Below are 228,897 nucleotides of genomic sequence, written 5' to 3' on the forward strand. Positions count from 1 at the left end.
TGTCCACGGTCCACCTGACGGCCACGTAGCCCAGGGAGTTGACTGCAGCGATGGTGCGTGCGTCCCGCTCGCCGTAGGGGAAGCGGAACAGCGGCCTTGGATCGGCGCCGGCTGCCAGGATGGCCTGCTCGGCACCACGCACCTGTTGGAAGATCTGGTCGTTGCCCAGCCCGGTGAAGCCCGGGTGGGTCATGGAGTGGTTGGCCACCCGGTGCCCGGCGGCCACGATCTGCGCTACGGCCTGCGGGTTGTTCGCCGCCCAGTTGCCGGTCAGGAAAAACGTCCCGGCGACCCCCTTGGCGGCGAGGGTGGGCAGGATTTTGGGCAGTCCTGCCGCGTTGGCTCCGGCATCGAAGGTGAGGGCAACCACCCGGCCTGCCCCCGGGATGACGGTCAGGTCCTGGCCGCGGAGGGATTCCGGCAACGGCGCCGGCTGCGGGGGAGTACCCGGCTCCCGGGGTGGCGTTGGGCCGGCCGGTGGCTCCGTGGGCTGCGGTTCGGGAACCGGCGGCACGACGACCGGGGGCTCGACGGGAGCCTGGCCCGCTTCGGGTGTCTCCGTCTCCTGCGGCCCCGGCGCGGGGGTGGAGACGGTTGGGCTGGCTGTGCCGGGCTGGCTGGAGCCGCTGGGCAGCGGGGAGGGAGCCGTCGGTGATGCCGACGGCGGACCGGCCGAGGGCGCCGGGAGCAACAGGGCCAGTGAAATGGCGAGGACCACCAGGGCGGCGGCGAGCGCTATGGCGGGTGTCCGCCGTCGTGCCTCACTGAGCGGCAATGCCATCACCCGTCCCGGAGGTCAGTACCTTTCCCGCCCGGACGTACCGTTCAGGACTCCTTGGAGCTGTGGGCTCCGCTCTCGGGCGTGTGGACCACCAGTACCGGGCAGTGGGCATGGGCCACGATGGCGGAGCTGACGGAGCCCAGGAGCAGGCCGCCGAACCCGCCGTGCCCGCGGCGCCCCACCACGATCATGTCGGCGTCCCGGCTGGCGTCGATCAGCGCCTCACGCGGATGGCCGCGGACAAGGGTCGAGGTGACGTTGGCCGGCATCTCGGCGCCGAAAGCCTGCACCATCGCGTCGTCCAGGACCTTCTTGGCGCCTTCCTCGAAGCCCTCAATGCCCATCATGACGTAGCCCGAGTACACCTGCGGGTACTCCCAGCAGGCGATCGCCTGGACCTTGGCGCCGAGGGGAGTGGCGAGCCGTTGGGCCTGGCGAAGTGCCTCCAGGGACGGTTCCGATCCGTCGACGCCCACCACGATCCTGGCAATTGGTGCCCCGGCTATGCTCATGTCTGCTCCCTCGTCGGACCCTCGCTGTCAGGCCCATCATGCCCGGATGCCTGCTGCGGGGCTAGGGCCGAAGGTCACGGCGCCGCGGGGGCTCCCGCCGGTGGTGCCCCGGCCGGCGGAATCACCGGTCCGGGCCATTCAGGTTCGGTGGCTCCCTGGTCCAGCCGGAATGGCGGATATTCGTCCCGCATCAGCGCTGTGTAGGCAAGGACCCGGTAGATCCAGCGGTCGATGCCGAGGATGAAGTCAAACAGCGGGCGCTGGTAGCGGCCGGTGAACAGCAGGATCACTGCCGCGACCAGAACCAGCAGTCCCAGCAGGGACGGTCCCGCACTTTGCTCATAGGTGGCGCCAACGAAGGTGTTGTCCGCCCGCCACCGCCACGTGGTATTGGTAAACGCGGCCACCAGGAGCAGGTGCGGGATCGAGAGGAGCCACCATTTCACCAGCACCAGCCCGCGGGACAGCCGTTCCGGGTAGTCAACGTCAAAGTCCGCAGGATAATTGGTGCGCTTGAGCGTAAACGGCGGGTAGAGGTCGGTGCCTACGGCGGCGTAGGCGTAGAAGGCCACCCGCCAGTTCCAGCGCATGACACCCACATTGAAGTCGAACAGTGCCCTGGGGTACCGGCCGGTGAACAGGATGGCGAAGCCCGCCACGATGGTGGTGATGACGAACGCAAACCAGAGGAAGAAGAGAAGGATGAAATGCGGTATGGCCAGGAACCACTTGACCAGCCACATCCATCGTGACAGTCCCGGATCGATGTCACCGAAAAGCCTTGCGGGGTAGGCGCGGCGGTCTTCGGCTGCCACGGTGAACGGCTGCGGCGGGGGTGCCACTCCGGGTGCGGCCGGCACTGCCTGCATCCCCGGTCCGGCCATCCCAGGCGCCTGCATCCCCGGTCCCGCCATCCCCGGTCCCGCCATCCCCGGGCCTGCCACCGCCGGGCCGCCCGGTGATGGTCCAACAGGTGGCGGCCCGGCATGCCGGCCCAGTCCCATGGCGCCGAAGACGATGAGGGGAATACCGATCACGAGGGCGATGAGGCCGCCCACCAGCAGGCCTGTGGCTGCCGGCCTGATGAGGTCTGAGCGGAAGCCGGCCTGTGCCTGGACATCAACACCGGAGGAGGCATCGGCATTCATCACCACCACTTCCCAGGTGCCCGGGGTGATGTTCCACGTCAGCTCCTGCTCGCCGGAGCCTGAAACGGACGCCGTCCAAAAGCGCTGGCCGGCCGGCGGCGATGCGGGGTTGCCGCCCGGAACGTCACGGTATTCGGCGCGGAAAGGCCGCTGCCGGATGTTCAGCAGCTCCGAGTGGTGCACACCTGACAGGTACTGTTCGACGTCGGCCTGCGGGCCGATGCCAATGAACACCGCTTTGTCGGGGGTCATTGATGCAATCCGCAGCCGCAGGGTACCGATGTCGAAAGGAAGCCTGCCCGGCACATCCTCGCCGATGGCCTCGGCCCGCGGAGAGGTGAGGGCAAAGGAACTGACGGAAAAACGGGATGTGCCGGAGGTCAGGTATCCGTCCCCCTGGATCGATCCCACCGCCGATGCCACGGCTCCTCCCGCCAGCGCGGCCAGTCCCGGAAGAGAGATCAGGATGCCGAGGACCAGCATGATGATGGCGGCGGGTTTTTTCATGGCGTGGAACCTTCCGCTGTAGGGGAGGATGTGGAGCGGGAAGAAGGACCAGCAGGCGCTGCGGCCTAAAGGGGGCTGTGAACGGTGTCAGTGCGGGTAATGATCGTGGGGCACGGGAGGTGCCTGAGCACGCCGTGTGCGGTCGAACCGAGCAAAAGGCGCTTGAAGGCGCCCCGGCCGCGGCTGCCCACCACAAGCAGCCGTGCCCCGGCGGCGGCCTCGACAAGGGCGTCCACCGCGTTTTTTTCCCTGTCGAGCCGCTGGTGCACGGTCAGGTCCGGGTAGTCTTCCTTGAGCCCGGCCACGGTTTCGGAGAGCACGACGCGTTCTTCGTCCACGATGAGGTCCGCGAGCGCCCCCGGCGTCAGGCCGGCGTCGATGATGGGGTCGGGCGCATTGACGGCATAAACGACGGTGAGTTCGTCTCCCTCGCGGTCGGCCTCGGCCGCGGCGAAGGCGACGGCCCGCGTTGCCTCGGCAGACCCGTCAACGCCGACCACCACACCGGACCTGCCTTCGAGGTCCTGGGTCCCGACGACGGCGACAGGGACTTTGGCGGCGGTCGCCACCTGGAGTGCGCGGTCGGCGAGGGCCCCGCCAAGGTGCCCGCTGCCGGAGCCGATGACCATCATCGAGGTCTTCTTCGAATACTTGGCCAGCTGGCCGCCCACGCTTCCGGTGAGCAGTTCCGTAGTCGGCGTGACCGTCACGGTTCCTTCGAGCCTGCCGGCGGCGGTCCTGAGCAGTTCCTCGCCGGCCTGCTGGAGGGTTCCAAACCAGGGGTAGGGTTCAGCTACCCACCGGTCGTCGACGACGTGGAGGATCACCAGAGGCAGGTGCGTCCGGTGGGCGCGGCGGGCCGCCCACAGGACCGCGGCCTGGCTTTGCGCTGAGTCGTTGGTGCCCACAGCGATGGGTTTCTGGGATGTCATGGCCGCACTTCCTGGTCGTCTTGAACTGGTCTTCCTGCCTTTCAAGACTGGCCCCGCCGCCACCGGCACTCTAGGGCCAAAAGTCACGGAAGCGCTGTTCAGGCCGCCCTGTGGCCTTGGCGCGCGGCCGGGAACCGCCGTTTGTCCGCTTGGGACAGAAATGCGGTGGCTGTTCACAGGCATACCGTTCCTCAGTATGCTTACTATTATCCGCCCGGAGCCCATGAGAAAGGCATCATCATGACTGAACAGAACGTCCCCGACGATGAGTTGGAAGTTGTGCAGGAAGACGACGTTCTTCTCGACGAGACTCCCGGCGCGGCATCGTCACTGGAGCTCGATCCCGTCAACGGGGAACCTGACAGCTACCCCGGGGCTGCAGAGAACAATCCGGACCGCTGGCAGGAGGACCCGCTGCTGCAGGACGAAGCAGTCTCGGGGGAGGAGCAGGACTTCCTGAGCGACCAGACGCTGCGGGACGAAAGCGCGGAGGCCCGGTACCGCTCCGGCGATGAGCAGGTGCCGCCGGACACACCCACGCTGGGTGAAGCAGCAGCCGACGTCGATTTCGGCGGGAATCCCACAGGCCTGGAAGCAGACGCAAGCGACGACGAGGAAAACTTTGGCGGCTCGCCCCTCAGTGAGTTTGAGCCGGACGACCTGGAACGCTAGCAATCCCGGGGCCGGCTGCGCCCGGGCCCGGTCCGCAGGGAAGGAGACCCATGCACTCCAAGGAGTTGTTGCTCGAGGCGTTTGACCGCCTCCCCGGCCTGGTGGGGCAGGTACTGGACGGGCTGGATGAGGAGCAGCTGCAGCTGCGTCCTGCAGGCCAAGGCAATTCCATCGCGTGGCTGGTCTGGCACATGGGACGGGTGGAAGATGCGCAGGTTGCGTCCGCCTCGGGATTGGAGCAGGTCTGGAAGGCCGAAGGATTCGTAACCCGCTTCGGGCTCCCGCTGGCGGACAGTGATACGGGCTACGGCCACTCAAGCCAGCAGGTGGACGCAGTCCGCGCGCCCCGGGAACTCCTGCGGGAGTATTACCAGGCCGTTCACCGGCAGACTGCCAGGGTCCTGGAAGGTATCGGGGATTCCGACCTGGACCGTGTGGTCGACAGGCGCTGGGATCCGCCCGTCACCCTGGGCGTGCGGCTGGTCAGCATCCTGGGGGACTGCCTTCAGCACGGCGGCCAGGCCGCCTACGCCAAAGGGTTGCTTGCAGCGTCAGATTCCAACGGTGCGTGAACTCGTAGTGCTGGGCACTGCGTCCCAGGTTCCCACCCGGACCCGCAACCACAACGGCTACTTCCTGCGCTGGGACGGCGAAGGGCTGCTTTTCGATCCCGGCGAGGGTACCCAGCGCCAGATGATCCATGCGGGAGTGGCGGCGGGCGCCATCACCAGGATCTGCCTTACGCACGTGCACGGGGACCATTGCTTCGGCCTTCCCGGGGTGCTCTCCCGGATGGTTTTGGACGGCGTGGCGCACCCGGTCCACCTGCATTATCCGGCGTCCGGTGACCAGGTGGTCAGGGCCCTGGTGGGTCTCAGCCCGCCCGGGCTTGACGTGAGGCTCCATCCACATGGCGGCGCCGGTGCCGTGGCGGACAGGCTTGAGGTCCGGCCCCTCAAGCACCGCATCGAGACATACGGCTACCTGCTCACCGAGCCAGATGGCCGCACGTTCCTACCGGAGAGGCTGCGGGCGGCGGGCATCGAAGGGCCCGACGTGGGCCTGCTGCAGCGCGATGGGGTCCTCGGAGCGGCCAGGCTGGAAGAGGTCAGTATTCCCAGGCCGGGCCAGCGCTTCGCTTTCATCATGGATACCGCACCGTGCCACGGTGCCGAAGAACTGGCAGCAGGCACGGACCTGCTGGTGGCCGAGTCCACGTTCAGTGACGACGACGTCGGCCTGGCCCGGCAATACCTGCACCTGACCGCCGGGCAGGCAGGGGAACTTGCGGCGTCCGGGAAGTCCCGGATGCTGGTGCTCACCCACTTCTCCGCACGCTATGGCGACGGCGTCCCGCACCTCGCGGAGCAGGCACGGGCGCAGGCTCCCGGAACCACGGTCATTGCCGCTGAGGACCTGCAGCACATTGCCGTTCCCCGCCGCCGGCAACCAGCACGGGAAGCAGCGGGCGGAACTACGGCGATAGGGTTAAGCCATGACGGCAGCAGCTGAATCCACGGTCACTTTTGACGGCCGTTTCGCCCGGGAACTGTCGGAACTCGCCGTTCCCTGGCAGGCCGAGGAAGCCCCCAGCCCCGAGCTCCTGGTCCTGAACGACAGGCTCGCACGCGACCTGGGCCTGGACCCAGGGTACCTTCGCAGTCCCGAAGGGGTGCGGCTCCTGGTGGGCAACCACGTTCCGGCGGGCGCCACCCCGGTGGCGCAGGCCTACGCGGGCCACCAGTTCGGCGGCTACTCTCCGCTGCTTGGCGACGGACGCGCCCTGCTGCTTGGTGAGGTCACGGACAAAGGCGGCCGCCTCCTGGACCTCCATCTCAAAGGCTCGGGGCGCACGCCGTTTGCCCGCGCCGGGGACGGACGTGCCGTCGTCGGGCCCATGCTCCGTGAGTACGTGGTAAGTGAAGCCATGCATGCCCTGCACATTCCCACCACCCGCTCGCTCGCCGTCGTGGCAACTGGCCGGCAGGTCAGGCGTGACGGCATGCTGCCCGGTGCGGTCCTGGCGCGGGTTGCCGGCAGCCACCTGCGCGTCGGCAGCTTCCAGTACGCGCGGGCCACGGAAAACTTCGAGCTGCTGAAGCGGCTGGCGGATTTCGCCATCGGCAGGCACTACCCGCACGCTGCCGGCGCCCCAAACCCCTACCTGGAGTTGTTCGCCTCGGTGGTCTCCGCCCAGGCGGACCTGGTGGCCCGGTGGATGCTGGTGGGGTTCGTGCACGGGGTCATGAATACGGACAATATGACCATCTCAGGGGAAACCATCGACTACGGCCCGTGCGCGTTCATGGATGTGTTCAATCCCGCCGCTGTCTACAGTTCCATCGACGTCAGCGGACGCTACGCCTACGCCAACCAGCCGGTGCTGGCCGAATGGAACCTTGCACGGCTGGCGGAGGCAATGCTGCCGCTGATCGACGGGGACCAGGAAAAGGCGGTTGCCCCCGCGGTGGAGGTACTTGGCGGATTCCGCGGACAGTACAGCCAGGCGTGGTCCGGCGGCATGAAGGCCAAGCTGGGCCTGTCGGGGGATGCGGACAGCGACGCCGCCTCCGCCCTGGTGGACGGTGCCATTGCCATCCTGAAGGACGGGCCGGTGGACTACACCTTGTTCTTCCGGAACCTGGGCAAGGCCGCGCGGGGGGACCTCCGTCCCGTGCGCGGCATGGTCCTGGACCTTGAAGCGTTCGACGCCTGGGCGGAGCGGTGGCAGGCCCTGGGGCCCGACGCGGAACTGATGGACAGCGTGAACCCTGCCTATATTCCGCGGAACCACCTCGTGGAAGAGGCGCTGTCCGCCGCCACTGACGGAAACCTGGCTCCCCTGCAGCAGTTGCTCGAGGCCGTCGGCAGCCCCTTCGCCGAGCGGCCGGGCCTGGAACGCTACGCCGAAGGTGCCCCTGAGGATTTCGGCACCTACATGACCTTCTGCGGGACGTGACTGTTCAGCGGTACGGTGCGGAAATGACAGGAGGGCGGCAGCCGGGAATACCCGGCTGCCGCCCTCCTGTCTAAGAACAGCTTTGCTGTTTAGTACCAGCCTGCTGCTGCCAAAGCGTTGCGAAGGCTAGGCTACGCGGACTGCGGAGTAGCCGCCGAGCCAGCTGATGGAGTGGACCTCGGTGCTGTAGCCGTTGACGCCGCCGCTCACAACCTGGCCGTTGCCGGCGTACACGCCCACGTGGCCGGAGGTGATGATCAGGTCGCCGGGGGCGGGAGCGCCGACAACGGTTCCGTACTGGAAGAACTGCGTGGGGGCCAGGTCGCCGACGGACTTGCCGACGGAGCGCAGGGCCTTCTCAACCATTGCGGTGCAGTCCTGGTTCACGCCGACCTGGCTGTAAGCGGATGCCAGGATGGCAGCGCCGGTCCCGGTGCCGGTGGACGCCGCCGGGGCGGCTGAGGCGTAGGACATGTTCATGCCGGTGTTTGCCGGTGCGGTTGCGGCTGCCGTCTGGACGGGAGCTGCTGCCGGCGCCGGGGCTGCGGTGTGGCCAGCGCCGGGGATCTGGATCTGGTCACCGGGGTAGATGATGGAGGACAGTCCCAGTCCGTTGGCGGCAAGGACGTCGTTGAGGCTGACGCCATGGGCGGCCGCGATGGCCCCGATGGTGTCGCCGGACACCACCGTGTGGACGGTTCCTGCTGCTGCGGCGGGTGCTGCTGCCGGGGCAGGTGCGGAGTATGCCTGGACGCTGGTGTTCTCAGTGGTGTCCGGGCCGGTGACACCTGCATGGGCCGGGGCTCCGACGCCAAAGGCAATACCGGACGCTGCAGCAACGGCAAGCGCCGGACGGCCCAGCGAACGGGCCTGGGACTTGGCGGTTACGGCGAGGCCCTCGAGCACAATGGAGCGGGCCGGAGTCGCGCGGTGACGGGCAGTGGTGGAAATTTTTGACACAGTTGATCGCCTCTCCCATGCCTGCGGGGTGAGCTGTCGGGTTCGGGCTGGAGATACCCGGCCGGTAGCTGGCTCCGCGGGCGGAGGCGCTAACGACTTAACCCCAAGGCCACATGTGGCCGTAGAAACTTGGTTCCCCCGTCCCTGCCAAACGGAAAGCGGTTGAATCCCATGATCAGCGGCAGGGCTCGGCATGCTGACGGGAATGTCCCGTCTGAGAGGGACACCAAACGACCATAACCCGCGCTGCCCCCGATTGTCACATTTGGATAACATACGAGGCTCCCCTCTCAATTGCGCAAACGTCTTGATGTACTTCGCATTTCGGGCGGTGACCTCGACCGATGCAGGCAGGGTCTTTATCGCTGCAAACGGTAACAATGTGGCCACGGACGCGCCCTCGGGGGCCGCGCCGGACGGTAAGCTTCGGGACTATGCCCCTGTTCGTGACCAGCCGAGGGATCCCGCTCCTCGGTGGCGTGCTGGCCATCGCCCTGGCCGCCGCCACCGTGCTGCCGGCCGCAGCGGAGGAGCCGCCGCCCGGCGGATATCCCTCCTGGTCGGATGTGCAGCAGGCGCAGTCGTCCGAAGCGGCAAAAGCTGCAGAAATTGCCACCATCGACGGGCTCTTGACCGGCCTGCAGGCGCAGTCGGAGGCAGCCGGGGACGCAGCCGTACGGTCGGCCGCCGAATACGCTGCCGCGGATGCAGAGCTCCAGTCCGCCACATCACGCCTGGAAACCCTGTCCGCACGGGCCGCCCGCGCAAACGACGAAGTGGCCCGGTACCGGAAGGACCTCGGCGCCCTGGCCGTGCAGTCGTACAAGACAGGCGGGACCAACGCCGGGTTCTTCGTGGCGCTGGACGCCCTGGGGACCAACAGCGTCCAGGGCCTCAACCTCGTCAAGCTCGTGGGGGACAAGACGGCCGCGTTGGTGGTCAAGGCGGCGGCGGCCGGAAAGGTATCCGCTGCCCTGGTGGAACAGGAAAAGGTTGCCAGGAGCGAACGGGAGCGCCTGTCCGGGGAGGCAAAGGCAAAAGCCGGGGCAGCCAGTTCCGCCAGGGACGCACTGGCACGGCAGGTGGCCGAGGAGCAGCGGCACGGCGGCGAGCTAACGGCCCAGCTTGCCGCCCTGAAAGGGACGACGGCGGCGCTTGAGGGGGAGTACCGCCAAGGCCAGGCTGCGCTGGCTGCCTACGAGGCGGCCCAGGCGGCCAAGCGCGCCGCAGCGGAGGAGCAGGCCCGCCGCCAGGCCGAAGCGGCCGCCAGGGCCGCCGCGGCGGCCGCCCAGCAGCCCAGGCCGCCCGCACCAGCCGCCCCAGCCGCCGTGGGCGGCAATCCTGTCCCGGTGAATCCAGCCCCTGCCAATCCTGTCCCGGCCAACCCTCCGCCGGCCAACCCTGTCCCTTCCGTTCCGGAGGCGCCGCCAGCCGAGCCGGCCCTGCCCAGCCCGCCCGCCGTCGTCGTGCCTTCCATTCCCGGTGGAGCGGTCAACGATCCGGCAGGGGCGAAAAGCTACGCGTCCGGACGCCTTGCCGCTTTCGGCTGGGGCCAGGACCAGTTCCTGTGCCTGGCCCAGTTGTGGACCAAGGAATCCAACTGGCTGACCACCGCCACCAACGCGTGGTCCGGGGCCTACGGAATTGCCCAGGCACTGCCGCCCGGCAAGTATGCCAGCGCCGGGAGCGACTGGCTGACCAGCTACCGGACGCAGATCGAATGGGGCCTGGGCTACATCCGTGACCGCTACGGGTCGCCCTGCGGGGCATGGAACCATTCCGTATCCCTGAACTGGTACTGACTGACGCGCTAGGCTTTCCCCATGCCAGATTTCGAACGGTTCCGTGCACTGCTCGAAGAGGAGCGGACGCGGCGGATGGCCTTGCTGCCGGCGCTGCGGGCGGACATCGACGCTGCGAATTCGGCCCGTCAGGACTCCAACGTCGACGACGAACACGATCCGGAGGGGGCCACGATCGCCTTCGAGCTGTCACAGGCATCGGCGCTGCTGAAACAAAGCTCGACGGGGCTGGACCAGATTGAAGCTGCCCTGGCCCGGCTGGCCGCGGGGACCTATGGCATCTGTGCGGTGTGCGGGGAACCCATCGCCGAGGGCAGGCTGGAAGCCCGGCCCTGGACCCCGTTCTGCATCCACCACGCCTCCGCGGGGCGCGCGCGGTGACCGGCACAGCGGACGTGGTGTCCGCTGCGGCGGAATTTGTTGACCGTACCCTCCAGAATGAGGGCGCCTGGTACCGCGCGGACGACGTCGCACACCGCCTGGGCGGTGTGCTGGCCTCGTATGGTTCCTCCGTGGGCGCCGTCCGTGGAACCGTGCGCGACGCCCTGCGCAAATTCAAGGACCTGGACCACGACGCAACCGTGATGCTGGCCTCTGCCCTCTGGGGACAGCCGGGGCCCGGCTCCCGCCCGGTTTTCGAGCGCCGCCTTGCCGCCGTGGTGCTGCTGCAGTCACGGGTGCGGCTCCTGCAGCATTCGGACCTGACCCGGCTGGAAGGCTTCCTCCGCTCCGCCCAGGCAGCGGATCTGACCGCGCCCCTGCTCTCCGATGTCCTGATGCCGCTGCTGGCAGGGCTGGGGGAGCGTGAACGGCAGCGGGCCCGCGGTGTGGTGGAACGGTGGCGCGGGGACCCGGACGCCCATCTTCAGGCGGCGGCCCCTGCCCTCATGAAGGAACTGACTTTCTAAAAGCGGACGAATGAAGGAGATCCACATGAATGAGCCGTTTGATCTTGGGCGATTTGTTGCCGCCCAAAACACCGGCGGAACCTATGACCAGGCGTTGGGGGAGCTGCAGGTCGGCCGGAAGTCCGGGCACTGGATGTGGTTCATCTTCCCGCAGATTGCCGGGCTGGGGCAGAGCGCCATGTCACGTAAATACGCCATCTCTTCACTGGCTGAAGCCCGGGCCTACCTGGACCACGAAGTCCTGGGCCCGCGGCTTCTCGAGTGTGCCACGGTCCTGGCCAACCATGCCGACCAGCCGGCCGAGGACATCTTCGGTGGCATCGACGCCAGGAAACTCCGCTCCTCCATGACACTGTTCCTCCGGGCAGCACCCGGAGAAACAGTGTTCAAGACTGTCCTGGCCCAGTTCTTCAACGGCGAGCCGGACCCTGCCACCGACGAGCTCCTGGCGGCGCAGGACGCAGCCGGCTGACCACACGGACCGGGGCAGCCGGAGCGCGGCTGGCTGCTAGGGCGTGGGGCTGCCGCCGTTGACGTTCAGCGTTTCGCCCACGACGTAGCTGGACTCCGGCGACGCCAGGAAGACGTAGGCGGGGGCCAGTTCGGCGGGCTGGCCGGCACGGCCCAGGGGCGTGGACTGGCCGAACTCCGGCAGCTGCTCCTTGGGCTGGCCGCTGCTGACCTGCAGGGGCGTCCAGATGGGGCCGGGGGCCACAGCGTTCACCCGGATGCCCTTGGGCGCAAGCTGCTGGGCCAGGCCCTTGGTGAAGTTGTTGATGCTTGCCTTGGTGGTGGCATAGTCCACCAGGGTGGGGGACGGGTTGTAGGCCTGGATGGACGTGGTGTTGATGATGGTCGAACCCGCAGGCATATGCGGCACGGCGGCCTTGGTCACCCAGAACATCGCATAGACATTGGTCTTCAGGGTGTGGTCGAACTGCTCGTCGGAAATGTCCTGCAGGTCCTCTTGGGCCACCTGTTTCCCGGCATTGTTGACCAGGATATCCACCCCGCCCAGGACCGCCACCGCCGTTTCCACCAGGTCGCGGCATGCCGCCGAATCCTTGAGGTCAGCGGGCACCTTGACGGCCTTGCGGCCGGCCGCTTCAATGATCCCGGCGATGCGCGAGGCGTCCGCTTCTTCCTGCGGCAGGTAGGACAGCACGACGTCGGCGCCTTCCCTTGCAAAGGCGATCGCCGTCGCGGCCCCGATGCCGGAGTCCGCGCCGGTGACGATGGCCCGGCGGCCTTCCAGCCGGCCGGTGCCGCGGTAGGTCTCCTCGCCCAGGTCGGCCTTGGGTTCGAGTTCTGCATCCAGCCCCGGCTCGGGCTGGTGCTGCCTGGGCGGGGAGATTTTTTCGTAGGCCGTCACGGGATTGCGGAAGGTGTACTGGTCAGTCATGGTGGTCCTCCTGGTCGTGCGGACACGGGCTGGTTCGTCGCCCCGGGTACTGAAGCAGCCCGCGATTTGCGCCGTTACAGGAAAGCAAAAAGCTAAGCATGCTTACGGTTCCTAGCCTAGGCAGAGAGGCGGCCTCATGCCAAGCGGCATGGCGGGTCAGTCACGCTGGACCGTGACCAGCCGGACCTCGGCCAACTGACCGCCGTCGACCGTGGCCTCCATGAACGTGCACGCCGGCTGGCGGCGGCGGTCCGTGGGCGACCCGGGGTTCAGCAGCCGCAGGCCGTTCGGCGACACCGTGTCCCACGGGATGTGGCTGTGGCCGAACACCAGGACATCGGCGTCGGGAAAGAGCGCATCGCACCGCACTTCGCGGCCCTTGGCCGGCCCCGTCTCATGGACCACCGCAAAGCGGACTCCGTCCAGGTTGGCAGTTGCCGTTTCGGGCAGGCGCCGGCGCAATTGGGGCCCATCGTTATTGCCAAAAACACCCAGCAGCCGGTTGCTCCGGCGTTCGAATTCGTCCAGCAGGGCTGCCTCCACCCAGTCGCCCGCGTGGAATACGGCATCGGCATTTTCGACGGCGGACCACACCTGTTCCGGCAGGTCCCTGGCGCGTTTGGGTATGTGGGTATCGGCGAGCAGGATGAGGTTCAACGGCATACCGGAATCCTGCCATGGTGCCCTGTTCCCACGCGGCCACGAGTCGTAATCTGGGGGCTGGGAGGTGATTGCCATGGAGGCAGCCCAAGGCGACCGTATCGTCGTGCACGGCAGGACCGTGGGGTCCTCGGACCGGCATGGGGTGATTCTTGAAGTCCGTGGCGAGGGCGGCAGCCCACCATATGTGGTCCGCTTTGACGACGGGCATGAAACCGTCATGTATCCCGGCGGTGATTTCGCCGTCGACCACGGAAACAAGACCTGACGGGGCCGGCGGGATTCCGCCCGCCCCCTGACCCGCCCCACCGCCTGACCCGCCGGTGCTTCACCTGCGGGTGCTTCACCTGTCAGACTGGAGCGATGGATCTCTTTCCGTCCGCCAGCACGTCCTCCACTCCGCCGCCGCGCACCGGCCCGCGCGACCCGGGCGACGCATGGGTGGAGGGGGAACGCGGCCGGTACTGGGGCAGGTTCGGCGCGGCCGGCGTCCTGGCCTACGACCCCGGCAAAGGTGTGCTGCTGCAGCACCGCGCCGTCTGGAGCCACAACGGTGGAACTTGGGGCCTGCCCGGCGGGGCACTGCACCAGGGCGAGGAACCGGTCGACGGTGCCCTCCGCGAAGCCTACGAGGAAGCTGCCGTCCCGCCGGAGAGCGTGGAAGTGCTGTTCACCTCCGTGCTGGACCACGGCTACTGGTCCTACACCACCGTGGTGGTGCTGGTGCGGGAATCCTTCGAGCCCGTCATCAGCGATCCCGAAAGCATCGCACTGCTCTGGATTCCCACAGCCGAGGTGGACGCACTGGAGCTGCACCCCGGATTCGCGGCGTCGTGGCCGGACCTGCTGGCGCGGCTGGACACCCAGGATCCCTGCTAAGCCTTTCCTGGACTGCCCACCCTGGAAGTTGGACTGACGGACCGGGCTGCCCTGCGGGCGGGTGTAGGTATCCCTGGCGCGAAATTAGGTACCCGTTACTGGTGCTGCCCGCATGTGCAGGCCGTTATGCTCCAAGCTACGGCGAAGTCGGGGCTGCTTGATCTCTGGGCAGGTAAACCGGACAACCACCGTATTAGCCCTGACGTGTCCCATTTTTGGGGCCATCTCCGGTTGGCTGAATCTACATCCCAGCCACGAAGCAAGGTTGGTGAGCCAGTTGTCCATTCCTCTCCTGTCACCGGGTGCCACGTCACAGCCAGGCTTACTGCCGGGCCGGACTCCTGCGGGGGTCCAGATCCCTGCCACTACACAGCGACATCAATATCCTGCATTCTTCGGCATGGTGGCGCATGCGGCGCGGGAGCGCGTCCTCCCGGTACCCGGGCAGCGTGAGGACCAAGATGCCGCGCTCCGCCGCCGGTAGTGCCTTCGCCCGGCTTCGGGGCAGCCGGCCCCAGGATCCCCGCCATGCCCTGGCGCCCCAGGCAGGAGACACCATGACCGCCGTGCTCGATGCCCCCGGACGCAACGGTGGGCGCCTGCGGCCCCGCGATGTGGTCTTCGCACTGGCAGGTGTCGTATCGCTGGTGCTCGCCGCAGGGGCGGCCTCCACCGTGGACCTGCCCGTCAACAGCGACCTCGGGCTCGTTGCCGTCCTGCCCTATCCGTACTGGATAGGGCTCGTGCTGATCAATCTCACCTTCATCGCGGCGCTGCGGGGAGACGCCCGGGGCCCGGCGGGCCGCGCAGTGATGGTGTGGCTCCTCGCAGTGCTGGTTGTGGAGCTGTTTGGGACCGCAGCGTTTGTGACCGACATACCGCGGGGCGAAGTAGCGTTCAGGCATTTGGGCATTGCCGACGCACTATCAAGCACGCAGGTCATAGATCCTGACATTGACGCGTACTTCAACTGGCCGGGTTTCTTTGCCCTCCTGGCCACGGTCATCAAGGCATCCGGCCTCCAACCGGTGAGCATAGCCCTGTGGGCTCCTGTGTTCGACGTTGGGCTGTGGCTCATGGCCCTGGCAGTGCTTGCCCGGACCTTGACCGCTGATCCGCGACGGCGTTGGCTGGTGCTCTGGCTTTTTTGCCTGGGAAACTGGCAGGACCAGGACTATCTGTCCCCGCAGGCCTTCGCTTTCTTCCTGTACCTCATCCTGATCGCCCTGCTCGTCGGACCATTGGCCGCGAACCCCGGCACTTTCCGTGGCTTTCGGCCCGCCGACCTGGCGGTTTGGTGGCGGGGCCGGTCCCCCTGGGAGCAAAGGCCGCAGCACCGGGTGAGCGCTTTCGTGGTGGCCCTCCTGCTTGTCGCTGTGATCTGTGCAAGCCATCAGCTGACGCCCTTCATGATGCTCATTGCCATGACCGCCCTCAGCCTCAGTGGGCGTCTCTGGTCCAGCCGGCTGCCGCTGATCACTGCTGTGGTGCTTGTACTCTGGCTGGTTTACCCGGCAAGTGCCTATCTCATTGGACACCCGCCCCTTGAGGACGCAGGATTCCAGGGTGCGGTTGCGGCTAATGTCGTTGACCGTGTCACCGGGACCCCGGGCCATTCCCTCGTAGTGAAAGTCCGAATGGTCCTGACCCTCGTGCTGTGGGTCCTCGCGGCGGCAGGGGCGGTACGGGACTGGCGTAGGAAGCGGCTTGACATCCGGGTGGTCCTGCTTGCAGTCACCCCGCTCCTGCTGTTCCCGATGCAGTCATACGGCGGGGAAATGCTCATCCGCGTCTCCCTGTTCGCGCTGCCCTTCGTCGCCCTGCAGGCGTCCTCGGCCCTGCTGCCAAGGGAGGGCGGCACGCGCCTTCCTTTCCTGGCCGTGTTGGCCCTCGTGCCCACCTTCCTGCTGCTGACCTTGTTGATCGAGACCAGCAGGTTCGGGAATACGAAGTTCGACATCTTCACCGACAGTGAGATGGCCGCCGTGGCCGAAGTGGAGCGGATCGCGCCTCACGGCGCGGCCATTATTTCCGCTGCCCACCCCACACCGTGGCGCAGCGATGCCTACCTGGAACACCGGTACCGGACCATGGACGAGTTGTGCCGGCGGGACTTGTCAGCAGCGAGCTGCGGCCCAATCTTCTATAACTACGGCCGGCACAACCCTGCCGGCGCCTTCGTGCTGCTCATGCGGTCAACAGAGGCAAGCCTCGAGCTCCAGGGCCAGAGCACCGAACGCAACTCCAAGGAATTGGAAGACTGGCTAAAGGCCCAAGGAGGCGTGGAGCTCATATTCAGTAACGCCGACGCCCGAATCTACCGGTTGCCGTCGCCCTGATCCTTTAGTAGCCCTCGCCGTACTCGGCGGTCACCAGGATGGGCAGGTGATCGGAGTTTCCGCGCGGCAGGGTTTCCACGCTGGTGATGTCCAGGCCCAGGGACGTGGCAAAGTCGAAATGACCCTTGAACACCTTGTACCTGGTGTAGGTCCGCCTGTTGCTCAGCGAGAGGGCGTACCCCGAGTTCTTCATATGCATGTCCAGGTTCTTGGTGAAGAACGGATAGTTGAAGTCGCCCACCATCAGGGTCATCAACCCCTTGCCCATGCTCAGCAGTTCGGCGTGGGCTGCGTGGATCTGCTTCCTGCGCAGCGAGTTCGATGCGGTCAACGGGGCTGCGTGGAACGAGCCGATCACCAGTTCATGCTGGGTTTCGTTGTCCATCACCCGTGTTCCGATGAGCCGCTCATGGGCCGGGGCCAGCACCCGGTCATGCATGGATTTCTTTAAGGCGAAGGATTGCGTGTCCAATGCCGTGAACCGGGTGGTGCGGTAATAGATGGCCAGCCCCAGCCGGTTGCCCTTGGTGACGTCGGCCAGGTGCAGGGGACCAAGGGTCTCCGGCAGATCGCTGGAATCCACTTCCTGCAGGCACAGCGCATCGATGTCATGGTTCCGTGCCAGGGCAAGAAGCTCGCCGCTGGCCTTGTGCTTGCGGAGGTTATAGCTGATGACGCGCATGGAACCTCTTTTGGGTTGCTGACAGGACCAGTTCCTGAGTCTAGTCCGATTGGCACCCGCACCCTCCAACATTTCGTGGCCTTGCCGCAGCGTGCCTTCCACGGCCGGAGGATAGAGTTAGTGCCAATTCACTGAAATTCCGTAAGGGGCCAGCCTTGACTGCAGACCTGTCCGAACTCGCCGGGGGCAACTTCTATTACCAGGACCTTGGCGGCGGCCTGTTCCGGTCCACCATCCACGCCCAGGGCGCCTGGAACGCCCACGAACAGCACATGGCTCCCGCTTCCGGGTTGATGGCAGATGTCCTGGAACGGCACCAGCCGCGCGGGGACATGCGGATGGCCCGGATCAGCTACGAAATCCTTGGGCTGATTCCCGGCGGCGAGTTCCGCATTGACACCACCACCCTGCGGCCCGGCAGGACCATCGAACTGGTCCAGGCCGAGCTGGTGGCCGGGGGCCGGACCGCGATCCGTGCCACCGGCTGGCGCCTGCAGACCAGTGACACCGCAGGGGTGGCCGCCGTCGAGGACGCGGCGATACCGGGGCCCGATGAATGCAAACCCTATGACGGCTCCGCCGTGTGGCCCGGAGGCTACATCCGGTCCCTCGAAATGCGGGTGGCCGAAGGGCACCGGCCGGGCGCCGGGAAAGTATGGCTCCGCACCGACCATCCGCTGACCGACCGGGCGGACAGCGGTGACTTCCCGCGGCTCATGGGTCTGGTGGATACCGCCAACGGCATTGCCGCCCGGGTACCTCCGGGCAAGGACAGCTATGCGTTCCCCAACCTGGACCTGCAGATCCACATGTACCGCAGGCCCGAGGGGGAGTGGCTGGGGCTGGACAACGCGGTGTCGTTCGGCCGCGACGGGATCGGGCTGACCTCCACCGTGCTGCACGACCGGCAGGGCCCGTTCGGCCGCGCTGAACAAATCCTGACCCTGCGCAAATCCTGACCCGGCGCACGTCCTGACAAGTACGCGGGCGGTGGCCGGCTGCTGGTTGTCCGCGGGCAGCATCCTTGCTCCTGGTATGGTGCGCGGCGTATATCGCTGAGTATCGTTGTATATCGTTCGCGATCGGCAAAGGAGTCCATCATGCGTGCTTCACACCCCACAGGGGGATTCGGCGGAAACAATCTGGACGGCATGTGGCAGGCCGTGGAGGAATTGCGCGCCCGTTTCGACAAACGGGTGGGAACCCGCGCCGGGAAGGGAGAGGTGCGGGCAGCGGTGCTGGCACTGCTCGCGGAACGGCCCATGCATGGGTACCAGATCATCCGGGAGATCGAGGAGCGCAGCGGCGGCAGCTGGAAACCGAGCGCGGGTTCTGTCTACCCCACGCTGCAGCTGCTGGCCGATGAAGGGTCCATCAGCGCCGAGGAATCCAACGGGCGGAAGATCTACTCGCTGACCGAAGCCGGCCGTGAGGAGGTGGCGGCCCAGCGGGGATCTGCGCCATGGGATCCGGCGGCCTCCATGGGCGGAGGCGGCATCGCTTCCCTTCCCAAGGCCGGGATTGAACTGGCCCAGGCTGCGGCGCAGGTAGGCCGAACCGGTTCAGCGGAACAGGTGCAGCAGGCAGTGGCAGTGCTGGACGAGGCCCGCCGCCGGCTCTACGCCATCCTCGCCCGGGACTGATCGGGTGTCGTCGATCCTCCAAGCCAGGGACGACCCGCAGCGCCCGTTGAGGCAGCACCGCGGGCGCTACCGGCGGATCCTGCGCTTCGCCGCCTGGAACCTTGCAACCACGTGGTGGTTTGAGCTGTTCCTGCCGCGGATAGGGCTTGGTGGCGTCGCCGCCCGGACGCGCTCCCGGAGGATGCGGCAGTTTGCCCGGCGGTTCCATGACCTGGCCGTGGAACTCGGGGGCCTGATGATCAAGGTGGGCCAGTTCCTGTCCTCCCGGCTCGACGTCCTGCCTCCGGAGATCACCAAAGAGCTCGAAGGGCTGCAGGACGAGGTGCCGCCGGTGGCCTTCCCGGGAATCGCCGCCCTGGCGGGACAGGAACTGGGTGCACCGCCGGACCAGGTTTTCGCCTCCGTGGACGAGTCTCCGATTGCAGCCGCCTCGCTGGGACAGGCCCACCGGGCCCGCCTGGACCCCCTGGATGCCGGGGACACTGGACTGGATGCCGTGGTCCTGAAAGTTCAGCGTCCGGGCATCGGCGCCATCGTCGACGTCGACCTTGCCGCGCTGCGGAAAGTAGCCGGCTGGCTCAGCCACGTCCGGCTCGTCTCCCGCCGCGCCGACATGCGTGCCCTGGTAGAGGAATTCGCCATGATCAGCCTGCAGGAGATTGATTACCTGCACGAGGCAGTCAACGCCGAGCGCTTTGCGGCTGACTTTGCCGGTGATGACCGGGTGGCGGTACCGGAAGTTGTCTGGGAACGGACAACCCGCCGTGTACTCACCCTTGAGGATGTCACGGCCATCAAGATCACCGATGCCCGTGCGCTCCGTGCCGCGGGCATCGATCCCGCCACGGTGGCCCCGGTTTTTGCCGCCATCATGTTCGACCAGCTGTTCACCAACGGCTTCTTCCATGCGGACCCGCACCCTGGGAACATTTTCGTCACTCCAGTCCGTGCAGGCGCAGGCGAACGCCCCTGGAAACTGACGTTCATTGACTTCGGCATGATGGGCGAGGTTACCCCATCCACGCGCAGCGGCCTGCGGAAGCTCCTGATCGCAGCAGCCGCACGCGACGGCAAGGGACTCGTGGCGGCGATCAACGACGTCGGCGTCCTGATGCCGTCGGCGGACAGCGTGGGCCTGGAACGCGCCATGACCCAGCTCTTTGCCCGCTTCGGCGGCATGGGCTTTGCCGAGCTCCGCGAAGTCGACCCCCGGGAGTTCCGGGATTTCGCGGTGGAGTTCGGCGACGTGGTCCGCTCGCTGCCGTTCCAGCTGCCGGAGAATTTCCTGCTGATCATTCGAGCCATGTCCCTGACCTCCGGTGTGTGCAGCGCGCTGGATGAACGTTTCAACCTCTGGGACTCGGTGGAACCCTACGCGGCGCAGCTGCTGCGCGACGAGCGCGGCAACGTGGTGCAGGACGTGGCCCGGCAGGCGCTCGATGCCGCCGGTATTGCCTTGCGCCTGCCCGGCAGGCTGGACGCGCTGGCCGGCCGGCTTGAGGAGGGGTCGCTGGAGGTGGCTGTTCCGCGGCTGGAGCGGCAGGCGGCGCGGCTGGAACGGGCGGGACGGCGCGCGGCCTCCGCCGTGGTTTTCGGTGCCCTGCTGGTGGCCGGCGCCATCGTCCGCGCCGACGACCTGGCGGCCGGGAACGCGCTGATGGCTGCGTCGTCCCTTCCGCTGCTGCACGCACTGTGGGCCGGGCGCCGGGTTCGTTAAGGCGGTTGCCGCCGTCGGGCGTAACCTAGGGATGGCCTGCCCGCACCCGACCCAGGAGTTTCGCAACAATGCACCACACCGGTACTGGACTCCGCACGCTTACCGTGGTGCGGCAGGACGTGTCCCTCGGCGCGGGCCGTGACCTTGAATTCGGCCTGGAGCTGCTGGCCAGGGCAAGGAGCGGCGGCATCGGCCCCACCCTGCGGCTGTACCGGCCGGCTCCCACTGTGGCGTTCGGGCAGCGGGACACCCGCCTGCCCGGCTTTGACGCCGCCGCCCGTGCCTGCCGGGACAACGGCTTCGAACCCCTGGTCCGGCGGGCGGGGGGACGCGCGGCCGCCTACCACCGTGGCACCCTTGTGGTGGACCATATCGAACCGGACGCGGACGCCGTCGCCGGTTCCAAAACCAGGTTCGGTTACTTCGGTGAGCTCTTTGCGCAGGCGCTGCGGGGCGTTGGGGTGCAGGCGGCGGTGGGGGAAATCCCAGGCGAGTACTGTCCCGGTGAATTCAGCGTGCATGGAACGGATCCAGCGGACAACTCCCGGCGGGTGAAACTGGTGGGTACCGCGCAGCGTGTGGTCTCGGGTGGCTGGCTCTTCAGCTCCGTCATCGTGGTGGAGGATTCCGCCCCGATCCGCAAGGTCCTCACCGACAGCTATGCCGCGCTCGGCCTGAACTGGGACCCGGCAACCGCCGGTGCCGCCAACGACCTGGTGCCCGGCCTTAACGTGGCAGCCGTTGAGCGGTCCCTGCTGGAAACATATGCGGGCCATGCCACCCTGGAAACTGCTTCCTTCAGCAGCCTGGGGGCATGACCCGCACTAAAGTTGCGGCGATGCCGCGTCTTGGGCCGGTCAGGCAGCCAGCCGGCTCTTGACCTCGGCAGCAGACGGGTTGGTGGCTGCGGAGCCGTCCGGGAAAAGCACTGTGGGAACCGTACGGTTGCCCCCGTTCAGCTGCTCCACGAGTTCGGCAGTGCCGTCCACCTCTTCGATGTTGACTTCCGTGTAGCCGATGCCCTGCGCGTCCAGCTGCTTCTTGAGCCGGTTGCAGTAGCCGCACCAGGTGGTGGAGAACATGGTGATGGTGCCGGATTCGGGAGTGAAGTCCACAGGGATCTCCTATACGTCGCTTGAAAGGTTTCCTTACCGTCAACCGTAGCGTGGCTGCCGGTATTCCCCGGTGCCTGACGCCTGGAACGGCGCCGGATGACAGTTTGTGGCGGCCGGTGGCAAGCTGGTGCCATGTGTGGACGCTACGTAATGGCACGCGCCGTGGGGGACCTGCTGGCTGAGTTCGATGCCGAGCTGGAGAGCGAGGTGAGCATCCCGCCGTCGTGGAACGTGGCACCCACCGATGCCGTCCCCATCGTGCTGGAGCGCCTGGTGGATGACAGTGCCGCGCCCCGGCAGGTGCGCCAGCTGCACGTGGCACGCTGGGGCCTGGTCCCGTCCTGGGCCAAGGACCCCGGAATCGGTTCCCGCATGATCAACGCCCGGAGCGAATCGGTGCTGGAGAAGCCGGCGTTCCGGAAGGCAGTCCAGTCCCGCCGCTGCGCGGTCCCGGCCGATGGCTACTACGAATGGAAGCAGGGACCTGGGAAGTCGAAGCAGCCCTACTACGTGCACCCGGGCACGGACCACGGGCTGGTCTTCGCCGGCCTCTACGAGTGGTGGAAGGACCCCTCCGTTCCCGAAGGGGATCCGGGCCGCTGGCTGCTCTCAACGTCCATCCTCACGGCAGACACGCCTCCGCCGGGGTCTGAATCCACCATCTTCGGGAAGCTGACGGAGCTGCACGACCGCGTCCCCCTGCCCATGGACAGGGACACCATGGAGGCATGGCTGGATCCGCAGGCGGATGACGCCGCCGGACTCGTGGACCTGGTGCGGTCCGGCGTCAAGAATGCCGCGGCCGACTGGCGGGTGGAGTCGGTGGGCAAGGAAGTGGGCAATGTCCGCAACAACGGCCCCGAACTGATCCGCCCGGTCGAAGCCCTGTTCTAGCTGCCCTGTTCCAGCGCCCTGTTCTAGCGGCCTGTTTTCCCAGCCCTGTTTTTCAGCCCAGCTCCAGCAGCCGCACCCCATGGTGAGGCCGGGGATCAGACGGTGACCCTGCCGGCGTCGTCCACTGCCCAGGTGGGGTTGTACGCCACTTCCCAGCGGAACCCGTCGGGGTCGGCAAAATAGCCCGTGTAGCCGCCCCACGGCTGGGTGACCGGCTCGGCAATGATGTCAGCGCCGGCCTCCGCGGCCTCTTCCATGACCCTGTCCACGTCCCCGGGACCGGCGACGTTGTGGCTGAGGGTGATGCAGGGGATGCCGGCGGGAGGGCTGGTGCCCGCTTCGGCCTGCATTTGGCGGACGTCCCACAGGGACAGCACCAGGCCGTGGTTCACCTGGATGAACAGCACTTCCCCGGCAACCTCACGGTGGACCGGCCAGCCAAGGCCATCAACGTAGAAGTCGCGGGATGCCTGAACATTGCGGACTCCGAGGGAGATAAAGTCGACTCTTGGCTCCATGCTTCGATACTGTCAGATGATGGCGACAATTCAAGGAAACGATAGGGATGCCCGGGCCGACAAGGAACAGCTCGCTGCCGTTCGGGTTGCCGTTGATGAGGTGGATGAACAGATTGTCACCCTCATTGCCCGCCGCGAACGGCTGATCAGGATCGCCGGGACCCTCAAGGGTGATGACGCAGAGGTGCGTGCCCCGGGCCGGGTGGAGCGGATCATCGAGCACGTCCGGTCCGCCGCAGAGAAAAAGGACATCGATCCGGACATCGTCGAAGCAACCTACCGGGCGATGATCTCCGCGTTTATTGAACTTGAACTGCGGATCCACAAAGAAAACAGCTGACCTGTTCCGGGGGCTGGCGGAGGAGCCCTAAAGGGCTTCCTCCACCGGCACCCCGTGCTGGAACTCCCGGCCGTCCGCCTCACTGAAGGCTGACAGGACATGGCCCTGCCCCAGCCCGGTCAAGGCCGTCGCGGGAAAGCTCCCGGTAATGCTGTTGTCCGAGTGGGACACTCCCGACAGGTCGTAGTCTTCCTCGATTCCCTGGTCCCGGTTGAACGAGTAGCAGGCGATTGCCTCCCCGTTCATGAACTCAATGCACAGCCGTCGTTGCATGGAATAATCCGGCGAGGCTCCCATCAGGCCCACCACATAGGCCCCGGAGTCCGGAATGGTGCCGTCGATGTCGAACCGTGCAACCAGGGTGGAGTCCTGGGTCTTGATGCTTGCCTGCTTCAGGAGTGCGTCATCGGTACTCATGCCATCATCCTGCTCCCTGCCGCACGCTCCGTCCACCCCCGCCTATGTTTTGCTGCCTCCCCGGCGTAGACTGGATTCGTTCGAATACATATTCGAATAAGGGTCAAAATCTGCAGCTGCAGGGAGGCGCACGTGGGCATGTTCAGCGAGTCCGTTGACGTGGTGTGCTCCGCTTCCGGGCAGCCGGAATCCCTGACGTGGGCAGGAACGTCATACATCGTCTGTGCCGAACCTGTCCGCTGGTATGAACGCCGGCAATGGTGGGCAGAGGATACCCGGGCTCCGCTGGGAAGCGGACCGGGCGTGGTGGACCACGAAATCTGGCGGGTCCAGGTACTGCCTGCCAAAGTGGCGTCCCGCCCGATGGGGCCAGGAGAACCTGCCGTTGCCGAACCCCTCACCCTTGACCTGACCCGCCATATCCGCAGTGGCCGTTGGCGGCTGCTGCGGATCCATGACGGCCTTCGCCCCAAAACCGCATGAATCCCCACCTCCCATCACCATGAGCTTTACCCACCTCCACGTTTCCACGGCATTTAGTGCCCACTACGGTGTCTCCTGGCCTGAAGAGCTGGCAATGGCGGCCGCAGCCGACGGCGCAACGGCCCTTGCCTGCACCGACCGGGACGGGCTGTACGGCACCATCAAGCACCTCAAGGCCTGCATGGCGGCGGGCATCGACCCCATAGTGGGGGTGGACCTTGCAGTATTTGACGACGACGGCGATCATCGCACACAGGTATCCGGCAGGGTGGTGGTGCTGGCCCGCGGCCACAACAACGGTGCCGGGTACCGTGCGCTGTGCCGGCTGGTTTCCGATGCCCACGCCAGGACCTCGGGGAAAGCCGGGGGAGCGGTGCCCGCCGCGGTCACCCGTGCCGAACTCGCCTCCCGCACCCTTGACCCCCAGACCCTCAAGCCGGTGCTGACCGTCCTGATTGGACCGGATTCCGACGTCGGACGGGCCATGGGTGGCCGGCGCTACCTGCGTCCACGGACCCTGTTCAAGCAATGGCTGGATGCCATGCCCGCTGGAACGGTCGTGGCGGAAATTGTCTCCCAGCTCAGCGCTCCGGGGACTCCCTTCAGCACCGCACATGCAGTCCGCATGCTCAGGCTCGCAGAGGAACACCACGTACCCGCCATCCTCACCAACGCCGTCAGGTACTGTGCCGCAGACGGCGCACCAACCGCCGACGTCCTGGATTCTGCCCGGACCCTGAAGTCCCTTCCGGAACTTGCAGGTGAACCGCTCCTGCAGCCCACCGGGCAGGGCTGGCTGAAAACCTCCGAACAAATGCTGGGACTGGGAAAGGAAATCATTTCCGCTGCCGGTTACGGTGCAGCAGACCTCAAACAGATGATGGCGCAAACAGAGGCGCTCGCCGACCTCTGCCGGATCGACCCCAGCACCGATATGGGGTGGAAGCAGCCAGTGGTTCCGGAAGCATCGGTTATTGGGATCAGCCAGGATCCGCACGCCGAACTTGTCCAGCGCTGCCATGCGGGAATCGGCAGGCGTTTCCCGGGGATCTCAGGAAAACCCGAACAGGAGATGCTGTCCCGGCTGGAGCATGAGCTTGGCATCATCCGGAACCTGGGTTTCTCCGCCTATTTCCTGACGGTGGCGGAGGTATCCCGCATGATCCAGGACATGGGGGTCCGGGCGGCCGCCAGGGGCTCAGGTGCCTCAAGCCTGGTCAACTACCTGATCGAGGTCAGCCATGTGAATCCCCTCCAGCATGACCTGATCTTTGAACGTTTCCTTTCCAACGACCGTGCCACCCTCCCTGACATTGACATCGATGTGGAAAGCGCGGAACGCCACAACGTGTACCACAGGATTTTTGACCGGTTCGGCCCGGAGCGCGTCACCCTGATGAGCATGCAGAACGGGTACCGGGCCCGGGGGGCGGTTCGCGACGCCGGGCTCGCGCTGGGCATGGACGACGGCGAGGTGGGGGAGATCGCCAAGCAGTTGTGGCGCTTTTCCGCCCGGAAGTTCCGTGAAGCCCTGCAGGAAAAGCCCGAGCTCCGGGAGTTCGCCGGCAGGGTGGAGCAGCGCGACATGGACGGGAACCAGCAGCTTGACCTCCTGGTGGACCTGACCGAACGCCTGGACCGGCTGCCCCGCCACATCTCCATGCACCCGTGCGGAGTGATCCTGGGCGATGCCACACTCCTGGACCGCACCCCGGTCCAGCCAAGCGGCCTGGGGCTGCCCATGAGCCAGTTCGACAAGCACGACATGGACCCCATGGGCATGCTCAAACTCGATGTCCTGGGGGTGCGCATGCAAAGCGCCATGGCCTTCGCAGTCCGGGAGATCATCCGCATCCACCCCAGCAAGAAGGACGTGGTGGAGGCAGGAAGGCACCCGGCAGGACCTGACGGAACAGGCCCTGACTACATCGCCGGGGACGGCCGGATCGACCTCAACGCCGTTCCCCTCGACGACGAACCGACATACCAGCTGATCAGGAGCACGCACACCCTGGGCTGCTTCCAGATTGAATCCCCGGGGCAGCGGGAGCTGATTGGAAAGATGGCACCCCGGGAGTTCAACGACCTCATCATCGATATTTCACTGTTCCGTCCCGGCCCCATGAAATCCGACATGGTGCGGCCCTTCCTGGAACACCGGCACGGGTTCGCCCCTGAGGTCTACCCCCACCCGGACCTTAAACCGGTGCTGCAGGAAACCCATGGGGTCACGGTGTTCCACGAACAGATCCTGAAAACCCTCGACATCATGACCGGCTGCGGGCTTGCCAAAGCCGACGAGTTCCGCAGGGCGCTGAGCAGCGACGACGGTGAAGCCAGGGTGGAGGAATACTTCCGGCGCAATGCAAAAACCAGGGGATACACCCCCGAAGTAGTGGACAAGGTATGGGGGACATTGAAGTCGTTCGCCAGTTTCGGCTTCTGCAAAGCCCACGGTGCTGCCTTCGCCGTCCCCACCTACCAGTCCGCCTGGCTTAAGACACACCACCCGGAAGCCTTCCTTGCCGGCTTATGGGAGCACGACCCCGGGATGTATCCCAAACGGCTGCTGGTGGCCGAAGCCCGCAGGCTCGGGATACCCATCCTTCCCCTGGACATCAACCGGAGCAAAGCTGAATACCGGGTGGAGCGGATCGAGTCCGGCCAGGACGCCGGCAGGCTGGGGATCCGGCTCAGCCTGAACGGGATCTACGGGCTGTCCGCAGCCGAATTGAAGCGGATAGTGGCAGGCCAGCCATATGACTCACTGGCAGACCTCCGCGCGCGCTCGCGGCTCAGCAAGCCAAGCATCAGGCGGCTCGCCCAGCTGGGAGCCTTTGATGCCCTGCACCGGGAAGCCGGGGGAACAGCCAACCGGGCCGACCTGGTGCAGCACCTGCAGCAGCTCCAGTCAGCCACTGGCGCGCGCAAAGGCGCCGACATCCTGGAGGGACAGCTGTCCCTACCCTTGGGCGATATTGAACTGCGCAACATCAAGCCCGGGCTTCCAGCCCCCACGCTGGTGGAAAACGTCCGGGCGGAACTGGACCTCATGGCCGTCGATGTCAGCACCCATCTGATGGAAAGCCACCGTCCCCTGCTGGAAAAGCTGGGCGTCACCACAGCCGATAAACTCCTCAGCCTGCGCAACGGGACCGAAGTGCTGGTGGCCGGGGTGCGGGTGGCAACCCAGACCCCTCCCATGCGCGGCGGACGGAGGGTGGTGTTCATCAGCATCGACGACGGCACCGGCTGCGTTGATTCGGTCTTCTTCCATGAGGCCCAGGAAAGTGCAGGGCCACTTTTGTTTGGCACCCGCCTGCTGCTGATCCGCGGCACCACCCGAAGGACCGGCCCCCGGGGGATCAGCCTGAGCGCAAGCATGGCCTGGGACCTCAGCCGCACCGAGACGCTGCCCTTCCCCGAGTCCTCGCCGGCGGCTGCCCAGGACGGCCCGCATCCCCTGGACGGCATCAGCAGGACGCTGGCGATTACCGGCTTTAACGGGTGAGCGTGCTGTGCGCCGCGTTGGTGGGCTCAACCGGAACCGATAGCATTGACGGTGGCTGGCTGTGGTCCCCGTATGCCACAAGCTATGAAGCCTCAACTTTGAATAGGAGACACCCGTGTCAGATGCCCAGCAGATCACCCTTCTCGTCGATGGCGAAGAGACCAAGGTGACTACCGGGACAACCGGTGCGGAACTCTTCTTTGAGCGCCGTGATGTTGTTGTGGCCCGCGTCAACGGCGAGCTGAAGGACCTGGACCAGGAACTGCCCGAAGGCGCCGAGGTGGAAGGCGTAACCATTGATTCGCCCGACGGCCTGAACGTCCTGCGCCACTCCACCGCCCACGTGATGGCACAGGCAGTGCAGCAGCTGCGCCCCGACGCCAAACTCGGCATTGGCCCCTACATCACCGACGGTTTCTACTTCGATTTCGACGTCGCCGAGCCTTTCACCCCCGAGGATCTCAAGACCCTCGAAAAGATGATGCTCAAGATCGTCAACCAGAACCAGAAATTCGTCCGCCGCGTGGTCAGCGAGGACGAGGCCCGCGAAGCCATGAAGAACGAGCCCTACAAGATCGAACTGCTCGGCAAGAAGAACGACGCTGCCGAGGCAGGCGAGGGCGTGAACGTCGAGGTCGGCGCCGGTGACATCACCATCTACGACAACGTGGAGCGCAAGGAAGGCACCACCGTCTGGTGTGACCTCTGCCGCGGCCCGCACCTGCCCAACACCAAGATGATCTCCAACGCCTTCGCGCTGACCCGTTCGTCGTCGGCGTACTGGCTGGGCAACCAGAAAAACCAGCAGCTGCAGCGCATCTACGGAACCGCGTGGCCCACCAAGGAAGCGCTGAAGGCATACCAGGAGCGCATTGCCGAGGCCGAACGCCGCGACCACCGCAAGCTCGGCTCGGAACTCGACCTCTTCTCCTTCCCGGACGAACTGGGCTCCGGGCTGCCCGTCTTCCACCCCAAGGGCGGCATCATCCGCAAGGAGATGGAGGACTACTCCCGCCAGCGCCACGTCGAGGCCGGCTACGAGTTCGTCTACACCCCCCACATCACCAAGGGCCACCTCTACGAGGTCTCCGGCCACCTGGACTGGTACAAGGACGGCATGTTCCCCGCCATGCACGTGGACGCCGAACTCAACGAGGACGGCACCGTGCGCAAGCCCGGCCAGGACTACTACCTGAAGCCGATGAACTGCCCCATGCACAACCTCATCTTCCGCTCCCGCGGCCGGTCCTACCGTGAACTGCCCCTCCGGCTGTTTGAATTCGGATCGGTCTACCGCTACGAGAAATCCGGCGTGGTCCACGGCCTCACCCGCGTCCGTGGAATGACACAGGACGACGCCCACATCTACTGCACCCGCGAGCAGATGAAGGACGAACTCACCAAGACCCTGACCTTTGTCCTGGACCTGCTCAAGGACTACGGCCTGAACGACTTCTACCTGGAGCTGTCCACCAAGGACCCGGAAAAGTACGTGGGCGACGACGCCACCTGGGAGGAAGCCACCAGAACCCTTGCCGAGGTGGCCCAGGAGTCCGGGCTGGAGCTGGTGCCCGATCCGGGCGGAGCGGCGTTCTACGGCCCCAAGATTTCCGTGCAGGCCAAGGATGCACTGGGCCGCACCTGGCAGATGTCCACCATCCAGCTGGACTTCAACCTGCCCGAACGCTTCGAACTGGAATTCCAGGCCGCCGATGGCAGCCGGCAGCGGCCGGTGATGATCCACCGTGCGCTCTTCGGCTCGGTGGAGCGGTTCATGGGCGTCCTCACCGAGCACTACGCCGGCGCGTTCCCCGCCTGGCTGGCTCCGGTCCAGGTGGTGGGCATCCCCGTGGCGGAGGCGTTCAACGAGTACATGTTCGACGTCGTCGACCAGCTTAAGGCCGAGGGCATCCGCGCCGAGGTGGATACGTCCTCGGACCGGTTCCCCAAGAAGATCCGCACCGCCAGCAAGGACAAGATCCCGTTCGTGCTGATCGCCGGCGGCGACGACGCGGAGGCCGGCGCCGTTTCCTTCCGTTTCCGCGACGGCAGCCAGGACAACGGCGTGCCCGTGTCGGAAGCGGTCAAGCGGATCACCGACGCCGTCCGCAACCGGACCAGCTAGCGAACGGAAGCAGCACAGTGCAGGAGAACACAGGCGCAGGATATCCAGGCGATGCCGGCGTTACCGACGACTTCGCCCTCGCCGGTGTCCCCGACGCCTTCCAGCGCCTGTGGACTCCGCACCGGATGGCCTACATCAAGGGCGGGCAGCACCAGTTCAAGAATGAGAACGACTGCCCGTTCTGCGTGGGCCCCGCCCGCACCGACGAAGAGGCGCTCATCGTCTACCGCGGCCGGACCTGCTACGTGGTGCTGAACCTGTTCCCCTACAATCCCGGGCACCTTCTGGTGTGTCCGTACCGGCATATTCCGGACTACACGGACCTCACGGTCGAAGAAACCGCCGAATTTGCCGACCTAACCCAGACGGCAATGCGGGTCCTGCGCAAGGTGTCCAATCCCGGCGGCTTCAACCTGGGCATGAACCAAGGGGTTGTGGGCGGAGCCGGCATCTCGGCGCACCTGCACCAGCACATCGTTCCGCGGTGGGGCGGGGACGGCAATTTCTTCCCCATCATCGCCCAAACCAAGGCCATCACCCAGACCCTTGACGAGGTCCGGAGACAAGTGGCCGAAGCCTGGCCCGGGGAGTCGGATGCTGAATAGGCATGCCCGCGGTTTTTTCACCGCACTGTTCACCCCGCTGGCCCGCTGGCTCCTGAAGATCGGTGTCTCCCCGGATGCGGTAACCATCCTCGGAACTGCAGGTGTTGCGGCCGGAAGCCTGGGCTTCTACCCGCTGGGGCAGCTCTTCTGGGGCACGCTCTTCATCACTGCTTTCATCTTCTCGGACGTCCTGGACGGCATCATGGCCCGGATGCAGGGTGTGAAGAGCCGCTGGGGGAACTTCCTCGACTCCACCCTGGACCGGGTTGCCGACGGTGCCCTCTTCGCCGGGGTGTCCGTCTGGTTCTTCACCGGCGGCAACAACATGGCCATCGCCGTGGCCGCCCTGCTCTGCCTTGTCCTGGGCATGGTTGTCTCCTACGCCCGGGCGAAGGCGGAGTCGCTGGGCTTCACGGCCAACGTGGGGATCGCCGAGCGGGCGGAACGCCTGGTATCCATCCTGGTGGTGACCGGCCTGACCGGCCTGGGCCTCCCGCCGGTGGTGCTCCTGGTCACACTGGTCCTCCTGGCGGCGGCCAGCCTCATCACCGTCGTTCAGCGCGTTGTCTCGGTACGCCGGCAGGCATTGGCAGAGCCCACGCCCGCAGATTAGACATGATTAAGCCTGCCGTGCGGCGGGGGACTAGTATATAAGTGCCCGGTCAAGCGACCCGGCAATCCGTGCGTGCACCTCCGGCAGCTGCCGCCGCATGCCCGGCGAAGATCATCTGTCTACCCATAGGGGTTTTTGTGTCTACACCTGATGTAAGCAACGAGGCCGGTTCGTCCGCGAACAGCGTCACGGGCAGCAGCCGCGTGAAGCGTGGCATGGCCGAGATGCTCAAGGGCGGCGTCATCATGGACGTCGTCAACGTCGAGCAGGCCCGCATCGCCGAAGACGCCGGTGCCGTGGCAGTCATGGCGCTGGAGCGTGTTCCGGCCGATATCCGTGCCCAGGGCGGCGTGTCCCGCATGTCCGATCCCGACATGATCGACCAGATCATTGATGCCGTGTCCATCCCGGTCATGGCCAAGGCCCGCATCGGCCACTTTGTCGAGGCCCAGGTCCTGCAGTCCCTTGGTGTCGACTACATCGACGAGTCCGAGGTCCTGACCCCCGCCGACTACATCAACCACATCGACAAGTGGAACTTCAAGGTTCCCTTCGTCTGTGGCGCCACCAACCTCGGTGAGGCCCTGCGCCGCATCAACGAGGGCGCGGCCATGATCCGCTCCAAAGGCGAAGCCGGCACCGGCGACGTCTCCAACGCCACCGGACACATGCGCAAGATCCGCTCCGAGATCGCCCGGCTGTCCTCCCTGCCCGAGGACGAGCTCTACGTCGCGGCCAAGGAACTGCAGGCCCCGTATGAACTGGTCAAGGAAGTTGCCGCCGCCGGCAAGCTGCCCGTCGTCCTGTTCACCGCCGGCGGCATCGCCACCCCCGCTGACGCGGCCATGATGATGCAGCTCGGTGCCGACGGCGTCTTCGTCGGCTCCGGCATCTTCAAGTCCGGCAACCCCGCCCAGCGCGCGGCCGCCGTCGTCAAGGCCACCACCTTCTTCGACGACCCCGACGTCATCGCCAAGGCCTCCCGCGGCCTCGGCGAAGCCATGGTGGGCATCAACGTCGACGAGATCCCCCAGCCGCACCGCCTCGCCGAACGCGGCTGGTAACACCCTCCTCGCGTCCTCTTTGGGCGCCTGGCGGCGCTGATCCTCTGCACGCTATTCCCCGCGCCTCGTTTGGCGGCTTTGTCGCTGGTCGGGGCGCGGGGCCCCTTTTACGCGCGCTGCCGGATAACCCCCGCCTGTCGCTGGTGGTCGCCTCACCTAAGTAATGACGACGCCGGTTCCTCACCTTCTTTCGGTGGGGGACCGGCGTCGTACTTCTTTAAGGTCAGGGGGTTACTCCAGGCCGCGGCGCCTTAGCAGGGGGTCCAGCTGTGCGTCGCGGCCCCTCACGATGCGGAACGATTCCAGCGGGTCGCGGCTGTTGCCCCGGGAGAGCAACTCCTGCCGGAAGCGTTCGCCGTTCGCCCTGGTTAGGCCGCCGTTCTCCTTGAACCAGTCAACGGTCTCTGCGTCCAATACTTCGCTCCAGATATAGGAGTAGTAGCCCGCCGCGTATCCGTCCCCGGCGAAGATGTGCTGGAAGTACCCGGTGCGGTACCGGGGCGGAATCAGGCGATGGGCGATCCCGGCGGAAGCCAGGGCCTTGGCCTCAAACTCCAGCACATCGTCAGGGGCACCGCCCGGTTCCAGCACATGCCACGCCAGGTCAAGAAGGGCAGCTCCCAGGTATTCGGTGGTGGCGAATCCCTCGCCCCAGAGCCGGGATTCCTCCAGCCGGTCCACGATGTCCTGCGGCAGCGGCTCGCCGGTGATGTGGTGGCGTGCGTAGTTGGACACTACATCCGGCCACATGATCCACATTTCGTTCACCTGCGACGGGTACTCCACGAAATCCCGCGGCACCGCGGTGCCTGAAAAGCGCGGATAGGTAACGCTCGACAACAGGCCGTGCAGCGCGTGGCCGAACTCGTGGAAAAGGGTCCGCAGTTCGTCCAGGGTGAGAAGCGTCGGTTCACCCGCGGGCGGCTTGGAAATATTCAGGGTATTGATCACCACGGGCCGGGTGCCCAGCAGCGCCGATTGGTCCACGAGCGAGTTCATCCAGGCCCCGCCGCGCTTCGATTCGCGCGCGTAGTAGTCGCCCAGGAACAGCCCCAGGACGGAGCCGTCCTCGTTGCGGACCTCCCAGATACGCACGTCAGGGTGGTAGCCGTGGAGGTCGGTCCGCTCGTGGAAGGTGATGCCGTACAGGGATGTGGCCGCAAAAAACACGCCGTCGTTAATGGTGCGGTTGAGTTCAAAGTACGGCCGGAGTGCCTGTTCGTCGACGTCGTACTTTTCCCGCCGCACCTTGGCCGAGTAGTAGGCCCAGTCCCACGCTTCCAGCGGCTGGCCGGCAACCCCGGCCAGCGCCGCCGCCTCGGCGTCGGCGTTGCGGATGGCGGCCGGTGCCATCCGGCCCAGCATGGTCCGGACCGCTTCGAAGTCCGGCGCCGTCTGCCGGTCAACCACAAGTTCGGCATAGTTGGCGAACCCCAGCAGACGTGCCTTCTCCGCCCTCAGCCCGGCCATGTCCCGGGCCAGGTCCAGGACATCCAGGCTGCCGCCGTCACTGCCCCTCGCCACGGAGGCTTCGAACAGGCGACGGCGGACGTCACGGTTCTCGAGTGCGGCGAGGGCAGGCTGGTTGCCGGGCTGGATCAGGGTGAGCAGGTATTTGCCGTCGTGTCCGGCGGCGCGGGCTGCAACCGCTGCGCTGGCGACGTCATCGGCCGGCAGCCCCGCCAGGTCGCCCGCGTCATCCAGCAGCAGTGCGGCGGACTTCATTCCTTCCTTGACCCGCTGGCCGAACTCGGTGCCCAGGCGCGCCAGTTCGGCGTTGATGGCGCGCAGCCGCTCCTGGCCCGGCGCATCCAGCTGGATGCCTGACTGGCGGAACTCTTTGAGGTATTCCTCCACCAGGCGGGCCGACTCGGGATCGCAAGTGTCCGTATCGATGGCGGCGAAGCGTTCGAACAAGGCCCTGTTGAGGTACACCTCGTCCTGGTGGGCCTGGAAGCGCGGGGACAGTTCTGTCTCCAGCTCCCGGATTTCCTGCGACGCATCTGCCGACACCAGGGTGAAGAACGCCGCGGCTGACCGGTTCAGCAACTGCCCGGAACGTTCCATGGCCAGGGCCGTGTTCTCGAATGTCGCGGGCTGGGCGTTGCCGGCGATGGCCCCGATCTCGTCCAGGTGCGCGGACAACCCTGCGTTGATGGCTTCACGGTACTGCTCCACGGCGATGGTTTGGAACGGTGGAAGGCCGTAGGGCAGGGGACTGGCGGAAAGGAGCGGGTTCGTCATGGGGTAAACCTTTCACAGCGGGGCACGCTTCTCAATCGGGGGATGGAGGATGCGCTCCCAGCCTGTGTCCCTACAATTGCCGCTATGGGGCCCGGCACGGGCCGCATTCGACGCGACCTGCATGGCACGCGCAAAAGGCAGGGCAATGACGAAGGGACCGTGGCCCATGACCAAGGTTGGCAGCAGGCCCGGGACCGACTTCCTGGGCATTCCGTTCCGATGGCTGGGGCCCGGCGCCATCATGGTGCTGGTGGCGGTGTACGGCGTCTTCTGGTTACTGGCACGCCCTGCCGGCGAACCTGTCCTGGGGCATGTTGGGCAGCTCTTCGGTGGCGAGTCCGTCTTGTTGTATTCGATCGCGCTGGTCCTGGTCAGCACCCTCCCCCACGTCGAGCCGATTTTTGGTGGCATTGACCACGCCGCCATTTGGCACCGCAGGGCGGCGATTACGGCAACCATCCTGTTGCTGCCGCATATTGAACTTGCCGCCAATCCGGGAGCAACCAGCCTGGGCAAGACGTTGGCAGTGGTTGCCATCAGCGGCCTGGCCGCGTTGGTGGTGTGGGCAGTCCTGCCGCGCTGGCGGACGATGCTTCCCGCACCTCTCCGCCGCCTGGTCCTGGCATCTCTTGGAACCCAGCCGGTCCAAATGGCGGCCCGCGTGCTGGGTGGCTACGAGCGGTGGCGGGGCTTCCACCGGCTGACCGGCTTGTTCCTGGCCGCCGGCTTCCTGCACGGCCTGCTCGACGCCAGCGCGTTTGAGGCCGTGCCCGCGCTCCGGTGGAGTTACGTGGTTATCGGCGGGACGGGACTGGGGTTCTACGCCTACCGCGAGCTGCTGTCGCGGCATTTCCTGCCGCACCACGACTACCAGGTTGCGTCCGTCCGGCCCGTTGCGCCGGACCTGGTGGAAGTGGCGCTCCGTCCCCTGGGCCGGCCGCTGGATTTCAGGCCGGGCCAGTTCGCCATGGTCTACCTGGAAACAGCAGAGGGCTGGCAGCGGCACCCATTCTCCATCTCGGGACCGGCAGAGGAAGGTGGAATCAGCATCACGGTCAAGGCGCTGGGCGACCATACAGCCAGGCTTCCGGACGTGGTCCAGCCGGGGATGCCGGCCGTGGTCGGTGGGCCCTACGGACGCTTTGACCGGCACCGCGGCACGTCCCATCAGGCCTGGATCGCCGGCGGTGTGGGAATCACGCCCTTCCTCAGCTGGCTGCGGTCACTGGACGGGGAGCTCCACGAAGACGTCCACTTCTTCGTGACCTCGGCAGGTCCGTCGCCCTTTGCCGACGAGATCACTGCCGCCGCCTGGAATCAGCCACGGCTCACGGTCCATCTGGTGGACACCGAGGCGGATGGCCGGCTCACCCCGGAGGCAGTCCTGGCCGCAGTGGGAACCGAACCACGCCAGCTGTCGGTTTTCATGGGCGGACCGGATCCCATGCTGCGGCAGTTCCGCAAAGCCTTCCGGGCCGCCGGAGTCCGCCGGGCCAACATCCACCGGGAGTACTTCCAGTGGCGTTGACCGGGATGCCGCACCTCTGCCGGTAACCCGGGTCAGTAGTCTTTTTGGTCAGCGCGGCCGGCGGGCAGCGTGCTCCCGGGCCAGGACGGCATAGGTGTCGTCCGGGTTGCCGGGGGAGAAGCTGCCGAACTTGCGCTCCGCTGCGGTGCGGATGAGGAAGTCGGCGATGGCGGGGTTCTTCGGCAGCAGCGAGCCGTGCAGGTAGCTGGCCACGATGTTGCGGTAGCGGGCCCCTTCATGGCCGTCGTTGCTGTTGTTGCCCGTTCCCTTGGCTACGGTACCGAGTGGCCGCACACCGCTGCCCAGCGTGGTTTGGCCGCTGTGGTTTTCGTAGCCGAGGACGTCGCCGAACTCATTGGTTGAGACTTTGACGTTGCCGATCAGGCGCTCATCGGTGCCGTGGGTTTCCACGTCCAGGATGCTGATGCCCGGGATGACAGCGCCGGTGCGGGTTTTGAAGAACCGGCCAAAAAGCTGGTACAGGCCGCAAATGACCAGCATCGGCGCACCATCCTCGGCCAGCTCCTTGAGCTGGCCGGCCCGGGCCTGCAGGTCGTCCTGGATCACCAGTTGCCCGCTGTCCTGCCCGCCGCCGCCGACAATGATGTCCACGCCCTCGGGAAAAGGATCGCCCACGTTGTATTCGAGCAGTTCAGGGGTGTACCCGTGCCAGGAAATGCGGCGCTGCAGGACCAGGGCATTGCCCCAGTCGCCGTAGATGTTCATGTCGCGCGGGTACAGCTGCACCACCCGGAGGGTGCCCTTGGACTGGCCGCCGGCCGTCGCTGCTTCTGCAGGATTCACGAGACAACCTCCACGGTGGTGATTTTGGACAGCTCGCGGCGGATGGCCAGCATAGCGGTGTAGGTGCAGAAAATCCGTTTGGGCTTGCCCTGGCCCTCCCGGATAAAGGCTGCCAGGGCGGCCGGGATGTCGGTCTGCACCGCTCCGACCTGGACGTCGTCGTACTGGAGCCGCAGCGCCATGTCGTAGGCGCGCGACCCGCTTATCATTTCCACCCCCGCCCCGCGCAGGGAATCGAATTCCACGTCCCACAGCCAGGACATGTCCCGCCCGTCGGCGTAGTTGTCGTTGATGGCGATCATGGTGGCGTACCCGGCGGCGGGGAAGGATTTCAGTCCCAGCCGGAAACCGCTGGGGTTCTTCACCAGCACCAGGTCCAGCGGCTGGCCGTCCACGGTGAGGCTTTCGCCGCGGCCGAAGGCCGGCGCCACCCGGGACAGCGCGTCCAGCAAAGTGGCGTGGTCGGCGGTGGCGGCGCCACCGCCGCAGATGCTGCGGGCCAGCGTCAGCGCAGCAGCCGCGTTAAAGATGTTGTAGACGCCTCGCAGCTTCATCGCCGTGGTGACCGTCCCGCCGTCGTACTCAAACTCGGCGCTGTCCGCGCCCACTTTGCGGAGCACGACGTCGGCTGCCGGCTTTTCCGGCAGGCCCGCCGGCGCGGGGCTCCCCGGAGCGGCACGCATGTCGTCGTCATTGGGAAAGGTGCCCAGCAGGGAGTCGTCAAGGCCGAAGTACTTGACCTCCTGGCCGGTCAGTGTATCCGCGATCCTGGAAACGCGGGGGTCCTCGCGGTTCAGGACCACGGTTCCTGTGGTCTTGGAAGCGATGTGCTGCAGGAGCTGTGCCGTTTTGTCGATCTCGCCGAAACGGTCCAGTTGGTCACGCAGAACGTTCAGCAAGAGGCAGTAGCGGGGCGGGACGCTGTTCACGAAATGGACCGCATGGGCTTCGTCCAGTTCCAGCACCGCGACGTCCGCGTCCAGCCTGCCGCGCCAGTCCACCTCGCCGAGGAGGGCCGCCGCCACGCCCCGGGTGAAGTTGCTGCCGGTCCGGTTCGTGAAGACCTTCAGGCCCTGGCTCTCCAGCAGTTCGACCACCATCTTGGTGGTGGTCGTCTTGCCGTTGGTACCGCTGACCACCGCCACACCATGGGGCAGCGTGGTGAGCGTCCGCCGCATGAAGCCGGGATCGATTTTCTCGACCACCAGTCCTGGAAGTGCGGACCCGCCGCCCCGCAGCCGGGACACCCTGCGGACCAGCTTGCCGAGCGGAACACTGAAGAAGACCATGTTTTGAATATATCCCAGCAGCGGCATGCAACCTTTGCCGGGGCCTCCGAGTGGCAGCAGCCATGGAGGGAGGGCCCGTATGCTGGAGGGATGACGAATCCCCCCTCTGCTGCTCCTGCGCGCGTGGGCTCAGGCCTGCGGATCGGCGTCCTGGCCCTCCAGGGAGACTTCCGCGAACACCTCCGCGCCGCCGAAGCCACCGGCGCGCAGGGCGTGGCTGTCCGCCGCCCGGAGGAGCTGGACGGCCTGGACGGCCTTATCATTCCCGGTGGCGAATCCACCACCATCGACAAGCTGGCGAGGGCCTTCGACCTTGCAGACCCGCTCCGGAAGTACATCGCCGAGGGACTGCCGGTCTATGGCTCCTGCGCAGGGATGATCCTGCTTGCCTCGGACATCGCCGATCCTGCCACCGATCTTTCGGGCGCCCCCCAGCAGACGTTCGGCGGCCTGGACATCACCGTCCGCCGCAACGCCTTTGGCCGGCAGCGCGAGTCCTTCGAAACCGATCTGGAGTTCAAGGGCCTGGAATTCAGCGCCACGGAATCAGGCGTGGCACCCGTGCACGCTGTCTTCATCCGCGGTCCGTGGGTGGAGCGGGTCGGTGCGGACGTGGAGGTCCTGGCGCAGGTGGAACCGGCGGACCCCGGCCAGGCGTCCCACGCCGCAGCGCTGCCCGGGACGGCTAGAATTGTCGCAGTGCGTTCCGGCCAGCTGCTGGCCACCTCCTTCCACCCGGAAGTGACCGGCGAGAAACGCGTACACGAACTTTTTATCCGCATGATCAGAGGAGAAGCGTAAAGCATGTCAGGCCACTCCAAATGGGCAACGACCAAGCACAAAAAGGCGATCATTGACAGCCGCCGCGCAAAGTCGTTTGCCAAACTGATCAAGAACATCGAAGTTGCCGCCCGGATGGGTGGACCGGACCTCGCCGGCAACCCCGGCCTGGAACTGGCCGTTACCAAGGCCAAGAAAACGTCCGTCCCCAACGACAACATTGACCGCGCCATCAAGCGCGGCGCCGGGCTCACCGGTGAAGTGGTGGACTACACCGAAATCATGTACGAGGCCCGCGGGCCCCAGGGCTCAGCCCTGCTGATCGAGTGCCTTACCGACAACAAGAACCGGGCGGCTTCCGAAGTAAGGCTGGCCATCTCCCGCAACGGCGGCACCATCGCGGACCCGGGCTCCGTCAGCTACCTCTTCACCCGCAAGGGTGTTGTGAACCTGCCCAAGAACGGCCTGAGCGAGGACGACGTCCTGATGGCCGTCCTCGACGCAGGCGCGGAGGAAGTCAAGGACAACGGCGAGACCTTCGAGATCCATTCGGAGCCGGGAGATCTTCCCGCCATCCGCGAAGCACTCAAGGAAGCCGGCATCGAGTACGACACCGACGAAGTTGAGTTCGTGCCCTCAATGCAGGTTGAGCTGGATGTGGACGGCGCCCGCAAGTTCCTGAAGCTTGCCGACGCCCTCGAGGACCTCGACGACGTCCAGAACGTGTACAGCAACGCCGACCTCAGCGACGAAGTCCAGGCCGCCCTGGAATCCGAGTGACGTCCCGCCTTGCCGGCTAGTGCGTCCCCGGAGGCTGTGCCGGGCACTTCGATGGGGGCCGGGTGACACTCCGCGTCCTCGGCGTTGATCCCGGCCTCACCCGGTGCGGCATTGGCGTGGTGGATGTTGAGCGGAACCGGCGGGCCAGCATGGTGGCCGTCGGCGTGGTAGGCACGTCCCCTGAGGAGACGCTGGACCGGCGCCTGCTGGTGATCGCCACGGCAATTGACGAATGGCTTGACCGCTACGAGCCGGACGTCCTCGCCGTCGAACGCGTCTTTTCCCAGCTCAACGTCAGCACGGTGATGGGCGTAGCCCAGGCTTCCGGCGTGGTCATCGCTGCGGCGGCCCGCCGGGGAATTCCGGTGGCGCTGCACACGCCATCAGAGGTCAAGGCCGCCGTGACCGGGAGCGGGTCCTCCAACAAGGACGCCGTGACCAAGCTGGTTACCAAGATCCTCCGCCTTGACGCGCCGCCGCGTCCGGCCGACGCCGCCGACGCGCTGGCGCTGGCCATCACGCACGCGTGGCGGGCCGGAAGCGGCGCGGCCGTGGCCACCACAGGTCCCGGCAGTTCATCCCTGACTCCCGCGCAGCGGGCATGGGCCGAGGCGGAGGCGAAGGCGCGCCGTGCACGCTGATTGTCCCTGCTGCTTGCTAGGGTATTCGTAAATATGTTCGGATAGCCGGGCCCTCACTGAGAGGCCGGCGGTACAACGGGAGCCCGGCCTTGATCAGTTTCCTCCGCGGAACCGTAGCGCATGTTGGCCTGTCCACGGCCGTGATAGACCTCAACGGTGCCGGGATGAGCGTCAACGCCACGCCCCAGACGCTCAGCAGGCTGCACGTGGGTGAACAAGGCCAGCTGTTCACCTCCCTGATCGTGCGGGAAGACTCGCTGACGCTCTTTGGCTTCGCCTCCGACGACGAACGCGAGGTCTTCGACATCCTGCTGAGTGTCAGCGGCGTCGGTCCCCGGCTTGCGCTTGCAGTCCTGGCCGTCCACGATCCCGAAGCAATCAGGGTTGCCGCGCACACAGGGGACAGCAAGACCTTCACGAAGGTCCCCGGAATCGGCCCCAAGGTGGCCGGCAGGATAGTGCTGGAGCTGGCTGGAAAGCTCGTCCCGCACGGAACCGCCGCGGCCCCCGGTGCCGCCACGCCCGCAGAAGCTGCCTGGAAGCCCCAGGTGGTGGCCGCCATGACCAGCCTGGGCTGGTCCGAAAAGGACGCCTCCACCAGCATCGACAAAGCCCTTGCGGAGGACCCGGAAGTGTCCTTCCGCGGCAACGTGCCCGAAATCCTGCGCACCACCCTTCGCTGGCTGGGCCAGGACGGCGCCCGGGCAGGCAACCGCGTAGGCACCCGTGGCTGAACCGTCCCTGGTCGCAGCGGGGGAGGAGCCGGAGGAGCGTGCCATTGAGGCGGCGCTCAGGCCCAAGAACCTTGACGACTTCGTTGGCCAGCACCGGGTGCGCAAGCAGCTGTCGCTGGTGCTCCAGGCGTCCCGGATGCGCGGACGGACTGCCGACCACGTGCTGTTCTCCGGGCCGCCCGGCCTGGGCAAGACCACCCTGGCGATGATCGTTGCCGCCGAGATGAACGCGCCGCTGCGCCTCAGCAGCGGACCTGCCATCCAGCACGCCGGCGACCTCGCAGCAATCCTGTCCTCGCTCTCTGAGGGCGAGGTCCTGTTCCTGGACGAGATCCACCGCATGTCCCGGCCTGCAGAGGAAATGCTCTACATGGCAATGGAGGACTTTCGCGTTGACATCGTGGTGGGCAAAGGGGCCGGTGCCACCGCCATCCCGCTCGAGCTGCCGCCGTTCACCCTGGTGGGCGCCACCACCCGCGCGGGACTGCTGCCGGGACCGCTGCGCGACCGGTTCGGCTTCACCGGGCACCTCGAGTTCTACTCGGTTCCGGAGCTGGAACTGGTGCTGCGGCGTTCTGCCGGACTGCTGGACCTGAAGGTCAACTCGGCCGGCTTCGCCGAAATCGCCGGCCGTTCCCGCGGCACTCCCCGTATTGCCAACCGGCTGTTGCGGCGCGTCCGGGACTGGGCGCTGGTGCACGGCGTCGAACAAATCGACGCCAGGACCGCGTCCGCTGCCCTGGACATGTATGAGGTGGACAAAAAGGGTCTGGACCGGCTGGACCGGGCCGTCCTCGACGCACTCATCACCAAGTTCGGCGGCGGTCCGGTCGGACTGTCCACCCTCGCCATCGCCGTCGGTGAAGAAACCGAAACCGTTGAGACAGTCGCCGAACCGTTCCTGGTCCGGGAGGGCCTGCTGGGGCGTACGCCCCGCGGCAGGATTGCCATGGCACCGGCATGGACGCACCTGGGCTATGCCATCCCGTCCGGCGTCTTCGCGCAGGAGCAACTGGACCTTTTCGAGCCCGCCGGGGGCGATGCCGCGGCGGGGGACTGGGCCCCGGAGAGCCAATAGCAGGCTCCCTTCAGCTTTTCCCTTTAGACTGGTATGACGCCCGGCACGTTCGGGTCTTTGTTTCGCGGGTGGCCCTGACGCCCCCGTCGCTTGGGGAAGGAACATGTCAGGCGTTCTGCCTGCACCGCAAACCCGCCCCGGCCGAAGCGAAGCCAACGTCGCCGGAAAACCCAGCTACACCACGCTAAAGAACGGAATTCCCCTTGGATCCAATGTCAATTCTCCTGTTCGTCATGCTCGGCGTATTCATCTTCATGATGTTCCGCCGCAACAAGAAGACGCAGCAGCAGCAGGCAGAGCTCCAGTCGAAGTTTGCCCCGGGCGTGGAGGTCATGACCAGCTTTGGCCTTTTCGGCCGGATCGTGGACATCGACGAGGCCGAGAACAAGGTCACCCTTGAACTTTCCCCCGGCAACCTGGCCACTGTGCACCGCCAGGCCGTCACCAAGGTCGTTGAGCCGGTGGCAGAACCCGCCGCCCAGCCGGCCGACGCCTCCCCGGTGGTTCCGGATGATGCGTCCTCCCTCACCACCCCGGAGTCCGGAAGCACCGCAACAGGTGCCGAGACTCCCGAGGAAACCCTGAAGCGCCTCAACGACGAGGGCAAAAAGGACAGCTAGGCCCGCTGGCCCCTTCCTCCCTCTACCGCTGCGGACCACCGCCGGCGCAGGCAGCAGCCCGCTCCGGCGGTTTCTCCGCGAACAAGAGAAAGATCGACAATGGCACGAACTGGCCGCAAGAAACCAGGGCTCCGCGTCCTGGTCTGGCTTGGTGTAATCCTGGCAGCGCTGACCGCCGTCCTGGCCGGCGGCACCATTGCCGGACAGGCCAGCTGGGCACCCAAGCTGGCGCTGGACCTCGAGGGCGGCACCCAGATGATCCTGGCCCCGAAGGTGGAGGGCGGTTCGGACATCAACGAACAGCAGCTCAACCAGGCGGTGGCGATCATCCGCCAGCGCGTTGACGGTTCCGGCGTCTCCGAGGCGGAAATCAGCACCCAGTCAGGGCGCAACGTGGTGGTCAGCCTTCCCGGCACACCCTCTGCCGAGACGCGCAACCTGATCCAGGCCTCGGCGGACATGAACTTCCGCCCTGTCCTCCTCAACGGCGACGGCGCAGCAGTTCCTGCCGAGTCGCAGACGCCGGAGGACCAGCTGCCCAAGCCGACCGCCGAGCCTGCCAACAGCAGTGACACCAACTGGATCACGCCCGAGATCTACAAGCAGTTCGAGGCGCTCGACTGCAACAGTGCCGCTGCGGAGAAAGCCCAGCGGTCGGATCCCACCAAGCCGCTGGTGACCTGCGAGCCGGCCACGGACAAGTCGCCGGCCATCAAGTACATCCTGGGTCCCGTGGAGGTGAAGGGCAGCAACATCGTCACCTCGTCCTTCCAGCTGCAGCAGGGCGCACAGGGGGCTGTCACCAATGAATGGGCCGTCAACATCCAGTTCGACGCCGAGGGTACAGCCAAGTTCAAAGAGGTCACCGAACGGCTCAACCAGTTCTACGTGGCAGCCGGCGGCCAGTCGGGCACCGACCCCAAGTCCCAGTTCGCCATTGTGCTGGATGACCAGGTCATCTCCGCCCCGCGTTCCCTGGCTGTCATCACTGACGGCCGTCCGCAGATTACCGGTGGCTTCAATGAGAAGACGGCCAAGGCACTCTCCGACCAGTTGAAGTTCGGCGCCCTTCCCATCAGCTTCGACATCCAGAGCGAGCAGCAGATTTCCGCCACGCTTGGTGGCGAACAGCTGCGCATGGGCCTGCTGGCCGGCCTGATCGGGCTCCTGCTCGTGGTGGTCTACTCGCTGTTCCAGTACCGTGCCCTGGGCTTCGTCACCATCGCATCGCTGGTGGTGGCCGGTGCCCTGACGTACCTGGCCATCGCGATCCTGGGCTGGACGGAGAACTACCGGCTGTCACTGGCCGGCGTGGCCGGCATCATCGTGGCCATCGGCCAGACGGCAGACTCCTTCATCGTCTACTTCGAACGCATCAGGGATGAACTGCGTGAAGGGCGCGGCCTGGTATCCGCCGTCGAAAACGGCTGGAAGCGCGCCAAGCGCACCGTCCTCGCCTCCAAGGCCGTCAACCTCCTGGCCGCACTGGTCCTGTACTTCGTGGCAGTGGGCAACGTCCGCGGCTTCGCCTTCACCCTGGGCCTGACCGCCATCGCCGACCTCATCGTGGTGTTCATGTTCACCCACCCCACGCTGCAGCTCCTGGCCCGTACCCGGTTCTTCGGTGAAGGCCACAAGTTCTCCGGCCTCGACCCCGAACGGCTGGGTGCCGTCCCGCTGTACCGCGGCGCCGGACGCGTCCGCACCCCGGAGGACAAGCCCGTGGTGGTCCGCACCAAGAACACAGGGGCGGCTGCCGAGGCCGAGCGCCGCATGACTATCGCCGAGCGGCGCCTGGCAGAGAAGCAGGAACAGTTGGCTGGTTCGTCCAAGACCTCCGCGAAGGAGAACAAGTAATGTCAGGCTTCGCTACTTTCGGCAACGAGCTCTACACCGGGAAGCGCTCCTACGACTTCGTCGGCGCCAAGAAGATCTGGTTCATCATCGCCGCGGTGGGCGTGGCCCTGTCCATCCTTATCCCGGTGGCCAAGGGCGGCTTCAACCTCGGCATCGAATTCCGCGGCGGCTCCGAATTCACCGTGTCCAACGTCAAGACCACCGATGCCTCCATCGGTGAGAAGGCCGTGACTGATGTGGTGTCAGGCAGTGTTCCGCGGGTAGCCAACGTGGCAGGCAACACCATGCGCATCCAGACCGACAAACTGACGGATGACGAGACCCTCCGGATCAAGGAGGGCCTCACCACCGCCTACGGCGTTACCGACAACGAGGTGACCTCCACGTTCGTCGGGCCCACCTGGGGTGCAGACGTGACCAAGCAGGCACTGATCGGCCTGGGAGTATTCGTGCTGCTCGCGGCCCTGCTGATGGCCCTGTACTTCCGTACCTGGAAGATGTCCCTCTCGGCGCTTGCCGGCATGGCCGTCACCATGTTCATCACGGCCGGGGTCTATGCCCTCAGCGATTTCGAGGTCACGCCCTCGGCCATCATCGGGTTCCTCACCGTCCTCAGCTACTCGCTGTATGACACCGTGGTGGTTTTCGACAAGATCCGCGAAAACACGGCCGGGATCGACGCGTCCACGCGCCGGACCTTCGGCGAGGAAGTCAACCTTGCCGTCAACCAGACGCTGGTGCGCTCCATCAACACCATGATGGTGGCCATCCTTCCCGTGGGCGCCATCCTGTTCATTGGTGCCGGCCTCCTGGGCGCAGGAACCCTGCGTGACCTGTCCCTGGCACTGTTCGTCGGAATCCTCATCGGTACAGCGGCAACCATCTTCGTGGCGGCGCCGATGTACGCCTGGCTCCGCCAGGGCGAACCGGAGCTGGTGAAGCAGGCAAGGCGTGTTGAACAGCGCCGCGCAGGTGCAGCTGAACGGGCAGTTCCGGCATCGCCGGCCAAGGCCTGATCAGCAACCACCGGCAGCTTTAAACCACCCAAAGGCCGGGCGGCGCGTACTTTGCGCCGCCCGGCCTTTGCCTGTGCAGGCCCGGTTATAAAAGTCGCTGCCCGGAGGAATAGACTGGGGTAATTAAGACGGTGGTGAGGGGTGCTTCATTGGAAGAACGTTCGGCGTCAGCGCCAACGGCACAGGAGGAAAAAAATCCTGCCGGCATGCAAGCCGGTGCGGCACCTTCTGCGCGCCCGGGCTCATTGGTACCTGTCGATAACTCAGGATCCCGCCCCACGTTTCCCGGCCGCAGGGAGCGCACACGCTCCCGGCTTGCCCGCCTGACCGGACGGGGAACCGCCACATACTCACCCATCCTTGAGCCGCTGCTGCGGACCGTACGCGCCAACAACCCCAAAGAGGACTTCGACCTCATCCAGCGTGCGTTCGACGTCGCCGAGCGCAGCCACCGCGGGCAAAAGCGCAAGAGTGGGGATCCGTACATCACCCACCCGGTGGCTGTGGCCACCATCCTTGCGGAACTGGGCCTCAGCGGCACCACACTGGCAGCCGCCCTGCTCCACGACACGGTCGAGGACACTCCCTACACCCTGGCGGACCTGAAACGGGACTTCGGGCCGGAAGTGGCCATGCTGGTGGACGGCGTCACCAAGCTCGACAAGGTCAGCTTTGGCGAGGCCGCACAGTCCGAGACGGTCCGCAAAATGGTCGTGGCCATGGCCAAGGACATCCGGGTCCTGATGATCAAGCTGGCGGACCGGCTGCACAATGCCCGCACCTGGCGCTTCGTGTCGGCTGAATCGTCCGCCCGCAAGGCCCGCGAAACCCTGGAGATCTTCGCGCCGCTGGCGCACCGGCTGGGCATGAACACTATTAAGTGGGAACTTGAGGACCTGTCCTTCGCTGCGCTCTACCCCAAGGTGTACGAAGAGATCGTGCGGATGGTGGGGGACAGGACGCCGGAGCGGGAGAAGAGCCTGGGTGTCATCCGTGACCAGATCACTGAGGACCTCCGCGCTGCCCGGATTAAAGCCACCATCACCGGCAGGCCCAAGCACTACTACTCCATCTACCAAAAGATGATTGTCCGCGACAAGGACTTCGACGACATCAACGACCTCATGGGCGTCCGCGTCCTGGTGGACTCGGTCCGGGACTGCTACGCCGCCCTGGGCACCCTGCACTCGCGCTGGAACCCCCTGCCCGGCAGGTTCAAGGACTACATCGCGATGCCCAAGTACAACATGTACCAATCCCTGCACACCACGGTGATTGGCCCCGGCGGCAAGCCGGTGGAAATCCAGATCCGCACGCACGAAATGCACCGCCGGGCGGAGTACGGGGTTGCGGCGCACTGGAAATACAAGGACCAGCCCAACCGCACCGCCGTCGGTCCCGGAAGCCCGCGCGACGGAGACATGGGGTGGCTGCGCTCACTGGTGGACTGGCAGCAGGAAACGTCCGATCCCGGCGAGTTCCTGGACTCACTGCGTTTCGAAATCAATGCGCGCGAAGTGTTCGTGTTTACGCCCAAGGGCGAAGTCATGGCGCTCCCGGCAGGATCGACTCCCGTGGACTTCGCCTATGCCGTGCACACCGAGGTGGGCCACCGCACCATCGGCGCCAGGGTCAATGGAAAGCTGGTTCCGCTCAACAGCGAGCTGAACCACGGCGACTGGGTGGAGATTTTCACCTCCAAGGCCGAGGGGGCAGGTCCCAGCCAGGACTGGCAGCATTTCGTCAAGAGCGCCAGGGCGCGCAACAAGATCCGCCAATGGTTCAGCAAGGAACGCCGCGAAGAGGCAATTGACCGCGGCAAGGAACTGCTGACCCGTGCCATGCGGAAACAGAACCTTCCGCTGCAGCGGCTGATGACGCACGAGGCCCTGGCCGCCGTGGCCGAGGAATTCAAGTACGCGGACATCTCCGGCCTGTACGCCGGTGTGGGCGACGGGCATACCTCCGCCCAGTCGGTCATGGAGAAACTCATTGAAAGCCTGGGCGGCAACGAGAGTGCCGATGATGACGTCGAAGAGGTCAGCATCCCCACCCAGGTCAGCAAGGCCCGCTTCTCCGACTCCGGCGTCGTGGTCCGTGGAGTAGGCGATGTATGGGTGAAGCTGGCGCGCTGCTGCACGCCCGTTCCGCCGGACCCGATCCTTGGCTTCGTGACCCGGGGATCCGGCGTGTCCGTGCACCGCACCGACTGCACCAACATCTCCGACCTGAAGGACCAGCCGGACCGGATCGTGGACGTGGACTGGGCACCCACCCAGTCGAGCGTCTTCCTGGTGGAAATCCAGGTTGAGGCCCTGGACCGGAAATCCCTGCTCTCGGACGTGACGCGGGTCCTGTCCGACAACCATGTCAACATCCTTGCTGCCAGCGTCCACACGTCCACCGACCGGGTGGCCATTTCAAGATTCGCTTTCGAGATGGGCGACCCCAAATACCTCAGCCACGTCCTGAGCGCCGTCCGCAGGATCGACGGGGTTTTCGACGTCTACCGCACCACCGGGAACAAGCGCCGGAGCTAGCAGGGCAAGCTTTTCCAAAGCAGCCCGCTTGTGCGGGACCCTTGGGGTGGCCTCAATGGCGCGCACCAGCAGGCGCAGCCTGACATCCTGCTGCGGCCGGGCCAGCAATCCCGCCAGGGCGGGGACGGCCCGTTCGGCATCCACATGCAGGGCGATATCGAGTGCGGTCCGCAGCGGGCTGGAGACCATCAGTCCGCCGAGGCTGATCACATCGAAGGGCCCGAGCTTCACTTCGTGCAGCGTGCAGCCCCGGGTGTTCCGGAGACTGGACACCCTTCGCTTGGCGTCCACCAGCAGCGCCAGCCTCTCCGGTTCCGCTGCGCAGCCGTAGATCCAGGCCGCCGTCATGCGCCCGGCGACAACACGTTGCCGTATGGCCGCCGGGACGATTCCGGCTGCTGCCCTGGCCCGGAGCTGCGGCGATGCCGGTATTCCGGGGAGGGTGTAGCCATGCTGGTGGAAGCGGGCCAACAGCCCGTCGGCCGCCAGGGACTGCAACTCGGGAGCGGCGAAGGGCACGCCGGGTGCGTACAGGTCGGGAAAACGCGGCGGCGCGGCCGCCTCCCCAACGTTTGCCTGACAGCCCGGCCGTACGCCGGCAGCGGTGGCTTCCCTGCCGGGACCGGCGGCGGAGGGGATTGGAGATGAGGCCATGCCTTCATCCTGCCCCGACGCCGTTAACAGGCACAGGCCCGGCCCGGAGTATGTGGATAACACCCGGACCGGGCCTGTGCCCGTCAGTTCACGACAGAAAAATCAGGCAAGCTCGCTGGCGGAACGCTGGATCTGGTCGAGCCATGCCTGGCGTGCCTCGAGTGCTTCCTGGGCGGCCTTGATCTTGCGCTGGTCGCCGCTCTTCTCAGCCTTGGCAAGGTCTTCCTGGAGCCCGGCAATTGCGGATTCCAGCTGCGAGAGCGCGCTGTTGGTGCGTGCCTTGCGCTCGGGGTTGGACCGCTGCCACTGCTCTTCCTCAGCGTGCCGCACGGCGTCTTCAACCTTCCGCAGCCCGGCCTCGACCCGGCCCATGTCCGCGCGGGGAACCTTGCCGGCTTCCTCCCAGCGGTCACGAACGGACTGAAGGGCTTTCTTGGCCGCTGCCAGGTCCTTCACCGGCAGGATGGCGTTGGCCTCGGCCAGCAGCGCCTCCTTTACCGTGAGGTTTGCTGCGTACTCCTGGTCGATCTCCTCGTTGGCAGCCTGGCGGGACGTGAAGAAGACGTCCTGGGCGGCGCGGAACCTTGCCCAGAGCGCGTCGTCGTCCTTGCGGCTTGCCCGCGGTGAGGCCTTCCACTGGTCCATCAGCCGGCGGTACTCACCGGCAGCGAAGCCCCAGTCGGTTGATGTGGAGAGTGCCTCAGCCTCGGCAATCAACTTCTCCTTGGCGGCCTTCGCGGCAGAGTTGTTGCTGTCCAGCTGGGAGAAATAGGCACGGCGGTGCCGGTCGAAAACGGTGCGGGCGGCACGGAACCGCTTCCACAGGGCATCTTCGTTGCTGCGGCCCAGGCGGACGCCGCTCTTCTGGGCCGTCTTCCAGTTCTCGAAGAGCTCGTTCATCCGGGCGCTGGAGGTCTTCCACTGCGTCTGCGCCGGATCCTGGCCGGAGATTTCCTCTGCTTCAGCGACTATGGCTTCACGTGCTGCCAGCTCGGCGGCACGCACGGCGTCGTGCTCCGCCTTTTCGGCCTTTTCCAGCTCGGTGATCTGGCCTGCCAGCGCGTCCAGGCGCGCCTCCGCTGCACGGAGGTCGCCCACCATGTTGCGCTCGGCGAGCTGTTCCCGCAGGTGCGTCACGGTCTTCTGCATGTCGGTGCTGGGTGCCTTGGAGCTGACCCGCTGCTCCAGCAGGACGATCTGGGCCACGACGTCGTCGTACTTCCGCGCGAAGTAGAGCAGCGCTTCGTCGTCGCTGACACCCGGGTACTGGCCCACGGGGTGTTCGCCACCGTCGATGCTCAGGTAGACGTGTCCGTCCCCCTCCACCCGGCCCCATTTGGAGGCTTCGGCAACGGACGTACCAGGTGCAGCCGGAGCCGTAACCGCGGCCGGAGCGGCAGCGGCAGGCTTGGGACGCGACGCGAACGCTGCCGGTGACGGTGCAGACGGCCGCGGAGCGGGGGCAGGAGCCGGGGCAGGTGCGGAGGTCTCCGCTGCGGCGGTCCCTCCAGCCTGGTCTTCAGCGCCGTGGTCTTCGGTGGCCAGGGCCCCGCTGGCCGGGTCCCCGATGGCCTGGCTTTCGGCGGCCTGGGCTTCGTCAGCCTGCCCGGTGCCCTCATCGGAAGCGGCGGCTTCAGGGGTCACGGGGGACTGCCCGGCATTGGCATCAGTACCGCCAACCTCGGCCGGAGCCGCTGCTTCGGTCATGTCTGTTGCTGTTTCGTCGGATTTCTGACTGTCTGTCACCGCTAAAAGTCTTTCGCTTGGAGGGAAATACTCACGTACTGCACCGCGGCCTGGCCGGCCCGGCTTCCTACTTCAGAGAGAACGAGTCTATCGTGACTGGTTGTTTTGGCGCGCCGTCCGTGTCGCCGGCTCCCGGGGTGATGCCTGCGGCAGCGATGTTGGATACAACATCAAGCCCGGATGTCACCTTCCCCACCACGGTATAGCCGCCGGCAGCATCGGCCGGAATGACCGTGTCCTTGTAGACAATAAAGAACTGTGTCCCGTTGCCGTACGCGTTGTTCCCCGTGCGGGCCACGGCGATGGTGCCGGCAGGGTAGGTGTTGTCTGCGGGCGTGTTTTCCAGCGGACCCCACGTGTAATTAGGGTCGCCCTGTCCGTCCCCGTTGGGGGAGCCGCACTGCAGCACGCCGAACTGGTCCGCAGTGGTGAGCCGGTGGCATGACTTGCCGTTGAAATAGCCTTGGTCGCTGAGGGACTTGAAAACGGCTGCTGCCTGCGGAGCCTTGGTCCCGTCCACTTCCACGCCGAGCGCGCTGCCGTTCAGCAGCAGTTCGCCGGTGAACGTCTTGCCCGCCGCCGTGTCCGCGGACGGGATGTTGGGCCCGTTGGTGGCCGGCGCCGAGGGTGTCGCGGAGGCGCTTGCAGAGGTGGATGGTTCCGTCAGTCCCGCCTGCGCGGCGGCATATTCGTCCTCAGTGGGGTTTCCGGCGAAGGCGGTGAGCTGGAGGACGACGGCGAGCAGCACGGCGGCGGTTCCGGCGCCGGCGGCCACGAGGTTGTCGCGTTTCCGCCGCTTCTCCTGGTCGCGCCGGAGCTCACGCTTGGCTTCCATCTGCTGGATGCGCCGTTTTGCTTCGCGTGCACTGCGTGAACTGGCCGCCAAGGGTCCTCCTCGTCGTCGGGCTGCTGGTGCCCGGCGGTGGGCCGCGGGGCGCAGGTGTTAAGGGCCAGGCCGTGCGGGTCCGCCGCATTAGAGATGCACACGGATGACGCATAAACTGGCTGCCGCACATAGTTTATGCATGGCTGGCTGTGCTGCCGCCGAACGACCGCCGTTGCGGGCGCGGCCGGCAGCTCCGGCGCACCTTCCATTCCTAAGGAGAACCTTCCCCATGGCACGCACCGCCTCCCTGTCCGGATTCCCCGAGTGGCTTCCCGAGGAGCGGCTGGTGGAGCTGCATGTGCTCGATACCCTGCGCCGGGTTTTTGAACTGCATGGTTTCACCTCGATCGAAACCCGCGCCGTGGAGACGGTGGGCCAGCTGCTGCGCAAGGGCGAGATCGACAAGGAAGTGTACGGGCTCAGCCGGCTCCAGGAGGACGAGAGCGAGAACCCCGTTAAAGCCGGCAAGGCCGATCCCCACGCGCTTGCCCTGCATTTCGACCTGACCGTTCCCTTCGCCCGGTACGTGGTGGAAAACGCCGGCTACCTGGCCTTCCCCTTCCGCCGCTACCAGATCCAGAAAGTGTGGCGCGGCGAGCGGCCCCAGGAAGGCCGGGCCCGCGAGTTCACCCAGGCGGACATCGACGTGGTCGGCGACGGCGAGCTTCCGTTCCGCTACGACGTCGAGATCGCCTTGGTCATCGCCGAAGCACTCAGTGCCCTGCCGATCCCCGATTTCCGTCTCCGGATCAACAACCGCAAACTGGCGGAAGGCTTCTACCGGGGCATCGGACTCGATGACACCGCAGGCGTGCTGCGCAGTATCGACAAACTCGAAAAGATCGGTCCGGCAAAGGTGGCCGAACTGCTCAAGACCGAGCTCGGCGCAACCGACGAGCAGGCTGCCAAGGCGCTTCAACTGGCTGCCATCCGAACGGAAGATACGTCCTTTGTGGACCAGGTCCGTGCCCTGGGTGTCAGCAACGAACTCCTGGACGAGGGCCTGGACGAACTGGAGCAGGTCATCGATGCCGCCGTGCAGCGGGCGCCCGGCAAGGTACTGGCGGACCTCAGCATCGCCCGTGGCCTGGACTACTACACCGGCACGGTGGTGGAAACCGTCCTGGTGGGCCACGAACAGTTGGGGTCCATCTGCTCCGGCGGCCGGTACGACGCCCTGGCGTCGAAGGGCAACCGCAAGTTCCCGGGCGTTGGCCTCTCCATCGGCGTCACCCGCCTGGTGTCCCGGATCCTGAGCCAGGACCTGGCCAAAGCCTCCCGCTCTGTTCCCACTGCAGTGCTGGTGGCCCTGAACCATGACGACAGCTGGGGCACTGCCCAGGATGTCGCCGCCCTGCTGCGCAGCCGGGGAATCCCCACCGAAGTGGCTGCCAAGGCCGAGAAGTTCGGCAAGCAGATCAAGTTCGCGGACCGCCGGGGAATCCCGTTCGTCTGGTTCACGGACGAGGACGGCACCCACCAGGTCAAGGACATCCGCACCGGCGAGCAGGTGCTGGCCGCCCCTGAAACCTGGATGCCGCCGCTGGAGGACCTGGCAGTGCAGGTTGAGACAACCGCGGCCGCCGCGGCGTCGGTCTAGCCGGGCGCTTATGTCCGGTGCCGGTGCTGCCGGAACCGCAGCACCAGCCAGCGCCCCACCACGCCGGCGGCAAGGACTGCGGCCATGGTCAGCACCGACGCAGCCGGCAAAGTGAAGGCAAGTACCACGCAGCCCACGAAACCCAGCGCGTTAAGCCACCGGGGAGCGTAGCCGGGATGGGCGGAAAGGGTGAAGGCTGACGCGTTGGCTACCGCGTAGTAGACCAGCACGCCGAAGCTTGAGAAGCCCACGACGGTCATCACGTTGGTGGTCAGGAGCAGCAGGATCACGACGGCGGCCACGGCCAGTTCGGCGACGAACGGAACGGTGTGGGGACCGCCCACCCTGGCCAGAGGCCCCGGAAGATCGCGCTCCCTGGCCATGGCCAACGTTGTCCTTCCCACGCCCGTGATCAGCGCGAGGAGTGCGCCCAGGCACGCGGCCGCTGCTCCTGCCTGCACCAGCGGTGCACCCGCTGCCAGCCGGCTGTCCAGCACTGCGTCCAGCAGGGGAGTGCCCGTGGACCCCAACCGCTCTCCGAGGTGGGCCTGCAGGAGCAGGGCCAGCAGCAGGTAAATGGCGAATGCGCCCGCCAGGGCCGCCAGGATGGCGCGGGGGATGGCACGCGCCGGATTCCTGACCTCCTCGCCCAGCGTGGCGATCCGGGCATAACCGGCAAACGCGAAGAACATCAGCCCGGCGGCAGGCAGGACGCCCTCCACCCCGCCGGAATGCGCGCCTCCCGGCAGTGGCGCGGGGTGCGGACCCAGCACGGCGGCGGTGCCAACGAACACCAGTGTTGCCAGGACCAGGCACAGCAGGATCCTCGTCAGCAGGGCTGTCCTGGTGATGCCCAGCAGGTTGACGGCGGTGAGGGCCACGACGGCGGCCACGGCAACCGGGACGGCGTAGTCCCGCGCCACATAGCTGCCGAACGTCAACGCCATGGCCGCGCAGGACGCCGTCTTGCCCGTGACGAAACCCCAGCCGGCCAGGAAGCCCGGCCATTCGCCCAGCTGTTTCCGGCCATAGACGTAGGTCCCGCCGCTGGTGGGGTACTTGGCGGCGAGGGCTGCCGATGCCACGGCGTTGCAGTACGCCACCAGCCCGGCAACAGCCACGGACAGGACCAGCAGATTCCCTGCCAGTGCCGCGGCCGGGGAGAACACCACGAACACCCCGGCACCCAGCATGGAGCCCAGTCCGATGGCGGTGGCATCAAAGGTTCCCAGCCTGCGTTGCAGCTGCTGCGGTTCGCTCATGCGGCGGCAGTCCCTTTCCAGCGGGTAAACTCGGACGGGATCGTTCCCGCAACGATCATATTGACTTCCCACTGTTTTCCCGCAGAAAGGCGTGCTGTGCTGCGCACACATGACCTCGGATCCCTTCGCTCCGAGCACATTGGACAAACCGTAACCCTGGCCGGCTGGGTGGGCCGCCGCCGTGATCACGGTGGTGTGGCATTCGTGGATTTGCGCGACGCTTCGGGCGTGGCCCAGGTGGTGGTCCGCGAGGAGGAAGTGTTCCACGGACTGCGCAATGAATACGTCCTGCAGATCAAGGGCACCGTTTCCAGGCGTCCTGAAGGCAACGAGAACCCGGCGCTGGCCACGGGCGAAATCGAGGTCATCGCCGAGGACGTCACCGTCCTCAACACCTCCGACCCGCTGCCGTTCCAGATCGACGAGCACGTGGAAGTCGGCGAGGAAGCGCGCCTCAAGCACCGCTACCTGGACCTGCGCCGTCCCGGCCCCAGCCGCAACCTGCGCCTCCGCTCCGAGGCAAACCGGGTGGCGCGCGAACTGCTCCACCATGAGGGCTTCGTGGAGATCGAGACGCCCACGCTGACACGTTCGACGCCGGAAGGCGCCCGTGACTTCCTGGTTCCGGCACGCCTGGCTCCGGGGTCCTGGTACGCGCTGCCGCAGTCCCCGCAGCTGTTCAAGCAGCTGCTGCAGGTGGGCGGCTTCGAAAAGTACTACCAGATTGCCCGCTGCTACCGGGACGAGGACTTCCGCGCGGACCGCCAGCCGGAATTCACCCAGCTGGACATTGAGGCCAGCTTCGTGGACCAGGACGACGTCATCCGGCTGGGCGAAAACATCGTCAAGGCGGTGTGGCAGCTCATCGGCGTCGACATCCCCACGCCCATCCAGCGGATCACGTACGCCGATGCGATGGCGCGCTACGGCTCGGACAAGCCGGACCTGCGCTTTGGCCAGGAACTGACCGAGCTCACGGATTTCTTCAAGGACACCAACTTCGGCGTCTTCAAGGCACCCTACGTTGGGGCCGTCGTCATGCCCGGCGGCGCGTCGCAGGCACGCCGTGCCCTTGATGCCTGGCAGGAGTGGGCCAAGCAGCGCGGCGCCAAGGGCCTGGCGTATGTCCTCTACAAGGAGGACGGCGAGCTCGCCGGACCGGTCGCCAAGAACCTCACCGAGTTCGAGCGCGCCGGCCTGGCTGACGCCGTGGGCGCCAAGCCCGGGGACTGCATCTTCTTCGCCGCGGGTGAGAAGACGCCGTCGCGGGCCCTGCTGGGTGCTGCACGCGTGGAGATCGGCCACCGCACCGGCCTGATCGATCCCAACGCCTGGGCTTTCTGCTGGGTGGTGGACGCGCCGATGTTCGAGCCCGCAGCAGCCGCTGTTGCCTCCGGTGACGTCGCCGTCGGCGGAGGGCAGTGGACCGCCGTCCACCACGCCTTCACCTCGCCCAAGCCCGAGTTCCTTGACACCTTCGACAAGGATCCGGAATCGGCGCTCTCCTACGCTTACGACATCGTGTGCAACGGCAACGAAATCGGCGGCGGTTCCATCCGTATCCACCAGCGGGACGTGCAGGAGCGCGTCTTCGAGCTGATGGGCCTGGACAAGGAGGACGCCCAGACCAAGTTCGGCTTCCTGCTGGAGGGCTTCAAGTACGGCGCCCCGCCGCACGGCGGAATCGCCTTCGGCTGGGACCGCGTGGTCTCGCTGCTGGCGGGCGTCGAGTCCATCCGCGACGTCATCGCCTTCCCGAAGTCCGGCGGCGGCCACGACCCCCTCACCGATGCCCCGGCCCCCATCACGCCGCAGCAGCGCAAGGAGGCAGGCGTGGACTTCAAGCCGGAGGCCAAAAAGCCGGAAGTGAAGAAGCCCGAAGAGAAGCAGTAGCATCACGCAACGCTGCCGCAAGGCAGCGGCCAAGGGAGGTTCCCCGGATCACCGGGGAATCTCCCGCCTTTAACGAAGGAGCTGTCAGTTGTCCGTCCCGGGCAAAAGTGAACCCGCACCACTGGGCCTCGAAGCCGCCATGGATGCCGCCTGGCCGGCCCTGGAACGGTACGACGCCGGGGGCTGGGTCCTGCGTGCAGCAGGCGGAGTGACCCAGCGCGCCAACTCCATCTGGCCGCGTGCCGTTACCGCGGATTTGCAAGGTGACAGCCTCCCGGGCCTGCTCGCCGACGCCAGGTCCTGGTACCGCAGCCGCCGGCTGCCGGTCATCTTCCAGCTGTTCGACACCCCCGCAACAGCCGCGCTGCACGACCTGCTCGACGCTGAAGGCTTCACCCGGCAATCCGAGACCGTGGTCATGACCCGCGGCCCGATGACTGGAGGAACCGCGGACGCTGCCGTTGAAGTTTCCCGGGAACCCTCCGCGGACTGGCTGCGCGTCTGGTGGGAGGTGGACGGGCGCGGCGGGGAGGACGCCCTCGCCATCGCCCGGGAAATCCTGCTGGGCTGTCCTTCGATTTACGCGCTTGTCCGTGACGGAGCCGGGTTGCCCGCCGCCGTCGGGCGCCTCGCCCTTCCCGCCGGAAGCGCCCAGGGCGGGCTGTACTGCATGGCCACCCGGGCTGAAGCGCGCCGCCGCGGCTACGGAACTGCTGTCCTCCAGTCCTTGCTGCAGGCCGGTGCGGAGCAGGGGGCGGGGAAGTACTGGCTCCTTGTCACCGCCGCCAACCATGGGGCGCAGGCGATGTATGCCAACGCCGGGTTCACGGAAGCCGGGCGTTACCTGTACCGGCAGGAACGCCCCCGCCGCGCCCTGACAGGCTGCTGACCAGGCAGCAGCCGTGCGCTATCCGGATGCGTCGGTCACCGTGATCCGGACCGAGCAGGCGTCCACCGCGGCCTTCTTCAACACGGCGGCCCGGGGCTCGGCGACGTCGAGCCACGCGAGGCGTGGCAGGCGGGCGTAGTCACGCAGGGCCGGTTCCTGGAGGACAAGGTCGGCCAGGGGCCGGTCGCCGCCGGGCACCAGGTACTCGAAGGCCGCACTACGGAACACGTCCGCCGCCTGGCCGGCCACGGCCGCAACCAAAGCGTCCGCCTGGTTGGAACGGCGGCGGGCAAACCGCTGCTGGGACTGTCCGCCCGCAGCCGTACGGGACTGGACGTACCTGGTGCCTGCCTTGGATGCCAGCAGGATGCCTTCGCTTGCCACCCCTATGCCGTAACCGCCGCGCCGCACCAGCAGCAGGCCCAGCCGTCGCGGTTGGGCCGCAAGGGCGGCCAGCCGCTCCAGCGCTCCGCTGCCGCGTCCCGGGCGTCCGTCGGCCGGCCACGGCGCCTGCAGGAGCGCTTCGGTGCCGTCGGCCGCCACCAGGCGGAGGCCGTCGTCGTCATCCTGCAGCCGGTAACCGCCATGCGAGGCGCCGAACCGGTCGGCCCAGCCCGGCAGCCGGCTGCCGGGCACGAACGCGGTGCGGACGGACGGCGGCCCGCCGTGGGCAACGGTGGCAGGCATGGGAGTTCCTTTGGTGTCAGGGCCGGGCGGAAGACGGAGGCGAAAAGCAGCGGTGGACTGGAAGTAGCCTATCTATGTGGATGATCTCTTCGGGCACGGACCAGAAAACGACGACGACGACGGTCCCGTCTCCGGGGCAAGCACCGGTTCCGGGGGCCAGGGTTCCAGGGGGCAGGGTTCCCGTAGCCAAGGTTCGCCGCGCAGTCCGCTGGCCGTCCGGATGCGGCCCCGCACCCTGGACGAAGTGGTGGGCCAGCAGCACCTGCTCGGCCAGGGTTCGCCGCTGCGGCAGCTGGCCGCAGGCGCCGGGGCGGACAGTACGGGCCCGGCCGGTCCCACCTCCCTCATCCTCTGGGGGCCGCCCGGTACGGGAAAGACCACGCTGGCGCACGTCATCGCGCGCGGACCGGGACGGAAATTCGTGGAACTGTCCGCCATCACCGCCGGCGTCAAGGACGTCCGCCGCGTCATGGACGACGCCCTGACGGCCAGGGACCTGTACAAGACCACCACGGTGCTGTTCCTTGACGAGATCCACCGCTTCAACAAGGCCCAGCAGGACGCGCTGCTTCCCGGCGTCGAAAACCGTTGGGTGGTCCTGGTGGCTGCCACCACGGAGAATCCTTCCTTTTCGGTGGTCTCACCCCTGCTGTCCCGCTCCCTGCTCCTCACGCTCAGGCCGCTGACGGATGCCGACATCGAGGGCCTCCTGGTGCGGGCCGTCGAGGACCCGCGCGGGCTGGGCGGGAAGGTCCGGCTCAGCGACGAAGCGCTGGAACACCTGGTCCGGCTGTCCGGCGGGGACGCGCGAAGGGCGCTCACTGCATTGGAGGCTGCGGCCGGCGTCGCCTTCGGTGACGCGGACGACGTCGAACGTTCCGTGGGGGAGGAGGGTGCAGCTGCTGAGCCGGTCACCGCTGAGCCGGTCACCGTGGAGTTGCGCCACACCGAGCGTGCGCTGGATGCGGCCGCCGTCCGCTATGACCGTGCCGGTGACCAGCACTACGACGTGGCCAGCGCATTCATCAAGTCCATCAGGGGCTCGGACGTGGATGCTGCCCTGCATTACCTTGCCCGGATGCTTGAAGCCGGGGAGGACCCGCGGTTCGTGGCGCGGCGGATCGTCATCTCGGCGGCAGAGGATGTGGGCATGGCCGACCCCACGGCGCTGCAGACCGCCGTGGCCGCGGCGCAGGCGGTGCAGCTGATCGGGATGCCGGAGGGACGGATCATCCTGGCTGAGGCCGTGGTCCACCTCGCCACCGCGCCAAAATCGAATGCCGCCTACATGGGCATCAACAAAGCCATCGCGGACGTGCGCGCGGGTCTCGGCGTCGGCATTCCCGCGCATCTGCGGGATGCGCACTACCCGGGCTCCAAGCAGCTGGGACACGGCGTGGGGTACAAGTACGCCCACGACGCCCCGCACGCGGTGGCAACGCAGCAGTACCCGCCGGACGACCTGGTGGGCCGCGACTACTACCAGCCCACCGGCAACGGAGCGGAACGGGACATCGCCCAGCGGCTGGAGCGGTTGCGGAAGATTGTGCGGGGCAAGTAGCCGCCATGGTAGGCTGGATGTTCGTCTGGCAAGGCACGGACGCACAATCTCCCCAATTCGTTGAGAAGGTTATGCCCTGCGCCCAGTAGCAAAAGGCAGCGGTTGGCCGATGCTCTCCATCGTGGAGGCCAGTAACACTGACACACCGCAGATATTGGAAGGACACTAGTGGCTAACAACACTCGTGCTCGCCGTCAGGCCCGCCTCTCGCGGTCCCTCGGCATCGCTCTGACCCCCAAGGCCGCCAAGTACATGGAGCGCCGCCCGTACGGCCCCGGTGAGCATGGCCGTGCCCGCAAGAAGCAGGACTCCGACTACGCCGTACGTCTGCGCGAAAAGCAGCGTCTGCGCGCCCAGTACGGCATCCGCGAAGCTCAGATGACCCGTGCCTTCGAAGAAGCCCGCCGCACCAAGGGCCTGACCGGTGAAAACCTCATCGAGCTGCTCGAAATGCGTCTCGACGCCCTGGTCCTGCGTGCCGGCTTCGCCCGCACCATCGCCCAGGCCCGCCAGCTGGTTGTGCACCGCCACATCATGGTTGACGGCGTCCGCGTTGACCGCCCGTCGTTCCGTGTCGGCGAGGGCCAGCTGGTCCACGTCCACAGCCGCAGCGAGACCATGGTTCCGCTCCAGGTTGCCGCAGCCGGCGCACACCGCGACGTCCTGCCTGCCGTTCCGGCCTACCTGGACGTCAAGCTGGAAGCCCTGCAGGCACGCCTGGTCCGCCGCCCCAAGCGTTCGGAAATCCCGGTGACCTGCGAAGAGCAGCTCGTCGTCGAATTCTACGCACGCTAAATCCCAGCAGCGTATCCAAAGAAGCCCGTGGCACGCGCCGCGGGCTTCTTTGTATGTAAGGTACTTGGGGGACATCTGCGCAACGGGCATTCCGTCACGCCGCGGATGGGGCTCAATCACAGAATTTCGAGGAGATGAACGTCTATGACTGGTGGCGATATTGCCGGCCTGATCGCTGCCGGGGTGTTCGCGCTCCTGGTGCTGCTGCTCGCGGTCCCCATCCTGAAGCTGGGGAAAGTCTTCGACGAAGTGCGGACTGCCATCAGGTCCATAAGCGACGGCGCCACGCCCCTGATGGATGAGGTAACGGCCACCGTTTCCACCACCAACCAGCAGTTGAAGAAGGTGGACGGTATCGCGTCCAACGTCTCCGACGCATCCGCCAACATTTCCGCCCTGTCCTCGCTGGTGGCCGCCACGGTGGGCTCGCCGCTGATCAAGGTTGCGGCGTTCAGCTACGGCGTGCGCAGCGCCGTCGCCAACCGCCGGAAGCCCGCTGCCGGCCGCCGCAGCCGCTAGATTCGAAGAGAACGAATATGAAAAGAATTGTCTGGATGGGAATCGGCGTGGCCATTGGGGTCATTGCCTTCCGCAAAGTGAGCCAGGCCCAGTCCACTCTTGGACCTGAGGGCCTCAACCGTGCGGTAGGGCGTCTTGCCGACGGGGTGTACGACTTCGCGGATGCCGTCCGCGCAGGGATGCGCGAACGGGAAACCGACCTGCGGACCGCCCTTGGCGTCGAGTCCGCGGAACTGGTCCGCCGCTGAGCCCGCGGGGCACAACCGGCACCAGCAAACAACCGGCAGGAACCCGATCCGGGAACCTTGCCACCTGAACGAAATTTCCGTGCCGCCCGGCGGGACGGACCAAGAAGGGTAAGAAAACAGCTCATGAAGTCGCAGGAGATCACAAAGCGCTGGGTGGACTTTTTTGTCAGCAAGGGCCACACGGCAGTTCCCTCCGCATCGCTGGTCTCCAGCGACCCCTCCCTGCTGTTCACGGTGGCCGGCATGGTCCCGTTCATTCCGTACCTCACTGCCCGCGAGGAAGCGCCCTACTCCCGCGCCACCAGCGTGCAGAAGTGCATCCGCACCGGCGACATCGAGGAAGTGGGCAAGACTGCCCGCCACGGCACCTTCTTCCAGATGTGCGGCAACTTCTCGTTCGGCGACTACTTCAAGGAAGACGCCATCAAGTTCGCCTGGGAGCTCCTCACCAAGAGCGTTGACGACGGCGGCTACGGCCTTGCGCCCGAACGTCTGTGGGTGACGGTCTACGAAGAGGACGACGAAGCCGAGGAACTGTGGCTGAAGAACACCGGCGTCCCGGCTGAACGCATCCAGCGGATGGGCAAGTCGGACAACTACTGGCACACCGGCCAGCCCGGACCCGCCGGCCCCTGCTCCGAGATCTACTACGACCGCGGTCCCGCCTACGGCGTTGACGGCGGCCCCATCGCCGACGAGAACCGCTACGTCGAGATCTGGAACCTGGTGTTCATGCAGTACCAGATCGAAAACGTCCGCTCCAAGGTGGACTTCGACGTCGTCGGCGAGCTGCCCAAGAAGAACATCGACACGGGCCTGGGCATGGAACGCCTTGCCATGATCCTGCAGGGCGTCGAGAACATGTACGAGACCGACCAGGTGCGGCCGGTCATCGACAAGGCCGCCGAACTGTCCGGCAGGGAATACACCTCCGCCGAAACCCCGGACGATCCCCACCACACCGACGACGTGCGCATGCGCGTGGTGGCCGACCACATCCGGTCGGCACTGATGCTGATCTCCGACGGCGTGACCCCCTCCAACGAGGGCCGCGGATACGTCCTGCGCCGCCTCATCCGGCGTGCCGTCCGTTCCATGCGCCTCCTGGGTGTGGAACAGGCCTGCCTGCCTGATCTGCTGCCCGTATCGCGCGACGCCATGAAGGGCGTCTACCCGGTGGTGGCGACCGATTTCGACCGGATCAGCCGCATTGCCTACGCCGAAGAGAAGGCGTTCCTGCGCACCATCGCGTCCGGCACCGCCCGGTTGGAAGAGGCCGTGAAGGAATCCAAGGCCGCCAATAAGCCGCTGTCCGGTGCGGACGCCTTCACGCTGCACGACACTTACGGCTTCCCCATCGACCTCACGCTGGAGATGGCGGAGGAAGCGGGACTCAAAGTGGATGAGGCGGCCTTCCGCGGCCTCATGCAGGAACAGCGCCAGCGCGCCCAGGCCGATGCCAAGGGCAAGAAGGGCGGCCACGCCGACCTCACCGTCTTCCAGGACATCCTGGCCCAGGGCGAGACGGTCTTCACCGGGTACACCGAGCTTGAGGGCGAGTCGCGCGTTCGCGGCCTGCTCAGCGCCGGCCGCCAGGTGCAGCAGGCCGCCACCGGCGACGAGATCGAACTCGTCCTGGCCGAAACCCCCTTCTACGCCGAAGCCGGCGGCCAGGCCGCCGACACCGGCCTGATCACCGGTGACGGATTCGTCGTCGAGGTCCTGGACGTCCAGCGGCCCGTGAAGGGTCTGAGTGTCCACAAGGCGATTGTCCGCGAAGGCGAAATCGGCGCTGACTCGCTGGTGCGCGCCGCCGTCGACCGTGAACGCCGCCATGCCGCTGAGCAGGCCCACACGGGCACGCACATCGTGCATGCCGCGCTGCACCAGATCCTTGGTCCGGAGGCCACCCAGCGTGGATCCTTCAACAAGGCGGGGTACCTGCGCTTCGACTTCGCCTGGGGCGAAGGCCTGAGCACCGCCACGCGGTCCGAAATCGAGGAAGTCTCCAACCTGGCCATCCGTAACAACTACGCGGTGGAAACGAAGATCATGGGGCTGGCCGAAGCGAAAGCCATGGGCGCCATGGCCCTTTTCGGGGAGAACTACGGCAGCGAGGTGCGCGTGGTGGAGATCGACGGCGCGTGGTCACGCGAGCTGTGCGGCGGCACCCACGTTGCCAACACCTCGCTGATCGGCAGCCTGTCGCTCCTGGGCGAACAGTCCGTCGGCTCGGGCAACCGCCGCGTGGAGGCCTTCGTTGGCATGGAGGCCTTCCGCCACCTTGCGGCTGAGCGTGCCCTGGTGACCGAACTGACGGACCTGTTGAAGGTCCCGTCCGGCCAGCTCGCCGACAGGATTTCCGCCACCCTGGCCAAGTTGAAGGCCACCGAGAAGGAACTGGACCGGCTCCGCAAGGAACAGCTGGCCGCTTCCGCTGCGCAGCTGGTCAACACCGCCCAGGACGCCGCAGGCGTCAAGGTGCTGGCCCACGACGCCGGCACCGTCAGCGGAGCCGATGACCTTCGCGGCCTGGCCCTTGACCTGCGCAACCGGCTCGGTTCGGCAGCTGCCGCCGTGGCTGTGGCCGGCGTCGCCAACGACCGTCCACTGATCCTGGTAGCCACCAATGAGGCAGCCAGGGAGGCCGGCGTCAAGGCCGGTGCCCTGGTCCGGGTGGCTGCCGGTGTCCTCGGTGGTGGTGGCGGCGGCAAAGACGACGTCGCCCAAGGCGGCGGAACCGACGCCGGAAAGGTCGGCGCTGCCCTGGCAGCCGTCGTCGACGCCATTTCAAGGCGCTAACCACGTTATGACCGATCCTGTTGCTGCCGGCGGCTACCCCCAGGGCGTCAAACTGGGGGTGGACGTCGGCACCGTCCGGGTGGGCGTGGCCGTCTGCGACCGCGACTCCATCCTTGCCACGCCGTACAAGACCCTCGACCGGAATGCCAGGAAAAACTCGGACGTGCGCGTCATCGCCAAACTGGCGGAGGAACTCGGCGCGGTGCAGGTTATCGTCGGGCTGCCCAGGACGATGAAGGGCGAAGAACATGCCTCGGCCAGGATGGCCACGGACTATGCCCTCCTCCTCGCCGCGGAGTTTTCACGGCGCGGTCTTGCCGTTCCGGTGAACCTCGTGGATGAGCGCCTCAGCAGTGTCACGGCCCACCGGAACCTGCACGAAGCTGGCATGAGCAGCAGGGACCACCGTAAAGTAGTGGATCAGGTCGCGGCGGCGGGTATTCTTCAGCACGCCATCGACATGCAGAAAGCCAGGGGAGCGGATGTCGGCTCACGCGTGACAGCGCCACCCCCGTCCGTGGACCTGGGGGCCGGTGGGACGGACGAAACCGTCCGCGCCATCCCCGCAGACACGGCCCAATCTTCAGATAATGGAAGGCAACAGTGAGCCCTGCCAACATTGACGACACCTTCGGCCGGCTGGATACCGGGGCTGGGAGGCCGTTGACCCGCAAGGAACTGCGGGCACGGGAGAAGAGCCTCAATACCGGTGGCCAGGACGCCGTGCCCGAGCAGGCCTATGAAACCGGCGACGTCCCGCCGCCCCCGGCCGCACCGCCTGCGGCGCCGTCGCCAGCAGCGGCGCCCACGTTTGCTCCGCTGCCCGGCGCAGGTGATGTTCCTGCGGCACCGGAGGCACCCCCGTCCATCCAGGACGAAGAGCCCGCAGGTCCTTCCCACGCGGACCCTTTCGACGGCGACGCTGCCGCCCCGGACGCCCCTGCGCCCCTTGGACATCACGACGACGTCCCGCACCATGGCAACGTCGGCGGCCATGACGCCGTCGGACACCAGGACGCTGTCACGCTTCATGACGATGTGCACCATGAAGTCGCCCTGCACCACGACGCCGCCGGGCACCAAGACCACGTGCACCACGCAGCGGACCTGCACCACCCGGACCTGCACGACTACCAGGAAGTGCACGACGACCATGTCCACCACGCCGCCGGATACCACGACGATGCCCACGTGGACGCACCGCACCACGATGTCCACCACCACGACGCGGACCATGGATTGCTGCCCGGCTCATCGGCAGCCCAGGTAGTGCCGCGCCCCTCGAAGAAGGTCCGGCGCCGGCGCAGGCTGCTCGCCCTGTTCCTGACCCTTGCCGTTTTTGTGGCGGCTGTGGCCGTGGGAGCCCAGTTCCTCAAGCCACTCCTGGGCAACGGCAAGCCTTCGGACTTCCCGGGTCCCGGATCGGGTGAGGTCCGGATCACGGTGGCAAGCGGCGAGGGAACCCGATCGGTCGCCACGGAACTGGAGAACCAGCGCGTCGTGGCCAACGCCGACACGTTCATGCAGGCGTTCCATGCCTCCGGCGGCACATTGTCGCCGGGCGACTACACCTTCAAAACCGAGATGAAGAACGCGGACGCGGTCAACATCCTGGCGGGCAAGGACAAGACGAAGGTCATTTACTTCGCCCTTAGCGCGGGCCTCAGGATTGGCGAATCGCTGCAGGCGATCTCGGAGGGCTCGGGGATTTCCGTGCAGCAGCTGCAGGCCCTCAGCAACCAGCCCGCACAGTTTGGCCTGCCCGCCAACGCCAAGAACCTCGAAGGCTACCTGGCACCGGGTGAGTACCGTTTCCCGCTGGGAACCCCGGCCAAGGACATCCTGCAGGCGCTGGTGAAGTCCACCACCGATGAACTCGTGTCGCAGGGCATCACGGACCCCGCCAAGCAGTACCAGGCCGTTATCGTGGCCAGCATTGTCCAGGCCGAGGGCGGACAGGCAGACTACGGTGACGTGGCGGGCGCCATTTACAACCGGCTCAAGCCCAATGACCAGACCGGTGGCTTCCTGCAGGTTGACTCCGCCGTCACGTACGGCCTTGGCACCCGGAGCTTCAACTTCACGGACGAGCAGCGCCAGGACAAATCCAACCCCTACAACACCTACGCCAATCCGGGGCTGCCGCCGGGACCCATCGGTTCTCCCGGCAAGACCGCCATCGATGCGGCCGCCCGGCCCAAAGCCAATGACTACCTGTACTGGGTGACCATCAATTTGGACACCAAGGAAACCAAGTTCGCCAAGACACTGGCTGAACACAACGCGTACGTCGAGCAGTACAACGCGTGGTGCCAGGCCAACGCGGGCCGCTGCACATGACTCTGCGGGCTGCCGTGCTGGGCCACCCGATCAGCCACTCGAAATCCCCGGCGCTGCATCTCTCGGCATACGGGCAGCTGGGCGCGGGCATCAGCTACACGGCCATCGACGTCACAGAGGAGTTGCTGCCGTCCTTCATGCGCCAGATCCGGCACCAGCCGGGCTGGCGCGGGCTCTCCGTCACGATGCCGTTGAAGACGGCGATGCTCCAGGAAGTGGACGAGGTACGGGGAGTCGCGCAGACCCTCGGCGTGGTGAACACCGTTACCTTCGAGGACTCAGCCGGCGGCATCAAGACGGTGGGCTCCAACACGGACGTTGCCGGGATCGTCAACGCCCTGTGCCATGCGGGCACCCCCGCAGCACCAACGGCTGTCATCCTTGGTGGCGGCGGGACCGCTGCATCGGCCATCGCTGCCCTGAAGGAACTGGGCACCGGAACGGTGCAGGTCTTCGTCCGCGATGCCTCACGCACAGCAGATGTCCGTGCAGCCGCGGACAGCCTGGGAGTTGCCCTGGAGGTCCGCCCCCTGGCTGGAGCCGCGCGCCCCACGTCGGAAGCCGACGTCGTGATTTCCACCCTGCCGCCCCGTGCGGCAGACGGACTCGCAGCCGAAGTGGCCGCCTTGAAAGCTCCGATGCCCGGCGTGCTGCTGGATGTTGCCTACGATCCGTGGCCCAGCCTGGTTGCCTCGGTATGGCAGGCCGGCGGTGGCCGCGTGGTGCCGGGGCTGGAGATGTTGCTTTACCAGGCAGTGGAGCAGGTGCGGCTCTTCACCCGTCGCGGGGAAGACGTTAATGCAGCTGTCATAGATGTGATGTGTGACGCAGTCGGCCTTGCCCGGCGGGCGTTCTGACCGCCCTACGTGGCAGGATGGAAATTATGCGTTGGTTGACTGCCGGTGAATCCCATGGTCCGGCTCTGATGGGAATTATTGAGGGCGTCCCCGCCGGTGTGGAAATCACCAGCGGGCACATCGCAGACTCCCTGGCCCGCCGCCGCCTTGGCTACGGCCGCGGTGCGCGGATGAAGTTCGAGCAGGACGTGGTCACCATCCTCGGCGGTGTCCGGCACGGCATCACCCAGGGCGGCCCCGTTGCCATCCAGGTGGGAAACACCGAATGGCCCAAATGGGAGCAGATCATGTCCGCCGACCCGGTGGCCCCCGAACTCCTCGCCGACCAGGCGCGCAACGCGCCCCTGACGCGTCCCCGTCCGGGGCACGCGGACTTCACCGGCATGCAGAAGTACGGCTTCGACGAAGCGCGTCCGGTGCTGGAACGCGCCAGCGCGCGGGAGACCGCCACCCGGGTGGCGCTGGGCACCGTAGCGGCGCAGTTCCTCAAGCACCTCGGCATTGAGCTCGTCAGCCACACCGTGTCCATTGCCAGCGTGACGGTGCCCGAAGGCCGTCCGTTGCCCGTACCGGGCGATGTCATTGCCCTGGATACCGACCCCCTGCGCTGCTTCGACCGTGACACGTCGAACGCCATGGTGGCCGAGGTGGACGCCGCGCACAAGGAAGGCGAAACACTGGGCGGCGTGGTGGAGGTCCTTGCCTACGGCCTCCCGCCGGGACTTGGCAGCTACGTGCACTGGGACCGCCGGCTGGACGCCAGGCTTGCTGCGGCCCTCATGGGGATCCAGGCCATCAAAGGCGTGGAGGTGGGCGACGGCTTCCTCACCGCAGCCCGCCGCGGTTCTGCCGCCCATGACGAGATCGTCCGCGACGGCGGCGGCCGGATTGTGCGCGCCAGCAACCGTGCCGGCGGCATCGAAGGCGGCATGAGCATCGGGGATGTCCTCCGCGTCCGTGCAGCCATGAAGCCCATCGCCACCGTGCCGCGTGCCCTGCGGACCATCGACGTCAGCACCGGTGAACCGGCCAAGGCCCACCACCAGCGCTCGGACGTTTGTGCAGTCCCGGCCGCCGGCGTGGTGGCCGAGGCCATGGTGGCCCTGGTCCTCGCCGAGGCTGTCATCGAAAAGTTCGGCGGTGACTCCGTGGCGGAAACCGCACGCAACATCAAGGGTTACCTGGACAACATCCCGGCATCCCTGGACTCGATCGGCCAGTAGTGCTCCACCGCAGCAGTACCGGATCTGTCGGCGACCGGCCGATTGTGCTCATCGGCCCCATGGCCGTGGGCAAATCGGCCATCGGCCAGCAGCTGGCGCAGCAGTTGGGCGTCCGGTTTGTCGACACGGACGCCGTGATCGTTGCCGGGCACGGATCCATCGCCGAGATCTTCGCGGGCCGCGGTGAACACGCCTTCCGGGAAATTGAGGCGCGGACCGTCGCCCGCGCCGTTGAGGAAGCCGAAGGGACAACCACTGTTATTTCGCTCGGCGGGGGAGCGGTGCTCGACTCGGGGACGCAGCAGCTGATCAGCCACTGCACCGTCGTGTACCTGGAGTGCGACGCCGACACCGTCGCCGACCGGATTGCCCGGAACTCCGGCCGGCCGCTCCTTGCCGGCGACGCCATGGGCCGCTGGACAGCAATGTTCGCCACCCGCAGGCCGGTCTACGAGAAGCTGGCCGACATCACCCTGGACGTCCGCCACGGCTCGATACCCGAGCTCGGCGGCCGGCTGGAAGCAGCACTGCGGAACCACGCAGCTGCCAAACAGGAAGTTGAAAAGTGAACACCCAATCAACAGTCATCAACGTCACCGGCGAGGGTGCCGGCAACAACTACGGCGTCGTCGTCGGGCGCGGCCTGCTTGGTGACCTTCCCGCGCTGCTCGGGGAGCGCGTCCGCCGGGTCCTGGTGATCCACCCCCGCGCCCTGCGCCTCACCGGCGACACCGTCCGCGATGAACTCGCAGCCGCCGGTTTCACCTCCCTCACCGCCGAAATCCCGGACGCCGAAGAAGGCAAGCACATCCAGGTGGCAGCTTTCTGCTGGCAGGTCCTGGGCCAAAACGACTTCACCCGCTCGGACGCCATCGTCGCCGTCGGCGGCGGGGCAGTGACCGACCTGGCAGGCTTCGTCGCCGCCACCTGGCTGCGGGGGGTCAAAGTCATCCACATGCCCACCAGCCTGTTGGGCATGGTGGACGCGTCCGTGGGCGGCAAGACCGGCATCAATACCGCGGAGGGGAAGAACCTCGTCGGCGCCTTCCACCCGCCCGCCGCCGTCCTGGCGGACCTGGACACCCTGGACACGCTGCCGAAGAACGAGATCATTTCCGGACTGGCCGAGGTGATCAAGTGCGGCTTCATTGCCGATCCCGCCATTCTTGACCTGGTGGAAAAGGACCCGGCCACCGTGGTTGACCCGCGCTCCGACGTGCTCCGGGAACTTATCGTGCGGGCCATCGCCGTGAAGGCAAAAGTTGTTTCCGAGGACCTCAAAGAGTCCGGGCTGCGGGAAATCCTGAACTACGGACACACCCTGGGACACGCCATCGAACTGGTGGAACGGTATTCCTGGCGGCACGGCGCCGCCGTGTCCGTGGGCATGATGTTCGCAGCGGAACTTGCCCGCAGCGTGGGCCGGCTCAGCGATACCGACGCCGACCGGCACCGGAGCATCCTGGAAGGCCTTGGGCTCCCGGTCACCTACCGGCGGGACCGTTGGCAGGGCCTGCTGGACGGGATGCGGCGCGATAAGAAATCCCGCGGCGACCTGCTGCGCTTCGTGGTGCTTGACGGCATCGCCAAACCGGGGATCCTCGACGTCCCGGACACCTCGCTGCTGTTTGCGGCCTACCAGGAAATTGCCTCCTGATGCAGGGCAACATGAGCGGAACCTCCGACTGGCCCGAGGCCGGCTTCCCGGGTATCCGGATCAATCCGGACTCGCTGCTGCCCCAGGTCGTCAACGAGGACGCGGTGCGGGAGGCGTTGGCCGCCTCCACCGACCCCGCTGACCACATCTTCGTGCTGCTGGTTGAGGGCCACGCGTCCGAAGCTGCCGAACTGCTGGCCGAGGCACGCTTCAAGGACCCGGAATCATTCCTGCTCCGTGTGTTCGAAGCCGAGGTGCTCAGCGTCAGCCACCGCATGGACCGTGCCATTGGGTTGTTCCGGCAGCTCCTGGCTGAGGCGCACGGCACGCCGCGGGAGGCCCTGGCCCTGCAGTACCTGGGCCGCACGCAGTACGCAGCCGGCCAAACCTCCGCGGCGGTGGAGTCCTTCTCCAGGGCGCTTGACCTGGGGGTGGCGCAATCGGCGGATGCCGCCCAGATCTATTCCTCCACGGTGGCCCTCCAGCGTGCCAGGGACGTTCTGGACCTGGCCTGCTGAGCCGGCCGGCAGCGCCGGCGGAAAGGCCCGCTCCGATTTACCGGTAGAATGGTTGTGGAATTTTTGCATCCACGCGATTTTTGACAAACACGTGCAGGCGGGCCGTTGTGGCGTGCCCGCCCGGCATACAGCATCTGACCACGCGGCCAGACAAAGAAACCAGAGGAAACCAGTGGCAACCACTAACGACATTAAGAACGGAACGGTCCTGAAGCTTGAGGGCCAGCTCTGGAACGTCATCGAATTCCAGCACGTCAAGCCCGGCAAGGGCGGCGCCTTTGTGCGGACCAAGATGCGCAACGTGATGTCCGGCAAGGTTGTTGACAAGACCTTCAACGCCGGGCTCAAGATCGAGACGGCCACCGTGGACCGCCGCGACTACCAGTACCTGTACCAGGACGGTGCGGACTTCGTCTTCATGGACACCTCCGACTACGACCAGATCACCGTCTCCGGTGCCACGGTGGGCGACGCCACCAACTTCATGCTCGAGAACCAGATGGTCAACATTGCCATCCACGACGGCAACCCCCTCTACATTGAACTGCCGCCGAGCGTCGTCCTCGAAATCACCTACACCGAGCCGGGCCTGCAGGGTGACCGCTCCTCCGCGGGTACCAAGCCCGCCACGCTGGAGACCGGCTACGAGATCCAGGTTCCGCTGTTCATCGAGAACAACACCAAGGTCAAGGTGGACACCCGCGACGGCAGCTACCTGGGCCGGGTCACTGAGTAGTGAGCGCCCGCGGTAAAGCCCGCAACAGGGCACTGGATGTTCTTTTCGAGGCGGAGCAGCGCTCCGTTTCGGCGTTCGACGTGCTTCGTGCGCGCCGGGAAAAGACCGACCAGGTGGTCAACCCCTACACCCTGGAAATCGTCGAAGGCGTGCTTTCCCAGCAGGCAGCCATTGACGAGTTCCTGGAGACGTACTCGCAGGGCTGGAGCCTGGAGCGGATGCCGTCCGTAGACCGCATCATCCTGCGCATCGGCACCTGGGAGCTGCTGTACAACGACGACGTCCCCGACGGCGTGGCGGTCAGTGAGGCCGTCGCGCTGGCCAAGACGTTGTCCACGGACGAGTCGCCGCAGTTCATCAACGGCCTGCTGGGCCGGCTGCAGCAGCTGAAGCCTTCGCTGCTCGCGTAGCCTTTCCACCACGCAACAGGGCCCCGCCATCCGGCGGGGCCCTGTTGCGTGCCAGCGGTTCACATCATCCGGCCACTGCCGCCCTCAGGGACACGATCCGCTGGAGCTGCTGCCTTTCCTCGGCCTGGTGCAGCGGAACATCGCGTCCGCTCAGGATCCGCTGGCGGGTGTTGGCAAGCTGGGTGGCCGCCTTCACGAACTGCTTCATCTGCCGCTTCCTGCCCGAACCCGCAGCCCATGCCAGGACCATGCGCCTGCCGCCGCGGGTGGCCAGCAGCTGGACTTCCGCGGGCGTGAACCATCCCGCAGCGGAATACTCCATCAGCCGCTGCCGGGTAAGGCGGTTTTCGGCCACCCGCAGGAAGATGATGCCGCCCACTGCCAGCACGAAGATCGGTACCTGGACCATGATGTAGTCCAGCAGGAAGCCGCCGCCCATGCTGTTCCACCTGTTGTGCAGGAACATGGCCGGCAGCAGTCCCACGAAGAAGGCGCCGATCGAGGCGCCCGTGTGCCAGCGCCTGGCAGCGACGCCCATGACCAGGCCTGTGGTGCCGGTGAAAATCGCATGGGCGAAGGGGGACATGACACCGCGGAGGAAGAACACCTGGGCGAAGTCGCTGGCCGGGGATGCCGATTCCGCGATGGCCCTGCCGAAGTAGAGGATGTTTTCGGTGAAGGCGAAGCCGCCGGCGATGGTGAAGGCAAACACCACCCCGTCCACGGGACCGTCGAATTGCCGGCGCGCCGCGAGGAGGAGGATGAGCAGGCCAAGGGACTTGGCGAACTCCTCGACGATGGGGGCCTGGACGGTGGCCATGTAGGTCTGCAGGTCGGGTTCGTCGGTGAACTGGAAGGCGATCACGAAGAACGGCTGGATGAGCAGGGTCACGGCAACGGACACCGCAGCACCCCACGTGAAGGCAAAGAACAACAGCCGCTTGGGTTCCGGTTCCCACCTGTCGATGATGTGGACCGCAGCGAGGACCACCGACAGCGGGACCAGCGATGCCAGGAAACCAATTAGGAAACCGGCGGCGCCGGTGTTGGACAGCAGGAACGGCACCACCAGGAACAGGCTCAGGAAAGCAAGCACGCCGCCCGCAACCGTCAGGCCCGCCAGCCCGCTGCGGGTCCGCGATGCCCGCAGCGCGGCTTCCTGCGCCTGCGGCGGCACCACTGCAGCCAGCGGGTGGCCCTGGTGTCCGGGGGCGGCGCGGTAGTATTCGGGCTGCACCTGTCCCATCCAGCTGGGATTGGCCTGCCGGGGCAGGGGGCCGGTGGGCCTGCGGTAGGGGTCGTCGGGGAGGCCGGAGGAAGGCTGCTGCGGATACATCGGCATATCCGAAAGCCTAAGCGGGGGCCACCACACCACAAAGGACCGGGCCTCCCGCGCCGTTCGGGTGTGACCAGTACCGCGTCACCCGGGGACCGGCCGGGCAGGGACCGTGTGGTAATTTTGAACAGCAAACATTCCTTTTTTAATTCCGTCCTGTGAGGCGGGGAAAGGGGAGACGAGCGTTGACTTCCGTCACCAGCGCACCGGTTCCAGCCAGGGTTGTCCTCAGCCAGGCGGACATTGACCGGGCACTTACTCGTATCGCCCATGAGATCCTCGAAGCCAACAAGGGATCCCAGGACCTGGTCCTGTTGGGCATTCCCCGCCGCGGCTACCCGCTGGCTGTCCGGCTGGCGGAAAAAATCGCCGCCGCGGACGCCACCGTTGACGCCGCCGCCATTGTTGGCCAGCTCGACGTCACCATGTTCCGCGACGACCTCTCCCACCAGGGGACACGGCCGCCGTACCCCACCAGGCTGCCCCGGACAGGCATCGACAACAAAGTAGTGGTGCTCATCGACGACGTCCTGTACTCCGGCCGGACCATCCGCGCCGCCCTCGATGCGCTGGTCGATCTGGGCCGCCCCCGGATCGTCCGGCTTGCGGTCCTGATCGACAGGGGCCACCGCGAACTTCCCATCCGGGCTGATCACGTTGGCAAGAACCTGCCCACGTCCTCCGCCGAGAAGGTCCGGGTCCGGCTCGAAGAAACAGACACGTCCGACGCCGGAACCCCGGTCAACGAAGTCGTGATCGAAGGCGGCGCATGAAACACCTCCTGTCCACCGAGGACCTCAGCCTTTCGAACGCCATCCGCATCCTTGACACCGCGGAGGAAATGTCTGCCGTGGGGGAGCGGGAAGTCAAGAAGCTTCCCGCGCTGCGCGGACGCACCGTGGTCAACCTCTTCTTCGAGGACTCCACGCGGACCCGCATCTCCTTCGAAGCCGCCGCCAAGCGGTTGTCCGCTGACGTCATCAACTTTGCCGCCAAGGGATCATCGGTGTCCAAGGGCGAATCCCTCAAGGACACCGCCCAGACCCTGTCCGCCATGGGCGCCGACGCCGTCGTCATCCGGCACTGGGCCTCCGGCGCGCCGCACCGGCTGGCCGCAACCGACTGGATCGACGCCGCAGTCATCAACGCCGGCGACGGCACCCACGAACACCCCACCCAGGCCCTGCTTGACGCCTTCACCATGCGCCGTCACTGGGCCCGCCTGGGCGGCACGCGTTCCGATGGGACTGACCTGAAGGGCATGCGGGTCGCCATCGCCGGCGACGTCCTGCATTCCCGTGTGGCCCGGTCCAACGTCTGGCTGCTCCGGACCCTCGGGGCCGAAGTCACGCTGGTGGCGCCGCCCACCCTCCTGCCGGTCGGCGTCGACAAATGGCCCTGCAGCGTCAGCTACGACCTGGACCAGACCCTGGCCAACGGTGTCGACGCCATGATGATGCTCCGTGTCCAGGGCGAACGCATGAACGCCTCGTTCTTCCCCAGCACCCGCGAATACTCGCGCCGGTGGGGTTTCGACGACAACCGCCTCCGCGCCCTTGACGACCTGGGCATGAAGGACACCATCATCATGCACCCGGGGCCAATGAACAGGGGCCTGGAAATCAGCGCCGCCGCAGCGGACTCACCCCGTTCCACCGTCCTGGCTCAGGTCCGCAACGGTGTGTCCGTGCGGATGGCCGCACTGTACCTGCTGCTCTCCGGGGATACCCGGGAACCAGCCGCCCACCGGGCACCGGCCTATGCCGCCGCGGCCCCGTCCCCCAAGGAGAGCAACTGATGGCAGGCAACACCGGAACCTACCTCATCCAAGGCGCCGCCATCCTGGGCGGCGACCCCGCGGACCTGCTGGTCCGTGACGGCATCATCGCCGAGATCGGCACCGGCCTTGACGCTGATGGGGCCACTGTCATCGACGCTGCAGGCCTGGTGGCCCTGCCGGGCATGGTCGATGTGCACACGCACCTCCGCGAACCCGGCCGCGAGGACGCCGAGACCGTGGAGACCGGAACACGGGCTGCGGCCCTGGGCGGCTACACAGCTGTGCACGCCATGGCCAACAGCACCCCCGTCGCGGACACCGCAGGCGTGGTGGAGCAGGTCTACACTCTGGGCCGCGCGGCCGGCTGGGTGGACGTGCGCCCCGTTGGCGCCGTCACCGTTGGACTGGCAGGGGAGCAACTGGCCGAGCTGGGCGCCATGGCCGATTCCCGCGCCCGGGTGCGGATGTTCTCCGATGACGGCATCTGCGTCCACGACCCCGTGCTGATGCGCCGCGCCCTGGAATACGTCAAGGCGTTCGACGGCGTCGTGGCCCAGCATGCGCAGGAACCGCGCCTCACTGCCGGCGCGCAGATGAATGAGGGCGACGTCTCCGCGGTCCTGGGCCTCACCGGCTGGCCCGCGGTGGCCGAAGAAAGCATCATTGCCCGCGACGTCCTGCTGGCCCAGCACGTCGGCTCCCGCCTGCATGTGTGCCACGTGTCCACGGCCGGCTCGGTGGAAATCATCCGCTGGGCCAAGGAACGCGGCATCGACGTCACGGCCGAGGTCACCCCGCACCACCTGCTGCTGACCGATGACCTGGTGCGCAGCTACGACCCCGTGTTCAAGGTCAACCCGCCGCTGCGCACCGATGCCGACGTCCAGGCATTGCGCGCCGGGCTGGCAGACGGGACGATCGACGTTGTGGGTACCGACCACGCGCCGCACCCCAGTGAGCACAAGGAATGCGAATGGGCGCAGGCAGCCATGGGCATGACCGGGCTGGAAACCGCCCTGTCCGTGGTCCAGCACGCCATGATTGAAACCGGCCTGATGACCTGGGCGGACTTCGCCCGGGTCACGTCCACGGCGGCCGCGACGATTGGCCGGCTGAGCGACCAGGGCCGGCCCATCGAAGCCGGGGAACCCGCCAACCTCATCCTGGTGGATCCGGCGGCGCGCTGGACGGTGGACCCCTTCCAGATGGCCACCATGGGCCGCAACTCGCCGTTCAAGGGCAGGGAACTCCCCGGCAAGGTGGTGGCCACCTTCTTCAGGGGGCACCCCACCGTCCTTGACGGCAAACTCAACACCCCGCACCCGGACTCCGCCGCAACCCCGGCAGGCGCTGCCTGATGGACAAAATCCTTCCCGGACTTGCCATGCTGGCGGTGGTCGCCGTCGTGTTCGTCCTCCTCGCCGTCGGCTGGCGCAACCGCCTCAAGCGCCAGTCCGACGTCGAACAACTGCCCCAGGTGCCCGCCGTGCCCGGTGAGCCCACCGCAACTGCCGAAGGGCAGTACGTGGCCACGACCACGGCCGGCGACTGGCTGGACCGCATTGCCGTGCATGGGCTGGGGATCCGCACCAATGCCACCCTCGCGGTGTACCCGCACGGCGTGCTCTATGAGCGGTCGGGTGCGCCTGCGCTGTACATCCCCGCAGCCTCCCTCTCCGATGTCCGGCAGGACAGCGGCATGGCGGGGAAGTTCGTGGAGAAGGACGGCCTGCTGGTGCTGGCATGGACGCACGGTGCCCACCAGCTGGACACCGGCTTCCGGACCCGCCGCGCCGCGGACAAGGACGTTCTCTACCAGGCCCTTCAGGATTTGATTTCGTCAGCCCCAGCGGCTGGTGCCACCAGTGGAAAGTAAGACAGTGAAAGCGAATACATTGACAGCAACCACCTCCGCTCCGGCAGCGCCAGCTGCGCTGGTACTCGAAGACGGGCGCATCTTCCGCGGCACCAGCTACGGCGCCACCGGCACCGCCCTGGGCGAAGCCGTCTTCGCCACCGGGATGACCGGATACCAGGAAACCATCACCGATCCCTCCTACGCCCGCCAGCTGGTGGTCCAGACGGCCCCGCACATCGGCAACACCGGCGTGAATGACGACGACGCCGAGTCCCGGCGCATCTGGGTGGCCGGCTACATTGTGCGCGACGCCGCGCGCCGGCCCTCCAACTGGCGCTCCGAACGGTCGCTGGACGAAGAGCTGGTGTCCCAGGGCATCGTGGGCATCCAGGGCGTGGACACCCGCGCCATCACCCGGCACCTGCGTGAGCACAAGACCATGCGCGCCGGCATCTTCTCCGGCGAGGCAGCCCAGGCCACGGACAAGGAACTGCTCGACGCCGTCCTGGCCAGCGCCCCCATGGAGGGCTCGCGCCTGGCCGAGGAAGTCAGCGTGGACGAAGCCTACGTCGTGGAGCCAAAGGACCACGGCTGGGACGGCGAACCCCGCCTCACCATCGCTGCAATCGACCTGGGCATCAAGGCCATGACCCCGGTCCGGTTCGCCGAGCGCGGCGTCCGAGTCCACGTGCTTCCCGCCACCGCCACCCTTGAGGACGTCAAGGCCGTCAACCCGGACGGCTTCTTCATGTCCAACGGCCCCGGCGACCCCGCCACCGCCGACGCCCAGGTCAAGCTGCTCCGCTCGGTCCTGGACGAAAAGCTGCCCTACTTCGGCATCTGCTTCGGCAACCAGATCCTGGGCCGCGCCCTGGGCTTTGGCACCTACAAGCTCCGCTACGGCCACCGCGGCATCAACCAGCCCGTGATGGACCGGCGCACCGGCAAGGTGGAGATCACCTCCCAGAACCACGGCTTTGCCGTGGACGCCCCCCTCGACGGCGCCACGCAGGCCCCGGAGGCACGCTACGGGCGGGTGGAAGTGAGCCACATCAGCCTGAACGACGACGTCGTGGAAGGCCTCGCCTGCCTGGACATCCCGGCGTTCTCCGTGCAGTACCACCCGGAAGCCGCGGCAGGACCGCACGATGCCGCCTACCTGTTCGACCGCTTCATCGAGCTCATGGAAGGCACACGGGACGGCCGGAACGCCAACGCGTCCAAGGACCCCGTGGACGCGGCCCACCCCGCAGGCGCTGACCACAAAAACGACAACAAGACTGAGGACAAGAAGTAATGCCGAAACGTACAGATCTCAAGAGCGTCCTCGTCATTGGTTCCGGCCCGATCGTCATCGGCCAGGCCGCCGAATTCGACTACTCCGGCACGCAGGCACTGCGTGTCCTCAAGGAGGAAGGCCTGCGCGTCATCCTCGTGAACTCCAACCCGGCCACCATCATGACCGACCCCGAGTTCGCCGACGCCACCTACGTTGAGCCCATCACCCCCGAGGTGGTGGAGAAGATCATCGCCAAGGAACGTCCGGACGCCGTCCTGCCCACCCTGGGCGGGCAGACCGCGCTGAACACCGCCATCGCCCTGGACAAGAACGGCGTACTGGAGAAGTACAACGTCGAGCTGATCGGCGCCAACATCGCCGCGATCGAGCTGGGCGAGGACCGTGAAAAGTTCAAGGGCGTGGTGGAACGCTGTGGCGCGGAATCCGCCCGCAGCCACATCATCCACAGCATGGATGAGGCCCTCACGGCGGCCGAAGATTTGGGCTACCCCATGGTGGTGCGCCCGTCCTTCACCATGGGCGGGCTGGGTTCCGGCCTGGCCTACAACGAACAGGACCTGCGCCGCATCGTCGGACAGGGCCTGCAGTACAGCCCCACCAGCGAGGTGCTGCTCGAAGAGAGCATCCTGGGCTGGAAGGAATACGAGCTCGAAATGATGCGGGACAAGAACGACAACGTGGTTGTCGTCTGCTCCATCGAGAACTTCGACCCCGTGGGCGTGCACACCGGCGACTCCATCACCGTGGCACCGGCGCTGACCCTCACCGACCGCGAATACCAGAAGCTGCGCGACGTCGCCATCGCCGTCATCCGCGAGGTGGGCGTGGACACCGGCGGCTGCAACATCCAGTTCGCCATCGATCCCAAGACCGGCCGCGTGGTGGTCATCGAGATGAACCCCCGCGTTTCCCGCTCCTCGGCACTGGCATCCAAGGCCACCGGCTTCGCCATTGCCAAGATCGCCACCAAGCTCTCGCTCGGCTACACCCTGGACGAGATCCCCAACGACATCACGCAGAAGACCCCCGCGTCCTTCGAACCCACCCTGGACTACGTGGTGGTCAAGGTCCCGCGGTTCGCCTTCGAAAAGTTCCCGGCAGCGGACAACACCCTCACCACCACCATGAAGTCGGTGGGCGAGGCCATGGCCATGGGCCGGAACTTCACCGAAGCCCTGCAGAAGGCCCTGCGCTCCCTGGAACAGAAGGGCTCGCAGCTGGACTTCAGCTCCGTCCCGGAATGGGAAGTGCCGGAGCTCATCGAAAAGGCCAAGCGCCCCACCACCGAGCGCCTGCACCAGGTCCAGCGCGCCCTCCTGGGCGGCGCCACCGTGGAACAGCTCTTCGAAGCCACCAAGATCGACCCCTGGTTCCTTGACCAGCTGGAGCTGCTCAACGAAATCTCCCGCGAAATCCGCCAGGCCGGCGCCCTGACCGCCGACATGCTCAAGCGCGCCAAGCGCCACGGTTTCTCCGACGAACAGATCGGCGCCCTGACGCACAACCCCGAGGCCGTGGTCCGCGGCGTACGCCAGGCGCTGGGCATCCGTCCCGTCTACAAGACCGTGGACACCTGCGCCGCAGAATTCGCCGCCTACACGCCGTACCACTACTCGGCATATGACGAGGAGGACGAGGTTGCGCTGCACTCCAAGCCGTCCATCCTGATCCTCGGCTCAGGGCCCAACCGCATCGGCCAGGGCATCGAGTTCGACTACTCCTGCGTCCACGCCTCCATGGCGCTGCGCAAGGCCGGCTACGAGACCGTCATGGTCAACTGCAACCCGGAAACCGTCTCCACCGACTACGACGTCTCCACCCGCCTGTACTTCGAGCCGCTGACGCTCGAGGACGTGCTGGAGGTCATCGCGGCCGAGGAACGCACCGGCGGCGTCATGGGCGTGTTCGTCCAGCTCGGGGGCCAGACCCCGCTGAAGCTGGCCCAGCAGCTGGCCGACGCAGGTGTCCCCATCCTGGGAACGTCCCCGGAGGCCATCGACCTCGCCGAGCACCGCGGCGCCTTCTCCCGGGTGCTGGACAAGGCCGGCCTGGTATCGCCCAAGAACGGCACCGCCGTCTCCTTCGAGGACGCCAAGAAGATCGCGGACGAGATCGGCTACCCCGTCCTGGTCCGTCCGTCCTACGTGCTGGGCGGCCGCGGCATGGAAATCGTCTATGACGAGCCCAACCTCTCCCGCTACATCGCCAACGCCACCGAAATCACCCCGGACCACCCCGTGCTGATTGACCGGTTCCTTGAGGACGCCGTCGAAATCGACGTCGACGCCCTCTACGACGGCACCGACATGTACCTGGGCGGCATCATGGAACACATCGAGGAAGCCGGCATCCACTCCGGCGACTCCGCCTGCGTCCTGCCGCCGATCACCCTGGGGAGCAACGTCGTCGAACGCGTCCGCACCGCCACCCGCGCCATCGCTGAAGGCGTGGGCGTCCGCGGCCTGATCAACATCCAGTTCGCGCTGGCCTCGGACGTCCTGTACGTCCTGGAAGCCAACCCCCGCGCGTCCCGGACCGTGCCGTTCGTGTCCAAGGCCACCGGCGTCCAGATGGCCAAGGCCGCGGCCCTCATCGGCACCGGCGTGACCATCAACCAGCTCCGCAGCGCCTACAAGATGCTGCCCGAAACCGGTGACGGCTCCACCCTGCCACTGGACGCCCCCGTCGCCGTCAAGGAAGCCGTCCTGCCGTTCAGCCGGTTCCGGACCCTTGAAGGCAAGGTGGTGGACTCCCTGCTCGGTCCCGAGATGCGTTCCACCGGCGAGGTCATGGGAATCGACAAGCATTTCGACACCGCCTTCGCCAAGAGCCAGGCGGCCGCCAACAACGCGCTGCCCACCGAGGGCAAGGTGTTTGTCTCCGTAGCCAACCGGGACAAGCGCTCGGTGATCATGGGCGTCAAGCGGCTCTCGGACCTCGGCTTCGAGATCGTCTCTACCGGCGGCACCGCCGACGTGCTGCGCCGCAACGGCATCCAGGCCACCCCGGTCCGCAAGGTCGCCGAGGGCAGCAGCGCCGAGGGTGAAGGCACCATCGCGGACCTCATTGTGGCCGGCGAGATCGACATGGTCTTCAACACCCCCTCCGGCGGCGAAGCCCGCAGCGACGGCTACGAACTGCGCGCAGCGGCGACGTCCATCGGCATTCCGTGCATCACCACGGTGGCCGAGTTCAACGCCGCGGTCCAGGCCATCGAAGCCCTGCGCACCTACGAGTGGTCCGTCACCAGCCTGCAGGAGCACGCCGCCGCGCTTGCGGAATCACAGAAGGCTGCGCTGCAGCATGCCTGAGCAGGTACCAGGCAGCAGGCCGGTATCCGCCGCCGGCCGGGAGTCCTTCGGCTCCCGGCTCGGCGCGGCCATGGCCGCCCGCGGCCCGCTCTGCGTGGGCATCGACCCGCATCCGGCACTGCTGAAGAGCTGGGGACTGGACGACGACGCCGCCGGGCTGAGGCGTTTTTCCCTCACCGTCCTGGAGGCGGTGGCTTCGCTCGCTGCCGCGGTAAAGCCCCAGGTGGCGCTCTACGAACGGCACGGATCGGCCGGTATGGCGGTCCTGGAGGAAGTCCTGGCCACCGCCCGGGACGAGTCCGTCCTGAGCATCGCCGACGCCAAGCGCGGCGACATCGGGTCCACCATGGCCGCCTATGCCGACGCCTGGCTCCGGGACGGGTCCCCGCTGGCGGCGGACTCCGTCACGCTGAGCCCCTACCTCGGCTTCGAGTCGCTGCGCCCCGCGCTGGACCTCGCGGCCGAAACCGGGCGCGGTGTCTTCGTGCTGGCGCTGACGTCCAACCCTGAAGGCGCTTCCGTCCAGCATGTTGGCGGTAAGGACTCGGTGGCCCGCAGGATCACGGCCGCCGCAGCGGCCGAAAATGCCCGGTACGGGGGCAGCCTGGGTTCCGTGGGCCTGGTGGTTGGCGCCACCGTTGGCAGTGCCCTGAAAGACCTTGAACTCGACCTCGCTGCCGTCCGCGGGCCCATCCTCGCCCCCGGCCTGGGGGCGCAGGGGGCAACGCCGGCCGACCTCCGCTCCACCTTCGGCGACGCCTACCCGCTGGTCCTGGGAACCTCCAGCCGCGACATCCTTTCGGCAGGCCCGCACCTGGGTGGCCTGCGGGAGGCGGCCCTGCGGACGCTGGACGGGCTGCGGGGACAATAGGCTGCAATTGCCCGGATGCATTGATTCGGGCTGCACCAAAGGGTAGTTTCAGGACAGGTCCAAGGGCGGCCGCCCTTGGATGAAATCCGCCGAATCCGGGGGTGTCCGTGATGGTCCTGCGACCTTTATCCGCATCTGAACGGGCCGACGCCCTGGGCAAGGCAGCGGCAGCCAGGGCCACCCGTGCGGCCGCCAAGGAAAGCCTTCGGAACGGCGACAGGTCCGCGGCGGACATTATCAGCTCCGCCCTGGAAGACGACGCACTGGCCAGGATGAAGGTCTCGGAACTGCTTGAGGCCCTTCCCGGCATCGGGAAGGTGCGGGCCGCCGCCATCATGCAGCAGCTGGGCATCGCGGCGTCCCGCAGGGTCCGGGGCCTGGGCGTCCACCAGCGCCGGGCGCTGGTAGATTTTATTGACGAGCATTGAGGCAGGCGGCGCCTGTCTTTCCCCCAACTGCGGCAAAAGGAATACGTGAGCAAGAAACCTGGACTGACAGTCCTCGCAGGTCCGACGGCTGTTGGCAAAGGCACCGTGTCCACCTACATCCGTGACAACTACCCCGAAGTGTGGCTTTCCGTTTCAGCCACCACCCGGGCGCCCCGGCCCGGGGAAGTTGACGGCGTCCACTACTTCTTCAAGACCAAGGATGAGTTCGAGCGGCTCATCGCCGAAGGTGAACTCCTGGAATGGGCCGTCGTCCATGGACAAAACACCTACGGCACCCTGAAGAGCACTGTGAACCAGGCCATCGCGGAGGGCCGCTCCGTGCTGCTGGAGATCGACCTGCAGGGTGCGCGCCAGGTCAAGGCAGCCGTCCCGGACGCCCAGTTCGTCTTCCTGGCCCCGCCCACCTGGGACGAGATGGTCCGCCGGCTGGTGGGCCGGGGCACCGAAACACCGGAAGAACAGCAGCGACGCCTGGAAACCGCTAAACTGGAACTTGCTGCTGAACCGGAGTTCGACCACACCGTCATCAACGACGACGTCCGCCGGGCAGCGGACGAGCTAGTTTCACTCATGGGGCTGACACCGCATCCACACCTGCCGGAACCGTCAGCCCGCTAGGAATTTGGAGAATTCGTGTCCACGAACCTTGAAGGCATCATCAACCCGCCGATCGACTCGCTGCTTGAGGCAGCCGACTCCAAGTACGGCCTGGTGATCTTCGGTGCCAAGCGTGCTCGTCAGATCAACGCCTACTACGCCCAGCTGCACGAGGGCCTCTTCGAGTATGTCGGACCCCTGGTCGACACCAAGCTGAACGAAAAGTCGCTGTCGATCGCACTGCGCGAAATCAACGAAGGCAAGCTGGTTTCCACGCCGATCGAAGCCGCAGAGTAATCCTGCCGCTGAACTGACTTGCTGTTGACGGAGGTCACGTGCGCATAGTCCTCGGAGTCGGGGGAGGGATCGCCGCCTACAAGGTGGTATCGCTCCTCCGGCTTTTTACTGAAGCCGGCCATGACGTCACGGTGATTCCCACGGAGGCGTCCACCCGCTTCATCGGTACCGCCACCTGGGAGGCGCTGTCCGGAAACCCGGTCAGCAACAGTGTCTTTGATGACGTGCACCTGGTGAACCACGTCCGCCTTGGCCATGAGGCGGACCTCGTGGTGGTGGCACCTGCCACAGCGGACCTCCTGGCGAAGGCTGCCACCGGCCAGGCCGGGGACCTGCTCACCAACACCCTGCTGATGGCCCACGGCCCGGTGCTGTTCGCCCCCGCGATGCACACGGAAATGTGGCAGCATCCGGCCACCCGGGCCAACGTTGAGACGCTCCGCGGCCGGGGCGCAGCCGTCCTGGAACCCGCCTCCGGCAGGTTGACCGGGGCAGACTCAGGTCCCGGCAGGCTTCCGGAACCCCAGGTGATCTTCGACGCAGCCATGGCCCTGGTCCAGGGACGCAGTGATTACCAGTTGCCCCTTGCCGGCCGCACCGTCACCATCAGCGCCGGCGGCACCCGCGAACCGCTGGACCCCGTTCGCTTCCTTGGCAACCGGTCATCCGGCAAGCAGGGAGTGGCCCTTGCGGTCGCAGCGCGGAACGCCGGGGCTACCGTGCGCCTGCTGGCAGCCCACATGGACGTTCCGCCGCCCGCCGGCGTGGAGGTGGTCCGCGTGGAGACCGCCCTGCAACTTCGGGAAGCCGCACTGGAAGCCGCCGCCGTGTCCGACGTCGTCATCATGTCCGCGGCCGTGGCCGATTTCCGCCCGGCGGAAGTCTCGGACACCAAGATCAAGAAACGGGACGACACCGCCGATCCCGTCATCACCCTGGTCCGCAACCCGGACATCCTGCAGGAGCTCGTGGAGCAGCGCAACGCGGGTGCCGGCGAGGCCGGGCAGCTCATCGTCGGATTCGCCGCCGAAACCGGGGACAGCCAGGGCGACGTCCTGGCATATGCGGAAGCAAAGCTCCAGCGGAAAGGCTGCGACCTGCTGGTGGTGAACCACGTAGGAGCGGACAAGGTCTTTGGCCACGACTCCAACTCGGTGGTCATCCTGTCGCGCTCCGGCTCCGAACCACAGGAAGCTTCGGGAACCAAGACAGAGGTTTCGGAAGCCATCGTCCGCCGCATCAGCTTTGAACTGAACCGTGTTTCGTCCACTTGAACCTGTTTCGCCCCTCGCCTGAAGTGTTTCCGGCCACCTTTGCTTAGCACGGGGACATCTACCGACTTCTCCCTGACGGGAGTGCCACCACCAACCAGTAAGGTAGTTGAGTGACTTTACCGCTGCACCTTCCCCACACCCATGGGGCCACGCCCTCCGCGCTCCGGCTTTTCACGTCCGAATCGGTCACCGAAGGCCATCCGGACAAGATCTGCGACCAGATCAGTGACGCCATCCTGGACGCGCTGCTGGCCGCGGACCCCGAATCCCGCGTGGCTGTGGAAACGATGGCCACCACGGGCCTGGTGCACGTGGCAGGCGAAGTCACCACCGACGCGTACGTCGAAATCCCGCAGATCGTCCGGGAGACCATCCTGGGCATCGGCTACGACTCCTCAGCCAACGGCTTCGACGGCGCCCGCTGCGGCGTGTCCGTCTCCATCGGCCAGCAGTCCAACGACATCGCCGGCGGCGTGTTCAACTCCCTTGAGGCACGCGAAGGCCGCCAGGAGGACGACTATGACCTCCAGGGTGCCGGCGACCAGGGCCTGATGTTCGGCTACGCCAGCGATGAAACCCCTTCCTACATGCCCACGCCCATCTGGCTGGCCCACCGGCTGTCCGAGCGGCTCACCGAAGTCCGCAAGACCGGCCAGCTGCCGTATCTTCGCCCCGACGGCAAGACCCAGGTGACGGTCGGCTACGACAAAGACGTGCCCGTTTCCGTGGAAACCGTGGTGATTTCGAGCCAGCACGCGGAGGGGGCAAGCCTGGAGCAGTTGCGCGCCGACCTTGCCGCCGTCGTCATTAAACCCGTCCTCGCGGGCGCCAACCTGGACATCTCACGGACGGCAAATATCCTCAATCCTGCCGGCGAGTTCGTCATCGGCGGCCCGGTGGGCGACGCCGGCCTCACCGGCCGCAAGATCATTGTGGACACCTACGGCGGTATGGCCCGCCACGGCGGCGGCGCCTTCTCGGGGAAGGACCCGTCCAAGGTGGACCGCTCCGCCGCGTACGCCATGCGCTGGGTTGCCAAGAACGTGGTGGCCGCTGGACTGGCCAAGCGCGCGGAGATCCAGATCGCGTACGCCATCGGCCAGGCCCGGCCGGTGGGAACCTACGTGGAGACGTTCGGCACCGAGACGGTGGATCCGGCCCGGATCAGCGCAGCAATCGCGGAAATCTTCGACCTCCGTCCGCGCGCCATCATCGATGCCCTGGATCTGAAGCGCCCCATCTACGCCAAGACCGCCGCCCACGGGCACTTCGGCCGGGATGAGCCCGACTTCACCTGGGAGCGCCTGGACCGGGTGGACGACCTGAAGGCATTCTTCAACGCCTAGCCGGCTTCGGCCGGCTGCCGGACGTCCAATGTCAGTGCCCGGTGCTTGGCTGATCCTGTCCAACCCGTCAGCTGAACGGAGGTGACCGCCATGGTTGCTGGCAGTTCCGTCCAGCCGTCCCTGCTCCAGGGCTTCCCTGCACGTCCCGTGCAAGGCGGCGTCACCGTGGCGGAGCAGCTTCCGGTGGCGCGGGTGCTCATTGAGTCCTCGCTGCCTCACCTGGACCGCCCATTCGACTATGCCGTCCCGGCCGCGCTTGACCAGGCAGCCCAGCCTGGGGTCCGGGTCAAGGTCAAGTTCAACGGCCAGGACCTCAGTGGATTCGTCCTGGAACGCGTGGCACAGTCCGACGCCGGACACACCCTTGTACCCCTGGCAAAAGTTGTGTCCCCGGTCCAGGTCCTTACGCCGGCCGTCCGGGACCTCGCCACGGCGGTCGCTGCACGGTATGCGGGGACGGTCAGCGATGTCCTGCGCCTAGCCGTTCCACCCCGGGTTGCCAGGCTGGAAAAGGACTTTCCGGACTCGTTGGACATCCCCGACGCCGAAGCCGTGCAGGACGTCCAGGGCAGCCCCGGATCTTCAGCCTGGGGCACACTCCGCACAGGTGCCGCTTTCCTGCGGCACCTGGCCGCCGGTGGATCTCCGCGGGCCGCCGTCAATCCGCTGCAGGGCTACGGGACCGCCGGCTGGCCGGCCATGCTTGCCCAGGCCGCCGCTGCAGCGCATTCCTCCGGAAGGGGCGCCCTGCTGGTGGTGCCTGACTACCGGGACCTGGACCGCCTGGAGCAGGCACTCAAGGACCTGGTGCCGGACGCTGCCGTAGCCAGGCTGACCGCCGACGACGGGCCCACGCCCCGGTACCGGAACTTCCTGCGCCTGCTCGCGGGCAAGGCCACCATCGCCATCGGGACACGCTCGGCCGCCTTCGCCCCGGTGCAGGACCTGGGGCTCGTGGCGTGCTGGGACGACGGCGACGACCTCCATATCGAGCAGCGCGCACCGTACGCCCACGCACGGGAGGTCATGCTCCTTCGCGCCGAGCAGGAGGGCACGGCCTGCCTCCTTGCCGGGCACGCGCGCAGCACCGAGGTCCAGCGTCTGGTGGAAGCCGGCTGGGCCGTCCCGGTTCACACCGAGCGTGCCACCGTCCGCAGGACGGTTCCCCGCGTGGTCAGCACGGCAGACAGCTTCGAGCAGGGGCGGGACCCACTGGCCACCATCGCGCGCCTGCCGCACGCTGCCTGGCAGGCCGCCAAGGAAGGTCTTGAGCGTGGCCCTGTCCTGGTCCAGGTTGCCAGGGCAGGGTACGCGCCGTCACTGGTGTGTGAAACCTGCCGGGAGCCGGCCCGCTGCGGGAACTGCCAGGGGCCCCTTGCGCTGGCCGGCACCTCCGCGCTTCCCCAATGCCGCTGGTGTTCCACGCCGGCGCCGGACTGGAAGTGCTCTCACTGCGGCGCCCGGCGGCTGCGGAAAGGTTCCACCGGAGTCCTCCGTACAGCCGAGGAGCTTGGCCGGGCCTTTCCCGGCACAACGGTCATCACATCGTCCGGCGACCAAGTGAAAGCCACGGTGGGGGCGGGAAAGTCGCTGGTGGTGGCGACCGTGGGGGCCGAACCGGTGGCGGAGGCCGGGTATGCTGCCGCCCTGCTGCTGGACGGCGATTCCCTGCTGCGCCGGGAGACTCTCCGGGCGGGCGAAGACACGGTACGCCGCTGGTTCAACGCCGCTGCCCTCGTCCGTCCCGCCCCGGACGGCGGGCTGGTGGTGGTCACCGCCACGGACACAGCAGCCACCGGCGCGCTGCTGCGCTGGGACCCGGCCGGCTATGCCCAGCGGGAACTGTCCCTGCGCGTGGAACTGCAGCTTCCCCCAGCGGTGCGCATCGCCTCGGTCACCGGGCCGCGCGCCGCCGTCGAACACTACACAGGTGCCGTGGCAGCGGACCTCGCCGGCGCGGGGATAACTATCCGCACCGCCGGTCCGGCGCCGCTGGTGCTCACCGCACCGCCTTCCGGCCGGCGCTCGGCCGAGGACGTCCGGACCCTGCTGTTCTTCCCCTATGGCCAGGCCGCCGCCGTCGTCCGTGTCCTGCGGGTGACCCGCGCAGCCGTGGCCGCCAAACGGGCCACGGACCCTGTGCAGCTGCGCCTGGACGGTGTTGACGTCCTCTAGGCTGGGGACGTTCTGTGACGGCCAGGGCAATGGTGCCTTGGGGACGTCCTCAGCGGCGCCTTTTCGCCACGACCTCGTGTGCCGCTTCCACCAGTTGGCGGGCCGATTCATCCCAGCTGAACTCCCGCGCCCGGGCCAGGGAGCGGCGCGACATGTCCTGCCAGTGCGCGTCGTCCTGCAGCTGCGCAACCGCGTCCGCGAACTGCCCGGGTGACTCCGGGTCCACGTAGGTGGCGGCGTCCGCGCCGACTTCCCGGAAGATGGGAATGTCGCTGGCGATCACCGGGGTACCCACGGCCATGGCCTCGACCAGGGGAAGGCCGTATCCCTCGGCCCGGGACAGGCTCACCAGCGCCGTCGCCCGGCGCAGCAGGCCGTCATACTCTGCGTCCGTCACGCCGTTGTGGAACACCACGGAGGCGCCCGGCGGGATGAGGCTTTCCAGCTCCGCCCGCCGCTCCGGCGTGATCCGGCTCAGCAGGTGCAGCGTGTATTTGGGCAGTCCGGCCATGCCGGCCACCATGGTTTCCACGTTCTTGTAGGGCATGAACGAACCCATGTAAATGATGGTCTTGTCCGCGCCGTCGCCAGGCTGGCGGGGTTCCTGCGCCGGTTGGGGAGCGTTGGCGATGATGCGGACGGGCCGGCGCGTCAGCCGGTACTTGGCCATCAGCGCCTCCGTGGTCCTGCTGATGGTGGCCACGGTGTCGGCCCGGTTGAGGAGCAGCCGCTGCGGCCAGAACGCTTTGTGGTAGAGGCGCCAGAGCAGCCGGACGGGGGCCGGCAGGAAGCCCGGGGGAGCGGGGTGCTCATAGTAGATGAGGTCGTGCAGCGTGAGGATCAGCCCGTACTTCCGGCCCCAGGTACCCATGGTCTGCATGGGGCACACCACCACGTCAGCCCCGGTGGCATTGACCTTCCGGGCAACGAACAGCTCCAGCGGCGACAGCGGACTGCTGATGAGCGTGTACGGCACGTCCGGCAGGAGGGCCAGCTGCCGGACGTCGGAAACCAGCATGGAGACATCCGCGATTTTTGCCGTGGCAGCGATCAGGCTGGCTCCGTAGCGGCTGATGCCGTCGTGATGGTCGGTACGGGTGAAACGTGCATCAATGACGATCTTCACGCGGGGTGGTCCTTCAGGAAGCTGCGGATGTGTCGGGCGGCCGGCTCCGGCGTTTCGTAGTGGATCAGGTGTCCGACGCCGGGAATCACCTTCAGTTCCCCGTCCGGAAGCAGTGACAGGAGGCGGTGCTGGCTGGGAAGGGTGGCGATTTCATCCTTTTCGCCCGCGATGAGCAGCACGGGGAGTTCGAGTTGTCCGGCCACCTCCGCCACGTGGTTGCTGACGGAGGCCGTGAACGACTCCAGCAGGCTGTCCCGGTCCGCGAAGGAACTGAAGTAGGCGTGGTGCTGGCCGTGGATGAAAGCCCTCAGCTCCCGGTCGCGGGTCTTGGCCATGGCCTCGCTCATGACCCGCACAATCAGCCGGTTGCGCAGCAGGGCCAGGCCCGGCCCGCGGGGGAGCCGTGCCGCCAGCCGGTAATACAGGACTGCCAGCCGCGTCATCACGCCCTTGGGTCCTTCCAGCGCCGGAGCAGCGATGGGGTTGATGAGGATCAGGGGACGCACGGCCTCCGGGTTGTTGGCCACGAAGTACGCAGCAAGGATGGAGCCGAATGAATGTCCCAGCAGCACGGTTTCCGGCCCCAGTCCCTGGGACGCCATGAAGTCACTGATGAACTGCCCGTAGCGCTCCACCGAGTGCGGGTCCCGGGCAAAGGCATCGGAGCTGCCGAAGCCGGGCAGGTCCGGCATGATGATGCGCATCTCCGGCAGTTTGTCCGCGACGCGCAGGAGCCCGTGGTGGTCGCCGCGGAACCCATGGACCACCAGGATGGTGCGGGTCTCCGGCGTTTCCTGCAGGGGCGCATAGGTCCAGAAGGCCACCGTGCCGCCGTCGATGGTCACGGTGGAGGCTGAGGTGCGGGCGGAAAGCCCCGCGCTCAGGTACGCAGGCGCAGGGGAGGTCCCCGGATTTACGGTGTCCATGCGCGGGCCTAGTTGACGTTGTCCGGGTGCGAGCCCGTCCGATGCCCGCGGTCCAGCGCGTTGATGGCCGCCAGGTCGCGTTCGGAGAGTTCGAAATTGAAGACGTTAAGGTTCTCCCGGATCCGCGCTTCGGAACTGGCCTTGGGAATGGCGATGTTCCCCAGCTGCATGTGCCAGCGAAGGATCACCTGCGCAGGCGTCCGGCCGTGCTCGGCGGCGCAGGCCTGGATCACCGGATCGGCCAGGACCTGGCCGCGGCCCAGCGGGCTCCACGCTTCTGTCCGGATGCCCAGGCCGGCGTGCTTGCTGCGCAGTTCCTCCTGCTGCAGCCACGGGTGCAGTTCGATCTGGTTGACGGCGGGAACCACCTCGGCACTTTGGAGCAGGCGGTCAAGGTGTGCCGGCTGGAAGTTGCTGACGCCAATGGCACGGACCCTGCCTTCGCGGTACAGCGTTTCCAGGGCCCGGTAGGTTTCCGGGAACAGGCCACGGCGTGGGCAGGGCCAATGGATGAGGTACATGTCCACGTAGTCCAGTCCCAGGTTGACCATGGAGTCGTCGAAAGCCCGCAGCGTGGCGTCGTAGCCGTGGTGGTCGTTCCACACTTTCGTGGTGATGAAGACGTCCTCCCGGCTCAGGGACGGCGACAGTTCCCCGGAGCCGCCGCTGCCTGTCCCGTCGCCCAACTGGGAACTGATGCCGCGGGCCACGCCGGTTTCGTTCCCGTACATGGCGGCGGTATCGAAGTGGCGGTAGCCGGCGGCGAGCGCGGTGGCCACGAGCCCTTCCGCCTCTGCTGGCGGCACCTTGTACAGCCCAAAGCCGAGCTGGTCTATCAGCACGCCGTTGTTCAGGCTGAGCCGGGGTGAGGTTCTCATGGCAACGACTCTACCCACTTCAGCTGGTCAGTCCCTCGTAATCGACTAGGCGGCGTGCGGTGGCTTCGTCCAGGATCAGGTCGGTGGCCAGCCTCGCTGCCAGGGCGCCGCGCAGGCCGTTGATCTTGGAAACCCCCGACACCACGCAGATCCTGCGGCGCACCTGCCGCAGCTGGGCAAGCGCCGGACCGGTGGACCTTTCGTTCAGGACGATCCCGTCGGAGGACCCGTCGGCGCGGAAGAAGACCGTGGCGACGTCACCCACCACGTCCGAGTTGGCAAGGGCGTTCAGGTCGTCCTCATCGAGGTACCCGCCCGCGTAGACGTGGCTGGGATAGTCGGCGTGCACGGAACCCACACCGAAGATGGCGATGCTCATCTTTGCCTGCAGCTCCAGCACGCGCTGCACGCTGCGTTCATTCCACATTGCCGTCTTGGTGGCGGCGTGGTCGAAGAAGGCCGGAACCGGGAACTGCTCCACCCGGGCTCCGTACGCGCTGCCGAACCTGCGCATGATGTCGCTGGCATAGGTAATGCCCGTGGTGTGCATGTTTCCGGCGCCGTTGAGCTGGACTATCACGCTGTCATGCGTGATTTTCCTGGTGAGGTGCCGGCTGACTGCACTGAGCGTTGATCCCCAGGCCACGCCGATAATGGCGTTGGAATCCACCAGGGGCCCGATGGTGCGCGCCGCCTGCATGGCCACGCGGTCGAGGGTTTCGGCTTCGTTGAGCGTGCCAAGGATGGGAACCACGTGGACATCAAGGTTGTACCGGCGGCGGATGATCCCTTCCAGTTCGGGTCCGGTGTCCAAAGGGTTGCGGATTTGGATCTGCACCAGGCCCGAATCCCGTGCGGACGACAAAAGGCGGGAAACCGTGGACCGTGACGTGCGCAGTTCACGCGCAATCGCGTCCATGGTGAGGTCCTGCAAGTAGTACATTTGTGCAGCTCGGAGGGCATCTGCGTCCCGTGAAAGTGCCATCTCACTTCCATTCTGCACGTTCGTGCATAGTCCTTGACTCCATTTTCCATTTCTCCGAACAATAGAGCAGAACGGCGGCGCTATCCAGTGCGTCCGCATCACACAAAGCCCCAAGGGAGTCGTTTTGGGACCCAAGGATTCAACTGTTCAACCCTCCTCTGTTTCAGTGCCCCGGCCGGGGGCCGGGCGCGCGTCCGTCCACAGCCTGCGGCAACGTCCGCACGCGAAGGTGCTGGTTGTTGGCGGTGGCATCAACGGAGTGGGCACCTTCCGTGATCTGGCACTCCAGGGCGTCGATGTCGCGCTCGTGGAACGCGGAGATTACTGCCAGGGCGCCAGCGGTGCGTCCTCGCACATGATCCATGGCGGAATCCGCTACCTCGAGAACGGCGAGTTCCGCCTGGTCCGGGAGTCCGTGGTGGAACGCAACCGCCTGCTCAGGATTGCGCCGCACTATGTCAAGCCGCTGCAGACAACCATCCCCATCTTCAGCACCTTCTCCGGCATCCTCTCGGCACCGCTGCGCTTCCTGACCCACAAGCAGCAGGGAAAGCCCAAGGAGCGTGGAGCGTTCCTCATCAAGGTGGGGCTTAGTCTCTACGATTCGTTCTCCAGGAACGGCGGGACGGTACCGCGGCACCAGTTCAGGACCCACAAGGCAGCCCTCGGGGAACTGCCCGCCCTGCGGCCCGACGTCAAATACACGGCCACCTACTTCGACGCGTCCGTCCACAACCCGGAGCGGCTGACCCTGGACGTCCTGCAGGACGGCGAAAAGGCCGGACGCGCCGGTAACGCGAGGGGCACCAGCGCACAGAGTGATACGGCCCGCGCCAGCAATTACCTGTCACTCCAATCCATGTCTGCAACCCCCAATCCGGGAACCGGCAGGGGAAGCACTGTCCGCCTTCGCGACGAACTGACCGGTGAGGAATTCGACTTCACGGCGGACATCATCGTCAACACCACCGGGGCCTGGGTGGACCACACCAACCAGGCAATGGGTGCGGCATCCTCGTTCATGGGAGGCACCAAGGGGTCCCACATCGTGCTGGACCACCCGGGCCTCCTCGCCGCCTGCCGCGGCCGGGAAATCTTCTTCGAGCACACCGACGGCCGGATCGTTCTCATCTACCCCATGGGCGACCGGGTTCTCGTGGGCACCACGGACGTTGACGCGGACATGTCGGAGGACGCCGTCTGCACCGACGAGGAGATCCAGTACTTCTTTGAACTGATCAACCACGTCTTCCCCTCGGTCGACGTCACACCAGAGGACATCGTGTACACGTTCTCGGGTGTCCGCCCCCTGCCCAGCCATGACGCCACCCAGCCCGGCTTCGTCTCACGTGATTACCGCATCGAACGCCGCGCGTCCGCACCTGAGGGGAGCGGCGCCGTCGTGCTGAGCCTGGTGGGCGGCAAATGGACCACCTTCCGTGCCCTTGCCGAGCACCTGACCAACGAGGTCCTCAGTGAACTCGGCGTGCAGCGCAAGGTGTCCACGGCGCAGCTCCCCATCGGCGGCGGCGCCGGTTTCCCTGCCGACGAAGCTGGCGTGCAGAAATGGATCAAGGCCCACATGGCCGGCGGCCGGGATGCAGACCGCACGGCCGGACTGCTGACCCGCTACGGGACCCGGGCCGAAGAGGTCATCGCCTACCTCGATGCCGAGCCCGACCACGCGCTGCGGTCCACCCGTGAACTGAGCGTCCGTGAACTGGAATTCATGGCGGCCAATGAGCAGGTGGGGCACCTGGTGGACGTCCTCATCCGGCGTACCTCCCTGGCCTTCCGCGGACTGGTTACCGGTGAACTCCTCAACGAAGTGGCGGAAGTCCTGTCCGTCCCGCTCCAGTGGGACGCGGCGGCGCGCGCCGCCGAGATCAAGCACGCACAGGACGTGCTGCAGCGTTTCCACCGCGTGGAAACGCACAGCCTGGTCGCCTAAGGCCAGGTTTCCGGCCGGGGCGTTACAGCGTCCCGGCCACACGGTCCTTCACCAGCGGAGGACCGACAACTAAACAAAGAAATGGAGTCAAAGATGTCTCTAGGAATAGTCTTCCTCTCCGAAGTCTTTGGCACGGGCATGCTGACCCTGTTGGGTTGCGGCGTCGTTGCCAACGTGGCTTTGCGGGGGACAAAAGGCAACAGTGGCGGCTTCCTGATGGTCACTTGGGGATGGGGCATTGCCGTCTTCTGTGGTGTCTTCGTCGCCGCCAAGTCGGGCGCGCACCTGAACCCTGCCGTCACGCTCGGCCTGCTGCTCAATGGCAAGGCTGAATATGCGCCGGGAGTCACCGTAGACTTCGCTTCCACCCTCACCTACTTCGGTGGCGAGATGGTGGGTGCATTCCTTGGTGCCGTGGTCTGCTGGCTGGCCTACAAGCAGCACTTCGACGACGAACCCGAGCCTGCCAGCAAGCTTGGGACCTTTTCCACCGGCCCTGCCATCCGGTCCACCCCATGGAACCTGATCACCGAAATCATCGGCACTTTTGTGCTGGTCTTCGTCATCCTCACCCTCGGCGGTACCCCCTCAGGGCTCGGCCCGCTGGCAGTAGCGCTGCTCGTGGTCGGTATCGGTGTTTCCCTCGGCGGCCCCACCGGCTACGCCATCAACCCTGCCCGTGACCTGGGACCGCGCATCGCCCACGCTGTGCTTCCCATCAAGGGCAAGGGCTCCAGCGACTGGAGCTATTCGTGGATTCCTGTGGTCGGCCCGCTTGTGGGCGGCGCCCTGGGTGGACTCGTCGCCCGGATTGTCCCGATCATCATCACGGCCGCTTCCTGACCCGTACTCATCACAGCCATTAACAAGACAAGGACGTCATCATGAACCAGTACGTAATCGCCATTGACCAGGGCACCACCAGCACCCGCGCCATCATCTTCGACCACAGCGGCGCCATAGTCTCCTCCGGCCAGATGGAACATGAGCAGATCTTCCCGCAGGCAGGATGGGTGGAACACGACGCCGCGGAAATCTGGAACAACACCCGTGAGGTCATCGGCTCGGCCCTCTCCAAGGCGAACCTGACGCGGCACGACATTGCCGCCGTCGGCATCACCAACCAGCGTGAAACAGCCGTCGTGTGGGACAAGACCACAGGCAAGCCGGTGTACAACGCCATCGTGTGGCAGGACACCCGCACCCAGGACATCGTCGACGAACTGGGCAGGGACGGCGGCGCGGACCGTTTCAAACAAAAGGTGGGCCTGCCGCTGGCCACCTACTTCTCCGGCACCAAGATCAAATGGATCCTGGACAACGTTGACGGCGCCCGTGAAAAGGCAGAGGCCGGGGACCTGGTGTTCGGCAACACCGACGCCTGGGTCCTCTGGAACCTCACGGGCGGCGTGGACGGCGGTGTCCACGTCACCGATGTCACCAACGCCTCCCGGACCCTGTTCATGGACCTCGAAACCCTGCAGTGGGACGACGAAATCCTCGGGATCTTTGGCGTGCCGCGAAGCATGATGCCGGAGATCAAGTCCTCCTCAGAGGTTTACGGCACCGTCCACAGCTCGCAGCTGCTGCGGGAAACGCCGGTGGCGGGCATCCTGGGCGACCAGCAGGCCGCCACATTCGGCCAGGCCGCCTTTGAAGCAGGAGAAGCCAAGAACACCTACGGCACCGGCTGCTTCCTGATCTTCAACACGGGCGAGGAAATTGTCCACTCGAAGAACGGGCTGCTGACCACCGTGGGCTACAAGCTGGGCGATGCCAAGCCGCACTACGCCCTGGAAGGTTCAATCGCCGTGACCGGCTCGCTGATCCAGTGGCTGCGCGACAACCTGGGCATGATCAGCAGCGCCCCCGAGGTGGAAACCCTGGCCGCATCCGTCAAGGACAACGGCGGCGTCTACATCGTCCCCGCGTTCTCCGGCCTCTTCGCCCCGTACTGGCGCTCCGACGCGCGGGGGGCCATCGTGGGCCTGACCCGGTTCGTTAACAAGAACCATATCGCCCGGGCAGCCCTGGAGGCCACGGCATTCCAGACCCGCGAGGTGCTTGACGCCGTCAACGCGGACTCCGGCGTTCCGCTGACCGAACTGAAGGTCGACGGCGGCATGGTCGCCAACGACGCATTGATGCAGTTCCAGGCGGACATCCTCGGCGTCCCGGTGATCAGGCCCAAGGTCATCGAGACCACGGCGCTGGGGGCAGCCTACGCGGCTGGCCTGGCTGTTGGCTTCTGGAAGGACCTGGGCGAGTGCTCGGCCAACTGGTCCGAGGACAAGCGCTGGGAACCGCAGATGGACAAGGCCGAACAGGACCGCCAGATGCGGCTCTGGAAGAAGGCTGTCACCAAGTCCATGGACTGGGTCGACGAGGACGTGCGCTAGGCAGCACTCTCTGCGGCCCGGACAGCAGTGGACAATCCGGGCAGCAGTGAAAAGGGAGGGCGGCATTGGTGCCGCCCTCCCTGTTCACGGGCTCCGGTCAGGAGATGTCCGGTTCCGAGGCTCAATCGCAGAGTTGGGCCCGCGGTGTCTTCGCGTAAACGCTCCTGCTGACCTCGTAGCCCCTCGCGTCCTGCTCCAGGGCCTCCTCATTGACACGGGCGAAGTGCCGGGCATCCAGCTGCCGCACTTTCACCAGATCCATGAATTCCTGGTCGGAACCGCCCACTGCAGTGACCTTCACCAGCCCGGTTCCGGCTGAATAGAACTTTCGCTGATGCCCGGCGTCAGGTGGTTCCAGAGGGTTGAATTCATCGATCACCAGCACGTCGTTGTAGCAGCCCGTAGGAACACAAACGTGCTGGTCCTGCTTGAAGACTTGCCCGCAGTCAAGGAAATCCACCTTCGGTGCGTACGCCTGCACATACGGAGGAGTATCTGTCCGGGGCGTGGCCTTCATTGCGATACCGGCCTGCGCCTTCGCGATGCCGCTGATGAAGGTGCTTGGTGCGCCGGCCAACTTGCCGTTTTCGTATTCCTCGGGGTATTCGCCGAACAGCCAGACGGCGCCGCTGGTGCTCTGCGCGAAGAACGCCAGCTCGGATTCGACCAGTTCGCCGTTGTCATAATCGCGGTCCCACACCACCTGCGTGGTGATGCCGTCAATCACTTTCGTCAGCCCTGTCACGGTGCTGACCACGCTGTGCGCGTGGACGCCGTCCGAAGAGGACACCTCCCCAGTGGTTGTGAATTGCATGCCCGGCTTGAGCGGGAACCATTTGTTGTCGATATGCGGTTTTGTCTGGAAATCAGAAGGGTCGAAGTTGATCGCAGAGCCGGGACCGCAGAGCTCCGGTGGTTGTTGTGCCGCGGCCGCGGTGGCGGCGGACGTCACGGTGAGCGTCGCCAGGACAAGCATGAGCGTGGAACCGTATGCGGTGAATCGCTTTTGTCGATGGAACATGGCCGGCCTTTCGTTGTGAGTGGGTTTTGTGCACCCTGCCGCTATCCAGCGGGGGCTGGTTCCGGGTTGGGGCGGCGAGTGCCGCGGGCCGGGCGCCGCTTGGCGAAGCGGAGGTACAGCGACGGCACAATGAAGAGGTTCAGCAGGGTGGACGTGACGAGGCCGCCCAGGATGACCACTGCCATGGGGTGTTCGATTTCGTGGCCCGGGACATTCCCCATGACCACCAGGGGCACCAGGGCCAATCCGGTTGCCAGGGTGGTCATGAGGATCGGGGACAGCCGCTCCGCTGCCCCGCGCAGCACCAGGTCACGGCCAAAGGTCTCACCCTCGTCCCTTTCCAGATGCTGGCAGTGGCTGATGAGCAAAATGCCGTTGCGCGCAGCGATACCCATCACCGTCAGGAAGCCCACAACCGAGCCCAGGGAAAGGATCCCGCCGGACATGAAGGCGGCGAAAACCCCGCCCACCAAGGCGATCGGCAGGGTCAGAAGGGACAGTACGGCGAGCCGCCAGCTCCGGAATGATGTTTGGAGGAGCAGGAGGATCAGGACGAGGGCAGCGGCGGCGAAAATCATCAGGCGGTTCGTGGCCGCCTCGCGTTCGGTGTATTCGCCAAGCAGCTGCACGCTGTAACCGGCCGGCAGGTCCAGGGTGTCAAGGCGTTGCTGCAGCTCGCGGGCGACGTTGCCGAGGTCTGCGCCCGATGCCAGGAACGATCCAACTTCAACGCGGCGCGATCCGTTGGTACGGTCAATCTGGTTCGGCACCGGCTGAAGGGCCACGGTGGCCAGATCAGCGAGGCGGACCCGCTGGCCGGTGGGCGTGTCGATCGGCAGGTCTTCGATGCTGGTAACGCTGGACCGGGTGGCGGGAGTGCTCCAGACGTGGACGTCGTAGGCACGTCCGTCGCGGAAGACGTCGCCTACCTCCTCGCCAGCCACGAGCGTGGCTGCCGCACGTCTCACATCGCCAGGTTTCAGTCCGTATTTCTGTGCCTGGGCCAGGTTGACCGTGACAGAGATCTGCGGGACCTCAACCTCAAGGGAGACATGGGCGTCCTGGGTGCCGTGGATGCCGTCCAGGATGTCTTTGACCCGTTGGGCCTGTTCACGCAGCACGTTGAGGTCATCCCCGTAAACGCGGACGAGGATCGGCTCACTGGCTCCCGTGAGGACCTCTTCGATCCGTTCCTTCAGGTAGGTCTGGACGTCCCGGTGCAGGCCGGGATACCCGTTGACAACGTCCTGCACGGCGGCGAGCGTCTCGTCGTAGTTGGCGTGACGGTCAATGCTGATCCAGTGCTCGCCCGCGTTGACGCCAACAATCTCGTCGGCGGTGAAGGCCTGACCAATGTGTGTACCGCAATTCAGGACGCCGGGCACTTTGAGGAACTCCTCGCAGCCGCGCTGCGAGATCCGATATTCCTCCGCGGCTGACGTTCCCGGCTGTGAGACCCAGTGCATCAGGAAGTCCCGTTCCTTGAAAGTGGGGAACAGGGATGAGCCCAGGAGGGGTGCTATCGCCAAACCTGCCAGGGCGACGACTCCGAATCCCGCGTAGCCGTAGCGGGGCCGCTTCATCATGCCTGACAGGACCGCGTGGTAGCCGCGCTTGAGCACGCGGACGAGGGGAGCGTCACGCTCCTCCAGTTTGGCGTTACCGAGGAGGATCAGTGCCAGGGCCGGAGTGACCGTCAGCGCCACCAGCATTGAGGCGAGTACTGCCAGCGTGTAGGTGATTGCCAGCGGCCGGAAGAAGACGCCCGTCAGTCCATCCAGGAAGAAGATGGGTACTGCCGCCACCACAATGATCAGGGTGGCATAGACGATGGGGCTCCGCATCTCGAGCGAGGCTTTCAACACCACCGAGGACGTGGATTCGCCGCTGCCCCGGGCGCGGTGCTGCCGCAGCCGCCGCATGATGTTTTCGACGTCGATGATGGCGTCATCGACCACGACCCCGACCGCAATGACCAGCCCCGCAAGGACCATCGTGTTGATCGAACTCGCGGTGAAATACAGGACCAGGGCAGCTGTGAGCAATGACAGCGGAATCGCGATGAGGCTGATGAGGGCTGTCCGCCATTGGAAGAGGAAAGCGCCCAGGATCAGGACGACGAGCAGGCAGCCGAGCAGCAGGGCCAGGCTGAGGTTGGAGATGGATTCCTCCACAAAGCTTGCCGGGCGGAAGATAGTGGTGTCGAAGCTGATTCCACTCAAGCCGGGCTGCAACTCATGCAGGGCCTCCTCAACGCCCTTGGTCACGTCCAGGGTGTTGCCCCAGGGCAGTTTCTCGACAATGAGCATGAGCCCATGGCCGCTATTGATGACGGCGTCACCGATGAGTGGCTGGTGGTCTTCCACTACTTGGGCTACGTCGCCAAGGTGGAGGGGCACGCCGTCCTTTTCACGGATCGTCACCTGGGCCAGGTCGGCGGGAGTCTTTATCGGCTGGACGTGCCGAACCCCCATTCTCTGGTTGGGGCTGTCAATAAAGCCCCCGGTGCCGATGAACCTTCCGGGCGAGTACCTGAGCAGGCCTGCGTCGAGGGCGCCGGCGGTGACTTCCATGACCTGGTTGAGGGAAACGTCCTGGGCTTTGAGCTTGTCGGGTTCCACCTGCACCTGCAGCATCTGGAGCCGTTCCCCCCAAATTGCCACGTTGGCCACACCGGGAACCCGCAGGAGTCGGGCCCGGATGGTCCAGTAGGACAGCATGGACATCTCAATGAGCGAGTGCTCGGATGACGTCATTCCTATCTTCATCACCCTGCTCGTGGCGGACAGCGGCTGCAGCATGACCGGCGGGGCCGCCCAGGTCGGCAGCGCCGCTGTCACGGACGCCATGCGTTCCGAGACCTGCTGGCGGGCGTTGAGCAGGTCGGTGCCCGGATGGAAGAGCAACACGATCGAAGACAGCTGCGCAACGGATTTGGACCGCAGCTCGTCCAGTCCCGGCATGCCGCCTACCGCTGCCTCGATGGGAACGCTGACCAGCTCTTCGACTTCCTGGGCAGTCAGGCCAAGGCACGCGGTCTGGATTTCGACCCGGGGTGGGGCGAATTCGGGAAAGACGTCCACGGACGCGGCACCCAGCTGCAGGGATCCGAGCAGCATGACCGCACACGCGATGGCGACGACGATCGTCCTAAACCTGAGGCTGACCCCGATTATCCAGCGCATGTCACTGGGCCGTGTCGAATTCCGCGCCAAAAAGCTCCTCAGCGCCCGTGGTCACCACCGTTGTGCCGGGAGGCGGCCCGTCGCCCAACTGCGCAACATCGGCGTTGATGCGTTCGACGGTGATTGGCGCGCGGACGTAAACCAGGGGCTCGGGGTTGGTGTAGACCCACGTCTTGCCGGTGCTGTCATACAGGATGGCCGCATAGGAGACGGTGAGCTTCCCGGTCTGGGGGTCCGTCGCCACCTGGACAGTGGTAAGCCCAAGGCGTTGGACAGCGTGATCGGTGAGCGTGATGCGGTGAAGGTCCGTTCCCGGCACCGTGGCAATGGCCGCCGGGTCGTTGGCTGACGCCGCTTCGGACACTTGGGCGCACCCTGCAACCAGGAGTGACAGGAACGCCGCGATAATGAGGGCTGCGTGCTTCCTGGCGGGCCCTGCTGGAATGGATTTCATCACACAACCTGGTTTTCAGTAGGTTCATAGGTGGCGTGGCCGTCGCTGTGTGCTGGTGCCTTCGGCGCGAAGGCGAGCAGTACGGCGGGTACCACGAACAGGGTGGACAGGGTGGAGGTCAGCAGGCCGCCCCAGATGATCACGGCAAGCGGTTGAATGATTTCCGTTCCTGCCACGCCGCCGAACAGGACGAGGGGCACAAGTGCAAGTGCCGTCATCCCGGCCGACATCAACGTCGGACCCAGCCTGTCCCTCGCCGCATGGACCACCAGGCCAGGCATCGGCACGTCGCCGCCCCGGGCCTGTAGTGTCCGGACGCGTTCCGCCATCAGCAGGGTGCCCCGGGCCGCGATCCCCAGCACGACGGCGAACGCCACCAGTGCGACCAGGGAATTTACCGCCCCGGTAACCAGGGCGGCAAGCACGCCTCCGGAGAGCGAAAGGACCAGGCACAGGGCGAGCGGGACGGCGAGCCGCCAGCTTCCGGCAGCAGTCTGCAGAAGCACCAGGATGCCGGCCGCGGCAATGGCTCCGAGCAACCAGAGCCACTGGATGTTGCTTTGCTGCTGGGCATACTGCGTGAGGATTTCGGCGTGGTACGACACCGGGAACTGCATCTTTTGGAGGCCCGCATTAATGTCGTTTTGGATGTCGCTCAGGGGCCGGCCCTGGATATCGGCTTTCACGTCAAGGCGGCGATAGGTGTCATCGTGAAGAATGACGGACTCGTTTCCGACCATATTGACCTGGGCGACGTCGCCCAGGCGGGCATGCCCGCCGCTGGGGGTGTCGATGATCAGGTCACGAACGCTGTCCAGGCTGTTCCGCGTGGACGGGACCCCCTTGACGATGACCGAGAAGACCTTCTGCTGTTCGTAGAGGTTGCCCACTTCGATACCTTGCACCAAGGCGGCCGCAGCGCGTCGAACATCCCCGGGGGCGACGCCGGCCTTCTGCGCCTTGGCAAGATCAACCGTGACCTCGGCAATGGGCTGCTCGGGGGGAACGTCAACATGGGCGTTCGCAATGCCGGCGGTGTGTTCCAGAATCTGCTGCACCTCCGACGCCTTCTGCCGCAGGATCGCGGGGTCCAGGCCGTAGACCCGGACGGCGAATCCGCTGTCCGCAGCGTCCCGGATCGCGTCGAGGCGCTCCTGGGGATAGGTCGATACCTTGCTGGTCAGCCCGGGGTAGCCGGCAATGACCTGCTTGACGGCGGCAGCAGTATCCCTGAAGGACGCATCGTGTGCCACGCTGACCCAAAGTTCACCCGAACTTACGTCACCGACCTGGTCGGAGGTGATGGCCCGGCCAACGTGGCCTCCCACATTGGCCACGCCGGGCACGCCGCGCAGCTCGCCCGCCGCCGCCTCCGTGATCCGGCTCATTTCCTGGTCCGAGGTACCAGCGATCGCGCTCCAGTGCACCACCAGGGTCTTGTCCGCCATTACCGGCACCACGGGGTGGCCGGCTGCCAGCTGGGGCATCAAGGCCAGCCCCGCCAGCGCCACAACGGCGGAAGCAGCGAACATCCATTTAGCCCCTCCCCTCAGGCGGACCAGGAGCCGGCCGTAGCCCACCTCGAGCCGCTTCAGCGACCGGCGTTCCCGCGGCGCGTTCAACGCTCCGGGGAGGACGAACACCAGCGCGGCTGTGACGGCCAGCGCCACGATCATCGAGACTGCCAGGGCAAGCAGGTAGGCCAGGACAAGTGGACCGAAAAGGGCTCCATTCTCACCTGTGAAGAAGAATGCCGGCATCGTGGCCAGCGCCATGATCAACAGCGAGTAGAGAATCGGAGTACGAACCGAGCGAAGGGCCTCCGGAATCAGGCCCGAGCCCCGCTGGGTATCGTGCAGCGCGTCCCCGCGTTTCCTGGCGGAAAGGTTCGCCGCCACCACCCCACTGAGGTCCTCGGCGACGTCGCCCACGATAACCGCGAGGGCGAGCACCATGCCCGCGAACACCATGGAGTTCATCCCGACCCCGCGCCAGTACAGGACAAGGGCCGCCGCGGTGAGTGCCACCGGGATGGTGACCAGGCTGATGACAGCGGCACGCCATGACCGGAAGAACGCCCAGAACATCGCGACGATGACCAGCAATGTGATGAGAAGGCCGACGCCGATTACGCCGACTTCCTCCTCGATGAAGGACGCCTGCCGGTAAACGGTGGTGTCCACCTGTACCCCGGGCAGGCCCGGCTGGAGTGCGCGCAGTGCCTCGTCCACGCCCCGCGTCACGTCCATGGTGTTGGTCTCGGGGAATTTCTCGATCACCAGGAGGAGCTCGGTTTCCTTGCTCAGGAGGGCATCGCCGATCAGTGGCTGGTGGTCCGTTTGAACCGTGGCGACGTCCTTAAGGAGGAGGTTCCCCGCCGGACTGTCCAATGGAACCTGACCCAGGTCCTGGGGAGTGGTGATTGGCAGGACGTGCTGGACGCCGATCCGCTGGTGTCCGGTCTCGAAGAAGCCGCCCGTTCCCGGGGTGGAGGCCTCCAGGTAGCTCAGCGGTGATACCCATACTGAGTTGCCGGTGGTCTTGATGACATCGTCCAGCGTGACGCCTTTGGCTGCAAGCTGACCCGGATCCACCAGGACCTGCAGTTGCTGATCCCGTTGGCCCCAGATGGCCACGTTGGCGACACCAGGCACCGCCAGGAGGCCTGGCTTCATCGTCCAGCGGGCCAGGACAGACATGTCGATGGCCGACATGTCCTTTGACGTGAGCTTGATCATCATCACCCGGCTGGTGGATGAGAGCGGCTGCATGAGGACCGGCGCTGCTGACACGTTCGGCAGTGCGCGGGCCTGGGTAAGGCGCTCAGAGACCAGCTGGCGTGCCCGGAAAAGGTCAGTCCCCGGCTTGAAGACCATCTGGATCGAGGACAGCCCGGGGAGGGACTTGGATCGGATCGCCTCCACCCAGGCAACGCCGTTCAGCAGGTCGGCCTCCATCGGGGAGGTGACGAGCTGTTCCACCTCGGCGGCCGAGAGCCCCAGGGCCTCCGTCTGGATCTCCACCTGCGGCGGGGCGAATTCCGGATAGGCATCAACGGACATGCCCGGCAAACTTGATAACCCAAAAGCGAGAATTCCCGCAGCCAATGCCAGGACCAACAACCGGAACTGGACAGCCCAGCGAATTATGGCGGTCATGACCAGTACCACGGTGATTGCCTGGCCCACAACCCGGGAGCTTCGGTGCGGACCTTTACTTTTGCGGGGGCGAAGCTGCTGTCCGCCAGTTGTCGTGCGGGAAATCTACGCCAAGAACACATTTCGGGCTCCTCGACCTGAGACCGTTCAGTACCCCGCAGACTTGCCATCACTGTGGACCGCATAGCATAACTTGGCAAGAGTACTTAGCCCCTCAACTTTGCGGCTCCGGCAGTAGGGGGAGCACCCAATTCGGGGGGTGGTGGCTTTAGGGGGATGCGGGCTCCGGCGTGTGCCCTCATCGGCTGGGCGGTAATCCGGCACTTGTTTACACTGGGGGTGCGCTAAAGTAGAGCCATGCGTGCGATCCTTCTGCTTAGTTAGCCGCCGGCTCCGGATATCGGATAGCTGAGCGGCAGCCCCTCCCTTGGCGAGGGGCTTTTGTGTGTCCGGGGTATGGCGCCGGGCCGGCAGCAGGAGGATCAGGCCGTTATGGCAGCACCGATGCCGTAACAGAACAGAAGAGGGCAGCAGTGGGCGTTCAGCCGGAGACAGAGACCGGAACAGCAACAACAGTATCGGCGGAGCCTGAGGAGGGCACCTACAGTTTCACCGCCATGGAGGCCAAATGGCCCCAGGTGTGGGAGGACCTCAAGGTCTTCACCCCGGTGGATGACGGGTCCCGGGAGCGCCGCTACGTGCTTGACATGTTCCCGTACCCGTCCGGTGACCTGCACATGGGCCACGCCGAAGCGTTCGCCATGGGTGACGTCGTGGCCCGCTACCTGCGCCAGAAGGGGTACGACGTCCTGCACCCCATCGGCTGGGACTCCTTCGGCCTGCCCGCGGAGAACGCTGCCATCAAGCGCAACGCCCACCCCAGCGAGTGGACCTACGCCAACATCGACACCCAGGCAGCGTCCTTCAAGCGGTACGCCATCTCCGCCGACTGGTCGCGCCGCCTCCACACCTCCGACCCCGAGTACTACCGCTGGACCCAGTGGCTGTTCAAGCGCTTCTACGAGCGCGGGCTGGCCTACCGGAAGAACTCCCCGGTCAACTGGTGCCCCAAGGACCAGACCGTCCTGGCCAACGAGCAGGTGGTCAACGGCGCCTGCGAGCGCTGCGGCACCACCGTGACCAAGAAGTCGCTCAACCAGTGGTACTTCAAGATCACCGACTACGCGGACCGCCTGCTGGATGACATGGACGAGCTGCGCGGCCACTGGCCCGAGCGCGTCCTGGCCATGCAGAAGAACTGGATCGGCCGGTCCGAGGGTGCCCACGTCAACTTCGTGATCGAGGCCGACGGCGGCAAGCCCGCCAAGGAGGTCACGGTCTTCACCACCCGCCCGGACACCCTGTACGGGGCAACCTTCTTCGTGGTGGCTGCCGACGCGCCGCTCGCCGTCGAACTTGTCACGGACGACCACGCAGCTGCCCTGGACGAATACCGTGAACGGGTCAAGGCGCTCTCCGAGATCGAACGCCAGTCCACCGAGCGCGAAAAGACCGGTGTCTTCACCGGCCGCTACGCCATCAACCCGCTGAACGGCGAAAAACTGCCGGTCTGGGCTGCCGACTACGTCCTGGCCGACTACGGCACGGGCGCCATCATGGCCGTGCCCGCGCATGACCAGCGGGACCTCGACTTCGCCCGCGCGTTCAACCTGCCGGTCCGCGCCGTCCTGGACACCGGCGAAGAGGATCCCGCCGTCTCGGGCACCGCCACCTCGGGGGAGGGCACCCTGATCAACTCCGGCGAGCTCGACGGACTGCCCAAGGCCGAGGCCATCCCGGCGGCCATCACCATCCTGGAGCGGCAGGGCACCGGCGAGAAGTTCGTGAACTTCCGGCTCCGCGACTGGCTCCTGAGCCGGCAGCGGTTCTGGGGCACCCCCATCCCCATCATCCACTGCCCGTCCTGCGGCGAAGTCCCCGTTCCCGATGAGCAGCTGCCCGTGACCCTTCCCTCGGACCTCCGCGGCGAGGACCTGGCCCCGAAGGGCACCTCGCCGCTGGCCGCGGCCGAGTCCTGGGTCAACGTCGAATGCCCCACCTGCCACGGCCCTGCCAAGCGGGACACCGACACCATGGACACGTTCGTCGACTCCTCCTGGTACTTCCTGCGCTTCGTCTCCCCGCACTACACCGGGGGCCCCTTCGATCCGGAGAAGATCAACGACTGGATGCCCGTGGGCCAGTACGTCGGCGGTGTGGAGCACGCCATCCTCCACCTGCTGTACGCCCGCTTCTTCACCAAGGTCATCCACGACCTGGGCATGATCGACGCCGACGAACCCTTCAGCGCCCTGCTGAACCAGGGCCAGGTACTCAACGGCGGCAAAGCCATGAGCAAGTCGCTGGGCAACGGCGTGGACCTCGGCGAGCAGCTCGACAAGTACGGCGTGGACGCGGTCCGGCTGACCATGATCTTCGCCTCCCCGCCGGAGGACGACGTCGACTGGGCCGATGTTTCGCCGTCGGGCTCGGCGAAATTCCTGGCCCGCGCCTGGCGCCTGGCGCAGGACGTGGCCAGCGGGCCCGGCGTGGACGCCACCACCGGCGACCGCGCGCTGCGGTCGGTAACGCACCGCACCATCGCGGACGCCGCTGAACTGCTGGACGCCAACAAGTTCAACGTGGTGGTGGCCAAGCTGATGGAGCTGGTCAACGCCACCCGCAAGGCCATTGACTCCGGCGCAGGGGCGGCGGATCCGGCGGTCCGCGAAGCCGCTGAAGCCGTCGCCGTGATCCTCAGCCTCTTCGCGCCATACACCGCCGAGGACATGTGGAACCTGCTGGGCCACCCGGCGTCGGTGGCCAACGCAGGCTGGCCCGCCCACGATCCCGCGCTCCTGGTCCAGGACACGGTCACCGCCGTTGTCCAGGTGCAGGGCAAGGTCCGTGACCGGCTTGAGGTGTCCCCGGACGTCTCCGAGGATCAGCTCCGCGAGCTGGCCCTGGCGTCCGACAACGTCCAGCGCGCCCTTGACGGCCGCGGCATCAGGACAGTCATCGTCCGTGCGCCTAAGCTGGTCAACATCGTCCCGGCATAAGCGCTGCACCCTGCAGCACGCACCGGCCGCCGGAAGTTTTCCGGCGGCCGGTGCTGACTGATCCGGACACCGTCTCCAGGAGGCCCCTTGCCCGACAGTAATGCCGCTGCCTGGCCATGGGTCCGTGCACGGCTGTCAGGCCTCCGTCCCGGGGCGCGTCCGGGGACGCGGCGGGCGGCCGGGAGCGCTGAGGTGCGCACAGCCGTCGTCACTGATTCCGCTGCCGCCCTGCCTGCGGACTATGCAGGCAGGCTGCCGCGGGACGGCATCCTGACCGTGACACCCATGCCCGTCATGGTGGGCCGGGAAATCTACGGCGAGGGTGAAGACGACATCCTCGAGACCATCGCCGTGGCGCTGGCCTCCGGAACGCAGGTCAAAACATCCAGGCCGTCACCGGGCCAATTTGAGCAGGCGTACCGCGCGGCCGAACTCCGGGGATTCCAGGCGGTCGTTTCCGTCCATATCTCCGGGGAACTTTCCGGCACTGCCGACGCGGCCCGGCTTGCTGCGGCAAAGGTGGGGATCCCCGTGGAGGTGGTGGATACCCGAACCGTGGGCATGGCACAGGGGATGGCCGTGCAGGCTGCCGTGGAGGCAGCCGCCGCCGGCGCCGACCATGCCGGGGTTGCTGCCGCGGCAGCGGCCCAGGCAGCCCGCACCAAGGTCTTCTTCTACGTCCCCAGCCTGGAACAACTGCGGCGGGGCGGACGGATCGGCGCCGCGGCCTCGCTGCTGGGCACCATGTTTGCCATCAAACCTATCCTTGCGGTCGACGGCGGCAGGATCGTCCCGCTGGAGAAGGTGCGGTCAGGTGCCAGGGCCGTGGCGCGCCTTGAGGAAATCGTGGTGGCCGAAGCGGCGGCGCGTCCGGGAGAGGCCGTGCGCCTGGCCGTCCATCATTTCGGGAACTCCGAAGAGGCGGAGAGCCTGGCCGCGCGGCTGGAAGCGGCACTTCCCGAATGCCCGCCCGCCCAGATCAGTTCCCTCCCGGCAGTCCTCGCTGCCCATGCGGGCCTCGGCGTCCTTGCGGTCATCGTGGGCAGGACGGCCGCCGATGGGGGGACGGACGGCGGACCGGGCGCCGAAGCGCACCTTTCCACATAGCCTCTTTGCCGGCTGCCGGTCGGCGGACCGTGTTCCTAGGGTGGAGCTATGTCACGCCGGGATGCTGGAGCAGCAGGTCAGCAGGCGCGCCATGTGAGGGCGAGGCTCCATGCCACCCTGCGGGAGGGACCTTCCGGGCTCCTGCAGGACGGGGCCGGCCCCGACGGTTTTGAGTACCGGGGTTCCGGTGACGCGGGCGGAGACAAACCCGGCAGTGGCTCCGGAGCTGGTTCCGGTGTGGCGCCTTCGCTCCGGTGGCGGGTGGGGCTGCGCGTCGCCGTGCTGCTGGCTGTTCTGGCCGTGGCCGCGGGAGCCTGGTTTTGGTGGCAGGCCGGGGCGGCCGCGCCCCAGGTCCTGCCGTTGGGCGGCACCGGTTCCGGCGGCGCATCAGCAGCGGCCGGTGACAGTGGTTCCGTCCAGGGCGGGGCCCCAGCCCCACCGGATTCCGGCAGCGGGCAGGGCGGCTCCGCGTCAGCGGGGACGGTGGTGGTGCACGTTGTTGGCGCCGTGGCCAGACCCGGTGTTATCCGGCTGCCGCACAGCAGCCGCGTTGACGACGCCATCGCTGCGGCGGGCGGTGCGACTCCGGACGCCGACGTCAACCGGCTCAACCTTGCCCTCGTGGTGGAGGACGGCCAGAAAATCCACGTTCCGCGGCAAGGGGAACCCCAGGCCTCCGCGGCCGGTGCCGCAGGTCCGGACGGCACTGGGTCAATGGGTGCTGGTTCAGGCACTGCGCAGCAGGGGACGGTACCCGGCCAGACCGGCGGAAAGGTCAACCTCAACACCGCGGACGCTGCCACGCTGGACACGCTGCCAAAAGTCGGGCCGGTCCTGGCCCAGCGGATCGTGGACTGGCGGAAGGAACACGGCCCCTTCAAGAGCGCGGAAGAACTGGACGCCGTCGACGGCGTGGGACCAAAGATGCTTGAGGCCTTGCTCCCGCTGGTGACGGTCTAGGGACGGCCGTGGGAGCGAATTCAGGAAGGGGAGGCCGGGACAAGGGTCAGGGATGGAATGCGCCCGATCCCGGCGGCGGAAAGCAACGGCGCAGTCCCTGGCACCGCTTCATCGAATCCGCGGTGAATGGCCCCGGCCTGGAACCACAGGCTCCGACGCCTCCAGGCGCAACGGAAGCCTCCGGGACCCCTTCCCCGCCTTCGACACCGGCCCACCCACGGACCCCCTGCTTGCCGGCCACCGGGCACCGGCCGCTGCAGGGGCACTGGACGCGCGCCGTGCACCACGTGCGCCAGCGGGTGGCCGATGGCGGCAAGGCCCAGGAAAACGCTGATACCAGTCCCGCGGAACCACGACGCCGCACGGACCTCCGCCTTGCCCTTCCGGCATTATTGGTATGGACCGCCTCAGTGGCCGGGCTCTGGCTGCCGCCTGCGGAGCTTGCAGCACTGTGCTCCGCACTGGCGGCACTTGGCGGCCTCCTCCTGGCCCGCGCGGCCAGGCATCGCACGGCACGAACTGCGCGTCCCGCCGTCGGCCACCAGGAACGGGCCGGGCCGCCCCGCGCCACCGGACGCAGCTTTCCCGCCGCCCTGGGCGTCTCCCTGATGCTGGCCGCTGCCGCCGCAGCCCACGCTGCAACGTCGTCAAGCCAACGGTTCGAGGGTCCCCTCGCCGACGCGGTCACTGCCGGCAAGTCCGTCGTCGCCATTGTGGAGGTGGCCGGAAACCCAAGGGCCATGGCAGGACCGGGCGGGTCGGCGGGACGCTGGGCAGTTCCGGTGTGGACGCAGGAAGTGACCACCGGCGGCATGCTGGTGCGGACACGGGCGCGGCTCACCATCATGGGCGGGCAAGGCTGGGGCGGGGTGGTTCCGGGGCAGACCCTGCGCGCAGCAGGAAAGCTGCGGCCGGCGGAGCCGGGGGACCAGGACGCGGGAACCCTGGCCGCCTCCACCGCCCCCGGCAAGGCCATGGGAGGCTCGCTGCTGGAGGGGGCAGCGAAGGAGCTTCGGGCGCGCTTCGTTTCCGCCGCGGTTTTCCTGTCACCCGATGCCCGCGGACTCCTTCCGGGAATGGTCACCGGAGACACCAGCGCACTGGACGAGGGACTGGACAACGCCATGAAGGCTGTGGGCATGACCCACCTAACGGCGGTCAGCGGGGCAAACTGCAGCCTGGTGCTGGGGGCCTTGCTGCTCCTGTGCCGCCGGTGCCGGCTGCCGCGTGCTCCCGCTGCGGCTGGAGCACTTTGCGGCCTGGCCCTCTTCATAGTCCTGGTGGGACCGGACGCCAGCGTCCTGCGGGCCGCTCTCATGGGTGCCATCGGGGTGGCCGCCCTCGCGGGCGGACGCCCAGGGCGCGGACTGAGCTTCCTGTGCCTCGCCGTCATCGGCCTTCTACTGGCCGAGCCTGCCCTTGGCACCAGTTTCGGATTCCTGCTGTCCGTCCTTGCCACGCTGGGGATCATTCTCCTGGGGCGGCGGATCGTCGCCTGGATTCCCGCAGCGGTGCCCCGGTGGATCGCCGCCGCCGTTGCGGTTCCGCTGTCCGCACAGCTGTTGTGCGGGCCCGTCATCGTCCTCCTGCAGCCCCGGTTCGCCACCTATTCGCTGCTGGCCAATGTCGTGGTGTCACCCCTGGTGGCGCCGGTGACCCTGCTGGGAACGGCAGCGGTGCCGCTGGTGGTCCTGCTTCCGTGGGCCGCCACGTTTCTGATCGCTGTGGCTGGAACGTTCAGCGCCGGCGTCGCCGCCACCGCCAGGTTCACGGCGCAGCTGCCCGGCTCCGCCCTGCCCTGGCCTGAGGGAGTGCCCGGGCTGCTGTCGATGGTGCTGTTGTCCACCGTTACCCTGGCGGCCGTGTGGGCAGTGGTCCGGCCCCTGCGGTTCGCCTGCCAGGTCCGGAAAGCGCACGCCGTCACGGTGGCACTGATCGGGCTGATGGAGCTGCGGCTGCAGCACATCCGCCGCAAGGGCAGCTTGGACCGCGGGCGCAGACGTGGCAGGCTGGGATACTGCAATAAAACCTCCGGAAGGGACCTTGGATGGCCGTCGCGCAAAAGCGGGCAACACGCTCCCCGGCGTCGAACACAGCCTCCTGGCGGGACGTAGCCCCGGCCTCGATCGTGCTGGTAAGCGGCCCGGAAGAGTACCTGGGCATCAGGGCCATGGACAGGATCCGCTCACAGGTCAGGGCGGCCGCGCCGGACGTCGAATTGAGCCGCATCAACGCCGCCGGCTATGACGCCGGCACCCTGACCATGCAGGTGAGCCCTTCACTGTTCGGTGAGAGCAAGCTCATTGAAGTGGAGGCCGTGGAAGGGATGAACGACGCCTTCCTGGCGGATGCCCTTGCCTACCTGCAGCACCCGGAACAGGACGCCGTCGTCGTGCTCCGGCACGCCGGGGGAGCACGCGGCAAAAAGCTCCTCGACGCCGTTAAGAAGGGTGGCTGGCCGGTCGTTGACTGCCAGCCACTGAAGAAGGATGCGGACAAGGTCTCGTTCGTCATGGCGGAGTTCAAGGCGGCCGGGCGGCGGATCAACCAGGACGCCGTCCAGGCGCTGGTGAATGCCGTGGGGGCCGACCTTTCGGAACTCGCCGCGGCGTGCTCGCAACTGATTGCCGACGCAGGGAGCACCGTCACTACTGAGACCGTGGACAAGTACTACGGCGGACGGATCGAGGCCACCGCGTTCAAGGTCGCCGACGCCGCAATGGCAGGAAACGCCCCCGTGGCGCTGTCGACGCTGCGCCACGCCCTTGCCACCGGTGCTGACCCGGTTCCGCTGGTGGCAGCCCTCGCCTCGAAGCTAAGAACTGTCGCACGGGTGGCCGGCGCCTCCGGATCGCCCGCGCAGATCGCGGCGGAACTCGGGATGCAGCCCTGGCTCGTGGAGCAGGCACAGCGGGACGTCCGGCGCTGGACCCCGGAAGGCCTGGTCCGGTCCATCCAGGCCACGGCGGAGGCTGATGCGCAGGTCAAGGGCTTGTCCCGGGACCCCGTCTACGCCGTCGAACACGCTGTGACGGTGATTGCCATGTCCGTCCAGGGCAGGTAGGCCGCAACGATTAAAAGCGTGTGGCCGGTACCTTGCGGTACCGGCCACACCATCAGTTCGTGGGAACTGGAAACCTTAGAGTGCGTTGACCTTCTTGGAGATCGCCGACTTGCGGTTCGCTGCGTTGTTCTTGTGCAGAACACCCTTGCTGACAGCCTTGTCCAGCTTACGGCTGGCAGTAACGAGCGCAGTAGTAGCAGCTTCCTTGTCAGAGGACTCAACGGCGGTGTTGACGGCGCGGATGGCCGTCTTCAGCTCAGACTTGACTGCGTTGTTGCGCAGGCGTGCCTTCTCGTTGGTCAGGATGCGCTTCTTCTGGGACTTGATATTCGCCACGTGTGAACTCTCTTTGTAATGCGGAAATGGTCTAGAGGGCTTTCAGGCTGGCCTTGACTGAGCGGCGTGGGGATACCTATGGCGGCCAGCCATCAGTGACCGTCGACCTGCACGGACACACAGCAATAAAGAATAGCAGGTCAGCGGCGGCACTGGCCATTTGGGTTGGTCAGGTCCAGCCGTGTCGCCGGCGCAGCCCGGCCGCAACTTTCTCAAACCGCGCCGCGTCCAGCACGGCGCCCTCCCGCCGGATGCTGTCAGGGCGGATCTGCAGGATACGGTCCAGGCGCACTTCACTGGGCCTGCCCTGCTTGTCCCAGTCCCCGGAACCGAGGTCCACGTAGTCGCCGGACGTTGAACCGGCAGGCACCCTGTCCCTGCTGGTCAGCATCAGTCCCAGGAGGAACGGGCCGTTATGCCCCACCAGCAGCACCGGCCGGTCCTTCCCCTTGCCGTGGTCCTCCTCGTAAGGGACCCAGGCCCACACCACATCGCCCGGATCCGGGTCGCCGTCCGGCTGCGGTGCATACCGGACGGCGGACCGCCCGCGGTAATCACCGGGATACCCGGACCCGGCAGGACCTCCGCCGGGAGCCTGAGGCATGGCCCCCGCCCGGCGGTCCCGGCCGGGGCCCGGGGCCGGCGGGGCGGGCCGCCGTTTCTGCAGCATGCGCAGGCCGCGGCGGACGGCGTTTCCCAGGGAGCGGAGATCAATGACCATGCGAAAAGCCTATCGGCGGTGGTTCGGCATGGAACTGCCGGGCGGCGCCCTGCCCGGATGCGGTCCGTGCGTCCCGGACGTGGGACACTGGATGTTCAAGACGTGCAGCTGTTCCGCAGGCGCCTATGGCGTTGCCCGGCGGGTGGCTGCTGAAAAGCCAACAGTAAGGACCCTGCGTGTCTCCCATGGCCCGCACCGCACCGGTGCCCGCCGCGACAGATCCGGCAATCATTCGGAACTTTTGCATCATCGCGCATATCGACCACGGCAAGTCCACGCTGGCTGACCGCATGCTGCAGTCCACCGGTGTGGTCCAGGCGCGTGACATGAAGGCCCAGTACCTGGACCGGATGGACATCGAGCGGGAACGTGGCATCACCATCAAGTCCCAGGCCGTCCGCATGCCCTGGGAGGTGGACGGCGTCAGCTACGCGCTGAACATGATCGACACGCCCGGCCACGTGGACTTCACCTACGAGGTATCCCGGTCACTCGCGGCCTGCGAAGGCGCCATCCTGCTGGTGGACGCGGCGCAGGGCATTGAGGCCCAGACGCTGGCCAACCTGTACCTGGCCATGGAGAACAACCTCACCATCATCCCGGTGCTGAACAAGATCGACCTTCCGGCGGCGCAGCCTGAAAAGTACGCCGCCGAGCTGGCCAGCCTCATCGGCGGCGATCCCGAGGACGTCCTGCGCGTATCCGGCAAGACCGGCGTCGGCGTCGAGGCCCTCCTGGACAAGATCGTCCGCGACCTGCCGGCGCCGAAGGGCAACCCCGATGCCCCGGCCCGTGCCATGATCTTCGACTCGGTCTACGACACCTACCGCGGCGTGGTCACCTACGTGCGTGTGATGGATGGCATGCTCCATCCGCGTGAGCGCATCCAGATGATGTCCACCAGGGCCTCGCACGAGCTTCTGGAAATCGGTGTCAGCTCCCCGGAACCCACACCGTCCAAGGGGCTCGGCGTCGGTGAAGTGGGCTACCTGATCACCGGCGTGAAGGACGTCCGGCAGTCGAAGGTGGGCGATACCGTCACCAACCTGGCCAAGCCGGCGGCGGAGTCCCTCCCCGGCTACGCCGATGCCAAGCCCATGGTGTTCTCCGGCCTGTATCCGCTGGACGGCGCCGACTATCCGGTACTCCGCGACGCCCTCGAAAAGCTCATGCTCAACGACGCCGCGCTGGTTTACGAACCGGAAACCTCGGCTGCCCTCGGCTTCGGGTTCCGCGTGGGCTTCCTGGGTCTCCTGCACCTCGAGATCACCCGCGAACGCCTGGAGCGCGAATACAACCTCGACCTCATCTCCACCGCACCGAACGTGGAATACGAGGTGACCCTGGAGGACAAGAAGGTGGTCCGGGTGACCAACCCCAGCGAGTACCCCACCGGGAAGATCGCCGAGGTACGCGAGCCCATGGTCTCCGCCACCATCCTGGCCCCCAACGAATTTGTCGGCGCCATCATGGAACTGTGCCAGTCCCGCCGCGGCGTCATGGGCGGCATGGACTACCTTTCCGAGGACCGGGTGGAAATCCGCTACCGCCTGCCGTTGGCGGAAATCGTCTTCGACTTCTTCGACATCCTGAAATCCAAGACCCGGGGCTACGGCTCGCTGGACTGGAAGGCCGACGGCGAGCAGGCCGCCGACCTGGTGAAGGTGGACATCATGCTCCAGGGCGAACAGGTGGACGCGTTCAGCGCCATCACGCACCGGGACAAGGCGTACGCCTACGGCGTGATGATGACCGGCAAGCTGCGCGAACTGATTCCCCGCCAGCAGTTCGAAGTGCCCATCCAGGCCGCGATCGGTTCCAGGATCATCGCCCGCGAAAGCATCCGCGCCATCCGCAAGGACGTGCTGGCCAAGTGCTACGGCGGTGACATCTCGCGGAAGCGCAAGCTGCTGGAGAAGCAAAAAGAAGGCAAGAAGCGCATGAAGATGGTGGGCACAGTGGAGGTGCCGCAGGAAGCGTTCATCGCCGCCCTGACCACCGACGAATCGAAGGACAAGGCCAAGAAGAAGTGACCACCGCACAGCGGGGGACCCGCTGATGCCCAGCGTTCTTCCCCTCGGCGACCCGGCGCCGTCGGACGGTCTGCTGCCTGCCCAGGCAGCGGACGGTGCGGCGGCCCGGGCTTTCGGGTTGTACGTCCACATCCCGTTCTGCGCTGTGCGCTGCGGCTACTGCGACTTCAACACCTACACCGCCACGGAACTTGGCGGCGGAGCGTCCCAGGACGCATACGCCCAGACCGCCGTGTCCGAGGTGTCGCTGGCGGCTGCTGTGCTGTCACGTTCAGGGCTGCCGGACCGGAAGCTCAGCACCGTCTTCTTTGGCGGCGGCACGCCCACGCTGCTGCCGGCCGATGACCTCGCCCTGATCCTCCGGGCCGCCATCGACCAATGGGGCATTGACGACGGCGCCGAGGTCACCACCGAAGCCAACCCCGATTCCGTCACGCCGGAGTCCCTTGCCGTCCTCAAGGACGCCGGGTTCACCAGGGTGTCCTTTGGGATGCAGTCCGCGGTTCCGCACGTGCTCAAGGTGCTGGACCGGACCCATACGCCCAGCCGGGTGCCGCAGGTGGTGCAGTGGGCGCGCGAGGCAGGACTGGCTGTCAGCCTGGACCTGATTTACGGGACGCCGGGGGAGTCGCTGGCCGACTGGCGGCACTCCCTCGAAACGGCGCTTTCCTACGGGCCGGACCACATCAGCGCCTACGCGCTGATCGTTGAGGAGGGCACCAAGCTGGCCGCGCAGATGCGCCGCGGCGAAGTCCCGGGAATCGACGACGACGACCACGCCGACAAGTACGAGCTCGCCGACCAGCTGATCACCGAAGCCGGACTTGGCTGGTACGAGGTCAGCAACTGGGCGCGGACTCCGGAGCAGGCCTGCCGCCACAACCTCGCATACTGGCGGGGTGACGACTGGTGGGGCATCGGCCCGGGCGCGCACTCACACATGGGCGGGGTCCGCTGGTGGAACGTCAAGCACCCGTCCGCTTACGCGAACCGGCTGTCGCAGGGGCTTTCGCCCGCCGCCGGCAGGGAAACCCTGGACGCGGAAACAAGGAACCTGGAGCGGGTCATGCTGGAGGCCCGCCTCCAGTCGGGACTGGATGTCTCAACGCTGAGTGCCGGGGGACGCCACGAGGTGGCCGGACTGATCGCAGCCGGCCTGGTTGATCCTGCTGCCGCATTCCGCGGACGCCTGGTCCTGACCCTCAAGGGCAGGCTCTTGGCAGACGCAGTAGTCCGCCGCATCCTGCCGGACTAGAGCCGGCCCGCGGGCAGTTGCCCTTACTTGATCCAGCGCAGGTTGTACTGGTAGCGGTGCGGCTGGCCCCGGTTGACGTGGATCCCTGCCGCGACGGAGAAGCACGTGAGCGCCACCCAGATCAGCGTGGCAATGACCGCGAAGATGTTCCCGACGTAGGGGACGAACACCAGGATGTTGGCCAGCACCGCGGCGATGGTGGGCGGCAGGCTGAAGTTCAGCGCTTCCTTGGATTCCTGGGCGGTAAATGGCCCGCGGTCACGGAAGATCAAGTAGATCAGCAGCGAGGGGACGCACCCCAGGATCCCGCCGAAGTGCGCCAGCGTCGCCCACTGGCGGTCTTCGCTGGCCGTAAGCGGCAGGGCGTTGGCGGGGACGCCATGGTACTCGGAACGGCCCTGGCCGTCCCTGTGATCACGTGCGTTTTCTGCCACAGTCTGTTCCTTCGAAGGTGCAAGTGGTGCTGACTACAATTCCGGCGCGGTGCGCAGTGCCTCAGGAAACAAGGAACCGCACTACCAAGAATACTGGTTCCCGGGACGCCGTCCGCCCTTCACGGCACGGTCAGGAAATCGATGACTTCCTCGACCCTGCCCAGCAGCGACGCTTCGAGGTCCGCGTACGTGCGCACGGCGCCCAGCAGCTTCTGCCATCCCAGGCCGACATCTTCCTTGGTGGCGTGGGGCCAGCCGAAGGCTTTCAGGATCCCCGTCTTCCAGTCCTGCCCGCGGGGCACGGCCGGCCATTTGTCGATGCCAAGGACAGCGGGCCGGATCGCCTGCCAGACGTCCACGTAGGGGTGACCGACGATCAGGACGTTGCCTGCGGCGCCCGGGGAGGCCATGACGGCATCCGCGATGCGGGACTCCTTGGAGTCAGGAACCAGGTGGTCCACCAGGACGCCAAGACGGCGGCCAGGCCCCGGCCTGAAGTCCGCGACGGCTGCGGCAAGGTCGTCAATGCCGTGCAGGGGCTCGACGACGATGCCCTCCACCCGGAGGTCGTCTCCCCAGACCTTCTCCACCAGTTCGGCGTCGTGCTTGCCTTCCACCCAGATCCGGCTGGCCTTGGCCACCTGGGCGCGTTGTCCGGCGACCCGAACGGACCCCGAGGCCGTCCTGCCCGCCGCGGGACCGGCAGCGGCCGGCCGGGGGGCGGGTGGCATCAGCCGGATCGGCCGGCCCTCCAGGAGGAAGCCGAACCCAAGGCGGAAGGTACGCGATTTTCCCCTGCGGTCCTCCAGCGCCACCACATGCATGCCGCCGGATTTCTCCACCCGGGTCACGGCACCCACCCAGCCTGACTGCACTTCCTCGAGCACCATGCCGCGCTCCACGGGGACCTCAGGCAGTTCCGTCCGTGCGGGAGCGGATATGCCGCGTGGGCCCCAGTTCCGGTAATCCATGGATTTGATCCGCCTAGCGCTAGTGTTCAACTCCGCAATTTCGCCCGGAGCGGTACCAATGCTAACAACGGGCCGAGGCATAATAGACTGTTAGCACTTAGGCATGTCGAGTGCTAACCCTGGGTTGCATCGGGAGGGGCATGCGCCCCGAACCATGGATGGAGGTGGAGAGTGAGCGAGCCACGCAAGCTGGAAGTACTGCGGGCCATCGTGGAGGACTACGTCCACTCCCGCGAGCCGGTTGGGTCCAAGGCCCTGGTGGAGCGGCATCATCTTGGTGTTTCCAGCGCCACCATCCGCAATGACATGGCCGCACTGGAGGACGAGGGGCTGATCACCGCCCCGCACACCAGTGCCGGCCGGATTCCCACGGACAAGGGCTACCGGCTCTTTGTGGACCAAATCTCGGCTGTCAAGCCGCTCTCGGCCGCCGAACGCCGCGCCATCCAGTCCCTGCTCGAAGGCGCGGACGACCTCGACGACGTGCTGGAGAGGACCGTCCGGCTGCTGTCGCAGCTGACCAACCAGGTTGCCGTGGTGCAGTATCCGCACCTGAGCAGGGCACTGGTCCGGCACATCGAATTCGTCCTGCTCGCCCCGCGCAAGGTCCTCGTCGTCCTGATCGCCAACAGCGGCAAGGTGGAGCAGCGGGTGATCGACGTCGGGCAGGACCTTGGCGACGACGCACTGGCTGAACTGCGCACCCGGTTCCTCGGTGCACTGGGCGGAACACCGCTGCGCCAACTGGCCCAGGCGCTGCCCGCCGTCGTCGCCGCCACCCCGCACCCGCAGCGGCAGGCGGCACACGCATTGGCGCTCGGGCTGGAGGGCCTGGCGCAAAACAGCCGGGAGGACCGGATGGTCATGGCCGGCACCGCCAATCTGGCCAGGTCCAACGTCGACTTCCCCCTCAGCATCGGCCCGGTGCTCGAGGCGCTGGAGGAACAGGTGGTGATGCTGCGGCTGTTGAGCGAAATGGCCCAGGACCACCGCGGCGTCGCTGTCAGCATCGGACGGGAGAACCCGTACGACGGCCTTGCCGAGGCCTCCGTGGTGGCCACTGCCTACGGTCCGGACAGCTCGGCGAAAGTAGGCATCCTCGGGCCCACCCGGATGGATTACCCCACCACCATGGCCGCCGTCAGGGCAGTGGCGCGCTACCTTTCCAGGATTTTGGGGCCCTGACTCTTGGCCGCCGGAGCGCGCTTCGGCCGGAAAGCAAGAGCTGGGCCGCCCAACTGAACGCAGTACAACAAGGAAGAGATACGAACTTTGAGCAGCCACTATGACGTCCTTGGAGTCTCACCCGAAGCGACGGGTGAAGAAATCAAAAAGGCCTACCGCAAGCTGGCCCGCACCCTACACCCGGACGTAAACCCCGGTGCGGACGCATCGGAACGGTTCAAGGCAGTAACTCACGCCTACGAGGTGCTTTCGGACCCCCAGAAGCGCCGGATCTACGACACCACCGGCAATGAGAACGGCACCGACAACGGTTTCGGCGGCGCAGGCTACGCGGGCCAGGGCTTCGCGTTCCAGGACATTTTCGACACCTTCTTCGGCGCCGGCGGCACGTCCGGTCCCGCTTCCCGTGTCCGCCGCGGCCAGGATGCCCTGATCAGCGTACGGATCGACCTCCGCGACGCCGTATTCGGCGTGAACAAGAAACTCGAAGTGGACACCGCCGTGGTCTGCCCCACCTGTGACGGATCCTGTTGCCGCCCCGGCACCCATCCGGAACGCTGCGACATCTGCGGCGGCAGCGGACAGGTCCAGCGGGCCGTCCGCTCCATCCTCGGCCAGGTCATGACGGCCGCCCCCTGCGGCACCTGCGAAGGCTTCGGCACCGTCATCAAGGATCCCTGCAACGAGTGCAGCGGCCAGGGCCGTATCCGCAGCCGCCGGTCGCTGACCATCAAGGTCCCTGCCGGTGTGGCCACCGGAACCCGGATCCAGCTCTCCGGCCAGGGCGAGGCCGGCCCCGCGGGCGGTCCGGCCGGCGACCTGTACGTGGAGATCCGCGTCAACAATGACGCCACCTACGTGCGGGAGGGCGACGACCTGCACGCCACCCTGCACATCCCCATGACGGCAGCCGCCCTGGGCACGGATGTCAGCCTGGAAACCTTCGACGGCACGCAGGAGATCGACGTCAAGCCCGGTACCCAGTCGGGGGAGATCATCACCCTGCGCGGCCTCGGCGTCACCCACCTGAGGGGCTACGGCCGCGGCGACCTGAAGGTCCACCTCCAGGTGGACACCCCGGCCAAGCTCGACCCCGCGCAGGAGGACCTCCTGCGCCAACTGGCCAAGCTCCGTGGTGAACAGATCACCGAGGGCAAGCTCGCTGCCAGCGGCGGCATGTTCGCCAAGCTCCGGGACCGGCTCGGTAACCTGTAGCGGTGAGCAACCCCGTCTTCTTCACGCCCCCCGGTTCGCTGGCCGGTATGGCGGCCGGCCAACTCTTTGTCCTCGACGGGGCGGAGGCGCGGCATGCCGTCACCGTCAAACGGCTGTCTCCCGGCGAAGCGGTGGACATCGTCGACGGCGCCGGCACCCGGATGACCGGGAAGGTGGTGTCCGCCGCTCCCTCCGCACTCGAGGTGGAATGCGGGACGCTGACCGTCGAAGACAGGCCGGACGTCCGGCTGGTGCTGGTCCAGGCCCTCGCCAAGGGGGACCGCGACGAGCTGGCCATCGAGACGGCCACGGAACTGGGCATCGACGCCGTCATACCCTGGCAGTCCGAACGGTCAATCGTCCGCTGGAAGGGCGACCGCGCGGCCCGGGCCCATGCCAAATGGGAATCCTCAGTGGCCGCGGCCGCCAAGCAGGCACGGCGCGCCTGGATCCCCGAAGTGCGGTCCGCCGTCGACACTGCCGGGCTTTCCGCTGCCGTGGAAGCTGCCGACCTCGCTGTCATCCTGCATGAGGACGCCGTTCGGCCGCTGCGCACCGTCCTTGAAACATGGCAAGGGAAAGCAGGCTCCGGACCCCGGGAAATCCTGCTCATCGTCGGTCCGGAGGGCGGCATCAGCCAGCGGGAGGTAACGAAACTCTGCGATAAGGGCGCCGTGACCGCCCTCCTGGGGCACCATGTCCTGCGGTCCTCCACGGCCGGCCCGGCCGCCGTCGTGCTTGCCAGCGACGTCCTTGGCCGGTGGACGGCTACCGGACCTTAAAGGACCTCGTGTCCTCGTTCCGGTCCGGTTCCCCGCCGGAGCCGGCCTGGGCCACCCGCAGCATGTAATCGCCCGGCGGAAGGTTCAGGGCCAGGGTGAAGACGCCGGCCTGCCCCTGTTCGGACGCAGCCGTGGTTTCACCCGCCAGGAACGGTGCTTTGCTGCCGCCGTCCGTAGACTGCAGGATCTGCCAGCGGAGCTTCGCCCCGGGCGATGTGCTGCGGCCGGTGATCTTCACGCTCCCGCCGGGCACTTCGGCGTTCTCCTGGGGATCAATGATCCAGACGGGCGCCATCAGGCCCGCGGCGCGGGTCATCAGGGCCCCGAGCTGCACTTTGCCGAAGGCCACGTAGTCCGTGTGGCCGTCCACGAGGATCCGGACCCGGATCTGCTGGCCGGTGTCGATCAGGCCCGAACTGGCGGCGGCAGCGGTTGCCGTGTAGATCAGCTGCTGGATGGCCCGGGCAGCCATGTCGGCATCGAGGTTGCTGTTGAAAGCGTCCGAGGAGACGTCGACGGTGATGACGTCCTTGCCGGAGATTGAGGTGGCAAGTTTGTCCGGGTTCTGCCAGGGCGTGAAGAAGTCAGGGTCCAGCGGCTTTTCCGACATCATGGCCCGCAGGGCGCGGGTGACCGGGTTCTCCTGTTCAGGGACGTCGCGGAATTCCCGGTAAAGAAAGATGTTCCCGCCGCTGCGGCCGATCCAGTAGACCGGCGCCTTGTTGGAGGACTGTGCGGTTTCCAGCGGGGCGCTGGTGGACAGCGTGTCCGGCATGGTGCCGCCCGTTGCCGGCACCGAGGCGATGGTGCCGGTGGGTGAGGGGCCGCCCTCGGCCGTGCAGCCCGCAAGGACCGGAACCAGGACCAGGATTCCTGCAAGGACGGCGGGGCGCAGACGGCCCATCGGTCGTCCTGCCCTTTCGGGCGCAGAGGTTTCCGGCACTGTCCTGCCCTTGTCCTTTCCTGGCGTGGCGGGCCGATCCCCCTGGCGGCCTGGTGTTCCAGCAGATGCTGGATTTCCAGCATTGCACAGCGGCGCGGCCGCCCAGCCGCTCTTTGCCTCCGCGGGCACAACTGCAACGGGAACGATATGAGGCCGATATGAAGTTGATACCTAAGGACGTCCCGGCACCCTCCGGACGGGTTGCAGCCGCTGCTCCATGGCGGCCCGGTATCCGGCCCGGCCCCGCGCTGGCGTAAGATAAAGGGATCGCTGGGGCCAGGAGCACCGTCCAACGGGCGCCGGCATCAGCGAACGCAAACATAGATGTCGATCTTCGAGGGGACCACGGGCCTGCGGGCCAGCACCATGACTGAATCAGCAAATGGTAAGCGCCGGCTCAATACGGGCGAAGGCAGTCCGGGTGAATTCCCGCACTCCCTGCCCGGCACCCGGACTGAAGTAGTCCTCTTTGAGAACTCCGACCAGATGGTTCAATCACTCGGCAGCCATGACGAGGCGTTGCGGTTCATCGAAGAGCAGTTCCCGGCCGTCAACTTCCATGCCCGGGGTAATGAACTGTCCATCAACGGCCCCGCCGGTGATGTTCCCCGGATCATGCGGCTCCTGCAGGAAGTCCGTGGCCTGGTGGCCCGCGGCACGGTCATCACTCCTGCTGTGCTGCAGCAGCTGGTGTCCCTCCTGCGCACGCAGTCACTGCAGAATCCCGTGGATGTGCTCACCCACGACATCCTCTCCAGCCGCGGCAGGACCATCCGGCCCAAGACGCTGAACCAGAAGAACTATGTTGACGCCATCGACGCCAACACCGTGATCTTCGGCATTGGTCCGGCCGGCACCGGCAAGACGTACCTGGCCATGGCAAAAGCCGTCCAGGCGCTGCAGCAAAAAGAGGTCAGCCGGATCATCCTGACCCGCCCCGCGGTGGAAGCGGGGGAGCGGCTTGGTTTCCTCCCCGGCACGCTCAGCGACAAGATCGACCCCTATCTCCGGCCGCTCTACGACGCCCTGCACGACATGATGGACCCCGAATCCATTCCGCGCCTGATGGCGGCCGGCACCATTGAAGTGGCACCCCTGGCCTACATGCGCGGCCGGACGCTTAACGACGCCTTCATCATCCTTGACGAGGCGCAGAACACCACGCCGGAACAGATGAAGATGTTCCTCACCCGGCTCGGTTTCGGATCCAAGATGGTGGTCACCGGAGACGTCACCCAGGTGGACCTGCCGTTTGGGACGCGTTCCGGGCTGCGGATCGTTGAGGAAATCCTGCAGGGAATCGACGGCGTGAGCTTCTCGGTCCTGGATGCCGCCGACGTGGTGCGGCACCGGCTGGTCGGGGACATCGTCAACGCGTACAGCATCTGGGATGAAGCCCAGCGGAGCCGGCTCAAGCATTCAGCCGGCCGGGAAAAACGGGGGGAACACGCGTGAGCATCGAGGTGAACAACGAGTCCGGCGTCCAGGTGGAGGAGTCGGAGCTCGTGGCACTGTCGCGGTACATTTTTGAGCAGCTCTACATTCATCCGCAGGCCGAACTGTCCATCCTCCTCGTGGATGAGCCGGCCATGGAGAAGCTGCACATTGAACTGATGGACGAACCGGGTGCCACCGACGTGCTCTCGGTTCCCATGGACGAATTGACCCCGGGAACGCCCGACCGGCCCACCCCGCAGGGCATGCTGGGTGACATTGCCATCTGCCCGCAGGTTGCAAAGGTTCAGGCCCGGAACGCCGGCCACTCGCTGCAGGACGAGATGCTGCTGCTGGCCACACACGGCATCCTTCACCTGCTGGGCTATGACCATGCCGAACCGGAGGAGAAGGCAGAGATGTTCGGGCTCCAGCGGGAACTCCTGTCCGGCTTCACGGGCAAAGAAGCACCTGCAGAGACGACCCAGTGACGCAACTGCTCCTGGTCGCGGTGGCATTGGTTTTCCTTGCCGTCGCGGCCCTGCTGACAGCGGCCGAGGCCGCCTTCAGTTTCCTTCCCCGGCACGACGCCGAAGATGCTCTGCACAGGAGCCGCGGCACCGCCATGCGGCGCATCCTTGCCGAGCCCGTGGCCCACACCCGGGCGCTGCGCTTCTGGCGGGTGTGGTTCGAGATGGCCTCCGCGGTGGCCGTCGCCGTCCTGATCTCCAGCCTGCTGGACAACGTGTGGCTTGCCGGCCTGGTGGCCACCGGCATCATGGCCCTTCTTGGGTTCGTGATCGTGGGCGTTTCGCCCCGCCAGCTGGGCAGGCTGCACTCCACCGCCGTTGTCCGCTTCACTGCCCCGATGGTCCGGTTCCTCACCAGCGTGCTGGGACCGATTCCCGGCTGGCTGGTGGCGTTGGGAAGTTCGGCGGCCCCCGGGGCGCCGGGCGGCGACGACGCGTTCTTCAGCGAACAGGAGTTCCGGGAACTGGTGGACCGTGCCAGCGAGTCCGACATGATCGAGGACACCGAAGCGGAGATGATCCAGTCGGTCTTCGACTTCGGCGACACCCTGGTGCGTGCCGTCATGGTTCCCAGGACGGACATCGTCAGCATTGACGCCGGGTCCAGCCTGCACCAGGCGATGTCCCTGTTCCTGCGGTCCGGATACTCGCGGATCCCCGTCATCAACGAGAACACTGACCACATCCTTGGCATCGTGTACCTCAAGGACGTTGCTGCAGTGATCCACCAGCTCCGTGCGGACCAGGAGCCGCCGCTGGTCGAGTCGCTGGCCCGCGAGGTGCGCTACGTGCCGGAGTCCAAGCCTGTGAGCGACCTCCTGCGTGAACTGCAGAAGGAGTCCACGCACGTTGCGATCGTGATCGACGAATACGGCGGCACCGCCGGACTGGTAACCCTCGAGGACCTGATCGAGGAGATCGTCGGCGAGATCGTCGACGAATATGACACCGAGAGCGCGGAAGCCGTCGCGCTGGGGGACGGTTCCTACCGGGTCAGTGCCCGGATGGGCATCGACGATCTCGGCGAGCTCTTCGACCTGGAAATCGACGACGACGAGGTGGACACCGTGGGCGGCCTCCTCGCCAAGGCACTTGGCCGCGTCCCGATCGTGGGCAGCAGCGTGGAAGTGCAGGGCGTATCGCTGCGTGCGGACCGGCTTGAAGGCCGGCGGAACCGGGTCAGCCACATCATTGCGGCGCCGGTACCAAGAGTAGAGACTGACCTTGAAGGCCTCCTGGAAGAGGCCGAAGCAACCCAGCAGGGAGTTCCACGTGAGCAAGAAAAATAAGGCTGCGGCCACGGACGACTTCGGCGGATTCCGCGCCGGATTTTCGGTGCTCGTCGGCAGGCCCAATGCGGGCAAGTCCACCCTGACCAACGCGCTGGTGGGCAGGAAGGTGGCCATCACGTCCGCCAAACCGCAGACCACGCGGCACACCATCCGGGGCATCGTGCACCGCGAGGACGCCCAGCTGATCCTGGTGGATACTCCGGGCCTGCACCGTCCCCGCACCCTGCTCGGCAAGCGCCTGAACGACCTCGTCGCGGATACCCTCGCCGAGGTGGACGCCATCGGATTCTGCCTGCCGGCCAACGAGAAAATCGGCCCCGGCGACAGGTTCATCGCCGCCCAGCTTGCCGCCGTCGGCCGCAAACCGGTGATCGCCATCGTCACCAAAACTGACCTCGTGGACAAGCAGGCGCTCACCGAACAGCTCCTTGCGGTGGCGGCCCTGGGCCGCGAAGTAATGGGGGAGGACGGCTGGAAGGACATCGTTCCGGTATCCGCCACTGACGGCTTCCAGGTGGAAACAGTCGCCGACGTGCTGATCAGCCACATGCCGCCGTCGCCCCCGTTGTACCCGGACGGCGAACTGACGGATGAGCCCGAGGCAGTCATGGTGGCGGAACTGATCCGCGAAGCTGCCCTTGAGGGTGTCCGGGACGAGCTTCCCCATTCCCTGGCCGTGGTGGTGGAGGAAATCGTTCCCCGGGAGGACCGGCCTGACGACAGCCCCCTGCTTGATGTGCGCGTCAACCTCTATGTCGAGCGGCCGTCCCAGAAGGCCATCATCATCGGCAAGGGCGGCAGCCGGTTGCGTGAAGTCGGGACCAACGCCCGCAAAGGCATCGAAGCCCTCCTGGGCACGCGCATCTACCTGGACCTCCACGTCAAGGTGGCCAAGGACTGGCAGCGCGACCCGAAACAGCTGGTCAAGCTGGGTTTCTGATCCACGAAAAGAACGTTCGCAGGAGTGCGGCAGGCAAGTTTTCCAGGCTGGACCACTAAAATGGACCGGATTCTGTATTTAGAGGAAGGTTCACGACGTGGGTCGAGGCCGCGACAAACGCGACAACGGGGCTGACCTGTCAGCCGGACCGGGACCGGTATCCCGCCACGCGAACGGCGGCGCCGTAGGTGCCGCCCGGCACCTCGGTACGCTGCGCGGGATGCCCATCTGGCTCAAAGCCGTCACGGGTGTCATGGCGCTGGTCCTCGTGGCAGGGATCGCGTTTGCCGGTTTTTGGTTCCTCCGGCTGCAGAACAACATCTCCAAGGCGCCGCTGAATGCCGGCGGCGAAAGCACCGAATCCCCCGGGAACGATGCCACGGGCCGGCTGCAGATCCTGATCCTCGGCTCGGACACCCGCGACGGAAAAAACTCGCAATACGGCACAGCCGACGATTCCACGGGCTATGGCAAGTCGGACGTGATGATGCTGATGGACATCTCCGAGGACAACAAGCGCGTCAACGTCATCAGCTTTCCGCGCGACCTGCTGGTGGACATTCCTGACTGCAAGGACAAGAAGACCGGCAAGGACTATCCTGCCCGCACCGGCGTCATGATCAATGAGGCCATGAGCGAGGCCGGCATCGGCTGCGCCGTGGATACCGTCAACAAGCTCACCGGCATGCAGGTGGACCACTTCATGATGGCCGACTTCAACGCCGTGAAGGAACTTTCCAACGCCGTGGGTGGTGTGGAAGTCTGCATCAGCGACGCCGTCTACGATCCTGATTCCCGGCTGCGGCTGCCGGCCGGAACCTCGACCGTGCAGGGCGAGATGGCGCTTGCCTTCCTCCGCACCCGCCACGCCTTTGCCGACGGCGGCGACCTTGGCCGCATCAAGGCGCAACAGGGCTTCCTCTCGGCGCTGACCCGCAAGATCAAGGACGATGGAACCCTGTCCGATCCCGCGAAGATGCTGAAGATCGCGGACGTCGTAACCCAGAACCTGACAGTGGATGACGGCCTTGCCTCTGTCCCCACCCTGCTGACGATCGGCAACCGGCTCAAGAACATCGACATCGGCAAGGTCGCGTTTGTCGCGGTGCCCACCACGCCGGCACCCATCGATCCCAACCGGCTGGTCATCGCCGAACCAGCGGGCGCACAGCTCTTCTCGGCAATGCGGAAGAACGTGGACCTCACCGACCCCGCCGCGCCCACCACGCCGTCACCCACTGAATCGGCAACCCCGTCCGCGGCCCCTACTGAGACAGCCCCGCCGGTGCCGCCCTACAACAAGGCCATCCAGCCCGTAACCGTCGCCAACGGAAGCGGCGTCGCAGGCCGCGCCCAGGAAATCGTCCAGGCATTGGTGTCGGGCGGCTTCGCCCAGACGGGCCAGTTCCTGGCCCAGCCCGTGGCCAAGACGGCAGTGTATTACGGCAACGGCTTCGATGACGTGGCAGCAGATGTCGCTGCCATGCTGGGGATTCCTGCCACCCTGATGATTCCGGCTCCCGGCGTGACCGGCGTACAGGTTTACCTCGGCAGCGACTTCACCACCGGCACCGCCTATGAGGCCGGCAGTCCTGCCGCAGCATTGCCCCAGGACATCGTCAACCAGACCGCCGGGGACAAGGTCTGCCAGCAGGCGAATCCCGAACTGGTCGTGCGCCGGTAGCGACGTTCCATGCCTTGGTACAGCTGCAGGCAGCAGTACCTCCGGCAGGCAACAAAATGGGCCCCGCCGGCAACGGCGGGGCCCATTTCTGTTATGCGGCTACCAGATGCTGACCCGCTCGGCGGGCGGCATCCACATGCCGTCCTCCTCGGTGACGTCGAACGCTTCGTGGAACGGGTCCAGGTTCCTGGCGATCGCGTTGGTCCGGAACTCGTTGGGGGAGTGGGGATCGGTGGCAAGGCGCCGGATGGCCTCCTCCTGCCGGATGACCTGGCGCCAGCCTGCTGCCCAGGAAGCGAAGAAGCGCTGTTCACCGGTCAGCCCGTCCAGGACCTCCGGTTCCTTCCCGTCCAGACTGATCTGGTAGGCCTTGTAGGCGATGGTCAGGCCTGCCAGGTCACCAATATTTTCGCCCAATGTCAGGCGTCCGTTGACGTGGTGTCCGGGCGCTGCAGCGGGGGAGAGCGCATCGAACTGGGCCACAAGCCGCGCCGTCAGCGCCTCGAAAGCCTGGCGGTCCTGGTCCGTCCACCAGTTGCGGAGCGCTCCGCCGCCGTCGAACTGTGAGCCCTGGTCATCAAAGCCATGCCCGATCTCGTGGCCGATGACGGCGCCAATGCCGCCGTAGTTCACGGCGTCGTCCGCGTCGGCGGTGAAGAAGGGCGGCTGCAGGATCGCTGCCGGGAACACGATTTCGTTCATCATCGGGTGGTAGTAGGCGTTAACCGTCTGCGGCGTCATCAGCCACTTGTTCCGGTCCACCGGCTTGCCCACCTCATCCAGGTGCCTGTCGACGTCGGCATTGTGGGCGCGTTCGACGTTCCCCAGGAGGTCCTCGGGGTCGATCTCCACGGCTGAGTAGTCAATCCACTCGTCCGGGTAGCCGATCTTGGCCCGGAAGGCCTCCAGCTTCCGGAGGGCCTCGGCCTTGGTGTCCCCGCCCATCCATGCAACGTCATTAATGCTGCGGCGGTAGGCCTCGATAAGGTTGGCCACCAGGGTCTGCATCCGTGCCTTGTGCGATTCGGGGAAATGGCGGGCCACGTAGATCTGGCCCACAGCTTCACCAAGGGCGGCTTCGACGACGCCAACGCCGCGCTTCCACCGGTCCTTGTTGCGGGGCGTGCCGCTGATCGTGGTGCCGTAAAACGCGAAATTGGCGTCCACAAAGGCTGCCGACAGATAAGGTGCAGCGGCGCTGATGACGCGCATGGCCAGCCACTCCTGCCACGTTGCCACCGGAACTTCGTCCAGGAGGCCGGCGGCACCGGTGAAGAAGTCAGGGGTGCTCACCACGATTTCCGTACGCTTGTCTGCGTCGATTCCCGCGGCGTCGAACCACGTGGCCAGGAGGGGGAACAGCGCATTGGCTTCCTCCGCCGTCTTCAGGTTGTAGGTCTTTTGCGGATCCCGGAGGGTGACATTGTCCCAGTGGTGGGACGCGAGCTTGGTCTCCAGTTCGACAACCCGCCCGGCCGCACCATGGGGATCGGCCACCCCGGCCAGTTCAAACATTTTCTGCACGTGCGCGGCGTAGGCCGCCACGATGGGTGCGAACTTCTCTTCCCGGTAGTACGACTCGTCGGGAAGGCCCAGGCCACCCTGCCCGGTGTACAACAGGACCCGGTCAGGGTTCCCCGCATCGGGGGCCGGGTAGATGTAGAAAAGCCCGCCCACGTCCGCACGGAACAACCGGCCCGCCAGTGCGATGAGGTCAGCTACCGAGCCCGTGGCGAACACGTCGCCGAGCCGCCCGCGGATCGGCTCCATGCCCTTGGCTTCCACCGTCGCTTCGTCCATGAAGCTGTTGTAGAGGCCGCCGATCTTCCGTTCGATCCCGCTGGCGTCCGCGCCCTTGGCCGCCGCCTCCTCGATGATGTCCCGGACAGCGATTTCGGACCCGTCGCGAAGAGCGGTGAAGGTTCCCTCCAGGGGCCGGTCGTCCGGAATTTCGGTGGCTTTCAACCAGGCGCCGTTGACATGTTGGTAAAGGTCGTCCTGAGGCCGGACTGTGTGATCAATGGTGGACAGATCGATCCCCGAAATGGGCACTGCAACTCCTTTGCTGGAACGCCTGCGTCCGGCTGACCACCGGAGGCGTCTGCATGCTGGACTTTACGGACGGTAGTGCCCTTTCATCTTACGCACCCGTGTTACGCTCAAAGAGTGCGTGCAGAGTTCCTTCTCCTTAGCTGCCGCGGCGAGGCCACAGACGCTATCTAGCGCACGGCCCACCCTCGCTGCGGAGTTTGTGTTGCCCGGCCACCCTTTCACTGAAGATCGATAGAAAAGGCCACGAACATCATGCGTAACGCACAAAAGCCCTCCGGAATGCCCGCCCACCGGTACACGCCCTTCCAGGACCTGATCAAGGTTGAACTGCCGGACCGCACCTGGCCGGACAAGATCATCACCAAGGCCCCGCGGTGGTGCGCGGTGGACCTGCGCGACGGAAACCAGGCCCTGATCGATCCCATGAGCCCGGCGCGCAAGATGAAGATGTTCGACCTGCTGGTCCGCATGGGCTACAAGGAAATCGAGGTCGGTTTCCCGTCCGCTTCCCAGACGGACTTCGACTTTGTCCGCCAGCTCATCGAGGGCAACCACATCCCGGACGACGTCACCATCCAGGTCCTGACGCAGGCGCGGGAACACCTCATCGAACGGACCTACGAGTCCCTGGTGGGTGCCAAGCAGGCCATTGTCCACCTCTACAACTCCACGTCCGTGCTGCAGCGGCGCGTGGTCTTCAACCAGGACGAGGACGGCATCCTGGACATCGCACTGCAGGGTGCCCGCCTGTGCAAGAAGCACGAGGAAACACTCGTGGACACGCACGTGACCTACGAGTACTCCCCGGAGTCCTTCACGGGTACGGAGCTCGAGTACGCCGTCCGGGTGTGCAACGCCGTCGCCGATGTCTTTGAAGCGTCCGCCGACCGGCAGGTGATCATCAACCTGCCCGCCACGGTGGAAATGGCCACGCCCAACGTCTACGCCGATTCCATCGAGTGGATGAGCCGGCACCTGCACCCGCGGGACGGCATCATCCTGTCCCTGCACCCGCACAACGACCGCGGAACCGGCGTCGCCGCCGCCGAGCTGGGCTACATGGCAGGCGCCGACCGCATCGAGGGCTGCCTCTTCGGGAACGGCGAACGCACAGGAAACGTGGACCTGGTGACGCTGGGCCTGAACCTGTTCGTCCAGGGCATCGACCCCATGATCGACTTCTCCAACATCGACGACGTCCGGCGCACCGTGGAGTACTGCAACCAGCTGCCCGTCCCGGAACGTTCGCCGTACGGCGGCGACCTGGTGTTCACCGCCTTCTCCGGCTCCCACCAGGACGCCATCAAGAAGGGCTTCGAAGCGCTGGAGCGCGATGCTGCAGCAGCCGGCAAGCCCGTGGACGACTTCACCTGGCAGGTTCCGTACCTCCCCGTGGATCCCAAGGACCTGGGCCGCAGCTACGAGGCCGTCATCCGGGTGAACTCCCAGTCCGGCAAGGGTGGCGTGGCCTACCTGCTGAAGAACGAGCACAGCCTGGACCTGCCGCGCCGCGCGCAGATCGAATTCTCCGGCGTCATCCAGCGCCGCACCGACACCGTGGGCGGGGAAGTCAGCGGCGCGCAGCTGTGGCAGATCTTCCAGGACGAATACCTGCCGTCCGGCCGGGCCGACGGGCAGTGGGGCCGTTACTCGCTGGGGGCCGTCAAGACGGAAACAGACGCCGACGGCGGCATGACGCTGCACGCGTCGCTCACCATCGATGGTGCCCAGGTCAGCCGCACCGGCACCGGCAACGGCCCCATTGCGGCCCTGCTGAACATCCTGCATGAGGACGGCGTGGATGTCCGCGTGCTGGACTACAGCGAACACGCGTTGTCCGAAGGCGGCAACGCCATGGCCGCGGCCTACGTCGAATGCGCGGTGGGGGAGCGGGTGCTGTGGGGTGTAGGCATCGATGCCAACACCAGCATGTCCTCCCTCAAGGCCGTGATCTCCGCGGTCAACCGCGCCATCCGGGACGCCCAGGCCTGATACCCGCCGGTGGTGCCGCCGGTTTCCTCCGGAGGCACCGCCGTGGCCGGGCAGCGAGCTGCCGGGCAGGATGGGAAGATAGAGCGTGGTCCAACACTCTTTTGCCTCCCGGGCGTACCGGGACGACGCCGTGGTGCTCCGTACCCACAAGCTGGGCGAGGCGGACCGGATCATCACGCTCCTGACGAAGCACCACGGGCAGGTCCGTGCCGTCGCCAAGGGAGTGCGCCGCACCAGCAGCCGTTTCGGTGCCCGGCTTGAGCCCTTCATGGTGGCCGATCTCCAGTTGGTGTCAGGGCGGACGCTGGACATCGTCACGCAGGCCGTGGCAAAGGGTGCATACGGCGGAAGCATCGCCGCGGACTACGGCAGGTATACGGTGGCCGCCGCCATGACGGAGACGGCTGAGAAACTGACGGACGTCGACGGCGAGGCCGGTACCGCACAATACAACCTGCTGGTGGGCGCCCTCGCTGCGCTGAGCCGCAACGAACATGCGGCTGGCCTCATCCTGGACTCCTACCTTCTGCGCGCCCTTGCCACCGGCGGGTGGGCGCCCAGTTTCACGGACTGCTCCCGCTGCGGCATGCCGGGCCCGCACACGGCCTTCTCCGCGCCCCTTGGCGGCATGGTTTGTGCACAGTGCCGGCCGCCCGGTTCCCCCGCACCCGCTGCAGAGACCGTGACGCTGCTGGCAGCGCTGCTGACCGGGGACTGGACGACGGCGGATGCTTCCCTGCCGCAGCATCGCAAGGAAGCAGCGGGCCTGGTGGCCGCGTACCTGCAGTGGCATCTGGAACGAGTACTGAAATCCCTCAAACATGTGGAGCGTAGCTGACAGTGGCCCTGGGAAAAAAGAACAACGCACCGCGCCGGCGCACGCATCCCGTGGTGGCGCCGTACCCGCACCCGTCCGGCGCGGTGGCACCCACTATTCCGGCTGAATTCATTCCCCGGCACGTGGCCATCGTCATGGACGGCAACGGCCGCTGGGCCAACCAGCGGGGATTGCCGCGGATCGAGGGGCACAAGGCAGGGGAGCCGGCGCTGCTCGATGTCATGGCAGGGGCCATCGAACTGGGCATCGAGTACGTCAGCGTGTACGCGTTCTCCACGGAAAACTGGCGCAGGTCGCCTGAGGAAGTCCGCTTCCTGATGGGATTTAACAAGGATGTGCTGCGAAGGCAGCGGAACCAGTTGGACGACTGGGGCGTGCGGGTCCGCTGGGCGGGGCGCCGGCCGCGGCTGTGGGGTTCGGTCATCCGTGAGCTGGAGGAAGCCGAAGACTTCACGGCGGCCAACACCACCTGTAACTTGACCATGTGTGTTAATTACGGCGGCAGGGCAGAGATCACTGACGCGGTCTCAGCGATTGCCGCCGATGTGGCGGCAGGCAAGTTGAAGCCTGGCGCCATTACCGAGCGGACCATCCAGAAGTACCTGGACGAGCCCGACCTGCCTGACGTGGACCTGTTCCTGCGCAGCTCGGGGGAGCAGCGGCTGTCCAACTTCATGCTCTGGCAGTCGGCCTACGCGGAGTTCGTGTTCATGGACACGCTGTGGCCGGATGTGGACAGGCGCACGCTCTGGGCCGCCGTCGAGGAGTATGCCAGGCGGGACCGCCGGTACGGTGGCGCCGTGGACGCCGCCGCTGCTCCCTCGGCGCCCGCTGCCCCGGCGGAATAGCTTCATCCATACGCCCGCAACCAGCGGGCCAGCCGCCTGTAGGCATCGGCCCGGACCGGTTCGGGTGACAGGAAGACGTCGTGCAGCGCGCCGTCGATCCGCTCCACGGTTACGGTGCGGCCCAGGGTGAGGGCCCTGGCGCTGATGGTGTTGACGTCCAGGACCGCGTCGGTCCGGCGCATTTCCTCGGACCAGAGGAGCCCGTTCGCGCTGCCCTTGGAAAGCAGTACCAGGATCGGCGCCTGGATCCCCAGGCCGCGGGCCACCTTCGCCTGCCCGGCGAGCACCGCCCTAAGCCAGCCGGCGCGCACCGGAAAGGCCATGCGGGGGCGGTACCGCTCGTCAAGCGGCCACTCGCCGTCGGCAGAGCTGCTGATGGTCCGCCAGTAGTGGCCGCGTTCCGGCAGCCGGAGGACCATCTCAGGGCGGAAGCGGGCCAAGGGGCGCACCATGCTGGATGCAGCGCGCCGCACCAGCGGACTGCCGTGCATTTCCAGCCATGGACTGTTGAGGATCAGCAGCGAAACAGCTTCCGGATGGCGGGTGGTCCACAGGGCTGCCACCAGGCCGCCCGTGGAGTGGCCCATCAGGGCCAGGGGACCCGGTGCGCCTGCATCCCGGATGATGCGGATTGCCTCTTCGATTTCAGCGTCGTAGGCGGCGAGGTCGGCCACGTACCCGCCCGGTGCTTCCGGACGAAGGCTTCGTCCGTGGTTGTGCATGTCCAGGGCATAGAAGTCGTAGCCGGCCGCAGCCCAGAACCGTGCCAGGTCCACGTTGAAGAAATAATCGCTCCAACCGTGCAGGAAGAGCACGGCCCGGCGGCTGCCGCCGGCAGGGTCCCTGTCGGGAGATGGCCGGACGCGCACCAGCGTTGCCCTCCGTTCAACCCCGTCACGTCCGGTGGCCGCGAAGGAGTGTGACTCGAAGTCACTGCCCAGGATGTCCTGCTGCCACTGCATGCCCTCATGCTAAACCGGCACACCGGACCGCGCTGTCCGAACTGCGGCGCCCGAACTGCGCTTTCCGAACTGTGCTGTTCGAACTTCGGCGTCTCCGTTTTGGTGCGGCGCCCCCGGAGACGGGAAACTGGAGGCATGCGCGTTTATCCCACTTTCTTCAGGCTGGCCTTTTCATGGATGGACGCCGAGCGCGCCCACAAGATCGGATTCAAGGGGATACGGCTCGCACATTCTTCCGGTGCGGGGAGAGTCCTGCGGAAACTGACTGCTCCGGCGCCGTCGCTCCAGACCACAGCCTTTGGCGTCACCTTTCCGTCACCGTTCGGGCTCGCTGCCGGCTTCGACAAGGAAGGGCACGGCATCGAGGCCCTCACGGAGCTTGGATTCGGACACATTGAAGTGGGCACCATCACCGGCCAGGCCCAGCCCGGCAACGAAAAGCCGCGCTTGTTCCGCCTTGTCCAGGACCGGGCCGTCATCAACCGGATGGGATTCAACAACGACGGCGCCTCCGCCGTTGCACCCCGGCTCAAGGCAGCACGCGCCGCGCTCCAGTGGCGGTACCCGGAGGTTCGTCCGGTCATCGGCGTCAATATCGGCAAAACCAAGGTGGTGGAACTGGCCGATGCCGTGGACGACTACCTGGTGAGCGCCCGCAGCCTGGCGCCTGCCGCCGACTATTTGGTGGTAAACGTCAGTTCCCCCAACACCCCGGGCCTGCGGTTGCTCCAGGACGTGGAGACGCTCCGGCCGCTCCTGACAGCCGTTGGGCAGGAAGCGGACCGGGCCGCGGGCCGGCATGTGCCCCTGCTGGTCAAGATTGCCCCGGACCTCAGCGATGAGGACATCGACGACGTCGCGCGCCTTGCCCTCGACCTGAAGCTGGACGGCATCATCGCCACCAACACCACCATTGGCCGTTCAGGACTGTCCTCGCCGGCAGAAGAGGTGGCGAAGTGCGGAGCCGGCGGCCTCTCCGGTGCACCATTGAAGCAGCGATCGCTGGAGGTGCTGAAGCGGCTCAGGAACGCTACGGGCGACGCCCTGACCTTGGTGTCCGTTGGCGGCGTGGAGTCGGCCCGGGACGTCCAGGAAAGGCTGGACGCCGGTGCAACCCTGGTGCAGGGCTACACCGCGTTCCTTTACGAAGGACCGTTCTGGGCGGCACGGATCAACAAGCAGTTGGCAAAGAACCGCCGCTCCTAGGCGCTGCAGGCAGGTTGCTGCGGGAAAGCGGATCCCGATAAAAACGAAAAGCCCGGCGGAACACCGCCGGGCTTTTCGTTCTCAAGTGGATGCAGGGTCAGGCAGGGTACTGTCCGCGCTGGACCTGGGGCTTGGGCAGCCGCAGTTTCCGGAACTGCAGGGACCGCATGGAGCCGTACCAGACAGTACCGCGCTCCACCTCGCCGAACTTTTCCGCCAGCCGCTTGCGGAGCTTGCGCGACAGAATGAAGACGTCCACGAAGACTGCCAGGAACATGACCCAGAAAGCGCCCAGGACGTAAATCATCATGTCGCTGGAGGCCGGGACCACCAGGGAAACCAGCACAAAGACCAGGGCGCCGAACATCAGGTATTCGCCAAGGTTGAACCGCGCATCCACAAAGTCGCGGGCAAACCGTTTCTGCGGACCCTTGTCGCGCAGCGGCAGGAACTTCTCGTCGCCGGTGTCCATGGCCCGCCGCATCTTGAGGCGCTGGTCCTGGATGGCCTGGCGTTCGGCAGCCTTGGACGCCTTGCGGTCCTCAGGCACGAGTGGGCGCTTGCGGGCAGCTTCCTGGGCCTTCCGGGTGGGGGTAGGGGCACCCTTGCCCGCGGCACTGTTCTGCCGCGCCGCCGTCTCCGCTGCCTGCTGGTCTATGGTTTCCTGCGCCGAGGGCGCTTCTTTTCTACGTCCGAACACCACAACAGAATACCTTGCAGCAGCCCGCCCGCTGCCTGCCCCCGCGTCTGCGGCGGCAGGCCGCGGAATGTGACGGGGGTAATGTTTTGGCCATGACTTCATCACCCGCGGCCACCCCGCACAGCACCACCGGAACATCAGGACCAGGCCCTGAGGCCATCGGCAGGACGGAAGATCTCCGTGCTGCGGTGGACCGTTCCTTCGATCAAACTTTGGCACGTCTCAAGGACCTCGTGGCCATCCCGGGCATCGCCTGGCCAAGCTTCGACCGCATGCCACTGGAGCGCAGCGCGGAGGCCGTCGCCGAACTCCTCCGGGGTGTGGGGATCGGCGGGGTCCAGGTCCTGTCCGTCAACAAGGCCGACGGCACGCCAGGCGGGCCGGCCGTCGTCGCCCGCCGGCCTGCCGCAAAAGGAAAACCGACCATCCTGCTTTACGCCCACCATGACGTCCAGCCGGTGGGGGACGAGTCCCTGTGGGAAACAACGCCGTTTACCGCCGTCGAGAAGGACGGCCGCCTCTACGGCCGCGGCGCCGCTGACGACAAAGCCGGCATCATGGCACACATTGCTGCTTACGCAGCCGTTTCGGAAGTCCTCGCCGATTCCCTGGGGCTGGGCGTCACCTTCTTCATCGAGGGGGAGGAGGAAGCAGGGTCGCCCACGTTCCGGACATTCCTGGAGGCGAACCGCGAGCTGCTCCGCGCAGACGTCATTGTGGTGGCCGACTCCAGCAACTGGAAGGTCGGCGTACCTGCCCTGACCACCAGCCTGCGTGGGCTCGTGGATGGCACGATTGAGGTGCAGGTCCTTGACCATGCGGTGCATTCCGGCATGTACGGCGGCCCGGTGCTGGATGCCCCCACCCTGCTGTCCCGCCTGATCGCCACCCTTCACGACACGGATGGGAACGTGGCCATTGAGGGCCTGGTGTCCAGCGACACGGCCGGGGTCGACATGCCGGAGGCGGATTACCGCGCCGATGCCTCCGTGCTCGACGGCGTCCGGCTGGCTGGAACGGGAAGCATCGCCTCGCGGCTGTGGTCCAAGCCGGCATTGTCAATCATCGGCTTCGACGCACCCGCCGTGGACGTTGCCTCCAACACCCTCCTTCCGCGCGCACGGGCAAAGTTCAGCCTGCGGCTGGCGCCGGGCCAGGTTCCCGCGGAGGCCATGGAGGCGGTCCGCCGCCACGTGGAGGCCAACGCCCCATTTGGTGCGAAGGTCGTCTTCACTCCGGGGGAGGCAGGCAATCCGTTCCGGACGGACACTTCCTCTGCTGCGGCAACGGTTGCCATGTGGGCCCTGGGCGAGGCCTGGGGAGTTCCCGCCGTCGAAACCGGAATCGGCGGTTCCATCCCGTTCATTGCCGACCTGACGGACCTGTACCCCGAAGCGCAAATCCTGGTGACGGGCGTGGAAGACCCGGATTCACGGGCACACAGTGCCAACGAGTCCCTGCACATCGGTGACTTCCGCAACGCCATCCTGGCCGAGGCCCTCATGCTCGCGCGGCTGAACAGTGAAGGCCTTTCAACCGGCAAGTGATGGGCCTTCCGTCGTGAACGCCGGGCAGGCGGCTGTCAGGGAACAACCGGCGTGCTTTGACGGTTACGCCAGGAGTTAGAGCTACAGGACTGCCGCGCGTAGCATGTAGCTATAGCCCATACCGTATTTGTAGGGGCAGGCGCCGTTACGGCGACGCCGCCAGACCGTCCTAAGAAGGTAGGCCAATGAGCACCGCAACCAACGAAAACAGCACCGCCGCCACAAGCGTGGCCAGCGACGAACTGCCCGTTCACGAGGTCAACCTGACCGATGTCGCTGCAGGCAAGGTCCGCAGCCTCCTGGAACAGGAAGGCCGCACCGACCTGCGCCTGCGCGTGGCCGTGCAGCCTGGCGGATGCTCGGGGCTGATCTACCAGCTCTACTTCGACGAACGGCTCCTTGATGGTGATGCCGTGCGCGACTTCGACGGCGTCGAAGTCGTCGTGGACAAGATGAGCGTGCCGTACCTGAGCGGCGCCAGCATCGACTTCGAAGACACCATCTCCAAGCAGGGCTTCACCATCGACAATCCGAACGCCGGCGGCTCCTGCGCCTGCGGCGATTCATTCCACTAAGCCGGTTATTTCGCCTGATGTCCGCGCCGGGTTTCCTGCCGTCCAAAACGGCATGGGGGCTCGGCGCCGACATGTGGGCGAAACGCCCGGCGGAGCGGTAAGCTCTACACCGAGTAGTAAAACTCTTTTGTGCCCGGAGCGCCGATGGCTGCCCGGACAACAGCAACAAGTAGGAAGGGCCGTCTGTGAGTTCGCAGAACCGAACCGGCAGCCGACGCAAAACGATCACCACGATCTCAAGCTTGGCAATTGCCGGCGCGTTGGTTTTGACCGGATGTTCGCCAGAGGTAGAGAAAGGGTGGATGCCCACTGAACGTGGCACCACCAGCAACACCGACCGCATCATGGACCTCTGGGTCAACTCATGGATTGCTGCGCTCGTGGTGGGCACCATTACGTGGGGCCTGATCATCTGGTGCCTGGTCGCTTACCGCCGCCGCAAGGGAACCGTGGGCTTCCCCCGGCAGACCAGCTTCAACCTTCCGCTGGAAGTTTTCTACCTGACCATCCCCATCTTCATGGTCCTGGTGTTCTTCTACTTCACGGACCGCGACCAGCAGGCGATCGATGACCGTTCACAGCCGGCCGACGTCGTAGTGGACGTCCGCGGCAAGCAGTGGGCCTGGGACTTCAACTACAAGTCCGGCGACGTCATCCAGGAAGACCTGCACGAAGCCGGTGTCCAGGCCCACCTCACCGGCAACACCATCGACAAGGAACAGCTCCCCACCCTGTACCTGCCGGTGAACAAGTCTGTTGACCTCGAACTCAACGCCCGCGATGTCATCCACTCCTTCTGGGTACCCGCCTTCCTGCAGAAGCGCGACATGATCCCCGGCAAGACCAACTACATCCGGTTCACCCCCACTAAAGAGGGCACTTACGACGGCAAATGTGCCGAACTCTGCGGCGAGTACCACTCCGAAATGCTGTTCCGCGTCAAGGTGGTGTCGGAATCCGAATTCCAGGCCCACATGGACCAGCTCAAGGCCGAAGGCAACACCGGCCTGCTCGGTGCCGAGTACGACCGCAACCCGAACCTGAACGAAACCAAGTAAGGGGAGCGACGTGGCTACGTACACCCAATCCGCACCTGCGGGAGTCCTGTCGGCTCCCGTGGTACCTAAATCCAAGGGGCGCATCGTCGTCAACTGGATCACCTCCACCGACCACAAGACCATCGGGTACATGTACCTGATTGCGTCCTTCGTGTTCTTCTGCCTGGGCGGTGTCATGGCGCTGCTCATCCGCGCCGAGCTGTTCGAGCCCGGCATGCAGATCCTGCAAACCAAGGAGCAGTACAACCAGCTGTTCACCATGCACGGCACGGTGATGCTGCTGATGTTCGCCACCCCGCTGTTTGCCGGGTTCGCCAACGTGATCATGCCGCTGCAGATCGGCGCTCCTGACGTGGCCTTCCCGCGCCTGAATGCGTTGGCCTTCTGGTTCTTCCTGTTCGGTTCCACCATCGCGGTGTCCGGCTTCATCACCCCGCAGGGCGCAGCGTCCTTTGGCTGGTTCGCCTATGCGCCGCTGTCGAACACGACGTTCACCCCGGGCATCGGCGGTGACCTGTGGGTCTTCGGCCTGGCGCTGTCCGGCTTCGGCACCATCCTTGGTGCGGTCAACTTCATCACCACCATCATCTGCATGCGCGCCCCGGGCATGACCATGTGGCGGATGCCCATCTTCACCTGGAACACCCTGATCACCGCCATCCTGGTGCTCATGGCATTCCCGCCGCTGGCCGCCGCCCTGTTCGCGCTCGGCGCGGACCGCAAGTTCGGCGCCCACATCTTCGACCCCGAGAACGGCGGCGCTGTTCTTTGGCAGCACCTGTTCTGGTTCTTCGGCCACCCGGAGGTGTACATCATTGCGCTGCCGTTCTTCGGCATCGTGTCGGAGATCTTCCCGGTCTTCAGCCGCAAGCCGATCTTTGGCTACAAGGGCCTGGTCTACGCCACTATCGCCATTGCAGCCCTGTCCGTGACGGTGTGGGCCCACCACATGTACGTCACCGGCGCCGTCCTGCTGCCGTTCTTCTCCTTCATGACCATGCTCATCGCGGTGCCCACCGGCGTAAAGTTCTTCAACTGGATCGGCACCATGTGGCGCGGCTCGTTGACCTTCGAAACGCCGATGCTCTGGAGCATCGGCTTCATGATCACCTTCCTCTTCGGCGGCCTCACCGGCATCATCCTGGCCTCCCCGCCGCTGGACTTCCACGTTTCGGACTCCTACTTCGTGGTGGCGCACTTCCACTACGTGGTGTTCGGCACCGTGGTGTTCGCCATGTTCGCCGGGTTCTATTTCTGGTGGCCCAAGTGGACCGGCAAGATGCTCAACGAGCGCCTGGGCAAGATCCACTTCTGGCTGCTGTTCCTGGGCTTCCACGGCACCTTCCTGATCCAGCACTGGCTCGGCGTCGAGGGCATGCCCCGCCGCTACGCCGACTACCTCGTGGAGGACAACTTCACCTGGATGAACCAGTTCTCCACCGTGGCATCGTTCGTGCTGGGTGCGTCACTGATCCCGTTCTTCTGGAACGTCTACATCACCTGGCGCAGCGCCGAAAAGGTCCAGGTTGATGATCCGTGGGGCTTCGGTGCTTCGCTGGAGTGGGCCACGTCCTGCCCGCCGCCGCGCCACAACTTCACGTCCCTGCCCCGGATCCGTTCGGAGCGTCCCGCCCTGGACCTGCACCACCCGGAACTTCGTCAGGTCCACACCGTTGAGTCGCCGGCACCCGCAGCAGCGGTCCTCGGCAACGCCGACCAGAAGGACACCGCACAGTGAAAATCGAATCCTGGATCTTTGGTTCTGGAGTCTTCTTCTTCGTTCCCGTCGCTCTGGTCTACGGATTCCTGACCAACTGGGGTGAGTGGGTCGGCATCCTGGGCATCCTGCTTGTGGGTGGCCTCGCCGGCATGATCGGGGCCTACCTCGGCTTCACCGGAAGGCGCGTCGGTCTTCGTCCCGAGGACCGCAGCGACGCTGAAATCCACGAAGGCGCCGGCGAGCAGGGGCACTTCAGCCCCTGGAGCTGGTGGCCTCTGGTCCTGGGCATCGCCTGCGCCACCGGCTTCCTGGGCCTGGCCGTAGGCGCCTGGGTCATCTTCATCGCAGGTGGCCTCGCCATCGTGGCCCTCGTGGGCTGGGTGTACGAGTACAGCCGCGGTGACCACGCGCACTAAGCAAGCAAACGAATAACGACGTCGGGCCCCACCTTCCGGTGGGGCCCGACGTCGTTATTGCGCTTTTGGAAGCCCCTAGATGGCTCCCTGCGACTCTAAAAGTCCTCGAAGCTCCCGCAGCGCGTTCTCGGCCTGCTCGCGCCCCAGGCCGCCTTCCAGCGCACTGTCGCTAATGGACAGCTCCACCTCACAGCCTTGTGGGAAGTCAGCCGTCATCACCTGAAGCAGGGAACGGGCATCGGCCTTGTCTGCGCCTGCCTTGCTGATGGTCACCGGCAGGCCCGTGTCGGTGACGGCTCGGACAAACACCGCGGCGGAACGTGCATGCAGGCCCGCGGGCGCTGCCACCACGGCCTTTTCTGTTGGCAAAGGGACTCCTTCTGTGAAAGACGGCCCCCTCCGTCTCGTGGCAAAATTTCCAGACCAAATATAGCTGCCTGCACGGATGCGGCGCGAAAGATTGCCGCGGTCCGTGGCTGGTCTAGACCGTTCTAAAATTGAGGGGACACCCAACGGCAGGAGAACGATCATGGCAGCTGGCGCCGCCGCAATCACGGGGGAAATAGACCGCAGCAGCGGAACGGCCATCTACGTCCAACTCCGGGAAATCCTTCGCGCGTACATCGCGGAGTCATGCCCGCCGGGTTCAGCCCTGCCCTCGGAACGGGACCTCGCCGAACGGTTTGGGCTTGCAAGGATGACGGTGCGGCAGGCCATCGATGCACTGGTGGGGGAGGAGGTCATCGAGCGGGTGGTGGGCCTGGGAACCTTCGTCCGGCGGCCGAAAGTCGACCTGCAGGTGAAGCTCACGTCCTACAGCGAAGAAATGCAGCGGCGCGGCATGGTGCCTGCCGCCAAAGTGCTCAGCTTCGAACAGATCGGTGCCAGTGCGTTCCTGGCCCGTGAATTGCAGCTGGACGAGGGCACCCCGCTGGTCCGCTTCCGCCGGCTGCTTCTTGCGGATGGGGAGCCCATGAGCGTGGACGAAAACTTCATACCGGCTCATCGGGTCCCGGGACTGCTGGACGGCGAGCCGCCCACGTCGCTCTACAACGTCCTCAGCGAGCAGTACGGGCTTGTTATGGAATGGGGGGAGGACATGATCGAGGCGACGGCGGCGTCACCGTCCACGGCGCGCCTCCTCAACGTCGAGGTGGGGGCACCATTGCTGAAGATCCAGCGGCATGCCTTTGTGGCCCGGGCAATGGTTGACTACTCGGTCTCCTACTACCGTGCGGACCGGTACAAGCTGTGGGTGCCCCTGCAGCGGCCCGGAGCCAGGAGGGCCCGCAACCACTAGCCGCCCCAACCATCCGTTCCCCTGCGGGGGGCGTGGGCAGCACACCCCAGGAAAACAGGAAAGGCCCGATCCGGATGGATCGGGCCTTTCCTGTTGGAACAGAAGCCTAGTGGGTCAGGCTCTTGCTTCCTTCTGCCGCCTCAACAGCCTCGTGTCCGTGGCCGTGTGCGGCCTCCAGCTCAGCGGGCGTGGCCGGGGCCACGCGGTCCTCGAAGAACCAGCGGGAGAGGAATGCGCGGCGCTTTTCCTTGCGGGTGACCACGCCGTGCTCGTTGGGGACCGCAGGAAGGACCTGAGGTGACTCAAAGCCCACCAGCTTGTACCGCTTGTACTCATCCAGGGGCGCGTGCACCTCGATGAACTCACCGTGGGGAAGACGGACGATGCGTCCGGTTTCACGGCCGTGGAGGGCGATCTCCCGGTCCTTGCGCTGAAGCGCCAGGGCAACGCGCTTGGTAACCACGAATGCGATCACCGGACCGATGAAGAACAGGGCCCGCAGCCAGTACGTGACGTCGTTCAGGGAAACGTGGAAGTGCGTGGCGATGAGGTCCGAACCAGCAGCGGCCCACATGACGCAGTACCAGACGAAACCTGCCATGCCGATGGCGGTACGGGTGGGCGCGTTCCTGGGGCGGTCCAGGACGTGGTGTTCACGGTCGTCCTTGGTCACCCAGCGCTCGATCCACGGGTACGTGAACATCACGGTGAACAGGATCCCGGCCGGCACGAGGGCCGGCAGCAGGACGTTGAATGTGAAGACGTGTCCGAAGAAGATCTGCTCCACGTGCCAGTTGCCGAAGGTGCCCGGCATCAACCGGAGTGCGCCGTCGACGAAACCGATGTACCAGTCAGGCTGCGTACCGGCCGACACAGGGGAGGGGTCGTACGGGCCGTAGTTCCAGATCGGGTTGATGGTGAAGAACGCGGCCATCAGGGCAATGACGCCGAAGACGATGAAGAAGAATCCACCGGCCTTCGCTGCGTACACCGGACCGAGGGGGTAGCCGACGACGTTGTTGTCGTTGCGTCCCGGACCCGGGTACTGCGTGTGCTTGTGCACCACCACCATGAACAGGTGGGCCACGATCATCAGCAGGATCAAGGCCGGTACCAGCAGGATGTGCAGCATGTACAGGCGGCTGATGATGGCCGTTCCCGGGAATTCCCCGCCAAACAGGAAGAACGAGATGTACGTTCCGATGACCGGAATGGACTTGATGACACCGTCGATGATGCGCAGGCCGTTGCCGGACAGCAGGTCATCGGGGAGCGAGTAGCCGGTAAAGCCTGCAGCCATCGCCAGGATGAGCAGGACACAGCCCACAACCCAGTTCATTTCACGCGGCCGGCGGAACGCACCGGTGAAGAAGACCCTCAGCATGTGTACTGCCACCGACGCAACGAACAGCAGTGCTGCCCAGTGGTGCACCTGGCGCATGAACAGGCCACCACGGACATCGAAGGAGATGTTCAGCGATGAGCTGTACGCCACCGACATCTCCACGCCCTTCAGCGGAACGTAGCCGCCGTCGTAGTGCGTCTCCGCCATTGACGGGTCGAAGAAGAACGTCAGGAAGGTACCCGACAGCAGCAGGATGACGAATGAGTACAGCGCCACTTCACCAAACATGAACGACCAGTGGTCCGGGAAGACTTTGCGGCCGAACTCGCGGAGGATCCCCGAACCGCCGACTCGTGAGTCGACGAAGTCGGTGATCCGACCTGTCTTGGTTTTGGCGACGAAAGCCGGCTCAGCTGTTGATGCTGCGCTCATGCGAATCACGCTCCCAGTAACTTGGTCCTACGGGTTCATGGAAGTCGCTGGTAGCGACCAGGTAGCCCTCGTCATCAACTGCGATGGGCAGCTGGGGGAGAGGACGGCTGGCGGGGCCGAAGATCACCTTGCACTCCTGCGTGAGGTCAAAGGTGGACTGGTGGCACGGGCACAGCAGGTGGTGCGTTTGCTGCTCGTACAGAGCAACGGGGCAGCCAACGTGGGTGCAGATCTTCGAGTAGGCAACGATGCCGTTGTAGCCCCACTCTTCGCGGCCCTTGGACGGGTTGAGCGATGCGGGATCAAGGCGCATGAGCAGCACAACGGACTTTGCCTTCTCGTTGAGCTTGCCTTCCTCGAGTTCGTTCAGGCCTTCCGGGATGACGTGGAAGGCCGAGCCGATGGTGACATCCGAAGCCTTGATGGGAGTTCCGTCAGGGTCACGGGTCAGGCGCTTGCGCTTTCCGTCCTGGGGGGCCCACATGGTGTGTGCGAGCTTGTCGTCCGGACGGGGTCCGAGGTCACCGAAGATGGCGACGGCGGGAAGCGGGGCGAGCGCCACAGCACCGAGCAGGGTGTTGCGGATCAGCGGACGGCGCTTGATGCCGGTCTCTTCCACGATGTCGTCGACGATGCGGACAGCCGCCTGGCGGTCCTCCTCGTAGCGGATGGCGTGGCGTTCTTCGGAGACTTCGTGGTCGGGCATCAGGGCCTTGGCCCAGTGCACGATGCCGGTACCGATACCCAGCATGGCGAAGGCAGTACCTACACCGAGCAGGGCGTTCTGGAGCCGGATGGTGGCGATGCTGGAGTCATCACCCAAATCAATGGCGAAGTACGCCACCAGGAAGATCAGGGTTCCAACAACAGAGATGCCAAATAGTAAGGCGACCTGCCGTTCTGCCCGCTTTGCGGCCTTCGGGTCCGTGTCAGCCAGGCGCAAACGATGCGGGGGAATTCCAGGATCCTGGAACTTCTCCACCTCATTCTGACCAGCCGTAGCTACGGTGCCCGAGTGGTTCGGACTGCCGTCACTATGGTTGCCCATAATTCGCCTCATCCTTCTCTCGTCCCGGCGGTTGTGCCGGGTTAGTTTCTAATTTCAAGCTGCTGACTGGGCAGCAGAAGTTGTGTGCTTCCCGCGGAAAGTCAGGACGTCCTGGAAGTCAGCCAGATGGTGAAGGCGATAATGACGCCCAAGCCGGCAACCCATACGAACAGGCCTTCAGCGACGGGGCCAAGCGAACCCAGGTCGGCACCGCCCGGCGAACCGGTGGTCTCGATCTGCTTCAGGAAGGTGATGATGTCCTTCTTGCCTTCGGGGGTGATGTTGGCATCGTTGAAGACGGGCATGTTCTGCGGGCCCGTGGCCATGGCCTCGTAGATGTGCTTGCCGCTGACGTCGGCCAGGGCGGGCGCGAACTTGCCCTGGGTCAGCGCGCCGCCGGCTGCGGCGGCGTTGTGGCACATGGCGCAGTTGGTGCGGAAGAGCTCCCCGCCGGCTGCGGCGTCGCCGCCGCCGTTTGTCAGGTCTTCTGCAGGAATTGCCGGGCCGGCTCCCAGCGAAGCGACGTACGCTGCAAGCTGTGAGGTCTGCTGTTCGTTGAACTGGACCGGCTTTTTCATTGCCTGGGGACCGTTCATCTGCATCGGCATGCGCCCGGTGCCCACCTGGAAGTCAACAGCGGCAGCGCCGACGCCAACCAGGGAGGGGCCATCCTTGGAACCACTGGCGCCCATGCCGTGGCAGGTGGCGCAGTTGGCGGCAAACAGCTTGCCGCCCTCTTCGACGTCGCTTGCGCTTGCGGTGGTGGTGCTCGCCTTGGCCTCATTCATGGAGGTTGCCACGGCGTACAGCCCACCCGTGATGAGGAGCCCCATCAGAAGCAGCGCTATTGCTGCCAGTGGGTGACGCCGCTTTTGTGAGAGTGCCTTCACGTGGTGGTTCCTTTATTCGATCCTGCGCCGGCTCCGGGAGCCGCTACCTGAAATTCTGCCTCTTGTAGAAAAAGAATCAAAGCTGGCTACTTGAGTACGTAGATGACCAGGAAGAGGCCGATCCACACGACGTCAACGAAGTGCCAGTAGTACGAGGTGACGATCGCGGACGTAGCTTCAAAGTGTCCGAACTTCTTCGCGGCAAAGGACCGGCCCATGATGAGCAGGAAGGCGATAAGCCCGCCGATGACGTGCAGGCCGTGGAAGCCGGTGGTCATGTAGAAGGCAGAGCCGTAGGCGTTGGAGGAAAGCGAGACGTGCTCGGAAACCAGCATCGCGTATTCGGTGGTCTGGCCGGCAACGAAGAACGCACCCATGAGGAACGTCAGGGTGAACCATTCGTTCATTCCCCAACGGGCGAACTGAAGGGCACCTCCGGTACGCCGGGGCTGCAGCCGCTCTGCGGCGAAGACGCCCATCTGGCAAGTAAAGGAACTGGCCACAAGGACAATCGTGTTGACGAGCGCAAAGGGGAAGTTGAGCTTGGCTGTCTCTTCAGCCCACATTTCACCGCTCGTGGAGCGGAGCGTGAAGTACATGGCGAAAAGACCGGCGAAGAACATCAACTCGCTGGACAGCCACACAACGGTTCCGACAGAAACCATGTTGGGGCGGTTCAGCGTTGGGTGCGCCGGGGTACTGGGGGCATGGGTCGCAGATGTCACATAGACATTATGTCTGTAAAAGTCCGTGCTGCCCAACGCAAACCGCCTTTTGGGAGGACTTTTTCTACAAAGACGCGAAATTGCCCGGAAAAGTTCCCGGCACCGTTCACATTGGTCAGTGCCTGCCATCGCTCGATAGCATCAGCAGGTGACTTCACAGGCATCTGCAGCGTCCGGCAACACCTGGCCCCGGCTGATCTCGGCACTGATCAAGGGCAATGACCTTACGGCGGAGAACACGTCCTGGGCCATGGACACCATCATGTCCGGCGAAGCCACGCCGGCCCAGATCGCCGGATTCCTGGTGGCCCTCAGCGCCAAGGGCGAAACCGTGGATGAGCTTTCCGGCCTGGTTGAGGCGATGCTGGCGCATGCCAACCCGGTGGAAATTTCCGGCGAGAAGCTGGATATCGTCGGCACCGGTGGTGACCAACTTAACACCGTCAACATCTCCACCATGGCCGCGCTTGTGGCCGCCGGGGCCGGCGCAAAGGTGGTGAAGCACGGCAACCGGGCCGCGTCGTCGTCGTCGGGATCCGCTGACGTGCTCGAAGCGCTCGGCGTCCGGCTCGACCTGTCCATTGCGCAGGTGGCCCGGAACGCCGAAGAGGCGGGTATCACATTCTGTTTCGCGCAGGTGTTCCACCCGTCATTCCGCCATACCGCGGTACCCCGGCGCGAATTGGCAATACCTACCGCATTCAACTTCCTGGGACCGCTGACCAACCCTGCCAAGGTGCAGGCGTCGGCCGTCGGCGTGGCCAATGCGCGGATGGCGCCGCTCGTTGCAGGCGTCCTGGCCCGGCGGGGGAGCAGGGGGCTGGTGTTCCGGGGCAACGACGGCCTGGACGAACTCACCACCACCGGCCCGTCCACCGTGTGGGAGATCCGCGGCGGGGGCGTCACTGAACTGTTCTTCTCCCCGGAGGACCTTGGCATCAGCCTGGCCACCGTTGAGCAGCTTCGCGGCGGTGATGCAGTGGCAAACGCAGGAGTTGTCCGTGACGTGCTTGCCGGCAAGGAGGGTCCTGCCCGGGACGCGGTCCTGGTGAATGCGGCGGCAGGCCTGGTTGCCTTCGACCGTGAAGCGGAAGGCCCGTTCCTGGCGAGGATGCAGAAGGCCTACGCGCGGGCTGCGCAATCGATAGATTCCGGCGCCGCTGCAGCCGTCCTGGACCGTTGGGTGTCCCTGTCCCGCGCCTGAGGACGGCTTGGCGGGTTACTGCTCGAAGCCCAGGGAAAAGGCAGCGTCGAGATCGTGCTGTGAGTACGCCCGGAATGCGATGTGCGTGGTGGTGTGGACCACTGCAGGAACCTTGGAGAGCCGGTCGGCGATAACATCAGCCAGGTCCTCGTGCCGGTGGACGCGCGCCACCGCAATCAGATCCCATTCTCCAGTGACGGAGTACACCTCACTGATGCCTTCGATGGCTGAGATTTCCTCCGCAGTCTCGGGAATGCGGGCGGCGTCAGTCTTGATCAGAACAAATGCGGTGACCACGTTTGTACCCCTTCGATCAGTTCCGCCGCAGCAAGTCACGGCAGGTTTCTCTCTACTGCCAGCCTATTACACGGGCGTCCTTTTCCCGGCAGCCCGCCCTTCGGGCGGAGAGCCCCTATCGGCGGCGGAGACGCGCGGCACCGGCAGCCAGGAGCCGGTAGCCCACGAGGAACGTTGCGAGGGCCAGCGTGGCAACGATGACGAAGGGGAGGACAACCGTCTGTGCGGTCAGCGCGCGCAAAAGCATGCCGCCGATGAGGCTGCCGAGCCAGACCGGAACACCCGCCCGGAGGGCAGACAAAGGGCTGCGCCAGGCGCGGGAAACGACCCATCCCGCTGCCGCGCCGGCAAGGAAGGGCCATGCAGTCAGCAGCACACCCAGGATGGGCTCCTCGCGGTGGTGCGCGTCGCGGCCGATGGCGGCGAACGCAAGGATCAGCACGACATCGGCAGCCGCCGCTGCCAGCACCGTTTTTCCGGACGTTGTAGCTGCCGCCTTCGTTTTCAAGGAACTCATGGTTTCGAGCTTAGCCGTCACGCCTCCTCGAGCTTGACCCAGGACCTCACATGAAGCGGGGGAGCGGAGGCGGAATCGGCATGCAGTATGGTCTCAGCAGGAGCAGAGGTCAGTCCCGCTGTACTGGAGACATGTGTGAATAAAGCTTTGTGGATTTGCAGCCTGGTTGGTGCCGCCGTCGGGATCAGTGTGGGTTTGGCGGTGTTCCATACTCCTTTTTGGGGCTGTGCGCTTGGGTTGGGAATCGGCGCGGTCGTTGGGGCCTCAATGCAGCGCCGCCGTTAGCATGCCGGCAAGGCAGGACCTTGCGGTTGCCTTGACCCCGTCCGGATCACCGGCAGCTGTCCCGGCGTCAGCAGCCCACCGGTCAGCCTCCCCTGGGGCTGGATGATGGTGGGGTCCCTGAGTTCACCAAGCCTTAGTAAGCTCACCGTGGAACCGTAGGCCAAGGGGAGTGAATCTGAGCATGAAGACTGGTGTGACGAAGGGATACACGTACTTACGGACTATGGGGGTGGTGTTGGTAGCCACGATCGCCGGCGTAGCCACCGCACCAGCCGCAAACGCCGCAGACAAACCCGTCTTGCCCGGGCCTTCAGCCGCAGAGAAATTGCCCGATGCCCCAGCTCCCACCGACCAGTTCATCGTAAAGTTCAAACCCTCAGCGGCCGGCAGCGCCGCGGAGCGGGACGAGACCTATTCCAGGGCTGCCGGGCATGCCTCCATCGGCGTGCGGGAGATCAAGACCACGGCCAGCGACGCCAAGGTGGTCAAGACAAGCCACAGGCTCAATGCCGGGGAGTCCAGGCGCGTGCTGGAGAGCATCGCTGCGGACGACAAAGTCGAATCCGTGGAGCCTGACATTCTCATGCATCCGTCGTACACCCCGAACGACACCTACTACTCCTTGCAGTGGGCTCTGTCTGACCCTGGCGTCGGCATCAGGGTTCCGTCTGTCTGGGACAAAACCACGGGCACGGGCCAGATCGTCGCGGTGATCGACACCGGCATAACCGCCCACAGCGATCTCAACGCGAACGTCATGGCAGGCTACGACATGATCGCCGACCCAACCGTTTCAAGTGACGGCGACGGCAGGGATCCGGACGCCTCCGACCCGGGGGACTACCGGACCTCCGGAACTTGCGGTTCCACCTCATCCGCCCATTCTTCCTGGCACGGAACCCATGTCGCCGGGATTATCGCCGCTGTCGCCAATAACAGTGAAGGAGTCAGCGGCGCCGCTCCGGGCGTGAAGATCGAGCCGGTCCGCGCGCTTGGTGACTGCGGCAGCGGCTACCTCTCGGACGTGTCGGACAGCATTACGTGGGCTTCCGGAGGAGCAGTCTCCGGCGTGCCCGCCAATGCTAACCCGGCGAAAACCATCAATCTGAGCGTCGGGGGAGCGGCTGCCTGCCCTCCCACCCTGCAGGCCGCCATTGACGGGGCGGTCAGCCGCGGCTCATCCGTATTCGTGGCTGCCGGCAACGAAAGCCAGCTCGCCGAAAACAATGCGCCGGCAAACTGCAACAACGTCATTACGGTCGGTGCCACCAACCAGTCCGGATCCAAAGCCTCGTACTCGAACTTCGGTGCCGCCGTCGACGTCATGGCCCCGGGAGGCGACACAGGTGCCGGCATCCTGTCCACCTTCAACGCCGGATCAACCACTCCAGGCGCAGAAGCGTACGGCTACCTGATGGGAACGTCGATGGCGACGCCGATGGCGGCCTCCGTCGGCGCACTGATGAAAGCCGCTGATCCCTCCCTGACGCCAGCCCGGATCGAGGCGAAGCTGAAGGCAACGGCCAGGCCCCTTCCGGGAACCTGCCCAGGAGGCTGCGGCGCCGGCTTGATCGATGCCTTGGCCGCCGTCGCGTTTCCGGCCCCGCAGACTCCGATTGCCGTAAAGGCAGCGTCCCTGAACGGGGCCTTCGGAGCTGCCACTACGGGAGAGATCTATGGGCTCAGGGATAACGGCGGGTACCAGTGTTTCCAGCACGGTTGCATCCTTTATTCGCCGGCGTCCGGGGCTCACGTCTCCACCGGCGCGATTCGAGGCCTGTGGGCGGAGACAGGATTTGAGGCTGGTGGCCTCGGCTACCCGGTGACCGATGAAGTTGGCGGGCTCCGGGATGGAGGTGCCTATCAGAACTACCAGGGCGGCGCCATCGTCTGGTCACCGGCGACGGGGGCCCACATTTCCGTGGGGGCGATCCGCGGCCTGTGGGCGGAGACAGGATTTGAGAATGGTGGCCTCGGCTACCCGGTGACCGATGAAGTTGGCGGGCTGCGCGACGGGGGTGCCTACCAGAACTACCAGGGCGGTGCCATCGTCTGGTCCCCAGCCACCGGAGCGCATATCTCTGTTGGCGCCATCCGTGGCGAATGGGCGGTGTCGGGATTTGAGGGCGGCAAGCTCGGCTACCCGGTATCAAACGAAGTGGGCGGGCTGCGCGACGGGGGTGTCTACCAGAACTACCAGGGCGGTGCCATCGTCTGGTCCCCAGCCACCGGAGCGCATATGTCCGTAGGCGGCATTCGCTCCATCTGGGCCTCAACAGGGTACGAATCAGGGCGCCTCGGCTACCCGACAAGTGACGAGTACTCCACGGGCAACGACGGTGGCGTCGCGCAAAACTACCAGGGCGGCGTCATCCATTGGAGCCCAGGCGGTTCCTACATCTCCTGACCCAGCCGGCCGCATGCTGTACTTTCCCGGCGAAGGCGGCCTTTGTCCGTTGCGAAGGCATCGGCGAGCAGGGCAGCGCTCCCAAAGAGCTAGTTGACATAATGTAGATTATCGGCGCTTTGGGACTGCTCCGGAGCGGGGCGCACCAAGCCAACCAGCCAGCACGAACACCTGCGTGAAAGCGCTGGTCAAACCGGCGGTCCCATTGTCTTTATTCCGGCGCCCGTCAAGAATGAACCAATGACGGTCTACGTACGTTCACTTGAAACTGCAGTTCCGGAGACAAAGCTCATCCAGTCCGAGGCCCGTGACGTATTTGCCGCGCAGCCTGGCCTGTCGCGCTTAGGCTCGCGACTGGTGAACACCTGTTTTGACGGTGCTGCCATCGAGACGAGGTTTACCGCCGTCCAGGAACTCACCAACACGTCCCGCGCCGAAGAACCGCAGTTCTACGACCAGGAAACCGGGCTCCTGCTGAACCCCAGCACCAAAGTCCGCAACGATATCTTCGCCCGCGAGGCCACCAAACTGTTTGTGGCGGCCTCGCGTGCTGCCCTGCGGGCCGCCCCGGAAGTCGATTTACTTGACATAACTCATCTCGTGACGGTCTCCTGCACCGGCTTCTTCAATCCGGGCCCGGACTACAAGGTGGTCCGTGAACTCGGCCTTAATCCCGCAGTCCAGCGTTACCACCTCGGCTTCATGGGCTGCTACGCCGCCTTTCCTGCCCTGCGTGCCGCGAAACTGTTTTGCGAGGCGGACCCGAATGCGGTGGTCCTGGTTGTCTGCGCTGAACTGTGCTCGCTCCACGTACGCACCTCCAACGACCCGGACACCATCATGGGCTCGGCCCTGTTCGCCGATGGTGCCGCCGCCGCCGTCGTAACCGCGCGCCCAGGCGTGGCGGACACCGCACTGATGAAGCTGGACCACTTCGAGACGGTCCTGACACCGGTGGGTGAGGATTCCATGGCCTGGAACATCGGTGACAACGGCTTTGAAATGGTCCTGGGCAACTACGTGCCCCACATCATCGATGACCACATAGTCGGCGCGCTGCAGCCCCTTCTGGCCAGGGAGCCGGAACTGGCGCCACTCCCCTACACGGCAATCCCCCACTGGGCCATCCACCCCGGCGGCCGGAGCATCCTGGACAAGGTGCAGTCCAGGCTCGGCCTCAGCGACACCCAGCTGATCCCCGCACGGGAAACCTTGCGCAACTACGGCAACATGAGCAGCGCCACGGTGCTCTTCGTCCTCAAGCACATCCTTGAACAACCACTCCGGGAAGGGCCCGCCGCCGAAGAGCGGATCTGTTCCATGGCGTTTGGCCCGGGATTGACCGTGGAAACCGGCCTGTTCACCAAGATTCGGCAGGCAACAGGCGGCGCTCCGGGGTGGGAGGGCAGCGCGGCAGAGGATGCCTTGGGCCAGCTCCAAAGCCGGACGCCGGCCGAAGCGCCCGTGGCCTGAGAGCGGTCCGCGGAATGGGGATCCTCCTGCGCCGACGAGCCATCACGGACGTGGAGCAGATGGACAGGCCGGACTGCGATGCCCGTCTCCTGGACAACACGTACCGGCAGTTCGCCGTCATCAACCGGGTGCTGTCCGGCTGGCGGAAACTGTATGCCAGGGAACTCAGGAGCATGGCCCCTCCCGACCAGCGCCCGCTAACGGTGCTGGACATCGGCTCCGGCGGCGGCGACCTGGCCGTGATGCTGGCCCGCTGGGCGGCCAAAGACGGCAAAGCGGTGCATATCACGGGCATCGATCCTGATCCCCGTGCGGCCCGGTTCGCCCAGCAACGCCCGTCCATGGCCGGCGTGGAATTCCGCAAGGCGCACAGCGGCGAGCTGGTCAGCGAGGGTGCCCGGTTCGACGTCGTCATCTCCAACCACGTCCTGCACCATCTTGGCCCGGAGGAACTCCTGCAACTGCTGGCGGATTCGGAGATCCTGGCCGCCGGAAAGGCGTTGCACAACGACCTGATCCGCAGTCCTGCCGCCTTTGCCCTTTTCAGTGTGGCCGCCCTGCCGTTCCGGCAGTCCTTCATCCGGGAAGACGGCCTCACCTCCATCCGCCGGAGCTACAGGCCGGTCGAGTTGGCGGCCTCCGCTCCCCCGGGCTGGTCCGTGGAGCGCTCATCAGCCTTCCACCAGCTCCTCGCCTACCGGCGGGGCTGACAATTGGACGCCGATGTCCTGATCGCCGGCGGCGGTCCTGTTGGCCTGTACCTGGCTGCCGCGTTGCTGCAGGAAGGCGTATCGGTAAGGGTTTTTGAGCAGCGGCAGTCACGCAACCGGCATACCCGCGCCATCGGCATCCACCCTCCGGCCCTGGAGGCACTCGCCGGGATCCACGTTGCGTCCAGCATGGTCCAGGAGGGTGTCCGCATCCGGTCCGGCATGGCGGTCAGCCGCGGGAAGACGGTGGGCACCATGGCGTTCGACGACGTCTCCAGGGACTTTCCGTTCGTGCTGGCACTCCCGCAGTACAGGACGGAGCAGCTCCTGGAAGAGCGCGTCCTCGCCCTGGACCCCGGGGCAATTGTCAGGGGTGCCAACGTCACCGAAGCCAGGAACGACGGCGGCAAGGTCACCATCGCGGTCCAGTCCAGCCCGGATGCCGCGAACCGGCGTGGCAACCACAACGGCAGCGCCACCGCCGCCTTGCTGGTCGCGGCAGACGGGGCCCGGTCCCGGATCAGGGGCGCGCTGGGCGTCCCTGTGGACCGGAAGTCCTATCCCGACCACTACCTCATGGGGGATTTCGACGACGGCAGCGGGTACGGGGAGAAAGCCGTCCTGTTCCTCGAGCCGGAAGGAATCGTCGAGTCCTTCCCGCTGCCCGGTGGCGTCCGGCGCTGGGTGGTGCGCCTGGGCGCGCCGGCCGGACCGGCGGCAGGGTCCGGCCATCTTGCGGAGCTGGTGCACCGGAGGACCGGGATCCGCCCTGAGCCGGACACGAACTCCATGCTCAGCGCCTTCAACGTGCAGTCCGGGATCGCCCGAAGGACCGTCGCCGGACGGACGGTGCTGCTCGGCGATGCCGCCCACGAGATCAGCCCCATTGGTGGCCAGGGCATGAACCTCGGTTGGCTGGGCGCCCGGGACCTGGTGCCGGTGGCCTGCGCAGCACTGGCTGGGGAACCCACGGGAAGGCGGCTTCGCGAATTTGAGGCAAGCCGGCGCCGGGCTGCGGCCGTGGCCCGGCGGCAGGCCGAAATCAACATGATGCTTGGCAGGCCGCTGCCCGGGCCGCTCCTTCGTGTCCGTACGGCCGCCATTGGCGCGGCCGCCGCCGTGCCTGCCGTGAACCAGTGGGCCGCCCGGCGCTTCACCATGCAGTAACCAGGTGAACCGGCAGGAACCAGCGGCTGCAGGGCTACCGGAAATAGCAGTCGTAACTGTCCTGGCTGACGATGACGCCGTTGCGCACCTCAAACACCGACGATGTCCTGGCCCGGATCGTCTCGCCACGGTCCCAGTAGGGCAGATCCATCAGCACGGTGGCCGACCAGTCGGCTTCCACCACCACCCGGCTTCCCTCACAGGTGGTCCGCCGGACCGTGAACTGCTGGTCCTTCACCACATCGCGGCTTTGGTCCGCACCGGCAAGCACTCCCGCCAGCGGGCGGGTGGACCCTTCCGGGGCCAAAAGGTGCGGAGCCTCCGTCAACAGGAATGATTCCGACAGGAACGGCCGGATGTCCTCCGCACCGCCGCCGGCTTCAAGGACCCGGATGAATTCCAGGACGTGCTCCAGCGGGGATGCCTGCGGGAAAGAATCATCAGCCATGCAGTAGACCCTAGACCAAGGGTCCTGCGCCGCTCCGCCAGTAGGCTGTCCCCATGACCCAGACTGTTCCCCCAACAACCGCCGGCGCCGACGACATCCGTGAGATTGTTGAGCGGATCCTGTCCGCCGGGTCCCTCCCGCCCATCGTCCAGGCCGGCCACCCCGCCCTGCGCCAGCGTGCCGCCGCCTTCGACGGCCAGCTCTCCGCCGGCCAGTTGGCCCGCCTTATCGGGGTCATGCGCGAGGTCATGCACGAGGCCCCGGGGGTGGGCCTCGCTGCCCCTCAGCTGGGCATCCCCCTGCAGCTCGCCGTCCTGGAGGACCAGTTCGACATCGATCCCGCTGCCGCTGCCCTGCGCAACCGGAGCCCGCTGGATTTCCTGGCCATCCTCAACCCCCGCTACACGCCGCTTGGGCAGGAACACGCGTCGTTCTACGAGGGCTGTCTTTCCCTCAACGGGCTGCAGGCGGTGGTGGCGCGTCCGGAGGCGGTGCTGCTGGAGTACGTAACACCCGACGGCGCGGCGGAGCGGCGTGAGTTCTCCGGCTGGCAGGCGCGTATCGTGCAGCATGAGACAGACCACCTCAACGGCATCCTGTACATAGACCGCGCCCAGCTTCGGTCGTTGAGCAGCAACGCCGAATACGCAGCGCACTGGGCAGAGGCGGGCATTGACAAGGCACGGGAAGGGCTGGGTTTCGACGACGGGCCGGCAGGCATATCGCTCGGCTGACGGCCACCGCTTCCATCCGCATGCAGGGCCGGCGGGGCTGAATGCCCAGCCCGCCCTAAACTGGTTCCCATGCCTTCCGCAGACCTTCCCCTCATGTGCCCCGTCTGCTCACATCCGCTGGAGTACCTGGAAGCGGAGGCAACGCGCCAGCCGCGCCTGGTGTGCCCGTCCGGGCACAGCTTCGACGCTGCCCGCCAGGGCTACTTCAACCTGCTGGTAGGCAAAGGCACACCCTTTGAACCGGACAGCGCCGCGATGGTGGCGTCACGGTACGCCTTCCTGGGGAACGGGCACTACGGGCCGCTGCAGCAGGCCCTGGCCTCCGCCGTCGTACCCGTCCTGCGGCCGGAAGGCGCGGTGGTGCTGGACTCGGGAACGGGGACCGGACACTATCTGCGGGCGGTCCTCGATGCTGCAGCTGCCGGGGGGCGGCAGGCATCCGCCATTGGCCTGGACATCTCGAAATTCGCGCTACGGCGGGCGGCCCGCCTCAACCCGGAAGCCGTGAACCTGGTCTGGGACATCTGGCGGCCGCTGCCGGTGGCGGACAACTCGGTGGACGCGGTCACCGTGGTCTTCGCACCGCGGAACCCCGCCGAGTTCGCCCGGGTCCTGCGCCCGGAGGGCGTGCTGGCAGTGGTGACGCCGCGGCCCGGACACCTGGCGGGCATCGCGGCCGTGACCGGAATGCTTGGCATTGAAGAGGGCAAGGATGAGCGGCTGGCGGAGGCGATGGCCGGGCACTTCGAGCTCGAAAAGACCCTTGACGTGGACATACTGCTCAAGCTGGGCCGCGCGGCCGCCGCGGACCTGGCGTTCATGGGCCCGGCCGGCCACCACCTGGACCTGGGGCAGATCGCTGCGCGGCTGGAACACTCCCCGGAGCCGGTGACAGCCGACGCAAAGTTCAGGCTCCTGGTGTTCAGGCCCAGGACCCACGGCGCCCCGTAACGACTTGGCCACTATCCACCTGCGGCCGGTATGAACCGGCCCACACGGTAAGTCCGCGGACTACGATGAAAAGACAGTTACTGGCGGGTCCGCGCGTGCGGCTCCCCCGTGGCGAAGGGGGAAACAGGGATGTTCGAGTGGCTTGGCGAAAACTGGTGGGCATTGTGGCTCACGGCTTTCCTGGCGTTTGCGGTGATCGAGATGATCACCCTTGACCTGTTTTTCATCATGCTCGGCGGCGGATCCCTTGCCGCACTGGTTGCCGATTTCGCCGGTGCAGAGCCCTGGCTCCAGGTGGTGGTCTTCTGCGTGGTGTCCCTGCTCATGGTCGCCTTCGTCCGGCCGGTAGCCCTTTCGCATCTCAAGAAGGGGCCGGCCGAACAGCGGACCAACGTGGACCGGCTGATCGGTGAACCGGCCGTCGTGATGGAGGCCGTGACCGCCGACGGCGGACTGGTGAAAATCGGCGGCGATATTTGGAGTGCGCGCTCCGCGGCGGGAATCCTTCCCGCTGGCCAGAAAGTGGTGGTGGCGGCCATCGACGGCGCCACAGCAGTAGTTTCGGTACCGCCGCCGGCGGCTGCCGGTCCGGATACAGCCTGACAATTGGGGAACAAGGAGTTGTATGGAAAACGCAGGCGGAACCGCACTGGCCATTGTGCTGGTCGTTCTGATCGTCTTTGTCATCATAGTTTTGGTCCGGTCCGTCCGGATTATTCCGCAGGCCCGTGCCGGCGTCGTGGAACGGCTCGGGAAGTACCAGCGCACGCTTAACCCCGGGCTGACGATCCTCATCCCGTTCGTGGACCGGCTGCTGCCGCTGCTGGACCTGCGGGAACAGGTGGTGTCCTTTCCGCCGCAGCCGGTCATCACCGAAGACAACCTGGTGGTCTCCATCGATACGGTGGTCTACTTCCAGGTCACCGATCCCCGCGCAGCCACGTATGAAATCGCCAACTACATCCAGGCCGTGGAGCAGCTCACCACCACCACCCTCCGCAATGTGGTGGGTGGACTGAACCTGGAGGAGGCCCTGACCTCCCGCGACCAGATCAACGGACAGCTTCGGGGAGTCCTCGATGAGGCCACGGGCCGCTGGGGAATCCGCGTCTCGCGGGTGGAACTGAAGGCCATCGATCCGCCCCACTCCATCCAGGACTCCATGGAGAAGCAGATGCGGGCCGAACGCGACCGGCGCGCTGCCATCCTCACCGCGGAGGGGACCAAGCAGTCAGCCATCCTCACCGCGGAGGGCCAGCGGCAGGCGTCCATCCTCGCCGCGGAAGGCGAAGCCAAGGCCGCCATCCTCCGTGCGGACGGGGAGGCGCAGGCCATCCAGAAGGTCTTCGACGCCATCCACAAGGGAAACCCGGACCAGAAACTGCTGGCCTACCAGTACCTCCAGACGCTGCCCAAGTTGGCTGAGGGCTCGGCCAACAAGCTCTGGATCATCCCGAGTGAAGTTGGGGAAGCCCTGAAGGGAATCGGCAACGCCCTTGGCGGCACCAGCGCGGAGCCTGCCGGCGGACTTTTCGACGAGGCGCCCATCGAGCGCACGCAGCCCTAGGCTCTTGACCAAGACAGGGAGGGTTCGGTGGCTAGCCGCCGAACCCTCCCTGTTTTGGTGCAGACGTGTTAAAGCCCGTATAATTGGGTATTTGTCCGGCAGGAGAAGACCAGCTGGAACAACCAAGCTTCGCAATGCGTTGAATCTTATGATGCAGCACAGTGCACACACTAGTCCGGCGGCGCAACGTCGCCACCGGCTAACGCGGAGATTTCATCCGCGAACCGACCAGAGGGAGAAATCATGAGCGATCGCAGCCTGCGGGGCATGCGCCTTGGTGCGCAGAGCATGGAGACCGAGTCCGGAGTTGAGCCGGCTCCGCGCCAGCGGGTCGAATACCGTTGCGCAGATGGCGAGCAGGTTTTCGTCACGTTCTCCTCCGAGGCGGAAATTCCTCCGGTGTGGGTCTCCAAGACCGGCAAGGAAGCGCTCCTGGTTGACGGCGAAAAGCCGGACACCAGCAATGACAAGGCAGTCCGCACGCACTGGGACATGCTGCTGGAACGCCGCTCGCTTCCTGAACTTGAACAGATCCTCGAGGACCGCCTGACCATCCTGCGGGAGCGCCGCGGAGAGCGCCGCTCGGCATAAGGCCAGCCGCAAAAGAAGGGGGCGGCCCCGCACTTTGGTGCGGGGCCGCCCCCTTTTTCCTGTGTCCTCAGAAGGCCGCGGAGGGCGGCCCAGGGAAAAGCTAAGGCTGCTTGTTCTTCAGCCTGCCGGTCAAGGTGTTCCAGCGGGCGGCCAGTCCCCACCGGGTGACGTTGACCATCGCTTCGATGACGATGTTGCCGCTCATCTTGGAGGCGCCCAGTTCGCGCTCAACGAAGGTGATGGGGCGCTCCTCGATGCGCAGGCCCAGTTTGGCCACGCGCCACGCCAGGTCCACCTGGAAGCCGTAGCCCACGGAATCCACCTGGTCCAGGTTGAGCTTTTCTAGGGTGGTCCTGCGGAAGGCGCGGTAGCCGCCGGTGACGTCCTTGATCCGCAGCCCCAGCATCAGCCGGGCGTAGGTGCTGCCCACCCGGGAGATCGCCTGGCGGTACAGCGGCCAGTTGACCACGCTGCCGCCGGGAACCCAGCGCGAGCCCATGGCCAGGTCCGCGCCCTTGTCCACGGCTTCCAACAGCTGGGGAAGCTGTTCGGGCTGGTGTGAGCCGTCGGCGTCCATTTCCACCAGGACGTCGTATCCGGCGTCCAGGCCCCACCGAAAACCGGCGATGTAGGCGGCGCCCAGGCCTTCCTTGCCCTTGCGGTGCAGGACGTGGACCTGGGAGTCCTCGGCGGCGAAGCCGTCGGCAAGCTGGCCGGTGCCGTCAGGGCTGTTGTCATCAACCACCAGCACGTCCGACGCCGGAACGGCCGTCCGAAGGCGCTGGAGCGTCTTGGGCAGCGATTCCAGTTCGTTGTAGGTGGGAATGATCGTAAGGACGCGCACGAAGGGCCTTTCCTGGTGGAAGTGGTCGGAGCACCTGATGCCGGGCTGGCCGGCGGCGGGCGCAACTCCCCATTATAGGGCGGAGGATTATGGGTCAGGAACGCAGGGCCGGGCTGGCGTAGAGTTCGGCACCGTCTTTCACGGTCTGCAGGCATACCGGGTCGGAGCCTGTGTCCAGTGCGGGCAGCAGTGGGGTCCTGGCCCGCGGATCGGTGCTCCATGACTGCACCCTGCCGTCAGCCACCTGGACCATCAGCTCCTCCACCTCCCAGACGGCGAAACTGGCCGGTGCGCCGGGAACCAGTTGCCCGGCCATGGGGTTGGCGTGCCGTGCGGCCCTCCAGCCCGCACGGGTGTGCCCCAGGAACGCTGCGCGCGCGGAAATGCGCTGGTCCACGTTGTGGTGTTCCACACAGGCACGCACGCTGGACCAGGGCCGGAGGGGCGTGACCGGGCTGTCGCTGCCGAAACAGACAGGAACCCCGGCTGAATAGAAGGCAGCGAAAGGGTTCATCGACCGGCTCCGCTCCCCCAGCCTCTGCTCATAGAGGCCCCCGGCTCCGCCCCACGCTGCGTCGAAGGACGGTTGGGCGCTGACGGTCACCGAGTAGTGCGCCAGCCTTGCCACGGCCGCGGCATCAGCCATCTCCACGTGCTCGAAGCGGTGGCCCGCCGCCCGCACCCGCTGCTCCCCGACTTCCTTGGCCGCCACGTCCAGCGCCGCCAGCGCGGAGTCCAGCCCGGCGTCGCCAATCACATGGAAACCGCCCTGGATCCCGGCAAGGGAGCAGGCGGCGAGGTGGGCAGCCGCCTGGTCGACGCTGAGGTACAGGCTGCCGCGTTCCTGCGCGGCATCGCTGTAGCCGGCGCGCAGGGCGGCGGTCCTGGAACCCAGCGACCCGTCGATGTTCAAATCCCCCGCCAGTCCGCGGACGCCGCAACCAAGCTGCTCCACAAGGGTCCGGGCCTGCGCCTCGGACGAAACCAGCTCCCCCCAGTACGGCAGCACCTCAGGAAAGCGCGCCGCGTCCTTGGCGGCGTCGTTCCATCCTGCGGCCAGCCTCAGGTCCTCAGCCCCGCCGATGTGCGGTGCGCCCATTTCGGCCAGCGCAACGTACCCGTTCGCCGCAGCCTCCGCCAGGGCACGGGCCTGGTGCCGCTTCAGCACGTCCTGGGGCAGCTGCCGGGTTGCCAGCCGCGCTGCGTCGTGGGCTGCCCGCGTGACCCGGGGGCCGCCGTCGTACCCGTCCTTGCCGCGAAGGTCCGCGGAGTGTACAAGGGACGTCGAAACCAGGGCCGAGTGCACATCAACCCGGGAAAGGTAGACCGGGCGGCCCCCTGACGCCCGCTCCAGTTCCTCGGCACTGGGCAGGGCGGAGTCCGCCCACCTGGTTTCGTCCCAGCCGTGGCCGAGCACCGGCCCTTCCCCTCCAGCCGCGGCGACGGCGTCCAGCAGCGCGCGTGCCGACGTGGCCGTGCCCAGTTGCAGCGATTCCAGGGCGATCCCGGTTTCCGTCAGATGGATGTGCGAATCGACGAAGCCGGGTGCAACCAGGGCGCCACGGAGGTCGATGATCTCCATGGAACTGTCTGCGATGGAGGATGCGGCCTGCTCAGATCCAACCCAGGCGACGGTGCCGCCGTCCACCAGCATGGCCGTTGCGAATGGATCCGCCGCGGTGTAAACGGACCCATTGCGGTACAGGACCGGGGCGGGCCGGGAGGCGGCATCAGAGTGGGAAGTGGCATCGGGGCGGGGCATGGGGGCAGACTCCTGGGGTGTGGGGGTGCCGGCGTGGGCCGGCCGGGTGTCATCGGGGCTAAAGGACGGAAGAATATGCCACGACGCCGCGGCGGATGAGGTTGATCGCTTCGGCGCAGAGCCGTGCCAGCCGCGGGTCCAGTCCGGGGATCTTGGCAAGCTGGTCCAGAAGGTCCACCACCTGCTTCACCCAGCGGACAAAGTCGCCCGCGGCAAGATCGGTGCCGCTGAGGACATCCTGCAGATGGCGGCCGCGGGCCCACTTATACAGCGGCCAGACAAGTCCTAGTTCAGGCTCACCGGTCAGGGGGAGCTTGTGTTCCTCTTCCACATCCTCAAGGACGGACCATTCCTTCACCACTGTGTCGACGGCGGTCTCCAAGGAGACGCTGGGCATGCGCGGCCTCAGGCCCCGGTCCTCGCGTTTGGCCTGGTAGACCAGTACGCTGGCCAGCGCGGCAACTTCGGCGGCGTCGAGGTCATTGAATGCGCCCAGCCGCAGGGACTGCGAGATCAACAGGTCCTTCTCGCCGTATATCCTGCGCAGCCGCTGGCCGTCCGCGCTGATATTCAGCCGGCCGTCTCCCGCGTCTTCCAGGTAACCGTAGACGGACAGGACGTCGCAGACCCGGTCGAAGGTCTTGGCAATGGTGTTGGTGCGGCCCTGGATCTGGCGGACCAGGCCGTCCGTTTCGCGCCTTAGCTTCCACCAGCGCTCCGACCACCGGGCATGGTCTTCGCGTTCGCTGCACCCATGGCACGGGTGTGCCTTCAGGGCCCGGCGAAGATCCGCAATGCGCCTTTCCTGGTTGGGCAAGGCAGCGGCCCGGCCGAAGTCATGGTTGCGGTTCTGGCCCGGGGCGGGCGGACGGTTCTCTCGAAGCGCGTTCCGGACAGAGGACGCCAGGTCCCTGCGGGACTTGGGCACCTTCGCGTTGAAGGACTTGGGGATGCGGACCCGGGTAACCGGCGCGATGGGACCCTCGAGGTCGTCAGCGCCGATCCTGCGCAGTTGGTTGTCCAGCGTCAGCACGGCCGGCCGCGGCTCGCGGCTGGCGTGGTCCGAACTAAGGACGACGGCGGGCCCGGGGGCACGGCCACCGGGAACGTTTACCACGTCCCCAGGCAGGAGCCGCGCCAGTGAATCGTCGCAAAGGGACTTCCGGACGCGTGACTTGGTCCGGGACGTGGCGTTCTCGGCGTCGGAAAGTTCCCTGCGCAGCCGCGCATACTCGGTGAAGTCACCCAGGTGGCAGGTCATGGATTTTGCGTAGCCGGCCAGGGATTCCTCGCGGCTGCGCACCTGGCGGGCCAGGCCCACCACGGAGCGGTCCGCCTGGAACTGGGCGAAGGAGGACTCGAGGATCTCGCGGGCCCTGGCCCGGCCAAACTGCGCCAGCAGGTTGATGCTCATGTTGTAGGTGGGCCGGAAACTGGAATTCAGCGGGTAGGTGCGCCGCGATGCCAGTCCCGCGACCGCCGTCGGGTCTGTACCGGGCTGCCACAGCACCACGGCGTGGCCCTCAACATCGATGCCTCGCCGGCCCGCACGGCCGGTGAGCTGGGTGTACTCCCCTGCGGTGATGTCCACATGCGCTTCGCCGTTGAACTTGTCCAGCTTTTCCAGCACCACGGACCGGGCAGGCATGTTGACGCCCAGCGCAAGGGTTTCCGTGGCGAAGACAGCTTTGACCAGGCCATCGGCAAAGAGTTTCTCGACCACCTCCTTGAAGGTCGGCAGCATTCCGGCATGGTGGGCCGCGAACCCCCGGAGCAATCCGTCGCGCCAGGTCCAAAAGCCCAGGACGTCAAGGTCGTCGGCCGGGATGTCCTGCCCCGCCTCGTCAACACGCTGGGCGATGATCCGCTGCTCTGTTTCGGTGGTGAGCCAGAGGCCGGACGAGACACACTGGGCCACGGCAGCCTCACAGCCTGCGCGGGAAAAGATGAAGGTGATGGCAGGCAGCAGGTCCATCCGGTCCAGGCTGGCGATGACCTGGGGGCGGCTGGCGGGGCGCACTCCCGTGTTCTCGCCGCCACGGGCGGGGCGGTCGTTTCCGCGCCGGCCGCGCTGGCCCCTTCCGCCGGGGCCGGGCCTGCTGCGGAAGCTCTGCCGCATCTCGCTCTGGGCCACTGCCAGCAGGTCCGGGTTGACGTCGAAACCACGTCCCTTGCCGGCATCGTGGGACGTGCCGGACAAGGCCGGCCGCAGGTCGTCTTCCTCCACGGGCGGAGCGATCTCGTCGAAGGTGGTTTCTCCGGCAAACAGGTCCATGATCCGGCGGCCCACCATGACGTGCTGCCACAGCGGCACCGGGCGGTGCTCGGAGACGATGATGTCTGTGTCGCCGCGGACGGTGTCCAGCCAGGCCCCGAATTCCTCGGCATTTGAAACCGTTGCACTCAGTGAGGCGACCTGGACCTCGCTGGGCAGGTGGATGATGACTTCCTCCCAGACAGCCCCGCGGAACCGGTCGGCGAGGTAGTGCACCTCATCCATGACCACGTAGCCGAGGTCGCCCAGAGTGGCCGAATCAGCGTAGAGCATGTTCCGCAGGACCTCGGTGGTCATGACCACCACCTGGGCATCCCCGTTGATGCTGGTGTCGCCGGTCAGGAGGCCCACATTGTCCGCACCATATTTAGCGGTGAGTTCACTGAACTTCTGGTTGCTGAGCGCCTTGATGGGTGTGGTGTAAAAGGCTTTCAGTCCCCGCTGCAGCGCGAGGTAGATGGCGAACTCCCCCACGATGGTCTTCCCGGCACCGGTAGGGGCAGCCACCAGGACTCCCTTGCCTTGCTGCAGGGAAAGACAGGCCTGCCGTTGAAAGTCGTCAAGCTCGAAGTCCAGGGTCCGGATAAACGCCCCGAGGTAGGTGGCGGCCTCGGCCCGGCGTTCGGCGCTGGCACGGTACCTCTCGGCCGGCGACATTTCTTCAGGATCGATGGGCCCGGCGGAGAAGGGTCCGGTGGTGGAGGACATACCCCAAGCCTAACGGCAGGCTAGAGCTTCTTCAGTTCACTGCTGGGGGTTGCGACGTCCGCTGTGGCCTCGGTTTCCTCGACCTGCCGGGCCTGGCGGCGGTCGCGGCGCTTGTCGTTCATGATGCAGATGCCGATTGCCGCGAAGAACAGCGCCAGCAGCGGTCCGGCAAGCATGAACATCGAAATCGCATCCGCGCCCGGCGCGGCAATGGCGGCCAGGACGAAGACCAGGAAGACTGTAATGCGCCAGGCCTTGAGGATGGTGTGGCCGGATACGAGCCCGGCCATGTTGACGCCCACCAGCACTACGGGCACCAGGAAGGCCAGGCCCAGCATGAGCACCATCCGGGTGACGAACTCGATGTAGGTCCGGGCATCGATGACGCTGGAGGAGCCTGCCGGGGTGAACTGGGTCAGCGCGTGGACCACCTGCGGCACCACGAGCCACCCCACCCAGATTCCGGCCAGGAAGAGCGGGATGGCAGCAGCCATGTAGCCCAGGGTGTAGCGCCGTTCCTTCGACGTCAGCCCCGGGGTGATGAAGGCCCAGAGCTGGTAGATCCAGATGGGGCTGGAGATGACGGCGCCAATGAGGAGCGACATCTGGAGCTTGAAGTCGAACGGTGATGCGATGGTCCCGAAGTTGATGGCGGCAAGGCCGCCGGTCTCATCGGAAATGCGGTTAACCGGTTCGGCCAAGGCCTTCAGCAGCGGATCGTAAAGTATCCAGCCCCCAATGCCGCCAATGACGACGCCGATGGCCGACTTGATCAGCCGGTTCTTCAGCTCCTTGAGGTGCTCCCAAAGTGACATCCGCCCCTCGGGATTGGCTTTACGGGCCCGCGACAGTGCCACGGGAGGTCAGGCGCGGGTCGACGGCGGAACGTCAGTGCCGTCTGTCGGCTCACCGGGCTTCGCCTTGGGGTGGTTCACGATGGTGCCTTCCACCGGACCGTTTGCGTCGGTGGTGTCGGCCTTGCCGTCGTTCTTCATTTCCTTCACCTCGGACTTGATGATCCGCATGGACTGTCCCAGGCTGCGGGCCATGGCCGGAAGCTTGGGTGCGGCGAAGAGAAGCAAAGCTACAACGATGATGATTACGATCGGCCAGGGGCCGTCAAAGAGTCTTCCCACGGGAAATCCTTTCCTCTAAGTACATCCTACTTCTATGTGAAGTCGAGATCTCCGAGCGCCTGCGGCTGGCCCCGGTCCTTTTTACGCTGCACTCGCCGACGGCGGCGTTCCTCGCGCCGGGCCCATTTGGATGCCTCGTAATCATGTCGCATGACGGCGGGCGAGGCAAAAACGGCAGAACCCGGCAGGGGCCCGGACGGATCCGCGGGTTCACCCGCCACCTCGACCGGGCTCAGGTGTCCCAGCTTTTCGCCCGCTGCAGCGAGGTCCTTCACCGTGGCCATGAACTGTCGGAAGAGACGGATGCCCAGCAGGACATAGAACAGCAGGGCAACGGCGACAAGCGCCACCCATATGAGAATCCAGGACCACCAAGGCATGGTGAGAAGTCTATCGGTCGTATCCGGCCAGCGAGGCCGCAAGCCAGTCCCGCGCGGCGGAAGCCAGCTCCGCAGGGGCCAGAATCCGGGCTGAACCGCCATGCTGGGCCACGAACATCGGCAGCCACGCCGTGTTGCCGAACCGGATCTCTGCCACCAGGCCGCCGTCGGGCAACTCCGCGGTACGCTCCGCGTAGTAGTCCTCCGCCAGCCCCCTCCCCTGCCGGGTGAGCTGGACGGTGACGGTGGTGTCGTCGTCGTTCGCGGTGAAAAGCTTGGCCGGGACCCCGCCCTCCGGTATCCCGTGCGGGGCGGCAGGCGCTCCGTTGGGGTGAACGTCCTGTACACGGTCCAGGCGGAAGTTCCGCAGCCCGTCCACCAGGTGGCACCAGGCTTCGAAGTACCAGGTGTTGTCCAGGGAATACAGCCGCAGCGGGTCAACGTCGCGCTCGGTGACGGCGTCACGCTGGGGTGAAAGGTAGGTCAGGTGGAGCTGGGAGCGGGTCTCGATGGCCTGGCGGACCGTGGCATGGGTTGCGGCGTCGGCAGGTGCAACCTCCGGCCCGGCAATGGAGGCAGCTTGCAGCCCTTCCTCGCCTGCGGCCGCCAGGAGCTTCAAGGTAACCGACTCCAGCGCGCCGCCGCCGGGAAGGTCCGGCAGGCCGTTGAGCGTTTCAAGACCTGTCAGCAAAGCGCATGCCTCCGCCACGGTAAACCGGACAGGTTTCTTCAGGTCAAGGTCCTGGGTAATGAAGACGTGGTCGTCTTCCCATTGGATATCGAGCAGGTCGTCCGGATAACCCTCCGGCAGCCCGGAGCAGATGAGGATCCGGAGGTCTGCCTCGAGCTCTTCACGGGTGACGCCGAAGTGCTTTGCGACGTCCTGGATGTGCAGCCCCTGGTTGTGGACCAGGAAGGGGACCAACTGCAGCATGCGCTTGAGCTGGTCCTCAGACGTTCCCTTCCGGGCGGTCCGGGCACGGGCATCGGCGAACGTGTAGTCGGGGACAGGTGCGTCGCTGAACGCGGCCGCTGCCTGGAGCCTGCGCCTCACGGCGGCAGCAAGTTCAGCCGGTTCCACTGCCAGGGCATCGGGTCCGTAGGAGGCCAGCTCTTCGGCAAGCACCTCCGGGTCCCGGTACTCGATGAAGAGCCTGTCGCAGCCCGCACCTGGCCGGCCTGTGGCCTGGTCCTGGGTGGCTTGAACAGCACGACGGCGGAGGGCCAGCAGGTGCCCCTCCTTGACGTCCACGACGGCGGTGCGCAGCGGCAGTTCCGGCAACAGGTCCAGCTCTGCGCGGATACTGAAGTCCACCGGCGGCGTGTACTGCTCCTTCGCCAATGTGGTCACGGCACTGGTGAAGCGCGACAGGCGGAAATGCCGGGGCGCCTCGCGTGTCCGGTCGTAGCCCATGAGGTACCACTGGCCGAAGCGGCTGCCCAGGCCCCAGGGCTCGACGGTGCGTTCCTCCTCTTTGCCGGTGGTGCCGGCGAGATACGTGAAAGTGACCGGATGCCGGGCGTGCATGGCGGCCACGATGTCATCAAAGGCCTGGCCGGCGGGTTTGATCCGGGGCTGGACCCCGGCCGGCAGTTCCACGTCCGCCATCCTGCCGGCGGCCTGGAGTTTGCGGAGCGCGCTTTGGGCGGCGGTGCCCAGTGCCGCGCGCTCCCATAATTGGGAGGCCAGCAGCAGGACGGTCCACTCGTCGGGCCCCAGCTGGACGTCCGGGAGCCGGTTGGACTCCTTGCCGATCCGGTACCTGGTGGTGGCGGGGTCGTCCTCGCTCCAGCCCATGTCCGTCAGTGTCTCCACGTCGAAGCCCATTGCCCGCAGGTCATTCTTGTCCCGCTCGAACATCCGTCCGAACGCAACGTCATTGCCGGAGGTGTCGTGGTAGACCTTTTCGCGCAGTTCGCTGCGGTGCAGCCCGTAGCGGGTGTTGAGCAGCGCAATCAGCAGGTTGAGGAGTCGTTCGGTGCGGGATAGGGACACGCTCGTTACGTTACTAAACTCCCCCGATGAAAGCAGAAAGCGCGGCAGTACCGGAGGAACTTCCTCCAGTACTGCCGCGCTCCCGGCTGTGTTGGCGCCTGGGTCAGCGCACGGCCACGAGGTCCACGACGAAGATCAGTGCCTCGTTGGGAGCAATCGCGCCACCGGCACCGCGCGAGCCATAGGCCAGCTCGGAGGGGATCTCCAGGCGGCGGCGGCCACCGACCTTCATGCCCAGCAGGCCCTGGTCCCAGCCCTGGATGACCTGGCCGACGCCGACGCGGAAGTCCAGGGGTGCACCGCGGCCCCAGGAGGCGTCGAATTCCTCGCCTGTGGACCAGGCAACGCCGACGTAGTGGGTGGAGACGGTGTCCCCTGCCTTGGCTTCCCGGCCGTCACCCTCGATCAGGTCTGTGATGACGAGTTCCGTGGGGACGTCGCCCTCCGGAAAATCGATTTCGGGCTTCTGGCGGTCAAATTCCCGCTGTCCAAAAGACATGCTTGCTCCTATGCGTAAATGCTGATGGGGTGCCGCGAGGGACGCGGCGTCCATGTAAGTCTTGCTACTTGACCCCGAGGATGTCCACTACGAAGACCAGGTCGCCCTTTGCCTGCCCCTGGCCGGCGTCGCCGTAGGCCAGGTCCTTGGGGATGACCAGCAGGACGCGGGACCCAACGGTCTTGCCGGCGAGGCCCTGGGTCCAGCCCTTGATGACCCCGGTCAGCGGGAAGGTGGCCGGCTGGCCGCGGTCGAAGCTGGAATCGAACTTGGTGCCGTCTGCCAGGTTGACGCCGACGTAATTCACGGTCAGCGTGTCGGACTCCTTGACGGTGGCGCCGGAGCCCTTGATCAGGTCCTGGGACACGAGGGATGTGGGGGCAGCCGCACCGGCAACGTTGATTTCGGGGACGCCGTCTTTTTCAGTAACGGTAGGCAGCCCGGCCGGCGGCGTCACGGTTTCGCCCTGGGGCTTGTCCAGGACCGGGGTGGGATCGGATGCGGAGAGCACCTTGATGATCAGCAGCTGGGTGGGCCCGGCTTCCGGACTCGGGCTGGGGCTGGCGCCGTCGGAAGGGCTGGGGCTGGCCGATGCCGCGCTCTGCTGGCCGGGAACGGCCAGTGCAAGGCTGGATCCAACCTTGGCGCCCACGAAAGCGTTGTAGATGACTGCGCTGCTGGTCTTGAGCTCGTCATTCAGCTCCAGGCTTTCCGGCTCGTTGGGGAACGTATCCTCGAGCTGGGAGCCGTCCGTGCCGTTCAGGGCGAGGATGGAAATCTTGGCAACCTGGTTGGCCTTTACGGCGTCGCCCTTGCCCTCGGAAACCACTTTGATGGTTGGCTGGGTCACGGCCAGTGGCTTGTCAAAGTCCACGCCAGGGGCCTTCTTGTCCCCGTTGTCGGTCAGCTTGAGGGAGTCGAACTTTGCAGTCTCCCCGGCGGACTGGCTGCTGGGCTCTGGCTGGGAGGCGGTGCCTCCGCAGGCGGTCAGGAGCAGCAGGCCGGGAAGGAGGATTGCTAGTAGTCGGCGCACGTAGGAAAACTTTCGTCGGGGCAGGGTGGATACGACACTCCGCATGGCGGCGGAGCATGCCGTGAAGAGGTCCCGTTAAAAGGACCTTATCCAGAATAGACCCTGAAGCTGGACGTCAGCCCATAGAGTCCAGAAGCGCATCGACGCGCTCATCGACGCTGCGGAACGGATCCTTGCACAAGATCGTCTGGTGGGCGCGGTCGTTCAGTTTCAGGTGCACCCAGTCCACCGTGTAGTCGCGTCCCAACTCCTGCGCGCGGCGGACAAAGTCGCCGCGCAGCTTGGCCCTGGTGGTTTGCGGCGGCGCGTCCACCGCCCCCTTGATGACAGTGTCGTCCACGATGCGGCGGACCGCTCCACGGGATTGCAGCAGGTAGTAAAGTCCCCGGCTGCGGGAAATGTCGTGGTACGTCAGATCAAGCTGGGCAATGCGGGGCGCGTCCAGGCCAAGGCCGTGGCGTTCGCGGTAGTTATCCATCAGCTTCTTCTTGATGGCCCAGTCGATTTCGGTGTCAATGCCCTTGGTGTCACCGGATTCAATGGCATGCAGCGTCCGCTCCCACAGATCCAGGATCAGCGGTACATGCGGGTTGTGGGCGCCGTGTTCATTGACGAAGGCCGTCACCTTGGTGAGGTATTCCTGCTGGATTTCAAGGGCGGCGAGCTGGCGTCCATTGGCCAGGCGGACCAATGCCCGGCCACTGAGGTCGTGGGAGATCTCGCGGATGCTGCGGATGGGGTTTTCCATCCGCATGTCGCGCATGATCACGCCCGCTTCGATCATCCGAAGGACCAGGTCAACGGTTCCGACTTTCATCAGGGCGGTCGCCTCTGACATGTTCGAGTCGCCCACAATGACGTGCAGCCGCCGATAAAACTCCGCGTCCGCGTGCGGCTCGTCACGGGTGTTGATGATGGGCCGCGACCGTGTGGTGGCTGAGGACACTCCCTCCCAGATGTGGTCGGCCCGCTGGGAGAACGCATAGGTGGCGCCATGCGGCGTCTTCAGGATCTTTCCGGCGCCGGCGATGAGCTGGCGGGTGACCAGGAACGGGATCAGGATTTCGGCCAGGCGGGAGAATTCCCCACGGCGGGGAATGAGGTAGTTCTCGTGGCTGCCGTACGAGTTGCCCGCGGAGTCGGTGTTGTTCTTGAAAAGGTATACGGTGCCGTTGAAGCCCTCGGCCGCCAGCCGGGCCTGGGCCTCATCAACCAGGTCATCCAGGATGAGCTCACCCGCACGGTCATGGGCGATCAGCTGGGCGAGGTCGTCGCATTCGGCGGTGGCGTATTCCGGGTGGGATCCTACGTCGAGGTACAGCCGCGAACCGTTGGTGAGGAACACGTTGGACGAGCGCCCCCAGCTGACCACCTTTCGGAAGAGGTACCGGGCCACCTCTTCCGGGGCCAGCGGCCTCGAGTCGGGGCTCGAGTAAGAGATCCCGAACTCGGTTTCGATGCCGAAGATTCTCTTGTCCATGTCGTCCTCCTAGGCCAGCAGTGCTGTGATGTCCGCGTCGTTCAGCCTGCGGAAAGCACGCCGGGAGCCGCGGGAGCTTTCGGAAAGCCTGTCCAGAACTGCCACCTCGAGGGCGCCGGGCGGCAGAGGTGCTGCCGGCTGGTCACCCTCCTGGGCAGGCGTGAGACCCTTCAAAGCCAGCCGGACAGCGTCGGCGAAGCCCAGGGACGCCTGCCATCCTGCCTCGATGGTTGACGACACCTTGTCTGCCTGGCCGCCCATGACCACAAAGCTGTGCTCATCGGCGATGGAACCGTCGAAGGTCAGCCGGTACAGGTGGTCTTCGGCCTGCGTGGAGCCCACTTCGGCTACTGCCAGTTCCACTTCAAACGGCTTTTGCTCTGCGGTGAAGACGGCACCCAGGCTTTGGGCGTATACGCTCGCCAGGCCGCGGGCGGTGACGTCCTCGCGGTCATACGAGTACCCGCGGACGTCGGCATAGCGGACGCCGGCCTGGCGCAGGCTTTCGAATTCGTTGTACTTGCCCACGGCGGCGAACGCGATCTTGTCGTAGATTTCGCCGATCTTGTGCAGGGACGGCGATGGGTTCTCGGCGACGAGTGCGATGCCGTCGGCGCAGCTGATGACAACGACCGACCGGCCGCGGGCGATGCCCTTCCGCGCGAAATCCGCGCGGTCCTTCATCAGCTGTTCGGGCGAGACATAAAACTGCTGGGTCATCTCAGGCCTCCCGTCCGGCGATGGTGCGCGCTTCGATCACGCTGCGCGAAGCAGCCGCGAGTTCGGCCTCGGGCACCCGGCGGGCTCCCGTCCTGTCCACTGTATAAACCACGGGCCACAACTGCCGGACGGTATCCGGGCCGCCCGTGGCGGAATCGTCGTCGGCGGCGTCGTACAGGGACTCCACGGCGACGGACAGCGCCTCAGCCGGGGTGAGGTTGGGCCGCCAGAGTTTCTTCAGGGCTCCGCGGGCGAAGACGGAACCGGAACCCACGGTATGGTGTTCGTGTTCCTCGTACCTGCCCCCGGTGACGTCATAGGAAAACAGCCGTCCGACACCGGCGCTGGTGTCGAACCCTGCAAACAGGGGCACCACGGCAAGGCCCTGCAGGGCCATGGGAAGGTTGCCCCGGATCATGGCCCCCAACCGGTTCGCCTTGCCTTCGAGGCTGAGCTGGGTTCCTTCAATCTTTTCGTAGTGCTCAAGTTCAACCTGGAAGAGCCGCGTCAGGTCGATCGCTATTCCGGCTGTGCCGGCTATGCCAAGGACAGAGAAGTGGTCTGCCGGGAAGACCTTCTCGATGTGCCTGCTGGCAATGATGTTTCCCATGGTGGCGCGCCGGTCGCCCGCCATCAGGACACCGCCGCCGTAACTCATGGCCACGATCGTGGTGGCGTGCGGAACCTGCAACGGCGCAGCCCCGGACACGCCGCCCTGGAGGGACCGGCTAAAGGGCAGTAGCTCGGGCCGGTCCCGTTGCAGGTGCTCCGTAAAGGACGAGGTGGCGTTGGCGGCTACCTGGTTGGCGGTTGATTCCTGCACTCATCACTCCTTGAACGTGGTACTTCAACGTCGGTACAGATTCCGGCCGTCCGCGGCTTCCGCCACCTTCCGGGTCCGGGTTACTGGCCGCCCTTTTGCACGAATGCCCGGACGAACTCTTCGGCGTTGGATTCCAGGACGCCGTCGATTTCGTCGAGCAGGTCGTCCACGCCTTCGGTCGACGCCGAAGCCTGCGCCTCGGGCGGTGCCGGGGGTGCCTCGGGGATGTCGTCTTCGACCTGGCTGTCGCGTGACTGCGGCTGCTGCTGCTCCTGGCCTGCCATTGGATTCCCTCCTTTTTCCTCCGGTGGATCCGGCGGATCCTCCGATATGCCCATCCTGCCACGGGACGGGCGTTCCGGCGCGGTTTACGCCGCAGGCGGAGTACTGTTGTGTCCCAGCAGTTCGCCGAGGAACGGTCCCGCTTCCCGGTAGCGCTCAAACAACGCTCCGGTCAGGGCTTTGGTTCCCCTCAGTGGTTCCCTGGTAGGCACCCGCTGAAGCCGTCCGTAACCGGGCACGTCGAAGATGACCGAGTCCCAGCTTGCCCCCACCACATCCTTGCCGAAGCTGCTGATGCACTTTCCGCGGAAGAAGGCCCGGGTGTCGGCGGGGGGCTCGGCCACGGCAGCGGAGATGGCAGCATCGTCCACCACGCGCTGCATCCGGTTCCTGGACAACAGGCGGTAGTAGAGGCCTTTCTCCGGCCTGATATCGGACCACTGGAGATCCACCAGGCCAAGCCGGGCATCGCTCCACTCCAGTCCATCACGCTGGCGATACCCATCAAGCAGGGTAAGTTTCGCCAGCCACTCCACGGAACTGGCAGCCGCGGCCCTGTCACTGTCCAGTTGGGTGAGAACGGCAGCCCACCGTTCCAGGACCTCGTGTGTGTGCCCGTCACCGTCCACGGCGTCACCGACGCCGGTGTCCTGGGCGAGTTTGGCTGCGGCTTCGTGGTACATCCACTGAAGGTCCAGCGCCGTGACCCGCCGTCCGTCCAACAGGCGCAGCTTTGCTGTCAGCGAGGTATCGTGACTCACCGTTTTGAGCGCTGCCACCGGCTCGTAGACTTCGATTTTGGGGGCGAGCCCTGCCTCAATGAGGCTCAGGACCATGGCCGTGGTGCCGAACTTCAGGTAGTTGGACACCTGGCTGAGATTGGCGTCACCGATGATGACGTGCAGGCGCCGGTACTTGTCGGCGGTGGAATGGGGCTCGTCGCGGGTGTTGATGATGGGCCGGCGGATGGTGGTTTCCAGGCCGACCTCGGCTTCGAAGAAGTCGGCCCGCTGGCTGACCTGGAAGCCCGGGGTTGAACTGTCCTGTCCTATCCCGAGCCGCCCGGCCCCGCAGACCACCTGCCGGCTGATGAAGAATGGCGTGAGCCCGCGGACAATGTCGCCAAAAGGGACCGAACGGGGCATGAGGTAGTTCTCGTGCGAACCGTAGGACACGGACTTGTTGTCCGTGTTGTTCTTGTAAAGGTTGACCGGCGGGAGCGCCGGGTCCGCCGCCAGCCGGCGCACGGCCGCCAGCCCCACAAGGTCGCCGGCAGCGTCCCAGGCCACAGCGTCCCGTGGGTTGGTGACCTCGGGGCTTGAATACTCCGGATGGGCGTGGTCAACGTACAGCCGGGCCCCATTGCCCAGGACCATGTTCATGAGCAGCGTCCCCGACTCGTCCTGGCCGTCCAGTTCGAGTTCCTCGCGCCCGTAGGCCAGGGCCACCGCCTCCGCGTCAAGCACTGGTGGCTGGTCGGTCAGCTGGGTGGGGTGTGCAGCTCCCCGGTCCACGGTCCAACCCCGGGCATCGTGCAGCGGCTCTTCGTCGGTATAGTCCCAGCGGGTCTCGGCCCCGCCGGCCGCCCGCTGCCTGGTGACCTGGGCATAGGCCTGCACCACCCGCGCGCTCATCATGGTGGCGTTGGCCGAGGGTGCGGAGGGGGCGTGGATGCCGTATTCGGTTTCCGCCCCCATGACCCGCATGGCCCCGCCGACGGGGAGCGCTTCCCCGGCAGCGGGTCCCTTCGCACCCGTCATAGATACTGTCCCGTGGTCGGCATCGTCTCGATGGACTTGCCCGGTTCCTGGCCGGCCTTGCCCTGGACGATGGTGCGGATGTAGGTGATCCGTTCGCCCTTTTTGCCGGAGATGCGTGCCCAGTCGTCGGGGTTGGTGGTGTTGGGCATGTCCTCGTGTTCGCGGAACTCGTCCACCACAGCGCGCAGCAGGTGCTCGATCCGGAGGCCCTTCTGGTGCGTGGTCAGCAGGTCCTTGATGGCGTACTTCTTGGCCCGGTCCACCACGTTCTGCACCACGGCGCCCGAGTTGAAATCCTTGAAGTAGAGCATCTCGGTGTCACCGTTGGCATAGGTGACCTCCAGGAACTCGTTGGACTTATCGGTGGAGTACATGGCTTCGACCGTGCGCTGGACCATGGCGTCAACCGTGGCCTGGACGTCGCCGTTGTGCTCTGCGAGGTCCGATTCGTGGAACGGCAGGTCCGGCGTGATGTATTTGTTGAAGATGTCCGCGGCGGCTTCGGCATCGGGACGCTGGATCTTGACTTTGACGTCCAGCCGGCCGGGCCGGAGGATGGCGGGGTCGATCATGTCCTCACGGTTGGATGCGCCGATGACGATGACGTTGTCGAGGCGTTCCACGCCGTCGATCTCACTGAGGAGCTGGGGCACGATGGTGGTTTCGACGTCGGACGAGATTCCGGTGCCGCGGGTGCGGAACAAGGAATCCATTTCGTCGAAGAAGACCACTACGGGGCTGCCGTCCGATGCCTTTTCCCGGGCGCGGGAGAAGATCAGCCGGATGTGCCGCTCCGTTTCGCCCACGTACTTGTCGAGGAGTTCAGGGCCCTTGATGTTCAGGAAGTAGCTCTTCAGGTCCACGTTCCCGGACCGCTCGGCGGCGCGGGCAGCGAGGGAGTTGGCGACAGCCTTGGCGATGAGGGTCTTGCCGCAGCCCGGAGGCCCGTACAGCAGGATGCCCTTGGGCGCCTTCAGGCCGTGCTCCCGGTAGAGGTCGGGGTGCAGGAACGGCAGTTCCACCGCGTCCCTGATCTGCTCGATCTGGGGGCCAAGGCCGCCGATGTCCTCGTAGGTGATGTCCGGAACTTCTTCCAGGACCAGGTTCTCCACCTCGGAGCGCGGCACCTTCTCGAGTGCGTAGCCGGTCCGCGAATCCACGGAGAGGGCGTCGCCCACCCTGAGCTTCTCGGCCTGCAGCGCGCCGGAGAGCCGGACCACGCGTTCTTCATCGGCCCGGCCCACCACCAGGGCCCGGTCCCGTCCCAGCATCTCCTTCAGAGTGGCCAGCTCGCCGGCGCGCTCATAGCCGAGCCCTGCAACGATCAGGAGGGCTTCGTTGAGCAGCACCTCCTGGCCTACCGCCAGCTGGTTGATGTTTACCAGGGGGCTGATGCCCACCCGCATCTTCCGGCCGGCGTTGAAGATGTCCACCGATTCCTCCGTGGCAGCCTGTCCGCTGTTGCCGGGGGAAGGCTGCCGCTTTGGGTTGATCTGGAGGATGGTGCCGAAGCTGTACGGCGGCTGTCCTTCCTGGTCAAGGGCGTTTTTCAGCCGGAGAATCTCCGCCTTGGCCGTCTCAAGCATGCTGACCAGCTTGGTGTTGTTCTGCGTTGCCGCTGCCAACTGGCGGTCGATGTGCCTGAGCTTGTCCCGAAGTATGTTGACCTGGCGGTCAGCAACCGAGAGGTCGTTGGCGGCAGACTGCTCTGCCGGTGTACGTCCGGAGTCCTGGTTTGGTGTCTCCATGATGTATCAGCCCCTTCCTGCGCTTCTCTTAAGACATTAGTCCCAAGATGCCGGGTAGGGATGGAGACTCCCGAAATGTGGACTAGTTCGTAACCTCGGGCGTGTCCACCACATTCGTTCCGGCGATGGCGTCCCGGGCTGCCCGCCGCAGCTTCTTGTCTGACACCGCCCGCTCCCCTACAGCACCGGGAGTCCAGGCATTGACATCCTCTTCGTTGAATTCGGTCTTGGACGGCCGCCGCTTGACCGAGATGCCCGTCACACCGTCGGCGAGCCGGCGGGTGACCAGCAGGAACCCGGTGTGGGCCACCATCCGGTGGTCCGGCCGGACCGCGAGACCCTCAAGGTGCCAGCCGCGGACCAGCGATTCCCAGGCGTCAGGTTCAGTGAAGCGGCCGTCGGCGCGGATCGCCTCGGCCGTACGGGAGAGCTGGGTGACCGTGGCTACGTAGTTGATCCAGACGCCGCCGGGCGCAAGCACGGTGGCGACGGCGTCGAGGCATTCCCAGGGCGCCAGCATGTCCAGGACCACGCGGTCCACGGAGCCGGGCTCTTCAGCCTTGACCACTTCCTCCTGGAAGTCGCCGAGCGAGATCTGCCATGCAGGATGCGGGCCGCCGAAGATGGTCTCCACGTTTCCCCGGGCGATGTCCGCAAACTCTTCACGCCGCTCGAAGGAGTGCAGGTAGCCGTTGTCCCCCACGGCGCGGAGCAGGGAGATGGACAAGGCACCGGAGCCGACGCCGGCCTCCACCACGCGGGCCCCGGGGAAGATATCCGCCATGGTCACGATCTGGCCGGCGTCCTTGGGATAGACCACGGCGGCGCCGCGCGGCATGGACAGCACGAAGTCGGACAGCAGCGGGCGCAGGGTCTGGTACTGCTGGCCGACGTTGTTCACCACAACGGAGCCGTCCACCTTGCCGATGATCTCATCGTGGTTCAGGAAGCCCCGGTGCGTATGGAAGGCGCCACCGCGTTCAAGCGTGATGGTATTCATGCGGCCACGTTCGTCGGTGAGCTGGACACGCTCGCCTTCCCTGAAGGGGCCGCGGCGACGGGCGGCTCCCACCGGCTGCGAGCCGCTGGCGGCAGCACCGGCTTGCGCTGCTCCGGTGGCGTCGTTGACGGCAGTTTCGCTGCTCATGATGTTCCTCGCTCCTGTAAACCTTTTGTGCCGCGGCCAAAGTGCCCACGGATATTGTGGCCCCTGGCGGCGGCAATGCACGACCGGCAGGTAACTCTACCGGTTCTGGCCCTGCGGGTGCCTATCGGTGCGCTGGCGCCTCCCTGTGATGGCCGCGAGGACAACGTCCTGGGTGAGCAGCCCGGTGACTTTGCCATTGTGGTCCACCACTGCGTAGTGCCGTCCCTCAACCTGCGAAAGAAACTGGATCAGCTCCTGCCCCTTGGACCACTCGGGAACATAGGCTCCCGCAGCCAAGGGAAACGAAATGGCGGTGACTGGCGTCGAATCGGCTGCGGCGTCGGGCACCGAGGCCAATGCGCCGGGGTCCACCACACCCTGCGGCCGGCCGTCCGGTCCGCACACCACCACGGACTTCGTTCCTTCTGCCGCCAGGCGGAGGGCGTCACGGACAGTGCCCGAGGCAGGCACCCCAACGGCCGGCGTCGACAATCCCGCTGCGCTGACCAGCGGCAGCCGTGCCCGCAGCGTGCCCTGCTGGATGGAAGCCGAGGCACCCATCCACAGGAAGCCGCCCACCAGGATGGTGATCATCAGGAGGCTGAAGTCCGGCTGGTCGCCGGCGAGGTAGGGGCGAAGGAGGAACCAGTAAGCGATCGCCAGGACGATGATGCGCCCACCCCAGCCGGCTGCCACGGTTCCTTTCGCCTGGCTCCCGGTGGCCTTCCACACGATGGATTCGACAATGCGCCCACCGTCCAGCGGCAAGCCCGGCAGGACATTGAAGACGGCGATGAGGAAGTTGGCCCACATGAAGATGTTCGTCAGGATCTCGGCGACACTTCCCAGGCTGTTGGTGCCCAGGACCAGCCAGGCTCCGCCGGCGAGGACAAAATTGGCCGCCGGTCCGGCCAACGCCACCAGGACGGACCGGCCGGGGGAAGACGTGAAGCTCTCGAACTGGGTGTGCCCGCCCCAGAGGTTGAGGACGATCTTCTGGGTGGGCCATCCGTAGATTTTCGCCGTGAGGGCGTGCGCGAGTTCATGGACCAGCACCGAGAGCAGGAGCAGGACGGCGTAGGCGAAGGCCACGAGATAGGCGCTCATGCCCAGCATGGGGTTGTTCCGCGCCAACACGGGCCCGTACGCGATGACGGTGAAGGCCGCGATCACAAACCAGGAGTAAGCAAGCACGACAGGAACGCCGGCAATGCGTCCCAGCGGGATGCCGTCACGGCGTCGTCCCGTGGTGCCCGGCGGGGTGCCCGGTTCGGTGTCCCGCTGAGTGCCTGGATCAGCCACGGGAGTCACCAGCGGCGGTGGCGGCCGGCACCGTTGCCTGCGCCCCGGGGAGCAGGGCTTCAAGCTCCACCAGGCCGCGGCCGGCCAGGGAGTCCCAGAGTGCGTAGCTGCCGTCGTCGGGCAGTGGAACGATGTGCGGGACAGCCACCGTGGCGACGCCGGAGGCTACGGCCGCGGCCACGCCCGGTACGGAATCCTCGAGGGCAACGCAGTGGTGGATTCCGAGATCAGGATCGCTTTCCTGGAGCAGTTCGACGGCGGTCAGGTAGGCCTCGGGGTGCGGTTTGCCCTGGGTCACGGTGTCACCCGTGACCAGGACTTCAAAGTAGGGGCGGGGAAGGCTGGCCACCACTTGGCGGGCCAGCGGCCCCTCGGACATGGTGACCAGGGCGCAGCGCACGCCTGCCAGGTGCAGTTCTTCGAGGAGTTCCCGGGCGCCTGGGCGCCATGGCACCTGCTGCTGGACGCTGCTGATGACCTGGGCGGTCAGGGCGTCGATGATCTCGCGGATTTCCAGCTCGACGCCTGCCTGCTGGAGCAGGCCGGCGGAGAACGTCAGTGACTGGCCCACCAGTTGCATGGCCTGGTCGTGGCTCCAGGTGCCGCCATGGGCCTCCACCAGGGCACGCTCCGCGGCAATCCAGTATGGCTCGGTGTCCACGATGGTTCCGTCCATGTCCCATAGGACAGCTTTGAGCGGGGAACCGGTGGCAGGAAATCGCATGACGCCAGTCTACGGGGCGTGGCTGGGCGGAGGCTGTGGGCTACGCCCTTGGCGAATATGACGCAGGCGGGGTGCCCTTTGCGCCGGTTAGCGGCGATTTGCGGCGCTTCATTCCATGCACGAGTGCGCACCTTGGACGTAGGGTGAAGAAATGAATAGCTTCGAGGGAGACACCGCCGAACAAGGTGCCGGACCCGAGCGGGAACGGTTCCTGCAGCCGGTGGCTGACGGACAGCGCGTAACCGTAATGCTTGCCGCCTTTGAAGGGTGGAACGACGCCGGAGAGGCGGCCAGCGATTCGCTGCGGTACCTGAACAAGTTGTGGGGTGGCAAGAAAGTCGCATCCATTGATGCGGACGAGTACTACGACTTCCAGTTCACGCGCCCCACGGTCCGCAGGAACTCTGCCGGTGAACGCAAGATCAAATGGCCTTCCACCAGGATCTACAAAGCCTCGGCGCCCAACTCCAACGTGGACGTCATCTTTGTGCAGGGAACCGAGCCGTCCTATAAATGGCGCGCTTACACCGCGGAGTTGCTGGTCCATGCAGAGGCTTTGAAAGTGGACTACGTGGTGCTGGTGGGTGCACTGCTGGCGGATGTTCCGCACAGCCGCCCCATTCCGGTCAGCACGTCGTCCGATGACGCCCAGCTCCGGGAACGCATGAACCTGGAAGCCTCGCAGTACGAAGGCCCGGTGGGGATCGTGGGGGTCCTGTCCGAGGTGGCACTGCTGGCCGGGCTCCCCACCGTATCGTTGTGGGCCGCGGTGCCGCACTACGTGGCACAGGCCCCCTCCCCCAAAGCCCAGCTTGCCCTGCTGCACCGCATCGAGGAACTGCTGCAGGTGCCGCTGGACACCCACGAGCTGGCGGAGGAGGCGGACGCATGGGAGCGCGGCGTCGACGAGCTGGCCACCGAGGACCCGGAAATTGCTGCCTACGTCCGGCAGCTGGAGGAAGCCAAGGACACCGCCGACCTTCCTGAGGCCAGCGGCGAGTCCATTGCCCGCGAATTTGAGCGGTACCTGAAGCGGCGGGGCCAGGACCGGCCCTGACATTAAAAGGGACAGGGGCCGGGCCGGGAGGAATCCCGGCCCGGCCCCTGTCTGTTTGCTGACGTGGAGCCGAAGCCTAGAGCCGGATGCCAAGAAGGGCGTCCACCGCGTCCCTGACCAGGCTGCTGTCGGCGGGGCTGGCGGCAGCACCGCCGTCGTTCGCTGAACGTGCCCAGCGCGAGACTGCGGCGACTGCGGCGGGCGCGTTGAGGTCCGCTGCCAGCGCCGCCCGCATGTCGGCCAGCAGTTCGCGGCCCGAACCTTCCGGGGCGTGGTCGAGGGCCTTCCGCCACGCTGCAAGGTCTGCCTTGGCAGCGGTGAAGCCTTCATTCGTCCAGGACCAGTCGGAACGGTAGTGGTGGGCCAGGATGGCAAGGCGGATTGCTGCCGGGTCTTCACCGGCGGCGCGAAGCCTGGAGACCAGCACCAGGTTGCCCTTGGACTTGCTCATCTTCTCCCCGTCGAGCCCCACCATGCCGGCGTGTGCGTAGTGCCGGGCAAGCGGTACCCCGGCCAACGAGTATGCATGGCCGGCACCCATCTCATGGTGCGGGAAGATGAGGTCCGAACCGCCTCCCTGCACCGTGAAGGGCGAGGGCAGGTATTTTTGGGCGATCACTGTACATTCGATGTGCCAGCCGGGCCTGCCCGCGCCCAGGCTTCCACCGGGCCAGCTTGGCTCGCCGGGCCGTTCCACCCGCCACAGCAGCGGATCAAGGGCCTGCCGCTTCCCGGCGCGGCCCGGGTCTCCGCCGCGTTCGGCAAAAAGCTCCAGCATGGTGCTTTCGCCAAGGTGGGAGATGCATCCCAGGGACCAGGCATCAGGTGCCGTTGACTGCTTGCCGGCCGCTTCGACGTCGTAATAGACATCCCCGTCGGGTTCCCCGTTGCTGCCGGGAACCTGGTAGGCCAGCCCCAGGCTGACCAGCCGCTCCACCTCGGGGACGATGAGGCCAATCGACTCCACGGCGCCAACGTAATGGTCCGGCGCCAGGACATTCAGCGCCTCCATGTCCGTCTGGAAAAGTTCAACCTGCTCCGCCGCGAGGTCCTGCCAGTCGACTCCGGTGGCAGTGGCGCGTTCCAGCAGGGGATCATCCACGTCCGTGACGTTCTGCACATAGGAGACCTCGCTGCCGGCGTCCCGCCACGCGCGGTTCAGCAGGTCAAAGGCCACATAACTGGCGGCGTGGCCCATGTGGGTTGCGTCGTAGGGAGTGATGCCGCAGACGTACATGGACGGCCGTGCTTCCGGTTCCAGCGCCACTTCGCGGCCTGCCGCGGTATCGAACAGCCGGATGACGGGCATGTTTCCGGGCAGGGCAGGAACGGGGCGGGAAGTCCAGGATTTCACAAGCCAAGCCTAGTCCTAGGCGCTGATGACGCCGAAACCGAGCAGGAGGTACAGGGCCAGCCCCAGGAAGATCCGGTACCAGACAAAGAGCCGGTAGCTGCGCGTGGATACGAACTTCAGGAACCAGCCGATGATGACATAGCCCACCACCAGGGCGATCACGGTGGCAAGGGCAGTTTCCGGCAGGCCGAACGGGCCGGAGATGCCTTCCTTGGTCACCACCTTGTAGAGCTGGTACAACCCGCTGCCGAAGACCGCGGGGATGGCGAGCAGGAAGGAGTACCGTGCGGCGGCTTCGCGCGTGTAGCCCATCAGCAGGCCCGCGGTAATGGTGCCTCCGGAGCGGGAGACGCCGGGAATCAGTGCCAGGGCCTGGGCCAGCCCATAGAGGATGCCGTGCTTGTAGGTCAGGTGCGCCAGGTCCCGTTTCTGGGCCCCCACGGCGTCGGCCACGGCGAGGAAGAGCCCGAAGACGATCAGCATGGTGGCCACGATCCACATGCTGCGCAGTACCGATTCGATCTGGTCCTGGAAGAGCAGGCCCAGCACGATGATGGGCAGGCTGCCCAGGATCACCAGCCAGCCCATGCGGACGTCGGGATCCTGCCGCGGCACCTTGCCGGTGAGGGAGCCGGCCCAGGCTTTGACGATCCGGACGATGTCGCGCCAGAAGAAGATCAGCACGGCGGTCTCCGTGCCGAGCTGGGTGATGGCCGTAAAGGCCGCCCCCGGGTCCTCCGCGTTGGGAAGGAACTCCCCCACGATCCGCAGGTGTGCGCTCGATGAAATAGGTAGAAATTCGGTCAGTCCCTGCACAAGGCCCAGCAGGGCCGCTTCAAACCAGTTCACGCTAAGACCCTACGGCATGGCGGTGGTGCATCTGCCCGTAAGCTTGCTGCTATGCAGCAGCGTTACGTCGGCAACAGTGGATTGCGAGTTTCCGCCCTCTCCCTGGGCACCCGGTCCTGGGGTGGGGAAACTGACGAACAGGACGCGTCCGAGTTGCTGCGTACCTTCCTTGATGCGGGCGGCCGGCACGTGGACACATCGGCGTCGTATGCGGGCGGGGGCTCGGAGGCCATCCTTGGCTCACTCCTGGGTGATGTGGTGTCCCGCACCGAAATTTCCATCTCCACCAAGGCAGGGATGACGACGCCGGACGGGCGGCGCGCGGTGGACACGTCACGCAATGCGATGCTCACCGGACTTGATGCGAGCCTGGCCAGGTTGGGCACGGAATATGTGGACCTCTGGTTTGCTGAGGCCTGGGACGGCAACGTTCCCCTCGATGAAACGCTGGCTGCGCTGGAATTTGCGGTACGCACCGGCCGGGCGCGGTACGCCGGAATTTCGAACTTCAGGGGCTGGCAGGCTGCGAAGGCCGCAGCCACCAGCAGTGTGCCCCTGGTTGCCGTCCAGGCGGAATATTCATTCCTTCAGCGGACGGCGGAGGCGGAACTGATCCCTGCCGCGGAGGATGCCGGGCTTGGGCTGATGGCGTGGGCTCCGCTGGGCCGCGGCGTCCTCACCGGGAAGTATCGCGGCGGCATCCCCGCCGGGTCACGCGGGGCGTCGGCCAGCGAATCGGCCTACGTGGAGCCTTACCTGGAGGAGAAGCCGTCGCGCATCGTGGATGCGGTATGCATGGCGGCCAACGGCCTGGGCCGGACTCCCCAGGACGTCTCACTGTCATGGCTGCTGTCACAGCAGGGAGTTGCCACCGCCATTGTCGGCGCCCGCACGCCGGTGCAGTTGAAGGAACTCCTGGACGTCCAGCCCGCACCGCTGCCACCGCAGATTGCGCGGGCTTTGGAGGATGTCTCCGGCGCCTTCTGAGTTCCTGCCCCGGCGCGGCTATTCCTCGACGATTTCCAGGTCCTCGTCCTCGTCCACGTCGGCTTCCTCGTCCTCTTCGTCCTCGTCGTCAAAGACCTGCAACGGGGTGACCTCGTTGTAGGCCTCGTACAGCGCGTCCTCGTAAACTTCGAAGGCATCGGCCACTGCGAAAAAAGCTGCCTCAACGGAGGGGTCACCGTCCCCGCGGCGGTTCGATGCTGCTATAAGGTGTTCTTCCAAAGCGGTGGTCAGGGACGAAAGCGCGACACGCGGATCGATGCTCATGACTTCACGTTAGCCGGAAAAGGACGAAAATGGAGAGCAAATGAAGGAACAATTTCTCACCAGCTCGGTCCAGCGGGAACGGGATTATTTGCGGCAGTACGAGTACCTCGTGCTAACCGTCAGCCCTGATGATTCCCTGCCGGAGGCACGCCGCCGCCTGGTGGAACACTCCGAATACGGCAAGTGGGAACTGGAACGCAGCAAGCTGTACGTGGGCGGCGGCAGGCGCTTTTGGCTGCGGCGCCGGGTGATGCAGGTCCAGCGGACCGTTTAGGAGTCGTGTGATCCAGCGGACCGTTTAGTCCTCCAGCGGGCCCAGCCAGGCGTTGGCCACCGTGTTGTGGGCAGACTCGTCGTCGGAGGGGTGGAACATGCCGGCAAGCACGTCGCGGTAGAGCCGTTCCAGTTCCGAACCCCTGAAGTAGCTCGATCCCCCGCTGACGCGGATGGCCAGGTCCACAACGCGCCGCGCCGTTTCGGTGGCATTCACTTTCAGACCCACCAGTTTGGGGAACCACTGGTTCCCGTGGTCGGCCAGGGCATCGACGTCGGCGGTGACAGCCCTGAGCTGTGGGTAGAGGTTGTCCATGGCCATGGCTGCCTCAGCAACTTTCCAGCGGATGTCAGGGTCCTGCGCGTAGCTGCGTCCGCCGTTCTTGAAAGACGTGCGGCGCTTTACAGTTTCTACACCCACGTGCAGCGCCCGTTCGCCCAATCCGGTGTAGACGGCGGCCAGGAGGCTTTCGAAGCACGCGAAAATCGCGAACACCAGCGGGTCGGCGTTGGGACCCACGGGCAGCTTGCGGAAGATCCGGTCCGGCGGAACGGTCGCACCATCAAGGACAGTGGTGGCGGACTGGCTTGCGCGCATGCCCAGGGTGTCCCAGTCGTCCCTGATCCGGTAGCCGGCCGCTTCACGGTTGATGAACCCGTGGACGAGTTCCCCGGAACCGTCCCGGGCTGCGGCGTCCTTTCCGAAAATCCCCAGCCGGGTCCACGCCGGCGAGAGGCTGGTGAAGATCTTGGTCCCGGTGAACGAGTAGCTTCCGTCCGGATAAGGTGTGGCCGCGGTCCGTGAGTCGAAGAGGACTGAGTCGTTGCCGGCCTCCGAATTGCCGAACGCGAAGACCTCGCCCTGCGCCGCCTCCTCGAGCACGAAGGCCAGGGAGTGGTCGCCGCGGGCTGCGAGGACGTGCGCGACGCCGGTCCACACCAGGTGCATATTGACGGCAAGCGCGGTGGCAGGGGCCGCCGTTGCCAGCCTGCGCTGGCACTGCGCTGCCGCCTCGAGCCCAAGCCCCGCGCCGCCGTCGGGCACTGGAATGAAAAGCTTCAGGTACCCTGCAGCCGCAAGCTCCTGCAGGTCCTCGTGGAAGAAGGCGTTGTCCCGGTCGTATCCTGCGGCGCGGCCGCGGATGCGTTCCAGGAGCCCGTCCGGCAGCAGGTCCTCTGGAGTCACGGCAGGTCCCCTCAGTAGTTGGTGAGCAGGGTGTTCAGCACCCGGGCACCGAACTTGAGGGAGTCCGCCGGCACACGTTCGTCCACGCCATGGAACATGCCGGTGAAGTCCAGCTCCTCGGGGAGCATCAGGGGCGCGAAGCCGTAGCCGGTGATGCCCAGGCGGCTGAGCGACTTGTTGTCCGTGCCGCCGGACAGTGTGTAGGGCAGCACTTTTGCACCGGGGTCCTCCTTGTGGAGGGCATCAATCATCGAGTCCACCAGGTTGCCGGCGAACGGGACCTCCAGCGAGACGTCGTTGTGGACGTAGCTGACGTCCACTCCACTGCCGGCAAGCTCGCGCACGATCTCAAGGACCTGCTGCTCCTGGCCCGGCAGCGTACGGCAGTCAACCAGGGCCTCGGCAGACTCGGGGATGACGTTGTGCTTGTAACCACCCTTGAGGAGCGTGGGGTTGGTGGTGTTCTGCAAGGTGGCGCCGACGAACCGGGCCACGGTGCCAAGCTGGTTGAGCAAGAGCTCCGGGTTGTCGGCGTCGAACTCCACGCCGGTGAGTTCGGTCACTCCATCAAGGAACTGGCGGGTGGTGGGCGTGAGTTCAATGGGCCACTTGTATTCGCCGATGCGGGTTACGGCGGCGGCGAGGCGCGTGACAGCGTTGTCCGTGTTGATCTGCGAGCCGTGGCCGGCCCGGCCGTGGGCCACCAGCCGCAGCCACGAGATGCCCTTCTCCGCCGTCTGCAGCAAGTAGGTCCGCTGGCCGCCGATTGTTGCCGAGAAGCCACCCACCTCCGAAATGGCCTCCGTGGCGCCCTCGAAAAGTTCCGGGCGGTTGTCCACGGCATAACGTGCGCCATAGACGCCGCCGGCTTCCTCGTCAGCGAAGAACGCGAAGATGATGTCCCGTTTGGGTTTCCTGCCCTCCCGGGCAAAACCCCGCAGCACAGAAAGAATCATGGCGTCCATGTCCTTCATGTCGACGGCGCCGCGGCCCCAGATCAGGCCATCCTTCAGTTCCGCGCCGAACGGGTCCACAGACCACTGGTCACGCAGGGCGGGGACCACGTCCAGGTGGCCGTGGACCACCAGGGCGCTGGCGGAAGGGTCCTCCCCTGCCATCCTGGTCACGACGTTGGCGCGGCCAGGGGCGGATTCGAAGATCTCCGCCTCCAGGCCCACTTCCTCGATAAGGCCTGCCGCATACTCTGCTGCCGCCCGCTCCCCAAGTCCTGACCCGTCGCCGTAGTTGGAGGTGTCGATCCGGATGAGTTCCTGGCAGATCCGGACAACTTCATCCTCGGGCAGGACGTCAGGCATTGGTGGCTCCTTGGTAGGGAAGGACTGGTTGGCACGAGCTGAATCGCTGCCCTCAGCCTACCTACTTGGCTCGATTCGTTGTTCCCGGAAAGTCATGTTAGAGTTTTTCTCGCTGCTTCGGAGAGGCGCGAAACGCTGAAAAGCGCACACGCTTCCCGGAATACCACCTGCGCGGGTGGCGGAATGGCAGACGCGCTAGCTTGAGGTGCTAGTCCTCGAAAGGGGGTGGGGGTTCAAGTCCCCCTCCGCGCACAAGAGTGGTGAGTAGAGTCACCACCGTAAACACCCTGGTCTTCGGACCGGGGTGTTTTTCTTTGTGCTGATTCCGGGCCGGAGCTTCGGGCCGAAGGCGTTTGCCGCACTGAGCGCGCAGGGGCGTTCCGGAAGTTATAACCGCGGCGGCTACTGCGTGCCAGTCTTGAGCGAAACTTGCGGCCAACGTGGGCTGTCATTTAGGAACGGGTTTTACCGTTAAGGACAAGATCCTGCCGCTGGGGCAGGGTCTTATACATGGGGACAGGGCCGGCGGCCATGGCATCTCTGAGACCGGATGCCGCCCCCCAACCGCCGCCGGCCCATACCCCCTGCAGGACGTCAGGCGCGCGCTGTAACCCAACGCGGCGCCCGATGACTTTCCAGGGACGGCAGGCCGTTCGGGGAAACGCCCAGGGGAATGCCATCACGCCAAACGGGCCTTCACGATCTCGCTGATGGCCTTGCCGTCGAAGCGGCCGCCGATTTTGGGGGTTACTGATTTCATCACTGTGCCCATGGAACGCATCGTCAGTTCGGTTCCGTCCGCCTTCAGGCCGGCGATAACCTCGTCCACTATGGCTTCGGCTTCCTGGCGGGTCAGCGCTTTGGGCAGGTAGGCCTCAATGACCTCAGCCTCGGCGATCTCTGCCTGCGCCCGGTCATCGTGACCGGCCGCCGAATACGTGGCGGCGGTGTCCCGGCGCTTGGCCGCTTCCTTTTGCAGCAGCGCCGTGACCTGCAGGTCGTCGAGCTCGACCGGCGTCTTGCCGGACTTCTCCCGCGTTTCGATTTCGCCCAGGACGTTGCGCACAGTGGTCAGGCCCAGCTTGTTGCCGGCCTTCATGTGGACGATGACATCGCCCTTCAGTTTTTCCTTCAGTGACATGGACCTGACTCATTCCTTCGTTGGTTATGGAGCTGGTTGGTGATTGAGCTGTAGGTACGGCGTGGCTCTTGGAGCGGCCTTATCCCGCCCTGCGCATCGCGCCGGTGCTTGCCGCCGCCGAGTGGACTGCAGCAGGGAGGATCTTGCCCAAGCCTATTCCCGACGTGGCAGTGGAGCGTTGCTGGTTTCAATCTGTCTGGAGCCGTCTGCACGGGGCGGAGGTAAACGCACGGGCGTAGGTTAGTTTGGAAACGCAGTGGCCTGCCCCCGGGCCCCGGAAGGAGCGCCACGTGGACAGCATGGTTGGCAAGTGGTTTCTGAATCAGGCTGAGCGGGGAAACCCTGCCTCCGACGTCCAAGGGGCTGGTACGGAATCCGGCCCCTGGTCTGAAGGAAACCTGGTACGTCCCCTGATTCACGGAGCAACATACTTCTCCAGGCTGCATGAGGAGCTGTCTGCGCTGCAGGCGGGAGACCAGGTATGGTTCACCGACTGGCGTGGCGATGCCGATGAGCAGTTGGAGGCGAACGGTACGACCATTGGCGCGAAGCTCGCCGGGCTGGCCCGGTCCGGCGTGGAGGTACGGGGCCTCGTCTGGAGATCCCATGGTGAGCGCGTGTCGGCCCCTATCAGTGGCCGCTCCAACGAACTTCTCAGCCGGAAGATCAACGACTCCGGCGGGGAGGCACTGTTGGATCAGCGCGTCCGCCTCTTCGGCTCGCACCATCAAAAACTGGTGGTCATCCGCCGGCGTACCGATCCTTCCCTCGATGTGGCGTTCGTGGGGGGACTGGACCTCTCACACAGCCGCCGTGATGACGCCGGCCATGCGGGAGACCCCCAGGCAGTGGAGATGGATTCCCGTTACGGGCAGAGGCCCCCATGGCACGACGCCGCCCTTGAGCTGCGCGGCCCGGTCGTTGCAGATGTGCTGGCCGTATTCGCTGAACGGTGGAACGATCCCCACCCGCTGGACCGGCGGACCCCGTACCGGATGCTGTTGCAGCGCCTGGCCCGGATGCCCAGGCACCCCAAGCCGCTCCCCGAGTCCGCTCCTCCCCCACCTCCGGCAGGCCCGCACGCCGTGCAGCTGCTGCGCACTTACGGCCTGAAGCATCCGCCATTCCCCTTCGCCCCACACGGAGAACGGACCATAGCGAAGGCTTATGCAAAGGCGTTCGCCCAGGCCCGTTCGCTCATCTACATCGAGGACCAGTATCTGTGGTCAACAGAGGTGGCAGCGGGGATCGCAGCCGCCCTGCAACACAACCCCGGGCTGAACGTGATCATCGTGGTTCCCAGGTACCCCGACACTGATGGCTTTCTCAGTGGACCGCCCAAGCGCTTGGGGCAACTGCGCGCCATCGGCATGCTCCGCCGGGCCGCGCCGGACAGGGTGGGCATATTCGACCTGGAAAACAGCCAGGGAACCCCGATTTACGTCCACGCCAAGATCTGCATCATCGACGACACCTGGTTCACCTGCGGATCAGACAACTTCAACCGGCGCTCCTGGACCACTGACAGTGAGCTCACCTGCGCCGTGATGGACGCATCCGCCGACGGCATGCTGCCTGCAGGCTCCGGCACCCTGCCCACCCGGCCACTCGCCACGGAGCTGAGGCTCCAGCTCTGGGCCGAACACCTGGGCCTGGAGCTGGACGACCCACAGCTCCAGGCCACCACCGCAGGACTGGAGCTGTGGAACAGCACCGCCGATGCCCTGGACCAGTGGCACCGGGCCGGCCGCAGTACGCCCCGACCGCCAGGGCAGGTGCGCCACCATGCCACGCAACCCGTCCGGCCACTCCATCGCCTCTGGGCGGATCCGGTCTACCGCTTCATCGTCGATCCGGACGGCCGCCCCCGGGGTCTCCGCGGCACGGACCGCTTCTAGCGGTTAGGTTGGAGCGGTAAGGGATGAGCATCCGGACATGGGAGAAGACGTGAAGGCAATCGTGTACCAGGCAACGGGTCCCTCCTCGGTGCTGCAGCTCCAGGACAGGCCATTGACGGAGCCAGGTCCCGGTGAGGTCCGGGTCCGGCTGGTGGTGTCCGGCGTGAACCCCACGGACTGGAAGTCTCGTACCGGAACGGGTGGCAGGAAACTGGACGTCACCAAGGTTCCCAACCAGGACGGAGCCGGCGTTATCGACCAAGTGGGCGCAGAGGTGGCGGGTTTCAGCCACGGCGACCGTGTCTGGCTCTGGGACGTGGCGTGGGGCAGCAACGAAGGTACGGCGCAGGAGTACGTCGTGGTGCCGGCCCACAAAGTTGTGGCACTTCCCGACGCCGAATCCTTTGACACCGGCGCCTCGCTCGGGATTCCGGCCCTCACGGCCCACCGTGCCCTGACATCGAATGAGGACGGTCCGGCCAGGCTCTCGCCCGGCGCCCTGGCGGGTCGAACCGTGCTGGTCACCGGCGGTGCAGGCGCCGTGGGCCATGCTGCCATCCAGCTGGCGCGGTGGGCCGGTGCTACCGTCATCACAACCGTCAGCGGAGAACGGAAAGCCGAACTCGCCCGCCGCGCAGGCGCCGGGACGGTCATCAACTATCGGAAGGACGACGTCGTCCGCGCCGTTCAGGAGGCAGCGCCCGGTGGGGTGGACATCATCGTGGACGTCAACGCGCCGGCGAACATCGATGCCGACCTGCACGTTCTCAAGACTGGCGGGACCATCTCGATTTACGCGGCCAACCCCGGAGAATCGCTCACGGTTCCGATCCGCGAAAGCATGACCAAGAACGTCCGCTACCAATTCATCCTCACCTACACGGTCACGGACGGGCAGAAAGAGAACGCGGTAGCCGGCGTTGCCGCGGCACTCGCGGCAGGTGCCCTTCGGGTGGGCGAGGAACATGGCCTGCCTCTTACCCGGTTCACCCTTGAGGACACTGCGGCGGCCCACGATGCCGTGGAACAGGGAACCATCGGAAAAGTGCTTATCGACGTCACGCCGGCACCCTGAAAAGCCCCTGGGCCTCACCTGGCCAGGCGGTCCCTGGCAGCATGTTCAACCAGGACCGGTACGAACGCGCGGACCCTGCCTGCATCCAGCAGGCTGTGCTCCTGCTGCACCACATCCTCGATGCGTTCGCGGGGCAGTGCGGGAAACCTTGCCGCAAGCCGGTCCACCACGTCAGTCAGTGCCCGCAACTCTTCGCTTACTCCCATCGGGAAAGTGTCAGGGTTCCGAAGAAGCCCGTCAAGACTTGACTGGCAGGCAGCAGCGCAACACCGTCAACGGACGACGGCGGGCGCCAGGCCCGGTGCGGTATGCCGGCCGGGTGCTCCACGCCGATGCACCCGGGCACGTCCCGCCGTCGTCAATGCGGGTGCAGCCTACGCGAGTGCCGGTCCCGTCCTTGGGGATGGGAACCCGCTGCGACGGGGCGATACTCGATCCGCCGCTTCTCCGTCCGGAGGTCGCGCCGTTCCTGCCGGCGCGCCTTCCTTTCGGGCCGGTCAATGGCAGACAGGATGGTCAGCGCCACGATGACCCACAACAACGCCGTCCCCAACACCAAGGCAATTTCCAGCTCAGTGCTCATGCCCACAATTTTAGGCCCCCGGGACCCAAGCCGACCCCTGCAGACCCACACTATGAGGCGCAAATCCGCAGCGCTTACAGCAGGCCCAGCCCCCTGACCGCAGCCATGACGTCGGGCACCTGGATTGCCAGCAGCGCGGGGTCCGGCTGCGCCGCGAACGTGTCCCCGCGCCGCAGCTCCGTGCGGGTCAGGACCACATGGGGCCCCGGGGGCGGACCCCAGATTTCGGGTGGGGCCGGACCAAAAAGCACCACGGAAGGAGTGCCGTAAGCGGATGCCAGGTGGGCGGCGCCCGTGTCGGCGGAAACCACCAGGCGTGCGGCGGCGATGGTGGCCGCGAACTCTCCGAGGCCCAGGACGCCGGCCAAGACGGTGGTCCCCGGGAGCCCCGCAAGGCGGCACACTTCGTCAGCGCGTTCCCTCTCCCCTGCGCCGCCGGTGAAAACCACCTGGTGGCCGGCTTCCGCGAGGGCCGCTGCCACCGCCGCGAAGCGGTCCGCCGGCCACAGCCTGCTGCCATAGGCGGCCCCGACATGCAGGACTGTCGCACCGGGGACGGGGCTGGGGACGTGCGGCGTATTCAGCTTTACGTCCAGTGGATCCGCGTCGATGCCATGCCACTCCAGGAGCTTTACCCAGCGTTCGCGTTCGTGCAGTTCCGGCCGCCACGGCGGGCCGTCCCGGTGGGCGCTTCGGTGGCCAACCGTATGCCTGGCTTTCAGCGCCTCAATCCTTCCCTGGCTCTCCGGGCCGCTGCCGTGCAGGTTGACGGCAACGTCCACTACGCCGGGTTCCATCGCCAGCGGCTCGTCCAGCCCATGCGTAGGGAACAGCTCATAACCGCCCACCAGCCCCAAAGCTTCTGCCAGCCATCCCTGCGCCGCATAGCGCAGCCGGTGTTCGGGAAACGCCCGCCGGATACCCTTCAGGGCAGGTACGGCCACCAGCAGGTCGCCAAGCTTCAGGGCGCGCAGGACCAGTAATTCCGGTTTGCCGTCAGCGGGAAGCGGATCGGTGGCAACGCCCGCCGTCCCGGTGCCGCTCATGCGTCCTGCTTTGCGTAGGCCGTGGCGGTGAGGCTGCGGACATCCTCGTACACCTCCGGCACCCCGATGCCCGCTACCGCAGAATCGTCATGGGCGCAGCGGGGTGCCGTCCAGCCAACCTGGGTCACGTCTATCCCGCACGTGGGGCATGCTGTCACCCAGGAGGCATGCACGCGGTGCAGGCTCCTGCCCAGCGCTCCGGCGTTGATCACGTTCCCGGCCCAAAAGATGCCGACCGTGGGGACGCCCAGGGCCTGGGCAAGGTGCCGTGGACCGCTGTCGTTTGCCACCACAACGCCGGCTTCCGCCAGCAGGGCCACAAGCCCTGCCATGTCCAGTGCGCCGGCTGCGGAATCGACGGCCGCCGATCCGGCCCGGGCCGCGATCGCCTCCGCGAGGTCCTGCTCGCTGCTGTCACCGATAATGACCACCCGCGAGCCGTCCGCTGCGCAGGCAGCGGCAAGTTCGGCGAACTTGTCAGCAGGCCAACGACGGCGGGGGTCGGTGGCGCCGGGATGGATCACCACCAGCGGCTGGCCGGCGGCGCCGTCTAGGGCTTCGTGTGCGGCTCCCCCGCCGGCGGGCGCCAGCCGGGCTTCGAGATCGACCGGGAAGGCACCAGCGAACCCGGCCACTTCCAAAGCCCTGAGCGGTTCGTGCTGGTAGTAAAGGTAGGGGACGGTGCGCTCGAGGCTGGCTGCATCGGCAGTCCGGGTCCCGACGGTATGACGGGCGCCGAGCCTTAGCAGGAAGGGGTTTGAATAGCGGCCGCCGCCATGAAGCTGGACAGCCAGGTCGAAGGTGCGGCCCCGCATGTCGGCAAAGAAACGGTCCAGTTCAGCTGCCTCTTCCTGCCCAGGCCTGACTCCTTCGGCGAAAGGCAGGACCACCACCTCATCCACGGGGCTTTTCACCGCCTCCAGCAGCGCCTTGTGGATTGGTGTTCCCAGCAGCGTGATGGTTGATCCCGGATAAGCCACCTTCAGTGCTGCCATGGCCGGGATGGCGAAAATCAGGTCGCCCAATCCTCCGCCGCGCAGGATGACAATCCTGGACACGTCAGTGAACTTCTCCAGCACAGGACCGACGCCCACGCCGATTTGTCCTGCACCGCCGAACTCTGCGGTGAGTTGTTCCACACACTGCCCCTTCCGTCATGCAGGGGGACCAGTACCCTGTCCCCCCACTGCCCACGCGGCCGCAATGCGCTCCTGGAACGTGCGGCTGCTCCTTAGGACCTTTACCCAATAGGCGGCAGATTCACGCTCACTGTTGGGGAATACCCTCCCGATGCTGTACGTTTCATACCCGACAGCCAATCAAAGAAAAGAGAAGCACCTAAAGTGGCAACCGATTACGATGAACTGCGTTCCGACGTCAAGGAATCGCAGGACAACTCACTCGAGCAGCTCCAGTCAGCAAATGCTCCCGACGCCCGCAGTGTTGTGCAGGAGTTGGACGAGGCTGACGGACTGGACGGCGCCGGCGTCCCTGGCGGCGAATTCGTCGCTGAGGAGCTCGTAGTCCAGGTCATCCCGCAGGCTGAGGATGAGTTCACCTGCTATTCCTGCTTCCTGGTCCGCCACCGGTCCCAGATCGCCCGTCAAAAAGACGGCCACAGCTACTGCACTGAGTGCGAAGGCTAGTCGGGAACCTTTCGGGCAGCGATTCGCACTTCCCACCAACGCCGAAGGCACGCCGCAACGGGCGTGCCTTTCGACTTTAAGCCTTCGCCCAGCTGGGGTGCGTAGCGTTGGAGTAGGACATTTACGACGCCAACCGGCAGCCAGGAGGCAATGTTGGACAGCTCCGCGAGCTTGTGGAACACCTTCAGTGCGGCGTTCGCGCAGGCAAACGTACCCAACGTCACCTGGATCGAGATGCTGTTGTCCGTGGCGGCAGCCATCGGTCTGTCCATACCCCGCCGCAGCTGGCGCTACTTCGGGCTCCTCGCTACCACCACCCATGAGCTGGGTCACGCGTTCGCGGCCTTGACGTCCGGTCAGCGGCTGTCGGGAATCCGCCTCAGGCTTGACCATTCCGGAACCACCACCACTTACAGCAGGAGCCGGCTTGCAGCAGCATGGTCCTGCTTCTGGGGATATCCGGTACCGGCTATGGTCGGTGCCGCTTTCGTCTGCTGCGGCCTTGGCGGGTGGGGCCCGGCTGCCATGGCCGTGAGCCTGTTGGTCCTGGCCGCGTCGCTGATCTTCCTCCGCAACCTTGCCGGTTTCATCATCACTGCCGCCGCCATCGCCGGCGCGGCTGCCCTTACCTTCCTTGCACCGGCGCCAGTCGTGGGGCATGTGGCCGTCATCTTCGGTCTTGCACTCCTGGTGGCTGCTGTCCGTGACCTGCTCAAACTCACGAACGTCCACATCCGGCGTCGCGGAAGCCTTGGCAGCTCCGACGCCTACCTTCTGTACCGCGCCACCTCCGTCCCCTCCGGAGTCTGGATTGCTTTGTTCACCCTCCTGGTTGCCGGAGCGTGGCTGGTTGCCTGGCAGCCCGTCTCGGCGATCCTCGCGGAAGGTGCCTGGAACGGATAGCCGGCGCATAGGCTTGTGGCATGAGCCAGGAAACGCACAGCACCCGTGGAGCCTATGTGACCGGCGGCACGGAGTTCACCCGGGACACCAATTACATCGAGGACCGGATCACCAGGGATGCCTCCCCCGGCAGCAAGGGCGAACCGGGGTGGCCGGTGGAAGCCGGGCGCTACCGCCTCATCGCCGCCCGTGCCTGCCCGTGGGCAAACCGCACCGTCATTGTCCGCAGGCTGCTGGGCCTGGAAGAAGCGATTTCCCTGGGCCAGCCCGGCCCTACCCACGACGCTCGCTCCTGGACGTTCGACCTGGATCCCGGCGGAGTGGACCCCGTCCTCGGCATAGAGCGCCTCCAGGAGGCCTACTTCAAACGGTTCCCCGGCTATCCGCGGGGAATTACCGTACCTGCCATCGTGGATGTACGCAGCGGTGAAGTCGTGACCAACAACTTCCCCCAGATCACCCTCGACTTCTCGACCGAGTGGACGGAGTTCCACCGGGCAGGTGCGCCGCTGCTCTACCCTGGACACCTCCGCGACGAAATCGACCAGGTAAACAAGCGCGTCTTCACGGAAGTCAACAACGGCGTCTACCGCTGCGGTTTCGCCGGTTCCCAGGAAGCCTATGACTCGGCATACGACCGGCTGTGGACTGCGCTGGACTGGCTTGAAGACCGCCTGTCCCGGCAGCGCTATCTGGTGGGCGACACCATCACCGAGGCGGATGTGCGCCTGTTCACCACGCTTGCCAGGTTCGACCCCGTGTACCACGGCCACTTCAAGTGCAACCGGCAGAAACTCAGTGAGATGCCGCATCTGTGGGGCTATGCACGGGACCTGTTCCAGACGCCGGGTTTCGGGGACACTATCGACTTTGTGCAGATCAAGCAGCACTACTACATCGTGCACGAGGACATTAATCCCACGGGCATTGTTCCGGCCGGTCCGGACCTGGGCGGTTGGCTGCAGGACCACGGCAGGGAATCGCTGGGGGGCCGGCCGTTTGGAGACGGCACGCCGCCCGGGCCGGTCCGGCCAGGCGAAGAGGTTGCGCCGGGACACGGCGCGTTGCGCTAAACAAACCTCGGCCAGGAAATCGCTTTCCTGCCTACACTGAGGGCATGCAGACATCTCTTGGTTCCGTGGCGCCAGGGTACGAAAACGTCCTGGCCCTGTTTGAGTCGTTCCTCGCTGAGGACTCCCGGTACAGCGCACAACTCGCCTGCTACCACAACGGGATGCCGGTGGTGCGCCTCACGGGCGGCCCCGACATGGCTTCGGAAACCGTGACCGGGGCCTATTCCTGCTCCAAGGGCGTTGCCGCCATGGTCATCGCCCTGATGGTCCAGGATGGCGTCCTTGACCTGGACAAGGCAATGGTCCATTACTGGCCGGAATTCGGTGGCCACGGAAAGGACAGGCTGCTGGTCCGGGAAGCGCTGTCGCATCAGGCAGGACTGATGGGCGTTGAGGGCGGATTCCGCCTGGATGAATTCACCACGTCCGCGGCCGCGGCGCGCCTTGCCGCTGCCGCTCCCGCCTGGGAGCCCGGGCGGCAGTTCGGCTACCACGCCCTGACCATCGGAATCCTTATGGAGGAGTTGTGCCGCCGCGTCGCGGGCGAGTCGCTGCAGGCCATGTACGACCGCAGGATCCGGCAACCGCAGGACGTGGATTTCTTCCTGGGGCTCCCGGAGGAGCTGGAGCCACGGTACAGGGACGTCCTCTATGAAGAAGATCCCGGCCAGGGCTGGGTTGATCCACTCAGCCTCGAAGGCATGAACGGCAATGCGCCGGTCAGCACCGTCATGGAACTGCCGAACATCCGCGCCGTCCGGGCGGCCGGAATGTCCGCCGCCGGCGGTGTGGGCTCCGCTGAGGGCCTGGCGCGGTTGTACGCCGCTGCGACCACAGGCGTCGACGGGGACAAACCGTTCCTGGCGGCCCGGACGGTGGAGGCCATGACCCGGGAACAGGTGTGGGGCCTGGACCGCTCTTCCGGCCTGGACAACGCGTTTGCGGTCGTCTTCATGAAGCCCCACCCTTCCCGGAACTTTGGCAGCCACCGGGCCTTTGGACACGAGGGCGCCAACGCGGCGCTCGGTTTTGCGGATCCGGCCTACGGGCTTGGCTTTGGCTACATTCCACGCCGCCAGGAGGAGGGCCGGACGCCGGGAAGGGCGCATCGCCTGGCCGCCGAAGTGCGGCGTTCCGCAGCCGGCTTGTCCTGACGGGCGCCCGGCCCTACTGTGGTCCGGATGGGCAACACTCAAGCACGACCGGATGCACGGTGGGCTCGGGGGACCCAACTTCTCAAACAATCGGTGGCGGGGCTCTCCGCTGCCTTTGCGGCGCAGCGCCTGCAGTTGGCTGCCAAAGCCGCGCTTGCCGCGGGCCTGGCGTTCGCCATCGCTCCGCTAATGCCGGGCGCGGCCTCGCACTATGCGTACTATGCGCCGCTGGGGGCCCTGGTGGCCATGTACCACAACGTCGCGGGCTCAGTGAAGCAGGGGGCGCAGGCCCTCGCCGGGCTGGCAATGGGAATCGGCCTTGCTTTCATTCTGGTCAGCCTTGCCCAACCCTCCCCGTTGACGGTGGCCCTGTTCATGGGAGTCGGCGTGCTCCTGGGCGGCTTGCCGGGTATCGGTTCGGGCCGTGACTGGATTCCGACGGCGGCCCTGCTGGTCCTGCTGGTGGGCGGAAGCAACGCGGACGATTTCTCCTTTGGCTACCTGGTCCAGATGGGTGCGGGCGTGGGCGTGGGGATCGCAGTCAATTTTCTGATCTTCCCGCCGCTGCACTTTGATGCAGCGGCTTCAAGCCTCGATGATCTTCGCCTCGCCCTTGGGCGGCAACTTACGGACATGGGGGCGGCGATTACCGAGAAGTGGCCTCCGGAGCACGAGGACTGGGCGCGCCGGTCGGACGAACTGGCCGAAGCAGCTCGATCGGTGCGGCATCTGGTCAAGGAAGCCGATGCCAGCCGCCGCGCCAACCCCAGGCGGAAGCTGCACCCCAGGGACGTGGACAGGGACTACCGCGACCTGCGGGAACTGGAGCGGGTCACTTTCCACATCCAGGACATGACGGACGTGCTCTCGGACGTCATCTGGGAAAGCGACGCCCCCTACGATATCCCCCTGCAGGACAGTGAACCGCTTGCTGCCGCCATCACGGCCACCGGAGAGCTGCTGGCGTCCTACAGCGAAGCTGACGAACAGACCCAGAAACACCGCTTCGCCGCCGCGAAAGAGGCGGTGGACGCCTGCATGGCGGCCGCTGCAGGCAGGGAGGCAACCCAAGGCACCGTCCCTGCCTCCGAATCGGTCCTCCTCAGCCTCCACCGGATCCTGCGGGCAGTCCGCCCGCAGGACTAGTCCTGGCGCCGGGAACCGGGCTGGCTAGAGCGCGGCAACCGTCCCGCTGAAATGGCGGCGCCCGGAGCGGGGACTCCAGGCGACAAAGCGCGAGTGTTTCCATGCCCCTGATCCGCTTTGTTCGGTGGCGATTTCCAGGGCAACCCGGGAGGGCAGGAACACCGGAGCCTCGAACTCCACGTCCCACGTGAAGGAGTCACCGCGGGCAGGGCCGACATCTGCGAGCGCACGCGAGGCCAAGTACATCCCGTGTGCTATCGAACGCCGCATGCCCAGCGCTTTTGCCGACAGCACGCTCAGGTGGATCGGGTTGAAATCCCCGGATACCGCGGCGTAGGCCCGCCCCGTGTCAACGCCCAGGTGCCACAGGGCCGTCGGGTCCGGCGGCGTGAAATCGGCCTTCGGTGGCAGCGCAGTAGGTTTGTCGATTCCGGGCAGGAACACTCCCTTGGCCAGGTAAGTGGAGACGCCCCGCCAATGCACATCCGGCGAGCCGGCAGGGCGCACTTCCGCTACCACGTCCACCTGCGTGCCGGAACGGTGCCCACGGAGGTTTTGCACCCAAGCGGTCATGTCCAGAACGTCCGTGAAGACCAATGGGGACCTTTGTTCGACGCTGTTGTGCAGGTGGATCATGCCCAGCAGGGGCAGCGGGAAGTCGTCGCGGTTAAGGACGCTCATGGCCAGCGGGAATGCGATCGCGTGGATGAAACCGGCAGGCAGGACATCGCTTGCCGTCTCACCGATCAGGTGCTGGTAGGCCGTGAGGTTTTCCACCCCCACCACCACCCCCCTGACTTCATGGCTCTCGGCCGGGAGGACGGCGGAGTCATGTGTGCCCAGGAGCCTGCGCCGTGCCGCCTGGGCGGCGGCGTTGACGTAGAGCTTGGACAAGGACGGCATCTCGGCCAGGATCACCGGCTGTGCGAGCGTCATGCCCCCACCAGGTTTTGCCCGCACACCCGCAGCACCTCCCCGTTGATTCCGCCTGCGGCGTCGCTGGCGAGGAACGCTATGGTCTCGGCGACGTCGGAGGGCAGGCCGCCCTGCTGGAGTGAGTTCAACCGTCGTGCCACTTCACGGACGGCGAAGGGGATGCGCGCGGTCATGTCGGTTTCGATGAATCCGGGTGCCACCGCATTGATGGTGCCGTTCCGGGACGCGAGCAGCGGGGCGCTGGCACGGACCATTCCCACAACTCCCCCCTTGGATGCGGCGTAGTTGGTTTGTCCCCGGTTCCCGGCGATGCCGCTGGTGGAGGCAACAGAAACGATACGCGGCGAAGACCGGAAGTGTTCTGAGGCCAGCAGGGCCTCGTTGATCCGGAGTTGGGCGGCGATATTGATGTTGATGACCTGGTTCCACCGCGCCTGGTCCATGTTGGCCAGCAGCTTGTCCCGCGTAACCCCGGCATTGTGCACCACGATGTCCAGACGTCCGTACCGCTGTATGGCGTGGTCGATGATCCGCCGGCCCGCGTCCGCTGCGGTGATGTCGAGCTGCAATGCCGTCGCGCGTACCTCATTGGCTACGGCCGCCAGCTGGTCTCCCGCTGCCGGAATGTCCACCAGGACCAGCGTGGCACCATCGCGGTGCAGCGTCCGGGCAATCTGCGCGCCGATGCCGCGGGCTGCGCCGGTAACTACTGCCACTTTTCCGGCAAGTGGCTTTTCCGGGTCGGCGGGCAGCGCGCCGTCCTCCGTTGAAACCGTGAGGAACTGTCCGTCCACGAACGCTGAACGGCCGGAGAGGAAGAACGTGATGGCACCGAGCGTGCTGGGGCTGGTGGAAGTGGTGCCATCAGCGAGGAGCACACCATTTCCGGTTGCTCCCGCACGCAGTTCCTTGGCAAGGGATCGCAGGAAGCCATCCACCCCCTGGCGTGCTGCTGCAGCGTCGGGAGTGGCAGCTTCCGCCGCCGGGCGGGACAAGGTGATGATCCGGCCCCCGGCCCGCAGGTCGCGGAGGGAACCCGCGGCCGCCAACACAGGCTTTTCCAGGTCCGCCGGGTGCCCGAGCTCATCGAGGACCAGGATGATGGCACCCAGTTTTTCGGCCGGAACGGCGTGCCGCCTGACATCGAGGTCCCAGGACAGCAGCTCGGCGGCAAGTTTGTCCGCGCCGGGGGTGTCGCCCAGGACAACGACAGGCCCGGTCACCAGGGGCTGCCCCGGCTCGTAGCGGCGCAGGACAGCGGGCTGCGGAAGGCCGAGTTTCTTTGCGAGGTTGCGGCCTACGCCGCTGTTGACCAGTTGTGCGTATGTGTCAGCCATGCCGTCCCCTACAGAGATTCCAGGATCGCGACGACGCCCTGGCCGCCGGCTGCGCAGACGGACACCAGGCCGCGCGAAGGACGACCTGTGGACGCCGACTTGGCGTGGAGCATCTTGGCGAGCGTGCCGACAATGCGGCCGCCGGTCGCCGCAAACGGGTGGCCCGCTGCCAGCGAGGACCCGTTGACGTTCAGGCGCGAGCGGTCGATGCTGCCAAGAGCACCGTCCAGGCCGAGGCGGGTACGGCCGAATTCCTCGTCCTCCCACGCGGCCAGGGTGCTGAGGACAGTGGCGGCGAATGCTTCGTGGATTTCGAAGTAGTCGAAGTCCGCCAGCGTAAGGCCTTGGCGGGCAAGGAGCCTGGGCACAGCGAACACGGGGGCCATCAGCAGCCCGTCCTTGCCGTGGACAAAGTCCACGGCCGCAGCTTCAGCGTCCACCACTGCTGCCAGCTTCGGCAGGTCGCGGGCATCTGCCCACTCGTCGGACGCCAGCAGCACTGTGGAGGCACCATCGGTCAGTGGGGTCGAGTTTCCTGCCGTCATGGTTGCATCTGCCCCGAGGTTCCGGCCAAACACCGGCTTCAGGGACGCAAGCTTTTCCAGCGATGTATCGGCCCGCAGGTTGGCGTCCCGCGTCAGTCCGCGGTAGGGGGTCATGAGGTCATCGAAGAAGCCGGACTCGTAGGCGGCAGCCAGATTGTGGTGGCTGTTCAGCGCCAGTTCGTCCTGGGCTTCGCGGGAGATCTTCCATTGTGCCGTTGTGAGGGCCTGGTGTTCACCCATGCTCAGGCCGGTGCGGGGTTCTGCCGTGCCCGGGGCCAGCGGTGCCAGGTCCTTGGGCCGGAGGCGGCTCAGGATCTGCAGGCGCTGGGGAAGTGTCTTGGCGCGGTGAAGGTCCAGGATGACCTCGCGCAGCCCTTCGCTGACTACCACCGGCGCGTCGGAGGCTGAGTCCACGCCACCGGCAATGGCCGAGTCGATCTGCCCGAGCTTGATCTTGTTCGCCAGGCCCACCACCGTTTCAAGTCCCGTGGCGCAGGCCTGCTGGAGATCGTAGACCGGGGTCTCGGCGGAAAGTGCCGAGCCCAGCACGGCCTCCCGGGTGAGGTTGAAATCCCTGGAGTGCTTGAGCACGGCGCCGGCGGCCACCTGGCCCATCCGTTCGTCCTGGAGCCCAAAGCGTGCGATCAGTCCGTCCAGGGCAGCTGTAAGCATGTCCTGGTTGGAGGATTTTGCATAAGCGCCGCCGGCACGGGCGAACGGGATCCGGTTGGCCCCTACGATCACTGCCCTCCTGGTTGCCGGGACCCCGGCCGCGATTGATCCGTCGGGTGTGGGGGTGGACTGTCCGTCTGTGGACATGGATGGCTCCTCTGGTCACATGTGGTTACCGATACCCAGCGTACCTGATACTCTGGGTATCGTGAACTTTCAGGACACGCGCTTTCCAGCGACGGTTGAGCTGCCGTCTTCCGCCAGCTCTGACGGCCGTTCGGCGCGCTGGCAGAGCCACCGGGAGGAACGGCGCCGCGAACTCATCAAGCAGGCCCGCCGCGCTGTGCACGCACTGGGCAGCGACGCCTCCATGGAGGACATTGCAACGGCGGCAGGAACCTCGAAGTCGGTCTTTTACCGGTATTTCGGGGACAAGGCCGGACTGCAGCAGGCCGTGGGCGAAGTGGTCCTCAGCCAGATGCAGTACCGCATCCAGGAAGCAGCGCAAAGCGCTGTGACCCCCCGGGAAGGTTTACTGGCCATGGTCTCGGCCTACCTGCAAATGGCGGACACCAGTCCCAACGTGTACACGTTCGTCACGAGCTATGCTTCCGGCGACCCCGCCAACCCGCCGCACCCGTCGGCGGCAGGCGGCCCGCTGGGCCACTTCTTTGACGCAATTGCGGACATGATCGCCACCCCCATGCGGTCGCACCTGGGCGACGACAGGGAAACCGTCATCGGCTACTGGCCCAAGGCGGCAATCGGCCTGGTGCGGAACGCCGGCGAACAATGGCTCAGCACTCCAGACTCCCCCTCCAAACCAAGCCAGGAGGCCATGGCGCGCCAGATCACCGCCTGGCTGTGCGTGGGCATAGCCCCCGAACTCACTCCCGCCCCACCGACCACCAAGTTATCCGCCAAAGAAGGACTGTGACATGACTGACGTAGTGGACCGCCCCGCCCGCAAGGGGCTTCGCCCCGCGGCGACCCCTGCAGCCAAACCCGCAGGCAGCAGCCCTGCCCCCGCCGTCGACGTCGAGGCACTGGGCCGGCAGCTCCTGGGCAAGTGGGCCGACGTACGGCTCCAGGCAAGGGACCTGGCCGCCAGGCCGGAACTGCACAAGACCGAGGGCCTGACGCACACCGAACACCGCGCCCGCGTGTTCGACCAGCTCAAATACCTTGTGGACAATGAAGCCGTGCACCGCGCCTTCCCGGCGGCACTGGGCGGTTCCGACGACCACGGCGGAAACATCGCCGGGTTCGAGGAGCTGGTGGTGGCTGACCCGTCACTGCAGATCAAAGCCGGCGTCCAGTGGGGACTCTTTGGATCCGCGGTGATGCACCTGGGCACCGCAGACCACCACGCCAAATGGCTGCCGGGAATCATGAACCTCGAAATCCCCGGCTGCTTCGCCATGACAGAGACGGGCCATGGTTCGGACGTGGCCAGCATTGCCACCACCGCAACCTATGACCCCGCCGTCGGGGAATTCATCATCCACACCCCCTTCCGCGCCGCCTGGAAGGACTACATCGGCAACGCCGCCATCGACGGCCTGGGCGCCGTGGTGTTCGCCCAGCTGGTTACCCGCGGGGTTAACCACGGGGTGCATGCCTTCTACGTTGACCTGCGGGACCCCGCCACCAGGGAATTCCTGCCCGGGATCGGCGGGGAGGACGACGGCATCAAGGGCGGCCTGAACGGAATCGACAACGGCCGGCTGCACTTCACCAACGTCCGCATCCCGCGGACGAACCTCCTGAACCGGTACGGCAACGTCGATGCCGACGGGACCTACACGTCGCCCATCGCCAGCCCCGGCCGGCGTTTCTTCACCATGCTGGGAACGCTGGTGCAGGGCCGGGTGTCACTGGACGGTGCCGCCGTCGCAGCGTCCAAAGTGGCCCTGAAAGCAGCCATCCAGTACGCCACCGAACGCCGCCAGTTCAACGCCTCGTCGCACACGGAGGAAGAGGTCCTGCTCGACTACCAGCGGCACCAGCGGCGCCTCTTCACCCGGCTTGCCACCACTTACGCGGCCGGCTTTGCCCACGAGCAGCTCCTGCAGAAGTTCGACGATGTCTTCTCCGGTGCCCACGATACCGACGCGGACCGACAGGACCTGGAAACCCTGGCCGCAGCGCTGAAGCCGCTGAGCACCTGGCACGCCCTGGACACCTTGCAGGAATGCCGGGAAGCCTGCGGCGGCGCCGGCTTCCTGATTGAGAACCGGTTCGCATCACTGCGGGCCGACCTGGATGTGTATGCCACCTTCGAGGGCGACAACACGGTGTTGCTCCAACTGGTGGCCAAGCGCCTGCTGGCCGACTACGCCAAGGAATTCCGCAGCGTGGACTTCGGCGTGCTGGCCCGGTACGTGGTGAACCAGGCTGCCGGCGCAGCTGTCCACCGCACCGGACTGCGCCAGGTGGCCCAGTTCGTGGCCGACACCGGTTCGGTCCAAAAGGCTGCCATCGCGCTGCGGGACGAGGAAGGCCAGCGCGCCCTCCTTACCGACAGGGTGCAGACCATGGTGGCCGAGGCCGCGGCTGCTTTGAAGGGCAGCAAACGGCTGCCGCAGGACCAGGGCGCCGCCTTGTTCAACCGGCACCAGAACGAACTTATTGATGCCGCCCAGGCGCACGCCGAACTGCTGCAGTGGGAGGCGTTCACGGACGCCCTGCAGCAGGTGGACGACCCCGGAACCAGGAAGGTGCTGACCTGGCTGCGGGACCTATTCGGCCTGTCCCTGATCGAGAAGAACCTGGCCTGGTACCTCATGAACGGCCGGCTCTCCATGCAGCGGGCACGCACCGTGGGCGGGTACATCAACCGGCTGCTGGAGAGGATCCGGCCCCATGCCCTGGACCTGGTGGACGCCTTCGGGTACGGCGGGGATCACGTGCGGGCGGCCATCGCAACGGGCGCCGAGAAAACCCGGCAGGACGAGGCCCGGGCCTACTTCCGGAATGAAAGGGCAAGCGGGCAGTCGCCCGTGGACGAGAAAGTCCTGATTGCCAGGACGGCAGCGGCCCGGAAGGCCTGATCAGCCGCCGGCGCGCAGGCCCGGAAAGCACGACGGCGCCGCTCCCCCTGGCTGGCGAGCGGCGCCGTCGTTGTTGCCGTCGTTAGTCCTCCGGGCCGCGACCCTCAGCGGGCCGCAGGCAGCACCGAGCGGTAGACCTCAAGGGTGGTCTCCGTGATGGACTCCCACGAGAAGTGCTTTTCGGCGCGCTCCCGGCCTGCCTCTCCCATTGCGCGGGCCCGTGCGGGATCGGATACCACCTCGGTGAGGGCCTCAGCGAACTCCTTGACGAACTTTTCAGGGTCCAGGGGCGTGCCGGTGCCGTCGGTCACCTGCTCCAGGTCCACCAGGAGTCCGGTCCGGCCGTGCTCAACCACCTCGGGGATACCGCCCGTGGCGCTGGCCACCACGGCTGCCCCGCAGGCCATGGCTTCGAGGTTGACGATGCCCAGCGGTTCATAGATGGACGGGCACGCGAAGGCGGTGGCATGGCTGAGCACCTGGATCAGCTCATGGCGCGGCAGCATCCGTTCGATCAGGACAACGCCTGTGCGCTGCTTCTGCAGCTCTTCGATGAGCGCTGCGGTTTCGGCTGCCAGTTCGGGGGTGTCCGCGGCGCCGAGGCACAGGACCAACTGAACATCGGCGGGAAGCTTCGCCGCCGCCCGCAGGAGGTAGGGGACGCCCTTCTGCCGTGTGTTTCTTCCCACAAAGACGACGCTTGGCTTGGCGGGGTCGATGCCCAGGGCGCGGACGGCGTCGTCGTTTTCATCACGCTGCCAAAGCTCCACGTCGATGCCGTTGTGGACCACGCGGACCTTTGTGGGATCCACGTTGGGGTAGCTGCGCAGGATGTCCTGGCGCATGCCCTCGGAGACGGCGATGATCGCCGCAGCCGCTTCATAGGCCGTCTTTTCCACCCAGGAGGACAGGGCGTAGCCGCCGCCGAGCTGCTCAGCCTTCCAGGGCCGCAGCGGCTCAAGGCTGTGCGCGCTGAGAACGTGCGGGATACCGTGCAGCAGGGAGGCCAGGTGCCCGGCCATGTTGGCGTACCAGGTGTGCGAATGGACCAGGTCCGCGCCTTGGACGTCGGGCACGATTCGCAGGTCCACGCCCAGGGTCTGCACCGCTGCGTTCGCCCCGCCCAGGTCCTCCGGAACCTGGTAGGACGTCACCGTCGCCCCATGGTAGTCGGCGTCGCGGGGAGCCCCGAAGGCACGAACCTGCAGGTCAACGTGCTTACTAAGCACCCTGCTCAATTCGGCTACATGCACCCCGGCGCCACCGTAGATCTCCGGCGGGAACTCTTTAGTCACAATGTCTATTCGCACAAGACCCAAGGTAGTCCTTCACGCATAACTGTTCTAGTGTGAAGGAGTCCGGGCCTACCGGACTGTCTTGGGGAGTTACGAAGGCGTACAGGAGCGACCATCATGCCGTTAACGAAAAAAGTCCTGGCCATTGTCCTCGCAGGTGGCGAGGGTAACAGGCTGATGCCACTGACGGCAGACCGGGCGAAGCCCGCCGTGCCCTTTGCCGGCAGCTACCGCCTCATCGACTTCGCGCTGTCCAACCTGGTCAATTCCCGCTACCTCCAGATCGTGGTGCTGACGCAGTACAAGTCGCACAGCCTCGACCGGCACATCTCCGAGACGTGGCGGATGTCCACCCAGCTGGGCAACTACATCGCTTCGGTTCCCGCCCAGCAGCGCGTAGGCAAGAGCTGGTTCCTGGGCAGCGCCAACGCCATCTACCAGTCCCTGAACCTCATCCACGACGCCAACCCGGACATTGTTGTGGTGGTGGGCGCCGACCACGTGTACCGCATGGACTTCGCCCAGATGGTGGCACAGCACGTGAACAGCGGTGCCAAGGCAACGGTGGCGGCAGTGCGGCAGCCGCTGCACATGGCCGACCAGTTCGGCGTCATCGAAGTGGACCAGAACGATCCCCAGAAGATCGCCGCCTTCGTTGAGAAGCCGTCCTCCACGCCCGGCCTGGCTGCCGATCCTTCACAGTTCCTGGCCTCCATGGGCAACTACGTGTTCGACGCCGATGCCCTGGTGGCTGCGCTGCACGTGGACGCTGAGCGCCTGGACACCAAGCACGACATGGGCGGGGACATCATTCCCTACTTCGTCAACCGCGGCGAGGCCGGCGTTTACGACTTCACGCTCAACGACATCCCCGGCTCCACCGAACGCGACCGCACCTACTGGCGCGACGTTGGCACCATCGACTCCTTCTACGACGCCCACATGGACCTCATCTCCCCGCTGCCGGTGTTCAATCTCTACAACTCCGAATGGCCCATCTACACGCGGCAAAGCATTTCCCCGCCGGCCAAGTTCGTCCGCGGCAAGAACAACACCGTGGGCACGGCGCTGGATTCGATCGTCTCCAGCGGCGTGGTGATCTCCGGCGGCGTGGTGGAAGGCTCCGTGCTGTCCAACGACGTATACGTGGCCACCAGCGGCAGGGTCATCGACTCGGTACTGATGGACAAGGTCCAGGTGGGCGAAGGGGCAGTGATCAACCGGGCCATCCTGGACAAGAACGTCAAGGTGCCAGCTGGTGCCGCCATCGGACTGGATCCGGACCTTGACCGCGCCCGCGGCTTCAAAGTCACCGATTCCGGCATCACTGTCCTTGCCAAGGGCCAGGAAGTCCCTGAGCCGGGCGAAGAGGAACGCCGGCTCGCTGCACGGCACCTCAGCCAGCTGCCCAACGCCGTGAAGGCCGCCACGGACCAGTACCCGAACATGCGCGAGGCCGCGGACAAGGTGGCTGACACGCACGCCGCCGCGGCCGCGGAAGCCGCGCCCGGCGCCAGGGTTTCCTGACCCCGGGCCCTCCCCAAAGGCATCCTGCAGGCCGGGACACCGCTGATGGTGTCCCGGCCTGCGGCGTACGCTGTAAAATTTCCCCAATGAGCTCCCCCGATCTGACCCCTGAGGACATCCAGGCCTGCCTCAAGGTCCTGAACACCATCCACGCCTATGACGAGGAGCACCCGGACTACATCTCGGTACGCCGCGCTACCGGAAAGATGTTCAAGGCCGTCAAGCGCCACCGCAGGGTCACCAAGCGCGACTCGATCGCCGACGCCGACCGGGCCGTCATTGCCCAGACGGCCACCGCCGCACCGGACCGGATCGATGACGAGACCCGCGGCAACAAGCTGGCGCCCTCAGCCACCGGCAAGATTGCGGGCCACCTCATCCGGTCCCGCCCCTGCTACATCTGCAAGCAGCACTACACGCAGGTGGACGCCTTCTACCACCAGCTCTGCCCCGAATGCGCTGCCTTCAGCCACAGCAAGCGCGACGCCCGGACCGACCTGACCGGCCGCCGCGCCCTGCTGACCGGGGGCCGCGCCAAGATCGGGATGTACATCGCCCTCCGGCTGCTGCGCGACGGGGCGCACACCACCATCACCACCCGCTTCCCCAAGGATGCGGCCCGGCGCTTCGCCGCCATGGAAGACAGCGGCGAATGGCTGCACCGGCTCCGGATCGTGGGCATCGACCTGCGCGATCCTGCCCAGGTCATGGCACTGACCGACTCCCTCAACGAGGCCGGTCCACTGGACATCATCATCAACAACGCCGCCCAGACCGTGCGCCGCTCCGGCAACGCCTACAAGCCGCTGGTGGACGCCGAGGACGAGCCGCTGCCCGCGGCGCTTGAAGCGGCCAACGGCGGCCCCGAACTGCTGACCTTCGGCCATGCCCATGACAAGCACCCGCTGGCGCTTGCAGGCAGCGTCACCGAACATCCGGTCCTGGCCGGCGACGCCATCACATCACTGGCATTGTCCACCGGATCCGCGTCGCTGGAGCGGATCGCTTCGGGGACCGCCATCGACGCCGGCGGCCTGGTCCCGGACCTTGCCACCATCAACAGCTGGACCCAGGTGGTGGACGAAGTGGATCCCCTCGAGATGCTCGAGGTGCAGCTCTGCAACGTCACCGCGCCGTTCCTGTTGGTCAGCCGCCTGCGCGGGGCCATGAAGCGCTCCTCCGCACGGCGGAAGTACATCGTGAACGTCTCAGCCATGGAGGGCCAGTTCTCCCGCGCCTACAAGGGCCCGGGACATCCGCACACCAACATGGCCAAAGCCGCGCTGAACATGATGACCCGCACCAGCGCCCGGGAGATGCTGGACACCGACGGCATCCTGATGACCGCGGTGGACACCGGCTGGATCACGGACGAACGTCCCCACTTCACCAAGGTCCGGCTCATGGAGGAAGGCTTCCACGCACCCCTGGACCTGGTAGACGGCGCGGCCCGCGTTTACGATCCAATCGTCATGGGCGAAAAGGGCGAGGACCAGTACGGTGTCTTCCTGAAGGATTACAAGCCCAGCCCTTGGTGAAGGGCGTATGCTCACCGCATGAGCAACGAGTCATCTACCCAAGTGCAGAACCTCGAACACCATGAATGCTGGGCCCTGTTGCGTACCGTGTCCGTGGGCAGGCTGGCAGTACTGGTTGAGGGACGCCCGGACATCTTCCCGGTGAACTACACGGTGGACGGCGGCACGCTGGTCTTCCGGACCGGCCAGGGAACCAAACTCTCGGCGGCGACCGGCGACGATGCCGCAGTAGCCGTGGAGGCGGACGGTGTGGACGCCGACACGGGCCTGGCATGGAGCGTGGTGATCAAGGGCACCGCCGCCCTGGTCAAGAGCACCGAGGAGGTGCTGGAGACCTCCCGCCTGTACCTCTTCCCGTGGCAGTCGGGGCGGAAGGACGCATTCGTGCGCATCACCCCGGACTCGGTCACGGGCCGCCGCTTCAAGGTCACTGATCCGATGACATGGTGGACCCAGATCAGCAGCACCGCCAGGACGGCGCCGGAATAGAGCCGGCGGCCCGGGTTCCCCGGCGATGGAAGCCGGGGAACCTGACGTGGCTCAGGCGAGCTGCGTGATCTCCACGCTGACTTTCAAGGCGGACCCGCCGCCTCCGGACAGGATGCCCTTGAGCGGTGGCACGTCCCGGTAATCCCGTCCGCGGGCCACCGTGACGTGGAAGTCGCCGGCGGGTTTGTGGTTGGTGGGATCCCAGCTGCGCCAGTCACCGTCCCACCATTCCAGCCACGCGTGCGACTGCCCGGCCACGGTCTCGCCGATGCCGGCGCTGGACCGCGGGTGCAGGTAGCCGGACACATAGCGGGCCGGAATGCCGCAGCTTCGCAGGGCACCGATGGCCAGGTGCGCCAGGTCCTGGCACACGCCCTGGCGCTGGCCCCAGGCTTCCTCCGCATTGGTGGTGACGGCGGTGGAGCCGGACATGTACGTCATCTCCCCCCGCATCCAGGCAAAGACGGCCATGGCGGCCTCGTGCGGGTTTTTCCCGGCCACGACGTCCGGGATGATGCCCAGCACTTCGTCGCCCGGCCCGCTCAGCCGGGACTGCGGCAGCCAGTCGCTGAACGCGTCCAGCGTCTCCGGGGAGGCAAGGACGTCCCAGCCCACGATGTCCGCTTCAGCCGGGATCTTCTCGGCACGGTGGACTTCCACCGTGATGTTGGAGACCACCTCGAGGTTCTCGTGCGGCATCTGCATGTCGAACGCGGTCACCCTGGTCCCCCAGTAGTCGCGGTACGTGCTCACCGCAGCCTGGGACGGGGACACCTTCACCACGGACTCCAGGACCACCTGCTGCGAATCCGTCAGCGGCGTCATCCGGGCCTCGTTGTAGGACAGGGTCACCCGTTTGTTGTACTTGTAGGCCGTCCTGTGGACGATGCTCAACCGGGTCATGACACTTCTCCCACCCAGGCAAGTTCGTCCGCCTGATTGAAGTACTTACGGGAAATGGCATCCGAGGCCTGGGACACTGCCTTCTGTACACGCTCCATGTGCTCGGGCAGTTCGGACATGAGGTCATCCGTCCGGTGGAACTCAAGGAAGGTCCGGGCCTGCCCCACGATGCGGCGGGCGTCGTTGATGAAGCCCACCCGCTGCGCGGACGGGTCCAGCTTGGCCAGGCACTCGTCGGCGTCCCGCAGCGCGTAGACGATGGAGCGGGGGAACAGCCGGTCCAGCAGCAGGAACTCCGCGGCGTGCTGGTCCCCGAATGCCGCCCGGCGGGTGCGCAGGAAGGATTCATAGGCACCGGCGCAGCGCAGCATGTTGACCCAGGACATGCCGGCGGAGAGCACGTCGCGGGTGGACAGCATCCTGGCCGTCATGTCCGCGCGTTCCAGCGAACGGCCCAGGACCAGGAAGAGCCAGCTTTCGTCATGGCTCACTGTGGTGTCGGCAAGGCCGCTGACCATGGCGGTGCGCTCCAGGGTCCAGTTGCAGAAGCGGTAGGTGCCCACCACGTCCTTGCGGTGCTGGCTCAAGCCGTAATAGGTGGTGTTCAGGCTCTCCCAGAGGCCCGAGGACACGGTTTCGCGGGCACGGCGGGCATTCTCACGGGCAGCACCCAGGGAGCCGGCGATGGACGTGGCGCTGGTCTTGTCGTAGGCCAGGGCATGGAGCAGTTCCGGCAGGCCGAAGTCCTCGCTCTGCGGCCGGGCACCCATGACCGCCAGCAGTTCCTGGGCCACGCTCTTGCGCTCCTCCATGGGGAGGTGGTTCAGGCGTTCCAGGTGAACGTCAAGGATGCGGGCGGTTCCGTCCGCCCGTTCGACATAGCGGCCGATCCAAAACAGGGACTCGGCAATACGGCTAAGCATTCGCGGCTACCTCCAGCGTGCCCGGAACAGTGAAAGGGAAATGCCCGGCGGCGGCGCGGCTCACTGCTGCTGCTCCGACTGGCGGTCGCGCCAGTTGCTTTCCACCGGCCACACGGAGACCCGTTCACGGACCGTGACGGACTGCCGGGGCACGGTTTCCACCGGCATCTGGGGTGAATCGGCCAGGACCCAGGTGTCCTTGGATCCGCCGCCCTGGCTGGAGTTGACGATCAGGGACCCTTCCTTCAGTGCCACGCGGGTCAGGCCGCCCGGGAGCACCCAGACGTTGTCGCCGTCGTTCACGGCAAAGGGCCGCAGGTCCACGTGCCGCGGGCCGAATTTGTCCCCGCCCAGGGTGGGAACGGTGGAGAGCTGCAGTACCGGCTGGGCAATCCAGCCGCGGGGGTCCGCGATGATCCGCTGCCGGAGGGCGTCCAGTTCGTCCTTGGAGGCATCCGGACCGATGACCAGGCCCTTGCCGCCGGAACCGTCAACGGGCTTGACCACCAGCTCCGCGAGGTTGTCCAGGGTGTACTCCCTGGCCTCCTTTTCCTCCAGGCGGAAGGTGTCCACGTTGGCGATGATGGGTTCCTCGCTGAGGTAGTAGCGGATCAGGTCAGGCACGTAACTGTAAACCAGTTTGTCGTCGGCCACGCCATTGCCCACCGCGTTGGCGATGGTAACGCCGCCGGCGCGGGCGGCATTCACCAGTCCGGGGCAGCCGAGCATGGAATCGGAGCGGAACTGGAGCGGGTCAAGGAAGTCGTCGTCGATCCGCTTGTAGATGACATCCACGCGCTGTTCACCGGCCGTGGTGCGCATGTAGACGCGGTTTCCGCGGCAGATCAGGTCGCGGCCCTCCACCAGCTCAACGCCCATCAGGCCGGCCAGGAGGGTGTGTTCGAAGTAGGCGCTGTTGAACACCCCGGGCGTCAGGACGACGACGGTGGGATCGTCCACGCCCGCGGGTGCGGTCTTGCGCAGGGCGGAGAGCAGGCGGCGCGGGTATTCCTCGACGGGCCGGATGAGCTGCTGGCCGAAGGCCTCGGGCAGGCCCTTGGCCATGGCACGCCGGTTCTCCAGCACGTAGCTGACGCCGGAAGGGACGCGGACATTGTCCTCCAGGACCCGGAAAGTGCCCGCGGCATCGCGGACCACGTCGATGCCGGAGATGTGGACCCGGACCCCGCCTGCCGGCTCGAAGCCGTGGACCTGCCGGTGGAAGTGGGCGCTGGTGGTCACCAGCTGGCGCGGGATCACGCCATCGGACACCACGGTCATCTTGTCGTAGACGTCGTTCAGGAAAGCTTCCAGGGCGCGGACGCGCTGGGCAACGCCCTTTTCCAGCACGTCCCATTCGGCCGCCGGGATGACCCGGGGAACGATGTCCAGCGGAAAGGGCCGCTCCTCGCCCGCGTAGTCGAACGTCACCCCGCGGTCCAGGAAGGTGCGGGCCATGGAGTCGGCGCGTGCGCTGACGTCCGCCAGGGAGAGCTTCCGGAGCGCGTCCGCCACCTGCCCGTACGAGTCCCTGGCCTGCTGCCCCGGGGCGAACATCTCGTCGTAGGCTCCGGTGCGGCCTGCGGCCTCGGAATAATCCTGGAATAGGTCTGACATGTCCAATAGCCAACCATCTTTTTGTTTCGAATTCATTACTGCCATCCATTCTGGCGTGTTGGCGCCAATGGCCCGGTTCGTACTTTACGGGCACTGTCGGGCACAGTAGGTGAGTGCCAGTCAGCAGAAGCCTTCCAGCGCCGGGCCACGGCGGTTCCGGACCCGGGATTGCCCGGCTGGTTCCGGGTCTGCTGACCGCCGCTGCCGCCGTCGCGGCGGCGTTCCTGGTGCATGGGCTGCTGCCGGCCCTTCCTGCCATGACCCTGGCCGTGGTCCTCGGCGTGCTCGCCGCCAACCTGCCCGGTGCCGGCGGCTGGACGGCGGGCCGGGCCCGCCCGGGACTGGACTTCGCCGGCAAGCACCTGATGCGCGGTGGAATCGTACTCCTTGGACTGAAGGTCAGTGTCATGGACGTCCTGGGCCTGGGGTGGCTGGCACTGGTCCTGATCGTGGGCGTCGTGGCCGCCAGTTTCGGCGGGACGTACGCGATCTCGCGCCTGTTCCGCCTCCCGCCCGTGACGTCACTGCTGGTGGCCACCGGATTCTCCATCTGCGGTGCCTCCGCCATTGGCGCCATAGCCGCGGTCCGGCGCATCCGGCATGTGGAAACCGTCCTGCCCGTGGCCCTGGTCACCCTTTGCGGGACGCTGGCCATCGGCGTCCTGCCCCTCCTCGCCCAGCCCCTGGGACTCACGGCCACAGTCTTCGGGGCGTGGACCGGCGCGTCGGTCCACGACGTGGGCCAGGTGGTGGCCACGGCGCAAACCGCAGGTACCGCTGCCCTGGCGGTCGCCGTCGTCGTTAAGCTCACCCGCGTGCTGCTGCTGGCGCCCGTCGCCGCCCTGGCGGGTGCGCATCACCGCAACGGCGTGCGGGCCTTGGGCGCCGAGGGCGTGACAGCGGAAATGCCTCCGCTGGTGCCGCTGTTCGTGGTGGGCTTTGTTGCCATGGTGGGCCTGCGCTCCACGGGCTGGCTGTCCGGCGGCTGGCTGGACCTCGGGGCCACGCTGCAGGACATCCTGTTGGGTGCGGCCCTGTTTGGCCTTGGCTCTGCGGTGCGGATCCGCACCCTGCTCCACACGGGCGGGCAGGCACTCCTGGCGGCCCTCGCGTCCTGGCTCCTGATCGCCGTGTTGGGCCTGGGTGCCGCCTTCCTGATCGCCGGCTGAGCCAATGAATCAGCACCGTGATTAGATAGCCGGGTGTCACATGAGAATCTGCAGCGCCGTGAAGCCGCTGAACGTTCAGCTCTTGTCAGCACCACCAGTTACGACATCTCCCTGGATGTGCGGCAGGCAGCGGATCCGGCGGTCCCCGGGTACACCAGCCGCAGCGTCATCACCTTCACCGCAAATCCCGGTGCCACCACGTTCCTGGATTTCATCGGCAGCGACGTGCACAGCGTGTTCCTCAACGGCAAGGGGTTGCGGGTGGACGACGTGGTGGACGGCGCACGGATCCGGCTGGACAACCTGCGGGCCGAAAACCAGGTCACGGTCACCGGAACAGCGCTGTACAGCCGCTCCGGCGAAGGCATGCACCGGTTCGTGGACCCCGCGGACGGCCAGTGCTACCTGTACACGCAGTACGAGCCCGCCGATGCCCGCCGGGTCTTCGCGAACTTCGAACAGCCCGACCTGAAGGCAACCTTCATCTTCCATGTGATGGCCCCTGCCGGGTGGCACGTTGCCTCCAACGGCGCCGAGGCCAACCGCACCCTGCTGACCAGCGATCCGGCCACCGCGTGCTGGGACTTCGCCACCACCCTGCCCATGTCCACGTACATCACCACGGTCCTGGCCGGTCCGTATTTCAAGGCCGAGGACCGCTGGCAGGCCACGCTCGACGACGGCACCAGCCTGGACGTCCCGCTCGCCCTCTACTGCCGCGCGTCCATGGCGGACTCCTTCGACACCGCGCAGCTCTTCAGCCTGACCAAGAAGGGCCTCGACTTCTTCAACCGCCTCTTCGACTTTCCCTACCCCTGGGGCAAGTACGACCAGGCGTTCGTCCCCGAATACAACCTCGGCGCCATGGAGAACCCGGGGCTCGTCACCTTCACGGAGAGCTACGTGTTCACGTCGCGGGCCACGGACGCCCAGTACCAGGCGCGGGCTAACACGCTCATGCACGAGATGGCGCACATGTGGTTCGGCGACCTGGTGACCATGCAGTGGTGGGATGACCTGTGGCTGAAGGAATCCTTTGCCGACTACATGGGAACGCTCGGTGTTGACCGGGCCACGGACTGGGACACGGCCTGGGTCAACTTCGCCAACAAACGCAAGGCATGGGCCTACGTGCAGGACCAGCTCCCCACCACCCATCCCATCGTGGCGGACATCCCGGACCTTGAGGCTGCCAAACAGAACTTCGACGGGATCACCTACGCCAAGGGCGCCTCGGTCCTCAAGCAGCTGGTGGCCTACGTCGGCTTCGACGCCTTCATCGCCGGGTCGCGGGAGTACTTCCGGAAGCACGCCTACGGCAACACATCCCTGGCCGACCTCCTCGCGGCCCTGGCTGCCGCCTCGGGGCGGGACCTGTCCGAATGGGCCCGGCAGTGGCTGCAGACCTCCGGAATTTCCCGCTTGTCCCTGGACCTCGGATCCGCCGGCGGGAAGGACGACGACGGCGTGCCGGGCCGGGTGGCCATCGTCCAGGAAGCAGTGGACCCGGTGACGGGACGTGAGGAGCTGCGCCCCCACCGCCTCCGGGTGGGCTCCTACGATTTTGACCCCGACGGCGCACTGGTGCGGACCGGAAGCATCGAAACGGACGTGGCCGGCGCGCGGACCGGGCTCCCCCAGCTCGCCGGGCGGCCGCGGCCGGCACTCCTGCTGGTCAATGACGAGGACCTGACGTACGCCAAGGTGCGGCTTGATCCGGTGTCGGAAGCCACGGTCCGTGCATCCCTGGACCGGATCAAGGACCCCATGGCCCGCGCCCTCTGCTGGACTGCACTGTGGAATTCCGCCCGCGACGGCGAAAGCCCGGCGAGCCAATATGTTGAAGCCGTGGCCGCCTTCGGTCCGGCTGAGACGGGCATCGGGGTGCTGCTGAACATCCTGGACAATGCAACTACCGCCGTCGAACGCTTCACCCCGGCGGACGCCCGTGACAGTGTTCGTGCTTCCTTCCTGGCGGCAGCCATAGCGGAGCTGGACCGGGCGGTCCCGGGCTCCGACGCGCAGCTTGCCTGGGCGCGCACCCTTGCCACCCTCAGCCGGCACGATGCAGCAGCGCTCCCCCGGCTCCGCGGCCTGCTGGACGGCACGTTCCCCGTGGAGGGCCTGGCGGTGGACGCCGAGCTGCGCTGGCAGCTCTGGCATGCGCTGGCCGCCAACGGGCAGGCCAGCGCGGCCGGGCTCGACGCCGAGCTGGCGCGGGACACCACGGCCTCAGGCCGGGCCGGACACGCAACTGCCATGGCATCCCGCCCCGACCCGGAGGTCAAGGCAGCAGCCTGGCAGGCCGCGGTCCAGGGGAATGAGCTCTCCAACCAGCTCCTCACCGCCACCATCACCGGCTTCACCACCGCGCCGCCGGCCTTGTTGGAGCCGTACGTGGAGCCGTACTTCGACTGCCTGCGCACTGTCTGGGATGAGCGCAGCATCGAAATCGCCAGCCGGATTGTCCGCGGACTCTATCCCGCAGCGCAGGACCTGGCGGCGGGCACACGCCCCGAAGACCACCCGGTGGTCCGCCGGACGGACGACTGGCTGGCCGCCAACCCCGACGCACCGCACGCCCTGCGCAGGATCATCATCGAGCAGCGCAGCCACCTGCTGCGGGGACTCACCGCGCAGGCCGCCGGGTAATCTGAGCGCTAACCGCGGTGCCAATGGACCCGTCTTGCGCAGTGAAGGCCGGGGCCGGTGCGCACGGGCGGTCCCTGCGCATCGAACCCTAAGGCCAGGGCGCTGCCCGGTTACGGGACCCTATGGAGCCATTCCCTGGTACCGAACTTGGCGGCCACCCGTTCCTCGGCGGCCGCCAGTTCGTGTCCCGCCAGCTCTGACGGCGTTGCCCCGTAACGCTCGCTGAAGACCGCCATCATCGCCTCGATGATCGCCGTGCGTGCCAGGCCCGTCTGGCGCCGCAGCGGGTCCACCCGCTTCTTGGCGCTGCGGGTGCCCTTGTCGGAGAGCTTCTCCTTGCCGATCCGCAGGACCTCCACCATTTTGTCGGCGTCGATGTCATAGCTCATGGTGACGTGGTGGAGCATGCCGCCATTGGCCAGGCGCTTCTGTGCGGCGCCGCCGATTTTTCCCTGGTCCGTGGCAATGTCATTAAGCGGGATGTAGAAGGCGTTGATGCCAAGCCGTTCCAGTGCGGCCATGACCCACGCATCCAGGAAGGGGTAGGAGTCGGCGAAGCTGAGACCGTCCACCAGGGTCTGCGGCAGGTAGAGCGAATACGTGATGCAGTTGCCGGCCTCCATGAACATCGCTCCCCCGCCGCTGATCCGGCGGACCACGTTGATGCCATGCCTGGCAACGCCGTCGGGGTCCACCTCGTTCTGCACGGACTGGAAACTGCCGATGACCACGGACGGCTCCTGCCAGTCCCAGAACCGCAGCGTGGGCGTGCGAGCCCCCGCGCCGACGGCCTCGGTGAGCACCTCGTCCAGGGCAACGTTGATTTCGGTGGGAAGCACGGTGGGCGCAATGACGTTCCACTCGTGGTCTCCCCAGGAGGTTGCCTTGGCCAGGGCACGGCGGACCGTGACGGCAACGGCGTCCGCGGAGAAGCCGAACAGCACGGCTCCGGCCGGCAGTGCGGCCGTGACGGCGGCTGCGAGGTCCTTGGCGGGCGTGGTGTCCGGCAGGCCGGTCAGTGCGCGGTTAATGTCCTCCAGTGCCTCGTCCGGCTCCAGGAAAAAGTCCCCGCTGACGGAGACGCCGGACAAGGCACCGTCCACCACGGCCAGGTCAACCACCACGAGCTTGCCGCCCGGAACCTTGTACTCGCCGTGCAGGCGCTGGTTGCTGGCGGCATCATGGGCAGGAATATGCGGCTCGGTCATGCTTTCCATCCTGCCCCAGAAAACGGGTGCACGGTTAAAAGCGGAATGCCCGCGCCGTTGCCGGTGCGGGCATTCCATCAGACCTTGGGGAAGAAGTTTACTTCTTGCCGCCGAAGCCCTTGAAGCGAGCGTTGAAGCGCTCGACGCGGCCTGCAGAGTCCATGATGCGCTGCTTGCCCGTGTAGAACGGGTGGGACTCGGAAGAGATTTCGACGTCGATGACCGGGTAGGTGTTGCCGTCTTCCCACTCGATGGTCTTGTTGGAAGACACGGTGGAGCGGGTCAGGAACTTGGTGCCGGAGGCCAGGTCGTTGAAGACAACAGCTTCATACTTCGGGTGTGTATCAGACTTCATAATGGGACCTTTGTTCGCGCAGCTGGATTTTGCCAGCTGCCAGGTATGAATGGGATGGCTGGGATCTGTTGCATCAGCCGAAGCTGAAAAAGCAGGACAACCAGCTATCCATCATAGCGGATGCGGGAGGGGCTGACGAACCGGTTCACCTGCGGCTTCGCCTACCCCTACCGCGCCCGGAGCTCCCAGAACGCCACGGCCGAGGCGGCAGCAACATTGAGGGAATCCACACCGTTGCGCATGGGGATTTTGACGGCGAGGTCGACGGCGGCGAGGGTCTGGGGGCTCATGCCGGCGCCTTCGGTGCCAAGCACCAGGGCGAGCCTGTCCACGTTGCGCGAGGCGACGGCGTCGACGTCCTCCGCGTCCGGCGTCAGCTCCAGTGCGGCAACCGTGAAGCCGTGGTCCTTGAGCACCTGGAGGTCGCCCGGCCAGTCCTGCAGGCGCGCCCAGGGAACCTGGAACACCGTGCCCATGCTGACCCTGACGCTGCGCCGGTACAGCGGGTCCCCGCACCGGGGTGAGACCAGGACGGCGTCGATGTCCAGCGCCGCGGCAGAACGGAAGATGGCGCCCACATTGGTGTGGTCCACGATGTCCTCCAGCACGGCCACGCGCCGCGCTCCGGCCAGGAGATCCGGCAGCGACACCGGCGCAGGGCGCTGCATGGCCGCCATGGCGCCGCGGTGCAGGTGGAAACCCGTGATTTCCTCCAGCAGGGCTGCCGAGCCAATGAAGGCCGGGACGTCGGGATATGCCTGGAAGACGTCGCCGAGGTCCGCCATCCACTTCTCCGCCAGGAAGAACGAGCGCGGCTGGTGGCCCGCAGCCAGCGCCCTGCGAAGGACCCTCGACGACTCGGCGATGTACATTCCCTCGGCGGGTTCGCGGAGCTTGCGGAGGTGTACGTCCGTCAGGGTGGTGTAGTCGCTGACCCGCGGGTCATCGGCAGAGTCGAGGTAGTGGAAGGTCACCGGGTGATTATTTCAGCAGGTTGGCGGTCATGACGGCCAGCGCCACGATGCCCAGGCTGAAGATCACCGCGCGGAGGACGCGCGGCGAAAGCTTCCGGCCTACCTTCGAGCCCAGCAGGCCGCCGATGGTGGAGCTGACCGCAATGAGCAGCACCACCAGCCAGTTGATCCGGTCGAAGGCGAACAGCAGGTAGGAGATGGCCGCCACCATGTTTACGCCGAGCACCAGGATGTTCTTCATGGCGTTGGCGTTCTGGATGGTGCCGGTGAGGAAGACACCAAGGATTCCGACCAGCAGGATTCCCTGGGCAGCCACGAAGTAGCCGCCGTACACGCCGGCAAGGTACACCAGCACTATGAGGAGGATCCCGTGGCGCTTGTCCCGGACGGCGTGCTCCGGGTTGGCCTCGCGGTTGCGCACCCAGTCCTGGAGCCGCGGCTGGAACACCACCATCAGCAGCGCCAGGACCAGGAGGACCGGCGCAACGTAGTGGAACACCTTCTCCGGCAGGTGCAGCAGCAGCCAGGCGCCGGAGACGCCGCCCAGGACCGATGCCGGCAGCAGGCGCAGCACCTGCCGTCCCCGGCCGGCCAGCTCGCGCCGGTACCCGAAGGCGCCGGCAGCGGTCCCCGCCACCAGGCCCATGGCATTGCTCATGGAGGCCACCACCGGGGCCACGCCCAGGGCGATGAGCACCGGGAAGGTGACCAGGGTGCCGGACCCGACCACCGCGTTGATGGTGCCCGCCCACAGGCCGGCGATGAACACAATGATGCTGCTGAAGAGTTCCAAGGTAGTTGGCGCAGGCCTGCTCTAGCGGCGGGCTGTGGCGGTGTAGCGCCCGGCGTTTTCGGTCACCGACAGCGGCAGGCCGAAAGTGGTGCTCAGGTGCTCTTCGGTCAGCACCTCGGTGATGGGACCGGCGGCCACCACGCCGCCGTCACGCAGCAGCATGGCGTGCGTGAAACCCGGAGGGACTTCCTCGAGGTGGTGCGTGACCAGGACCATGGCCGGCGCGGCCTCGTCGCTGGCGAGTTCGCCCAGCTTGTGGACCAGCTCTTCGCGGCCGCCCAGATCCAGGCCGGCGCCCGGCTCGTCCAGGAGGAGCAGTTCGGGGTCCGTCATGAGGGCCCGGGCGATCTGGACGCGCTTGCGCTCGCCTTCGGACAGGGTGGCGAAAGTCCTGTTGAGGAGCGGCCCCATGCCCCAGTCGTTCAGCAGACGGAACGCGCGGCGTTCGTCGTCGCGCTCGTAGCCTTCGCGCCAGCGGCCGGTGACGCCGTAGGCCGCGGTGACCACCACGTTCAGGACGTTCTCCTGTTCGGGGATCTGGGTGGCGAGGGCTGCGGACGAGAGGCCGATGCGCGGGCGGAGTTCGAAGACGTCGACGCGGCCCAGGACTTCGTCGAGGATGCCTGCGGTGCCGCTGCTCGGGTGGAGCCGGGCCGCCGCGATCTGGAGGAGGGTGGTTTTGCCGGCGCCGTTGGGGCCCAGGATGACCCACCGTTCGCCTTCATTGACCTGCCAGTCAACCTTGTCCAGCAGGGTTTTCTTACCTCGGACAACGCTGACGGAGTCCAGTTCCAGAACATCACTCATAGGAGTAGACACTAGGACAAAAAACAAGATGACTGATAACCGGTGTGAAGGCCCCCTAAGTTGCAGTCTCCGGCTGGCGCCGGCTTTGCCCTCAACCGCCGTCCTGGGCTCCGGCCGCCGGCACAGTTCCGGAACGCAGCCTGCCGCCCAAGTACTGCCCTGCCCTGTAATACCAGTAGGGCCAGGCCAGCCACGCTGCGCCCGCCGCCGCTGCCCCGGCCGCCATCAGTGCCTTCCGCAGCCACGCCGGCCGCTCCACGGAGAAGCCTGCTGCAGCCAAGGCAAATCCAAACAGCATTCCACCGCCGATGGCGCGCCCCAATCCGGACAGGCTGCGCGGATAGTCCTCCACCCTGCGCAGCCGGGCGTGGATGGCCAGGAACCACGCGCCCTGCAGGGTGATGGACGCGACGGAAACAGCGGTGGAAGTGTTGAAATCAAGCAATCTCAGGACAAGCAGTGCGGAACTGGCAGCACCTGCAGCGCAGGCTGAAACCGTGAGCCAGGTCATTGGCTCCGTCCACACCGCACGGGGCGCCCTTCGGTGGACTTGAAGGATGACCGGAATGGCCAGCACGTTGAACGCAGCGCCGGTGGCGTCGTTGATGGTGCCGAATACGTAAGGGCCGCCCCGGGGGACCTCGACGGCGTACATAGCCCCCAGGGTCACCGCGCCCAGGGCCCCGGCGGCTGCCGCGGCGTAGGCGCACACTGCTGCGGTCCTGTCGCCGGGAATCGTGGTTGGCTGGTCCATCTGTGTCTCCTGGTGTCAGGACGCGTCCGTCGGAAACCCAGCCACGATTATGGTAGGCCCGGCAGCAGTGCCGGCGCTATCCGCCTGTCCGCAACGAATTCCGGTCGTCCGGTCGGCGCTGGCTAAGATTGCAGGCATGACTTCGAACGTGACTGCGGTCAGCTATGGCCGCAATGTGACCTCCACCGGGCTGGAGCAGCTGCGTTCCGTCCTTGCATCGCACGGCGCCCAGGTGCTGTCCGAATCGTCTCCGGCGGACGACCGGTACCAGGTCCGCATCCTCGAACTGGCCCTTCCGGACGTGACCGCGGCGGCGCTCGCCGCCCTGCGCCGGTCCGTGGCGGACGCCGCGACCGGAGATTTCGACACGGCGCTTGTTCCAGCCGGTCTTCGGGCCGCTGCCCGGAAGCTGCTGATCATGGATGTGGATTCCACCCTGATCCAGCAGGAGGTCATCGAACTCCTGGCCGCCTACGCCGGCAAACGCGAGGAAGTCGCGGCTGTCACGGAAGCTGCCATGCGCGGCGAACTGGACTTCGCCCAGAGCCTGCACGCCCGGGTGGCGGTGCTCGCGGGGCTGCCGGCCGACGTCGTCCATTCCGTGCGCCACGAAGTGAAGCTCAGCGAAGGCGCCGGGGAGTTGGTGGCGGCGTTCAAGGCGGCCGGCCACGTTGTGGCCGTGGTCTCCGGCGGGTTCAACCAGATCCTTGAGCCAATTGCCGCCGACCTGGGCCTGGACTACTGGCAGGCCAATGAACTTGAAATCGTTGACGGCGTGCTGACCGGCAGGGTGCTGGGCGCGGTGGTGGACAGGGCCGCCAAGGAGAAGTACCTACGGGAGTGGGCCGCGGCGGAGGACATCGCCCTGGAGCACACCGTGGCTGTAGGCGACGGCGCCAACGACCTGGACATGCTCGGCGCTGCGGGGATCGGGGTGGCGTTCAACGCCAAGCCTGCCGTGCGCGCCGTGGCCGACGCAGCCCTGAACATGCCGTACCTGGACGCCGTCCGCCACGTGGCCGGCGTCTGACCCTGCTGGCGCCCTAAATGGCTGTGGCTCCCGCCGCCGGATTGCCCGGCAGCGGGAGCCACGTTCCTGGTACCTAGCTGGAAGGCTGCTGGGCGCCCTTGCCGAAGTAGTCGGCTCCGCCGGCGTACTCGGTGTGGCCGGATTCGACGTCGGCCGTTGCCATGCCGGCCACCACCTGGGCGAACTCCTCCACGGAATACAGTTTCCCGGCTTCCGCGCGGCGGGCCTCAATGGCGCCCGGGGTGGAGCGGTCCAGGAGCGTGGCGGTGACGGTGCCTTCGATCATGTCGCCGGACACCACCACCAGGGAGATGCCCTTCTCCGCCAGGTTGGGGATCAGGCCGCGCAGGGCATCCTCGCCGGCGCGCTTGCTGCGGGCCACGGGCTCATAGGCCGGCATGGTGGGGACGGTGTTGATGAAGTGGGCCTGGTGGCTGGTGACGAACACCACGCGGGAACCTTCCTTCATCAGGGGCACTGCGGCGTTGAGCATGTTCACCTGGGCGTCGCGGTTGAGCTTCAGGGCGTAGTCCTCCCCCATGCCGGTTTCCATGCCGCCGGAGGCGTTCAGCACCAGGATGTCCAGCGATCCGAAGTTCTCCATGGCGGCACTGGCGAGGGCCTGCACGCCCTCCTGCGTGGTGAGGTCGGCGCCGACGGCGACAGCGCGTCCGCCGGCGGCTTCAATTCCCTGCACCACCTTGTTGGCGCGGGGCGCCTTCTGGCGGTAGTTGACCACGACGGCGGCCCCCTCCGAGGCGAGGATCTTTGCTACGTCGGCGCCGATGCCCCGCGATGATCCCGTGACGATGGCCGTCTTGTTGTCCAGCAGTCCCATTCGAGCTTCCTTTGTTCAAAACATCTAAATCGTTGTGGTCTGCAGTCCATCATGCCAGCGGCTGTTGCCGATATCCCTTGTGCGGCTCCGACAAATAAGCGCCGCCCGGCTAGTTTCCTGCAGGGGCAAGGTCCGGACGAGTCAGTGGCCCATGCCCAGGCCGCCGTCCACGGGGATGACCGCGCCGGAGATGTAGGCGGCCTCGTCGCTGGCGATCCACCGGACCACGTTGGCCACCTCGGACGCTTCGGCAAAGCGCCCGGCGGGGATGCTGGCCAGGTAGTCCTTCTGGGTGGCTTCGGGGAGCTCGGCGGTCATGTCGGTGTTGATGAAGCCGGGAGCGACCACGTTGGCCGTGATGCCGCGGGAGCCGAGTTCGCGGGTGAGGGACCGGGCGATGCCCACCAGGCCGGCTTTGGAGGCGGAGTAGTTGATCTGGCCCGGGGCGCCGTAGAGACCGGAGACGGACGAGATCAGGACCACGCGGCCCTTGCGAAGCCGGATCATGCCCTTGGAGGCACGCTTGATGACACGGAAGGCGCCGGTCAGGTTGGTGTCGATGACGGAGGTGAAGTCGTCCTCGCTCATGCGCAGGAGCAGGGTGTCCTTGGTGATCCCGGCGTTGGCCACCAGCACTTCCACCGGGCCGTGGGCAGCCTCCACTTCTTTGAACGCTGCGTCAACGGAAGCCTCATCGGTGACGTCCGCCTTGACCCCGAGGATGCCGTCAGGCAGCTGGGTTTCGCTGCGGTAGGTCACCGCCACCTTGTCACCGTTGGCCAGGAACGCCTGGGCGATGGCCAAGCCGATGCCGCGGTTGCCGCCTGTGATCAGGACGCTGCGGGGCGCGGAAGCTGTTTCAGTCATAGAGGGGCTCCGGATTCTGCGGCAGGCTGCGCCGCGGTAGCGGGTGTGGTTTGGGCTGCCTCCGATCTTAGCGGCAGGCCCGCTGCGGGTTTGGGCAGCACTGCCGATGGTGCGAGAATTGAGGGAAGCCTTTGGAGCGTGATCATTCACCGTGACCCTTGAAAACCATGCGGGACATTCCGCGCCCGAAGAACCGGGCCGGTTCTCCGGCGACACCGAGGTCCACAGCATTACCGACGCTGCCGGCGCGCACTCTGAGGACATGCGCCAGCGGATGATCAAGTACGCCCTGGCGATGGGGATCCGCATGGTGTGCCTGATCCTGATCTTCGTGGTGGACGGCTGGTTCAAGATCATTGCCGTGGCGGGCGCGGTGTTCCTGCCCTGGATTGCGGTGGTCATCGCCAACGGGAGCGACAAGGCTGAGGCCCACAGCGATTTGCTGCTGGATTCCGCTCCCCTGGCCGAGATTGAAAGCCCGGTTCTCCCGGATACGGAAGACCAGCCGGGAAGCGCTGTGCTCCAGGGCGAACTGGTGAAGGATGAGGAGCCCGGGCCCGGGGAGGAGCGGCAGGCATCATGAGCATTTTCGATTTTGCAGCAGGATCGGACCTGGCATCCGAAACGGCCGCCATCTGCTCACGGAAGGCTTGCAGGGCCCAGGCGTCCTGGCAGCTCCTCTGGAACAATCCCAGGATTCATGCGCCTGAACGCCGCAAGATTTGGCTGGCCTGCGCCGACCACCGGGACTGGCTGGAGGACTACCTGCAGACGCGGGGGCTCTGGAAGGAAACGCTTCCCCTGCGCCCAGGCGACGACGGTTCACCCGAGCAGGACATCTGAATGTACCGCTTCCTCTTTTCCAGCAAATGGCTGGGCTATCTCCTGCTGGCCGCGATCTTTGCCACCGCATGCGTCTTCCTGGGCCGCTGGCAGATGGACCGCCGCGCCGAGACGCTGGCCGAGATCAACCGCGTGGTCAGCAACTACTCGGCCACACCCATCCCCTTCACGCAGGCACGGGACCAGTTCAACCAGCTGGACCCGGCCAAGGAGTGGACCCAGGTTGAGCTGAAGGGCTCCTACGATGCCGCCGGCCAGCGGATTGTCCGCAACCGCCCGCTCAACGGGCAGCCGGGGTACGAGGTGGTGGTCCCCTTCCGCCTGGCCACCGGCGAAACCGTCGTTATTGACCGCGGCTGGCTGCCCATCGGAAACAAGAACCCGGGCAGCCCGGATTCGGTGCCGGCACCCCCTTCCGGTGAGGTCACCGCCGTCGTCCGCCTGAAGCACGGCGAGCCGGAACTTCAGCGCGGGGCGCCCGAAGGCCAGCTCGCATCGATTGACCTGCCCACGTACGCCGCGCAGCTGGGCTATCCCCTGCTCACGGGGGCCTACGGCCAGCTTGCGTCGGAGACGCCGCCGTCCGCCGACATGCCCGTCGCGTTCCCCAAGCCGTCCACGGACGAGGGCACACACTTGTCCTATTCACTGCAGTGGTTCGCCTTCGGCGTGCTCATGTTCGTCGGCTTCGGCTACGCGGCCCGGCAGCAGGCCCGCAATGCAGCGATCGACGCCGAGGAGGAGGAAGAGGCGCTGCCGGACGGCGCCGTGCATTCAGCCGTCCCCGCCTCCCGCCGCCGGCCGGCCCCGCCGCGCAAGCGCAAGAGGGCCACGGCGGAGGAGGAAGAAGACGCCCTCCTGGACGCGCAGGGGTACTGAGGCATGACCACGGACGACGGCGGCCCTGTCGCCTTGGTGCGGGCGGCCTTGGTGGGTGCCGGAGTCGGCGACACGGTGCGGACCTTTGAAGCCGGGGTGCCGACGGCGGCGGCGGCTGCAAAAGCTCTGGAGTGCGATCTGGCGGCCATCACCAACAGCCTGGTCTTCGACCTCAACGGTGAGCCGCTGCTGATCCTCGCAAGCGGTGCCGCGCGCGTCGATACAAAGCTCGTGGCCGGGCAGTTGGCCCAGGGCCGGATCCGGCGCGCCTCCCCTGCCTTCGTCCTGGAACATACCGGCCAGGAAGTAGGCGGGGTAGCCCCGGTCGGCCATCCACGGCGAATCAGGACCCTGCTGGACTTGAGCCTCCAGGAGCACGAAACCCTCTGGGCCGGAGCAGGGGACCACAAGTCAATGTTCAGCATCACCTACGCCCAGCTCCGGAGGATCACCGGCGCCCTGGAGCTGAAGGTGCGCTAGGCCAGGGTGATCAGGTCCAGGTAGTCCTCGTTCCAGAGGTCTTCGACGCCATCGGGAAGCATGACCACGCGTTCGGGGTTCAGGGCTTCAACAGCGCCTTCGTCGTGGCTGACCAGGACGACGGCGCCGGTGTAGTTGCGCAGGGCGCCCAGGATTTCGGCGCGGCTGGCGGGGTCCAGGTTGTTGGTGGGTTCGTCGAGGAGGAGGACGTTGGCGCTGGAGGCCACGATGGTGGCCAGGGCCAGGCGCGTCTTCTCGCCGCCGGAGAGCACGCCTGCCGGCTTGTCGACGTCGTCGCCGGAGAAGAGGAAGGAACCGAGGATGCCGCGCACCTCGGCGTCCTTCATGTCCGGCGCAGCGGAACGCATGTTCTCAAGCACCGTGCGGTCGTGGTCCAGGGTTTCGTGTTCCTGCGCGTAGTAGCCCACCTTCAGCCCGTGGCCCGGGATGACTTCGCCGGTATCAGGGGTGTCCACCCCCGCGAGCATGCGCAGCAGCGTGGTCTTGCCGGCGCCGTTGAGGCCCAGGATGACCACCTTGGAACCTCGGTCGATGGCCAGGTCCACGTCGGTGAAGATCTCCAGCGAGCCGTAGGACTTGCTGAGACCGTCGGCGGTAAGCGGGGTCTTGCCGCAGGGTGACGGGTCCGGGAACCGGAGGGCTGCCACGCGGTCCTGCTCGCGGACGGCTTCCAGTCCGCTGAGCAGCCGTTCGGCGCGCTTGGCCATGTTCTGTGCGGCCACGGCCTTGGTGGCCTTCGCACGCATCTTGTTGGCCTGGTCCATGAGGACCTGTGCCTTCTTCTCTGCGTTG

211 protein-coding genes, 1 tRNA gene and 1 riboswitch (2 of these 213 only partly in view) are annotated in these 228,897 nt (G+C 66.1%); of the genes, 124 read left to right on the plus strand and 88 right to left on the minus strand.

Annotated elements, in window-relative coordinates; genetic code table 11:
- The 4 genes from AC6JAM_RS18180 to AC6JAM_RS18195 all read right to left on the minus strand — a co-directional run.
- A protein-coding gene (locus AC6JAM_RS18180; protein WP_497935436.1) for a polysaccharide deacetylase family protein crosses the window boundary here: on the minus strand, positions 1-781 show its 5' portion. 218 nt of this gene lie to the left of the window's left edge; only the first 781 of its 999 coding nucleotides appear in the window; the start codon lies at positions 779-781; its stop codon lies beyond the left edge, outside the window.
- A 44-nt stretch (positions 782-825) separates the two neighbouring features.
- Positions 826-1,293: a universal stress protein gene (locus tag AC6JAM_RS18185; RefSeq protein ID WP_056390546.1), complete on the minus strand. Its 468-nt coding sequence runs from the start codon at positions 1,291-1,293 to the stop codon at positions 826-828.
- Positions 1,294-1,367: 74 nt separating this feature from the next.
- Positions 1,368-2,948, minus strand: a complete 1,581-nt coding sequence (locus AC6JAM_RS18190) for a DUF4389 domain-containing protein (RefSeq protein ID WP_497935437.1) — start codon at positions 2,946-2,948, stop codon at positions 1,368-1,370.
- A 65-nt stretch (positions 2,949-3,013) separates the two neighbouring features.
- Entirely contained in the window at positions 3,014-3,880 is an 867-nt protein-coding gene (locus AC6JAM_RS18195) for a universal stress protein (RefSeq protein WP_144599785.1), read from the minus strand.
- A 240-nt stretch (positions 3,881-4,120) separates the two neighbouring features.
- Between AC6JAM_RS18195 and AC6JAM_RS18200 the strand changes: the two genes are divergently transcribed.
- From AC6JAM_RS18200 to AC6JAM_RS18215, 4 genes are read left to right on the plus strand one after another with little or no spacing between them, the layout of a single operon-like run.
- Complete coding sequence (locus tag AC6JAM_RS18200) at positions 4,121-4,552, plus strand: hypothetical protein (protein ID WP_018769375.1); 432 nt, start codon at positions 4,121-4,123, stop codon at positions 4,550-4,552.
- A gap of 50 nt (positions 4,553-4,602) precedes the next feature.
- Positions 4,603-5,124 carry a mycothiol transferase gene (locus AC6JAM_RS18205; RefSeq protein WP_056390536.1) on the plus strand — a complete coding sequence of 174 codons (522 nt, stop codon included), beginning with the start codon at positions 4,603-4,605 and terminating at the stop codon, positions 5,122-5,124.
- Entirely contained in the window at positions 5,117-6,064 is a 948-nt protein-coding gene (locus tag AC6JAM_RS18210) for a ribonuclease Z (protein ID WP_497935445.1), read from the plus strand. Before AC6JAM_RS18205 ends, AC6JAM_RS18210 begins: the two co-directional genes overlap by 8 nt.
- Complete coding sequence (locus AC6JAM_RS18215; protein ID WP_018769372.1) at positions 6,048-7,511, plus strand: protein adenylyltransferase SelO; 1,464 nt, start codon at positions 6,048-6,050, stop codon at positions 7,509-7,511. The genes AC6JAM_RS18210 and AC6JAM_RS18215 overlap by 17 nt, the downstream gene beginning before the upstream one ends.
- A 126-nt stretch (positions 7,512-7,637) precedes the next feature.
- Here the strand turns inward: AC6JAM_RS18215 and AC6JAM_RS18220 are convergent, their stop codons facing one another.
- Positions 7,638-8,471, minus strand: coding sequence for a C40 family peptidase (locus AC6JAM_RS18220; RefSeq protein ID WP_134164688.1), 834 nt, complete (start codon positions 8,469-8,471; stop codon positions 7,638-7,640).
- A gap of 3 nt (positions 8,472-8,474) precedes the next feature.
- Positions 8,475-8,645, minus strand: a riboswitch (cyclic di-AMP (ydaO/yuaA leader).
- A gap of 260 nt (positions 8,646-8,905) precedes the next feature.
- On the opposite strand from AC6JAM_RS18220, the gene AC6JAM_RS18225 reads away from it, so the two are divergent.
- From AC6JAM_RS18225 to AC6JAM_RS18240, 4 genes are read left to right on the plus strand one after another with little or no spacing between them, the layout of a single operon-like run.
- Positions 8,906-10,273 (plus strand): coiled-coil domain-containing protein, encoded by a 1,368-nt coding sequence (locus AC6JAM_RS18225; RefSeq protein WP_497935448.1) that lies wholly within the window; start codon positions 8,906-8,908, stop codon positions 10,271-10,273.
- 21 nt (positions 10,274-10,294) lie between these two features.
- Complete coding sequence (locus AC6JAM_RS18230) at positions 10,295-10,654, plus strand: TraR/DksA family transcriptional regulator (RefSeq protein WP_497935450.1); 360 nt, start codon at positions 10,295-10,297, stop codon at positions 10,652-10,654.
- The gene (locus tag AC6JAM_RS18235) at positions 10,651-11,181 is read left to right on the plus strand and encodes a DNA alkylation repair protein (RefSeq protein ID WP_497935451.1); all 531 of its coding nucleotides are present in this window, start codon (positions 10,651-10,653) and stop codon (positions 11,179-11,181) included. Before AC6JAM_RS18230 ends, AC6JAM_RS18235 begins: the two co-directional genes overlap by 4 nt.
- Before the next feature lie 25 nt (positions 11,182-11,206).
- On the plus strand, positions 11,207-11,653 hold the full coding sequence (locus AC6JAM_RS18240; RefSeq protein ID WP_043424958.1) for a DUF1810 domain-containing protein: 447 nt from the start codon (positions 11,207-11,209) through the stop codon (positions 11,651-11,653).
- Between the two features lie 36 nt (positions 11,654-11,689).
- On the opposite strand, the gene AC6JAM_RS18245 is transcribed toward AC6JAM_RS18240, so the two are convergent.
- Positions 11,690-12,583: a glucose 1-dehydrogenase gene (locus tag AC6JAM_RS18245; RefSeq protein ID WP_497935456.1), complete on the minus strand. Its 894-nt coding sequence runs from the start codon at positions 12,581-12,583 to the stop codon at positions 11,690-11,692.
- Positions 12,584-12,739: 156 nt separating this feature from the next.
- The gene (locus tag AC6JAM_RS18250; RefSeq protein ID WP_497935459.1) at positions 12,740-13,246 is read right to left on the minus strand and encodes a metallophosphoesterase family protein; all 507 of its coding nucleotides are present in this window, start codon (positions 13,244-13,246) and stop codon (positions 12,740-12,742) included.
- Between the two features lie 73 nt (positions 13,247-13,319).
- Here AC6JAM_RS18250 and AC6JAM_RS18255 point away from each other — a divergent pair, with 73 nt between their 5' ends.
- From AC6JAM_RS18255 to AC6JAM_RS18265, 3 genes are all read left to right on the plus strand, one after another.
- A complete protein-coding gene (locus AC6JAM_RS18255; protein WP_026265782.1) occupies positions 13,320-13,511 on the plus strand; it encodes a DUF1918 domain-containing protein in 192 nt (63 codons plus the stop codon).
- 95 nt (positions 13,512-13,606) lie between these two features.
- Positions 13,607-14,122, plus strand: a complete 516-nt coding sequence (locus AC6JAM_RS18260; RefSeq protein ID WP_144599780.1) for an NUDIX domain-containing protein — start codon at positions 13,607-13,609, stop codon at positions 14,120-14,122.
- A gap of 449 nt (positions 14,123-14,571) precedes the next feature.
- Positions 14,572-16,461 carry a glycosyltransferase gene (locus AC6JAM_RS18265; protein ID WP_497935462.1) on the plus strand — a complete coding sequence of 630 codons (1,890 nt, stop codon included), beginning with the start codon at positions 14,572-14,574 and terminating at the stop codon, positions 16,459-16,461.
- 4 nt (positions 16,462-16,465) lie between these two features.
- Here AC6JAM_RS18265 and AC6JAM_RS18270 read toward each other — a convergent pair whose 3' ends face one another.
- Positions 16,466-17,143, minus strand: coding sequence for an endonuclease/exonuclease/phosphatase family protein (locus tag AC6JAM_RS18270; RefSeq protein ID WP_018769361.1), 678 nt, complete (start codon positions 17,141-17,143; stop codon positions 16,466-16,468).
- Positions 17,144-17,298: 155 nt separating this feature from the next.
- Between AC6JAM_RS18270 and AC6JAM_RS18275 the strand changes: the two genes are divergently transcribed.
- The 4 genes from AC6JAM_RS18275 to AC6JAM_RS18290 all read left to right on the plus strand — a co-directional run bounded on the left by AC6JAM_RS18275 (position 17,299) and on the right by AC6JAM_RS18290 (position 21,321).
- Positions 17,299-18,102, plus strand: a complete 804-nt coding sequence (locus AC6JAM_RS18275; protein WP_018769360.1) for a thioesterase family protein — start codon at positions 17,299-17,301, stop codon at positions 18,100-18,102.
- A 141-nt stretch (positions 18,103-18,243) separates the two neighbouring features.
- The gene (locus AC6JAM_RS18280; protein ID WP_018769359.1) at positions 18,244-18,786 is read left to right on the plus strand and encodes a PadR family transcriptional regulator; all 543 of its coding nucleotides are present in this window, start codon (positions 18,244-18,246) and stop codon (positions 18,784-18,786) included.
- 4 nt (positions 18,787-18,790) lie between these two features.
- Positions 18,791-20,503, plus strand: a complete 1,713-nt coding sequence (locus AC6JAM_RS18285; RefSeq protein ID WP_497935466.1) for an ABC1 kinase family protein — start codon at positions 18,791-18,793, stop codon at positions 20,501-20,503.
- 68 nt (positions 20,504-20,571) lie between these two features.
- Entirely contained in the window at positions 20,572-21,321 is a 750-nt protein-coding gene (locus AC6JAM_RS18290) for a lipoate--protein ligase family protein (protein WP_497935472.1), read from the plus strand.
- A 39-nt stretch (positions 21,322-21,360) separates the two neighbouring features.
- Here the strand turns inward: AC6JAM_RS18290 and AC6JAM_RS18295 are convergent, their stop codons facing one another.
- Positions 21,361-21,618, minus strand: coding sequence for a mycoredoxin (locus AC6JAM_RS18295; protein ID WP_018769356.1), 258 nt, complete (start codon positions 21,616-21,618; stop codon positions 21,361-21,363).
- Positions 21,619-21,750: 132 nt separating this feature from the next.
- On the opposite strand from AC6JAM_RS18295, the gene AC6JAM_RS18300 reads away from it, so the two are divergent.
- Entirely contained in the window at positions 21,751-22,512 is a 762-nt protein-coding gene (locus tag AC6JAM_RS18300) for an SOS response-associated peptidase (protein WP_081620193.1), read from the plus strand.
- Between the two features lie 95 nt (positions 22,513-22,607).
- Here AC6JAM_RS18300 and AC6JAM_RS18305 read toward each other — a convergent pair whose 3' ends face one another.
- On the minus strand, positions 22,608-23,030 hold the full coding sequence (locus tag AC6JAM_RS18305; protein WP_018769354.1) for a VOC family protein: 423 nt from the start codon (positions 23,028-23,030) through the stop codon (positions 22,608-22,610).
- 19 nt (positions 23,031-23,049) lie between these two features.
- Between AC6JAM_RS18305 and AC6JAM_RS18310 the strand changes: the two genes are divergently transcribed.
- Positions 23,050-23,370: a chorismate mutase gene (locus AC6JAM_RS18310; protein WP_051081370.1), complete on the plus strand. Its 321-nt coding sequence runs from the start codon at positions 23,050-23,052 to the stop codon at positions 23,368-23,370.
- 27 nt (positions 23,371-23,397) lie between these two features.
- Here the strand turns inward: AC6JAM_RS18310 and AC6JAM_RS18315 are convergent, their stop codons facing one another.
- Positions 23,398-23,787 carry a hypothetical protein gene (locus AC6JAM_RS18315; RefSeq protein WP_018769352.1) on the minus strand — a complete coding sequence of 130 codons (390 nt, stop codon included), beginning with the start codon at positions 23,785-23,787 and terminating at the stop codon, positions 23,398-23,400.
- 132 nt (positions 23,788-23,919) lie between these two features.
- Between AC6JAM_RS18315 and AC6JAM_RS18320 the strand changes: the two genes are divergently transcribed.
- The 6 genes from AC6JAM_RS18320 to pdxS all read left to right on the plus strand — a co-directional run bounded on the left by AC6JAM_RS18320 (position 23,920) and on the right by pdxS (position 32,188).
- Positions 23,920-24,270, plus strand: a complete 351-nt coding sequence (locus tag AC6JAM_RS18320) for a DUF6504 family protein (RefSeq protein ID WP_018769351.1) — start codon at positions 23,920-23,922, stop codon at positions 24,268-24,270.
- Positions 24,271-24,289: 19 nt separating this feature from the next.
- Entirely contained in the window at positions 24,290-27,781 is a 3,492-nt protein-coding gene (locus tag AC6JAM_RS18325) for a DNA polymerase III subunit alpha (protein ID WP_497935490.1), read from the plus strand.
- A gap of 115 nt (positions 27,782-27,896) precedes the next feature.
- Positions 27,897-29,906: a threonine--tRNA ligase gene (gene thrS / locus AC6JAM_RS18330; protein WP_056390502.1), complete on the plus strand. Its 2,010-nt coding sequence runs from the start codon at positions 27,897-27,899 to the stop codon at positions 29,904-29,906.
- A gap of 17 nt (positions 29,907-29,923) precedes the next feature.
- Positions 29,924-30,511 carry an HIT family protein gene (locus tag AC6JAM_RS18335; protein ID WP_018769348.1) on the plus strand — a complete coding sequence of 196 codons (588 nt, stop codon included), beginning with the start codon at positions 29,924-29,926 and terminating at the stop codon, positions 30,509-30,511.
- Positions 30,501-31,124, plus strand: a complete 624-nt coding sequence (pgsA, locus tag AC6JAM_RS18340; protein WP_134164696.1) for a phosphatidylinositol phosphate synthase — start codon at positions 30,501-30,503, stop codon at positions 31,122-31,124. Before AC6JAM_RS18335 ends, pgsA begins: the two co-directional genes overlap by 11 nt.
- Positions 31,125-31,261: 137 nt before the next feature.
- Positions 31,262-32,188 (plus strand): pyridoxal 5'-phosphate synthase lyase subunit PdxS, encoded by a 927-nt coding sequence (gene pdxS / locus AC6JAM_RS18345; RefSeq protein ID WP_026265780.1) that lies wholly within the window; start codon positions 31,262-31,264, stop codon positions 32,186-32,188.
- A gap of 231 nt (positions 32,189-32,419) precedes the next feature.
- On the opposite strand, the gene AC6JAM_RS18350 is transcribed toward pdxS, so the two are convergent.
- Positions 32,420-34,432 carry a M3 family metallopeptidase gene (locus tag AC6JAM_RS18350; RefSeq protein ID WP_056390498.1) on the minus strand — a complete coding sequence of 671 codons (2,013 nt, stop codon included), beginning with the start codon at positions 34,430-34,432 and terminating at the stop codon, positions 32,420-32,422.
- A 145-nt stretch (positions 34,433-34,577) separates the two neighbouring features.
- Here AC6JAM_RS18350 and AC6JAM_RS18355 point away from each other — a divergent pair, with 145 nt between their 5' ends.
- Positions 34,578-35,960: a ferredoxin reductase family protein gene (locus AC6JAM_RS18355; protein WP_056390496.1), complete on the plus strand. Its 1,383-nt coding sequence runs from the start codon at positions 34,578-34,580 to the stop codon at positions 35,958-35,960.
- A gap of 48 nt (positions 35,961-36,008) precedes the next feature.
- Here the strand turns inward: AC6JAM_RS18355 and AC6JAM_RS18360 are convergent, their stop codons facing one another.
- Positions 36,009-36,764, minus strand: coding sequence for a type 1 glutamine amidotransferase (locus AC6JAM_RS18360; protein WP_497935495.1), 756 nt, complete (start codon positions 36,762-36,764; stop codon positions 36,009-36,011).
- On the minus strand, positions 36,761-38,053 hold the full coding sequence (locus AC6JAM_RS18365) for a Mur ligase family protein (protein ID WP_268003178.1): 1,293 nt from the start codon (positions 38,051-38,053) through the stop codon (positions 36,761-36,763). The genes AC6JAM_RS18360 and AC6JAM_RS18365 overlap by 4 nt, the downstream gene beginning before the upstream one ends.
- A 90-nt stretch (positions 38,054-38,143) precedes the next feature.
- Here AC6JAM_RS18365 and pdxT point away from each other — a divergent pair, with 90 nt between their 5' ends.
- The 9 genes from pdxT (at position 38,144) to AC6JAM_RS18410 (ending at position 48,099) form a co-directional block, all read left to right on the plus strand.
- Positions 38,144-38,854 (plus strand): pyridoxal 5'-phosphate synthase glutaminase subunit PdxT, encoded by a 711-nt coding sequence (gene pdxT / locus AC6JAM_RS18370; protein ID WP_026265778.1) that lies wholly within the window; start codon positions 38,144-38,146, stop codon positions 38,852-38,854.
- Between the two features lie 3 nt (positions 38,855-38,857).
- A complete protein-coding gene (locus AC6JAM_RS18375; RefSeq protein WP_018769340.1) occupies positions 38,858-39,613 on the plus strand; it encodes a YebC/PmpR family DNA-binding transcriptional regulator in 756 nt (251 codons plus the stop codon).
- Between the two features lie 62 nt (positions 39,614-39,675).
- On the plus strand, positions 39,676-40,254 hold the full coding sequence (ruvC, locus tag AC6JAM_RS18380; RefSeq protein ID WP_018769339.1) for a crossover junction endodeoxyribonuclease RuvC: 579 nt from the start codon (positions 39,676-39,678) through the stop codon (positions 40,252-40,254).
- A gap of 89 nt (positions 40,255-40,343) precedes the next feature.
- A complete protein-coding gene (gene ruvA, locus AC6JAM_RS18385) occupies positions 40,344-40,988 on the plus strand; it encodes a Holliday junction branch migration protein RuvA (RefSeq protein WP_018769338.1) in 645 nt (214 codons plus the stop codon).
- Positions 40,981-42,066, plus strand: a complete 1,086-nt coding sequence (ruvB, locus tag AC6JAM_RS18390) for a Holliday junction branch migration DNA helicase RuvB (protein WP_018769337.1) — start codon at positions 40,981-40,983, stop codon at positions 42,064-42,066. Before ruvA ends, ruvB begins: the two co-directional genes overlap by 8 nt.
- Before the next feature lie 212 nt (positions 42,067-42,278).
- Complete coding sequence (yajC, locus tag AC6JAM_RS18395) at positions 42,279-42,686, plus strand: preprotein translocase subunit YajC (RefSeq protein WP_018769336.1); 408 nt, start codon at positions 42,279-42,281, stop codon at positions 42,684-42,686.
- A gap of 99 nt (positions 42,687-42,785) precedes the next feature.
- Positions 42,786-44,543 (plus strand): protein translocase subunit SecD, encoded by a 1,758-nt coding sequence (gene secD, locus AC6JAM_RS18400; RefSeq protein WP_018769335.1) that lies wholly within the window; start codon positions 42,786-42,788, stop codon positions 44,541-44,543.
- Positions 44,543-45,559: a protein translocase subunit SecF gene (gene secF, locus AC6JAM_RS18405; protein WP_056390484.1), complete on the plus strand. Its 1,017-nt coding sequence runs from the start codon at positions 44,543-44,545 to the stop codon at positions 45,557-45,559. The genes secD and secF overlap by 1 nt, the downstream gene beginning before the upstream one ends.
- 149 nt (positions 45,560-45,708) lie before the next feature.
- Positions 45,709-48,099: a RelA/SpoT family protein gene (locus tag AC6JAM_RS18410; protein ID WP_026265777.1), complete on the plus strand. Its 2,391-nt coding sequence runs from the start codon at positions 45,709-45,711 to the stop codon at positions 48,097-48,099.
- Here AC6JAM_RS18410 and AC6JAM_RS18415 read toward each other — a convergent pair.
- The 3 genes from AC6JAM_RS18415 to AC6JAM_RS18425 all read right to left on the minus strand — a co-directional run bounded on the left by AC6JAM_RS18415 (position 47,980) and on the right by AC6JAM_RS18425 (position 51,385).
- Positions 47,980-48,753 (minus strand): type IV toxin-antitoxin system AbiEi family antitoxin, encoded by a 774-nt coding sequence (locus AC6JAM_RS18415; RefSeq protein WP_224083976.1) that lies wholly within the window; start codon positions 48,751-48,753, stop codon positions 47,980-47,982. The genes AC6JAM_RS18410 and AC6JAM_RS18415 overlap by 120 nt on opposite strands.
- A 102-nt stretch (positions 48,754-48,855) precedes the next feature.
- Entirely contained in the window at positions 48,856-50,499 is a 1,644-nt protein-coding gene (locus AC6JAM_RS18420) for a DUF349 domain-containing protein (protein WP_026265776.1), read from the minus strand.
- A gap of 67 nt (positions 50,500-50,566) precedes the next feature.
- Positions 50,567-51,385 carry a peptidylprolyl isomerase gene (locus AC6JAM_RS18425; protein ID WP_018769330.1) on the minus strand — a complete coding sequence of 273 codons (819 nt, stop codon included), beginning with the start codon at positions 51,383-51,385 and terminating at the stop codon, positions 50,567-50,569.
- A gap of 229 nt (positions 51,386-51,614) precedes the next feature.
- Between AC6JAM_RS18425 and hisS the strand changes: the two genes are divergently transcribed.
- The gene (hisS, locus tag AC6JAM_RS18430; RefSeq protein ID WP_223991649.1) at positions 51,615-52,985 is read left to right on the plus strand and encodes a histidine--tRNA ligase; all 1,371 of its coding nucleotides are present in this window, start codon (positions 51,615-51,617) and stop codon (positions 52,983-52,985) included.
- A gap of 8 nt (positions 52,986-52,993) precedes the next feature.
- On the opposite strand, the gene AC6JAM_RS18435 is transcribed toward hisS, so the two are convergent.
- Positions 52,994-54,247 (minus strand): APC family permease, encoded by a 1,254-nt coding sequence (locus AC6JAM_RS18435; protein ID WP_056390475.1) that lies wholly within the window; start codon positions 54,245-54,247, stop codon positions 52,994-52,996.
- 96 nt (positions 54,248-54,343) lie between these two features.
- On the opposite strand from AC6JAM_RS18435, the gene aspS reads away from it, so the two are divergent.
- Together aspS and AC6JAM_RS18445 are read left to right on the plus strand one after the other, a co-directional pair.
- Positions 54,344-56,140, plus strand: a complete 1,797-nt coding sequence (aspS, locus tag AC6JAM_RS18440) for an aspartate--tRNA ligase (RefSeq protein ID WP_018769327.1) — start codon at positions 54,344-54,346, stop codon at positions 56,138-56,140.
- 88 nt (positions 56,141-56,228) lie between these two features.
- Positions 56,229-57,029, plus strand: coding sequence for a GNAT family N-acetyltransferase (locus tag AC6JAM_RS18445; RefSeq protein ID WP_497935501.1), 801 nt, complete (start codon positions 56,229-56,231; stop codon positions 57,027-57,029).
- Between the two features lie 18 nt (positions 57,030-57,047).
- Here AC6JAM_RS18445 and AC6JAM_RS18450 read toward each other — a convergent pair whose 3' ends face one another.
- Positions 57,048-57,716, minus strand: coding sequence for an acVLRF1 family peptidyl-tRNA hydrolase (locus tag AC6JAM_RS18450; protein ID WP_056390471.1), 669 nt, complete (start codon positions 57,714-57,716; stop codon positions 57,048-57,050).
- A 76-nt stretch (positions 57,717-57,792) separates the two neighbouring features.
- On the opposite strand from AC6JAM_RS18450, the gene AC6JAM_RS18455 reads away from it, so the two are divergent.
- From AC6JAM_RS18455 to nusB, 14 genes are all read left to right on the plus strand, one after another.
- Complete coding sequence (locus tag AC6JAM_RS18455) at positions 57,793-59,277, plus strand: replication-associated recombination protein A (RefSeq protein ID WP_223991633.1); 1,485 nt, start codon at positions 57,793-57,795, stop codon at positions 59,275-59,277.
- Between the two features lie 168 nt (positions 59,278-59,445).
- Positions 59,446-60,072 carry a 30S ribosomal protein S4 gene (rpsD, locus tag AC6JAM_RS18460; protein WP_009357431.1) on the plus strand — a complete coding sequence of 209 codons (627 nt, stop codon included), beginning with the start codon at positions 59,446-59,448 and terminating at the stop codon, positions 60,070-60,072.
- Between the two features lie 144 nt (positions 60,073-60,216).
- Positions 60,217-60,591 (plus strand): DUF948 domain-containing protein, encoded by a 375-nt coding sequence (locus AC6JAM_RS18465; protein ID WP_018769323.1) that lies wholly within the window; start codon positions 60,217-60,219, stop codon positions 60,589-60,591.
- Positions 60,592-60,608: 17 nt separating this feature from the next.
- On the plus strand, positions 60,609-60,839 hold the full coding sequence (locus AC6JAM_RS18470) for a DUF6167 family protein (RefSeq protein WP_222430050.1): 231 nt from the start codon (positions 60,609-60,611) through the stop codon (positions 60,837-60,839).
- A gap of 123 nt (positions 60,840-60,962) precedes the next feature.
- Positions 60,963-63,641 carry an alanine--tRNA ligase gene (alaS, locus tag AC6JAM_RS18475; RefSeq protein WP_056390465.1) on the plus strand — a complete coding sequence of 893 codons (2,679 nt, stop codon included), beginning with the start codon at positions 60,963-60,965 and terminating at the stop codon, positions 63,639-63,641.
- A 7-nt stretch (positions 63,642-63,648) separates the two neighbouring features.
- Positions 63,649-64,248, plus strand: coding sequence for a Holliday junction resolvase RuvX (gene ruvX, locus AC6JAM_RS18480; RefSeq protein ID WP_056390463.1), 600 nt, complete (start codon positions 63,649-63,651; stop codon positions 64,246-64,248).
- Positions 64,245-65,981, plus strand: a complete 1,737-nt coding sequence (gene mltG, locus AC6JAM_RS18485) for an endolytic transglycosylase MltG (RefSeq protein ID WP_056390459.1) — start codon at positions 64,245-64,247, stop codon at positions 65,979-65,981. The genes ruvX and mltG overlap by 4 nt, the downstream gene beginning before the upstream one ends.
- Entirely contained in the window at positions 65,978-66,838 is an 861-nt protein-coding gene (locus tag AC6JAM_RS18490) for a shikimate dehydrogenase (RefSeq protein WP_497935503.1), read from the plus strand. The genes mltG and AC6JAM_RS18490 overlap by 4 nt, the downstream gene beginning before the upstream one ends.
- A gap of 23 nt (positions 66,839-66,861) precedes the next feature.
- A complete protein-coding gene (aroC, locus tag AC6JAM_RS18495) occupies positions 66,862-68,061 on the plus strand; it encodes a chorismate synthase (protein WP_026265774.1) in 1,200 nt (399 codons plus the stop codon).
- Positions 68,061-68,630 (plus strand): shikimate kinase, encoded by a 570-nt coding sequence (locus AC6JAM_RS18500; protein WP_018769316.1) that lies wholly within the window; start codon positions 68,061-68,063, stop codon positions 68,628-68,630. Before aroC ends, AC6JAM_RS18500 begins: the two co-directional genes overlap by 1 nt.
- Positions 68,627-69,718 (plus strand): 3-dehydroquinate synthase, encoded by a 1,092-nt coding sequence (gene aroB, locus AC6JAM_RS18505; RefSeq protein WP_134164706.1) that lies wholly within the window; start codon positions 68,627-68,629, stop codon positions 69,716-69,718. Before AC6JAM_RS18500 ends, aroB begins: the two co-directional genes overlap by 4 nt.
- Positions 69,718-70,236 (plus strand): tetratricopeptide repeat protein, encoded by a 519-nt coding sequence (locus AC6JAM_RS18510; RefSeq protein ID WP_497935505.1) that lies wholly within the window; start codon positions 69,718-69,720, stop codon positions 70,234-70,236. The genes aroB and AC6JAM_RS18510 overlap by 1 nt, the downstream gene beginning before the upstream one ends.
- 172 nt (positions 70,237-70,408) lie before the next feature.
- Positions 70,409-70,972, plus strand: a complete 564-nt coding sequence (efp, locus tag AC6JAM_RS18515) for an elongation factor P (protein WP_018769313.1) — start codon at positions 70,409-70,411, stop codon at positions 70,970-70,972.
- Positions 70,972-71,382, plus strand: coding sequence for a transcription antitermination factor NusB (gene nusB / locus AC6JAM_RS18520; RefSeq protein WP_018769312.1), 411 nt, complete (start codon positions 70,972-70,974; stop codon positions 71,380-71,382). Before efp ends, nusB begins: the two co-directional genes overlap by 1 nt.
- 64 nt (positions 71,383-71,446) lie before the next feature.
- Here the strand turns inward: nusB and AC6JAM_RS18525 are convergent, their stop codons facing one another.
- Positions 71,447-72,718, minus strand: a complete 1,272-nt coding sequence (locus AC6JAM_RS18525) for a PrsW family intramembrane metalloprotease (RefSeq protein WP_497935982.1) — start codon at positions 72,716-72,718, stop codon at positions 71,447-71,449.
- A 185-nt stretch (positions 72,719-72,903) separates the two neighbouring features.
- On the opposite strand from AC6JAM_RS18525, the gene pyrR reads away from it, so the two are divergent.
- The 13 genes from pyrR (at position 72,904) to AC6JAM_RS18590 (ending at position 87,976) form a co-directional block, all read left to right on the plus strand.
- On the plus strand, positions 72,904-73,491 hold the full coding sequence (gene pyrR / locus AC6JAM_RS18530) for a bifunctional pyr operon transcriptional regulator/uracil phosphoribosyltransferase PyrR (protein WP_018769310.1): 588 nt from the start codon (positions 72,904-72,906) through the stop codon (positions 73,489-73,491).
- Positions 73,488-74,516 carry an aspartate carbamoyltransferase catalytic subunit gene (locus AC6JAM_RS18535; RefSeq protein ID WP_497935509.1) on the plus strand — a complete coding sequence of 343 codons (1,029 nt, stop codon included), beginning with the start codon at positions 73,488-73,490 and terminating at the stop codon, positions 74,514-74,516. The genes pyrR and AC6JAM_RS18535 overlap by 4 nt, the downstream gene beginning before the upstream one ends.
- Positions 74,516-75,856 carry a dihydroorotase gene (locus AC6JAM_RS18540; RefSeq protein ID WP_018769308.1) on the plus strand — a complete coding sequence of 447 codons (1,341 nt, stop codon included), beginning with the start codon at positions 74,516-74,518 and terminating at the stop codon, positions 75,854-75,856. Before AC6JAM_RS18535 ends, AC6JAM_RS18540 begins: the two co-directional genes overlap by 1 nt.
- Positions 75,856-76,374, plus strand: coding sequence for a PH-like domain-containing protein (locus tag AC6JAM_RS18545; protein ID WP_018769307.1), 519 nt, complete (start codon positions 75,856-75,858; stop codon positions 76,372-76,374). The genes AC6JAM_RS18540 and AC6JAM_RS18545 overlap by 1 nt, the downstream gene beginning before the upstream one ends.
- Positions 76,355-77,653, plus strand: coding sequence for a glutamine-hydrolyzing carbamoyl-phosphate synthase small subunit (gene carA, locus AC6JAM_RS18550; protein WP_043424936.1), 1,299 nt, complete (start codon positions 76,355-76,357; stop codon positions 77,651-77,653). The genes AC6JAM_RS18545 and carA overlap by 20 nt, the downstream gene beginning before the upstream one ends.
- Positions 77,653-80,967, plus strand: a complete 3,315-nt coding sequence (carB, locus tag AC6JAM_RS18555) for a carbamoyl-phosphate synthase large subunit (protein WP_134164710.1) — start codon at positions 77,653-77,655, stop codon at positions 80,965-80,967. Before carA ends, carB begins: the two co-directional genes overlap by 1 nt.
- The gene (pyrF, locus tag AC6JAM_RS18560) at positions 80,960-81,838 is read left to right on the plus strand and encodes an orotidine-5'-phosphate decarboxylase (RefSeq protein ID WP_018769304.1); all 879 of its coding nucleotides are present in this window, start codon (positions 80,960-80,962) and stop codon (positions 81,836-81,838) included. Before carB ends, pyrF begins: the two co-directional genes overlap by 8 nt.
- A 110-nt stretch (positions 81,839-81,948) precedes the next feature.
- Positions 81,949-82,266, plus strand: a complete 318-nt coding sequence (gene mihF / locus AC6JAM_RS18565; protein WP_026265771.1) for an integration host factor, actinobacterial type — start codon at positions 81,949-81,951, stop codon at positions 82,264-82,266.
- 45 nt (positions 82,267-82,311) lie between these two features.
- Positions 82,312-82,905: a guanylate kinase gene (gene gmk / locus AC6JAM_RS18570; RefSeq protein WP_018769302.1), complete on the plus strand. Its 594-nt coding sequence runs from the start codon at positions 82,312-82,314 to the stop codon at positions 82,903-82,905.
- A gap of 15 nt (positions 82,906-82,920) precedes the next feature.
- Positions 82,921-83,181 (plus strand): DNA-directed RNA polymerase subunit omega, encoded by a 261-nt coding sequence (rpoZ, locus tag AC6JAM_RS18575; RefSeq protein ID WP_003800778.1) that lies wholly within the window; start codon positions 82,921-82,923, stop codon positions 83,179-83,181.
- Between the two features lie 38 nt (positions 83,182-83,219).
- Positions 83,220-84,455 carry a bifunctional phosphopantothenoylcysteine decarboxylase/phosphopantothenate--cysteine ligase CoaBC gene (gene coaBC, locus AC6JAM_RS18580; RefSeq protein ID WP_056390447.1) on the plus strand — a complete coding sequence of 412 codons (1,236 nt, stop codon included), beginning with the start codon at positions 83,220-83,222 and terminating at the stop codon, positions 84,453-84,455.
- Positions 84,456-84,565: 110 nt separating this feature from the next.
- Positions 84,566-85,801 (plus strand): methionine adenosyltransferase, encoded by a 1,236-nt coding sequence (gene metK, locus AC6JAM_RS18585; RefSeq protein ID WP_497935522.1) that lies wholly within the window; start codon positions 84,566-84,568, stop codon positions 85,799-85,801.
- Positions 85,802-85,891: 90 nt separating this feature from the next.
- Positions 85,892-87,976 carry a primosomal protein N' gene (locus AC6JAM_RS18590; protein ID WP_018769298.1) on the plus strand — a complete coding sequence of 695 codons (2,085 nt, stop codon included), beginning with the start codon at positions 85,892-85,894 and terminating at the stop codon, positions 87,974-87,976.
- A gap of 49 nt (positions 87,977-88,025) precedes the next feature.
- Here the strand turns inward: AC6JAM_RS18590 and AC6JAM_RS18595 are convergent, their stop codons facing one another.
- Genes AC6JAM_RS18595 through AC6JAM_RS18610 form a run of 4 tightly spaced genes read right to left on the minus strand, consistent with a single transcriptional unit; the run spans position 88,026 to position 91,891 of the window.
- Positions 88,026-89,102 carry a glycosyltransferase family 4 protein gene (locus tag AC6JAM_RS18595; RefSeq protein ID WP_018769297.1) on the minus strand — a complete coding sequence of 359 codons (1,077 nt, stop codon included), beginning with the start codon at positions 89,100-89,102 and terminating at the stop codon, positions 88,026-88,028.
- A complete protein-coding gene (locus AC6JAM_RS18600; protein ID WP_018769296.1) occupies positions 89,099-90,028 on the minus strand; it encodes an alpha/beta fold hydrolase in 930 nt (309 codons plus the stop codon). Before AC6JAM_RS18600 ends, AC6JAM_RS18595 begins: the two co-directional genes overlap by 4 nt.
- A gap of 8 nt (positions 90,029-90,036) precedes the next feature.
- Positions 90,037-90,906 carry an aldo/keto reductase gene (locus AC6JAM_RS18605; protein WP_056390445.1) on the minus strand — a complete coding sequence of 290 codons (870 nt, stop codon included), beginning with the start codon at positions 90,904-90,906 and terminating at the stop codon, positions 90,037-90,039.
- Between the two features lie 19 nt (positions 90,907-90,925).
- A complete protein-coding gene (locus AC6JAM_RS18610) occupies positions 90,926-91,891 on the minus strand; it encodes a sugar-binding transcriptional regulator (protein ID WP_018769294.1) in 966 nt (321 codons plus the stop codon).
- Between the two features lie 166 nt (positions 91,892-92,057).
- Here AC6JAM_RS18610 and AC6JAM_RS18615 point away from each other — a divergent pair, with 166 nt between their 5' ends.
- The 3 genes from AC6JAM_RS18615 (at position 92,058) to glpK (ending at position 96,241) form a co-directional block, all read left to right on the plus strand.
- Positions 92,058-93,842 (plus strand): glycerol-3-phosphate dehydrogenase/oxidase, encoded by a 1,785-nt coding sequence (locus AC6JAM_RS18615; RefSeq protein WP_056390442.1) that lies wholly within the window; start codon positions 92,058-92,060, stop codon positions 93,840-93,842.
- A 93-nt stretch (positions 93,843-93,935) separates the two neighbouring features.
- Complete coding sequence (locus tag AC6JAM_RS18620) at positions 93,936-94,685, plus strand: MIP/aquaporin family protein (protein ID WP_026265770.1); 750 nt, start codon at positions 93,936-93,938, stop codon at positions 94,683-94,685.
- Between the two features lie 41 nt (positions 94,686-94,726).
- Complete coding sequence (gene glpK / locus AC6JAM_RS18625; RefSeq protein WP_018769291.1) at positions 94,727-96,241, plus strand: glycerol kinase GlpK; 1,515 nt, start codon at positions 94,727-94,729, stop codon at positions 96,239-96,241.
- A 121-nt stretch (positions 96,242-96,362) separates the two neighbouring features.
- Here the strand turns inward: glpK and AC6JAM_RS18630 are convergent, their stop codons facing one another.
- From AC6JAM_RS18630 to AC6JAM_RS18645, 4 genes are read right to left on the minus strand one after another with little or no spacing between them, the layout of a single operon-like run.
- Entirely contained in the window at positions 96,363-97,262 is a 900-nt protein-coding gene (locus AC6JAM_RS18630; RefSeq protein ID WP_056390439.1) for a hypothetical protein, read from the minus strand.
- Positions 97,263-97,303: 41 nt separating this feature from the next.
- Positions 97,304-100,447, minus strand: coding sequence for an efflux RND transporter permease subunit (locus AC6JAM_RS18635; protein ID WP_026265769.1), 3,144 nt, complete (start codon positions 100,445-100,447; stop codon positions 97,304-97,306).
- A 1-nt stretch (position 100,448) separates the two neighbouring features.
- Positions 100,449-100,901 (minus strand): efflux RND transporter periplasmic adaptor subunit, encoded by a 453-nt coding sequence (locus AC6JAM_RS18640; protein WP_018769288.1) that lies wholly within the window; start codon positions 100,899-100,901, stop codon positions 100,449-100,451.
- Positions 100,901-104,059 carry an efflux RND transporter permease subunit gene (locus AC6JAM_RS18645; RefSeq protein ID WP_497935529.1) on the minus strand — a complete coding sequence of 1,053 codons (3,159 nt, stop codon included), beginning with the start codon at positions 104,057-104,059 and terminating at the stop codon, positions 100,901-100,903. Before AC6JAM_RS18645 ends, AC6JAM_RS18640 begins: the two co-directional genes overlap by 1 nt.
- Positions 104,060-104,592: 533 nt before the next feature.
- Here AC6JAM_RS18645 and leuS point away from each other — a divergent pair.
- The 5 genes from leuS (at position 104,593) to holA (ending at position 112,249) form a co-directional block, all read left to right on the plus strand.
- Positions 104,593-107,118 carry a leucine--tRNA ligase gene (gene leuS, locus AC6JAM_RS18650; protein WP_056390433.1) on the plus strand — a complete coding sequence of 842 codons (2,526 nt, stop codon included), beginning with the start codon at positions 104,593-104,595 and terminating at the stop codon, positions 107,116-107,118.
- 87 nt (positions 107,119-107,205) lie between these two features.
- Positions 107,206-108,225 (plus strand): DegV family protein, encoded by a 1,020-nt coding sequence (locus tag AC6JAM_RS18655; protein WP_026265768.1) that lies wholly within the window; start codon positions 107,206-107,208, stop codon positions 108,223-108,225.
- A 48-nt stretch (positions 108,226-108,273) separates the two neighbouring features.
- Entirely contained in the window at positions 108,274-109,185 is a 912-nt protein-coding gene (locus AC6JAM_RS18660; protein WP_497935531.1) for a ComEA family DNA-binding protein, read from the plus strand.
- A gap of 230 nt (positions 109,186-109,415) precedes the next feature.
- Positions 109,416-111,299: a ComEC/Rec2 family competence protein gene (locus AC6JAM_RS18665; protein ID WP_223991579.1), complete on the plus strand. Its 1,884-nt coding sequence runs from the start codon at positions 109,416-109,418 to the stop codon at positions 111,297-111,299.
- A complete protein-coding gene (holA, locus tag AC6JAM_RS18670) occupies positions 111,233-112,249 on the plus strand; it encodes a DNA polymerase III subunit delta (RefSeq protein ID WP_018769283.1) in 1,017 nt (338 codons plus the stop codon). Before AC6JAM_RS18665 ends, holA begins: the two co-directional genes overlap by 67 nt.
- Positions 112,250-112,324: 75 nt before the next feature.
- Here holA and rpsT read toward each other — a convergent pair whose 3' ends face one another.
- Together rpsT and AC6JAM_RS18680 are read right to left on the minus strand one after the other, a co-directional pair.
- Entirely contained in the window at positions 112,325-112,585 is a 261-nt protein-coding gene (gene rpsT / locus AC6JAM_RS18675) for a 30S ribosomal protein S20 (RefSeq protein WP_018769282.1), read from the minus strand.
- A 169-nt stretch (positions 112,586-112,754) separates the two neighbouring features.
- Positions 112,755-113,306 carry a type II toxin-antitoxin system PemK/MazF family toxin gene (locus AC6JAM_RS18680; protein WP_497935533.1) on the minus strand — a complete coding sequence of 184 codons (552 nt, stop codon included), beginning with the start codon at positions 113,304-113,306 and terminating at the stop codon, positions 112,755-112,757.
- Positions 113,307-113,482: 176 nt separating this feature from the next.
- Here AC6JAM_RS18680 and lepA point away from each other — a divergent pair, with 176 nt between their 5' ends.
- Positions 113,483-115,339 carry a translation elongation factor 4 gene (gene lepA / locus AC6JAM_RS18685; RefSeq protein WP_026265766.1) on the plus strand — a complete coding sequence of 619 codons (1,857 nt, stop codon included), beginning with the start codon at positions 113,483-113,485 and terminating at the stop codon, positions 115,337-115,339.
- Between the two features lie 25 nt (positions 115,340-115,364).
- Positions 115,365-116,594: a radical SAM family heme chaperone HemW gene (gene hemW, locus AC6JAM_RS18690; RefSeq protein WP_018769279.1), complete on the plus strand. Its 1,230-nt coding sequence runs from the start codon at positions 115,365-115,367 to the stop codon at positions 116,592-116,594.
- Positions 116,595-116,617: 23 nt separating this feature from the next.
- Here the strand turns inward: hemW and AC6JAM_RS18695 are convergent, their stop codons facing one another.
- Complete coding sequence (locus AC6JAM_RS18695) at positions 116,618-117,028, minus strand: DUF4870 domain-containing protein (RefSeq protein ID WP_018769278.1); 411 nt, start codon at positions 117,026-117,028, stop codon at positions 116,618-116,620.
- A gap of 119 nt (positions 117,029-117,147) precedes the next feature.
- Positions 117,148-117,999 (minus strand): DUF3097 domain-containing protein, encoded by an 852-nt coding sequence (locus AC6JAM_RS18700; protein WP_018769277.1) that lies wholly within the window; start codon positions 117,997-117,999, stop codon positions 117,148-117,150.
- A gap of 171 nt (positions 118,000-118,170) precedes the next feature.
- Between AC6JAM_RS18700 and hrcA the strand changes: the two genes are divergently transcribed.
- From hrcA to AC6JAM_RS18715, 3 genes are all read left to right on the plus strand, one after another.
- Complete coding sequence (gene hrcA, locus AC6JAM_RS18705) at positions 118,171-119,184, plus strand: heat-inducible transcriptional repressor HrcA (RefSeq protein WP_018769276.1); 1,014 nt, start codon at positions 118,171-118,173, stop codon at positions 119,182-119,184.
- Between the two features lie 87 nt (positions 119,185-119,271).
- Positions 119,272-120,399 carry a molecular chaperone DnaJ gene (gene dnaJ / locus AC6JAM_RS18710; RefSeq protein WP_056390413.1) on the plus strand — a complete coding sequence of 376 codons (1,128 nt, stop codon included), beginning with the start codon at positions 119,272-119,274 and terminating at the stop codon, positions 120,397-120,399.
- Between the two features lie 2 nt (positions 120,400-120,401).
- Positions 120,402-121,181, plus strand: a complete 780-nt coding sequence (locus tag AC6JAM_RS18715; RefSeq protein WP_488314596.1) for a 16S rRNA (uracil(1498)-N(3))-methyltransferase — start codon at positions 120,402-120,404, stop codon at positions 121,179-121,181.
- Here the strand turns inward: AC6JAM_RS18715 and AC6JAM_RS18720 are convergent.
- Positions 121,168-122,085, minus strand: a complete 918-nt coding sequence (locus AC6JAM_RS18720; RefSeq protein WP_497935534.1) for a GerMN domain-containing protein — start codon at positions 122,083-122,085, stop codon at positions 121,168-121,170. The genes AC6JAM_RS18715 and AC6JAM_RS18720 overlap by 14 nt on opposite strands.
- 405 nt (positions 122,086-122,490) lie before the next feature.
- On the opposite strand from AC6JAM_RS18720, the gene AC6JAM_RS18725 reads away from it, so the two are divergent.
- From AC6JAM_RS18725 to AC6JAM_RS18745, 5 genes are all read left to right on the plus strand, one after another.
- Positions 122,491-123,579 carry a PhoH family protein gene (locus tag AC6JAM_RS18725; protein ID WP_144599755.1) on the plus strand — a complete coding sequence of 363 codons (1,089 nt, stop codon included), beginning with the start codon at positions 122,491-122,493 and terminating at the stop codon, positions 123,577-123,579.
- Entirely contained in the window at positions 123,576-124,049 is a 474-nt protein-coding gene (gene ybeY / locus AC6JAM_RS18730) for an rRNA maturation RNase YbeY (protein ID WP_018769271.1), read from the plus strand. Before AC6JAM_RS18725 ends, ybeY begins: the two co-directional genes overlap by 4 nt.
- Complete coding sequence (locus AC6JAM_RS18735) at positions 124,046-125,377, plus strand: hemolysin family protein (protein ID WP_018769270.1); 1,332 nt, start codon at positions 124,046-124,048, stop codon at positions 125,375-125,377. Before ybeY ends, AC6JAM_RS18735 begins: the two co-directional genes overlap by 4 nt.
- Complete coding sequence (gene era / locus AC6JAM_RS18740; RefSeq protein ID WP_497935536.1) at positions 125,361-126,320, plus strand: GTPase Era; 960 nt, start codon at positions 125,361-125,363, stop codon at positions 126,318-126,320. Before AC6JAM_RS18735 ends, era begins: the two co-directional genes overlap by 17 nt.
- A gap of 97 nt (positions 126,321-126,417) precedes the next feature.
- Positions 126,418-128,004 (plus strand): LCP family protein, encoded by a 1,587-nt coding sequence (locus AC6JAM_RS18745; protein WP_497935537.1) that lies wholly within the window; start codon positions 126,418-126,420, stop codon positions 128,002-128,004.
- Between the two features lie 99 nt (positions 128,005-128,103).
- Here AC6JAM_RS18745 and AC6JAM_RS18750 read toward each other — a convergent pair whose 3' ends face one another.
- The gene (locus tag AC6JAM_RS18750) at positions 128,104-130,056 is read right to left on the minus strand and encodes a M13 family metallopeptidase (protein WP_497935538.1); all 1,953 of its coding nucleotides are present in this window, start codon (positions 130,054-130,056) and stop codon (positions 128,104-128,106) included.
- Positions 130,057-130,308: 252 nt separating this feature from the next.
- On the opposite strand from AC6JAM_RS18750, the gene leuA reads away from it, so the two are divergent.
- The 3 genes from leuA (at position 130,309) to AC6JAM_RS18765 (ending at position 133,734) form a co-directional block, all read left to right on the plus strand.
- On the plus strand, positions 130,309-132,048 hold the full coding sequence (gene leuA / locus AC6JAM_RS18755; RefSeq protein WP_497935539.1) for a 2-isopropylmalate synthase: 1,740 nt from the start codon (positions 130,309-130,311) through the stop codon (positions 132,046-132,048).
- Positions 132,049-132,133: 85 nt separating this feature from the next.
- Positions 132,134-132,886 (plus strand): DNA repair protein RecO, encoded by a 753-nt coding sequence (recO, locus tag AC6JAM_RS18760; RefSeq protein ID WP_018769265.1) that lies wholly within the window; start codon positions 132,134-132,136, stop codon positions 132,884-132,886.
- A 2-nt stretch (positions 132,887-132,888) separates the two neighbouring features.
- The gene (locus AC6JAM_RS18765) at positions 132,889-133,734 is read left to right on the plus strand and encodes an isoprenyl transferase (RefSeq protein WP_497935540.1); all 846 of its coding nucleotides are present in this window, start codon (positions 132,889-132,891) and stop codon (positions 133,732-133,734) included.
- A gap of 2 nt (positions 133,735-133,736) precedes the next feature.
- Here AC6JAM_RS18765 and AC6JAM_RS18770 read toward each other — a convergent pair whose 3' ends face one another.
- Positions 133,737-134,696 carry an alpha/beta hydrolase gene (locus tag AC6JAM_RS18770; protein ID WP_497935541.1) on the minus strand — a complete coding sequence of 320 codons (960 nt, stop codon included), beginning with the start codon at positions 134,694-134,696 and terminating at the stop codon, positions 133,737-133,739.
- A gap of 135 nt (positions 134,697-134,831) precedes the next feature.
- Here AC6JAM_RS18770 and AC6JAM_RS18775 point away from each other — a divergent pair, with 135 nt between their 5' ends.
- Entirely contained in the window at positions 134,832-135,902 is a 1,071-nt protein-coding gene (locus AC6JAM_RS18775; RefSeq protein ID WP_488314600.1) for a quinone-dependent dihydroorotate dehydrogenase, read from the plus strand.
- A gap of 97 nt (positions 135,903-135,999) precedes the next feature.
- Here the strand turns inward: AC6JAM_RS18775 and AC6JAM_RS18780 are convergent, their stop codons facing one another.
- Positions 136,000-136,602, minus strand: a complete 603-nt coding sequence (locus tag AC6JAM_RS18780) for a DUF3043 domain-containing protein (RefSeq protein ID WP_018771080.1) — start codon at positions 136,600-136,602, stop codon at positions 136,000-136,002.
- Positions 136,603-136,694: 92 nt separating this feature from the next.
- On the opposite strand from AC6JAM_RS18780, the gene AC6JAM_RS18785 reads away from it, so the two are divergent.
- The 5 genes from AC6JAM_RS18785 to AC6JAM_RS18805 all read left to right on the plus strand — a co-directional run bounded on the left by AC6JAM_RS18785 (position 136,695) and on the right by AC6JAM_RS18805 (position 141,918).
- On the plus strand, positions 136,695-138,149 hold the full coding sequence (locus AC6JAM_RS18785) for a dipeptidase (protein WP_488314601.1): 1,455 nt from the start codon (positions 136,695-136,697) through the stop codon (positions 138,147-138,149).
- Positions 138,150-138,334: 185 nt separating this feature from the next.
- Positions 138,335-138,724 carry a HesB/IscA family protein gene (locus tag AC6JAM_RS18790; protein ID WP_018771082.1) on the plus strand — a complete coding sequence of 130 codons (390 nt, stop codon included), beginning with the start codon at positions 138,335-138,337 and terminating at the stop codon, positions 138,722-138,724.
- 185 nt (positions 138,725-138,909) lie between these two features.
- Positions 138,910-139,782, plus strand: a complete 873-nt coding sequence (ctaC, locus tag AC6JAM_RS18795) for an aa3-type cytochrome oxidase subunit II (RefSeq protein WP_026266044.1) — start codon at positions 138,910-138,912, stop codon at positions 139,780-139,782.
- Positions 139,783-139,792: 10 nt separating this feature from the next.
- On the plus strand, positions 139,793-141,520 hold the full coding sequence (ctaD, locus tag AC6JAM_RS18800) for an aa3-type cytochrome oxidase subunit I (RefSeq protein WP_018771084.1): 1,728 nt from the start codon (positions 139,793-139,795) through the stop codon (positions 141,518-141,520).
- The gene (locus tag AC6JAM_RS18805) at positions 141,517-141,918 is read left to right on the plus strand and encodes a cytochrome c oxidase subunit 4 (RefSeq protein WP_018771085.1); all 402 of its coding nucleotides are present in this window, start codon (positions 141,517-141,519) and stop codon (positions 141,916-141,918) included. The genes ctaD and AC6JAM_RS18805 overlap by 4 nt, the downstream gene beginning before the upstream one ends.
- A gap of 75 nt (positions 141,919-141,993) precedes the next feature.
- On the opposite strand, the gene AC6JAM_RS18810 is transcribed toward AC6JAM_RS18805, so the two are convergent.
- On the minus strand, positions 141,994-142,287 hold the full coding sequence (locus AC6JAM_RS18810; protein WP_082581715.1) for an HPr family phosphocarrier protein: 294 nt from the start codon (positions 142,285-142,287) through the stop codon (positions 141,994-141,996).
- Between the two features lie 160 nt (positions 142,288-142,447).
- Between AC6JAM_RS18810 and AC6JAM_RS18815 the strand changes: the two genes are divergently transcribed.
- Positions 142,448-143,218, plus strand: coding sequence for a GntR family transcriptional regulator (locus tag AC6JAM_RS18815; RefSeq protein WP_018771087.1), 771 nt, complete (start codon positions 142,448-142,450; stop codon positions 143,216-143,218).
- Positions 143,219-143,324: 106 nt separating this feature from the next.
- Here the strand turns inward: AC6JAM_RS18815 and qcrB are convergent, their stop codons facing one another.
- From qcrB to ctaE, 4 genes are all read right to left on the minus strand, one after another.
- Complete coding sequence (gene qcrB, locus AC6JAM_RS18820) at positions 143,325-144,995, minus strand: cytochrome bc1 complex cytochrome b subunit (protein WP_018771091.1); 1,671 nt, start codon at positions 144,993-144,995, stop codon at positions 143,325-143,327.
- On the minus strand, positions 144,973-146,043 hold the full coding sequence (gene qcrA, locus AC6JAM_RS18825; protein WP_026266047.1) for a cytochrome bc1 complex Rieske iron-sulfur subunit: 1,071 nt from the start codon (positions 146,041-146,043) through the stop codon (positions 144,973-144,975). The genes qcrB and qcrA overlap by 23 nt, the downstream gene beginning before the upstream one ends.
- Before the next feature lie 101 nt (positions 146,044-146,144).
- On the minus strand, positions 146,145-146,933 hold the full coding sequence (gene qcrC, locus AC6JAM_RS18830; RefSeq protein WP_056390383.1) for a cytochrome bc1 complex diheme cytochrome c subunit: 789 nt from the start codon (positions 146,931-146,933) through the stop codon (positions 146,145-146,147).
- 86 nt (positions 146,934-147,019) lie between these two features.
- Entirely contained in the window at positions 147,020-147,694 is a 675-nt protein-coding gene (gene ctaE / locus AC6JAM_RS18835) for an aa3-type cytochrome oxidase subunit III (protein WP_223991571.1), read from the minus strand.
- Positions 147,695-147,806: 112 nt separating this feature from the next.
- Here ctaE and trpD point away from each other — a divergent pair, with 112 nt between their 5' ends.
- A complete protein-coding gene (gene trpD, locus AC6JAM_RS18840) occupies positions 147,807-148,862 on the plus strand; it encodes an anthranilate phosphoribosyltransferase (protein ID WP_018771095.1) in 1,056 nt (351 codons plus the stop codon).
- Between the two features lie 15 nt (positions 148,863-148,877).
- Here the strand turns inward: trpD and AC6JAM_RS18845 are convergent, their stop codons facing one another.
- Entirely contained in the window at positions 148,878-149,159 is a 282-nt protein-coding gene (locus AC6JAM_RS18845; protein ID WP_043456257.1) for an Lrp/AsnC family transcriptional regulator, read from the minus strand.
- Between the two features lie 115 nt (positions 149,160-149,274).
- Positions 149,275-149,676 carry a DUF3054 domain-containing protein gene (locus AC6JAM_RS18850; protein ID WP_043425344.1) on the minus strand — a complete coding sequence of 134 codons (402 nt, stop codon included), beginning with the start codon at positions 149,674-149,676 and terminating at the stop codon, positions 149,275-149,277.
- A 517-nt stretch (positions 149,677-150,193) separates the two neighbouring features.
- Between AC6JAM_RS18850 and AC6JAM_RS18855 the strand changes: the two genes are divergently transcribed.
- The 4 genes from AC6JAM_RS18855 to AC6JAM_RS18870 all read left to right on the plus strand — a co-directional run bounded on the left by AC6JAM_RS18855 (position 150,194) and on the right by AC6JAM_RS18870 (position 155,718).
- Complete coding sequence (locus AC6JAM_RS18855; protein ID WP_495634459.1) at positions 150,194-152,368, plus strand: S8 family serine peptidase; 2,175 nt, start codon at positions 150,194-150,196, stop codon at positions 152,366-152,368.
- A 240-nt stretch (positions 152,369-152,608) separates the two neighbouring features.
- The gene (locus AC6JAM_RS18860; protein WP_134164724.1) at positions 152,609-153,841 is read left to right on the plus strand and encodes a type III polyketide synthase; all 1,233 of its coding nucleotides are present in this window, start codon (positions 152,609-152,611) and stop codon (positions 153,839-153,841) included.
- Between the two features lie 14 nt (positions 153,842-153,855).
- Complete coding sequence (locus AC6JAM_RS18865; RefSeq protein WP_134164725.1) at positions 153,856-154,551, plus strand: class I SAM-dependent methyltransferase; 696 nt, start codon at positions 153,856-153,858, stop codon at positions 154,549-154,551.
- A gap of 3 nt (positions 154,552-154,554) precedes the next feature.
- A complete protein-coding gene (locus tag AC6JAM_RS18870; RefSeq protein WP_497935542.1) occupies positions 154,555-155,718 on the plus strand; it encodes an FAD-dependent oxidoreductase in 1,164 nt (387 codons plus the stop codon).
- 34 nt (positions 155,719-155,752) lie between these two features.
- Here the strand turns inward: AC6JAM_RS18870 and AC6JAM_RS18875 are convergent, their stop codons facing one another.
- Complete coding sequence (locus AC6JAM_RS18875; RefSeq protein WP_018771102.1) at positions 155,753-156,166, minus strand: nuclear transport factor 2 family protein; 414 nt, start codon at positions 156,164-156,166, stop codon at positions 155,753-155,755.
- Between the two features lie 53 nt (positions 156,167-156,219).
- Here AC6JAM_RS18875 and AC6JAM_RS18880 point away from each other — a divergent pair, with 53 nt between their 5' ends.
- The 5 genes from AC6JAM_RS18880 to AC6JAM_RS18900 all read left to right on the plus strand — a co-directional run bounded on the left by AC6JAM_RS18880 (position 156,220) and on the right by AC6JAM_RS18900 (position 160,009).
- Positions 156,220-156,900 (plus strand): peptide deformylase, encoded by a 681-nt coding sequence (locus AC6JAM_RS18880; protein ID WP_497935543.1) that lies wholly within the window; start codon positions 156,220-156,222, stop codon positions 156,898-156,900.
- Positions 156,901-156,969: 69 nt separating this feature from the next.
- Positions 156,970-157,851, plus strand: a complete 882-nt coding sequence (locus tag AC6JAM_RS18885) for a methyltransferase domain-containing protein (RefSeq protein ID WP_497935544.1) — start codon at positions 156,970-156,972, stop codon at positions 157,849-157,851.
- 129 nt (positions 157,852-157,980) lie between these two features.
- Positions 157,981-158,454, plus strand: a complete 474-nt coding sequence (locus AC6JAM_RS18890) for an NfeD family protein (protein ID WP_056390368.1) — start codon at positions 157,981-157,983, stop codon at positions 158,452-158,454.
- A gap of 22 nt (positions 158,455-158,476) precedes the next feature.
- Positions 158,477-159,418, plus strand: a complete 942-nt coding sequence (locus AC6JAM_RS18895) for an SPFH domain-containing protein (protein ID WP_018771106.1) — start codon at positions 158,477-158,479, stop codon at positions 159,416-159,418.
- Between the two features lie 243 nt (positions 159,419-159,661).
- Complete coding sequence (locus AC6JAM_RS18900) at positions 159,662-160,009, plus strand: RNA polymerase-binding protein RbpA (RefSeq protein WP_026266052.1); 348 nt, start codon at positions 159,662-159,664, stop codon at positions 160,007-160,009.
- A gap of 100 nt (positions 160,010-160,109) precedes the next feature.
- Here AC6JAM_RS18900 and AC6JAM_RS18905 read toward each other — a convergent pair whose 3' ends face one another.
- From AC6JAM_RS18905 to AC6JAM_RS18990, 18 genes are all read right to left on the minus strand, one after another.
- Positions 160,110-160,853 carry a polyprenol monophosphomannose synthase gene (locus tag AC6JAM_RS18905; protein ID WP_056390366.1) on the minus strand — a complete coding sequence of 248 codons (744 nt, stop codon included), beginning with the start codon at positions 160,851-160,853 and terminating at the stop codon, positions 160,110-160,112.
- A gap of 94 nt (positions 160,854-160,947) precedes the next feature.
- Positions 160,948-162,615, minus strand: a complete 1,668-nt coding sequence (locus AC6JAM_RS18910) for an amidohydrolase (protein WP_497935545.1) — start codon at positions 162,613-162,615, stop codon at positions 160,948-160,950.
- A 58-nt stretch (positions 162,616-162,673) separates the two neighbouring features.
- A complete protein-coding gene (locus AC6JAM_RS18915; protein WP_478223361.1) occupies positions 162,674-165,598 on the minus strand; it encodes a DEAD/DEAH box helicase in 2,925 nt (974 codons plus the stop codon).
- A 20-nt stretch (positions 165,599-165,618) separates the two neighbouring features.
- Positions 165,619-166,413, minus strand: coding sequence for a twin-arginine translocase subunit TatC (gene tatC, locus AC6JAM_RS18920; protein WP_018771111.1), 795 nt, complete (start codon positions 166,411-166,413; stop codon positions 165,619-165,621).
- 48 nt (positions 166,414-166,461) lie between these two features.
- Positions 166,462-166,734: a Sec-independent protein translocase subunit TatA gene (gene tatA, locus AC6JAM_RS18925; RefSeq protein ID WP_018771112.1), complete on the minus strand. Its 273-nt coding sequence runs from the start codon at positions 166,732-166,734 to the stop codon at positions 166,462-166,464.
- Positions 166,735-166,766: 32 nt separating this feature from the next.
- Positions 166,767-167,114 carry a hypothetical protein gene (locus tag AC6JAM_RS18930; RefSeq protein ID WP_026266053.1) on the minus strand — a complete coding sequence of 116 codons (348 nt, stop codon included), beginning with the start codon at positions 167,112-167,114 and terminating at the stop codon, positions 166,767-166,769.
- A 10-nt stretch (positions 167,115-167,124) separates the two neighbouring features.
- Positions 167,125-169,110, minus strand: a complete 1,986-nt coding sequence (locus AC6JAM_RS18935; protein ID WP_056390357.1) for a helix-turn-helix transcriptional regulator — start codon at positions 169,108-169,110, stop codon at positions 167,125-167,127.
- Between the two features lie 103 nt (positions 169,111-169,213).
- Complete coding sequence (locus tag AC6JAM_RS18940) at positions 169,214-169,609, minus strand: FKBP-type peptidyl-prolyl cis-trans isomerase (RefSeq protein ID WP_018771115.1); 396 nt, start codon at positions 169,607-169,609, stop codon at positions 169,214-169,216.
- 64 nt (positions 169,610-169,673) lie between these two features.
- Positions 169,674-170,642, minus strand: coding sequence for an FKBP-type peptidyl-prolyl cis-trans isomerase (locus AC6JAM_RS18945; protein ID WP_018771116.1), 969 nt, complete (start codon positions 170,640-170,642; stop codon positions 169,674-169,676).
- 115 nt (positions 170,643-170,757) lie between these two features.
- Positions 170,758-172,122: a Pup--protein ligase gene (pafA, locus tag AC6JAM_RS18950; RefSeq protein WP_497935548.1), complete on the minus strand. Its 1,365-nt coding sequence runs from the start codon at positions 172,120-172,122 to the stop codon at positions 170,758-170,760.
- Positions 172,123-172,131: 9 nt separating this feature from the next.
- Complete coding sequence (gene prcA, locus AC6JAM_RS18955) at positions 172,132-172,842, minus strand: proteasome subunit alpha (protein WP_018771118.1); 711 nt, start codon at positions 172,840-172,842, stop codon at positions 172,132-172,134.
- Between the two features lies 1 nt (position 172,843).
- Positions 172,844-173,665: a proteasome subunit beta gene (gene prcB / locus AC6JAM_RS18960; RefSeq protein ID WP_018771119.1), complete on the minus strand. Its 822-nt coding sequence runs from the start codon at positions 173,663-173,665 to the stop codon at positions 172,844-172,846.
- An 80-nt stretch (positions 173,666-173,745) separates the two neighbouring features.
- Complete coding sequence (locus tag AC6JAM_RS18965) at positions 173,746-173,949, minus strand: ubiquitin-like protein Pup (protein WP_018761343.1); 204 nt, start codon at positions 173,947-173,949, stop codon at positions 173,746-173,748.
- Positions 173,950-174,033: 84 nt separating this feature from the next.
- Positions 174,034-175,707, minus strand: a complete 1,674-nt coding sequence (gene dop, locus AC6JAM_RS18970; RefSeq protein WP_018771120.1) for a depupylase/deamidase Dop — start codon at positions 175,705-175,707, stop codon at positions 174,034-174,036.
- On the minus strand, positions 175,704-177,455 hold the full coding sequence (gene arc / locus AC6JAM_RS18975) for a proteasome ATPase (protein WP_018771121.1): 1,752 nt from the start codon (positions 177,453-177,455) through the stop codon (positions 175,704-175,706). Before arc ends, dop begins: the two co-directional genes overlap by 4 nt.
- Positions 177,456-177,537: 82 nt before the next feature.
- Positions 177,538-178,602: a tRNA (adenine-N1)-methyltransferase gene (locus tag AC6JAM_RS18980; RefSeq protein ID WP_018771122.1), complete on the minus strand. Its 1,065-nt coding sequence runs from the start codon at positions 178,600-178,602 to the stop codon at positions 177,538-177,540.
- Positions 178,603-178,698: 96 nt separating this feature from the next.
- Complete coding sequence (locus tag AC6JAM_RS18985; protein ID WP_018771123.1) at positions 178,699-179,904, minus strand: site-2 protease family protein; 1,206 nt, start codon at positions 179,902-179,904, stop codon at positions 178,699-178,701.
- Entirely contained in the window at positions 179,897-180,628 is a 732-nt protein-coding gene (locus AC6JAM_RS18990) for an HAD family hydrolase (protein WP_026266054.1), read from the minus strand. Before AC6JAM_RS18990 ends, AC6JAM_RS18985 begins: the two co-directional genes overlap by 8 nt.
- A gap of 151 nt (positions 180,629-180,779) precedes the next feature.
- On the opposite strand from AC6JAM_RS18990, the gene AC6JAM_RS18995 reads away from it, so the two are divergent.
- A complete protein-coding gene (locus AC6JAM_RS18995; protein WP_018771125.1) occupies positions 180,780-181,685 on the plus strand; it encodes a PAC2 family protein in 906 nt (301 codons plus the stop codon).
- A gap of 76 nt (positions 181,686-181,761) precedes the next feature.
- On the opposite strand, the gene mshC is transcribed toward AC6JAM_RS18995, so the two are convergent.
- On the minus strand, positions 181,762-183,039 hold the full coding sequence (gene mshC, locus AC6JAM_RS19000; protein ID WP_056390347.1) for a cysteine--1-D-myo-inosityl 2-amino-2-deoxy-alpha-D-glucopyranoside ligase: 1,278 nt from the start codon (positions 183,037-183,039) through the stop codon (positions 181,762-181,764).
- A gap of 15 nt (positions 183,040-183,054) precedes the next feature.
- Positions 183,055-183,888: an undecaprenyl-diphosphate phosphatase gene (locus tag AC6JAM_RS19005; protein WP_018771127.1), complete on the minus strand. Its 834-nt coding sequence runs from the start codon at positions 183,886-183,888 to the stop codon at positions 183,055-183,057.
- 51 nt (positions 183,889-183,939) lie between these two features.
- Here AC6JAM_RS19005 and AC6JAM_RS19010 point away from each other — a divergent pair, with 51 nt between their 5' ends.
- On the plus strand, positions 183,940-184,875 hold the full coding sequence (locus AC6JAM_RS19010) for an aldo/keto reductase (protein WP_497935550.1): 936 nt from the start codon (positions 183,940-183,942) through the stop codon (positions 184,873-184,875).
- An 18-nt stretch (positions 184,876-184,893) separates the two neighbouring features.
- On the opposite strand, the gene AC6JAM_RS19015 is transcribed toward AC6JAM_RS19010, so the two are convergent.
- Entirely contained in the window at positions 184,894-185,160 is a 267-nt protein-coding gene (locus AC6JAM_RS19015; RefSeq protein ID WP_018771129.1) for a hypothetical protein, read from the minus strand.
- 40 nt (positions 185,161-185,200) lie between these two features.
- On the opposite strand from AC6JAM_RS19015, the gene AC6JAM_RS19020 reads away from it, so the two are divergent.
- Positions 185,201-185,434, plus strand: coding sequence for a DUF5703 family protein (locus AC6JAM_RS19020; protein ID WP_018771130.1), 234 nt, complete (start codon positions 185,201-185,203; stop codon positions 185,432-185,434).
- Positions 185,435-185,458: 24 nt separating this feature from the next.
- Here AC6JAM_RS19020 and AC6JAM_RS19025 read toward each other — a convergent pair whose 3' ends face one another.
- Together AC6JAM_RS19025 and AC6JAM_RS19030 are read right to left on the minus strand one after the other, a co-directional pair.
- Complete coding sequence (locus AC6JAM_RS19025; RefSeq protein WP_497935551.1) at positions 185,459-186,619, minus strand: acyl-CoA dehydrogenase family protein; 1,161 nt, start codon at positions 186,617-186,619, stop codon at positions 185,459-185,461.
- Positions 186,620-186,630: 11 nt separating this feature from the next.
- A complete protein-coding gene (locus tag AC6JAM_RS19030) occupies positions 186,631-187,935 on the minus strand; it encodes a M20/M25/M40 family metallo-hydrolase (protein WP_377204820.1) in 1,305 nt (434 codons plus the stop codon).
- A 169-nt stretch (positions 187,936-188,104) separates the two neighbouring features.
- On the opposite strand from AC6JAM_RS19030, the gene AC6JAM_RS19035 reads away from it, so the two are divergent.
- Positions 188,105-188,187, plus strand: a tRNA-Leu gene (locus AC6JAM_RS19035).
- A gap of 427 nt (positions 188,188-188,614) precedes the next feature.
- Here the strand turns inward: AC6JAM_RS19035 and AC6JAM_RS19040 are convergent.
- Positions 188,615-189,076, minus strand: a complete 462-nt coding sequence (locus tag AC6JAM_RS19040) for a GatB/YqeY domain-containing protein (RefSeq protein ID WP_056390337.1) — start codon at positions 189,074-189,076, stop codon at positions 188,615-188,617.
- A gap of 299 nt (positions 189,077-189,375) precedes the next feature.
- Here AC6JAM_RS19040 and AC6JAM_RS19045 point away from each other — a divergent pair, with 299 nt between their 5' ends.
- Complete coding sequence (locus AC6JAM_RS19045; RefSeq protein WP_056390822.1) at positions 189,376-190,974, plus strand: phospholipase D family protein; 1,599 nt, start codon at positions 189,376-189,378, stop codon at positions 190,972-190,974.
- 49 nt (positions 190,975-191,023) lie between these two features.
- Complete coding sequence (locus tag AC6JAM_RS19050; protein WP_056390820.1) at positions 191,024-192,049, plus strand: NADPH:quinone reductase; 1,026 nt, start codon at positions 191,024-191,026, stop codon at positions 192,047-192,049.
- 14 nt (positions 192,050-192,063) lie between these two features.
- Here AC6JAM_RS19050 and AC6JAM_RS19055 read toward each other — a convergent pair whose 3' ends face one another.
- The 4 genes from AC6JAM_RS19055 to AC6JAM_RS19070 form a co-directional block, all read right to left on the minus strand.
- Positions 192,064-192,255 carry a three-helix bundle dimerization domain-containing protein gene (locus AC6JAM_RS19055; RefSeq protein ID WP_018771136.1) on the minus strand — a complete coding sequence of 64 codons (192 nt, stop codon included), beginning with the start codon at positions 192,253-192,255 and terminating at the stop codon, positions 192,064-192,066.
- 152 nt (positions 192,256-192,407) lie between these two features.
- Positions 192,408-192,632, minus strand: coding sequence for a hypothetical protein (locus tag AC6JAM_RS19060; RefSeq protein ID WP_018771137.1), 225 nt, complete (start codon positions 192,630-192,632; stop codon positions 192,408-192,410).
- A 74-nt stretch (positions 192,633-192,706) separates the two neighbouring features.
- Complete coding sequence (locus tag AC6JAM_RS19065) at positions 192,707-193,678, minus strand: glycosyltransferase family 9 protein (protein WP_134164741.1); 972 nt, start codon at positions 193,676-193,678, stop codon at positions 192,707-192,709.
- Positions 193,675-194,817 (minus strand): glycosyltransferase family 9 protein, encoded by a 1,143-nt coding sequence (locus AC6JAM_RS19070; RefSeq protein ID WP_134164742.1) that lies wholly within the window; start codon positions 194,815-194,817, stop codon positions 193,675-193,677. The genes AC6JAM_RS19065 and AC6JAM_RS19070 overlap by 4 nt, the downstream gene beginning before the upstream one ends.
- Positions 194,818-195,021: 204 nt before the next feature.
- On the opposite strand from AC6JAM_RS19070, the gene AC6JAM_RS19075 reads away from it, so the two are divergent.
- The 5 genes from AC6JAM_RS19075 (at position 195,022) to AC6JAM_RS19095 (ending at position 199,600) form a co-directional block, all read left to right on the plus strand.
- On the plus strand, positions 195,022-195,324 hold the full coding sequence (locus tag AC6JAM_RS19075) for a DUF4193 domain-containing protein (RefSeq protein WP_018761323.1): 303 nt from the start codon (positions 195,022-195,024) through the stop codon (positions 195,322-195,324).
- A 150-nt stretch (positions 195,325-195,474) separates the two neighbouring features.
- The gene (locus AC6JAM_RS19080; protein WP_144599734.1) at positions 195,475-196,227 is read left to right on the plus strand and encodes a M50 family metallopeptidase; all 753 of its coding nucleotides are present in this window, start codon (positions 195,475-195,477) and stop codon (positions 196,225-196,227) included.
- A 20-nt stretch (positions 196,228-196,247) separates the two neighbouring features.
- Entirely contained in the window at positions 196,248-197,300 is a 1,053-nt protein-coding gene (locus AC6JAM_RS19085) for a glutathione S-transferase family protein (protein WP_056390326.1), read from the plus strand.
- 44 nt (positions 197,301-197,344) lie between these two features.
- Entirely contained in the window at positions 197,345-198,454 is a 1,110-nt protein-coding gene (locus AC6JAM_RS19090; protein WP_497935554.1) for a serine hydrolase domain-containing protein, read from the plus strand.
- A 93-nt stretch (positions 198,455-198,547) separates the two neighbouring features.
- Complete coding sequence (locus tag AC6JAM_RS19095) at positions 198,548-199,600, plus strand: FUSC family protein (protein WP_018771143.1); 1,053 nt, start codon at positions 198,548-198,550, stop codon at positions 199,598-199,600.
- A 24-nt stretch (positions 199,601-199,624) separates the two neighbouring features.
- Here the strand turns inward: AC6JAM_RS19095 and AC6JAM_RS19100 are convergent, their stop codons facing one another.
- Genes AC6JAM_RS19100 through AC6JAM_RS19110 form a run of 3 tightly spaced genes read right to left on the minus strand, consistent with a single transcriptional unit; the run spans position 199,625 to position 203,237 of the window.
- Positions 199,625-200,536 (minus strand): MaoC family dehydratase, encoded by a 912-nt coding sequence (locus tag AC6JAM_RS19100; RefSeq protein ID WP_018771144.1) that lies wholly within the window; start codon positions 200,534-200,536, stop codon positions 199,625-199,627.
- Positions 200,533-201,873: a 3-oxoacyl-ACP reductase gene (locus tag AC6JAM_RS19105; RefSeq protein WP_497935557.1), complete on the minus strand. Its 1,341-nt coding sequence runs from the start codon at positions 201,871-201,873 to the stop codon at positions 200,533-200,535. The genes AC6JAM_RS19100 and AC6JAM_RS19105 overlap by 4 nt, the downstream gene beginning before the upstream one ends.
- Positions 201,874-201,881: 8 nt before the next feature.
- A complete protein-coding gene (locus AC6JAM_RS19110) occupies positions 201,882-203,237 on the minus strand; it encodes an acetyl-CoA C-acetyltransferase (protein WP_134164745.1) in 1,356 nt (451 codons plus the stop codon).
- 19 nt (positions 203,238-203,256) lie between these two features.
- Between AC6JAM_RS19110 and AC6JAM_RS19115 the strand changes: the two genes are divergently transcribed.
- Both AC6JAM_RS19115 and AC6JAM_RS19120 read left to right on the plus strand, forming a co-directional pair.
- Complete coding sequence (locus tag AC6JAM_RS19115; RefSeq protein ID WP_497935559.1) at positions 203,257-204,027, plus strand: TetR family transcriptional regulator; 771 nt, start codon at positions 203,257-203,259, stop codon at positions 204,025-204,027.
- 1 nt (position 204,028) lies between these two features.
- Positions 204,029-206,143, plus strand: coding sequence for an acyl-CoA dehydrogenase family protein (locus tag AC6JAM_RS19120; protein ID WP_497935561.1), 2,115 nt, complete (start codon positions 204,029-204,031; stop codon positions 206,141-206,143).
- Positions 206,144-206,247: 104 nt separating this feature from the next.
- Here the strand turns inward: AC6JAM_RS19120 and glgA are convergent, their stop codons facing one another.
- The gene (glgA, locus tag AC6JAM_RS19125; RefSeq protein WP_043425351.1) at positions 206,248-207,453 is read right to left on the minus strand and encodes a glycogen synthase; all 1,206 of its coding nucleotides are present in this window, start codon (positions 207,451-207,453) and stop codon (positions 206,248-206,250) included.
- Positions 207,454-207,555: 102 nt separating this feature from the next.
- Between glgA and glgC the strand changes: the two genes are divergently transcribed.
- From glgC to AC6JAM_RS19140, 3 genes are all read left to right on the plus strand, one after another.
- On the plus strand, positions 207,556-208,965 hold the full coding sequence (gene glgC / locus AC6JAM_RS19130) for a glucose-1-phosphate adenylyltransferase (protein WP_018771150.1): 1,410 nt from the start codon (positions 207,556-207,558) through the stop codon (positions 208,963-208,965).
- A gap of 86 nt (positions 208,966-209,051) precedes the next feature.
- Complete coding sequence (locus tag AC6JAM_RS19135) at positions 209,052-210,503, plus strand: SDR family NAD(P)-dependent oxidoreductase (protein WP_223995087.1); 1,452 nt, start codon at positions 209,052-209,054, stop codon at positions 210,501-210,503.
- An 18-nt stretch (positions 210,504-210,521) separates the two neighbouring features.
- A complete protein-coding gene (locus AC6JAM_RS19140; protein ID WP_026266057.1) occupies positions 210,522-210,992 on the plus strand; it encodes a pyridoxamine 5'-phosphate oxidase family protein in 471 nt (156 codons plus the stop codon).
- A gap of 51 nt (positions 210,993-211,043) precedes the next feature.
- On the opposite strand, the gene AC6JAM_RS19145 is transcribed toward AC6JAM_RS19140, so the two are convergent.
- Genes AC6JAM_RS19145 through AC6JAM_RS19155 form a run of 3 tightly spaced genes read right to left on the minus strand, consistent with a single transcriptional unit; the run spans position 211,044 to position 214,435 of the window.
- On the minus strand, positions 211,044-211,895 hold the full coding sequence (locus tag AC6JAM_RS19145) for a transglutaminase family protein (RefSeq protein ID WP_018771153.1): 852 nt from the start codon (positions 211,893-211,895) through the stop codon (positions 211,044-211,046).
- Positions 211,892-212,818, minus strand: coding sequence for an alpha-E domain-containing protein (locus AC6JAM_RS19150; RefSeq protein WP_013600945.1), 927 nt, complete (start codon positions 212,816-212,818; stop codon positions 211,892-211,894). The genes AC6JAM_RS19145 and AC6JAM_RS19150 overlap by 4 nt, the downstream gene beginning before the upstream one ends.
- A 60-nt stretch (positions 212,819-212,878) precedes the next feature.
- The gene (locus AC6JAM_RS19155) at positions 212,879-214,435 is read right to left on the minus strand and encodes a circularly permuted type 2 ATP-grasp protein (protein ID WP_056390300.1); all 1,557 of its coding nucleotides are present in this window, start codon (positions 214,433-214,435) and stop codon (positions 212,879-212,881) included.
- Positions 214,436-214,548: 113 nt separating this feature from the next.
- On the opposite strand from AC6JAM_RS19155, the gene AC6JAM_RS19160 reads away from it, so the two are divergent.
- Positions 214,549-215,604 (plus strand): YeiH family protein, encoded by a 1,056-nt coding sequence (locus AC6JAM_RS19160; protein WP_223995085.1) that lies wholly within the window; start codon positions 214,549-214,551, stop codon positions 215,602-215,604.
- A 33-nt stretch (positions 215,605-215,637) separates the two neighbouring features.
- Positions 215,638-218,256 carry an aminopeptidase N gene (pepN, locus tag AC6JAM_RS19165; RefSeq protein WP_223995083.1) on the plus strand — a complete coding sequence of 873 codons (2,619 nt, stop codon included), beginning with the start codon at positions 215,638-215,640 and terminating at the stop codon, positions 218,254-218,256.
- A 110-nt stretch (positions 218,257-218,366) separates the two neighbouring features.
- Here pepN and lplAB read toward each other — a convergent pair whose 3' ends face one another.
- The 6 genes from lplAB to AC6JAM_RS19195 form a co-directional block, all read right to left on the minus strand.
- Positions 218,367-219,464 (minus strand): lipoate-protein ligase LplAB, encoded by a 1,098-nt coding sequence (lplAB, locus tag AC6JAM_RS19170; protein ID WP_018771157.1) that lies wholly within the window; start codon positions 219,462-219,464, stop codon positions 218,367-218,369.
- Between the two features lie 97 nt (positions 219,465-219,561).
- On the minus strand, positions 219,562-219,819 hold the full coding sequence (locus AC6JAM_RS19175; protein ID WP_018771158.1) for a type B 50S ribosomal protein L31: 258 nt from the start codon (positions 219,817-219,819) through the stop codon (positions 219,562-219,564).
- A gap of 167 nt (positions 219,820-219,986) precedes the next feature.
- Positions 219,987-220,793, minus strand: coding sequence for a TrmH family RNA methyltransferase (locus tag AC6JAM_RS19180; RefSeq protein ID WP_497935563.1), 807 nt, complete (start codon positions 220,791-220,793; stop codon positions 219,987-219,989).
- A 7-nt stretch (positions 220,794-220,800) separates the two neighbouring features.
- The gene (locus tag AC6JAM_RS19185) at positions 220,801-221,586 is read right to left on the minus strand and encodes a sulfite exporter TauE/SafE family protein (RefSeq protein WP_056390288.1); all 786 of its coding nucleotides are present in this window, start codon (positions 221,584-221,586) and stop codon (positions 220,801-220,803) included.
- Positions 221,587-221,607: 21 nt separating this feature from the next.
- Positions 221,608-222,393: an ABC transporter ATP-binding protein gene (locus AC6JAM_RS19190; protein ID WP_018771161.1), complete on the minus strand. Its 786-nt coding sequence runs from the start codon at positions 222,391-222,393 to the stop codon at positions 221,608-221,610.
- A gap of 91 nt (positions 222,394-222,484) precedes the next feature.
- Positions 222,485-223,147, minus strand: coding sequence for a hypothetical protein (locus tag AC6JAM_RS19195; RefSeq protein WP_134164752.1), 663 nt, complete (start codon positions 223,145-223,147; stop codon positions 222,485-222,487).
- A gap of 136 nt (positions 223,148-223,283) precedes the next feature.
- Between AC6JAM_RS19195 and serB the strand changes: the two genes are divergently transcribed.
- Positions 223,284-224,177, plus strand: coding sequence for a phosphoserine phosphatase SerB (gene serB, locus AC6JAM_RS19200; RefSeq protein ID WP_134164753.1), 894 nt, complete (start codon positions 223,284-223,286; stop codon positions 224,175-224,177).
- A gap of 73 nt (positions 224,178-224,250) precedes the next feature.
- Here serB and AC6JAM_RS19205 read toward each other — a convergent pair whose 3' ends face one another.
- Together AC6JAM_RS19205 and AC6JAM_RS19210 are read right to left on the minus strand one after the other, a co-directional pair.
- Positions 224,251-225,015 carry an SDR family oxidoreductase gene (locus AC6JAM_RS19205; protein ID WP_018771164.1) on the minus strand — a complete coding sequence of 255 codons (765 nt, stop codon included), beginning with the start codon at positions 225,013-225,015 and terminating at the stop codon, positions 224,251-224,253.
- Positions 225,016-225,156: 141 nt separating this feature from the next.
- Complete coding sequence (locus tag AC6JAM_RS19210; RefSeq protein WP_018771165.1) at positions 225,157-225,882, minus strand: beta-ketoacyl-ACP reductase; 726 nt, start codon at positions 225,880-225,882, stop codon at positions 225,157-225,159.
- Between the two features lie 151 nt (positions 225,883-226,033).
- Between AC6JAM_RS19210 and AC6JAM_RS19215 the strand changes: the two genes are divergently transcribed.
- The 4 genes from AC6JAM_RS19215 to AC6JAM_RS19230 are packed head-to-tail and all read left to right on the plus strand — an operon-like array spanning position 226,034 to position 228,084.
- Positions 226,034-226,465 (plus strand): DUF3099 domain-containing protein, encoded by a 432-nt coding sequence (locus AC6JAM_RS19215; protein ID WP_018771166.1) that lies wholly within the window; start codon positions 226,034-226,036, stop codon positions 226,463-226,465.
- Positions 226,462-226,725, plus strand: coding sequence for a hypothetical protein (locus tag AC6JAM_RS19220; protein WP_134164754.1), 264 nt, complete (start codon positions 226,462-226,464; stop codon positions 226,723-226,725). The genes AC6JAM_RS19215 and AC6JAM_RS19220 overlap by 4 nt, the downstream gene beginning before the upstream one ends.
- Positions 226,726-227,604 (plus strand): SURF1 family cytochrome oxidase biogenesis protein, encoded by an 879-nt coding sequence (locus AC6JAM_RS19225; protein WP_018771168.1) that lies wholly within the window; start codon positions 226,726-226,728, stop codon positions 227,602-227,604.
- Between the two features lie 3 nt (positions 227,605-227,607).
- Positions 227,608-228,084, plus strand: a complete 477-nt coding sequence (locus AC6JAM_RS19230) for a YbaK/EbsC family protein (RefSeq protein WP_018771169.1) — start codon at positions 227,608-227,610, stop codon at positions 228,082-228,084.
- Here the strand turns inward: AC6JAM_RS19230 and AC6JAM_RS19235 are convergent.
- A protein-coding gene (locus tag AC6JAM_RS19235; RefSeq protein WP_056390270.1) for an ABC-F family ATP-binding cassette domain-containing protein crosses the window boundary here: on the minus strand, positions 228,081-228,897 show its 3' portion. The gene runs 782 nt beyond the window's last position; the window shows 817 of its 1,599 coding nt (coding positions 783-1,599); the start codon falls outside the window, past its right edge — the gene reads right to left on this strand; its stop codon occupies positions 228,081-228,083. The two genes, AC6JAM_RS19230 and AC6JAM_RS19235, sit on opposite strands and share 4 nt — an antisense overlap.

It is taken from the genome of Arthrobacter sp. GmRoot5-12 (genome assembly GCF_059739365.1).

Excerpts from the sequence above, each read along its gene's own strand:
- AC6JAM_RS19225 (WP_018771168.1), top strand. The coding sequence starts at position 226,726 with ATGTACCGCTTCCTCTTTTCCAGCAAATGGCTGGGCTATCTCCTGCTG.
- AC6JAM_RS18545 (WP_018769307.1), top strand. The coding sequence starts at position 75,856 with ATGGACAAAATCCTTCCCGGACTTGCCATGCTGGCGGTGGTCGCCGTC.
- AC6JAM_RS18185 (WP_056390546.1), bottom strand. The coding sequence starts at position 1,293 with ATGAGCATAGCCGGGGCACCAATTGCCAGGATCGTGGTGGGCGTCGAC.
- AC6JAM_RS18310 (WP_051081370.1), top strand. The coding sequence starts at position 23,050 with ATGGCGACAATTCAAGGAAACGATAGGGATGCCCGGGCCGACAAGGAA.
- AC6JAM_RS18540 (WP_018769308.1), top strand. The coding sequence starts at position 74,516 with ATGGCAGGCAACACCGGAACCTACCTCATCCAAGGCGCCGCCATCCTG.
- AC6JAM_RS18450 (WP_056390471.1), bottom strand. The coding sequence starts at position 57,716 with ATGCCTGCCACCGTTGCCCACGGCGGGCCGCCGTCCGTCCGCACCGCG.
- AC6JAM_RS18770 (WP_497935541.1), bottom strand. The coding sequence starts at position 134,696 with ATGCAGTGGCAGCAGGACATCCTGGGCAGTGACTTCGAGTCACACTCC.
- pdxT (WP_026265778.1), top strand. The coding sequence starts at position 38,144 with ATGACGAATCCCCCCTCTGCTGCTCCTGCGCGCGTGGGCTCAGGCCTG.
- AC6JAM_RS18660 (WP_497935531.1), top strand. The coding sequence starts at position 108,274 with ATGTCACGCCGGGATGCTGGAGCAGCAGGTCAGCAGGCGCGCCATGTG.
- AC6JAM_RS19090 (WP_497935554.1), top strand. The coding sequence starts at position 197,345 with ATGCAGACATCTCTTGGTTCCGTGGCGCCAGGGTACGAAAACGTCCTG.
- AC6JAM_RS18190 (WP_497935437.1), bottom strand. The coding sequence starts at position 2,948 with ATGAAAAAACCCGCCGCCATCATCATGCTGGTCCTCGGCATCCTGATC.
- AC6JAM_RS18910 (WP_497935545.1), bottom strand. The coding sequence starts at position 162,615 with ATGCCCCGCCCCGATGCCACTTCCCACTCTGATGCCGCCTCCCGGCCC.
- AC6JAM_RS19055 (WP_018771136.1), bottom strand. The coding sequence starts at position 192,255 with ATGGGAGTAAGCGAAGAGTTGCGGGCACTGACTGACGTGGTGGACCGG.
- AC6JAM_RS18645 (WP_497935529.1), bottom strand. The coding sequence starts at position 104,059 with ATGACCGCCATAATTCGCTGGGCTGTCCAGTTCCGGTTGTTGGTCCTG.
- pafA (WP_497935548.1), bottom strand. The coding sequence starts at position 172,122 with ATGGACAAGAGAATCTTCGGCATCGAAACCGAGTTCGGGATCTCTTAC.
- AC6JAM_RS18535 (WP_497935509.1), top strand. The coding sequence starts at position 73,488 with ATGAAACACCTCCTGTCCACCGAGGACCTCAGCCTTTCGAACGCCATC.
- AC6JAM_RS19030 (WP_377204820.1), bottom strand. The coding sequence starts at position 187,935 with ATGCCTGACGTCCTGCCCGAGGATGAAGTTGTCCGGATCTGCCAGGAA.
- tatC (WP_018771111.1), bottom strand. The coding sequence starts at position 166,413 with ATGTCACTTTGGGAGCACCTCAAGGAGCTGAAGAACCGGCTGATCAAG.
- AC6JAM_RS18300 (WP_081620193.1), top strand. The coding sequence starts at position 21,751 with ATGTGTGGACGCTACGTAATGGCACGCGCCGTGGGGGACCTGCTGGCT.
- AC6JAM_RS19080 (WP_144599734.1), top strand. The coding sequence starts at position 195,475 with ATGTTGGACAGCTCCGCGAGCTTGTGGAACACCTTCAGTGCGGCGTTC.
- secF (WP_056390484.1), top strand. The coding sequence starts at position 44,543 with ATGTCAGGCTTCGCTACTTTCGGCAACGAGCTCTACACCGGGAAGCGC.
- AC6JAM_RS19085 (WP_056390326.1), top strand. The coding sequence starts at position 196,248 with ATGAGCCAGGAAACGCACAGCACCCGTGGAGCCTATGTGACCGGCGGC.
- qcrA (WP_026266047.1), bottom strand. The coding sequence starts at position 146,043 with ATGGGCAACCATAGTGACGGCAGTCCGAACCACTCGGGCACCGTAGCT.
- leuA (WP_497935539.1), top strand. The coding sequence starts at position 130,309 with ATGCGTAACGCACAAAAGCCCTCCGGAATGCCCGCCCACCGGTACACG.
- AC6JAM_RS18700 (WP_018769277.1), bottom strand. The coding sequence starts at position 117,999 with ATGGATTACCGGAACTGGGGCCCACGCGGCATATCCGCTCCCGCACGG.
- AC6JAM_RS18225 (WP_497935448.1), top strand. The coding sequence starts at position 8,906 with ATGCCCCTGTTCGTGACCAGCCGAGGGATCCCGCTCCTCGGTGGCGTG.
- AC6JAM_RS18725 (WP_144599755.1), top strand. The coding sequence starts at position 122,491 with ATGACTGAATCAGCAAATGGTAAGCGCCGGCTCAATACGGGCGAAGGC.
- AC6JAM_RS18680 (WP_497935533.1), bottom strand. The coding sequence starts at position 113,306 with ATGGTCATTGATCTCCGCTCCCTGGGAAACGCCGTCCGCCGCGGCCTG.
- AC6JAM_RS18365 (WP_268003178.1), bottom strand. The coding sequence starts at position 38,053 with ATGGTCTTCTTCAGTGTTCCGCTCGGCAAGCTGGTCCGCAGGGTGTCC.
- secD (WP_018769335.1), top strand. The coding sequence starts at position 42,786 with ATGGCACGAACTGGCCGCAAGAAACCAGGGCTCCGCGTCCTGGTCTGG.
- AC6JAM_RS19155 (WP_056390300.1), bottom strand. The coding sequence starts at position 214,435 with ATGTCAGACCTATTCCAGGATTATTCCGAGGCCGCAGGCCGCACCGGA.
- AC6JAM_RS19110 (WP_134164745.1), bottom strand. The coding sequence starts at position 203,237 with ATGTCCACAGACGGACAGTCCACCCCCACACCCGACGGATCAATCGCG.
- AC6JAM_RS18240 (WP_043424958.1), top strand. The coding sequence starts at position 11,207 with ATGAATGAGCCGTTTGATCTTGGGCGATTTGTTGCCGCCCAAAACACC.
- AC6JAM_RS18465 (WP_018769323.1), top strand. The coding sequence starts at position 60,217 with ATGACTGGTGGCGATATTGCCGGCCTGATCGCTGCCGGGGTGTTCGCG.
- AC6JAM_RS18990 (WP_026266054.1), bottom strand. The coding sequence starts at position 180,628 with ATGCGATTTCCTGCCACCGGTTCCCCGCTCAAAGCTGTCCTATGGGAC.
- AC6JAM_RS18200 (WP_018769375.1), top strand. The coding sequence starts at position 4,121 with ATGACTGAACAGAACGTCCCCGACGATGAGTTGGAAGTTGTGCAGGAA.
- ruvX (WP_056390463.1), top strand. The coding sequence starts at position 63,649 with ATGACCGATCCTGTTGCTGCCGGCGGCTACCCCCAGGGCGTCAAACTG.
- dop (WP_018771120.1), bottom strand. The coding sequence starts at position 175,707 with ATGACGGGTGCGAAGGGACCCGCTGCCGGGGAAGCGCTCCCCGTCGGC.
- AC6JAM_RS19040 (WP_056390337.1), bottom strand. The coding sequence starts at position 189,076 with ATGTCACTGAAGGAAAAACTGAAGGGCGATGTCATCGTCCACATGAAG.
- AC6JAM_RS18245 (WP_497935456.1), bottom strand. The coding sequence starts at position 12,583 with ATGACTGACCAGTACACCTTCCGCAATCCCGTGACGGCCTACGAAAAA.
- AC6JAM_RS18280 (WP_018769359.1), top strand. The coding sequence starts at position 18,244 with ATGCGTGCTTCACACCCCACAGGGGGATTCGGCGGAAACAATCTGGAC.
- glpK (WP_018769291.1), top strand. The coding sequence starts at position 94,727 with ATGAACCAGTACGTAATCGCCATTGACCAGGGCACCACCAGCACCCGC.
- AC6JAM_RS18375 (WP_018769340.1), top strand. The coding sequence starts at position 38,858 with ATGTCAGGCCACTCCAAATGGGCAACGACCAAGCACAAAAAGGCGATC.
- AC6JAM_RS19060 (WP_018771137.1), bottom strand. The coding sequence starts at position 192,632 with ATGAGCACTGAGCTGGAAATTGCCTTGGTGTTGGGGACGGCGTTGTTG.
- pgsA (WP_134164696.1), top strand. The coding sequence starts at position 30,501 with ATGCTGAATAGGCATGCCCGCGGTTTTTTCACCGCACTGTTCACCCCG.
- AC6JAM_RS18195 (WP_144599785.1), bottom strand. The coding sequence starts at position 3,880 with ATGACATCCCAGAAACCCATCGCTGTGGGCACCAACGACTCAGCGCAA.
- AC6JAM_RS18860 (WP_134164724.1), top strand. The coding sequence starts at position 152,609 with ATGACGGTCTACGTACGTTCACTTGAAACTGCAGTTCCGGAGACAAAG.
- AC6JAM_RS19195 (WP_134164752.1), bottom strand. The coding sequence starts at position 223,147 with ATGGACCAGCCAACCACGATTCCCGGCGACAGGACCGCAGCAGTGTGC.
- AC6JAM_RS19120 (WP_497935561.1), top strand. The coding sequence starts at position 204,029 with ATGACTGACGTAGTGGACCGCCCCGCCCGCAAGGGGCTTCGCCCCGCG.
- AC6JAM_RS18510 (WP_497935505.1), top strand. The coding sequence starts at position 69,718 with ATGCAGGGCAACATGAGCGGAACCTCCGACTGGCCCGAGGCCGGCTTC.
- AC6JAM_RS19140 (WP_026266057.1), top strand. The coding sequence starts at position 210,522 with ATGAGCAACGAGTCATCTACCCAAGTGCAGAACCTCGAACACCATGAA.
- AC6JAM_RS19015 (WP_018771129.1), bottom strand. The coding sequence starts at position 185,160 with ATGAGCATCGATCCGCGTGTCGCGCTTTCGTCCCTGACCACCGCTTTG.
- AC6JAM_RS18940 (WP_018771115.1), bottom strand. The coding sequence starts at position 169,609 with ATGTCTTTTGGACAGCGGGAATTTGACCGCCAGAAGCCCGAAATCGAT.
- AC6JAM_RS18325 (WP_497935490.1), top strand. The coding sequence starts at position 24,290 with ATGAGCTTTACCCACCTCCACGTTTCCACGGCATTTAGTGCCCACTAC.
- AC6JAM_RS19065 (WP_134164741.1), bottom strand. The coding sequence starts at position 193,678 with ATGAGCGGCACCGGGACGGCGGGCGTTGCCACCGATCCGCTTCCCGCT.
- AC6JAM_RS18600 (WP_018769296.1), bottom strand. The coding sequence starts at position 90,028 with ATGGACACCGTAAATCCGGGGACCTCCCCTGCGCCTGCGTACCTGAGC.
- AC6JAM_RS19190 (WP_018771161.1), bottom strand. The coding sequence starts at position 222,393 with ATGAGTGATGTTCTGGAACTGGACTCCGTCAGCGTTGTCCGAGGTAAG.
- AC6JAM_RS18785 (WP_488314601.1), top strand. The coding sequence starts at position 136,695 with ATGACTTCATCACCCGCGGCCACCCCGCACAGCACCACCGGAACATCA.
- AC6JAM_RS18215 (WP_018769372.1), top strand. The coding sequence starts at position 6,048 with ATGACGGCAGCAGCTGAATCCACGGTCACTTTTGACGGCCGTTTCGCC.
- AC6JAM_RS18205 (WP_056390536.1), top strand. The coding sequence starts at position 4,603 with ATGCACTCCAAGGAGTTGTTGCTCGAGGCGTTTGACCGCCTCCCCGGC.
- alaS (WP_056390465.1), top strand. The coding sequence starts at position 60,963 with ATGAAGTCGCAGGAGATCACAAAGCGCTGGGTGGACTTTTTTGTCAGC.
- hisS (WP_223991649.1), top strand. The coding sequence starts at position 51,615 with ATGGCACGCACCGCCTCCCTGTCCGGATTCCCCGAGTGGCTTCCCGAG.
- AC6JAM_RS18415 (WP_224083976.1), bottom strand. The coding sequence starts at position 48,753 with ATGGCCTCATCTCCAATCCCCTCCGCCGCCGGTCCCGGCAGGGAAGCC.
- AC6JAM_RS18355 (WP_056390496.1), top strand. The coding sequence starts at position 34,578 with ATGACGAAGGGACCGTGGCCCATGACCAAGGTTGGCAGCAGGCCCGGG.
- AC6JAM_RS18610 (WP_018769294.1), bottom strand. The coding sequence starts at position 91,891 with ATGGCACTTTCACGGGACGCAGATGCCCTCCGAGCTGCACAAATGTAC.
- AC6JAM_RS19150 (WP_013600945.1), bottom strand. The coding sequence starts at position 212,818 with ATGCTTAGCCGTATTGCCGAGTCCCTGTTTTGGATCGGCCGCTATGTC.
- AC6JAM_RS18260 (WP_144599780.1), top strand. The coding sequence starts at position 13,607 with ATGGATCTCTTTCCGTCCGCCAGCACGTCCTCCACTCCGCCGCCGCGC.
- AC6JAM_RS19115 (WP_497935559.1), top strand. The coding sequence starts at position 203,257 with ATGTGGTTACCGATACCCAGCGTACCTGATACTCTGGGTATCGTGAAC.
- pyrF (WP_018769304.1), top strand. The coding sequence starts at position 80,960 with ATGCCTGAGCAGGTACCAGGCAGCAGGCCGGTATCCGCCGCCGGCCGG.
- holA (WP_018769283.1), top strand. The coding sequence starts at position 111,233 with ATGGCCGTCGCGCAAAAGCGGGCAACACGCTCCCCGGCGTCGAACACA.
- AC6JAM_RS18895 (WP_018771106.1), top strand. The coding sequence starts at position 158,477 with ATGGAAAACGCAGGCGGAACCGCACTGGCCATTGTGCTGGTCGTTCTG.
- AC6JAM_RS18435 (WP_056390475.1), bottom strand. The coding sequence starts at position 54,247 with ATGAGCGAACCGCAGCAGCTGCAACGCAGGCTGGGAACCTTTGATGCC.
- AC6JAM_RS19105 (WP_497935557.1), bottom strand. The coding sequence starts at position 201,873 with ATGGCTGACACATACGCACAACTGGTCAACAGCGGCGTAGGCCGCAAC.
- AC6JAM_RS18995 (WP_018771125.1), top strand. The coding sequence starts at position 180,780 with ATGAATAGCTTCGAGGGAGACACCGCCGAACAAGGTGCCGGACCCGAG.
- AC6JAM_RS19100 (WP_018771144.1), bottom strand. The coding sequence starts at position 200,536 with ATGACGCTCGCACAGCCGGTGATCCTGGCCGAGATGCCGTCCTTGTCC.
- arc (WP_018771121.1), bottom strand. The coding sequence starts at position 177,455 with ATGGAGACACCAAACCAGGACTCCGGACGTACACCGGCAGAGCAGTCT.
- AC6JAM_RS19045 (WP_056390822.1), top strand. The coding sequence starts at position 189,376 with ATGGTTGGCAAGTGGTTTCTGAATCAGGCTGAGCGGGGAAACCCTGCC.
- AC6JAM_RS18630 (WP_056390439.1), bottom strand. The coding sequence starts at position 97,262 with ATGTTCCATCGACAAAAGCGATTCACCGCATACGGTTCCACGCTCATG.
- AC6JAM_RS18525 (WP_497935982.1), bottom strand. The coding sequence starts at position 72,718 with ATGTATCCGCAGCAGCCTTCCTCCGGCCTCCCCGACGACCCCTACCGC.
- AC6JAM_RS18305 (WP_018769354.1), bottom strand. The coding sequence starts at position 23,030 with ATGGAGCCAAGAGTCGACTTTATCTCCCTCGGAGTCCGCAATGTTCAG.
- lplAB (WP_018771157.1), bottom strand. The coding sequence starts at position 219,464 with ATGACCGAGCCGCATATTCCTGCCCATGATGCCGCCAGCAACCAGCGC.
- AC6JAM_RS18270 (WP_018769361.1), bottom strand. The coding sequence starts at position 17,143 with ATGCGCGTCATCAGCTATAACCTCCGCAAGCACAAGGCCAGCGGCGAG.
- AC6JAM_RS18720 (WP_497935534.1), bottom strand. The coding sequence starts at position 122,085 with ATGGGCCGTCTGCGCCCCGCCGTCCTTGCAGGAATCCTGGTCCTGGTT.
- AC6JAM_RS18790 (WP_018771082.1), top strand. The coding sequence starts at position 138,335 with ATGAGCACCGCAACCAACGAAAACAGCACCGCCGCCACAAGCGTGGCC.
- AC6JAM_RS18250 (WP_497935459.1), bottom strand. The coding sequence starts at position 13,246 with ATGCCGTTGAACCTCATCCTGCTCGCCGATACCCACATACCCAAACGC.
- prcA (WP_018771118.1), bottom strand. The coding sequence starts at position 172,842 with ATGACCCAGCAGTTTTATGTCTCGCCCGAACAGCTGATGAAGGACCGC.
- AC6JAM_RS18980 (WP_018771122.1), bottom strand. The coding sequence starts at position 178,602 with ATGAGCAGCGAAACTGCCGTCAACGACGCCACCGGAGCAGCGCAAGCC.
- AC6JAM_RS19010 (WP_497935550.1), top strand. The coding sequence starts at position 183,940 with ATGCAGCAGCGTTACGTCGGCAACAGTGGATTGCGAGTTTCCGCCCTC.
- AC6JAM_RS18930 (WP_026266053.1), bottom strand. The coding sequence starts at position 167,114 with ATGCCTTGGTGGTCCTGGATTCTCATATGGGTGGCGCTTGTCGCCGTT.
- AC6JAM_RS18875 (WP_018771102.1), bottom strand. The coding sequence starts at position 156,166 with ATGGCTGATGATTCTTTCCCGCAGGCATCCCCGCTGGAGCACGTCCTG.
- AC6JAM_RS18605 (WP_056390445.1), bottom strand. The coding sequence starts at position 90,906 with ATGAGAACCTCACCCCGGCTCAGCCTGAACAACGGCGTGCTGATAGAC.
- AC6JAM_RS18965 (WP_018761343.1), bottom strand. The coding sequence starts at position 173,949 with ATGGCAGGCCAGGAGCAGCAGCAGCCGCAGTCACGCGACAGCCAGGTC.
- AC6JAM_RS18880 (WP_497935543.1), top strand. The coding sequence starts at position 156,220 with ATGACCCAGACTGTTCCCCCAACAACCGCCGGCGCCGACGACATCCGT.
- AC6JAM_RS18470 (WP_222430050.1), top strand. The coding sequence starts at position 60,609 with ATGAAAAGAATTGTCTGGATGGGAATCGGCGTGGCCATTGGGGTCATT.
- AC6JAM_RS18255 (WP_026265782.1), top strand. The coding sequence starts at position 13,320 with ATGGAGGCAGCCCAAGGCGACCGTATCGTCGTGCACGGCAGGACCGTG.
- AC6JAM_RS18900 (WP_026266052.1), top strand. The coding sequence starts at position 159,662 with ATGAGCGATCGCAGCCTGCGGGGCATGCGCCTTGGTGCGCAGAGCATG.
- AC6JAM_RS19210 (WP_018771165.1), bottom strand. The coding sequence starts at position 225,882 with ATGACTGAAACAGCTTCCGCGCCCCGCAGCGTCCTGATCACAGGCGGC.
- AC6JAM_RS19135 (WP_223995087.1), top strand. The coding sequence starts at position 209,052 with ATGAGCTCCCCCGATCTGACCCCTGAGGACATCCAGGCCTGCCTCAAG.
- AC6JAM_RS18775 (WP_488314600.1), top strand. The coding sequence starts at position 134,832 with ATGCGCGTTTATCCCACTTTCTTCAGGCTGGCCTTTTCATGGATGGAC.
- AC6JAM_RS18815 (WP_018771087.1), top strand. The coding sequence starts at position 142,448 with ATGGCAGCTGGCGCCGCCGCAATCACGGGGGAAATAGACCGCAGCAGC.
- serB (WP_134164753.1), top strand. The coding sequence starts at position 223,284 with ATGACTTCGAACGTGACTGCGGTCAGCTATGGCCGCAATGTGACCTCC.
- hemW (WP_018769279.1), top strand. The coding sequence starts at position 115,365 with ATGCCCAGCGTTCTTCCCCTCGGCGACCCGGCGCCGTCGGACGGTCTG.
- glgC (WP_018771150.1), top strand. The coding sequence starts at position 207,556 with ATGCCGTTAACGAAAAAAGTCCTGGCCATTGTCCTCGCAGGTGGCGAG.
- AC6JAM_RS18315 (WP_018769352.1), bottom strand. The coding sequence starts at position 23,787 with ATGAGTACCGATGACGCACTCCTGAAGCAGGCAAGCATCAAGACCCAG.
- AC6JAM_RS18620 (WP_026265770.1), top strand. The coding sequence starts at position 93,936 with ATGTCTCTAGGAATAGTCTTCCTCTCCGAAGTCTTTGGCACGGGCATG.
- AC6JAM_RS19020 (WP_018771130.1), top strand. The coding sequence starts at position 185,201 with ATGAAGGAACAATTTCTCACCAGCTCGGTCCAGCGGGAACGGGATTAT.
- AC6JAM_RS18885 (WP_497935544.1), top strand. The coding sequence starts at position 156,970 with ATGCCTTCCGCAGACCTTCCCCTCATGTGCCCCGTCTGCTCACATCCG.
- AC6JAM_RS19230 (WP_018771169.1), top strand. The coding sequence starts at position 227,608 with ATGACCACGGACGACGGCGGCCCTGTCGCCTTGGTGCGGGCGGCCTTG.
- AC6JAM_RS19145 (WP_018771153.1), bottom strand. The coding sequence starts at position 211,895 with ATGACCCGGTTGAGCATCGTCCACAGGACGGCCTACAAGTACAACAAA.
- AC6JAM_RS19220 (WP_134164754.1), top strand. The coding sequence starts at position 226,462 with ATGAGCATTTTCGATTTTGCAGCAGGATCGGACCTGGCATCCGAAACG.
- AC6JAM_RS18350 (WP_056390498.1), bottom strand. The coding sequence starts at position 34,432 with ATGACGAACCCGCTCCTTTCCGCCAGTCCCCTGCCCTACGGCCTTCCA.
- AC6JAM_RS18890 (WP_056390368.1), top strand. The coding sequence starts at position 157,981 with ATGTTCGAGTGGCTTGGCGAAAACTGGTGGGCATTGTGGCTCACGGCT.
- AC6JAM_RS18865 (WP_134164725.1), top strand. The coding sequence starts at position 153,856 with ATGGGGATCCTCCTGCGCCGACGAGCCATCACGGACGTGGAGCAGATG.
- qcrB (WP_018771091.1), bottom strand. The coding sequence starts at position 144,995 with ATGAGCGCAGCATCAACAGCTGAGCCGGCTTTCGTCGCCAAAACCAAG.
- carB (WP_134164710.1), top strand. The coding sequence starts at position 77,653 with ATGCCGAAACGTACAGATCTCAAGAGCGTCCTCGTCATTGGTTCCGGC.
- AC6JAM_RS18590 (WP_018769298.1), top strand. The coding sequence starts at position 85,892 with ATGGTTGCTGGCAGTTCCGTCCAGCCGTCCCTGCTCCAGGGCTTCCCT.
- AC6JAM_RS19175 (WP_018771158.1), bottom strand. The coding sequence starts at position 219,819 with ATGAAGTCTGATACACACCCGAAGTATGAAGCTGTTGTCTTCAACGAC.
- AC6JAM_RS18290 (WP_497935472.1), top strand. The coding sequence starts at position 20,572 with ATGCACCACACCGGTACTGGACTCCGCACGCTTACCGTGGTGCGGCAG.
- mihF (WP_026265771.1), top strand. The coding sequence starts at position 81,949 with ATGGTCCTGCGACCTTTATCCGCATCTGAACGGGCCGACGCCCTGGGC.
- AC6JAM_RS18635 (WP_026265769.1), bottom strand. The coding sequence starts at position 100,447 with ATGCGCTGGATAATCGGGGTCAGCCTCAGGTTTAGGACGATCGTCGTC.
- AC6JAM_RS18850 (WP_043425344.1), bottom strand. The coding sequence starts at position 149,676 with ATGAGTTCCTTGAAAACGAAGGCGGCAGCTACAACGTCCGGAAAAACG.
- AC6JAM_RS18230 (WP_497935450.1), top strand. The coding sequence starts at position 10,295 with ATGCCAGATTTCGAACGGTTCCGTGCACTGCTCGAAGAGGAGCGGACG.
- AC6JAM_RS19205 (WP_018771164.1), bottom strand. The coding sequence starts at position 225,015 with ATGGGACTGCTGGACAACAAGACGGCCATCGTCACGGGATCATCGCGG.
- AC6JAM_RS18640 (WP_018769288.1), bottom strand. The coding sequence starts at position 100,901 with ATGAAATCCATTCCAGCAGGGCCCGCCAGGAAGCACGCAGCCCTCATT.
- AC6JAM_RS18490 (WP_497935503.1), top strand. The coding sequence starts at position 65,978 with ATGACTCTGCGGGCTGCCGTGCTGGGCCACCCGATCAGCCACTCGAAA.
- yajC (WP_018769336.1), top strand. The coding sequence starts at position 42,279 with ATGTCAATTCTCCTGTTCGTCATGCTCGGCGTATTCATCTTCATGATG.
- AC6JAM_RS18915 (WP_478223361.1), bottom strand. The coding sequence starts at position 165,598 with ATGTCCTCCACCACCGGACCCTTCTCCGCCGGGCCCATCGATCCTGAA.